Origin of the sequence: Daejeonella sp. (assembly GCF_030684675.1) — a bacterium.
Taxonomy (GTDB): Bacteria; Bacteroidota; Bacteroidia; order Sphingobacteriales; family Sphingobacteriaceae; genus Daejeonella.
Window position 1 is genome coordinate 1 of sequence record NZ_JAUXXZ010000050.1, and the last position, 211,485, is coordinate 211,485.

Below are 211,485 nucleotides of genomic sequence, written 5' to 3' on the forward strand. Positions count from 1 at the left end.
TAGCCTTTTTTGCCTTGCATGCATTAAGATATTAATAATCAATGACATAGATAAATTTATTTTTAAATATCTCAGTTGTGCAACAGCCACTTTAGCTCCGGGTGAAAATCAGGTTTTCAGACCGGGCTTCAGCCCAAAACCCAAGCGACCAGAACGGAGCCAATACCGGTGCTTCAGCGCCGAAATGCTTATAAATAGGCCACATCTGCCAATATCCCAGGTATTTTGTTTTTAATAATGAAAATTATTAAACCATTTGAAAGATTTCCATTTAAGTATAAAATTCCAATGAACCGGCATTATGCGCAGGGGCAGAAAAATCGGTGCTTGCCCCGTATTACAAATCGAGATATTCTGAATAATATTCACTTTAATCGGACAACAATGATTCTAATTCCTGTATTCAACATTTTAAATTATTATCGCCTATTTTTGAGATGCAGCTTTCATGCAATTCAAAATTAAATCATAGTTTTGCTTATACCTTATGAGTTCAGAAACAGGATTCTTCCGCAGATACAAGTTTATTGTTGACCGATTCCCAGCTGAATGGAAGAACTATGATATTCTGACTACCTTTTACCGTTTATCTTTCTTTTACTTCCGCGGAATAATTCAGCGTCTGTTTTTTAAACGTTCGAGCGGATGGGTATTGGTTGGTAAAGGAGCCTCAATACGTTATGCCCGTCACCTGAGTGTTGGAAGAGATTTTATAGTTGAGGATTATGCTGAGGTTAATTGCATGACCTATCGCGGGATAGTTGCAGGAGATCGGGTAACAATAGGAAAACACGCAATCATCAGGCCAACCAATATTTATGGATCTGCAATTGGCGAAGGTCTCAAAATTGGCAATAATTCCAGTATCGGACCCTATTCATATATAGGATGCTCAGGTTTTATTGAAATAGGAGACAACGTGATGATGTCACCAAGAGTCAGTATATACGCCGAAAATCATTTATTTGACCACCCTGAACTCAGTATAAAAGAGCAGGGAGTAAAACGGGAATTTGTCAAAATAGAAGATGATTGCTGGATTGCTGCCAATACAATAATTCTGGCAGGAGTAACCATTGGGCGCGGATCAGTAATTGCAGCAGGAAGTGTTGTGACCAAAGATGTTCCGCCATACAGTGTTGTAGGTGGAGTTCCGGCAAAAGTCATAAAAAGCCGTAAATAGATCACTGATTTTGATCGAAAAAGAATAGTCTTATTATGTGTGGTATCATTGGTGTAATCTCAAAAAAGGAAGTAAAAAACTTTCGTACAGATTATTTTGACCCCCTTAGCCATGCCCTTGATAAGATGGAATACCGTGGTCCGGATAACAAAGGAATATGGATGGAAGATGGCATTTGCCTGGGCCATCGCCGCTTATCTATTATCGACCTTTCTGCTGATGGTAACCAGCCATTTCAATCTTCCTCTGAACGGTATGTGATTGTCTTCAATGGTGAAATATACAACTATCAGGAATTAAGATCAGATCTGAAAAAACTCGGCCATATCTTCAGAACTGAAAGTGATACAGAGGTTATAATAGCGGCATATATTCAATATGGTGAAGACTTTTGTAAAGTTCTGAGGGGAATGTTCGCCCTGGTTATTTATGACCGGGAGGAGAAGCAGGTAGTTTTCGCTCGTGACAGATTAGGTAAAAAACCTCTCTTTCTATTTGAAAATGAGGAACTTATAATATTTTCTTCAGAAATAAAATTCTTTCATGCCTTCAAAAACATAGCACTTGAAATAAACGAGGAAAGCCTGTTGAATTTTCTCTCTTTGCAATACATTCCAGGTCCTGCCACCATTTATAAAAATATAAAACAGATTAGTCCGGCTAAGGTTTACCGGCATGATTTGAGCAAAAACCAAGGAGAAACAATTACTTACTGGAATATGTTCGACCATGTTGGCGAGCGAAAAGAGATACCTGAGATCGAAAAGATAGACAGCCTGCTCGAAGAGAGTATAAAGTACCGACTGGTTGCCAATGTTGATATAGGATTGTTGCTTAGCGGAGGAATCGACTCTTCCCTGCTTGCCTGCTATATGCATAAACTGGCCGGAAAAAAAGTAAAAGCCTTTAATGTTAGTTTCGCAGATAAATCTATTGATGAATCTGTATTTGCACAAAAGGTCGCTGCATCCCTCGACCTGGATCTCATAAGCCTCAGGCTGGAAGATATTACAGTTGAAAATTTCTCCAATTCTATCTATCATGCAGATCAGCCACTTGGCGATTCGGCCATAATTCCTACCTACCTGATTTCTAAATCAATTGCACAGCATGTTAAAGTAGTCTTATCTGGTGAAGGTGCCGACGAACTCTTTCACGGCTACGATCATTATCGCTATGAGAAATATTTTTACCAATTAGGAAAATTGCCCTTTGAAGGTGCCCGTGCTCTGATGGAACTTATTTCGGGTGTTGGAATTCATAAATTTGACAGAATCAGGAACAAACTCCGGAGTATTGAATCATTCAAAAACGATACAGGCGTATCCAGGTGGACTTCCATTCTTAGTCCGGAATTAAGCCAAAGCTATCTGAAGAATGTTCCACATAATACCGGAAACTACGAAATTCAATTTCATAGTTTTCTTCAAGGCTTTGGAAAAAAATCAGGGAAACTGGAATCAAGTCTTATGCTGGATCTGCTAACCTGGCTACCCGATGACCTGCTGGTAAAAACAGACCGCATGATGATGGCCTGTAGTGTGGAAGCCCGTACTCCATTTTTGGATCATCATCTGGTTGAAGAGGTGTTAAGATCATCTTCTCATTTCAATCAACCATTATTTCAATCAAAAAATTATCTGAGGCAATTATTAAAAAAGAAATTACCGGCTTCAGTATCTGAGCTCATATCAAGCCGGCCAAAACAAGGTTTTGAAACTCCGAATCTCCAATGGCTCAATTCCAGCCTGTATGAACTTTCTTCCTTTTTATTTTCGGACGAAAACCTAAAAAATAACCCATATCTGAATGCCGGAATGGTTAACACGCTGTGGCAGGACGCCAAAAAACAAAAATCGGGAACAAATAACCGCTTAGTCTGGAATATTTTTTGTTTTTTGGAGTGGTACAGACAACATGACTCTAAATTCGGATTTGCGAAATGAAGGAAAATATCCTGTTAGTAGGGCATAGTGGCGATATGTATGGCGCAAGTCGCTCATTGATTAAGCTGGTTCGGATCCTGAATGAGGAGTACAAGGTGTATGTTCTGTTACCTGAAACAGGTAGTTTGAATGCCGAATTAAGCATGATCCTACCTGCTGACAGAATCTTATTGAATGAGAGCCTTTATATTTTCACGCGCAATTCATTCAAAATAAGATATATCGGCTCAACTTTTGCCCGGTTTATAGGCAACCTGATCACAATCAGGAAAATTATTCGCAAATATGATATCAAGATAATTCATACAAATTCAGGAGTAGTTCCGGCTCCTGCACTTGCTGCAAAAATCTCAGGGCGAAAGCACATCTGGCATATCCGGGAATGGTTTGGTGATTTTAAAAAATTCTGGCCAATCTACTCGGCTTATATGACCAGATTTTCGGACAGGGTGGTATGTGTTTCGAAAACCATGGCTACCCAATTTCAGGATCATAAAAAAGTAATGACCATTTATAACGGTTTTGAAATTCCTAAGATCAAAACAGAAATTTCAATCCCGGAAGAACTTGTGCAAAACCTGAATCAGGCGGACCTGGTTTTGGGTTGTACCTCGAGGATCAGACTGATAAGAAAAGGTCAGGAATATTTGATTGAAGCAATTGGAATTATGACTCAAAAAACCGGGAAAAATATTCAGGCAGTATTAATTGGTGATTATGTTCCGGGCTATGAATGGCAAAAAGAAACTATTTCAGCGCTAATCAAAAAATACCACCTTGAAGACCGGATACATTTTCTGGGGCATTTAGCAAATCCTCTCCCATTTTACAAATTATTTGATGTATTCGTATTGCCTTCGGGCGAGCCAGAACCATTTGGAGGTGTTATCATGGAAGCCATGAGTTTAGCACTGCCGGTAATTGGGTCAAATGCAGGAGGAACAACAGAACAAATTGCGAATGCACAGAATGGCTATTTGTTTGAAAATAAAAATGCAGAAGACCTTGCCGATAAGATCGGACTTTTTCTGAATGACCCTTCAAGCATAAAATTATTTGGAAAATGTTCAAAGGAAAGAGTAGAAAAATACTTTAGTCTGAATCTGCATAAAGAAAATATCCTGATACTCTATAAGAATATTATCCTGAATGAAAAGTAGCAACTTAGGCTAGCGCACGAGTGTCGCGTGTGCTTCTTCAATATTTATATATTTTTCTGCAATGGCACACGCGGCACCCATGCGCCAGCAATATTGAATCCTCCATTAAATTCCCTTATTTACGATTAATTAAATACTTTTGTCGGAGGCTTAAAAACGAAATTTAGGGATTGATCAGAATTACATCTCTAAAGAAATACATACCGGATTGCCCGGAAAACGATATAAATGATTGGATGAAAGTAGCCATTATCGGTACCAGGGGATATCCCTATGTTTATGGCGGTTTCGAAACCTTTGTTAAAGAACTTGGCGAGAGGTTAGTAAAAAAGGATGTGGAGGTACACGTTTACTGCCAGGCAAATTTATTTAAAGAAAAGCCTGCAATTGTTAATGGTATTAAACTTCATTATATCCCTACCGTAGAAACAAAATCACTAAATCAGATTATACATTCCTTCCTGTCTATTATCCATGCTACTTTTAGCCGCTGCGATATCATTCTTGTAGTCAATCTGGCTGCCGGTCCGATGGGCTGGATACCAAAGATTACCGGGAAAAAAACAATGATCAATGTGGATGGTTTGGAATGGCTAAGGCCCAAATGGAAGGGTCTTGGCGCTGCTTATTTTAGGTTTGCGGCCAGACTTGCCACAAAACTATACGATCTTATCATTACTGATGCAGATGCAATGCGGGAGGTTTATCTTACAGAATTTAAACAGGACTCCATTGTTATTGCTTATGGGGCCCCTCCTTTCAAGAAAGCAAATCCATTCCTTCTGAATCGGTTTAATATCATTCCTGACGAATATTACCTGATTGTCGGACGATTAATTCCCGATAACAATGCAGATCTGATTATCAAAGCATATCTGGATTCTGCATGTGAAAAAAAACTAGTAGTTGTTGGTGATGTCCCATACCGGGATAAATATGCCGAAGATCTCAAAAAACTTGCAGGTGAAAAAGTACACTTTATAGGCTATGTTCGCGATAGTGATGAACTTATGGCCTTGTATCAAAACTGCTTTTGTTATATTCATGGTCATAAATATGGTGGTACAAACCCCGCTATGTTAAAAGCCATGTCCAATAATTGTGCTATACTTGCCTTAAATACAAGTTTTAATCGTGAAATGTTGACAAATGGTAAATTTGGCTTATTATTTGAAGAGAATATCGGATCTATACAAGAAAATATGAAGAATCTTGAGAAAGATGAATTATTAACTAAACAATTAAGATCAAAAGTGAGTTCAGGATTAACAGACAAGTACAACTGGGATTGTGTGACGGCGGCGTATCAAAAGGCGATGATAGAGTTGGACAATTCAAAATCAAAAAAATAATTCTCATGACGAGACCTTATTTTTTATATAACGGATTCAGATATTTAATCGATACCCCACTGCTAATCCTGTCCTTTTGGATAGCAGATTATTTAACCGCAGGTCAGATCCACTCCGGGCAGGAGTCTTTCGTTTATATTTTTCTACTGCTTTCGATTATTGCATGGTACAGCGCAGCACAGATTTCCGGATTATCCAGAGATTTACGTTCGAATAAATTCGCTGAGGAAATTATTTATGTACTGGTTACACTTATAATTTTTGCTATAACATTAACATCCTGCTTATTCTTCTTTCGAAATAAAATTGAATTAAGCAATAAATTCCTGCTCCTCTATTTCCCAATACTGTTTACATCAGTCCTTTCCTTTAAGTATTTGTTCAGGAAATACCTGCATAGCATTTTTTATAGCGGGAGACTTCAGGAACAAATCATTCTGGTAGGTTCAACACCAGCAGCAAAAGATTTTTATGATACAATCAATCTGCACACCTATTATGGTTATAAATGTATTGGATTCCTCGATGATGAAAATACAAAACTGAATGGATGCAAATACCTTGGAAAGATCAGTGATATCAATAAAATACTGGCAGAATCGCCTGTTGATGAAGTAATTATTGCCTTACCTAATGCTCAACACCAACATATAAGTACCTGTATTGAAGCGTGTGACTTTCATGCAAAACGGGTTCGGATGATCCCTGATCTTTATTTATATGCTGCCAGTAATATCAGTATCAATACTATCGGACTTTTACCTGTCATTAATTTTCGGTCACTCCCACAGGACAGGCTGCCCAATAAATTATTAAAAAGGTCTTTTGATGTTTTATTCTCCACACTATTTTTTATCCTGATTGGTTGGTGGTTCATGCCTATCATAGCATTACTCATAAAACTTACATCTAAAGGACCTGTATTCTTTAAACAAGAAAGGTGGGGTTTGAATAACAAAAAAATAATATGCTATAAATTCAGAACTATGTATTCTGGAAGTCCTGAAACTGATACAAACGGCAATTTTCTGCAGGCCACAAAAAATGACCAGAGAGTAACTCCATTAGGTAAAATCTTAAGGGCATGGAATATTGATGAATTACCGCAGTTCTGGAATGTATTCAAAGGCAATATGTCTGTTGTTGGCCCACGACCGCATGTTACTCCTCTCAATATATCTTCCATTCAAAATGTAGATCGTTACATGCTCAGACACCTTGTTAAGCCCGGGATTACAGGATACGCACAGGTAAATGGCTGCAGGGGCGAGACCTCTGCACCTGGTTCAATGCAGCGAAGAGTCAATTATGATCTTTACTATATTCATAGCTGGACTTTTTGGATGGATTGTCAGATTGTATTACAGACAATAATTCTTACCATTAAAGGAGATCAGAATGCTTATTAATAAACGGAAACAGGTGTTTCGGTTCTCTATCATTTTGTTGTGCATTAACCAGTTGACACTAAGTAATGTACAGGCACAAATAGTTTGGGAGAATCCGAGACTTCCAATTAACAGTTTCCTCTCAAGGCAGGCGCAAAAAGGAAACATCAATATTACAGACTTCATTCTTCCAATGAGCAGAAAGGAAATTGCTTTCAATCTTTCTGCGCTTAAAGATTCAGTCCACAAATTGTCAGCCATCGAAAAACAGGAACTGAGCTTTTACCTGCAGGAATATACAGAATTCAATACTAACAGGATTGATAGTACTTTATTTTTTAAAAAAGATCCATACGGACGTTGGAGGGCTTTCTCGGCTGATGAGAATGATTTTCTGGTAAGAATTGATCCCGCTGTGGGTCTGGAAACGATTCGGGGTGGAGGTAAAAGTATAATGAAGATGAGCGGCGGATTGCAGCTCTGGGGTCATATGGGGAAAAATATTTCTTTTCAGGCATTTTTCACAGATATTACCGAATATGGAAACCGAATTGACACGATCAGGCAGTTTAGCAATGAAACAGGCATAGTAAGATTCGAAAATGTTAAAAAAGACTCCAAATTACTTAGCTACAGTAATTTAAGAGGTAGTGTGAGCTATGAATTCAAGAATGGATCAGTCAGTTTAGGCAATGACCAGTTATTGTGGGGTTATGGCGAAAACGGCAGGCTGGTTATGTCTGATAAAGCCCCTGCTTATCCTTTTATCCGGCTGGATTATCAACCCCTGAAATGGGTTAAATTCCATTACGCTCATACCTGGCTTCAATCTACTATTATTGATTCTGCCCGAAGCTATCCAAAAGGAAACACTATATATGGAAACGACCGCGAATTGTATGTGTCGAAATTTATGGCAACTCATAGCCTCAATTTCTTTCCAGTAAAGGGATTATCGCTCAGTATTGGTGAATCCATAATTTACAGCGACAAAATGGACGCAGGATACCTCATACCCGTTATGTTCTTTAAAGCTTATGACCAGATCACCAGCAGATATAAAATAAATACAGGCTCTAACGGACAATTTTTCTTACAGGCCAGTTCAAGGAATCATATAAAAGGGTTGCATCTTTATTCCACACTTTTTATAGATGAGATCAGAGCTTCTGAGGTATTTAACAGAAATAAAAGCCGAAATCAGATTGGATTTAATGCCGGAGCCTCAATCACTGATCTTTTTTTACCCTACCTAACAATAGGAATGGAGTATACAAGAATTAATCCCTTTGTTTACCAAAATTTAATACCAGCTCAAACTTATACTAGTCAAAACTATTTAATGGGCGACTGGATTGGTCAGAATGCCGACAGGACTACTGCATGGTTAAAATATAATCCACTGCCTCGCTTATCAACAAAAATCCGACTGGATTATATCCGTAAGGGTGAAGATGGAACCCTAGAGGATCAATATTATGCAGAGCCTCAACCTGGATTTTTAAGTTCAAAGGTGGTCGAGATTCAAAAACAATTACTCATAGAAGCCAGTTATGAACTAATTAACAACCTCAATATCAAAGGTTCATATTTTAAACAGGGTGGTATTATTCGGCCTAATCTACAGACCTCAGCAGTACCGAATGAGGTTCGCTTTGGGGTTAGTTATGGGTTTTAGGAGCCTCAGCCCAGCTCCCCTCCAAAGGAGAGAGAGGAACGAAGTGTCTTGTCCTGAAATAGGTTTACAAAAAAAACTCCTCCCCCCCTTTGATTCCCTAAAGCGGGGGATACTGGACGCCTATAAATCGTGCTAAAAGAAAATATTTTCTTCTTTACTCAAATTCCTTAGGCACTATGCTATCCCCCTCAAGAGGGGGCGCGTCAGGCTCTGTGCGCAGGCAGGGGGAGGCTTCCGAATATAAAACATTCCTCCTCCCCCTTTAATTCCCTCTCAAGCGGGGGATACTGGACGCCTAGGTATACTGCTATAAGAAAACATCCCTTCTTGAATTAAATTCCTTAGGCACCATACTGTCCTCAAGAGGGGGCGGGTTAGGCTCTGCGCACCCAATGTCATCTTCTAAAATCAACTACTCCCTTTTCTATGTACTAATTATAACAGGAACGCTTATTGCATTAAATATTTATATTTGCAAAATCTAATTAAAATCATGCGTATTAAATTTCTTATATATATTCTAATTGCCGGACTGGTTTTTACCTTCCAGCAAAGCCAGGCGCAGAGTATATCCCTTGATAAACTTCAGAACATTAAAGTAAACCAGCTCTCCGATGCACAGATATCCGAAGCATGGAAGAAAATACAGGATTTGGGTCTTGCTGAACAGGATGCTTATAAATTGATGGAAGAGAAAGGTATGGATCCAATTGAAGTTAACCTTTTCAAACAAAGAATAAGCTTACTTGGTCTCAATAAGAGCGGAACTAAAATTTCTGAAATCAATAAGAAAGACGATATTGATTTCAGCAGAGATACCGCAAATCTTGTCAAAAAACCTGTTTCGATTGAAGCAATAAAGCCCTTCACTAACTCTGAATTAAGCATTTACGGAACCGAATTCTTTAATCAGACTTCAATTAAATTTGATCCCGATTTTAATATTGCAACCCCAAAAGGCTATGTGCTGGGTCCGGGAGATGAACTGATTATACTCCTAACAGGTCTTAATGAAAGCAGTGTACGCTCCAAAATAAGCCCGGAAGGCAATCTCCAGATTCCATATGCCGGGATTGTTTATGTGAGCGGTTTCACAATTGAACAAGCTACGGGTTTGATCAGAAATAAAATGGCAAAGGCATATCCTGCACTAAATAGCGGTCAAAGTCAATTGAATGTAAACCTGGGCAGTACCAGAACCATTAAGATTACTTTGGTTGGAGAAGTACAAACACCGGGATCTTACACCATTTCATCACTTTCCACACTATTTAATGCTTTATATCTTTCTGGAGGTCCTTCATTAAATGGCTCTTTAAGAAGCATTGAACTAATTCGCAATAATAAAATTTATAAAACAGTCGATTTTTACACTTTCCTGCAGCAAGGCCTGATGGATGGGAATATCCGTCTCGAAGATCAGGATGTAATCAATTTTCCGGTTTATCGAAAAAGAGTAAGTATCTATGGAGAAGTTAAAAGACCAGCGATATATGAACTCAAGCCGGAGGAACAACTGGATGACCTGATCAGATATGCAGGCGGTTATACAGATATTGCCTATCGCTCTATTGCAAAAATTGACCAAATCACTGAACTGGAGCGGGAAGTAAAGGATGTCCCGGCAAGTCTGTTCAGCGATTTCGTTCCGCGCAATGGTGATAGAGTTGAAATCGGATCTATTCAAAATAAATATGCAAACCGTGTAATTCTAGAAGGTGCTGTGAACCGCCCCGGAGTTTATGAGCTAAGTTCAGGATTGAGTCTTTCACAGCTTCTTAAGAAAGCTGATGGATTGAAACCTGAAGCCTATTTAGAACGCGCTTATATTAAACGTACCCTCCCAAATCTGGAAAAAGAGTTTATATCATTTGATCCTAAAACCATAATCAACGGTAAATCAGATATTCCCCTTCTAAGGGAAGACTCTATTATGATTCAGAACCGCTCAGAATTTATTACCGACCAGTATATCACCATTAACGGCAATATTAAAAACCCGGGCAACTTTCTTTACCGAAAAGGTCTGAAACTGACTGATGTGATCGCAATGTCAGGTGGTTTAAATGAGCAGGCCGCCGGACATAATATTGAAATTTCAAGGATTATTAAAAATAAGTCCGACAGTGTCGCCAACCAATTAGTAGAAACCTTTACTGTTAATCTGGATAATGCCGGACAAAGCTCTCAGGATATCGAACTCCAGCCACTCGATTATATCAATGTGCCAAGGCTTGTTAATTTCAGACCATTGGGAAATATTTCTGTGAATGGAGAAGTCTTATTCCCCGGCGAATATGCGGTTCAGAAAAGAGATGAAACCGCACTCGACTTTATTCAAAGAGCTGGAGGATTAAGCCCATACGGATCATTGGAAAGTGCCCAGATTTACCGGAACAGAATCAGGGTCGACCTCGATCTTACTCAAAGTACAATAGATCCGATAAGCAGAAAGAGTATGATTCTGCTTCCTGGCGACAGCATTTACATCCCCCGCATAATTTCTTTTGTTCAGGTTTCGGGTGCAGTAAGTAATCCTCAATATGTCAGCTATCAGGGCCGAAGATTTAAGTATTATATCAATTCTGCAGGAGGTGTTCTTGAAGATGCGCGAATAAAAGGCGCCTATGTACAATATCCAAATGGTTTAAATAAACCCGTACGCAACTTCCTGTTTTTCAGGAACTACCCTTCGGTAAAGCCGGGAAGCACCATTACTGTTCCAAAGAAGAATCCTGACAGCAGGTTCAGATTAGGATTTGCAGAAATATCAGGAATTACTTCTGCCGTTACAGCACTCATTGGCCTGGTTGCAATTTTATGGCGATAATATGAAACAGGACAACTATCCATTTGAACCGGAATTCTCATTCAAACAAACCATTGAAAACCAATGGGAAAACGTCCTTTATTTATGGAGTAAAAAAGGGAAGCTCATTGCCTTCGGGATTATCGGAGCAATCTTTGGAATTGTCTATGCATGGCTGAAGCCAATAACATACACTTCCAGGTTGACTTTTGTCGTTGAAGAATCCAAAGCAGGAGGGGGCTCCCTTCTTTCTGGCCTGGCAGGACAATTGGGCTTTGATCTGGGAGGTTTATCCGGAACAGGTGGAGTTCTGGCTGGCGATAATGTACAGCAATTATTGCGTAGTCAGAAAATGATCAAAAACACACTTTTAACTCCTTTTGGTGATTCAAGTACAGTTTCAATTGCAGATGAATATGCAAGAAGCTCTAAGCTGAGTGAAGCCTGGGGCAAAAAATATAATGATGGAAAGCCTATTCGTTTCCTATTAAATTCTGGAACTTATACCCGGCTACAGGATAGTTTGTTACAGCTAATCATCAAACGAATAAGTGATAAAGAACTTGCAGTAGGAAAGCCGGACAAAAAATTAAGCTTTTTCGAAGCCACGGTAACCATGCATAATGAAGCACTTGCACAGGTCTTTACTATCCGGCTGATAGATCAGGCAACCCGCTTTTACATTGATACTAAAACCAAAAGACAGCGTAATAATGTAAACAGACTACAGGCAAGAGCAGATAGTATCGGATTGCTCCTGAACAGGAAAACTTATTCTGCATCAGAAGCAAACAGTGTGATGCTTGATGTAAATCCCGCATACCCTACCGCAAATGTCGGGCTTGAGTTAAAACAAAGAGATAAACTGGTCCTGCAAACAATTTATGCAGAAATCGTAAAAAACCTTGAGATCAGCAGAACAATGTTAATCCAGGAAACTCCAACTTTCCAAATCGTTGATGAGCCGGAATTACCCCTCAAAAAGAACCGGACAGGTTATCTGATTTCTATAATTTATGGCGGACTGATTACAGGAATTGCAGGAGCACTTTTTCTGCTGCTTAGCAGGAAACAAGTGAAGAATAGTTGAGAATGGAGAGTTGAGAATTGAGAGTGAGAAATTAAATACCCAAGATTTTGACTATGCCATTTAAGTTGAAATCCTATTTGCTAATTTTCAAATTTGCTAATTTGCTAATTCTCTCCCCATTGGCAAATAGTCAAATCGTCTCATCGACAAATTCCAATGGAAGAGGTGACTGACGAAATCTACTTTCCGATCGCCTGTTAAGACTTACGAATTTACCTAGGCATCATATCGGTTAAATTCGTAAGTCACCAGGCTGGATGTGACTTACGAAATCGACTTTCCAATCGCCTATGTGATTTCGTAAGTCTTTACCCCCACCCAATAGCTATCGGGTTGCTAATTCTTTCTTCCACTTCCACCTAAAAAACATTCTTAAAGCAATTTTCTTTTGTAACCAGGATTTGCCTTTTAAATCTATGAATCGAACAAACAATTTCTTTTGTTCAGGGCTTAACTTGTTCTGAAAGGTATTATAGAAATCAGAAGTAAAACTAATCTGATCTTCAAACAAATCATTCTTTTTAAAGGAATGAATAATTTCAGAAAAGAGCCTTTTTAACCTTCCTTTCCTTTTGAAACCTCCAACTTCTGTTGCATTGTTTGCGTGACTACGGTAATACACCTGTGGCTCAGGCACAATGTCCGCCTTTCCAAAAGTATAAGCTATCATTGATATCCAGGTATCATGATTCAAGATTCCTTGATCAGGTATAGTTGAAAAATAAGAACGCATTGCCGGGTTCATCAAGATGGTACATCCATTGACAAAACAGCCAAAAAACAAAGTCTCAAGACAATAAATATATCCCCCCTGCCCCAATTCATTCCTGAAGGAGGAATTAATCAGATTTTTATCCTGATCAATCAAAATAAGATCTGAATAAACTATAGCAGGAGAATCAGCTTCGTCGATATTTTCCATGTACTTTGCCGCCAGACTTAATTTAGACGGAAGCCAGATATCATCCTGATCAGATAATGCGATGTAATTTCCGGGATTACAAAGTGAAACCGCTTTCTTAAAGTTTCCGATAAAGCCGAGTCGTTGGTCATTTATATAATAATTCAGAAGGCCCTTATTGTGGTAATATTCAAGAATTTCAGGTGTATTATCGGTAGATTGGTCATCACAAACAATGATTTCCGCAGGTCTGAGGGTTTGAGAAAGTATGGAATCCAGCTGTTCTGCAAGATATTTGCCACCATTATAGGTAGCCATGGCAACTGATATTGAAGGGTATTCAGAAATTCTCTGTTCAGTTTTAATCATTCTTCCGAAATAAGCCGGTATGTGGTACAGGCATTAAGCCTTCTAAATTAAGAAATTAAATTATTGCTTACGCAGGCCAAGAAAATGAGCGATCCGATAATATCGGATCCCGAGAAGACGGGAACCTCCTCATATATCCATTCCGATTTGAGAGGAATGTTTTTTTATTCCCGGAAGCCTCCCCCCTGTCTGCGCACAGAGCCTAACCCAACCCCCTCTTGAGGGGGACAGTATGGCGCCTAAGGAATTTGAGTAAAAAGGAAAATATTTTCTTTTAACACGATTTATAGGCGTCCAGTATCCCCCTCTTGAGGGGGAATTAAAGGGGGAGGAAGTTCTGGCCTTCGTCAGGATTGTAACCCTTAAATAATGACATTGAGCGCAGTCTGATTGTGCTGTTGTCTGAACTATGATTCAGGTGATTTATTTGATTATTATGAACCATTACAATCAGGCTAATTAATCTAATCAAAAAAATCACAGTTCAGACAAAATACAAACCTTTAAATCATTAATTTTAAAACCAACCGACAGGCAGATATTAAATAATAAACACCTGCCATCCTTCATGAAACAAAAACCCACATTTCATACCATATTTACAGATACAGAGAACTTCCACCTGGTTAAGGATGTTGGACAGCTCCCATACTTCATGTACAAAACAGAAGGCTATGATGCGGAATTAATCAGCTACAGGAATAATGAAGAATATCCATACCTAAGCAAAGAAGTTAAGGGATTGAAACTAACTTTCATCCCTGATAAGGGCAGATTTTTCTATTTTGAACTTGGAATATTGTCCTACCTATGGTCCTTCTCAAAATCAATCGATGTTTTAAACCTGTTCCATTTCAAAAAAGATCATTTACTTTATCTTCTTCTTTATAAAATCCTGAATCCAAAAGGAAAGGCTTATATAAAACTGGATATGGATCTCCTTTTTTTTAAAGATTATAATGCTTTTCTGTACTCTAAGTATTTGCTCAAGAACTACCTTTTGAAAGGAATAACAAAATGGATATTTAAATTAACTGATGTTTTTTCTGTTGAAACTGAAGAAGCCAGATCTTATCTAATAAAAGTTTATCCTGAATTAAAGCAAAAATTAATTTGCATACCTAATGGAGTGGACAATCTCTATCTCGACGAAGAAATTAAATTAAGATCCTGGGAAGAAAAAGAGAATATCATCATCACAGTAGGTAGAATAGGAACCCTTCAAAAAAACACTGAACTATTCCTGGAAGCATTAAAAGAAGTAGAATTAAACAATTGGAAAGTCTATATCCTGGGACCTGTTGAGGAAGGTTTTCAGAATTTCATTAAGCAATATTTTCTGGAACACCCTCAATTAAAAAACCGCATCATATTCACTGGAAACATTAGCGACAGGAAAGAGCTTTTTGAATGGTATAACCGGGCTAAAATATTCTGTTTAACATCAAGGTTCGAAGGATTCCCTATTACTTTCCCTGAGGCACTTTATTTTGGGAACTACATCATCAGCAGTCCTGTTTCCAGTGCTTTAGAAATCACAAATAATAGTAAGTTAGGCAAGCTAGCAAAAGCGGAAGCTCCGAATTTTGCCGCAGCAGTTCAAGAGTGCATAACAGAAGGGTTTTTGACTTCCAAACGATTTGAGGATACCCTCAAATTCTCAAGAAACAATTTTACCTGGCCCGGTATAGTTAAAAAACTGTCAGATAAACTGAAGGAAGATGCGTAAACAATTACTGAAAGATTCAGCTACGTATCTGGGTGGCAGCATTATTGTCCAGATCCTGAGTTTTATCGGGATGATATTTTTAATGCGCTTTCTTCCGGTTTCAGAATATGGAAAGTATACCTATATCATTGAATTCATCTCTATTTTTGCCTTCTTCTCTGATGGGGGATTTACGCAACATATCATTAAGGAAAGCAGCCAAAATCCGGGATCAGTAGAAAAAATATACGCCAAAGCACAATCAGCCCAGTTGCTGATCAGCGGATTGATGCTGGCTCTTATTCTGTGTATCAGCTATCCCACAAATTCGATACAGGACTTCTATTATCTTTCTGTATTCGGCCTGAGTGTTGTAATCAACGCATATTTCGCACCAATGTTGGCTATATTGATTGCATCAGGCAGAAAAGATCTGATCTTTTTTAAAGATGTTGTTTTAAGTATTGCAAGAATCTTGTTTATCCTCCTGGGAATCTACCTGAAAGCCCCCTTTGCTTATTTTATATACCTTGGTTTTATTAATTGTATTGTTCTATTCCTGCTTTTCCTTTATACACGTTATCAGGAGGACTATAAGTACATTTTAAACTATGAAATAAACATAGCCGGTAGTCTTGCCTTTATCAGGAATGGCTTCCTGTATACTATCCTGATGGCTGCAAATGTGATCTATAACAAAATAGACATCATTATGCTTGAAAAAATGATCGGGAGTACAGAAGTAGGCTATTATTCGGGAGCCACAAGGTTTATCTATCCCTTTATGTTCATTTCAGGCGCATTTATGACCGCGATCTTTCCTAAACTGGCAAAGTATTCTGAAGAAAAGGATAAATTCAAGATCATCCAAAATCTTGCCCTGTATTATCTTGGAGGAATCGGAATAGTACTTAGCACCTCCCTTTACTTAGGGGCTGATCTGATCTTTCAATTATTTTTTGTAGATAAATACGATGACTCCATACCCGTGTTTAAAATACTGGTCTGGTATCTGGCCATTGTTTTCATTTACGGACCAATCAGTAATAGCCTTGTGGCTAAAAACAAGGTTACATTTTTGGTCTACCTGAACCTGATTATGATTGTACTGAATGTTATATTGAATTTCTTTCTTATCCCAATTTATGGCGCAAAAGGTGCGGCAATTGCCACTATTATTTGCGAAATATTGATTCTGATTTCTGCGGTAATATATTGGAGGGAAATTGAGACCCGATAGCTGTCAGGTGGATAGTTATGAGGTGGATAAATATCGGTAGAATCGATTTTATCGGTTTACAAGCGCCGTTTGAGGCTGAGAAGGTTCTCGCTTCTACAAGAAGATATTATCGAATGACAAGCATTGTTGGGGAGGTGAGGACAATACAACCTTCGCTGACAAGAGATCTTCGGGTTGAGGAGGTTCCTGCTTTCGCAGGAATGACATAGGTTGGTGGGGAATAGGAGAATACAGCCTCCGCTGGAATCGAAATGCGGAACCGTATGATAAATGATTCCAATGTGTTCGTCGACGTATTTATGAAGACATTGGTACGGTCGCTCCATAGACTCCAGATTTAGCTGGGGTTGATGAGTTTGTTCGTTTATGGGCCAGTCCGAAAACCGAATCATTTCCCAGAGCTAAAGCAGGGGCTATTCTGCGATTCGGCTATCCCAGCGCTCAGTATTTTTTATTCAATCATCAACAAATAGACAAATTAACTCATTGACAAATTATCCCCCATTTGCTATTTTATCCATTCATTACAAGGTATAACATCCACAACAAGTCCTTTCCTTTCTAAACGGTCATTTTGATTCAAAGTAACAATTGTCCCTCGTTTTAGTTTAAAAAACTCCATCGCCTCAATCATTCCATTCAGCTCACGATCAAGATTGTCCTGATCTAAATGATAGCATACCTGTACGGCCTGAGTTATTGCTCCTTTATTGAATACAATAAAATCACATTCTCCTTTCTCTGAGAAATAATAGATTTCTTTATAATTCCGTCTTAAATGTAAATAAATCAGATTTTCAAATTTGCGTCCTTTATCATCAGTAAAAGAACCTGAATTTACACTTATCATACCCGTATCAATGGCATATATTTTTCGGGGATTAACCAATTGTTTTCTGATGGAATAGCTGAACTTAGGTACAAACTGTATTAAATAAGCATATTCTAAATGGGATAAATATTCCATTATTGTACTGGTAGAGGCTATGTCAAACATACTTTTCAACCGGTTACCGGTAATCAGCTTTGCTACATTAGATACCAGATACAGTCCCAGTCTTTGAAGATTCTTTACATCTCTTATTCCATACCTTAGGGCAATGTCTCTTATGAGGATATCCTCAAATAAATGCTGAAGGATCTCATCCTTCTCGTGCTTCACATATTCGGGAAAGCCTCCGGTATCCAGATACTTTAATATAGAATCTTCATCCGATTTTAGTTTTTTAAATAAATTGAATTCCTGGTAGGAAAAGGGAAATAACTCTTTAGTAATATGCCTTCCGGTTAATTTAGTTCCTAACTCCCGACTCAATAAAGAAGCATTCGACCCTGTCACAACTAATTTATACCCCTCATCCAACTTCTGACGTACATACTTTTCCCATTCGGGTATAATCTGGATTTCATCAAAAAGCAATACTTTAGTTCCTGAATCTTTTATCACCTCATCCAGGCGCGAAAAATCATTAGGCTCAAACTCATATAATCTCGGATCTTCAAAGTTCAGATATAAAGCATCCTGGTATTTATCTTTCAATAACTGGAAAAGCAAGGTACTTTTTCCGCATCTGCGTATTCCTGAAACAATCAAGACATGTGAAGACAGATCGGGAAGTGATTTTAATGCCTCCCGTTGCAAGCCTGTCTCCTGAATGGAAAAGTTTGCTTTTTGAGCCTCTATAATCCGGTATATAGTTGATTTAAGCAACATTGCAAAATTGTTTGATACCAATATACACTTTTATACTTTAATATCGAACAAAATTGTTTGATATTAAAAAACAAGTATGCATTGCCATCAGTTAATTGTTGTCTGTGCCGAATAGGCGGTTAGTGATGATTTGGTTAGAAAAAGCCTGCTGAATCTCCTGCGTGTTCATTTCATAGACAAATTAACTCATTGACAAATTATCACTCATTCGCGAAGACGAAATCTCCCTTCCGCTCCCCCATGTGATTTCGTAAGTCTTCCCATTCTCCACTCTCAACTCTCCCCTCTCAATTACCTAAAACCTATACATCACCCCCACTTTAACCTGATAATTAATCCTGTCCCAGCCTATATGAAAATAATCAGGTGGGCGGTTATAGAGCACATACTGATAATTAAGTGAACGGATCATAGCACCCTTAGCACTAAATACAAGGTTTTTATAATCCCAGTCGGCAGAAACCGCAGCGCTCATGTCCACATAATGTTTATTGAAAACAGGTGGATCAATGTACATCTGATAATAGAAATCGTTATTATGAAGATATCGTTCAAACTGAAGCCCTATTCTTTTTAATCCCTTAAACCAACTGATATCCAGCGATTGAAGATTACTACCCGGACCTATTCCCGCTCCTAATACCTGCCCCATATGAGTATAGCCCTGCCTGACAATAGAACTTGTATACCAGCCACCCTTTTCAGGAACAGAAGTTTGCTGTAACTCGGTAAATTCTAATGAAAACTGAACATATTCACCCGGACGCTTATTCAAAGGCAGAATTTTTCTCAATCCAAGCAAATAGGCTGCTGACTTGTCGGGTTCTCTTAAAAACGCGGTTATACTATGTTTACCCTGATGTCCGTATTCCCCGTAGATCTCTGCTTTCGCTTCCTGCATAACCCAACGAAAGAACAAGCTGGAATACCTGTCTCTGATTGATGCGGCCTCCTTACTTTCAAAGGGCAGTAACAAAGGAAGAAAATCTGAAGGCCTGTTCCCCGCATCCTGCTGATACATCTGGGATACCTGGCTTGCACCGATAAAGAGTCCCGGAGCCCCTTTCGGATTATACGTTAAAACAAATCCCGAAAGAAAACGCCAATCATTCCTTTTGGGCACATAAAGCGATTTGCCTTCATAGACTCGATTCTCCTGAGGTGGCAGAATACCGGAATTATCCAGTCGTCCGGCAATTAGCTGGGCTTCAAAAGAACCAATTGGTGTTTGAACAGGCCGGCTGGTATTCAGGGTGATATGTTTAAAACCAGGTGCATTATTACTCATCAGCAGGGAACTCCTTCTGCCCGGCCCCCACCAAAGATTCTCATTCGAAATACCAATAGAAATCGGATCGAAAGTTAAACGGACACTACTTTGTCCCCATAATAATTTTGAATAGGGATCTTCTCCATAACGCTCTGTGATATCAGAGACATTAAAATAATTATTATAATATTTGGCCCAAACCACATCATATTGTTCCGATGGAAAGCCCTCAAACTCTGCATTCTCAGCATAAACATATTCCGGCTTTAATTGAATACTCAAAGGCCCATATTTGAAGAAAGCTCCAAAACTCAAAGAGGTCTGATTCCCTTTTGCCGGAATCATGGTTCCGTCATTCCAATCATATGGCAAAATCGAATTGTACTGATGTTGCAAACTTATTGGTAGTAGCTGAATAATACCCTTATTACCAGGCACGTTTAATCGGTTATTAAACTTAAAAAGTCGCTTATCAGCAGAAATTGTATCAATCCCTGAATTCAATTGATCCCCGGCATAGATTGGTCTGATTGTAAAAGAAATGAGTGAATCCTTATTACCCAACAATTGCTCTCTGCGATAGGAATCCTCGAGAACAGGCATACCTACAGGCAGTGTCTGTGCAAAGCTTATTCCTGAAATAACAAGTAATTGCATGAGGATAAATAATATGGATTTTTTACGCTTCATATCATCTGAATTCAATTACCTTAACCATCATATTATCGACCGACCAGCTTTCATTACAATTTTTATTGGCTGCATCCGGATCCTCCAATTGTGCAAAGCATCCTATATCCAGAGTGCTTTGGGTATGTTCAATAGTACGTAGTATCCGGTACTTCGAAGTGCCCCCCTTAGAATCCTTTAATTTACAGGCTCCGGGCAGATCAGTTTTAATCGCATTACTATTGGGCTTATTATTAAAGAAAACAAATCCACCATTAACCTGCGATGGTTGCAATACCGGAAAAGCCTGAGAGCAGTTCGTACACAAACCATTCGCAAAGGTTGAATAAATTGCACTCCAGCCATCAATATTCATGATCCAGATATCCGGACCCTCAGGCTTTACCGCATTTCCATCCCATGTATCATGTATATAAAGGTCAAAGCTGATTTGAACCATATTATGTTTTGGTAAGCTATCTAATTTTAAGAGAAACCCATTTTGAGAATATCTGCCTATAACCTTTGAACCATTGTAATCTTCAATTTTACCATCAATGATCCCCGACAAATTACTGCCTTCAAAATCATCCCTGTAAATTATGGTCTCTTTTTGCAAGCCTTTGCAGGATGCAATAGAGATTATGATGAGGAAACTTACAAGTATATGTTGAAATCTATTGTGCATTAGAAGAGTATTGAGTATTGAGATTAAATTCTGCTTCATTTAAAAACATCTGTCATTAGTACTGTCATCCAGGAGGAACCTATTAACTATTTACAATTATTTGCTATTAATCAATATTTTATGTCATCCCGACGCAGGAGGGACCTAAAAATTATTACCATTGAGCACAATCCCCAGGCGCCTCGCTTGTCCCCCTCAGGAGGGGGTAGGGGGAGGATTTGCATTCGAAACCTCCCCCAATTGCTCTTGCCTTACGCGCCCCCCTCCAAAGGGGGACATGAATTCTGCTTCAATTAATACCTTCTATCCATTCAACAATCTCATTCGCTCTTAGTATGACGGAACCACCCGATAGCTATCGGGTTGCTAATTAGCTCATTCTCTAATTTGCTAATTTCCTGCCCCTCATTTAACCCGGAACATGTAACTGACGAAATCCCCTTTCCGCTCCCCCCATGTGATTTCGTAAGTTGAAAAGTTCAGACTTACGAATTTACCTAGCCGATATGTCGGTTAAATTCGTAAGTCACTTTTCTAGTATTCTAGTATGCGACTGACGAAATCGACTTTCCGCTCCCCCATGTGATTTCGTAAGTCTTTATCACAATTTGCTGATTTGCTAATTTTCAAATTCACTAAAACCTATACATCACCCCCACCTCCCCATTCACATGAAAAGCATTTTTATTCGCTGAGCCAAAAGGTCCCGACAGCCATTGATAATTAACCGACTCTATCGCCTGCAATTTTGCATTGAAGATAAATTTTTTATAATCCCAGTTACCTACTGCTGCGGCGCTGAAATCTATCCATGGACCATAGCCAGAAGCACTTGCAAGATCTCCATTGTGTTCATAGCGCTCAAATTGCAGCCCTATTTGCTTCAACCCTTTTACCCAACTAATATTCACAGACTGGAAATTCCCACCGGGGCCAATTCCTGCACCCAGAACCTCCCCTCGATTTGTGTAACCATGTAATACCTGGCTATGCGTATACCATTCACCAGCGTCCCTTAGGATACGATCAATTGATTGCTCCATATGAGTTAATTCTATACCCAAGTGGATGTATTCATCCTTCCTGCCTTTATAAGGAATAAGTTTACTTATTCCCAATGTATAAGCCCTCGAATGTTCAGGGCTCATCAGAAAGTCACGGGTATTGTAGGAATGATCGTTCAGACCATATTCGAAATAGACTTCGGCCCGGGATTTAGTTAAAAGCCAGCGGGCAAACACAGCAGTGAGCTGATCCCTTCTCTTAGCATCTTCCTTCGTATTTATTTTCTGAAATGCCTGAAAGAATGGCAAATAATCTCCAAAACTATCATCCATATCCTCGCTATAGGTCTGAAAACTTCTGGTCAGGCCCAGAAACAGGCCGGGAACCCAGCGGGGTTGATAGCTTAACACTAGTCCTGATAAGTACCTCCAGTCATCAGATAAGCCATCAGTATAGCCTGAACCTTCCAATCGTCCTGCAATAATCTGCGCTTCTATGGATCCGATTGGAGTTCTGACTGGTCGGCTGGTATTGAGGGTGAGATGTTTAAATCCAGGAGCAGTATTACTCATTAGGATCGAATTCTGTTTCCCAGGGCCCCACCAAAGATTTTCATTGGATAGACCGATTGAAACCGGGTCAAAATTCAAACGTACACTGCTTTGCCCCCAGGATAGCCTGGAGTAGGGATCCTTACCAAAACGTACCGGAAGATCCGCGGAACCTAAATGTGATCTGTATTCCCTGAATGTTCCATTTCCTGCAAAGACATATTCAGGTCTGATTTGAACGCTTATCGGACCTGCTTTCGCAAAGAAACCCACACTGACAAGGCTCTGATATCCTTTAGCCGGGATCATCGCTCCGTCATTCCGGCTATAAGAAGGATGCCCATTATATCGTTGCTGCCATGAAAAAGGAAGGATAAGAATTTTGCTTTTGCCAGAAGCTGAGCCATAGATTTGTTTCCCAGAATCCAATAAAGTATCTACTGCTCTGCGGTTCTTCGTTTCAATTAAAAAAGGAAAACTAGGGCGAACTGTAAAAGAAATTGTAGAGTCCAGTTCCCCATTTAACTGCTTTCTAAGGTAATAATCTTCTAAAACAACTGAACCAAGAGGAAGGCTTTGTGCGAAAACAAATTCAAGATTCATTATTAAGAAAAACAGAATAATAAAATACCGTCCTGTGATTTTCCTTTTTAATCGTGAAAGTTCTGAATACGCTCTGATCACAAATTCAATATTTATCTTCAGCTACTAATTAAAGATCAGATATAGATTTGTCAGGTATCTCAACCGGGCTATCAAGCTCTTCGTAAATAGAATTATTACTTTTAAATTCAGGTACAATTTCCTTCATCTTCACTACTACCTGCCTGTCCTTATATTCACAGCTCAATTTGATCAGCTCAGAAATGTGTTTACTGATTGTTTGAAAATGATACTCCCTTACCTGTGCAACCATGATCTTTTCATGATGGGTAGGCATGGTATTCTCCAGATCATTTAATAATTCTTCGTAAAGTTTTTCACCGGGACGAAGGCCCGAAAATTCAATCGCAATATCCTGATGAGGCACAAGGCCTGAAAGTCGAATCATCTTCTTCGCTAATTCGATAATCTTAACCGATTTACCCATATCGAAGATAAAGATCTCACCACCTTCACCCATTGACCCCGCTTCCAATACCAGACGGCATGCTTCAGGTATGGTCATAAAATACCGGGTAATATCCGGGTGTGTCACCGTAATTGGTCCCCCTTTTTGGATCTGTGCCTTAAAACGCGGGATTACAGATCCATTTGATCCGAGAACATTCCCGAAACGGGTAGTAATGAAGAGTGTGTTTACATTTGAACGATCCTCATTCAGATGACTCAGTCCGTTAGTATAAATAGTTGGCTCCTTATACTTGAAGGAATTAAATAAGGATTGTACATAGATCTCAGCGATTCGTTTAGACGCTCCCATTACATTTGTAGGGTTAACCGCCTTATCTGTGGAAATCATTACAAATTTATGAACTCCATATTTTAAAGAAAGATCAGCCAAGGTTTTAGTCCCCATCACATTCGTTCTAACAGCTTCGCCTGGATTATGTTCCATCATTGGAACATGTTTATACGCAGCCGCATGGTAGACATAATGGGGCTTAAAAGTCTGGAACAGTAGCTCCATGCGGAAACGATCCCTCACATCCCCGATGAAACAATGAAAATTGTTCTGTAGATTATTTTCCTGTAACTCGAGATGCAGCTCATGGAGGGGGGTTTCACTCTGATCATTTAGTATGATCATCTGAGGTCCAAACTGAGAAATTTGACGGACGATCTCTGAACCGATAGAACCTGCAGCGCCTGTTACCAATACCCTCTTCCCTCTCAGTTGTTCAGAAATGATCTCATTATGGATTTCTATAGGTTCCCGTTCTAAAAGATCCTCAATTTTAATATTTTGCAATTGCTTGCTCGACAACTGTCCGTTAATCCAGGAACGTACAGGCGGCAAAGTCAATACCTTAATATCATTCTCGAGGCAAAGATCCACAATCCTATTCTTTCTATCTGGAAGGATGTTTTGAGAGGCTATAATCAGATCATCAATCTTATCCTGTTTGATCAAATTCAAAAACTCCCTTGTATGATAGATTTTTATACCGTCTATAGCTTTGCCTGTTTTACGCTCATCATCATCAATAAAGGCTGTTAAAAGCATATTCACCTTATTATCATGATCCAATGTCCGCTTAGCAGCAATTCCCGCTTCCCCTGCCCCATAAATAATAACCCTGCGTTTATCCATCCTGAAATTCTTTACATACATAAAGAAGTATTTCACCATCACCCGGTAAGTAATCAACAGTAAAAACCCGGTCAAGCCATTAATCACCAGGATCACATTGGAGATATAAGGTGCATTATGAAAGCTGACCAAGACTAAATTAACAAGAACAAATAAGCCATTGCTGATCAGGACAGAAAATAATATACGGAACGAGTCTTGTGCGCTAGTATAGCGAATAATACCTGCATAGGTCTTGATAATCAGGAAAACAAAACTATTTAATATGCTGAATACCAGTATATTACGACTAAGTTCATTGGCATTAATTTCCTCTATATTGAAATTATATTTCAGGAAATAGGCAAAGCAAAGTGAAAATGCGCAAACAAAGAGATCCAAAGAAAAAATGATCCAGCGCGGTACTATATTGATATGGTTAAACAAGGTTGTCGTCTTAGTTTATTAACAAATATAGTATAATTACTAATTCAAAGTATTTCTTTAGAAAATTGAGCCCTTATAGCTATCATGTGGAGTTGAGGTTCCTCCTGCGTGATGACACAGAGAAGATAATTTGAATTGAGCTACAATTGTTCCTAAAGGACAAATCGTTTCATTGGCAGATCATTTTCCAGTTGATAATTGAGCAAATTGAGTTCTTTGCTATTCATTTGAAATTAAGAAGATGTCATCCCGATCCGCTCTTCGCGGGAGGGAACTTAGGGAGCAGGACATCCCTTAGATATTTCTAAGATATAAGACAAAAAATATCCCAAAAGGTTCCCTGGTTCAGAGCTGGGAGGAAAAGGACGACAGGGGGAGTTTGGAAATTATAATGTTTGATCGATGTTTAGGAGGGCCTCACCCTATCAACAGATCTACTTAGGCTTGGTTTAGAGCCTCCCTCTCCAAAAGAGAGGGGAATAATGGGTCCCTGGTATTAATCAAAGTCTGCATATTGATCAATTGAGGAATTTAATTTCCTGAAAGTGCTGTACAAAAGGAGATCAAAACTGATAGAATGGATGATCCTTTCTGTTCTGATCTTATATTTAACCAGTCTGTGAGCCACAGACCAGGGAATATAATCATACCTAAATCAGCTCCATTGAAGTATATGGTATTACCTGAATATGATTACTTCTTCTCTGAATACTGCTTCCTCCATAAATAACAGTACCCCCTTCTTGTTGGCTTATTTTATTCCAAAACTTAATGCCTTTAAAATAATCATTGGTAACTGTTTGTCCTGATTTAATTTCAACAGGGCAAAGCTCAGAAACTTTGTCTATCAGCAAATCAATTTCGTTTCCTACATTATCCCTCCAAAAAAAAAGATTGCTGACCTGTGCTATATTAAACCTGCGTTTCAGAAAATCAACGATAACCATATTTTCAAACAGCGAACCTTTAAAAGGATGCAAGTCTAATTGTTGCGCATTTTGAATACCTAATAATGCTGTTGCTAATCCTGTATCACAGAAATAGAGTTTAGGCATTTTCACAATTCGCTTATTAAAGTTTTTATGGTAAGGTTGCAATCTAAATACTACGAAGCTGCTTTCTAACACACTAATCCAGGAACCAATGGTTTTTGTATCCACGCCAACTTCTATGGCTAAACTATGCATATTCAAAAGCTGTCCGATCCTGCCGGCGCAAAGCCTTAAAAAGCGCTCAAAGGTTATTAAATTTGCAATATTTTTTATTAAGCGAACATCCCGTTCAATATAAGTTCTAATATAATTTATGTGCCATAATGCTGGATCAATGTTCTCTTTGTACAAAGAAGGATAGCACCCTTTAAATAATCTTTGTTCTATGGTACTTTCCGTGTCGTTTATTTCATTTAAAGTAAGCGGCAATAAATTTAGATAGCCAACCCTGCCTGCCAAACTTTGTGAAATAGTTTCCTGCAATAAGAAGTTGTTGGAACCCGTTATGATAAACATGCCATTGATTTCTGACTCATCCAGAATTTGTTGCAAATAAGAAAAAGTTTCAGGTACTCTTTGCGCTTCATCAAAAATAGCTCCATTAGGATAATTGGCTAAAAAACCTCGTGGGTCATCTGTAGCAAATAAACGGGTGTCTGGGTTTTCAAAATTCACATAAACTTTATCCTTAAATATCATTTTAACCAAAGTAGTCTTACCCGACTGCCTCGGACCAACCACCGCTACCGCCTTAAATTGTTCAGCCAATAGTTTTATTTGTTGTTCAGCTTCTCTTTTAATCATAAAGCAAATTTACAATAATGGAATTAAATTCCAGTATTGTAATATTTATATTTTATATTATCATTATAGAAAGCCTTCGGTTCGGGCAGTGCTCCACTCCCCAAAAGAGAGGGAATTAAAGTAATTACCGTCCAATTAAGTTTTTTACAGTCCGGTCTGAAAGAACAATTATCGAATAAACATCCCTTGTATATTTTAGCCAACCAGATTAACTGGCAATTATTTGAAGATAGTTTCAGGAAGCATTACCGGGAAGATTTTGGCCGTCCGGCTAAACCCATCCGGTTGATGGTGGCATTAATCCTGTTAAAGCATATTCGTAACGTGAGACTTCAGGGCAGAACGGAAAAACAGAAAAATCCATACAGCACAAAAGACCTCAAGAGATATGCGTGGGTACTGGCAAGACTGGGTGGCTGGAAAGGGTATGAAAGCAAACGCACTCCAGGAATAACAACTTTATGGATTTGACTCAAATACTTTAAAGCCGCAAAAGAAGGATGGGATACACACAGAAATGTGTCCACACGATAGGATAGCTATCGGGTCGCTCATTGACAAATTGTTCCTCATTCGCGACTGACGAAATCAAATTACACTCGCCCATGTGATTTAAGTCTTAATTTGCCAATCTTCGTCCCATCAAATGCTCCCTCCCCTCAACAGCAAACCTTAACCCCACAAAAATAATCCCCGAAACCACAATAAAAATCAAAAAAGACGCTGAACTCCAATTAAAAGATAAAATCAACACATTAACCATTAATTGCACCAGCACAAACATTGCGGATACTCCTAAATGCGGCCAGCCTTTCACATTAGCCAGGTACTGATAGAAATGACTGCGATGGGCTTCAAAGATATTCTCCTTCCGGATTAGCCTGAAAACAATAGTGCTAACCGCATCCAAACCATAGAATAATAATAGACCGATATATTTCAAATCTCCACTCTTAATAATAAGAAGCAGAAGGAAAAAGATAATGATAAAAGCCATACTCACACTTCCGACATCCCCAGCAAAGCATTTAGCTTTCCTTCTGAAATTAAAGAAAATGAATACAAGTAAAGATAGAGCGGCGACAATCAGCCATTCACTTAAAGCGAATGAAATATGAAATTCATTAATAAAAAATAAGCTTAGTACGGTAATAAGGCTATAAGCACCTGTTATTCCATTTATACCGTCCATAAAATTATAGGCATTGATAGTACCGATAACCAAAATATAAACTGGTATAATAATCCAGACAGAATGAGACATTAAATCTGCCTGCATAAAGAGTAATGGTACAGCAATCAAATGAACCAGAAGCCGTATCTTATTGGATAAAGGTCGCATATCGTCATAAAAGCTGACAATGCCAATAAGTAAAAGACCAGAAGTAAAAAGGGGATATTGAAAGCCACTGAACAGGGCTTGAAGTAAGATAGCTATTGGAAAAATAATACCACCCCCCCGAATCGTTATCCTGGAATGTGAGCTTCGGTGATTCGGCTTGTCAATTATTTTAAACTGAACCGACAACTTGAAATAAATCAAGAGCAGAAAAGTTAATACAGGCAGATATAAAAGATACAGCATAGCTGCAAAGGTTATTTAATTCGGGGAATTAAACAAGATGTATTCAGGATATTATATAAATTTTAAATAGCTTTTCGAAAGGATTTTATTGTTTTTATGATACCATCTTTAGCAAGAACAGTAAATTCTTTCCCCAAGGCATTTTTGATTTTAGAGTTATCAACTATGTAACTCTCCGTTAGTTTATTTAAGCGTTCTGTAGTTAAAGGAAGTTTAAATATATCACCCAGCTTTGCTAGAGATCTAATCAATATCGGACTAATTTTCCATAGTTTGGGCTTTATGTTTTCTGCAATAGAAATTAGCTTAATTAACTCATTGGTAGAAAGAGGTTCATCATCAGAAACATGATATACTCCAGAAGGAATATCGTCTCGACTAAGTAGTTCACTAATCACAAAACATAGATTCTCAATACTCAAAAATGAACGCTTATTATGAAAAGCCGCAAGCGGATATGGTATTCCTTTTGAAACCAATTTATAAAGTAAATTAAGATTCCCTTTGCTTCCAGGCCCATGAATCATACATGGGCGAAGGATATAAAATGACTTACCGGTGGGTAATGGCTGGCTCTGGATATACTCCTCTGCCAATAACTTAGATTTACCATAATCTGTTTGAGGATTAGGAACATCAGTTTCGGTCAGTGATTTGTCGACAAAATCTGCACTAGCTTTTACAGAACTAATAAATATAAATTTTGATGCTTCTGATTTAATAAACAGGTCAAAAAGCATTTTGGTAAGTTCATAATTAGCAATGTAATACGACAAGGGATCCTCAACATTTTTCAGATCATGTGCTTTACCAGCTAAATGAACAATACTAGATATGTTTTTCTCCTTGAGAAGGTTAGTTGTTAAACTATCAAATCTAAGTCCAGATTGCCTAGAAACATGAATAATATTAAAGTCCTTTCTATCCAAGTAAGAGCTAAGGTTTAATCCCACAAAGCCGGTAGCTCCGGTTAATATAAGATTACGAATCATTACTCAAATATTGCGGTATAAAGTCTTGAGATTCTGAAATATAACTACATCAGAGAATTTATCAATAGCTAGTTGACGACTGTAACTACCCATACCATTTAGTAAATGCGGATTATTAAGTATATTTTTTACTGATAATACAATAGCAGAATCAGAACGAGGTTCAACAAGAAATCCATTTTTACTTTCCTCAACTGTAAGATTGCACCCTGGAGTGTCCGCCACGATTAATGGAAGACTCATTGAAAGTGCTTCCAGAAGGCCTCTGGGTATACCTTCTCGATAATAACTTGGATATATAAAAACATCAGAAGCCGCCAATAACTCTCTCACATCACTTCGTTCGCCCAGAAAACAAACATTCTTATTTCCCTCATTTTCAGCAATGTACTTGAGAGTAACATGTCTGGGATTGTTAAGATCTGGACCGCCAACGATAAATAACTTAACATTTTCAAACTCCTTGCCAATAGTTGTGAATGCGTTGACTAACTCAACTATACCTTTTTCCCATATTAAACGGGAGACACAAATAAAGAGTAAATCAGTTGGGCCTATTTTAAATTTATCTCTTAATTCATCTCGGTTAAAGGTGTCAATATTATAAACCAAGGTGTCAACACCACTGCCCTCCACCAACTTAATCTTGGCTTTCAAAAAATTAAAAAATGTCAAGTCCTTCATGTCAGAGGGATTCTGAACAATTGTGGTTTTGGAAAAACAAATCAAAAAAAAGTATATTAAATCACTAATCAATCGGTAGGTCCTGAATTTTAGGCTCCTGTTCGAATATGCAATCCCAAGACCTGTAACATGTATTATTGTTTTTCTTCCCGAAAATAAATTAGCCACAACATTCATCAGATTGGGGAAAAAACGAAAAGAATGGATTATATCGACTTCAGTTTCATGAAAGATTTTTTTAAATACACGCAGAACTTGCCAGAATTGTTTGAGCCAGTTTGTATTACGCTTAAGATCATACGTATAAACAATCAAATCAACACCCCGTATGTGATCAGCATAACCATCATTTGGAATTAAGATAGAAACTTTAAATCCATCATCAATTAATGACCTTGCATATTTAAGTCGAGATTTGTAAAAATCTAAGCCTGAATTTTCTACTAACAGTACCGATTGCATCACTTCCAAATTAACTTAATTCATAAGATCTAAATAAAATTAGGATTAGCTTGAAGTATCTAAGTATAAGTTTCTAAACCTTTTCATCACATCCACAAACTCATATCTTTGATTAATCCTTTTACGAAGTTTTTCTGAAAAAACAGCCTTTTCCTCATTGGTAAAATTAAGTATTTGTATGGAAGCATCTGCCATTTCTCTGTTTTGGCCAGGATTGTAGATTTTACAAATCCCATCAAGAATTATTGGAATCTCACCGACATTTGTTGTAACAACCGGTAGCCCATAACACATAGCTTCTGCCAAAACATTAGGAAACGCCTCCCCCCTGGATGTTACTAAAAGCAAATCGAGTCCGCACATAACATTCTTCATATCTGAACGCTGACCAAGCAAGAGGTATTTTTCACTACTCAACTTTGTTTCTATCTGACCTACGAGCTCATGATTTGATTTGTCGCATCCAGAGCCTATAAAAACGAAAAGACAATTTTCGTAAACCGCACTAATATAGCTAGATACATCGATGAAGTTATCAAAACCTTTCTGAACGTCATAACGGCCAATAATACCTACAAGCTTTATTCTAGGTGTGCAATTTATTTCAGAGCGCAGCGCTACCCTCGCAGAATCTGAAAACATCAACTCTTTTGTATTGTAACCATTGGGAATAACTTTTATCTTCAATTTATTATAAAAGGCAAACTTCACATGGTTCATCATAGCTACATTTGAACATGAAATTATTTTATGAGGAATATGACTTGACAACAAACCACATAATCTAATAAATAGGAAAGTATGAAGTTTATTCTGAGAGATACTTATATTTGACTGTCTTATACTCCAAAATATTCTGGAAACTTTCTCAAAAGAGGCTGCAGTACCACCAATAAGATCTGAAATATAAAGCCAAGTATGAACAACCTCAGGTTCTATTTCTTGTATCTTTGCTCTAAGTAACCTAAACTGCTTTAAGAAACCGAACGGATTCCATGTAAAGTTCAAACAATGAACTTTACATCCACTTTCCTTAAATTTATCTAACATTTCGCCTCCGGGAAATAGAAATATTATATGACAATCGAACTCCTGGGACATATACTTGCCAAGATTTAGAAGAAAAATTTCGGCTCCCCCTACGGATGGCTTATTGATTATGAAACAAACAGGATTTCCCAAACGATTACTTTAATTATTTGTAATAAGACAGATACCATTCAACAAATTTTGCTAGTCCTTCTTCAATACTAACTTGGGGTAAAAAACCAAGATCATCCTCAATTGCTGAAACATCAGCAAAAGTTGAAACGACGTCTCCAGGTTGTATTGGCAACATATTAATCTTGGCTTTTATCCCAATTTTATTCTCAAGAATTTTGATAAAGTCAACCAACTTAATTGGATTACTATTCCCAATATTATATATTTTATATGGGGCAGATGAACTCGAAGGTTCTGGATCCAACCCGTTCCAAAGAACATTTGAAGAAGCAGGATGATTTATTACCTTGGCCACACCCTCAACTATATCGTCTACATATGTAAAATCACGCATCATTTCTCCATAGTTGAACACATCAATCGGTTTACCCGCAATTATAGCCTTCGTAAAAAGATATGTAGCCATATCAGGACGACCCCAAGGTCCGTAAACCGTGAAAAATCTCAAACCAGTGGCTTTCAAGCCAAAAAGATGGCTATAAACGTGCGCCATTAGTTCATTTGACTTTTTACTGGCAGCATATAATGATATTGGATGATTTACTTGATCTGACGCAGAAAAAGGTATTCGTTGATTTAATCCATAAACACTTGAACTACTTGCGAAAACTAAATTGCGTACATTATATATCCTGCAAGCCTCCAAGATATTTCCGAAGCCCACAATATTACTATCTATATATGCTTCAGGATTTGTTAAACTATATCTAACCCCAGCTTGTGCCGCGAGATTTACAACGCAATCAAATTTATTATCTTTGATCAGATTAAAAAGAAGTTCTTTGTCTACAATATCCCCACAAAGAAATGTTAACAACCCATGTTTATTACTTTTAATGGGCTTTTCAACATCTTGCTTAAACCATTGAATACCGAGCTCTGACAGCCTATCTATTTTGAGGCTTACATCATAGTATTCGTTAAGATTATCAAAACCATAAACCTCGTTCCCAAGTTGAATCAGCTTTTTTGTAAGATGAAAACCTATAAAACCTGCAGCACCAGTTATCAATATTTTCATTAAATGCTTATTTATTGTTTTGATTGCAATAATTGTTATTATGTTAAGTATGAGCAATAGAATTGCATGATCGTACTTAAGCTCTTATAGCTAGAATGAGCACAGTTATATCTCAAAAATCTTTGTAGCTGAACTGTCAAACTCATTACTATGAGTAATTATGATAACAGTATAACCCAATTCATGATTTAACTCATGTAATAGTTTATGGATTAAAGAAGCATTTTTGGAATCCAATGCACTTGTCGGTTCATCTAGAAATAAAATTTCCGGCTCTCTGTAAAGAGCTCTAGCAATTCCAATCCTTTGAGCCTGTCCACCTGAAATTGAACCACCCTCTTGCGAAAGTGTATTTGAACCGACTTGTTCTTTAATTTCGATCAATTGAGCATTTTTTATTACTAATTCTAGTAGTTCCTGATCCACTTCTGAAGGTAAAACACCCAGACAAATATTTTCTTCAAGTGAACCCTCTATAATAACTGCTTTCTGGGGCACATAACCCAATTTTGAATGCCAAAATCGTTGATCCATTTCTCTAAGATCTTTCCCGTCGACAAGAACACGACCACTATCGGGATTGATTAGGCCCATGATTATTTTAACAATAGTCGATTTGCCCTTTCCACTCTTCCCTTTCAGTAAGACAAAATCTCCCCTTTTTACAGACAAATTATAATTTGAAAATAATTTATGTGAGCCTTTGTAACCGAAACTCACATTCTCTAATTTAACCTCCTCTTTAAACAAAGTGTTTGTTATTTTTCTTACTTTGTTAGTTATAGGCTGGCTAACTGATGAAACTTGAAAGACATCATAAAGGACATTGATTTGTTCCACACTAAATTTCAACTGGGTCAAGGCACTTGATATTCTGGTAAATGATGGTGCAATTCGAAAGATTGATGTCACAACAATGCCTATTGTTGGAATAAAATTGTCGTTACTTTTTGAATTGATTATTAATATTAAAATCACCACCACAGCGGCGATCTCAATAATCCCCTTAGGAATATTTGCAATCAAATTATTCTTCACCTGTGCATTTGTGAAAATTTCAGACTGATCTCTTACTCTATTTAAGAAATAACCTCTGATATTATAAAGTTTGATCTCCACATATAGGCTATAAATATTTTGCACTTCGGTTATAGTCCGGGAGATAGATTCGAATCGAATCTTGCCAAGGTAAATTATTTGCTTCTTGAAAATATAAAATGGTAATAAGCCGAATAGGAATACAGAAATAATCAGAATGGTAGATGATACAGGCAGAGTAACAAATATTAACCCAAGAAGTACAAAAACGACTACTGTCTCAGACACAATTGTTAAAATGGAAAGAAGAGACCCGTATGAAATCTGGCCAACCTGCTCGGCAGTATTTCGTATGAGCTCGGCGCTTTTAACGTTGGTAAAATCCAAAAAGTTAAGGTTGGTATATTTAAACAATAATTCATTTCTTAACCAGACATCATTTTTAAATATTGCCACATACTGAAAATAGTTAAGAATGGTGATCAAAATGTGCTTAGCTACCATAAATAAAACTACCAAAGTAGCAATATCCCTTAAAGAAGTTATGTGAAAATTTTTGAGTAGTGTGAAAATCAAATCAATTCCAGTTGTCTTCGACTGTCTAGCTCCGCCCCCCGAGATAAGATCATTTGCTAAAAGCGGCATCAAAAGTGCCACTGAGAGCATTTCAAGTAATCCTATAAATAGGATACTCCCCAAAACGAACGGTAAAAGTCGCTTTGTATGAGGCGAAAGAAGTGTAAACAACTTTCGAATTGGTTGGATCATCTAATTTTTGCTTAATAAAAGAATACTACTCTCAGAGAATTTGGGAAATCAGATAGATATTTTTGTAAAGGCAGTTAGTTCCAATATTTAAAACTAACTGCCTTTACAGGATACAACCAGATTTTCTATAGCAAACTAATTGCTGTCGAGATTGATGCTGTAATCTTTTCCAGATCTTTCTCAGACCAATTAACCATTACCGGCAAGGATACTGAACGTGAAAGAAGAGAGTCAGAAACGGACCATTGGTTTTCATAGTTTTTATAATAACTGGTGTTATTCCATACCTGACTAAAATATTTAGCAAAATGCCACCTCATTGCGTCTGGAACATTTTTCGTACCTAAACCTTGGGCAGCCAAATTACCAATCAGCTTTTCAGCCAATTTCGGTGACTCAAGATTGAAAATAATTGTATCTGCCAGCTCATTTTCATCGGTAATTCTTCGGAATTTAATTTTATCTGTAAAATTGCTTAGCTCGTTTTTTATTATCTTCTTATGATTTCTATTGCTTTCAACAATGTGGGTAAGTCGTTCGACTTGAATTAAGCCGACAGCAGCCTGTAATTCACTCATACGATAATTGAATCCATAAAAAGACGCTGTGTCTTTCCCTCTCGGCAGAGTCATATCACAATCATGACCGTGGTCAATGAATTTCATACAGGTAGTTATTAAGTTCTCATTGTTAGATATGATCATTCCACCTTCACCTGTTGTAATTGTTTTTCCAAAGTCCAAGCTAAATATACCTATATCAGACAATAACCCGGTTGAAACCCCTTTGTAAGTTGCCCCCAAGGCTTCACATGCATCCTCAAGTACCGGAATGTTATGTTTTTTAGCAATTGCATTAATAGCATCCATTTCTGCCGGATTACCAAGCATATGAACAGGTACTATCAACTTAGTTTTGTCCGTAATAGCTTCTTCTAAACTTCGTGGAGACATATTATATGTTTCATCAATATCGACCAGTACAGGCTTGGCTCCACATGCAAGAATGGCTTCGACAGTAGCGATAAATGTAAAAGCCTGGGTAATAACCTCGTCACCAGCTTTAATACCCAAACATTTCATTGCAATATATTGAGCTGAAGTACCGGAGGTACATGCTGCGGCCTTTCTGCCACCAAGAGCTTTCGCAAATTTTATTTCAAAATCTCTTACACGGAATATATTGTTTCTGCGGACATCAAAGCCGTGAGCAAATAATACACCGTTACTTTTGTCGAATACTTCCAAAACTGAATTACGTTCCAGTTGGTCAATTAATTCAAAACCTGGCATTTTTTTTCTTTTTAGTGTGAATATTAAAAAATCTTATTTAAAATAGTTTTACCGTCCAATGGAGTAAAGTTAACTGGATTCTGATCAAATGCACCCTGTAAAAGATCAATATATTCTGACAAAGCCGAATTATTTGTTTTTATGTCGTACTTTTTCGCAAAAGCCCAAACGTCTAACCTATCAAACAAATCGAATAAATAGGCAACTAGTTTCTCACACTTTTCCCGATCATTTTCACCTTGGATAGCCAGTTCATCAGCAATTTCAAAATAACCATAATAGCCATTCTTTACATTGAATTCGAGCAAATAAGGCAGTATAAACCCTCCAGCAATCCCATGTGGCACTTTGCAAACTACCCCTAATGGATAGGATAAAGCACCGGCTGGTCCAGAGCCGGCATTATAGAGTGAAATTCCAGCTAGATAAGCTCCAAACTGCATTTTCTCTCGAGCCTGATCGTTTTCAACATCTTTAAGAGCATGTTCAATATTATTTATTAAATATACTATTCCCTGTTTTGCAAATAGCCTGGTGTAATAATTGCTTTTTTTGCAGGCAAAGCTTTCAAAACCATGAACCAAGGCGTCCAGTCCAGAAGAAAGGGCAATTGCATATGGACAGTTTCTGGTCATATTACTATCCAGAATAGCAAGAACTGGAAAGTTGTTATGAGTGTTAATACCCAATTTTCTGCCCAATTTTGAATCTGTAAATACTGCATTAAATGTTACTTCAGAAGCAGTTCCTGCCGTTGTTGGTACAGCAACTATCGGGATTGATGGATTTAAGTCTTTTGGGAAACCCTTGTATGTAGTTGCCGCACCATGATTATCAATTAGTGTAGCTATCCCTTTTGCAAAGTCAATCACACTACCCCCACCAACTGCAACAATCACATCTACCAAAGACCTATTTGTATTCCGATCTTTAAACAGGTATTTAACATTATCTAAAGATTCATAATCGGGTTCAAAAGGAAGATCGTAATAATAGGTGACAGCATGCAATCCTTTCTCGTGTAACTCAGTAATCAACTTTCCAACATCTTCATTTAATCTAAATGCCTGGTCAACAATAAAGCCGTATTTCTTATATCCATTCTCAGATAAAAAATCAGGAATATTCTGCAATCCACCCTTACCAATAATTGTTCTAGTTTTAATTATTACATCAATCATGTTCAAAATTTAATATGTTCATATTCTATCTGTGCTTTTTTAAACTCTTCATGACTACCAATATCTAGCCAATAACCCAACAATGGGTAAGTAATCACTTTTGCACCTTCCTTAATCAGTTTCTCCATAAGGTCTGTAGCATTATACATAGTATTTTGAGGAATGCTTTTCAACAATTCCTTTTTTATAAGGTAAATGCCCCCATTTGAATAATATGTAAACGTGGGTTTTTCTTTAAAACTTATAACGCTATTTTCATTTGTCTCTAGGACTGCATATGGAACATTTACATTGTATGGAATTGAAACCACAGAAAAATCGGCATCTTGCTTGATAAAATCTAAGAAAAAATCTTCATAATCGATATTAGTGAGCAAGTCAGAATTAGTTATCAAAATATTACTATGATTGAATTTTTCAATTTGGGAAACGGCACCGATCGTTCCAAGTGGCATGTTCTCATATAAATATTTTATACTTATGTTAAGTTCTGAACCATCTTTGAAATAATCTTCAATTTGTTCACCCAAGTAATTCACTGAAATGAACAATGTTTTAATACCATAAAGCGATAATCGTCCAATATTATGTTCTATGATTGGTTTATCACCAACCATAAGAAGCGGTTTAGGGGTATTTTCAGTAAGGGGCCTCAATCTCATCCCTTTACCTCCTGCCATAATAACTGCATCTAAGGGTAGGTATGATCGATTTCTACCAAAATTAACAATATCAACAATGCGTCCGAACTCGTCTAATACCGGTACAATTTTCAACATGTCATTACGGTAACCAATTACTTTTTGGATGTCGTTATCTCCCTTTTTCAGATATTTTGGCTGCTTTTGGCTGATTGAATCTATTTCCTCATCTATGGATGATCCCTTAATTAATCCTCTTCTGATATCGCCGTCAGTAAGGGAAGCAATCAATTTATTATCTTTATCAACTACGAAAAGAATTGCATCCTTTCCAAGATTATCTAAAAGAAATAATGCGGATTTTATAGAACTTCCTGATAGAATTAAATGTTTTTTATACTGCATTAGCTATTATATGAAAAATTAATTGGTAAAGGAGTTATCAAAGTTATCTTAATCCTTTACACTTAAAATTAATGTCCCTGAAAGACTTTATCAAAATTGAATTCAAATTAACAGTCTTTAACACGGAAATAATTTTACCAGATGAGTTATACTTACCATATGGGTTCCTACTGTTTTTGATTTTTTCCCTGAAAGAATCAGAGTATGCAACATTAATTGCTTCAATAATGGATGAAGTATTTGGGGTACAATCGATGACGCTGTCTGCACGAATTCTACCCTTCTGCCTATCCCCAATATTTACTGTGGGTATATTAAAGGATGGAACCTCAATTAAACCGCTAGATGAATTACCAATCACCATGTCAACATATTTCAATGATGACAAATATCTTATTTGCCCAAGTGAAACGAATGATACACAACGTTTTTGATTTTGTGATACATATTTATCGATAAGGTTGGCGATTATTCTACCATCTGTATCAGCGTTTGGTTTTGTAAAGATAATTCCAATATCTTGGAAATGATCCATTGCACTTAACAAACTGACAAATTGCTCTTCTGAAGTGGCATTCTCAAGGGTAACAGGATGAAAAGTTACCATAACAACCTTTTCGGGCAATGAAAAACCAATGGATTCTTCAAATTGGTATCGGGTGAGTAATTCTAACCTATTTATGTTTTCAATACCTAGGGCACCAACATTATACACATAATCAGGAGTTTCACCTAATTGCATGACACGTTTAGCGTATTCTACAGTTGATGTAAAATGAAGATGTGACATCTTAGTAATACTATGCCTTATAGCTTCGTCAATTACCCCCTCCGTTACCTCACCTCCATGGCAATGAGCAATTGGAATTTTAGCCACCATTGCTGCGATTGCGACAGAAAATATTTCAAATCGATCACCTAAAATAAACAAAATATCAGGCTTCAAACGATCAAGTGCTTCAGACATACTAATTACTCCCAATCCTATACTTTTTGAAATCCCTATTGAAGTATCAGATGACAAAAGCATTTCTACTTTTTCATCAATAAGAAAACCAGCGGCTTCAATTTCTTTGTAAGTAAGACCGAAATCAGGTGACAAATGCATCCCTGTCACGCAAATCTGCAGTTTGATATCTGGATCTTCTTGTAAGCCCCTCATAACCCAATACATCAGACCAAATTCAGCTCTCGAACCAGTTACAACGCAAATTTTCCTCATTCCAATTGATTAAATTGAACAAAATCATTTTTTAGGACATCAACTGTAAGGATCCTACCAACAATATTGTCAGATTCCATCGGACTCAAACCAGTTCCAGGTCTAAGAGAAATTAAGTCATCCTGCCCAACTATATGACCAGCTTTTAATGAATGTTTGAAAAACAAACTTTTTCTGGCAATAGCTATATTTTTAGCCTCCGAAACACTTAATTCCTTATTTCCTGAGCCACTAATAGCTGCTTCAATATTCCTAATAGCCGTAACCATTTTCTTAAGTTCGGAAGGGTCTAGAGAAGCTAAATGATCTGGCCCTGCCATGCTTTTGTCTAAAGTAAAGTGCTTTTCAATAATCGATGCTCCTAAAGCCACCGCAGCAATAGGAACTTCAATACCAAGGGTGTGATCGGAATAGCCTACCTCAAAACCAAGCTGGGCCTTTATCGAATTCATTGCCAGCAGGTTTACTTCTAACATTGGTGTTGGATATTCAGTTGTGCAATGAAGTATCGTAATTGAATCTCGGTCTGCTCCTTCTTTTATTAGTACTTCGATCGCCTGTTTAATTTCACTTAAATCAGACATTCCCGTTGATAGAATTATCGGCTTTTTCTTTTGGGCAATCTTTTTAAGATAAGGTTTATTCGTAATTTCCCCAGAGGGAATTTTAAGAATAGTAATTCCAAGTTGATCAAGAAAGTCAATACTATCATTGTCAAATGCAGTTGACAGAAACTGGATCCCTTTACTCTTGGCATATTCTATTAGAAACTGATGCCAATCATCAGGCATTTCTAACTTCTTAAGCATGTTATATTGGGAATTATCTCCATCCTTAGTATTACGAACCTGATATTCAGCCTTCTGCGCGTTTTGAGTTACAATTTTATCTGCCTTAAATGTTTGAAATTTTACGAAATCAACTCCTGCAGCTGCAGCTGCGTCTATCAGTTTCTTCGCAATAGTTAAATCTCCATTGTGATTTACACCTGCTTCAGCGATAATAATTACCTTTTTATTCATTTTATAGTTTTTGCTGGATTTCCTACAACTATAGCATTGTCTGGTATATTATTTAAGACTACTGCACCTGCACCAACTACCACATTAGCCCCGATAGATATCCCTTGTTTTATTACTGCATTTGCCCCGATAAAAGACATATTTCCAACATTAACATTTCCTGCTAGAACAGCTCCTGGCCCAATGTGTACTGATGTTCCAATGTGACATTCGTGCTCTATTATAGAACCGGTATTTATGATAGCATAATCATTTATGATAGATAATGGGTTAATAGTGGCGTTACCCGAAATAAATACACCATTACCAACCGAAACTTTATATGCAATGTTAGCAGATGGATGAATGATTGAAGTCAATTGTTCCCCAATTGACAAAAGTCGCTGAGCAATATTCATTCTGACAACATTATCACCGATTCCTATCATAAAGAGATATTTTTTTCCATATCCCGGGAAGTTGCTATTCCCATCGAAGCCTAAGTATTCCAATTGGAAAGGATTATTATTTTTACGTGTAGTTTCTGAATAATATTTCAAGTTGATACCAGATTTAATAGCCGCATCAGCAAGCACGAAAGCATGACCTGAATATCCTATTATTACTGCTATTTTTCTATCTGGCACTACTAGGGACATTTACAATTCTATCTTCTAAGAAAGTTGCATTTTTTTGATCATCTTTCTGACAAGAAGAATACATTGTCGACCTTGTTAGTAATTGCCATATTGGTCTTGTCATAACACCCGCGCTATTACTAGATGATAAAAAGAGGTCACGTTCTTTACGGGTTTCCAATTCGATGCACATTAGCCAATAATTTGCGGTGGTTCCTGGAAGCTCTGTTCTAAAGTGAATACCGCTTTTACTGAAATACTGATGATATTCAGAGGCTAACTCTCGTTTCGATTTTAGAAATGTGTCCAACTGTTCCAATTGTGCACACAATAGTGCTGCATTGAGATTTGGCAGTCTATAATTAAATCCTATCTCATCATGAACATATTCATATAGATGAGGAATTTTTGCGGTCGTTGTTATATGTTTGGCTCTTGCAGCCATTACATGATTGTTTGTTACAATTACTCCGCCGCCACCACTAGTGACAACTTTATTACCGTTGAAAGAAAATACGCCTAAAGTGCCAAAGCTACCTGTTGGTTTGGTTCCATATGTGCTACCTAAAGACTCTGCAGAATCTTCAACAATAGGTAAATTCCACTTTGTACAAACCAAAATAAGTTTATCTAAATGAACAGGAAATCCAAAAGTATGCATAGGCAGGCACGCTGCTATCCTTCTGTTTGTTCTCCTGTTATAAACACCATTCTCACGGATTTCTCCAAATTCTTCAAGAAAATTACTTACAGCGTCTGGAGACAAACCCATTGTATCGACATCTACGTCTAAAAAAACAGGTACTGCTCCATTATGTTTGATGGCATTAGCAGTAGCAATAAATGTTAAGGCCTGAGTAATAACTTCCTCGCCTTCAGATACTCCCACCATTTTGAGTGCTATTTGAATCCCAGCTGTACCGTTTACAGTAGCAACCGCCTTTTCGGTTTGAGCGATTTGACTTAGCATCATTTCAACCTTATCAACATAAGCCCCTACTGATGATACAAATGTGGAATCGATAGCGTCGTTGAGATATTTCTTCTCGTTCCCTCTAAACCTAGGCTCATGTAATGGTATGAATGACTCTGGCTGCCCAAAAGCTTCTCGAATTTTATTTATTGTTTCCTGAAAACTTTCCGTCATAGTAAATTAATTGACATTCCTGTATTTAGGATCATCAGGATTTATAATAAAACCCTCATTAACTGCTTTTACAATTTGATCCACACCGTCTGGAACTCTTTTGGTGATCTTGAACCCGAGTTGTGACTTAATTTTTTCAAAACTTACCCTGTAATCTCTTGGATCTTCATTTTTGGTTACATACTTGACCGACGCACCGGGAATACGCTTCAAAATCACATCGATTATCATCTGTTTCTGATAGTTCTCTTCAGTATCCCCTACGTTAAATACATCAAAAGCTGTCTTACTAGAATCAGCCTCAAAGACACTAATTACAGACCTTGCTAAATCGACGACGTGGCAATAAGGGCGCCAAAATTGCTCACCAAATATAGTAAGCTCTTTCCCCAGTGCCAGATCTTTTGAAAATTCATTAACAGTCAGATCAAATCTAGGTCGCAACGACAGACCGTAAACAGTTGAAAAACGAAGGCAAGTTGGTGCGCAACTATTACTTTTAGGCTGTCCTAAAAGGTATTTTTCGATATGAACCTTAGTTTCTGCATATAGTGATACTGGTGCAAGTTCTGATTCTTCATTCACAAAAGAATCCGGGTCTTTCATTTTACCATAGTTGCTGCATGTAGAGGCAAAAACGAATTTCTTAACTCCGGCAAGTTCTGCCTGAGTATACAAGTTTACCGACCCATCGATATTGATAGATTTCGTAAGATCCGGATCTACAGCACATGCAGGATCACCAACGATCGAAGCAAGATGGGCAAGAAAGGTAACTCCCTCTAAGGCTCGTGATACGATAGAGGCATCCCGTATATCGCCTTTAATAAATTCAAAATCATTTCTGTTTAGAAGATCAAGAATAGGTTCACCACCGAATGATAGATTATCTAATACTTTGACATAATAACCTTTATCCAATAATAACCGGACTAATACCGAACCAATATAACCAGCACCGCCGGTAACTAATACTTTTGTTTTATTCATAAAGCTATGGGATATAATTAGTGACATTAATATTTCCTCTCGTACAAAGCGCAAGAGAGGTGTAATGTGAATTTTGTTTTGTAGGCCAAGGAAGGGCACCTAATGGTCTTATTTCGATATTACATCCCTCACCGATTAGTCGCTCAGTGGCAAGATAAGGCCCCGGTATAATCGAATTGTTAACCCAAATAGGTTTGTTATTAGGGAAATAGTCATGTAAAAGGATGATTCCATTTCTGTTAAGGAGCCTACATGCCAAAGGTAATTCCCTATAAACAAGTTCAGCTGAATGCCCTCCATCGAGAAATATTAAATCATATTTATCCTGACATTGAGCAAGGTACTCTACAGAAGGTTGACACCGAAAAGTCACTTTATCACTATAGTTAACTTTTGTAACTAAATCAAGGGGTGACATAGGTGCTTTATATGCAATCCATGGTTTTTCAGCGCTATTTACATCTCTAATATCGACAGTTACAATACCTGATACCCCATTAACTAATTTTAATTCACGTTGTGCAACAGATAGGTGAACAGTTGAGCAACCTATATGAGTACCAATTTCAAGTATTTTGGATGGTTTGAAATGCCAAATCAAATAAGCTATTGCTCTTTGATCTCCTGTATTAACCCCCCCCGTATTATCAGGAAGATCTAATCCTTGCAATTCCTTGCTAACTGAATCCCATAGGCTTTTATACTTTTCGGAATTAAAAATCAATTCAAACTCATCATCCGAATCTAACTTTTTAAGGTTCTCGACAGAGACGTTCGCCCGCTCAAGCTTTTTTAAATCTTTTCGATCTCTAAAGTTTCGGATAAAATTTTTTGCAGACTCTGGTATTAGATTAGAGAAACTAGTGTTCATTAGATTGTTAATATTTTATTGTTAGCCTCAACAAATATAAACTATGTTAGCCATTTTTTCGACCATTTATATAACATTAATAGATTCCATATAAACTGAGGGTCTACTGTATTTTTACCCTCATAAAAACTATTTATAAGATTCACCAAATAACTTTGATTAAATTTGAAAATCTGAAAGAACATTGTGTCAGATTTCAACTTGGCTATTTCATGAGCCAAATCGTTTAACAGCCAGTCTGCAACCGGAACAGAAAAGCCTGCTTTAGGGGCCTGAGTTATTGACTTAGGCAAATAATTTCCTAGAATATCACGAAGAATCGACTTAGTTTCTCCGTGTGCTAATTTCCATCTATCAGGAAGGGAAAGTCCAAGTGCTATCAGATTGTGGTCCAGCAGTGGCTCCCTGGCTTCTAACCCATATCGCATACTCGCTCGGTCAACCTTGACTAAAAGATCATCAGGTAGGTAATAATTCACATCAAATAAACCTAGCTCATTTAATAGATAATCATTGCTTAACTCTTCTTTATTCATAGAACGACGTGACAAACTTGAGGGATAAAGGAAACATTTGGAAAGATGTGTGTCTTCAATAAAATCAGATCCACTATCAAAAAAACTAAATACATCATTTGAAGAACTTGCATTAATGAACTTTCGAACTTTAGTTCCTATATTTTTATATCTGCCACTTAGCAATATCTCGCATATCCTTGAGCTATTTTCAACCCCTAAATTCCTCATCATCGTCCCAAGGGTCTTGTAAAGTAAGGGATTAGTATTAAAAGATTTTGCAAATTTATACTTTACATAACCACCAAACACCTCGTCACCACCATCACCACCGAGTGAGACCTTCACATACTCCCGGGTTTGACTCGAAAGAAAAAGTGTGGGTAGAGCACTAGCATCCCCAAAAGGCTCATCATATACACATGCTAGTTCGTCGAAAAGGTCAAGCAGAGTACTTTCATTACATTTAAATTCGTAATGTTCAGTTTTAAAAGTTGAAGCTATCTTTCGTGCAAGAAGTGCTTCATTATATTTTGGATTATCAAACGCAATTGTAAACGTTTTCAAATTTATATTTAACTCAGAAGCGGCTATAGCTGTAACGAGGCTAGAATCAATTCCACCACTCAAAAACACCCCAACAGGAACATCTGAAATTAACCTGTAATCAACACTTTTAATTAAGGCATTTTTAACCTCTTCTTTTGCTTGTTCGTAGTTTCCTTCGTAAGCGCCAAAGGTGGCCGTTGACGCATTCCAATAAACTTCGCTAATACAGTTCATCGATATGTCAAAAATTACAGCGGAGCCTGGTTTAACTTTTTCTACTCTCTTAAATATGCACTGATCCCCTGATACATATCCCTTTCGTAAATAATCAGGCACAACACTATGATCAATTTCTAATTTAAAGTCTGGTATCGCATGAACCGCCTTCAATTCGGAAAAAAAATATATCCCACCCTTATGTCTTGCATAATGTAATGGTTTAACACCAACCCTGTCTCTTGATAAAATGAAATGAGCATTCTTATCATCCCAAAGAGCAAAGGCAAACATTCCGATAAATTTGTTTAAACAACTTAGTCCCCAGGCGTCATACGATTTTAAAATTACTTCAGTATCTGAGGACGTTTCAAATGAATAACCAATCTTTATTAGATCATTTCTTATCTCTCTGTAGTTGTAAATTTCTCCATTATAGCATATGATATAATACGACCATTTAAAAGGTTGATTAGCCGCATCTGAAAGATCCAAAATTGATAATCTAGCATGTCCAAGCACACCTTGAGGAAAAAAATCAACATGCTGATTATCAGGACCTCCATGCTTCATTAACTGAATCATGTCATCAACTACATCAAAATCAATTTTTGATGTCTTATGTTTAAAATAACCTGCAATCCTACACATCTAATATATTAATTTATCCCTGCTGAAGACTTGTTGTAGTTCTTGCTTTAAACAGACGTAATAAAAATTCAGTAATTAACTCACAATATAAAATTATGAACAGAAAAGGACCAACCATTGCAAATTGTCTTGGTCCTACTGCATCAAGGTTTTGATTGCTGATGATGTAAGGAAATAATCCCACAAAGAACAATGCAAGAATAGTTTTCCATTCTTTAATCAGGAAATAATAAAAATCTTTAAATATAAATGATACCAAAATAATCGAAAGCGTTAAAAAATACCATGCTGGATTATAACCACTATCCACCCCATACATGTTCCATGGAAACGGACCGAAATAATATTTAAGTGAAAGAAATGCAATTTGCCCCAAATCAGGACGATAGGTACTTAGGAAGATCCAAGTGTAAGAAAAGATATTTTGTCCTGCTACTGAAATAGCAATAAATGGTGGTATTAAGAAAAATAAGTGCTTAACCCTAAACAACCTAAAATAAAAAAGATATAAACTAATAAAAACGAGGAATCCAGCCGGACGTGTTAATACCAGGAAATAAGTGAAAACTAGGAACAATGGAATTGCAATTAGCGCACCTAAACTACTTTTAACACTTGACAACCTCAGGAGTAAAATAATCATATAAACAATTAAGTCATCCCGTAAATAAGTCGCATCAGCAGCAAGAAATGGATGGTAGAAAGACAAAAACAATACACTTATTATTGCAGAAGTCTTCCGGTGTCCTTTATCTAACAGTAACCTATATAATGAATTCGCTGCAATAAAAAAGATGATTATTCTTACAATAATGGCGTTTGTATATTGGGCACCAAATATATTATGAAATAAGCCAATCATATAGGGCCACCCGCCATTCATAAATGCATTATCCTGCATAAATGAGGCTTTGATCGCATCAAATCCAAGTCCATTTTCGTAAAAAAATAAACTAGAATTCTGCCAGCTAATCTCATCATATCCTATAACCTGGCTGCCAAAATCAAGATTGTTTGTTGAGAAGGTTATAAAGGCCAATAGCAATTTAACTAAACTTAAAATTAAAGTTAAAAAATATACCTTCTTAAAAGTCACCAAAACAAAATTTATGCAAAATGCACCGAGTCCCCCGAATTCTTTAAATATTTTGCTGCAACAAGGGGGCTATCTGTTATGCTTTTATGGAATGAACACATTCTCATACCTACGTGGCCCCTCATCATCGACTTACGGATATCAGTGAACTCAAATTGAACAATTTCTCTGGGCACCTGGCTATATACTCCTTTGTGCAATAAGTTGGTATCAAAAATTATTAGGTCATTTTTCTTTCCTATCACTTTAATTATTTTACCAACCGCTTTCACATCCTCTAAAGCCATTTTACTATCACGATAATTAGAATACTTAATACGATGAGATGATGGAACGATTTCGGTATGTGTGGTATCGTCCTGATCTGTTATACACATGAATATCTTTATGCGATGTCCGACAGAATCATGATGCCATTCATCAGATTTTGATCCAGAAGAAAGAAAACGCCTACCGGATGCGTAATCAAGTACAGCTTTTGGACCAAGATAATCACGAACTATGCTAATAACTTTTGGGTCAAATAAAGGCTTTGAAAGGAAAGGGAATTTAAGAAGTATATCTTTTGATTCCTCACTACCGATCAAGCTCCTTGACACTTCAGGAAATAGCGCCAAATCATATTCATTAAAATAATTAGAGATAACACAATAACCTTGCTCTCCTAATGGCCCCTTCATAGATGCTCTTAAGTCACCGTACTTTACTATAATTCTTTGATATAGTTCTCCTAACATAATAACTTTATTTTATATGAATTTAACAATTAATTTCCATGACCAAGTCAGTAACAATAATTTTTATATCCGGACATTCCGCAGAAACTTTTTCATGCGCATAATTAATATCCGACTCAGTAAATTTCTGTCTTATCCTATTATAATTATCCCCATTTAACACAAATCGCAATTTATTTTTCAAATGCATCATCTTATGAATTGAAGATTTCCTTATGGATAGTGCAGACTTAAATGAGAGGTTTTCAAGTTTTTCAACAATCATATCAAATGCCCTATTAGCTGAGTCAGCATTGGAGAGTAATCGGTGAAGTATCTCTTTCCTCTTTATATTAAGTTTGTCAGTTAAACTCTGATCCAGCTCAGTCAAGTCATCTGCGAAAAAATTAGCAAGCCTATAAGCCGGTTCTCTAGTGGGGATTTTCCAAGTGTATGCTCTTTTTCCTGAAATAAATGCTTCGAGACTTGTTGTGCATTTTGCGTTAATAATATACTCTGAAGCTATAATCCATGGAATAATATTATATCGGTCGTCGATCTGAATTGCATCATAAACATATGGTTGATCCGATGGATGAGGCCTTAGTACAAAGTTAAGTCCGGTATCTTTATTGTCCTGTAAGTAAGACTCCATCAATAATTTGAATTTATCATCCATTTCTTTCATTCCCTTAAGCGCATATTTATAAACTTCAGGATAGGGGTTGAAAGAACTGACAATCAAAACAAACGAGCCATACTTGTTTTTAATAAGATCAAACTCTTTTTTAAACCATGCTCTCCATTCAGGCAATAACATCGCGTATCTCGGATTTCCGGAGACAATATTCCTGGTATTGGGGTATGCAGAAAGTAGTATTTCATTAAGATTATTTCCAGTAACAAAATTTGCAGCTACAAAATTTTCTGCCCTCTTACTAAAACGATGGTTGTTGAAATACGAACAATTAGTAATCAGTCCTTCTTCATCTAGCACTGTATAGACAAATCCTTTTTGGTGTACAATTTCAAATCGTTTCGAATCAACAAATTGCGCACACTTATCGAAAATAACACCTGGTGGATATTTTCCTGAAATGATATTCCACAATATTTGGTTCTTTTCTCCTACAACGACACTGTATCCTTTGTTAGCAAGTTTAGTTGCTAATAACATCCTCGAATCCAATTCTCGTTTTGCAACTTCGATAAGTATGTAGATATAAGACCTGTGCATATTATTGCTCTCTGCTTTTCAAGATTGCTTCAGCAAGCAGAAGATCTTCAGGTTCATCAATATCGATTGCATTTTTGTCGTCTAAAATGAATGGTTTCGAAATAGACGGATGGATAAAGCAGCTATGCTCAAAAAGGAATTCCTTTTTGATTAGGTAGTAAGAGCCATCTATAAAAAAGAAATTTTCCTGATATGCTTGCCTTTGGTTGCCAGAAACTGGCTTTTGTAGATATTCCCAATTATCTTCATTCATTCGAATACATTCATTCGGATGTTGCCTTATCGGAATTACACTAAATGAAGAAGCCAATTCATCAATTCTAAATTGTTTAATCATACTCAGGATATGATTTAAAGATCGGATTGGCGAAGTCACTTGTAGAAGCAAGATTTCATCTGGATAAACTGATTTATTATCTTCTAGCCAATTTAAAGCATCCTTTAAACCATCTATGATTGTAGCCGTATCATCAGATAGGTAATCAGGGCGCTTGTAATCTGTTTGGAAACCTTGTTTACTACAGTAATCTAATATCTTTTCATCATCAGAAGATACGAAGATCATCACTTCGTCTTCAAGTTCTTGTTCTAAGGCTTTCGCTATACTTAACGTATAATATAAAAGCGGCTTTCCATTCAAGTAGGAAAGATTTTTTAACGGAATTCCCTTAGAACCACCTCTCGCAGGAATATATATAAGAATCATTTGCCGATTTTCTGAAATATATCTATCGCAATACGTTCATCTGACATGTAATAGTCTGATATATAGACTTTTTTGAAACCCGCACTTTCCATCTTTTCACGTAATGTTTCAATATTCAGAAATTGTTTAGTAAATGAATCGCCTTTTATGTTATAAGAGTACGCAAACAAGCCATTGGTTACAAGCATTGAGTTGATATGAGAAATTGTAATATCTATCTCAGGTGCACAATAATATAACGTTTTCAGGGCAGTCACCAGATTTGCTTTAAGGTCCAGCGTAGATTCTATAATATTAAGTTGATGAAAGAATAAGTCAGGATAAGCTAATTTCGCTTTGAGAATTGCAGCTTCTGAAATGTCACACCCTATGTATTCCTCAGCTGCTAACTCTTGCTTAAATGCCTTACTGAGATGCCCTGGCCCGCACCCAATATCAACAATCCGACCACCCTGATATAAATGCTTTAGTGCAGAAACTAACACTTTGAAGCTGGTATCTTCAAGGCCGCGCGCTTCTTGCCCCCAAGGATCCGCCACTTCCCTGTACATAGTTTCAAAGTCTCTAGTGAAGTCTTTATTATTCTTGATTATATAATCATTGCAATTCATATACAATAGCTTAGCCTTTTTTATAAATAAATCTCATATGATTTGCTGCCCCGGCCTGATCAACGATCGCTTGAAGTTGCTCAAATAAATTAGCCATTTCTGTAGCAGCTTCTTTCTTACCAATATGATTATAATATGCATGTATATCTGCAATGTCCATTCCTTTTGTTTCGAGGTGGACTAATTCCATACCTGTCAGGTGGGCCAATTTTTCAACACTTTGTTTGGTAAAATAAGTTAAATGTGCAGGAGGACATACCAATGAAGAATCCTGTTTTAATTGCTGTATGCCCAATGAATCAAAGTTTGGTGTGAACACAACGATGATTCCGCCAGGGTTTAAGAGAGCCTTAGATTCTTCGATTAACTTTAATGGATCCATTACATGTTCCAGCAAATCAAACATGGTTATTACATCGAAGCTTTCTTTTATCTCTGATAAATGTTCACTAAATACAGGAATGCCTAATTTTTCTGACGTGAAACCAGCCAGCTCTTTTGATATCTCCTGACCATATATTTCGAAACCGGCACTTTTAGCTCCTTCCAGAAACCACCCAACACCGCATCCGATATCCAACAGCTTACCATTTTGAACATATTTTTGGATTAGTCGAATTCGCTCCATACCAAACCTCTTGATCCTATATTCTCTCATGCTATCATAAGACACAAGAGATTTATTGAAGTATGTTTCTTCATAAACATCTCCAGCGTAAACAGGAAATGGATCAACATAAGCCAAAGTGCAATCATTGCACTGATAAACGGATATCCCATTGTTTAAATCAACAAACAAATCCCTCCTATCAGAACCACAAATCAGACACATACTTTGAGGACGGTACCCGGATTTCGACTTCACCCGATCTACCCACTCTGATTTAGCCTGGTTCATTTTTGCTATGAAATCGACCGGTCTCATCGATGCGATGTCGATTCTTAGAAATTCGTTGATTGCTTTTGCGTAAGACATATAGTTTAGATTATTTTGCTAATTTAATTAATGATACCTATAAACTGAAAAATGTTGATTTTCTGATACCAAATCTAAGCCTACGATAGAAAATCCACTTTTTTCATAGGCTCGATGCAGGTATTCTTTTTCTACAAGGATGTGACTGACTTTATTCTCTTCTAAAAATTGCTTATCCCATTTCAAAAACGGGTATTCTGAAAAATACATCTCATGTATTTCTTTTGAATGATTTCCATACTGATATTCAAAAGTTTTTTCTCCATAGCCAAGAGCTACCGCTAGAGTGGATGCCCGGTACGGCACACTATACCAAACAGCGTTTTTAAGGTCTTGAGGAACAACCTTAAGTAAGCTAATCAAATACTTATTCTTATTTTCAAATAAATCCTTAGAAATTAACACGGCTAGTACAATACTAGTTATTATCAAGAGTAGCACAAAAACAATCTTGGTCTTATAAGAGACCGAAAGGTTAAAAATCAAAATAGGTAAATAAACCGACGAAGAAAAATAAGTAGCAAATGAAAAGTAGCGCCAGCATTCCCCCAAAAATGCAAACTTTCTAATGCCAGTCATCATAAATATCACTGCCAACGCAAAGTAAACGGTAAAAAGTCTCTTGAATATAAAATACTCGTTGGAAGTAAAATCTGTTGCAGACCATATAAAAAAGCCAGAGATAAATAAAACTAAAAATGAGGTGAAATATGGGTACGATTCAAAGACAGGCCTTGCTATGACATTCTTAATTAAATGGACAAAAACATTATTGGATGGCCTTGGCTTATAGTAATTTAAAAAATATTGAAAAGAATACTTTAACTGTGGAATGACACTTGGAAGAAATTCTTTAGGAAAAAGCACAATTGAAATTAATATCGCTAAAGGTAAAGTCAAAAACAAGTACCCATCAAAGCTAACTAGGGAAACCAATAAAATTGAAAACAAAGAAGATTGTCTGCAAAATATGGACGTATTGATGGAAACAATCAGCAAAAAACAAATCAAGGCGAAGGACTCTACTGTAATACCATAATGTATATAAGTCAGCCATAAAAATGAGTTCACAACTAATCCAAAGTATCTTGGTTGCAAAACGCTGTATTGAATTCTATGCTTATCTAATCCTATATTATCTGGTTGAACAAGGAATAGAAGTATAATTGAAACCAATACCTCTGTATTAACACTAATATTCAGGTAGAGAAAGCTGAGGAAACAAGCAACCGAAATGATATGTATAAATAAATTAGGCATCCAGGAATTATTAAATAAAATTCTGTCACCTAAAAGCTTTCCTATTATTTTCATATAAAGTGAGGGGACCAAAACAGAATCTTTTGAAATTAGACATCGTGGATCAGAAAATCCGCATGAACTGGTTCTGAAAAATTGAATCAGGAAGAAATAGGTAGAAGCATCGCCGTATGGTCCATCTGAAAAATAATTCCAGATTTTCGTATTTAGTCTAAGAAATAAGTAACGAAAAAGTCCAAATAATATAGTAAGTGATATAAAAAACCAAATCATACAATTATATTTTCAATGCCGCTTCTAACAAATTTCTATCAGGAAAATTCACCAATACGCCCATTCCCTTTTTCTGGTAAACTACCATGCTCCCCAACGCTACAGCCGATATATTTGTTTTAGATATTATTTCATCGATATGATCTAATTTTCCTGCGCCTCCATTTGCAATTACCGGTATATTAACGGCGTCAGATATCTTCTTCAAAATATCGATATCATATCCGGTCCATGTACCATCCCTATCCATTGACGTGACTAGCAATTCTCCGGCTCCGAAATCTTCCATCGTTTTCGCCAGGTCGACAGGATTATGGTTTTGCCTTTTAGTGCCACAATGACTATAAACCTGATAATTCCCCCAAAGATTCCGTTTTATGTCTATTGATACGAGAACACTTTGATTACCCGAGTGATTTGCAATTTCGCTAACTAGAAAAGGATTTTCAATTGCCGCAGTGTTCAATATGATTTTTTCAAAACCTATAGAAAGGATTTTTTTGGCAGTCTCACTATCATCAACACCGCCACCATATGATAATGGCATAAAGCATTCGTCGGCAATCTCTCTCAATATTTTAAAGTTGGGAGGGCGCTTTTCAAGTGTTGCCCTAATATCGAGAAAACACAGTTCATCGACTTCCAATTCATTAAAAATCCTCACCGTATTGATTGGATCACCGATATACCCTGGGTCACCGAAACGGATAGTTTTAACTAAAGATTCTTCAACCAATTGCAAACACGGAATAACACGAATTCTCAACATTTAATTTTTGCAAAGTTTTCAAACAATCTCATACCAAACTTGTGGCTCTTTTCCGGGTGGAACTGAGCGCCGTAAACATTGCCACTCGCCACCGCTGAGTCAAATTCTACACCATATTTGGTTCTCATAATTGAGTCCGAGGGATCTTTGGCACGAACAAAATATGAATGAACAAAATAATATCTTAGTTCCCCATTAAAATTTTCCGTAAGCCCATTTACCTTGGTAACTGTCGCGACGTTCCAACCCATATGTGGAACCTTGAGTTGGCTATCAATTCTCCCTTTAAAGTGATAAGCCATGCCCGGTATCCATCCCAAACCCGAAAGTTCACCCTCTTCGCTACCGTCCATCAATAACTGCATTCCCAAACAAATCCCTAAAATTGGAATTTTCTCAACTAACGCTTTATAGTCCAGAACTTCCTTAAGCCCGGAAGAATTGATACGCTGCATCGCAGAATCAAAAGACCCGACGCCCGGTAATAAGATTTTTGGCGAAGCCATAATAACGTCTGGATCAGACGTTATCTGCGCTAATACACCTACTTTTTTAAACATATTAGCAACCGAACCGAGATTGCCCATGCCGTAATCGACAATTGCGATCATAACTATTTTACAGGTAAACAGTACTTCAGGTAAAAACTCATTGGAACCAAATTCCTTTTTGCTAAAAAATAAAATAATGGTCTAAGTAGCTCAAACCTCTTCTTATATGTCGGAAATTCAGTCCAAAATCTAGGTGGCTGACTCATAATATGATCGTATTCCTGATCTGTCAAACCCAATCTCTTTTTGAAATAATTAACAAGATCATCCGGAATATGGGGTTCTGTATTATATAATTCCCATGCCTCAGCTCTAGACATTTTTCCGTTCCTAACTAACGCTGCCAGAGTATTATTTCGAAAGTCCGCACCGAATTTACCAGGTGCATAAACACTATGTAGAAACGCAGTCATCCTATTTTCCAGATGATGACCACCATAATACTCCCAATCATATTCCTTCTCCAGAATTGCTCGAGCCTCCTCTTTATTATATTCCAAATACCAAAATGGCCTAATCTTTCTTATACGCTTAAAAAGTGTCCATTTCAGAAAATTATAAAAGGTCATCAACGGATAGGTTTTCATCGGCCGCGTTCCGTATTGCTTGTGGATTGACTTAATGTATTTTCCATCAAAATAGTTTTTCCCAACAGGTGTAATCCCCTCAGTAATAAAAGAATGGCCCTCAAAGACATATTTGACGCCCCATCTATCAGCAGCACGATACATGGTTTCAGCCAGAGCAAGGTCTGTCGCTGCCTCAATTTCAGTAACCCCGGCCAGAAAAAAAGACTTGAAAATGTCATCAGATTCCTTGTTATCAGTCACGTGGGTGAAGAGATCGACTTTAAGTTTACTCAATACCTTTCTGATGTTTTCTGTCGCGATCGATGAGTTCCAGGTATTATCATAATGTACAGCCAAAGGTCTCAGACCCCATTCGAGAGCTTTCATTATCATATAAGATGAATCTGTACCACCACTTACTCCAACTATGCAGTCGTATGTTTTACCCTTGCCATCTCTTTTCACTTCCTCAATTATCTCCGAAAATATTTTTAAGCCCTTTTCAGTGCCAGTTCCATATTCTAAAGTAAGATCATCAACCTGTCTGCAATAATTGCAAACACCATTGACATCGAAAGTGATACTAGATACCCGTTCATCATATATACATCTTGTACATATTTGAACCGTTGCTTCAGAAATATCCTTTGATTGTAACATTTGTTTCTTAATTAAGTATCTGAATTAAACCTAGCGTGTATGGATTTTATAATTTCATGGGATTTACCCTTTCTAGACCCGAGTTCAATGTCCATTAATAATAAGCATTTACTATCTCCACACACAACAAATACACCTTCATTATTTATTTCAGCGACCTGACCTGGCGTACCATAAAACTGCCTTTCATCAATTCGAGTCTCCCAAATAATAAGCTTTTCACGTTTATAAAAAGTATAAGCTCCCGGATAGGGTGATGCCTGAGCGCGGATGAAATTAAAAATGGCTAAGGCAGAATTATTCCAGTTTATGAGCCCATCTTCTGGTATCCGCTGTGCACAGTAAGATGCCAGTTCATGATTTTGCTCGTAGGGTACTATCCCTCTATTCAGAAGCGCAACATAATTACTTTTTAAAACCTCGGCCGCGGCTTCTTCTAAATGGTCCAGTATAGTGGAAATATTTGAATTTGGATCAGGGTTATATTTATATTGATGCCAAATCACTCCATCATCCATTCTTTCTGTAAATGAGAAGAGTGAAAAACCAACAGTTTCTTCTCCGTTAATGATATTCCATACCAAGGGCGACCCACCACGATATTTGGGTAAGAGTGAGTTGTGCAAGCCAATAAATCCAAATGGTACAGTTTCCAATATAGTTTTGGTGAATAGCCAATACCAACAAATTACCAAGCATAGTTCCGGATTCTCGTAAACAATTATCTGTTCCGAGTCCTTTCTATTCTTTGCAATTGATAATTTGATATTATTTTCCTTACAATACGTGATATACTCTTGAAGAACACTTCGTGGATCCATAGAATCATCAATAGTTAACACGCCACTTATTGTATTTTCAGAAACGGTACGAATTGCCTTTAAGCAATTCAAGCCGAGCTTCTTACTCCCTATAAACAAAACCTTATTGATATTTCCCACTGATAACGAGTTAGGGATTAATCAACAGTGCATTTTCTAGCACATATAACGCTTCCCTTGGATTTATAAAAACTTTAGAAATGCCTTTAATCGCTTGAACAAAGTCAGTCAATTCCAGCAAGAGGGGCTCTTGCTTGTACATCGGGTACTTAATTATTTTCCCGGCAGTGACAAGTCCATAACCAAGAAAGGACTCATTTGTTAACGATGATCGATAATCAAAATCACTATTTTCATAGAATGTTACTTCCTGATTAAAATAATCTCCAAGGAGCATTCCAGAATTACCAAATATTTCGATGGTCCGCTTGTAACGTGGGGATATCCAGCTAAATTCACTAGAAGCTTTAATTCCATTTTCCAGATCCATAATGGCCTTCACATAAATTTCCTGCTTGCCGGCCTTTATTACCTGTGAGTGTATATTATTTACTTTCCCCCCTAAATAATTTATAATATCCAGATCATGGACCGCTAAATCAATTAATACCCCTTCTGTATTTCCCAAGAGGCGTTTAGGAAAAGGACCACATCTATAAGTATTAATGATATAAATATTGTCAAGAAACTTGTTATCAAGAAACTCCTTAATTTTTGTTATCACCGGATTAAATCTCTCAACATGCCCGACTGTGAAAACAATTCCCTTACGTTCAGCAGCTAAAATCATCTCTTCAGCATCAGCCAAATTGTGGGCGATAGGCTTTTCAACAAGTACATTTATTCCTGCCTCTATTGCCGAAAGGGCTATCTTTCGGTGAGTGACAGGCGGAGTAGCTACAATTATACCATCAGGCCTTTGCTGAATTAATACCTCATAATCTTCGAATGCTTTGTCAATTCCAAATTTTTTTTTCGCATGATCTAAATTGGATTGGTTATTATCTGCGATAATGATTTCATCCACTTCAGGCATATTTCTTAAAACTCTAATGTGATTTTGTCCCATTGAGCCCGAACCAATAACACCTATTTTCACTTTATTTATTTTTAAATAATGTTTCTATGTACCATTTAATTGTAGGAATAATTGCCTGATCAAAGGTTGTGATATCTTTGAAATTCAACAGTCTTTCTGCCAGCTCTACATTTCCTTCAAGCACTCTGACGTCACCGATCCTAGTCGCTCGGCGCTCAATTTCACCTGAATATTTTAACTCTTTACATATTATTTCAATTACATCCTTAATCATAATCTGCTTCCCCGAAGCAAGATTGATTATTTGGCCATGAGCTTCTTCATTCTTGTAAATTTCAGCTGTCCAATACGCCGAATCTTTCACATAAAAGAAATCTCGGGTTTGAGTTCCATCATCAAATATCACAGGTTTCTCGCCCTCCATTATTCTTCTGATTGTTAATGGAATCACTCCGGCATAGTTCTTCTCATTCTGACGCGGGCCGAAATTATTAAACGGTCTTACTATCGAAAAATCAATCCCAAAAGTTTTTCCGTAGGAATACACTAATAAATCTGAAGCGGACTTACTTGCTGCATATGGCGTATGACCCAACAAGGGATGATTTTCATCCATCGGTGTATAAATAGCTGTGCCATATACCTCTGATGAAGAATATGCAATAATCGAAATTTGCCTTTTAGATAACCGTATGATCTCTAATAAATTTTGAGTCATTTTAATATTCTGATCAAAACACCAGACAGGATTCTCTAATGATGCTTCGAGTGGAATTACAGCCAAATGGAAGATTACATCTATTTCATTGTCAGATATTATTTTTGCAATAGATTCATAATTGGTAACATCACAGTTTATAAAACGGAATTTTGAATTGACTTTTGCTTCCGACAAATTTTCTTCTTTCCCTAAATAAAGGTTATCTACCGCAATTATTTTCACAACTGGCTCGGTAAGTAGATGGTCACATAAGTGACTGCCAATGAACCCGGCCCCACCTGTAACTAGAACATTTTTATTATTAAAATCAGCCATTTTTTTGTTCTTTAATATGAGTATTTAAGCTGCTACAAACCGTAGCTATTTGCTCTTCAGTGAGTTCGAAATACAGCGGCAGTGCAAGTGTTTGATGGTATAATGTCAGTGAATTCGGACATTCGTCAGCACTATTGTAAACTGGTTGTATATGTGATGCGTAAGTACCAATCTGACATTGAATACTTTCCCGTTTTAAGGAAACGATCAAATCGTTCCTTCTAAGGCTTGAATCCAGGCAAACTACATAACTTTGGTAAACATGGTAGAAATTTGTTGGCTCCACGGGAGTAGTTAAAAATTCATTATCCCTTAAAAAATTATTATAGACTGCAACTAGCTCTCTTTTTCTTTCAAGAACTTTTGGATATCTTTTTAGTTGAACCAGAGCAATTGCAGAATTAATATCAGATAGTTTGTAATTATAACCCAATGTTTCAAAGCTAGGGATTGCAAACTCAGTCTGACGACTATATGCCGAACTCATACCGAAACACGAAAGAGATGCCATAATTTGAGCATATTCGTCGTTATTGGTTACATTCACTCCGCCTTCTCCTGAGGTCACATTTTTTCGGCCATGGAGTGAAAAACACGTTATGTCTCCAAATGAACCCACATTTTTACCGCTATACTTAGCGCCCATTGCACAGGCTGCATCCTCTATAATTTTCAACCCATATTCGTCTGCTATTGATTTTATCTGATCCATATCAGCCATTAATCCAAAAGCATGAACGACGATTATAGCTTTGGTCTTTGAATTAATTTTTGCCTTAATCTTATCCGGATCGATGTTATAGGTATATAAATCAACATCAACGAATCTTGGTATAGCACCGCAGTAAAGTACCGCATGGCCGGTAGCAGGAAATGTAAAATCAGAAACAATAACTTCATCACCTTCCTTAATTCCGATTGCCAGCAACGCCAAATGTAGCCCCGCAGTGCAGTTGTTCACGGGAATTGCATGTTTTACTGCGATGTCTTCTTTAATGTAGGAAGAAAGAGCTAGTCCTTGTGGGCCTTGCCCGGCTACCCAACCTGAATCGAAAGTTTCCTGAATTGCCTTTAATTCCTCGTCATTAAAAAACGGTTTAGATAAAAATATCATCAGGCTTTTTATTTAATAATATTAATGATTCGGTTCAAGTCTTCATTGGTAATCTGTGGGTGCACTGGAAGGCTAAGAACCTGTTGTGATATTTTCTCTGACACAGGGAAATCACCCTCTTTGTATCCAAACTTTTGAAAGACCGGATAGGTGTGAAGAGGCTTCGGATAAAATATTCCAGGAAATACATTATTTCTCTGAAGGTCTTGAACAAGTTCATCTCTAGTTCTGCCGTATTTACCTACATCTACTTTTATTGTATATTGGTGATATACATGCCCGTAATTGCTAGGCACGCTTGGAATAGTAATTCCCGAAATACCGGACAACCCCTTATTTAAAATTGCAGCATTTTCCAGTCGTTTCCGGTTGAAATTTTCAGCCATTTTTAGTTGACTTAGTCCAATAGCAGCGTGAATATCCGTCATTCTGTAGTTGTACCCGAATCCAGTGTAATTATATTGAGTTACTAATGACTGTCCATGATGTCTAAATGATTTTACGTTTTCAATAAAACTTTCATTATTAGAGGTTAATACACCTCCTTCTCCAGCCATAATATTTTTTGTGGCGTACAAGCTAAACGCACTGACATCCCCAAATGATCCTGCTTTTTGGTCATTTAGCGTCGCCCCATGCGCCTGACAAGCATCTTCTAATATTGTAATTTTAGCGGCATTAGCCAATGTTTGTATCTGTGGCATATCAGACAACAAACCATAGAGATGGATCGGCATAATGACCTTCGTTTTCGCCGTTATCTTGTTCTGAATATTCTTCGGGTCTATGTTGAATGTATCTTCGTCTATATCAGCAAATACAGGCTTTGCGCCCATCATTAGAATTGAATTAGCGGATGCTACGAAGGTAAACGGACTTGTTATAACTTCGTCATCTTTATCCACCCCAAGAGCAAAAAGTCCTGCATGTAGTGCTGCTGTCCCAGAATTAAGAGCAGCGCTATATTTTACGCCGCAATATTCTGCAAATTTTGCCTCTAACTCGGCAACCTTTACTCCTTGGGTGATCATCCCCGATCTCAAAACCTCCAAAACACTGTTACAAGTATCTTCGTCAATAAAAGGTTTGGCTGTAAAAATTTTTTCGTTCATCTAACTTCTTTTTAATATTATTAATTCATTACATCCTAAACAAGTCACTTCAAAAGGTTTTGTAATGGTATTTGGTGCATCTAAACGCTTTCCACATTTACAGACATAACCGACTAACTTTGCTGGATTCCCTACCATTAAGCTATAGGGGGGTACGTTTTTATTAACTACTGTTCCGGCACCAATTAAAGCAAATTCTCCAATCACTGAGCCACAAACGATGGTTGCGTTCGCGCCAATAGACGCTCCTTTTTTTATTATAGTCGGTGTTATTTTCCAATCATGGTTAAATGATCTCGGATAAAGATCGTTGGTAAATACCATATGCGGACCTAAAAAAACATCATCTTCAATGGTAACGCCCTTATAAACCGACACTCCGTTTTGAATTTTCACCCTGTTACCAATTGACACATCAAGATCTATGTAACAATCTTTACTAATAATACAATTTTCCCCAATAGTTACACCCTCCCGTATCTGAACATTCATCCATACATACGTACCTTCTCCTATTTTGCAGTTGTCGCTAACCCAGGACGAATCATGAATTTTCACTCCATTAACAATCTTAATTTTACTCATCTATTACAAAATTTTAGATTTTATTTCAACTTTTAACCATCTGGCACGATTGTTTAAACCAATTATACGTAATCTGAAGGCCTGCTTTCACATCGAAGGAAGGTAAATAGTTAATCAATGTCTTAGCCTTCTCTATACTGGCGAGCGAATCTTTAACATCTCCAGCCCGTTCTGGATTATAGATGACATTTAATGATACTCCTGCTATGTCGGATATGTAGGACCATAATTCTTTAAGAGACGTTCTTTCACCAAAAGCGACATTTATTACTTCATGCCCTGTAGTTCGCCTATTATAAAAAAATGATTTGATGTTGGCCTGTATCACATTTTCAATAAAAGTAAAATCTCTGGTATGTTCACCGTCTCCGTTAAAAACCGGCGATTGATTCTCTAAAGCCGCTTTCATGAAAAGAGGAATAACAGCAGCATACGCTCCTGAGGGATCTTGCTTAGGGCCAAAGACATTAAAGTACCTAAGGCCAACAAGATCTAGATGATAAAGATTGGAAAATACACCCGCGTAAAGCTCATTTACATATTTGGTTATCGCATACGGCGAAAGCGGCTTGCCTATTACATCTTCCACTTTGGGTAGTGCTTTACTATCACCATAGGTTGAAGAAGAAGCAGCGTAAACCAGTCGTTTGATGTTATTTTCTTTGGCTGCAACAAGCATATTGAGAAAGCCTGAAACATTTACATCGTTAGTTGTGATTGGGTCACCTATTGATCTTGGAACGGAACCCAGAGCCGCCTGATGGGAAATGTAATCAATTCCTTCGCATGCTTTTTTACACGTTTCAAGATTCCGGATATCTCCTTCAATGAATTCAAAAGTTGGATTTTCTATAAACTCTTCTATGTTCTTATAAAAACCGTTAGATAAGTTATCTAATACCCTGACCTTACCTGCGTTGTACTTTAAAAGATATTCAACTAAATTGGAACCAATGAATCCTGCACCGCCTGTTATTAAAAAGGAATATTTCTCTAAGGAATCAGAATGATATAGTGTATCAAACATAATTATTGGGGGTATAGATTTACAGTCGGGAGTCAATTAGTTCATTTGGAAATATTCCCTTCACATCATAAATGACAGAGGTTTCTTTAATTAAATTTCTTATCGGGAGATCTGTGAATTCCTTGTGAGCTACAGCCGCTATAATAGCATCAAACTTTAAGTTCGATGGAGCTTTCTTACTACAATCGACATCATACTCGTTCTTCACCTCTATAGGATCTGCCCATGGATCATGTATAGCTACGTTTACTCCATACTCCCGAAGTTTCAACACAATATCTATAACTTTTGTATTTCGAACGTCAGGGCAGTTTTCTTTGAAGGTAAATCCGAGAATGAGGATATCGCTATTATAAACCTGAATTCGCTTCCTAACCATAAGTTTGATAACCTCATCACCTATATATGATCCCATTCCATCATTAATCCGTCTACCCGCAAGAATTATCTCTGGATGATACCCAACTTCCTGCGCCTTTTGTGCCAGATAGTACGGATCTACACCAATACAATGCCCCCCAACCAAACCAGGAAAGAATTTGAGAAAGTTCCATTTGGTTCCTGCGGCTTTTAAAACTTCATGGGTGTCTATGTTCAACCGGCCAAATATCTTAGATAGCTCATTTACAAAGGCAATATTAATATCACGTTGGGAATTCTCAATCACCTTAGCCGCCTCTGCAACGCGAATACTTGGAGCTTTATAGGTTCCGGCAATTATTATACTCTTGTATAGCTGATCTATTTCTTCAGCAACTTTGGGTGTAGAACCAGAGGTTACCTTTAGTATTTTACTTACCGAATGCTCTTTATCTCCTGGATTTATTCGCTCCGGAGAGTATCCCACGAAAAAGTCTTCATTAAATTTCAGTCCCGACACTTTTTCAAGAATTGGAACACACTCGTCTTCAGTGACACCGGGATATACCGTCGATTCATAGACAACAATATCACCCCTTTTTAAGACCTTCGCAACGGATTCGCTCGCTTTGTATAAAGGCGTTAAAATAGGGCGATTATTCTTGTCAGTTGGTGTAGGAACCGTTACGATGAATACATTGCAGTCCTTAATGTCTTCGAGCTTGCTTGTACAAACTAAACAATTAATACGTTTGGCATTGGGATCAAACAGAACTTGCCTTAGCTGCTCCTGATTAATCTCCAGAGTACTATCTATTGCCATCTTTAGTTCATCGATTCGGCAGTTATTTATATCAAATCCAACACAAGAATACTTTTTGCCAAACTCTACGGCTAATGGTAATCCAACATAACCTAATCCAATTATTCCTATTCTATATTCTATCACTTGAGATTATTCTATTTAAAATTAATCCTGTAGAAAAAAATAACACTGTAATTCCCACAAATAAAAACACTCCAATTACAATAGCTTTTACTTTGCTAAGCCTGTCTTTTTCAAGTGGATAAACTGGGTAGTTTATTACCTGAATTAAAGGTGTTTCCTGACGAAGGGACAATTTGGCTAACTCCAAGTTTTGAAGTAGCTGAGAAAGAATCACCTTATTTGCTTCTGCATTAAAACGTGACCTCTCAGCGGGTGCACGCAGAATTTGACGAGCGGGGTTTAAATTGGGAGTCGCATCAGATACTTCAGCAGTCGCATAAATTGCTCCATTCAATATATTACGTATTGAATCTGTTTGAAATTGAAGAACAGATAAATTTTCAAGGGCTTTTTTTGTTTTCGTTTGAACGTAAAAATCATTCACATTACTTACTATTTGGTCATTGAAAGCTTTAGCAAAAATTTCATCGTGAGACTTTACCTCTACTTTTATGATATTGAGTTTCCTGTCCGGATTATTAACTGTCAGATAACTGGAATTTATTGTTTTGGCAATATCCCCAAGCACACTATCGCGCAAACGAAGATTGTGCGATTCTGACTTTAAATCAAACTTTAAGTTAGCTAACTTAGGGTCATCCTTCCATGAGGAGCGAATACCGTTGAAATCCAAATATCTTTCAATCAATAGTTCATTCTTCCCATCAATTACAACTTCGCTTAATAATGTTCTTACTATCATGCTTCGGGACTTATACAATTCGATAATATTTTCCTGTTGAAAAATACCACCACCCTGTGCCATATTGATACCCGCTAACCCAGCAATACCTCCAAGTTGCCCAAGCACACCACTTTTGTTATTCCCTTCTTCAAGGACAAAGGTTGTTTCCGCTGTATAAATAATTCTTTTAGAATTAGCGTAAAAGAACCCTAATAACCCGCCTGTCAATCCAATAATTAAAATAATAATCCATTTGGTCAAAATGAATTCAATCCATTTATGAATTCCTATTACAAGTTCCTTAATCGATAATTCATCTTTCGGTGAATCTTGTATTTCAATTGGCTCTACCATATTAACTATTCAGCTGATTTTGAAAGGATTATCATGATAAACAACTATCTAACTAGATTTAAAATAATTACAGCCAAGGAAGCCAAACCACTTGAAATTCCTACGATTTCAGCAGCTGTTAAAGGCCTCTTATCCTCTTTCTGAGGAACAAAAAGCTCCGCACCTGGTTCAATTGCCGGATAATTATTAAAGAAAAACATTTTTGAGGTACTTTGCACAGCGCCATTAGCATAAATTACATAGGAGCGTCTTTTCAAAGATTTATTGGAAAAGCCCCCTCCCTGCGAAATATAATGCTTAAAACCCCTTCCCTGACTAAAAATAGTAGTAACAGGATATAATACTTCTCCATTGACTTTTACAGTTTGTAATTGCTTAGGAATTCTCAAGACATCGCCTTCTTCGAGTATCAAATCGGCTTGAGAACCCGGATTTTCAATTATTTTATCAAGTTTTATACCTACATAAACATTTTTTAATAATTCATCCTGCACTTTAGTGCCAACTGTGTCCTTTACATTTTTCTGTAAACGTTGAAGCTTAGCTATTTTATTTTTCTCTTCTTCATTCTGATCAACAGCATTTTTACTATCGGTTTTTGCCGGCCCTTCACGCTTCAATGATGCACCTTTTGCATAACCAAGTGCAGTTAAACCACCAGCGCGTCTTAGCAGGTCCGATACCCGTTCGTCCTTATTTACAATCGTATACATACCGGGATATAATACTTCACCTTCAACCTTAACCTGGCGCTGAACCTCATAACCAATAGAACTTCTCACCGAAATAATATCAAAGGGTTGTAATTCAAATTTAGGCTTTGAGAAATTCAAATCCTTGTCAATATCGATCTGAAAAACCTGAGCGATAATTGCATCAGCTGCCGTTAAATTACTATTTTTAACCCGTCTGGAGATTTCTACCCGCTGGGCAGTTGCAGCCTCTGTAAGTCCACCTGCCTTGAGAACTAACTCTTCCAAAGTCATTTTTTCTGCAAATTCAAAGGTGCCGGGTATACGTACTTCCCCGTCTATAGTCACTTTGTACTCTTCTTTGAGATCGAATATGGATGAAACACTAATAATGTCCTCCCTAAGTAAGGAAATATCCTTTACGGTTCCGTTCAGTATTCCAGCAAGATCAACAGAAATTAACTCTGTTTGATTGTCCGGCTTTAATCGCGTGATATATGCTCTTTGCCTGAAGGCATCTTCCTTCAGACCTTCTGCTTTCTTAACTAATTGAGAAAGTGTTAAACCTTGTTCCAGCTCATAAGCTCCGGGACGAAAAACAGCACCATCAATATTCACACGATTGACAAAGCGTTCCAGTACACGATCCACAAAATATTTATCCCCAGTATTTGGTATATAGTCTGAAAATTTATCTGAACTGATATCAGCTATCTTCCGCTCAATTTCTGTATTCTTTAACACCTTTACCCTAGCCCTGAATGCATTCTCAGTAAAATCACCTGCAAAATTTAAAAGCTCTTTAAAAGACTCTCCTGAGCGTAATTCAAATATTCCGGGACGTTTTATCTCCCCAACAATTTCTATGCGCGATTCATACACCGGCACGCGAATAATATCCTGATCCTGTAATCTTAAATTATCAGCCATTTCCCCTTTCATCAGGAAATCATAAATATCAAGGGTCGCTATTTTCTTCCCTCCACGTATCAATTCGATCGATCTGAAGGAACCATTCTCCGTTGGTCCACCAGAAGAATATAAGGCATTGAATACATTAGCCAGGGATGGAAGTGTATAAGTTCCTGGCTTAACAATCTCTCCGGTAAGTATAACTTTAATGCTTCGTATGTTTCCTATAGCTATATTGAGGCTAGTGCTTCCATTACGCAGACCACTATAAACTGTTGATAAACGAGAACGGATTCTTGAAGTTGCTGCCTCAATAGTCAGTCCGGCAACAGGAATGATACCCACATATTCGACATTGATATTCCCTTCTGGACTTACTTTAAGATTATAAGAAGCCTCTGAGTTGCCATAAATATCAATCAGCAATTCATCATTAGGACCGATTACATAATTCTTCGGAGTGGCAATACTCAGATTGGGCTCAAATGTTAATTTAGAATTTTTGAAAAGATCTGCACCGAATATTTTTGACCGAAGCTCATTCAAAGCTTTTTCAGCTTCTGTTTCCGGATCTCTTTGATTTGACAAACTATCGGTTTCATAGTTGAGCTGCCTTCCATCTGCAATGGTTTTAGACTGAACTTTATTAGGGTCTGCCTGACCAGATTTTTGTTTATCACTATTCTTTAGTTTATCAACCCGTTCCCTTAATTTCTTGATCTCTTCTGGACGCATTCCGCGGGCCTGGGCCATTTGCTCCAATTGAGCATCACCCATCCCGCTTGCCTCTGCCTGACGCATAAATGACCTCACCTGATCATCGCTCAATTCATCAACACGGATATTGTTCAGGTTTTGTGGATTTACCTGTGTAAAAGCAGGAATACTTATACTTATCAGGACAAGGAGAGCCAAAAGGCTAAATATTCTCGTAAAATGAGATGAGTATTGAGTATTGAGTATTGAGTATTGAGTATTGAGCAGAATCATAAATAGATTACAGTTTTACTTGTTGTAGATTATAGATTAATAATTACAAATATTGTTTAAAATTCTTAATATGATAATTAGCTAACTTTTAACGCCTAACTTTAAATCTAACCTATTTGCGCAAAGCTAAATATTCTTCTCTTTATATGAGACCTAATTTCGGGTATTTTTGTTATCGGTTGTAATCCCAATGGAGGCCTAAGAAGTTTTTACATTATATTGTCTAATACCGTGATTCAATAAGTTCCCTCATTTCATTCGGGATGACAGGTTTCACTCAATGCTTCATCTATCTCAATAATTCTTACTCAAAATAATTTAAGGTATTAAAGCCTCCAATTTTCAGATACTCATCTTTCTTCATCAGATGAAGGTCAGAAAGCACCATTTCTTTGACCAGGGCAGCAAGGTCATATTTCGGCTTCCAGCCAAGTTTGGTATTTGATTTTGTCGGATCACCAATCAATAAATCTACTTCTGTTGGCCTGAAATACTTCGGATCCACTTTTACTACAGTAGTCCCCGGCTTTAAGCTTTCCGCTTTAAGCTTTAAGCTTTCTACCTTAGCCTCATCAATATCAATAATAACACCTCTTTCCTGTTCATCTTTCCCACTAAACTCGACTTCAATTCCTAATTCAGCAAAACTCATTTTTACAAAATCACGAACCGTTGTGGTTACCCCCGTCGCAATTACAAAATCTTCTGCTTTATCCTGTTGCAAAATCAGCCACATGGCCTCCACATAATCTTTAGCATGCCCCCAGTCACGCTGCGCTGACAGGTTACCCAGGTATAAACAGTTCTGCATACCTAATGCTATTTTAGCAGCTGCCATAGTAATTTTACGAGTCACAAAAGTTTCTCCCCTAACCGGGCTTTCATGATTGAATAATATTCCATTGCAAGCAAACAGATTGTAGGCTTCACGATAATTAACAGTAATCCAATAGGCATACATTTTCGCAACCGCGTAAGGAGAACGTGGATAAAATGGGGTCTTTTCATTTTGAGGCATTTCCTGCACCAAGCCATATAATTCGGAAGTAGAGGCCTGATATATCTTAGTCTTTTTTTCTAAACCAAGGATTCTTATAGCCTCAAGAATACGTAAGGTACCAAGACCATCCGCGTTTGCTGTATACTCTGGAGTTTCAAAACTCACCTGCACATGACTCATAGCAGCCAGGTTATATATCTCATCCGGTTGTGTTTCCTGAATGATACGAATTAGATTGGTTGAATCTGTTAGATCTCCATAGTGAAGCTTCAACCTTAAATTACTTTCATGAGGATCCTGGTACAAATGATCGATCCTATCAGTATTAATTAATGAACTTCTTCTCTTAATACCATGCACAAAATACCCCTTATTTAACAGGAATTCTGTCAAATAAGCTCCATCTTGACCGGTAATGCCGGTAATTAGTGCTGTCTTCATGGAAAGAGTATTGAGTATTGAGTATTGGGTATTGAGATACCAGGTAATAATCCGGAAAATCTTGTTTCAATTGATATTTTTACTTGATTCATAATTATACGAATTTAATTAAAATCAGATTAACAGACATCCCTAAAACGGCCCCGCCCTATGAGTCACAATTTAGGCAATTACACTTATTTCCTGATTTTCAAATCTCCAAATTACCAAATCTTCAAATCGATCTGGGTACGGCTCCGCCCTTTCAGTCACATTTTCATTTTGCGACATCTAATATAGTTTAACCCGAACTCAAATAATATTTAAACCACATAGAAACATAGAATTGATCTGTGTTTCTCCTCTCTAAAGACGCATAGAGTCTTGAAGCTCCGCCTCAATCTATGTGTACTTTAAACCATATATGAACAAACTATGTGGTTAAATATTAACTGTCTTTATTTATGAAAACCAGGTACCTTTTAAGAAACCTGCAATTTCTCTACAATATTTTTTCTCAGATCAACTTTTACCTGTAAACCCAGATCTTCTAAAAGCAAAAGCGCATAATTCCCTTTACTCTCCAATACCTCTGCTTCTTTATCCATCAATGCCCCGGAACGTATTCTGATCCTATCACTCACATTCAGATTCTCTGCTATAATAGTATCATGATCATATTGCATCAACCAACTTTTCAACAGATCCATTTCCTTCGACCTTATTATCGCTGGTTTCCCGCAGTGATAAACGTAACGAACTATCCCAGGGACTGAAAAAACCGTATCTCTATCCTTATCCTCAAGCCTTACAAAGCAATAAGATCTGAACAAAGGCTCCTCCACCCATTTCCATCGGTCGCTCCAAAGTTTTTTTCTTCTTAAAAGCGGGCAATAAACTTCAATACCCGACAGTGCCAATTTATCTGCAACGGCCTTTTCATTGCGTGATTTGGTATAGAGCACGTACCAATTCATACTAAATGATCAAATATTAAAACCATCTCTTTATTGTGCTTCTGCACATAAACCTCTGCATCTTCCTCTTCAAAAACCAAATAGCGTATTTTTCTGCCAAGGAGAGGTTCTGCCTTTTCTACCAGGTTACTCAGATAATTCCGGTCAATATTGTCACCAATAATCATCAGATCAATGATATCTGAATCCAGTCCACGTGCTATCATACCTTCAAGATAAACGCGTTGTACGTTTCCCAATCGGTCGATAACCTTTTCGATTACTTCTTCTACACCTATAAACTTTCTGATAATGCTATTTAGATCCTTGAACAAGGGATGAAGGGTATTTGCACGATATAGTTTCTTATTACCATCTGATTCAGCCAGCAATAGCCCGGCTTTCTCAAAACGATTAAGCTCCTGCCTTATACCATTGGTACTCTCGTTAAACTCAGCTTCAAGGCTTCTTAAATACCCCTGATTGTTGATGTTTAAAAAGAATTTAAGCAATAACTTAATTCTCGTTTTAGATGTTATCAGACTTTCGAGCATAATATTGAGTATAATTAGTACTCATTATATAACTCAAAAGTAGAACATATTTTTAAAAAAGCAAGAAAAATTTGACAATTCGCTATCTGATATCAGTTATCTGAGAAATCCTACGTGTTAATTAATACCTTTTTCAAAATGTTTAATATTCTATGAAGAAAAGCACCTAAGTGGAATTATCCTTGCAATATCTTTAAACCCTCTCCGCCCAGGGCGGAGGGCCAAGATGATCCTGGAATCAACGGCTCCGTAATAAGGGTGAGGCCCTAAAAATGCTTGAACCACTCCATCAATATTATACATTAGAATCTTCAAATAAAGCACCCAAGAAAAGGCAAATAAATCCTGCTTTAGCAATATTTAGTGCTCATGGTGATGAGATTCTTCGTCGCTACCCATTTTTAATAAATATCGAAAATCAGTTGGCTCCTCTGAATGACAGTCGGTACAAAATGCTCAATACTCAAATAGACAAATTTAATGTTTGTGACTGACGAAATCTACTTCCTAATCGCCTAAGTGATTTAAGTCCTTCTACCATCGACAAATCGACAAATAAACCCGGAATTCAACTGGGACTAAAATTACAAACTGAAGCTCCCTACCCATTTTCAAATTTGCTCATTTTCAAATTTTCAAATCTCCTCTAATCCTCCCTCACCACGTACAAATTCCTTCTCCCCGATTTGGAAAATGTAAGTTTTCCATCATCATTGAGTTTCTTGAGTGCAGTTGAAATTTCTGAAGAATCAACCTGAACACCGTAACTAACTGCAAGCTCTTCAACAACTGATTCTACAAATCGTGGGGTACTGAAAAATCCTGTTTCATATAGCTTATTGATTCTTAAAGTTGTTAAGGCCCTGTTTCGCCTCGCAGGAGGTAATTCATAGCGGGGTTTAAGTTCAATCTCAATATCAAACAGTTCGGATGGTTTTAATTCCAGAGCCTGGCAGATCGCAATACAATGACTGACATAAGTATTCCCTCCGTTCTCTATTGAAGAAAGCGTATTGATACTCAGTCCGGTCATTAAAGATACATCATCAAGGCTATAGCCCTTCTCTTTACGGTATTTCCTGATCTTTTCTCCAATCTGCTTTGCAGAATTATCGTCCACGTATTTTCCCACATAACAAATTGAGGAATCAGATATAATAATATTTTACAAACTATTTTGTAATAAATTTGTGTATGTCTTTCCATATACATACTTTTATTATACCAAAAATTTTAGCAGAAATATGGACTCTAAACCTAAAAGAGAAAATACTAATGAAACTGCCATTCGCAGTCTTCATTACTTCTGTACTGCCTATTCCTTTTGTTCCAGTAATGTACAACTCAACCGTGCACTCAGCACCGTTATCTGTGGTAGCTATACAGATATGAATTATTCAGACAGGGCGTGCCTGTTTGATTACCTTTTGGCTCTGGAAGATTTACTGCCTGCTTTGTATGAATTGCAGGAGCATTTGAACAGAACTGAAACGGATGAAGAGAATGCGGGTATTTACAAGGATGAGGTTTCTGCTAAGGACATGTATGCTTCGTTTAAGAGGCATCCGGAGTGATTGCGGCTTTCGCCGCAATGACAGGGGCTTTCGCCGCAATGACAGGGGCGTACGCCTGAACGACAGGCAGCAAAGCAGCTAAGATATTACTACTGACGCTAATCCCGATCCGCCCTTCGCGGGAGGGAACTTAGTGAGAATAAGCTAAATTTTGCTACTGATGGCGATTTCCTTCACTGCGTTCAGGATGACAGGTTGCAAGCCGACTAAGATATAACTACTGAGCTAAATGACCCGGTGGCTGCTGTCATCCCGGTGATCCCAACGATCCCGACTAAGGCTGGGACGGGACAATCTATTTATAAACTAATAAAACCAATTAAATGAAACCTGCATGAGCTTACCGCTCACAAACCGGAATGAATAAGCTCATGCAAGCTTCATAACCATTAAAAAACAAACTATATACTGATGAAAAAAACGATACAATTCATCGTCCTGGCCGCGCTTTGCTTTTTTTTAAGCAGCGCCGCACGGGCACAAACCACCGCCCTGAAGATCGGGGATCAGGTTCCGGATATCAGCATTAACAATATTATAAATTACAAAAGCAGTAGTGTAAAACTCTCCGATTTTAAGGGGAAGTTACTGATTTTGGATTTCTGGGCTACCTGGTGCGGGGCATGCCTCAATGCTATGCCTTTAACAGACAGTCTGCAGCAGGCTTTTGATGGAAAAATTCAATTTTTCCCTGTCACCTACCAGACTGAAAAGGAAGTGCGCCAGACTATTCAAAAAATAGAGCAAAGTAAAGGAATTCGAATTTTTACGGCCCTTGAAAATAAGGAACTCAGCCGATTGTTCCCCCATACTACACTTCCGCATTATGTATGGATAGGCCCGGATGGAACATTAAAAGCCATTACCGGAACCGAAGCGCTGAATGCCGAAAATATCCGCGCTTTGCTTTCTCAAAATGAAGTAATGCTGAGGGAGAAAAAAGATATCCGAATACCCTATAATACCAAAGAGCCTCTTTTTGTGAATAATAATGGAGGAGATGGGCTTAATATCCAGTACCGTACTGTTTTTAGCGGCTATGTGGAAGGCCTTCGCTCGGGGACAAACAGTTATAAGGCGGATACTGGCAGTACTTTTCGCATGACTACCCTTAACCAGCCGCTGATCAACTTGTACAGGCTCGCTTACAGCGATCAGGGCTTCCTGCCCACCAACCGTATTGTTGTATCGGTAGCAGACAGTACCCTGATCAAATCCAGAAAGACAGGAGCTGAATACCTCGACTGGCTGAAAGATCGGGGATATTGCTATGAGCTGACCGTTCCGCTTTCTATGGAGAAGCAGGTATTTGAGATCATGCAGGCAGATATGCGAAGGCTTTTCCCACAGTATTCGGCCAATATGAAGGAACAGGATAGCCCCTGCCTGGCTTTGGTCAGAACATCCCTTACTGATAAATTAAAAAGTAAGGGTGGCAGGTCATATACAGAATTCAATGCTTTCGGCTGTACTCTTCAGAATTTTCCTCTTCAGCGCCTGATCGATCAACTGAACGTGCGCTATATGCAGGGAATACCTACCCCTGTGGTGGATCAAACCGGCTATACCGAATGGGTAGACCTGCAGATCAATGCACCTCTCAATTCCATTGTTGAAATGAACAGGGAACTGGCCAGATATGACCTGCAACTGGTGGAGAAAATAATTCCTGTAGAGAAACTGGTAATCAGGGATCAAAGGCAGATAGGGTTTTGAACATTGTCTGGGGACACAAGGCTGACAGGGTTCAAAAACCCTGTCAGCCTTATACCTAATAAAAAACATCCCGCACCTGCGGGAAAAAACACATGAACATGAAAAAAATTATAGTTTATAGTATTCTCATGCTGATTACCGCACTAAGCTGTGCGGCTCAGATCCGGATCAATGGCAGGGTGCTCACTGCCGATGGAGAGCCATTAATAGGAGCAACCGTAAAAATTAAAGATCATGCAACAGCGGTTCTCGCCGGCGATGAAGGTAAGTTCAGCATAGCAGTCAACAGCTCTGAACTGAGTTTGATTATTTCCTATATCGGATATAGAACCGCTGAAAGGAAACTCATACTGCCCTTAACAGAAGAACTGATCATCAGGCTGGATAGAGAATCGGGGAGCCTGGCTGAAGTACTGGTATCAACCGGCTACCAGACTCTGGCCCGAGAACGTGCTTCAGGTTCTTTTGTTCAGGTGGATAAGCAGCAGCTCAACCGCAGGGTAAGTACAGATGTTTTAAGCAGGCTGGAAGATATGGTGCCGGGATTGACGCTGAACAGGAAAGGAGCCAGTCAGATCAGTATCAGGGGGCAGAGTACGCTTTATTCGAATGCTGAACCTCTCATTGTGATCGATAATTTTCCTTATGAAGGGGATCTGGCAAATATTAACCCGAATGATGTAGAAAGCATCACTATTCTTAAAGATGCTGCAGCCGCCTCGATCTGGGGCGCCCGTGCAGGAAATGGCGTTATTGTGATCACTACCAGCAAAGGCAGGTTTCAGCAGCCAACAAAACTGTCCTTCAATTCCAATATAACGGCGGGCAATAAACCCGATCTGTTCTATCAGCCAAGAATCTCATCGGCCGATTTTATTGGGATTGAGCAGATGCTTTTTAACAAAGGATATTACCTATCAGCAGAATCTTCTCTGAATAAAGCACCATTAACACCCGTGGTAGATCTGCTCATCGCCAAACGCGATGGACTGATCCCAGCTGCTGAGGCTGATTCCAGGATAGAGGCTTTGAAGAATATAGATGTCCGCAGGGATATTGATCGCTACATATACCGTAATTCCCTCAACCAGCAACATTCATTAAACCTGAGTGGTGGAACGGAAAACCAGACCTTTTTTGTATCAGCCGGTTATGACCGAAACCTGCAAAGTCTGGTGGCAAACAGTTACGACAGACTTTCGCTCAATGGCTCCAATACCTACCGTTTTTTAAAACAGAAGCTTCAGCTGACGACCGGAATTTACTATATCCAAAGTAAACAGTCTTTGAACAATTCCGGACCGGGTAGTATGATGATGGATATCGGTAGTCCCATGTACCCCTATGCCAGGCTGGCCGATGATCAGGGAAATCCATTGTCTGTGATCAGGGATTATAGAGCAGGCTATCTTCAAAGTGCAGCAGTGCAGGTTCCTGAACTGCTGGACTGGACCTACAATCCGATAAGGGAGATCGAACTGGGGGATAACAAGAACAGCGGTGTAGATTATCGCATTAACGCAAACCTTCAGTACAAACTTCCCGCCGGCTTCGATGCTTCACTCCTCTACCAATATGGAAGAACCACTGATAACAGCCGGAACCTTCAGAGTATCGACACTTATTATACCCGGAACCTGATCAATTCCCTGACATCGGCAGGCAGTCCGGGAGCCCTGATTCGACCTGTTCCTGTCGGAGGTATTCTGGATTTGAATACCATGAATGCGCAAAGCCATAATCTCAGGGCTCAGCTGAACTATAACCGGATATGGAAAGAGCAGCACCGTATCAGCGCCTTAGCCGGTGCTGAAGTTCAGGACAGAAGTATGATCAGCAATTCATCCCGTCTGTACGGCTATGACGATCTTCATGCCAGTTCGCTGCCTGTTGATCATATTACACCCTTTACCACGTTATTCAATCCGACCCAGACTTCCACCATACCAGCCGCCGGACAAATGAGCGAACTGACAGACCGCTACCTGTCATGGTATATGAACGGGGCCTATACCTTTAAGAACAGGTACACTCTTACAGCCAGCGGACGTTTTGATAAATCGAACCTTTTTGGGGTACGCACTAATCAAAAAGGAGTACCATTATGGTCCGCCGGCTTAGCTTATAACATCAGTGATGAAAGCTTTTACAAGTTTTCATATTTGCCCTATCTTAAGCTCAGACTCAGCTATGGTTATAACGGGAATGTGAACCGTTCTTTGTCGGCTTATACAACCGCCCGATACGTCTCCGCAGCTTTTCTTACCTCGATTCCTTATGCATCCGTCAGTAATCCTCCTAATCCGGAATTGCGCTGGGAACGTATCAATATGGTCAATGCCGGTATTGATTTTTCTTCGGCAGGAAATGTTCTTAGCGGTAGTATTGATTTTTTCAGGAAGAAAGGCTTTGACCTGATCGGCGAAACACCCTTTCCGCCTTCTTCAGGCATTACCCGTTTCCGGGGCAATACGGCCAGCATCCGTGGGAGCGGTATAGATATTGCTTTGAACAGCAAGAATATTGACGGTAAATTCAAATGGTACAGCCATGCTGTATTCGGGTTAGCCCGTGATGTGGTGACCGATTATCGCTTCACTTCTTCTGCTATAAGTTATGCTCAGGGTTCAGACGGACTTCCCTTTCCTGGAAACCCCATTTACGGCCTGTACAGTTATCGCTGGGGTGGATTATCCACTTCCGGCAATCCACAGGGATATATAGGTGGAGTTTTAAGCACAGATTATGCACAGATCATTTCAAAAACTGTCGCGCAGGAACTGGTATTTCATGGAGCATCACGGCCTGTTTATTCAGGTGCCTTAAGAAATACCCTGGAATGGAAAGGCTTTAGCTTATCCGCTAATATCAGTTACCGGCTGGGCTATTATTTCAGGAGGCCATCGGTCAATTATACTTCTTTGCTCCGGGGGATCTACAGTCATGGTGATTATGCTTTTCGATGGCAGAAATCCGGAGATGAACAATTTACTTCCATACCTTCAATCCCGGCAGCTGTGAACAGCAATCGCGATCAGCTCTACCTGTATTCTGAGGCATTGGTTGAAAAAGGCGATCATATCCGCTTGCAGGATATCAATTTAAGCTATGAGCTTACCAGGTCAAAATTTCCGAAACTACCCTTTTCCAATGCAAGGCTGTATATCTATGCCAATAATCTGGGCTTGATGTGGCAAGCCAATAAGTCCGGATTAGACCCGGATTATCAATCCGGCCCGCCACCACGAACCATAGCCGCAGGCCTAATAGTAGATTTTAAATAAATAAATTTTAAATGTACCTCCATCCATCCCCCCTCTCCCTTGGATAGGGGCCGGGGGTGAGGCCCAAAACATAAAACCATGAACAATCTAAATCTATCAAAACTTCTGCTGCTGTTCCTAAGCTTTATCCTGATTTCCTGTGATAAAGAATACTTTGAAAAGATTAATGATAAATCCCTGCTGGTACCCTCAACCCTCGCAGATTTTCAGGCCCTGCTGGATGATAACAGAAATGTAATGAACCTGAGTCCCTGGATAGGGGAGATCAGTTCTGATAATTTCTATGCGGCTGATGCAGGATATCTGGCTTGGAATACCGAGCTGGAACGGTCGGCCTATACCTGGTCCACCAACCCGGATGCAACAGGAAACGTGTCTGACTGGAATACTGCTTACCGGCAGATATTTAATACCAACATCGTACTTGATGGGCTGCAGGAAGTAAAAGGAAGGGCTACGGAAACCGAGATCAGGAACATTCGTGGCAGCGCCTTGTTCTACCGTGGCTATGCCTTATACAATCTGTCACAGATTTTCGCTGCTCCTTATGATGTGGCTACCGCAAACAGCGACCCCGGTATTCCCGTACGTTTAAGTGCGGATGTTAATCTTCGGCCCGGGAGGGGTACACTTGCTGATACCTATCAGCAAATATTGAAAGATATAAAGGAAGCAGCCGAATTACTTCCCCAGCAAGTGGCTTATAAAACCAGGCCATCTCAGGCAGCCGCCTTTGCACTGCTGGCCAGGATTACACTCAGTATGCGTAACTATGAAGAGGCCTTTAAATATGCTGAACAATGCCTTGCAGTGCGTAATACCCTGATCGATTATAATACCCTGAACTTAAGTGCTACCAGGGCATTTCCGGTACTCCTGCCAAACGGAAATGCTGAGGTGATTTACTATTCAATTATGTCTCCGCTTTCTTTCTTTTCATCCTCTCTAACCTATGTGGATAGCCTGCTGTACAAGAGCTATACGGCAAATGATCTGCGTAAAAATGCATTCTTCTTAAACAGAGGAGCTAATAAATTTTCTTTCAGGGGTAGTTATACCGGCAGAACTGAATTGTTCTCAGGAATGGCAACAGATGAGCTGTATCTGATCCGTGCAGAATGCCTTGCAAGAAAAGGTAACACACAGGCTGCATTGGTTGATCTCAATACGCTTCTTTCCAAACGATGGAAGAGCGGCACCTATGTCCCCATGACGGCTTCATCCGCAGATAATGCGTTAAATCTGGTGCTGACTGAACGAAGAAAGGAGCTGTTGATCAGGGGATTGAGATGGAGCGACCTGAGAAGATTGAATACTGACTCCCGCTTTGCAGTGACACTACAACGGAAAATAAATAATCAGACTTATACCCTGCCAGCCCAGGACAAGCGGTATGTATTACTGATCCCTGATCAGGAAGTTGCAGCTACCGGCATTGCCCAGAATCCGAGGTAATCCTTGAAAACAAAAAAGAAACTCCGCCAGACAACGGAGTTTCTTTTTTCTAAGGTAAGATTGGGAACTTATTGCGGTAAATACACGCCGTTGTCAGAAGTAATCACCATTCCGATGGTACTCTGATTTGGGTCCTGAGGAAAGGTTGCCTTACAAACTTCGCTTGAAGGTTCACAGGCATACTCTGCTTCAGTTGCAGGAGTTACAAGGATCCAGGAACCATCGCTTAAGCGGGCGTACTCCTGATCTAAATTCCTGCTGGCTACTTCCTGTGAACCCAGTGCGAATATTAGACCAACTGCTGCGGCTATTAGGCCAAAATTTACTTTTTTCATGTTTAATTGTTTTTTAATCCCGCCTGTGCAGGAAATATAATTGCCTACTCTGTTATTCAGGTTTTCGGCTTCTCCATTTTGATCGCTTTTTACCATTGATCATATAAATGAAATCAATGGTCAATATTCAGAAGTCCTTTCCCATATTCCTCCTTTCCTTAAGAGAATGAAACGTTGCATAGAGCGCCAAAGCAAGGAAGCATAGATTGAATACAAGATGTGTCTCCCAGCTCATGTTTTTCAATACGCCACCGCAGCTACAGGGAATGCGATTAAAAACAGAATTGATTACCAATGAAATGTAAATGCTGAATGAAATCAGGAGCAGGGAGGATAGAAACAACCCGTATAGCTTTGTCCGGGAATAAAGTAGCAGGATAGCTGTAAACAGTTCAGCCATAGGAACAAGCCAAACCAGGATCTTTTCAAGCCATGGAGCCAGTGGCTGACTAAGCATTTCCCCACGACTTCTATCAAAATCAATCAGCTTAATGACCGCTGCATATACCCAAAGAAAAATAAGGAGACCTGAAATAGTTGAAACAAACTGAGACCTGTTCATCTTATTGAAATTTAATACTGTAAAGAAAAAACACTAAAGCATTAAAAAATCAGCCTTTACCCTTTCAAGTCATTTTTCTTATTCAGTACGTATTTCTGCAATGAACGCGAATAGTGGATTTTATGCCCATCTTCCCTAAGTTCGTTTAACCAAATGGTAATGGTTCCTTCCGTGCAATCGAATAGCCGTGCAGCCTGTCTTCTGGAAATAAATCTGCCCTTTTCAAGCATTTCCAGTATTCTGAGCAAGTTTTGCTGATGGGAACGATAGGAATTCATGCCATTTATTCTGTTTCATTTTTGGAGCCAGTTATATAAGTCTGGAGCACGATCTGCCGGGCTTTTCCGACCTCTTTTTTTGATAATTTCCTAATTTATTTTAAGGTGTCAGGTTTATTTACACCAACATGGGATTCTGCTTGATGAACTCGCTGTAATAACAAGGAATCCATACATCCCGGGAAATGGGGCTCGCTATTTTAGGAAGCAGATGAAGCTCCATAACCAATTGATCCTCCGGATACCACGATATCCAGTGAATAATGCAAGTCAATCACTGGATAAGGTACTTCTTGATCCGGTCTTCAGGGATGCGCTTTATCTGGCCAGTGACTCGATAACAGATGAATTAAACCGTAATGGTTTTCAGCCAGGCCACTGTACTGAAAAAATGAAGAACTCCCTGATGAAATATCATAAACGTATTTGCTACAGGCCAACACCTTTCGGAGCATTTGCAGGGCTGACTGTTCTTCCATGGCAAGAAAGTAAAGATCCCGGGATTATAATCACCAATGAATCATTTCAAACACTGGTATTGAAGAAGGAGCTTCATCAGCAAACCGACAGATCTTCAACAAAAAAGTACTATCGCGTAAATCCATTTTTATACCCATATGGGACTGATTTCAGAATTCTAAGAAAGGGTAAAAAGAGTGATCAAAGCACTTTCACTATTTCAGAAATCTTTAGTTCCGATCCTATAACAAACCTTGCGTCCGGTAAACAGATAATCAGTCAAGCCTCTCTTTTAGAGTTGCTTAATAACAGTGGTATTGACAAAGATGAACTGGATTCGTACATAAAAGAATTGCTTGAATTGCAAATTATATTACCTTATCAACACATAAGCAGAGAATTTCCAAATCCTCTAACTCCGAAACATAAGGAATATCCGGGATCCTCCTATGACTCTTATAGCCGCGTTTCGCTTGACGGTTCCTTGCCGGAAGGCCTAAAGGAACAGCTTGATGAGGCACTATATTGCCTTGAAGAGTTGAGTACTCAATATGAGCTTCAGACTTTAACGAATTTTAAAATACAGTTTGAAAAACTCTTCGAAAGGAAAGAAGTGTCCCTACTTCAAGCGCTTGATCCGGAGCTCGGTATCGATTATGAGAGCCTGGATAATAATCATATTCAAGAAACAGGAATGAAAATACCAGAACGTATTTCCTGGTCGCCTATACATAAACTATTACTGGGTAAATGGACTGCACAATCCGGCAATGAAATTCCTGAAATTGAAATTCTGGAAAAGGATCTTAGGGAATTGAATAATCCGCAAAGAAATTATCCTCCCGGTTATTCAGTTATATTCTCACTTTCTGTTGACCACTTGCATATTAAGGCTGCCGGTGGTGTAAGCAGTTTGAATATGATCGGGCGCTTTACTGCTCTTGATCCGGATATTCAAAAACTTGGTAGAAAGTTGGCTGAAATGGAGATGGCCGTTAATCCGGATGTTTTGTTTGCAGAGATCTCTCATCTTGACAGCAGCCAATTGGCGAGTGTTAATACGCGGGCTATGTTATATGACTACCAGATTCCTCTTTTTGAAGATCCGAAAGTAGCCGATGACTTTGTGATCGGACTGAACGATCTATATATTTCATTAGTAGATAATTGCCTGCAGTTATGGTCTTCAAGGCTCAAAATGCGTATCATCCCCCGTTTTAGCTGTGCATACAATTATCCGAACAGCCATTTACCCATCTTTAGGTTTTTGTGTGATTTACAATATGAAGGCATTTACCCGAACCTGAATTTCAGTATGGTTAATCTGTTTCCCGGATTACCGGCATATCCGAGGCTTACATATAAGGGTATAATACTTGAATCTGCCTCATGGCATCTGAATGCAAAACAACTTTGGGCATTAAAGAAATTAGATCCGTCTAGCCAATATACTGAATTCAGTTCCATTGCAATTCAAATTGGCCTGCCAGAGGAAATTTGCTATGAGGTTCATGATCATTTACTTCATATAAAGATATCATGCGCGAAGGATGTGAACTTACTACTAAAAACAATTCCGGAAACGGGAATAATTGTTTTTAGGGAGTATGATAACGGACAGGAATCTTTGGTTAAAGACAACCAGGGAAATTCCTATACACACGAATGTATTGCCTTTCTGACAAACAGGGAAAAGTCCTATTCCTCTTATTCCTGGCCAATAAAGCCCCTGATTAACGAAAAGGACAAACTCTTTCCTTTCGACGAATGGCTCTATTTTAAGCTCTATATGCATCCCTTCGGATATAAGGATCTTTTGCTGAATTACATCCAGCCTTTTATTTCCAAAAATACAAGTAATGGGAATATCTCCACCTGGTTTTTCATCAGTTATCTGGATGAAGAATCCCATTTAAGGCTTCGCCTGAAACAAATGCCGGGAAGGGAGGCAAAGCTTTTAAAATCTTATAAAAAATTGGAAAATAGCCTCAGGCATTTACCCAACCTGAAAAAACTTGAATTGTCAACCTACATCAGAGAACAGGAAAGATACAGTTCCATAGGTATTGAACTGGCAGAGGACCTGTTTGGTTTAAGCAGTGAAATAGTTTTATCTACGCTTAACCTGCCTTTTATGGATGGTTCGAGTAGGGAAAAGCTGTTTCAGGCCATAAGGCACTTATGGATAATTTTTAATGGTTTAAAGTATGATTTATCGATGGTGGTAGAGCTTTCAATGAACTTGACCAGGCATTTAACTAAAAACCGAACAATTGAATTCGATTTAGAATTCAGGGAACATCAAAGAGACTTAAGGTCTTTCCTGACTGATAATAGTGAAGTGGGAGAGATTGAGAAGCAATATGTGAACAAAATAGATATGGTAACACAAACGCTAAGCATAAATGAACAATTGCAGGTAATAACTGACCTCAATCACATGCACCTTAACCGGCATTATTTACATGACCAGCCATTTCATGAAGTTAAAACGTATTATTTTCTTGCCAAAATTTCCCGATCGATACTTAAATACCGGGGGTTTGACATATAAGTGAGATTCTTTAGTGAATTAAATACTAGTAGCTGGTAAAGTTTTTGTTCTTCGATCCCGAAGTTCACTGTCCTTAATTAAGGAACTTTGTCATTGCAAATAATAAAAACTAAGAAATTCTGAAGCAGAAAATGACATAGGTTGGTATATCCGTGAAGTTTGGCCGTTACGAGTATTTACTTCTTACCTGTTTTCGAGTATGAGGTCGCGGCATCCGCCACACAAATTAAACGCAGAGAAAGCGCATACAAATGTGGGGTTTGTCCGCGTTTAGTCCGCGTTTCCTCTGGGTTTAGTATGCGTTTCCTGTCAAGCAAATACGAACATTTTTTCAAACTGTCTGCCCGGAGATATTAGGGCATTTTAAGGCTCTGATCAGAGTGCTTCCAAAATGGGATTTCGAATAAGATCCAATCCTATTCAAACTATAATTAACTTAGCGCCCTCTATGAATAAAGAACTGCTAAAAAAACTTTTTGCACTCAGCCTTTTAATACTGATTTCGGGAAATGGCTTCAGCCAGATGAAACTGATTAAGAAACTTCTCTCCAATGAAGCCGATACAACCCGCGGAAGTAGTTTCCTGCCTCTGCCGGCACTTGGCTATGCTCAGGAAACGGGAATAGAAATAGGAGCTGCCAGCCTTTATTCATTTTATACCGACCGGAAGGATACCTTAATGCGCACCTCCCGAATCACGGGCTTGATAACCTTTACGACAAAAAAGCAAAGTAACTTCGCCCTGAAATCAGATATCTGGACACCAGGAAACAAATTTCATGTAACCTCTGAAATCCGTTATAGAAATTTCCCTTTCAATTTTTACGGGATTGGTAATTCCACATTGGAACTGAATGAAGACCCAATTACCCAAAAGCTCTTCAAACTCAATGCAGGGCTGGAAAAAAAGCTGGGTAAAAGTGTTTATACCGGAATGAGCATGGCTTATGAAGCCTACCGCTTTGAAGATAAAGTTACGGGTGGCATTTACAGCAATGATCCGGGTATCAGGGACAAAGATGGAGGCCGGGTTTTCTTTTTAGGAATTACTCAAATCTTTGATAACCGAAATACGAATACCTATACCACCAAGGGATCATTCCTGAAATTCAATTATTCTTATGCCCCGGATTTCTTTGGTGGCGATCATTTCAGCGGGAGCCTGCTTAAACTTGACCTGCGTAACTTTCATAGTCTGAGTAAGAAAACAACCCTTGGCTTAAATGCTCATTTTCAAGCCATTAGTGGCAGTACTACCCCTTTCTATTTACTCCCGCAACTTGGCAGCGATGAAATGATGCGTGCATACTATGCCGGACGATTCCGTGATCAGAATTTATTAGCCCTGCAAGGTGAACTCAGGCGCAGACTTAATCCAAGATTTGGATTGGTAGGATTTGCCGCTGCCGGTAATGTCTATTCAGGAGGCAACTTCAAATTGATTCAACTCAAGCCGAGTATCGGCGGTGGATTCAGATATTTCTACGACATAGAGCGTGGCCTGAGCGTAAGAATGGACTATGCGATCGGCGAACAGAATCCGGGAGAAAAGCGGCAAAGCGGGCTCTATCTTAGTTTGGGTGAGGCATTTTAATCATTATTCATCATAATTGCCGGAATAATATTATTGTTCTTTGACCCCTAAGGCGGTCGTACGTGTCGTGTCTATAAACATTTGAAGTCAATGTCTAACCACATAGGTTGACTTATATTATGCTTTAAAGTAAACATAGGTTGAAACTTCGCTTAAAGGCTACCTGTTTCTATGAAGATGCTTAGCAGCTAAGAAATGGCTATGTTTCTATGTGGTTTTTAAATATTATGTCTAGTTTAACTTAATCAAAGATCATGCGCAAAATAACAAGCCTCGCCTTATTCATTCCTCTGATTTTTATGATCTCCTGTTCAGAAAAAAACAATACCAGGGATAATGAATTAAACAGCCTGGCAGAGCAATATGTACAACTCGGATTAAACATCGGTCAGTATGATCCTGATTTTGTAGATGCCTATTACGGTCCTGATTCTTTAAAGCCTAAAACCGATACACTCGCAATATTTCCAAAAGACAGCCTGTTAAACTCTGTCGCCGGACTAAAAAACAAACTCAATGAGATCACTTCAGAACTTAGTGATACCGGCAAAATAAGAGCCGGCTGGATGTCTCAGCAACTCACAGCTTTTGATCGTCGGATCCGGATATTTTCAGGTGAGTTCAAGAGTTTTGATGAAGAATCAAAAGATCTTTTTGGGATCTCTGCTCCTGTATATCCTGAAAGCCATTATGCTGCTCTTTTAGATTCCCTTGATAAAATACTTCCCGGAAATGGAGATGTTCAATCCCGATTTCAGAAACTGGCAAATCAATTCATCATCCCCAAAGATAAGCTGGATACCGTTTTCAGAGCCACAATTGCGGAGGCCAGAAAAAAAACAAAAGAACATTATGAGCTTCCTGCAGAAGAATCATTCAGTATTGAATACGTAAATAATAAACCCTGGAGTGGCTACAACTGGTATAAAGGCCAGTATATGAGTATCATACAGATTAATACCGATACTCAGATATTTTTGGAACGAGCCATTGATGTAGGGAGCCATGAAAGTTATCCTGGGCATCATGTGTATAATATGCTTCTTGAAAAAAACCTTTACCGCGACAAGGGCTGGGTTGAGATTTCATTATATCCCTTATTCAGTCCGCAATCATTCATTGCCGAAGGAAGTGCGAATTATGGAGTCGAACTGGCTTTCCCCGGTGATAGTAAGATCCGGTTTGCCAAAGAAACATTACTGCCTCTAGCCGCCCTCGATACCACAAACTTAAGCCTGTATTTCAAAGTTCTGGCAATCAGATCACAGCTTAATTATGCACGGAATGAAGCCGGCAGAGGTTTAGTTAATCGCACTATGGATGAAAAACAAGCTCTGGACTGGATGATCAAATATTGTCTTTACAATGAAGAAACAGCTTTAAAATCAATCTCCTTTATCAAAAAATACCGTAGCTATATCATCAATTATAATTACGGGATGGATCTGGTAAAACAATATGTTGAAGCAAAGGCCGGTGATGGAAACGATCCAAAGAAACAATGGGAGGTTTTCGGACAGCTGCTTAGTAATCCAGTATTGCCAGGAGACCTGTTAATCAAATAATTTATAAGATATCTTTATAAAGTGAAAAAAATACTCTCAATACTACTACTGCTTCCCCTGGTCGTTTCAGCCCAGAACAAAGGATTTGAGGAAAAAGCTGCAAAGATTGATACTTATGTAAATGCTTTGCTTTCCGACTGGAATATTCCGGGTCTTGCTTTGATTATTGTCCGCAAAGATCAGGTGTTATATGCCAAAGGATATGGCTTCAGGGATCTGGAAAACAAAATTCCGGCCACAGAAACAACCCTATTTCCAATTGCCTCAAACACCAAGCTTTTTACAGCAACACTGGCAACACAGCTTGCTTATGAAGGCAAATTAAGTCTGGATGCACCTGTAAAGCAGTATTTACCTGAAGTTAATTTTTATAACCCTGAATTAAATTTCAAAGTAAGCATGCGGGATTTGCTAAGTCACCGAACCGGCCTTCCGTCTTACGATGGAATCTGGTTGAATGCATCATTTAAAAGAAAAGAACTCTTAAGCAAAATATCCTTTATGAAGCCAAGCCTTGGTTTCAGGGAGGGGTATATTTATAATAATAACATGTATACTTTGGCCGGACTAGCAATTGAAGCGGTAAGCGGCAAAAGCTGGGAAGAGAACGTGCAGGAACGCATTTTTAAGCCTCTGGAAATGAATTCAAGTGGATTTACCGGGGTAGGATCACGACCGGATAATCATTCCCTGTCCTATTTTGAAGCAGAGGGTACAGGTAAACTCACAGCCCGTACATTTCTTGCTCAATCAGAATTACTTGCACCGGCCGGTAATATCTATTCCAGTATGGTAGATATGAGCAAATGGCTCATTCTGCAGGTTAATGGTGGAAAATTTAAAGGAAAGCAGGTTATTGCAGCATCTGCAGTTGAGGAGACCAAGATCCCAAATGCTATTTCCGACAAAAGAGGCAGATATGATGAACTATCCAATGCCATTTATTCGATGGGGCGTTCTCTCCAAAGCTATAAAGGCACCAAAATGATCAGTCATACAGGATCAATTGATGGATTCTATTCTAATTTAAGCTATCTGCCAAAAGATAGTATCGCGTTATTTATTGTTCACAATGCCGTATCAGCAGGTTCCCTTCGTTCGGTGATGAATCTGCCACTTATCGACATCCTGCAGAACAGGGAAATCACAGACTGGAGTGCGAGATATAGAAAAGACTATCTGGAGGCTCAGGAAAGAAACAAAAAGACTGTGGATGAAATCAATGCTTCACAGGTTAAGAACACCCTTCCATCTCATCTGGCATTGGCCTACACAGGCAGGTTCAGTCACCCGGTATATGGTGAGATTCTTATCGGACTAAAAAACAATGATCTGCAGCTTCAGTACAGAAGTCTAAATGCTACCCTGCATCACTGGCATTACGATCAGTTTATTACGATGGATGATGGAAGAGGTTTTCCGGATATGCGGATCAGTTTTCTGACAAATGATAAGGGAGAAATCGACTGCATCAGTACCCGCCCTTTCGGAGATCCGCTTACTGAATTTGTTCGGGTGAAATAAGAATTGAAAATCCTATCGAAGTTTTGTATTCTGAATTCTATTTTCATAATTTACCATTCATTATCCAACATTAAACCGCTAAAAATTAACCCATAATTAATCACATGAAAAAATTATTAATCCTTCTCCTGGTCTGTTCTGTAAGTATCACAGGCTTTAGCCAGACTATCATGAATTCAACACCTGAAGCCGCAGGTTTCTCATCTGAGCGTTTAAAAAGACTTGATAATGCAATGAATGAATGGGTGGAGAAAGGATATATGAACGGAGGAGCTGCATTGATAATCCGAGATGGTAAAATCGCTTATTATAAAGCCAATGGTTATAATGATCTGGATACCAAAGCCCCACTTCAAAAAGATGGTATTTTCAGAATTGCATCACAAACCAAGGCAATCACCAGTGTAGCCATCATGATGCTGTTTGATGAAGGAAAGTTATTGCTTACCGATCCAGTTTCATTATATATTCCTTCGTTTAAAAAACAAGGTGTCATGGTTAACTTTAATCCTGCAGATACGACCTATACTACAGTCCCTGCAAAAAGAGAAGTTACCATCAAGGATCTCCTCACTCATACTTCAGGACTTGGTTATGCACAAATTGGTTCAAAAGAAGCAAATGCAATCTATGCAAAGAGCAATATCACAGCAGGTTTGGGTGTAAAAGACAGGACCTTACTTTCGGCAATGAGCCGTCTGGGTGAAATGCCATTAATGCACCAGCCGGGTGAAAAATTCACTTACGGACTTAATACAGATGTTTTGGGTTGTTTGGTTGAAGTTATATCCGGCGTCAGTCTGGAGGAATTTTTCAGAACCCGGATTTTCGAACCTCTGGGAATGAAAGATACCTATTTCAACCTGCCTCAGGCCAAAGCAAATCGTTTGGTAAACCTTTATACTGAAACTCCTCAGGGTAAATTAGTGAAAGCCAATGCAGGTATGTTAAACAGTGTTGCTACCACGAATTATCCATTGGTACCACATACTTACTATTCAGGAGGTGCAGGTTTAAGCTCTACAATTTATGATTATGGTATCTTTCTTCAGATGCTTTTGAATAATGGCGTTTACAATGGCAAAAGATTATTAGGCCGGAACACGGTAAGAATGATGACTACTAATCAGATCGAAGGTGTACCCTATGCGGGTGGAACATTCGGACTGGGATTCGGGGTTGTTACTGATCAAAACAGTGGCAGTGCACCTGCACAGGTTGGGACATTTAACTGGGGTGGAGCTTTTGCAACTTCGTATTGGGTTGATCCAAAAGAAAAAATGGTTTACCTGTTCTTCCGCCAATTGCAGGCAAGATCACATAATGAAGTAGTAGAAAAATTCAGGGCATTAACTTATCAGGCTATTAACGATTGATATTGGCTTTACTCTGATTCAAATATTAAACATGAAGAAAATACTCTTGCTTGCCGGAATAATACTAAGCTCCTTATTGGTAAAAGCTCAGCTTACCGCAGATCTTATCATACGGAATGGAAAAATATATGATGGTACCGGAAACTCCTGGTATTATGGTGATGTTGCTGTAAAAGATGGTAAAATCATCAAAACAGGATACATTACTGATATCCGGGCAAGCAGAACTATTGATGCGAAAGGATTACTGGTAGCACCAGGATTTATTGATGTTCATGGCCATATTGAGGGCGGAATCATAACTACACCAACCGCAAACAACTACATTTTCGATGGTGTAACTACAGTGGTTACCGGCAATTGTGGTGGATCTGCAGATAATATCGGGAGCTTCTTACAGGAAGTCAACAAGGTTCGTCCTTCGATCAATGTTGCAAGTCTGATTGGGCATAATACGGTTCGCGCCCAGGTGATGAACCGTGATAACCGTAAACCTACAATGCAGGAGCAACAAAAAATGGATGCTCTGGTAGATCAGGCTATGAAAGAAGGTGCTGTGGGTCTCTCCACCGGATTGATCTATATTCCCGGAACCTTTGCTGAAACCGAAGAAGTAATCTCATTGGCAAAAGCTGCCGCAAAGAATAAAGGAGTTTATGCTTCCCACATCCGCAATGAAGAAAATCAGGCTGTTGAAGCTGTAAATGAAGCGATCAATATCGGCAAAGAGGCAAATATTCCGGTTCAGATTTCACACTTCAAGATTGGCGGAAGATCAAACTGGGGTAAATCAGATGTCACCCTGAATTTGGTTAAAGAGGCAAGGGAAAATGGCTGGGATGTGACCATAGATCAATATCCATACACCGCGAGCAGCACCAATCTCGGAATCCGTTTACCCGACTGGGCTTTTGCAGGTGGAAATGATTCATTGAAAGCAAGGTTGAATAATCCGGTAATCCGTGCTCAGATTAAAAAGGAAATGCTGGCACAACTTGCCGGCTATAAATTCCCGAATTACAGTTATGCCGTGGTAGCCAACTATCCATCGGACACCAGCATGAATGGTAAGAACATTTCAGAGATCAATAAACTGATGGGCAGAAAAGCCAAGGCAAGGTTTGAAGCAGAAACCATTATGGACATGGTTGAAAAGGGTGGTGCCCAAATGGTTTATAACAGCATGAATGAAGTTGATGTGAAGAACATCATGAAATATCCTTTCAGCATGTTCGGAGCAGACGCAGGAGTGCCTGTACCCGGAAGAGGAATGCCGCATCCCCGTGGCTATGGTACTAATGCAAGGGTATTAGGTAAATACGTCAGGGATGAAAAAGTAATTACAATGGAGGATGCAATCAGGAGGATGACTTCTCTGGCAGCACAAAAATTTGGACTTAGTGATCGCGGATTACTATTACCCAACTATGCTGCAGATATTGTAATCTTCAGTGAGTCAGAAGTAAATGATATGGCCACTTTCCTGAAACCTCATGCCTATTCCAAAGGATTTAAATATGTGATTGTAAACGGTGAACTGGTAGTTGAAAATGAGAAGCATTTGGGAACGAAAAGCGGGAAAGCGCTTTATGGGCCGGCACTTGTTAAGAATTGAGAGTTGAGAATTGAGAGGTAAAATCACTGTTTTCCGGTTAAAATTAAACTTCTAGTCAACTGCGTTAGCTATAAATTAAAATGGGAATTTATTAACGTTTTAAAAGCATGTCCCCCGTTTTATCAAAATTATAGGATAAGCAAAATGAGGTTCCAGGGAATCTCCTAACTCTCATGAAATTTCATTTCAAGCTTTCCCCAGACACTAGTGAGTAAAGACGATCTGTTTCATTAAATGCATAGGGAAAAGAGTCCCCAAAATGCTGTTTAGAAGGCATCACATTTTGTGATACCACATCCTCCATTTCTTTCCGATTTGAAACAATCTAAAACCGAATAAAAAAATCCTCCTTTCTCTGTGCTCTTCTGACAAAGACCAATCCTATCCAAAACAAATCAATTGTAACGCTAACTTCCGGATGGGATTTAATTTCTTGCCAGGCGGATTTCATCTCCCTGTTCTGGTAAATATCCTTGAAGACCATCATCGAATGATTGCTCATTTTGGGTAAACAGCATTTAAAATAGTTAAGAATAGAAACTTTGGAATGATTTCCATCAATGAGAATAAAATCAAGTTCAGGAATTCCTTCAAGGAGTTTTGGTAATAAGTCATCCGAATTTCCGGAGAGTAGTTCTACGTTGCGGATATTTAGTGTTTTAAGATTCTTCTCTGTGATGCTTAAGGCTTCAGAATTTTCCATTATACTGACAAGCCTTGCCTCCGGAGCTGCTTTTGCAAGATAGGCGGTAGTAATTCCGAGAGATGTACCCAATTCGATAATAGTTCCGGGCTTTAGATCTGCTACAAGCCGATAAAGAAGTTGAACGAGTTTGGCAGGTTTTGAGACTTTCATTGCCAAATGCGATACTGCAGCAGGCTCAGCATTGCCTATACACCGTTTATTCTGCTCTAAATCATTTCTTAATTGTTCTATTTCCTGATAAACTGTTTTGGCACGAAAATCGTAAATAACCTCATCAAGAAGCCGGTATACAAAAGGGGAATGAACTCCATGACGGGTTTTAGCCTTAAACTGGTGTTTCAGGAAACTAATTGCCAATGAGAGCTTCATCATAGGGTTAAAGATAGTTTGCAGATTTGAGATGTGAGATATGAGATTTGAGATAGAAGAAGTTGACCGCCAGTAATCCAAAAGAACAAATACATTTTTGCGTAAATTTGTAAATAGCAATGAATGAGAAGGAAGTAGAATCACTTATTAAATTACTTGACGATCCGGACACTGAGATATCACGTCATGTGGAGGATAAATTATTATCCTATGGTAACGAGGTTATTGGGTTTCTGGAGAATGCCTGGTCTCAGTCGCTGGATACCATTCTGCAGGAAAGGATAGAAAACCTTGTCCATAGAATTCAATTCCAGAATGTTAAACGAGAGCTTGAATTGTGGCATATTGGTGGCTCCTTTGACCTCCTGCAGGGAATGCTTATCATCAATAAATATCAGTACCCTGATCTCGATGAACAAAAAATCATTAATCAGATTGAGGATATTAAGCGCGACATCTGGATGCAGATGATCTATGAAATGAGTGCGGTTGAGAAAGTAAAATTAATCAATCACATCTTCTATGGAGCTTATGGCTTTTCAGGAAATACTACCAACCATCAGGATCCGCAAAATTCTTATTTGAGCCAGGTGCTTGAAAGTAAAAAGGGAAACCAGATCCTGCTCGCAGTAATCTATTCAATCATAGCTCAAAAACTGGATATCCCAATCTATGGAGTAAATCTGCCACAGCATTTCATACTGGCTTATGTAGATGAAAATCCAACAGAAGATTTTCAGGTATCTCAAAATGTATTTGAGAACAGCATCCTGTTTTATATCAATGCCTTTAACAAGGGCTTTATTTTTGGCCGGAAAGATGTGGATGCATTCCTAAAACAACTGAACCTGAAACCGCTTAACCATTTTTATGAGCCTTGCAGCAATACTGAAATTATCCAGCGGGTGCTCAGAAACCTGATCAGTGCTTATGAAAAGCTATCGGCAGTTGAAAAAGTAGCAGAATTGGAAGAATTGCTTTCAATTTTCCCGGAACCGAAATAAGAGTCAAAAAGAGCCAAGAACCAGGAACCAGGATTCAAGACAGTTTACGGGTAAATTAACTTGAGATCAGATATAAATCAAGGGTAAAAAATAAGGTTATAATTATCAAGTGGTCGGTGATAACACCAACCACAGGGAAACAGCCGGAAGCTATTTCCTCCGGTAAGGTTTATTTTACCCGATGCTATTTTTCATTGGGACGGGCAGCCCGGCAAAAGGACTATCTGCCATTTGAAATAAACCTAAGGGGTGGCAGCTTTTTTGCAATGCTGATTTTCATGATATTTATTAAATCTCCTGCAAAAACTAGGGCAAAACACGGAATTGGCAGGACCGAAGAGGCACAAACCCCGCTTTCTAAAACAAGAGAAAATAAGGCAATTTAAACAGTAATTCAACAAGATTTTATAGTGAAATCACGATAATAGGTGCTTTTTAAGGGGGTTTTGAATTCTATAAAAATGTTAAACTGTTTATTTGCTACAGCAGCACTCATAAAACAACCTGACGTATATTTTGGAGTAGCTCGAATCTGTGTTTTTGAAAATCTATGCATACCGGGCTGCTTGCTTATGGCAGAATCTTCAAGGCCTTTTTTCTCATTAATAATCGTAATTTTGCCCCCTGAATTATGCCAAACTGACCATAAAAAGGTAGTGGCGCAATTCTTGTATAAATTGAATTTCAATATTTCACATACACATGTTAGCACTTTTAAGTAAACTTTTCGGTAGTAAATCAAATCGTGATATAAAGCTGATTCAACCACTGGTTGAAAAAACTAAAGAGGAATATGCCAAATTGCATTCCCTTAGCAATGATGAATTAAGGCAAAGAACAATAGATTTTAAGGCTCGTATTCAGGCATTTCTTGAAGAAATTGATAAAGAGATTGCGGTTGTGAAGACCAAAGCAGAATCTGAAGATCTGCCAATTAATGAAAAGACGGCACTTTATGATCAGTTGGATAAGATGCAGAAGGATCGTGATAAGGAACTGGAAAAAGTCCTGATGGAAATATTACCAGAGGCATTTGCAGTTATGAAAGATACTGCACGACGCTTCACCGAGAACACAACAATAGAAGTAACGGCTACACAGGCCGACAGAGAGTTAGCAGCCCGTAAGAAAAATGTTGTGATTCAGGGCGATAAGGCTATTCACCACAACACATGGCTTGCTGCCGGGACTGAAGTGACCTGGAACATGATTCATTATGATGTTCAGTTGATTGGTGGTATTGTACTTCATCAGGGGAAAATTGCCGAGATGGCAACGGGTGAGGGTAAAACCCTTGTCGGAACCCTGCCTGCCTACCTGAATGCACTATCGGGACAAGGTGTTCATATCGTAACGGTGAATGATTACCTGGCACGACGTGACTCTGAATGGAACGGCCCATTATTTGAATTTCACGGTTTAACCGTTGATTGTATCGATAAACATCAGCCAAATTCTGAAGAACGCCGCAAAGCCTATCTGGCTGATATCACTTTTGGTACCAATAACGAATTTGGTTTCGATTACCTGCGTGACAATATGACACTGAATCCGGAAAGCCTGGTTCAGCGTAAACTGCATTTTGCAATGGTGGATGAGGTTGACTCGGTATTGATCGATGATGCCAGAACTCCCTTGATCATTTCAGGTCCGATTCCAAGAGGTGATGAACATGAATTCTATGAATTGAAACCCCGCATTGAACGTCTGGTAACTGCCCAGAAAAATTTCATTAACGGTGTTCTCAATGAAGCCAAAAAACTGATTAATGAAGGACACACTGGTCCGACGGAGGGTGGTTTAGCCCTTTTGAGAGCCCATCGTGGTTTGCCAAAAAGCAAGGCTTTAATCAAATTTCTGAGTGAGCCTGGAATGAAGCAGGTTCTTACCAGGTCAGAAAATTATCACATGGAAAATCAGAACAAGGAGATGCCAAAGGCAGATGCTGAGCTTTTCTTTGTGATCGATGAAAAAAATAACCAGGTTGAATTGACCGAAAAAGGTATTGAACTGATCACTGCCTCAGGAGAGGATCAGAGCTTCTTTGTGATGCCGGATGTTGGTACTGAGATCGCTGATCTTGAAAAATCTTCGCTATCTACCGAAGAAAAAATCGAGAAGAAAGACACTTTAATGCGTGATTTCTCTATAAAATCTGAGCGTATACACTCTGTTAATCAATTGCTCAAGGCTTACACCCTCTTTGAGATTGATGTAGAATATATCGTTGATGAGGGTAAGATTAAGTTGGTTGATGAGCAAACAGGTCGTATCATGGATGGCCGCCGTTATTCTGACGGACTACATCAGGCGATCGAGGCTAAAGAGAATGTTAAGGTTGAGGATGCAACCCAAACCTATGCAACCATTACTCTGCAAAACTTCTTCAGGATGTACCATAAACTATGTGGGATGACCGGAACGGCTGTAACAGAGGCGGGCGAGCTTTGGCAGATCTATAAATTGGATGTTGTTGAAATTCCAACCAATGTGACTGCTCAGCGTAAGGATCATGAAGATATGGTTTATCGTACCGTTCGTGAGAAATACAATGCCGTTGCGGATGAAATTACAAGATTAACAGAGGCCGGTAGACCGGTACTGGTAGGTACAACATCAGTTGAGATTTCCGAATTACTGAGCAGGATGCTTAAGCTAAGAGGCATAAAGCATAACGTTTTGAACGCGAAACTTCACCAGAAGGAAGCGGATATCGTAGCAGAAGCCGGACAGGCAGGAACAGTTACCATTGCCACCAATATGGCGGGTCGTGGTACGGATATCAAGCTTGGCCCGGGTGTTAAGGATGCAGGAGGTTTAGCGATTGTTGGTACCGAACGCCATGAGTCACGTCGTGTCGACAGACAGTTACGTGGTCGTGCAGGTCGTCAGGGTGATCCGGGTTCCAGTCAGTTCTTTGTATCTCTGGAAGATAACCTGATGCGTTTATTTGGTTCTGAGCGGATATCCAATATCATGGTCAGAATGGGAATTGAAGAAGGCGAAGTAATTCAGCATTCAATGATAACCAAATCCATTGAGCGCGCACAACGTAAGGTAGAGGAAAACAACTTCGGCGTTCGTAAGAGATTACTCGAGTATGATGATGTGATGAACTCACAGCGTTCGGTAGTTTATGCAAAACGTAAGAATGCATTATTTGGAGAGCGTCTTGATGTTGATCTGAACAATACCATTTTTGATGTAGTTGAGGATGTTGTTTCCGAGTACAAGGATCAGGGCAATTTTGAAGGCTTCCAGATGGAAGTAATCCGTATTTTCTCGGTAGATCCTGAACTTACAGAGAAACAATTTGCGGCAAGTAATATTCATACACTTACCGACGAAGTTTTTGAAAAGATCAATGACTTCTATCACCGTAAACTCGAAGCTATTGCAAACCAAACGCTTCCGGTTTTAAGAGATGTTTTTAAAGAGCGTGGTGACCAGATTGAAAATATTGTCGTTCCTTTTTCTGATGGAATACGTTCAGTTCAGGTAGCAACTAACCTCAAAAAAGCTGTTGAAAGCAAGGGTTATGAGGTATTTAAGGCCTTCGAAAAGAGTGTGGTACTTGCCCTTATCGACGATGCCTGGAAAGAGCACCTGCGTGAGATGGATGAATTGAAGCAGTCGGTACAGAATGCAGTTTATGAGCAGAAGGATCCTCTGATAGTGTATAAAATGGAAGCATTTAACATGTTCAAACAGATGCTTGCAACCGTTAATAAAGATATCGTCAGCTTCCTTTTCAAGGGAAATATTCCTTCCCAGGATCCTGATCAGGTACGTGAGGCACGTCCTCAGCCACGCCAGGATCTGAGCAAACTAAAGGTTTCAAAACCTGAACTTAATCAGTCTGTGGGTGGCATGCCAGTTGATGATACCAGAGAACTGACAAAGAATCAACCAATTAGGGTGGAACAAAAGATTGGCAGGAATGATCCTTGTCCTTGCGGAAGCGGTAAAAAGTACAAAAACTGTCATGGAGTAGGAGCCGATTAAAAGAATGCATTGGAAAAGCCTCATCGGATTTATTCTTATTATGTGCGTCCATCAGCTTGCAGCTCAGGAAAAGGGCAAGGTTCTGGTTACAAAAGATCCGCAAATTGATAGCCTGATCGCACGTCGCCTGGAATTGAACAGGGCAGGCCTTACAGGTAACAATGTGACTTTATCAGGTTTCAGGGTGCAGATTTTTTCAGGTTTAGATCGGCAGGTTGCCTATTCCGAACAGGCAAAATTTAAAGCCAGGTATACCGGTATTAATACCTATATCAGTTATACCCAGCCAAACTACAAGCTGAGAGTTGGGGATTTCCGAACCCGGCTGGAAGCCGAAAAATTGATGAATGAGCTAAAGAAATACTATACCTCCATGTTCATTTTTTCTGAAATGATAATTCTTAAATAATGTTAAAAGATAAGATTAGCCTTCTTGCAAAAGAGATTCACGCCAATGTGGTTGAGAACCGCCGGCATTTACATGCCAATCCTGAACTTTCTTTCCATGAATATCAGACTTCAGCTTATGTAGCGCAGAAGCTTGATGAACTTGGAATTAAGTATCAAAAGATGGCGAATACGGGTTTAGTAGCGATGATCAAAGGAGAGAAACCTTCTGATGCGGTTGTTGCCCTTCGGGCTGATATGGATGCTTTGCCGATCGTTGAGGCGAATGAGGTTCCTTATAAATCAAAGAATTCGGGTGTGATGCATGCTTGCGGGCATGATGCACATACATCTTCTCTTCTGGGAACGGCAAAGATCCTTACTGAACTAAAAAATGAGTTTGGAGGAACCATAAAACTGATCTTTCAACCTGCCGAAGAAAAATTACCCGGCGGTGCAAGTATGATGATCGAGGAAGGGGTTCTTGAAAATCCGAAACCTGATGCAGTGATTGGACAGCACGTAATGCCTTTGATCGAGGCAGGACAAGTTGGCTTCCGTTCAGGGAAATACATGGCTTCAACCGATGAGATCTATGTTACTGTTCATGGAAAAGGTGGACATGGAGCGCAGCCTCAGCAAAATATCGATCCCGTGCTGATTACTTCACATATTATTGTTGCCTTACAGCAAATCATCAGCCGGGTTGCAGATCCCAAAACGCCATCGGTACTATCCTTCGGTAAGGTTATTGCGAATGGTGCTACGAATGTGATTCCAAATGAGGTTTATCTTGAAGGAACTTTCCGTACAATGGATGAAGACTGGAGAGCCAGAGCTCATGCGAAAATGAAGAAAATGGCCGAAGGTATTGCTGAAGCTATGGGTGGAAGTTGTGATTTTAATATTGTTCGTGGATATCCATTTCTCATCAATGAAGAAAAACTGACAGCAGAGGTTCGTGCCTATGCCGAAGACTATTTAGGAAAAGAAAACGTTTTGGATCTGGATATCTGGATGGCGGCAGAGGATTTTGCTTATTATTCACAAGTTTCTGATGCCTGTTTCTACAGATTAGGTACAGGCAATAAAGAGCGTGGGATAACCTCTTCGGTTCATACACCGACATTTGATGTGGATGAAGAATCGCTCAAATTAAGTACCGGCCTGATGGCATACATTGCCCTGAAGCAGTTGGGAAACTAATATCATATACTTCTTTAAAGATGGATATGCTTTTTTGAAATTACCATGAAGAAAATATATTTATTACTGAGCCTGTTGAGTGTTTGCAGTATAGGTTTGGCTCAGAAAATTCCGCGTTTTAATCCGGATACAGTACTTACTGTCACCATCGATTCGGCTATCACGATTACTTCAACACGCCTTACTGCTGAGACTTTTATTAATGAAATCATTAATGATACCAGCTTTTATGCGGCCTTTCGTAATATGAAGAAATACAGCTTTAATGCTGAGAACCGCATTTTTACCTACAATAAAGCGAATGCAGTTGAAGGTAAAATCTATCGCAAAATCTACCATAACAATACCGGACCCTACAAAATGGAGATCCTTGAAAAGAGGGATGACGGTAATGTCTACAAACGAAATGGAAAATATTCCCTTTACACGGTTGAGATGTTCGATTATATCTTCATGAATGCCTATAATTCTGATTTTGTTCCTTCTGCACCGATATCAGGAACAAAGGGTGAAAGTAATGAATCGTACAAAGACAAGTTAAAAACCCTGATCTTTAGTCCGGGGAGGCCAATCAAAGGTGTACCTTTCATTGGCAATAAAACTCAGATTTTCACCCCAAATATGAGGCAGTATTACGATTATACCTTTTACAGAGGGACCTATCTTGATTCTATTCCTGTTTACCGTTTTAAGGTAGCTCTTAAGCCGGATTTGTCGGGTTGGACTGAAGGTGGCATGATGATTAAGGAACTGGTCACGATCTTTGATATGCGTAATTTTCAAATTCTCGGACGTTATGTAGACATGAAATATGGAAATATGGCTTTTGATTTTGATGTTCAGATGAATATCGAACTGGGATATTTTGGTGAAGACAAAACCTTATTGCCAACCAAGATCAGCTATCAGGGCAATTGGGATATACCCTTTAAACGGGAAGAACGGGCTAGTTTCCTGATCCTGCATAAGGGGTATAAATAATGTGTTGATTCTTAAAACACTAGTGTCCGAAGAAAGCTTGAAATGGAATTTCATGAGAGTTAGGAAGTTTCAGCCTTCGCTCAATGTCCTAATTTAAGGATTACGATCCTGACGAATTCAGGGTCTTCTCCTCCTCCCCCTTTAATTCCCCCTCGGGCGGGGGACACTGGATGCCTAGGTATACTACTTAAAGAAAAAATCCCCACTTCAATGAAATTCCCCTGGCACCATGCTATCCCCCTCAAGAGGGGGGCGCGTTAGGCCTTGTGTGTTGGCAGGGGGAGGTGATCAGTTATTAAATTCTATTCCTCCCCCCTAATTCCTATAATTTGATAAAACAGGTGGCATGCTTTTAAAAACGTTATAAATGTCCCGTTTTAATTTACAGCTAGCACATTTGACAAGAAGCTTAATTTTTACAGGACAAACGGGATACCCAAATCAGCATTATTCTTTTAGGTGAATGTTTCAATAAAATTCAGGGCGCTCAAAGCCATTGGCGCACAAGCATTTTGCTCCTTTATTTCTTCCTCAAATTAAGCTATTGTTTATTTTCCAAAATTTGTATCTTGCGCCCTCTTTTAAAATTATATTAGAAAAAAAATACGGATATGGGAATAATGAGTTTTTTGCGGAACCGTGCAGGGATAATCATCGTTGGGGCTATTGGTTTTGCAATTATTGCATTTTTAGTAAGCGACGCAGTACAAATGGGCGGATCGTTTATGCAGGGAAATCAGACTGAAGTTGGAGAAGTTGATGGTAATGCCATCTCTATTCTGGAATTCAATGAGAAGGTAGAGCAGAACACAAACAACTTCAAACAACAGATGGGTCAGAGTAATCTTGATCCTCAAATGACCTCTTACATCATTGAAAATACATGGAATCAATCGGTTTCACAGATTTTGATGAGCAAGGAAATGAGCCGTTTAGGTTTGCAGGTTAGTAAGAACGAGTTGAACGATCTTGTGTCTGGGAAAAATCCTGATCCTCAGATCCTTCAGAACTTTGGAGATCCTCAAACCGGTCAGTTGAACAGAATGCAGTTAAATGCATTCCTTGAGAATGTAAAGTCTCAGCCTGCATCAAGTCCGGTTAGTCAGCAGTGGACTGCCTTTTTGCTAAATATTCGTGAGAATAAACTGGCACAGAAGTACACCAATCTGATCAGAAATAGTCTTTACGTTACCTCTCTTGAGGCAAGGGAAGATTACGATCAGCGTAATAAGCTCGCGAATTTTAGTTTTGTAAATCTGGAATACAGTTCTCTTCCGGATAATCAGGTAAAACTGACCGATCAGGATTATTCTGATTATTATAATGAGAATAAATACAAATTTAAGAATCCTTTAGAGAAGCGTTCATTTGAATACATCGTTTTCGATGCGAACCCTTCTAAAGCTGATTCTGCAGATATAAAAGCGATGGTTGCAAAAACCGCTGCCGAATTCAGGGTTGCTACTAACGACTCATTATTTGTCAGTATCAATGCTGAAACTAAAATGCCGATTACCTATGTTCGTAAAGGGCAATTGGAGCCTGCACTTGATTCAGCGGTATTCAGTGCTTCAAACGGAGCATTTATTGGCCCTTTGTTCTCCGGAGGAGTTTACAAAATGGTAAAAGTTCTGGATCTTAAGGTTGGTCCTGATTCAGTAAAGGCAAGTCATATTTTATTAAATCCTGCTACTGAAGGCGGAATTGACAAAGCAAAAGCAAAAGCAGACTCAATCAGAGGCGTAATTGCAAGAGGAGGCAGCTTTGCGAAGCTTGCGGCTAAATTTGGAACTGATGCTTCAAAAGATTCAGGCGGTGATCTTGGTACGTTTGCAAGAGGTGCTATGGTACCTGCATTTGAGGAAGCTGTTTTCAATGGCAATACCGGTGATCTTAAAGTAATCACCACCCAGTTCGGTGTTCACGTAATTAAAATCAATGCTCAAATTGGTTCTTCCAGAGTAGCTAAAGTAGCTATTGTAGATAAATCTTTTTCAGCGAGTAATAAAACTCAACAGGAAGCCTATTCAAAAGCAACAGGTTTCCTGACTCTTGCAAAAAATGCTGAAACATTTGATGCAGAAGCTAAAAAAGCAGGTTATGTTAAATCACTTGCCGATAATGTGATAGCTACTCAATCTTCCATTCCGGGATTGGATAGTCCGCGTGAGATGGTAAGATGGGTATTTGGTGCCGATAAGGGTGATGTTTCAAATCAGGTATTTGAAATGGGCAGTAAGTTTGCGGTAGCCAGGGTGGTCGATATATTTAAAGAAGGAACACTTCCTCTTGATCAGGTTAAGAAGGATATTGAGCCAATGGTAATGAAACAGGTAAAAGCGAGAATGCTGATTGAGAAAATGGAAAAGGCGCTGGCCGGATCTAAATCGATTGATCAGGTCGCTCAAAAAGTTGGCAGAGCGGTAACCCCGGTACAGAATATTGTGTTCGCAAACCCGGTAATTCCAGGACTTTCACAGGAAAATGTGCTTGTTGGAACTCTTTTTGGGTCACAGCCAGGTAAATTATCAAAGCCAATTGAAGGTGATCAGGGAGTTTACGTTTTCATTGTAAACGGCTTTAGTAAACCCGCACCCCTTACCAATGCCTTTAAACAAAAGGTTCAGGTATCTCAGGGCTTGGCACAGCGTGCATCAGGTGAAGCATTCAAGGCTTTACGTGATAACTCTAAGATCAAGGATAACCGCGTTAAATTCTTTTAATAGCTAATTTCATTAACTTTGTATCCGGAAGTGTTCATTCACTTCCGGATTTTTTTTTTGCAGCCAGCTGGGATTATTCCGGATTTTGCTGTTCAATAATCAGGAGAGAAGATGGAAGTTCAGGAAAACATAATTAATCGGGTTGCTGAGAGCGGGCTCTTAAGCTTTGACCTGGCCGAATTGTATCCGGCTGGCGAGCGTATATTCTATGATATTAAGGATAACCTTTTTCATGGCTTAATGCTCAGGGAAAAGGATTTCAGAGAGTTCATTAAGGAACATAACTGGGAATCTTATTCAGGTAAGCATATCGCCATCGGTTGTTCAGCTGATGCTATAGTCCCAACCTGGGCCTATATGCTGCTAGCAAATAAGATGTCGCCCTTTGCAGAAACAGTGGTATTTGGTGACCTTGAAGTACTCGAAACCATTCTTTTCGACCGTAAATTAAACCAATTAGACTTTGAAAAGTATCGGGATCAGCGTGTAGTGATCAAAGGCTGTGGTGAGATTCACATTCCCAATTCAGCCTATATTGAACTAACAGTAAAACTGACAGAAATAGCTAAAAGCATTATGTATGGTGAACCTTGTTCCACCGTGCCCATTTTTAAGCGCAAATCCTGATTCCGGGTCAAGCCCGGAATGACAGTCCCAGACTTGATTAAGGGCCGTCACCCCCGGACCCGATCCGGTTGTCATCCCGGGCTTGACCCGGATGGTTCACTTTTTGCAGTAAAGACCAAATGATTAAAAAAATTATATTATTTCTTCTTCTCATTTCGGGCTCAGCAGCATTTTCTCAGGGATTGCAAAACGTTAAGGAGCCTGTATTTAAAGCTGGAGAGTATTTAAGTTACAGACTTCGTTATGGGTTTATTACTGCTGCAGAAGCTTCAATTAAAGTATTGGATACTGATGTTAAATTTGATAATCGTCCTGTTTTTCATTTGCTTGCAGAAGGCCGTACCGCCGGATCTTTTAATGTTTTTTATAAAGTGAGGAATCGTTACGATTCCTATGTTGATAAGGAAAGTTTAAGTCCGTATTTGTATACAGAGAATATTCGTGAAGCGAATTATCGTCGCAGTGATAAGGCGCGATTTTATCAGGAGGAGAAGAAAGTAGTATCGAATAAAGGCACTTTTAGGGGCAATGGTCAAACATTTGATGTTGTTTCTGCTTATTTCTTTGCAAGAAGTCTGGATATTTCAAAATTAAAGCAGGGAGATAAGTTCAGTATGGATTATTTTTTGGGTGATGGAATAAGTAAACTGGAGGTACAGTTTGTAGGCAGAGAACGTATAAAAACCACTCTGGGCACATTTAATTGTATCAAATTTAGTCCATCGATACAGCCCGGTAGAATTTTCAGAAAGGATAGTAAATTATACCTTTGGATAACAGATGATGCAAACCGTATTCCTGTAAAAGCGCATGTTGAGATTCTTGTAGGTTCAGTGACCCTCGAACTTATGACAGCGGAGGGATTAAAGTATCCCCTGGGTTTTGTTAAATAATATATATGATCGAAGTACAGAACACATTGGTTCATGAGGATGTAGTCAATGAAAATTTTGTTTGTAATCTTAATAAATGCAAGGGAATCTGTTGTATTGAAGGAGATTCAGGAGCTCCATTAGAGCGGGATGAGTTGGCAGTACTGGATGAGATCTACCCTTTGGTTAAGCCCTATATGACAGAAAAGGGAATTGCTGTTATTGAAGAATTTGGAACTTATGTGAAAGATTTTGAGGGAGATTATACAACCCCCTGTGTAGATACCAATAAAGAATGTGCTTATGTGATCATGGAGAATGGGATTAGCAAATGCGCTATTGAAAAGGCCTGGGAAGATGGTAAAATAGCCTGGAAGAAACCAATCTCCTGCCATTTATATCCTATTCGAATTACAAACTACCCCGAATTTGATGTACTTCATTATGACCGATGGAGTATCTGCAGTGCTGCCTGTGCCTTTGGGAAGGAATTGAAAGTATCAGTTCATCAATTTTTGAAAGAGCCTCTAATTCGTAAGTATGGTGCCGAATGGTACGCGGAGCTTGAAGCTAAGGTGAGTAAATGATAAATACTTTCACTATTTTTAAATTCCAGTACTAAAAAATTGATTCCAAAGGATACCGTCGACAAGATTATTGAAACATCCCGTATTGAGGAAGTTGTAGGTGATTTTGTGTCTTTAAAACGACGTGGGACCAGTATGATCGGCCTTTGTCCCTTTCATAATGAGAAGACCCCTTCTTTTCATGTTTCTGTTGGGAAGGGGATTTTCAAGTGTTTTGGATGTGGTAAGGGTGGCGATTCTGTCCGTTTCATTATGGAGCATGAGAAAGCAACTTACCCTGAGGCACTTCGTTATCTGGCCAATAAATATAGCATTGAAATTGCGGAGGTTGAAAACACCCCTGAAGAGCAGGCGGTAAACGACCGGCGGGAAAGTTTGTACATTGTTTCTGCCTGGGCTGCGAAGTTTTTTCAGCAGCAGATGCTTGAGACTGATGAAGGCAAAAGTATCGGACTCAGTTATTTTAAGGAGCGTGGTTTCAGGGATGATATCATTAAAAAATTTGAATTGGGATACTCTCCCGATGTATGGGATGCATTGACCCAAAATGCCCTTACAGAAGGCTATAATATTCAATTTCTCGAAGAAACCGGCCTCACTATCCGCAAGGAGAATGAAAAATTCTATGACCGATTCCGTGGTAGAGTGATGTTCCCTATACATAGTTTTACAGGAAGGGTCATTGGTTTTGGGGGAAGAACTCTAAAAACCGATAAGGCCGTTCCGAAATATGTTAACTCTCCCGAAAGCGATATCTATCATAAATCGAACGTACTCTACGGATTATTCTTTGCGAAGAAATCCATGCGCGATGAAGATAATTGCTATCTGGTTGAGGGTTATGCCGATGTGCTTTCGGTGCATCAGGCAGGGATTGAGAATGTAGTTGCTTCTTCAGGTACTTCATTAACGATCGAGCAGATCAGAATGATTGGCCGGTTTACCAAGAACATCACTATACTTTACGATGGTGATGAGGCGGGAATCAAGGCATCATTAAGGGGTTTAGATATGATCCTGGAAGAGGGGCTGAATGTAAAAATCGTCCTTTTTCCCAATGGGGATGACCCCGATTCTTATGTACAGAAGTTTGGAAGCGCAGCATTTAAATCTCATATCGAAGGGAATAAAAAGGATTTTATACTTTTTAAAACCAGTATTCTTTTAAAGGATGCCGGAAATGATCCAATCAAGAGAGCAGGAATAATCCGGGAGGTTGTGGAGAGTATAGCCAAAATATCTGATGAGATTAAGAAATCAAACTTTATACGTGAATGTAGTTCTCTTCTTCAAATTGAAGAGCGTGCGCTTATTCACGAACTAAATAAAATTACAAGATCAGCAAAAGCTAAGAAAGAAATATATACTCCACCAGTTGAAATTTCAGATACAACTATTAGTACTGAGGATATTTCAGACATCAGGGGACTAATAGATACAGATGAGGCGCAGGAGAAAGAGATTGTTCGCCTGCTTCTGAACTACGGGCACGAGCTGGTGCACTGGGATGATATTACGGATACCTATATTGCCCCTTACATCATTTCCAATCTGGCCGATGTTACATTTGAGCATCCGCTTTGCATCCAAATCATTGAGGAATACAAAAAGCAGCTTGAGAATGGGGAACTTCCTTCAGAGCAGGATTTTATTAAGAACTCCGACCATCAGATAGCAGATTTAGCAATAGCTATGGTTTCATCGCCCTATATCCTGAGTGAAAACTGGTATGCGCGAAGAAAGATCTACGTCAGAAACGAAAGTGAAAATCTTAGGTCGACCATTCTGGGAGGTATTTTTCATTTAAAGAAGCGTAAGGTCGACCGGATCCTCAGAAAAATACGGGATGAAATACAGGCTGAGCCGGATGCTGATAATCAGGCTATTCTGATGCGCAGATACATGCAGGTGAAAGAGGTAGAGAAAGGCATTTCAATGTTTCTGGGTTCTGTTATCCTGAAGTAATGGCCCTGCATAATGTCTTTGGGAACCAGGGTGAATTGCTTGCAAAAAAGTATCTTGAGGAACAGGGTTATGAAATACTGGATGAGAACTGGAGATTCAGGAAAGCAGAAATTGATCTGATTGCTTACAAAAACCCGATTATTGTTTTTGTAGAAGTAAAAACCAGGGAGAATAATAGATTTGCTGAGCCCGAAGATTTTGTGAGTAAGGCTAAACAGAAACTTCTGGCTATGGCGGCCGGGGAATATATTCATCTGATGAATCATCAGAATGAAGTGCGTTTTGATATAATTTCGATCCTGTTTAATAAATTTGGGGATCCGGTAATCAGGCATACAGAAGATGCATTCTGGCCATGAGATTCAGGAGGATACTCTTTAATAAAATAGAACCATGCGATTTAAATTAATTTGCCTCTCAGCCTGCAGTATTTTATTTTTCACACATTGCTCGAATGAGGGGAAGCAAAGTGCTGAATCTTCTGCCTGGGTAATGCCCGAGGCCGGAACTTCTGTAAATCTTGGGGATTCGGTAAACCTGGAACTTAAGTTGAATGAGAAGGCCGATTCTGTCGTCTATTTTGCTGATGGAGTAAAGCTAAAAAAGGCTGCAGATGAAAAATCGGTTGCTGTACCAACTGGAGATCTGCAATTAGGGATAAAAGCCATAACCGCAAAGATCTACAGGGGCCATTCAGAGCCGGAGGAAATCAGTACCAATATCGTTGTGAAATCTACGCTGGTTCCTCAGAAATTCGGATATGTAGTTGAGAAGGTGTTTAAGCACGACACCAGTTCCTATACCCAGGGACTGGAATTCCATGGTGGCTATTTATATGAGAGTGATGGACTTGCGGGCGAATCCAGTTTACGAAAAACTGACCCTGCCACTGGTAAAGTACTGCAAATGACAAAGGTTCGGGATGAGCTTTTTGCCGAAGGAATTACCATTGTGGGTGATAAAATCCTGATGCTTACTTATCAGAATAATGTCAGTCTGGAATATGATCTCAATTCCCTGAAACTGCTTCGTGAATTTCCAAACCAGTATCAGCGCGAGGGCTGGGGCTTATGCAATGACGGAAAAGTGATCTATAGCAGCGATGGTAGCAATACCATTTACATCCTGAATAAGGACACCTACATGCAGGGAGGTTCTATTGAGGTTTATGATCAGAACGGACCTGTTAGAGAACTGAATGAGTTGGAATTTATTGATGGCCGTATCTATGCAAATATTTATAATTCTAACCGGATTGTGGTTATCGATCCGGCTAATGGACAGGTTACTGCTGAGGTAGATCTTAGCGAATTGTATGCTGATTCAGTCAGGCCAATGAAAGATTTCGATGGTTTTGTTTTGAATGGCATTGCCTGGGACAGCAAAGGAAAACGTTTATTTGTTACCGGTAAGAAATGGGATAAGTTATTCCAGATAAAACTGGGGCAGTTGCAATTTTAAATGGAAAACGTGTCATCCCGAAAGCTGCCCTTCAGCAGCTGAGGGAACTCAGTGATTTTAGATCGAATTTTGACTCATTAGCACGATTTCCTTCACTTCGTTCAGGATGACAGGTTGCAAAACGCATAAAGCTTTCCCCTTTCAGCTTTCCTCTTTCAGCTTTCTTTCCCCTTTCAGCTTACTTCCTCCAAACCTTATACTGATTAATCAGCCCATTAGTTGAAGCATCATGCCCAGTTATGGGCTCATCATCCTCCAACTCTGGAAGTATGCGCCCGGCCAGTTGCTTCCCAAGCTCAACACCCCACTGATCATAACTGAAAATATTCCAGATGATGCCCTGAACAAATATTTTATGTTCGTAAATCGCGATAAGCGAACCTAAAGTATAAGGAGTTATTTTCTTAATCAGAATTGAGTTGGTTGGCCTGTTCCCTTCAAATACCTTGAATGGGGCCAATTCCTCAATTTCATTCGCATTCTTTCCGGCAGCCTTTAATTCTTCTTCAACTTCCTCCCTGCTCTTACCGTTCATTAATGCTTCTGTTTGAGCAAAGAAATTGGAGAGCAATAATTGATGATGGTTGGCAATTGGATTATGGCTTTGCGCCGGTGCTATAAAGTCGCAGGGTATCAGTTTTGTCCCCTGATGGATAAGCTGATAGAATGCATGTTGACCATTGGTGCCAGGCTCTCCCCAGATTACCGGTCCGGTTTGATAATTTACCGGATTACCATTTCGGTCGTTTGATTTACCATTGCTCTCCATATCACCCTGCTGGAAGTAGGCAGCAAAGCGGTGCATATATTGATCGTATGGAAGGATCGCCTGACTTTCGGCACCAAAAAAATTGGTGTACCAGATCCCCAGCAATGCAAGAGTAACCGGTATATTCTCTCTGAAATCACTATTCCGAAAATGATTATCAGCATCATGCGCTCCGGCAAGTAATTCTTTAAAATTTTTAAATCCTATTCCGCAGGCAATACTTAGACCGATAGCACTCCAAAGCGAATAACGCCCTCCAACCCAATCCCAGAATTCAAACATATTGGTCGTATCTATCCCAAATTTCGCTACCCCCGCTTCATTTGTAGAAATTGCTACAAAATGTTTTGCGACGTCCTTCTCATTTCCTCCGCTCTTTAAAAACCAGTCGCGTGCCGAATAAGCATTAGCCATCGTTTCCTGGGTAGTGAAGGTTTTGGAAGCGATCATGAAAAGCGTGGTCTCGGGATCAAGATTTTTGAGTGTTTCGGCGATATGTGAACCATCAACATTGGATACAAAATGAAGTTTAAGATGATTGCTGTAGGCTTTTAAAGCTTCAGTAACCATCACCGGACCCAAATCAGAACCCCCAATGCCTATATTAACAATATCTGTAATAGATTTGCCACTATATCCTTTCCATGTTCCTGAAATAACCTGATCGGAAAACTGCTCCATTTTATCCAATACCTTGTGGATATCCGGTAAAATATCTTTCCCATCAAGTATGAAGCCTGTCCTGTCGGGATTGCGCAAAGCGGTATGAAGCACTGCCCTGCCTTCTGTTTCGTTGATTATTTCTCCCCTAAACTGCTGCTTGATCGCATCTTTTAGCCCACACTCTTCAGCCAATTGCAGCAATAAATCATGAGTTTGGGAATTAATGCGGTTTTTAGAATAATCGAGCAAAATATCACCAAAGCTGATCGAAAACTGTTCGAATCGTTTTGGATCCTTAAAAAGATCCCGGAGGCTCTCTTTTTTTATCTGCTCAAAATGTTTTAAAAGTGCCTTGTAAGCATCTGTGGAGCAGAAATCTATTCTTGGAAGCATAGGATTGGTTAATTGAATAAAGAAAAATCATTCTAGTATAGTAAAATTAGATTTTATATCTATTAATTTGAACTAATTTCCAACCTGACCAATATAAATTAATGAAAAGATTACTAAGTATTCTGCTTCTGGGCTGCTGGATTCCCCTGTCTGCACAGACTAAGGCCGACGATGTAAAGACATTTACATTAAATAACGGCATGAAATTTCTGGTACTTGAGGATAGTTCTATTCCAAATGCCAATATGTACCTTTTTTATAAGGTAGGATCAAGGAATGAATATCCGGGGATTACCGGATTATCACACTTCTTTGAGCATATGATGTTCAATGGTTCAAAAAAATTCGGGCCCAAGATGTTCGATCAGACCATGGAGTTTAATGGGGGTGCCAACAATGCTTATACGACCCAAAATCTTACTGTTTACACAGATTGGTTTCCGGTAAGCGCTATGGAAACCATTTTTGATCTCGAATCCGACCGTATTTCCAGCCTCAGTATAGATCTGAAAATGATTGAAAGCGAACGTGGTGTTGTTTTGTCTGAGCGCAGTACTGCTCTTGAAAACTCACCCTGGAATATGCTGAATGATGCAGTTTATGCGACAGCTTTTCAGGAACATTCCTATCACTGGACAGTTATAGGTTATGAAACTGATATCAAAAACTGGACTAAGGAAGATCTCGAGAAATATTTCAAAACCTATTATGCACCAAATAATTGTGTGGTGGTAGTTTCCGGGAATGTAAAAGTGGCTGAAGTAAAGCGTTTGGCTGAAAAATATATGGCTCCGATTCCTGCAAGTAATCCTCCAAAACCTGTGAATCTGGTTGAACCGCCTCAAACAGGTGAGCGAAGGGTTTATACTCAAAAAGAGGTACCAAGCCCTCATTTAATGATTGGATACCATACACCGGAAGCAAAAAGCAAGGATTTTTATCCCTTGAGTATACTAAGTTCGGTGCTTTCAAGCGGAAATTCGTCGCGTTTGCATTCAGAGCTGGTCGATAAAAAACAACTGGCTTCTATGGTTGGTACTGATTTCAGTGAAAGCTTTGATCCGAATCTGTTTATGATCTATGCTTTAGCAGCAAAAGATGTAAAGGAATCGGATATTGAAAGTGCTGTTTACTCTGAAATAGAGAAGATCAAAAAGGATGGAATTACCGACCAGGAACTACAAAAGATAAAGAACCAGAAGCTGATGGAATTTTACTCACAGCTAGAGACCATTAACGGCAAATCAAATAATATCGGCACGTATGAGCTATTCTTTGGCGACTACCGCAAGATGTTTGATGCACCGGCAGAGTTTTCGAAGGTTAGTATTGAGGATGTAAAGCGTGTGGCGAATGAGTATTTCAAAAAGTCAAACCGCACGGTCGGGATTTTAAAAGCTAATGTGGAGGAATAAAGATATGAAGAACTTAAAAAGATATACCAGCCTTGTCCTTACTGTTTTGATGTTAAGCAGTTCCGCATTTGCCCAGAATACACCGGCAGCTTTTAAAGTGCCGGCATATGAGAAATTTTCTTTGCCCAATGGTTTAAGCATATACTTAATGGAGCAGCATGAAGTGCCTGTGATCAGCTTATCGGCTATCATTCCTGCAGGAGCGATATATGATGGAGCCAAATCAGGATTAGCAAGTTTAACTGCTGCGGGTTTACAATATGGAACAAAGAGCTATAGTAAGACTAAAATTGAAGAGGAGCTGGATTTTATTGGCGCAAGTCTGAATACCTATGCAAACAAAGAATCTGCCGGACTTTCTTCAAAATTTGCAGCGAAAGATGCGGATAAGGTTCTTCCAATTTTAAAGGAGGTGCTGGTTGACCCAGTCTTTGATCAGGAAGAGTTTGAAAAGGAACGGAAACGTGTTCTTTCAGGTTTGGATCAGGCAAAACTTAGTCCGAGAAATGTGATAAATGCCTACTGGGATAAATTCATTTTCGGGGATCATGTCTATGCCAATCCGGTTGGCGGAAGTCCTGTTACGGTTGGAAAATTCATCATCGAAGATTTGAGAAATTTCTACAAATCTAATTATGGTCCGCAGGGGTCTGCAATTGCAATTGTAGGTGATTTCAATTCACAGGAAATGAAAACCCGTCTTAGAAATTTGTATGGAGGCTGGAAGAAGTCTGCACTTACACAGAAGGCTCTTGCGGCTTTGCCAGTGAAAGCAATACAATCTTCCCGGGTACTGCTTGTAAATAAGGAAGATGCTCGTGAGACCACCCTTTTTATTGGTGGATTGGGTATTCGTCGGGATAATCCAGATTTTGTAGCGATTGATGTTGTTAATACAGTTTTTGGAGGTCGCTTCACATCCTGGTTAAATGATGAGCTTCGCGTAAATTCGGGACTAACTTATGGAGCTAGAAGTGGATTTAGCCCTCTAAAGAATTCTGGAACATTCTCAATTTCGACTTTTACAGCTACTAAAACGACTCAGCCTACTCTTGATAAAGCATTGCAGGTACTTGATAGCCTTCATAAAAAGGGAATTGATGAGAAAACCCTGACTTCAGCCAAAAACTATGTCAAAGGTCAGTTCCCACCCAAATATGAAACTGCAAGTCAGCTGGCGGGTTTGCTTACCCAAATGTTCTGGTATGGATTTGATGAATCGTTCATAAATAATTTCCAGGCTAATGTCGATGGACTTACCGTCGCAAAATCAAAGGAGATAATCAATAAGTATTTTCCAAGAGATAATTTACAATTTGTACTGATTGGAAAATCGGAAGATATCAAAGGTATTGCGGCGAAGTATGGACCTGTGACTGAGAAGCAAATAAAAGCAGACGGTTTTTAATATAAGGCTGACAGGGTTTTTAACGCTGTCAGCCTTTATTACTTAATTTTTATATTTTTGCATCATGACCAAAGAAAATATTACGGATTTAAGAGACAGAATAACGTCTCTGAGGAGGCATCTTTGACATCGACAAGAAGTTAGATGATCTAAAGAACGAACAGGATATAGCCCTCAGGCCCGATTTCTGGGATGATCCCAAAGAGGCCGAAAAATCATTGCATTCTATTAATTCCAAGAAAAAATGGACTGATGAATTTCAAGCCGCTGAAGCTTCTGTGGAGGATGCTGCTGTTATGCATGATTTCTTTCAATCTGGAGATGCGACGGAGGCTGAACTCAAAGAACAATATGAAATTACCTTAAAAAGGGTTGAAGAGCTTGAGTTCAAAAATATGCTCAGTTCTGAGGAGGATCAGTTAAATGCAGTGATGCAGATTACTGCAGGAGCGGGGGGGACTGAAAGTTGCGACTGGGCTTCGATGTTGCTAAGGATGTATGTAATGTGGGGAGAGAAGCATGGATTTAAAGTTTCAGAACAGGATATTCAGGAAGGTGATGTTGCAGGAATTAAAACGGTTACCATTCAGTTTGAAGGTAATTTTGCCTATGGTTACCTCAAGGGGGAGAACGGTGTTCACCGTCTGGTAAGAATTTCTCCATTTGATTCAAATGCCAAGCGTCATACTTCATTTGCCTCGGTTTATGTTTATCCCTTGGTTGATGATACAATCGAGATCTATGTGAATCCTGCTGATATTGAATTTGAAACTTTCCGTTCTGGTGGTGCCGGCGGACAGAATGTGAACAAGGTGGAAACTGCGGTTAGGTTATATCATAAACCTTCGGGCATTATTATCAAGAATCAGGAATCAAGATCACAGCTTCAAAATAAAGAGAATGCGATTCGCTTACTGAAGTCTCAGCTTTATGAGGCTGAAATGCGTAAACGTCAGGAAGCTTCTGCTACGATCGAAGGGAATAAGAAAAAGATTGAATGGGGATCACAGATCAGAAATTATGTGCTGCACCCTTATAAACTGGTGAAGGATCTTCGTACAAATTATGAAACTTCCAATGCACAGGCAGTTCTTGACGGAGACCTGGATGAATTTTTGAAGGCGTATTTGATGGAATTTTAAGATGAGCTAAGTATCAAGAGCCAAGAACCAAGACAGATATTTAATAGAGTAGACTAAAACGTATCAAGGATTTTAGTTCTGATAATATCATATTAATTTAATCTTGCCGGACTAATTAGATTGACTGATTTTCTTTCGTTTTAGAAAGCAAGGTCTGTGATTCTTCGGTTCTTCCAGTCCCGTGTTCTGCTGTAGTTTTTCGCGTCAGGTTTAATAGATATCATGCCGGATAACTCCGGAGGAAAGGGCTGAACCAGCCTATAACACACAGGATTGCTTTCCAAAATAAATTAACATGGCTCCAGAGCCTTATCTGACCACTTATAACCGTGTTATTTTACCCTTCCTTCTGTCGAATTCAGGTTATTAATAAAAACTACCTGATCACTTTGGTATTTCCACCATTCGCAATCGCAATATCCATTGGCTTGTTCGTTTTCCAGGAACCGGCAGTGAAATCAGGAATCTTAACAGTCATTTGATTGGCAACCGACCATTCGGTCAAAGGTCCGATTGCGCTCCATAATGCCGCATCATATACATCCTGATCAAGCGGAAGACCATTCCGAAGACAATCAATTGTACGCCAATCCATTAAAAAATCCCCGCCCCCATGGGCTCCAACCTGCTTTGCAATTTCACCCAGCTTCTTAACAATATTAGGCTCATACTTCTTTTGTAAGGCCTTGAATTCATCATCAGTAATCCAGGTTTGAGCATCAGATCCTCTCCAGGTTTCAGGAGTAGCTTCCCTCGCGACAGAAATTTTTTCAACAGGAAACTGAATCGCCGTAGCTTTAGTTCCGCTTATTACCAATCCGTCAGATTTAGGGCGCGGTGAAGTGACATCATGCTGCAGCATAATTGTGCGACCCATATTAGTGCGTATAGTGGTGGTATTCATGCTGCCCCTGAAAGGCTTATCGACATATTGCTTATAAAAAGCATCTTTCTCTGCCATCTTTTTAGCCAGGTCATTCATCATAAAATCATTCCCTGAGACTGAGACCAGGTATTCGAATTTATCTCCTCTGTTGATATTCATTACCTGAGCAATAGGACCCAGGCCATGAGTAGGATACAGATTACCATTTCTGCCGATATTTTCTTTCAAACGCCATTGATCATAATATTTATCTTTTGAAAAATGTCCATAGAGCAAATGATGAATATAAGCACCTTCTCCGTGAATAATTTCTCCGAAAAATCCTTCACGAGCCAGGTTTAACATCAAAAGTTCATAAAAACCATAACAGGCATTCTCCATCATCATGCAATGCATTTTGGTTCTTTCGGATGTTTCAACCAATTGCCAGCACTCTTCAACCGTTTTTGCGGCAGGAACTTCAATACAAACATGTTTGCCCTGATTCATTGCATAAACAGCCATGGGAGTATGTAGTTCCCATGGAGTAGCAATAAAAATCAGGTCGATATCTTTACGTTCACAAACCTTTTTCCAGTCCTCTTTGCCGGTATAAGTGTCGGGTTTGAAGCCGGTCTTTTCAATCCTCTTTTTCGCTGAGTCTAACCTGTCCTGACGCAGATCACACAATGCCTTTATATCAACCCCTTCCAGGATGCTTACCTGGCCAAGATGCGCCGGACCTCTGTTTCCCAGTCCAATAAAACCAATCCGGACAACATCAAGCTTAGGTGCGGCATAGCCCGACATATTAAAGTGCTGGATGCGAGCTGCCTGTTCAGGTGCCGTTTTGCCATTATTTTCAGGTTCTGATGCAATACCATTCAATACACCAGTGCCGGCTACACTAAGCCCAGCCATGCCTGTAAGCTTTAAAAAATCCCTGCGATTGTTTTTCATAATAAATGCTGTGTTTTAGTTAAATACTGTTTCACCCTGCTTTTTGAGCTTTGCGCGCATTTTTGCAAACTCCATCCGGTATTCGTTAAGATTGCTACCACTTATCTTTTGCCCCGACATGCTTACTGGATTTACAATTCTAATCTGTTTCCCGCTAAGTCCGGCGGCCAGTGAGACATCTCCCCAGTTCAGAAATCCCGGAAGGTGGATTGCCATACTGAAGAAATCAAGGGATCCACCACTATCAAACTGGTAGCTTAGTGGTGCATCCCGCATAATGATATCATCCACATTCCCTCCCGTAGCGGCAAGGAATAGAGCCGCGAGTCCGGCTTCCTTATTCCCATCTATACTCAGCTTTTGAGCCTTATAATTTGACTTAAGGAAGTCAGTTACAACATTCAGCTCCTTTACCCATTCTCCCAAAATGGTTCTACCAAGCCATAATTCAGAACGCGACAAGGTGTGCAGAACCATGCTCTTATTATTTGCAATCTCCTTAGTGGAAGTGCTCTCCCCTGTACCGGATAGCTCGGCAATCACTATTCCCTGCCCCTTTTTCTTTAATTCACTGATCAATTCGGCTGAAATTCCCTTTTTCCCTGAGGTATTGCTGATGATCATGTATCCCAGTTTTGGGTCAGCAGGCGCCAGGTGTAAGATTGGAATCAGTTTAGTATCAGAAGTTTCTAATGCAAATCGGTCCCAGCCCCCAAGCCTTTCAAACTGGTGTACTTTTTTAAGTTCTGACTGCTCATTTATCCTCAAAATAGTTCGAAGTTCTTTTTGTTTTTCAAGGGCATTCAAATTACTTGTGTTGAGAAAGGCAGTTCTTAATTCCTTTCCACGTTTCTCACAAAACTCTGCGGTTGTTTGTACTCCCGGATCACGCTTGCCTATTGGGTAAACGAGTAGTTTTTCTTCAGGCAACAGCTCGAAAGCTGATTCTTTTTTAGACATACCTGTTCCAATACCTTTGAGGTATAGATCAAACCATCCCAGCATCGCTTCCCGGTTCTCGGGCCAATAACCATGGGTTTTATCAAATACCTGATAAGTGATGTTCTTCTCTACTCCTAACATTTTAAAAACCGGAAGTGCATTACTAACCGTGCGCTGCATTTCAAATGGTAAAAAAGCAGGTGCAGAATCCTGTTTGTGATTGCACATCATAATCGCCCGGGGTGCAACAAGCGCTATAATTCCTGCTTCTTCAGTGAAAGTCAATCCGTCAGGTAATAATTCACAGATACAGTTGGACCTCATCACGTACGATTCAAACGTTCCGACACTAACCACCGGAACAGCCGCTTTTATGCGTTCATCCATCGCAGCTAACCACATGGTTTGATTCCCGCCACCACTTGCACCTGTAGCACCGATATTTTTAGGGTCGACATAGGGCAATGAGCTGAGCAAATCCACTCCCCTGATATTATCCGAAATCTGAAAGCCTGCCAAAGATTCGCCGACATTTAAAAGTGAGGCCCCCAGACTTGTTCCATGGTAGTCAAATGCACCATGGACTGTTGTTCTTTCACCCGAACCCCATGGATCAATACTCAGACATACATAGCCCTCAAGTGCCAGACTATGGCCTAATTGCTGCGGACCTTCCGGATCAAATTTGGCTTTCCTCCAATGACCGGGCATCGTAATCACAGCCGGGAACGGACCTTTGCCATCAGGTATGAACAAATTAGCGGTTGCATAAACTCCGGGGCGGGTTTGAAACGCAATATTCTTAATCCGGTACCCTTTCATCTGTATTGAACCGGTTTCCTTTATGTCTAAAGGGAGGTTGTGATTTACAATAAGCCCTGTTTTCTGAATGATCGTTTTCCTTAGATTGGTCCGATATTTAACCCAATCCTCCGGATTATCGGGTAACTGATGTGTTCCAAACTTAATAATAGCCTCATTCCTCAACTTACTTTCAAGGAAATCAGCATGGTTTTTGGCAAAAACATCAGGCAAGCTATCGCTAACTGGATTAATACTTCCATAAATTTTTTTGGAGTCAGGGAGGCTGGCAGAAATAGCATAGACATGCCCGATTGAGAATATTAAAAAAAGCAATATCAGTTTTTTCATTTCAATTTGGATTCTTAGATCTTGTATTTAAATATTTTAGTCCAGTCAATCGGAGCTATCCTGCTATTTCACAAACACCGGAAACAACTTTTCAGCATTTGTCCGGTATATTTTATCTACAACCTCCCGTGGCAGCTTTAGTCCCCTGAATTCACCTTCAACTTTAGGAACACGCATCTTTTGGTCGCTCGTAAAAAACTTCCAGTGGCGCATCCAAACCTCATGAGCATGCCTTTTTATTCCTGCCGGATCTTTTATCCCCTTATTAACTATATCCATTGCAGAACTTCTCAAATCGGTACCATAAACAAGTCTGTCCTGATATTTTATAAAAAAATCATGCACCTTTTGCCATTCCGTCAATGCCTGATATTGTAAATGCGAAACCCGCTCTGCCATATCCACACTCATATTGGGAAATTTATCCAGGCGCTTTGCCAGTTCCTCGACACTCCACTCCAAACTTCCCAAATGTGCTCCTATAAATACCAGATCGGGATGTTTTTCAAGCATCCGGTCTCTTGCATTTATATAATCTTCGTAAGATGGCCGTTCAGGATGTAAATACATATGTTCTTCAGGATGGGCACGGGCATAGTCCCGGTTTCCATTTACCGTCATCTTTTCCAAAGGTAACCATGAGTTTCTGTGTTCGCCGAGATGTCCTATTAATGGGATATGGTTCTTCGCCAGGTAATCAAGTATAGGATCAAAACGGGGATGGTCTATCATAACCAGCTGACCTTTTTCATCCTTCAGAAAGAACCCAATGTTCTTCCATACTTTCACCCCAACTGCTCCATTTTCGACTGATTGTTTTATGTAGCCTATCACTTCCTCCTGCCATCCCTTGTTATTGAAGTTATCGAGTGAAAAAGTGGTGACCCAGGCATTCCGGCCCGGAAATGCCTGTACCATCTCTGCTGAAAATTTCTGTTGCTCTTCAATAGGTTTACCTCCCGACTTAAATACATTCAAATTCAGGAAGCGAAAATTATCTTCTTCAGCCTGTTCTATAAAAACTGTATCTGCATAATTTTGGATATGCATATGGGCATCAATCTTGCGTACGGACTGAAAATCTTCGGCAGTATAATATTCAGGAATTGAATCTCTGCTTTCAGATTTTGGACTATTGACATTCGTACATGACTGTATTAAAAGCAAGAGAACAAGCAGGCCGGGGAATTCAAATACTATTAATTTTTTCATCATTTATTAAGGCAGGCTTATGCCATTTAGCTTTAATGATCTTAATTTACTCACAATCCTGGCAATTGGTAACACGAGGGCCAAAGCTTGCAATATCAAACGATATCAGGAACAACGAATGGTTTTCTATATACCCTTTTTAAGTACGCATCTGCTTCCGGATCATTTATAAATTTTTCATGCTCATTCATAAGCCTTATTTCACGTCCAACGCGATAAGATATATTACCCAATAATGGCAGACAAGAAGAGTAGAAACCTTCATTTATATCGCAGTGAAGAACTTCATTTTTTTCAGCACGAATTGCATCAATAAAATTTGTAAAGTGATCACTTGTTTGTTTAACTCCATCGTCTTTTGACCCGGCAAAAGGTTCTCTTTCCCTTCTACGGAAAGCCTTCCAGGAATCGCCACTGATTTCAAGCCAACCTTCAGTACCATAAAACAGGTTTCCAACCTCTTGCCCCTTGCTTCCCTCATGATTGGTATAACGTCCACGGGTTTCGAACTCAAGCATAGTTCCATCACTATATTTGAAAGAGCATGTCTGTGTGTTAGGTGTTTCCTGGAATGTCTTGTCATGGCCATAAGTCTCTACTCCACCATATACCAATTTTCCTGGAGTCCGCTTATCAGGTTCGCGTTCGTCTTTATTAAAGCCATAAATACCTCCTGTAGAATATATCGATACGGGATGTTCATGTTTATTTAAACCCCATCGGGCAATATCCAGTTGGTGCGGACCGGTGTTGCCGGTATCCCCATTCCCAGTATCCCAATACCAATGCCAATTGTAATGGCTTTTCTTTACATTATAAGGCCTATAGGGAGCGGGGCCAAGCCACTCGTTGTAATGAAATGAAGAAGGAGGAACACTATCCTTTGCCATCCCAAAGGAATCACGTGCTTTATAGCATAAAGCACGTGCCATGTAAAGCTCCCCAATTCCACCCTCATGCAAAAATTTTATTGCTTCCCTTATTGTATTGGTCGAGCGGTTATTTAATCCTACCTGCACTCTCAGGTTTGTCTTTCGGGCAACCTCAATCATCTTTCGCCCCTCCCATATATTATGAGAAGCAGGTTTTTCAACATAAACATGCTTTCCTGCCTGACAGGCCCAAATAGTAGCCAGGGCATGCCAATGATTTGGTATTACAATCGATACGGCATCAATCTCTTTGTCATCAAATACCTTCCTCATATCCCATTCTTCTTTAGGTTTAATCCCGGTTTGATCAAAAACCATTTTAGAGCGTGATGGGAAAAGCAATTCATCAGCATCACAAATAGTTTTAACAATAACATTATGGCTATTTTTCATACCACACCAGCTATTGATATGAAGTGAACCCTGGTTACGTATTCCAATAACTCCAATGTTAATGCGGTCATTCGCTCCGAGGATAGATGCATAAGATTTGGCGCTAAATCCCATACCACCAACAGCAATTGCACTACCACCCACCAGACTCTTTTTTATAAATTCTCTTCTAATTGTCATAATGATCTATTTTCGTCCCTCAAAGCAGTACATTTCTGTACCTAGCTCTTTTTAATATTCGCTTTTAACTTATTGAAAGATTCCAGGTGTTCATACATTGCGGATATTTTATCTTCAGGATTTGTGGAACTTCCTTCCAACAATAACCAACCTTTGTAATTTATACCTGCAAAAAGATTAAAAATTTCCTGATAAGGGTAATCATTCCTATTCAATTCATGGATATGAACTGTATCCCCAAACCACTTTTTAACCATATTAAAATTCTCTACAAGACCAGCTCCCGACACATCAGGTGGATTACAATTCCAACAAATTTTAACATTTGGTTCAGTTACCTGATCAAAAATTGCTTTCATATTGGGCAATAATTCAGTGAGGGGGCCATGAGCTTCTACTCTAATTAATTGTCCAAAATCCTGTGCATACTTTCCAACTTCATTTAGCGAAGCAGCAATTTGGGCGATGGTTTTTTCTGGGGATATCTGAGCCGGCAAGCCATTGGGCTTAACTTTTAAACCCGTTGCACCAATATCCTGACATAGCTTTATATATTCCTTTGTATTTTCAATATTTTGCCGGAGTATTTTTTGATCAGGACTATGATATTCGTAGTTAGAACCATAGCCTAAACAAGTTACAGGACTGTCAGAAAACCTCTTTTTAACTTCTGCCCGCTGCATCGCATTAAGGTTTGATTCAACCCCATGAGCATGCTGGGTGCGAAGCTCTACACCAAGTAAACCAGTCCTGGCACAATTTGCAATCAAGGTTGGTAAATCCCAATCTTTCCCCCAGAGGTAGGTGACTAATCCGGGTTTCATCAATAAATTTTTAGAATTGGAATGCAAATACTTGGAACAGGCCGACAATTGGTTCATTGCGGCCAAGGTGACACCTGCAGCTATGCTTTTCTGTATAAAAATACGCCGGGATAAATTTTTATTCACCATAGTTTGCTTAATCTTAAATTTCCTATGAACATAATTTGTGCTTTTACCCTAAAAATTAATATCCCGCCCGGTATTAATGCGAGCTTATTAATAAAAATCAATTCGCATTTATTTTAATCAAGCTATTCAAAATTATTATTGAAATAATAAGTGCCACTGAACCGTTCAGCAGACCTATTGATTATCTCAATAATATAAATACTTATTATAGTGGGATTCAGGAATAGGGAATTGCGATTGAAACATTTTGAAAAAGAAATTATACTTTTAATTGCTAAAACAAATTAGTAATAAATTATCTCTAAAATCATAAAGTCAAAAATTAATTTGACTTACAAAAAACCATCTAAGGAAAAAATTTCTTCGATTTAATATATCCAAATATTTTAATTGCAATTATCATTTGCCGCTTAACAAATTTGTTCAATTGCTAATTCGGCCTATCTTTACAGCATGAATATCCTCTTACTTGGTTCGGGTGGACGCGAATGTGCTTTCGCTTCCAAAATGGCAGAAAGCCGGCATTTATCGCAACTTTATATCGCACCCGGAAATGCGGGAACATCTGCCTATGGTAAGAATATTAACCTGAAACTAACAGATTTTGAAGGTATAGCTGCTTTTGTTCTGAAATACAATATTGAGATGCTGGTGGTGGGCCCTGAAGAGCCATTGGTAAAAGGAATTCATGATTTTTTTCTCGAACGCAGTGATTTATCGCATATCCCGGTTATCGGTCCGCAGAAAGAGGGTGCTCAACTAGAGGGCAGCAAGGATTTTTCGAAGCAGTTCATGATTAAACATGGCATTCCGACTGCAGCATTTAAATCATTCACCAAAGCCAGCCTTAAAGATGGATTAAAATATCTTGAAACTCAGAAGCTTCCGATCGTGTTAAAAGCGGATGGATTAGCTGCCGGTAAAGGGGTACTGATTTGTGAGACTCTGGAAGATGCAAAAAATGAATTAAAAGCTATGCTTGCCGATGCAAAATTCGGGGAAGCCAGCAGCACAGTGGTTATTGAAGAATTTTTAACAGGAATCGAGCTGTCTGTTTTTGTTTTAACGGATGGTAAATCATATAAAATTCTGCCTGAAGCCAAGGATTATAAACGAATTGGTGAAGGTGATACCGGACTAAATACCGGCGGCATGGGTTCGGTTTCGCCTGTACCTTTTGCTGATGAAAAATTTATGCGTAAGGTGGAAGAGCGGGTCATCATTCCAACCATTGAGGGCTTAAAAAAGGACAATATCCCTTATAAAGGATTTATATTCATTGGCCTGATGGCTGCAAGTTCGGCAGATGGAAAAGAGCCTTTTGTGATTGAGTACAATGTACGGATGGGCGATCCCGAAACTGAAAGCGTAATTCCGAGAATTGAAAGCGATCTCATCGAGTTGTTCATGGGTGTGGCTGATGAAAATCTTTCTGAGAAAAAACTTAAAATCTCCCCGCAATTTGCTGCAACGGTAATGATCGTTTCGGGAGGGTATCCGGGAGAATACCTAAAAGGAAAAGCACTTTCAGGAATAGAAAACCTGAGAAATTCCGTTGCCTTTCATGCCGGAACAGAACTCGAAAATGGCGTCGTAAAGTCCAATGGTGGCAGAGTAATCGCAATCACCTCGCTTCAGGATAATTTGTTTGATGCAGTTCAGAACGCAACTGCTGATGCAGGAAGGATCTATTTTGATGGCAGATATTATCGTCCTGATATCGGTGCCGATTTGCTGTAGATTTGTTCTCCCTAATCTTTATAATTTTTGGATAAATTAACCAAATAGAAATTTTATTTCTTTAAAAGAAATAATTCATTTAATTTATCCAAGAGATCAGGTCCGCGAAGGTCGCGACCAATGATTTTTCCTTTCGGGTCAAGCAGGAAGTTCCTTGGAATACTGCCGACTTTGTACAATGCTGCAGCTTCACTTCCCCAGTATTTCAGGTCAGAAACATGCTGCCAGTTCAGATTATCTTCCCGGATTGCAGCAATCCAGCTCTTTTTATCCCTGTCGAGCGAAACTCCAAAAACAGTAAATCCTTTATCCTTAAACTGCTTGTACGCATTCACAACATTCGGGTTTTCCTGACGGCAGGGCCCGCACCAGGCAGCCCAGAAATCAAGAAGAACATATTTGCCTTTTAAAGAGGACAGCGGAATTGCTTTGCCTGAAGTATCGGACAATGCAAAATCAGGAGCAATGGCACCAATGGAGGTTTTCTTTTCCGAATCGATATAATCATTTACCAGTTTGGCAGTTGAACTGCTTTGTATTGCTGAACTGAGACCACTCAGCAGGCTATCGGCTTCAAAGAAATTAAATTTGCTGCCGGCAATACTCGGGATCAGCAATAGAGATGCAAAAGCTGTAGGATTTTCCTTTACAAAGGACCGTTGAAATTCAAGCAGCTCCCGGTTAACATCCCTGAATGGAATCCGATACAGAGCAGCAATGGAATCAGGAGAAATCCCCGATTGTGATTTTAGTTCAGCATCTTTTCCAATTTGGTTTAACTTTTCGAAATAAGGTGCCTGCCCTGAACTTAAGCGCTGCATATCATCCTGAGCTTTTGAACCGCTAATAAGCGCATCATTAAGTCCACCATTAATCTGAACAGAGATATTACCATAATCAAGAATGAACTGTTTCGTCGTAGCCAGATCCTTTTTAAAATCCTGTTCTATTGAAAGAAAAACGGGAACAGGCTCTGTGAAATTCCCTTTAATGCTAAATTTGCCTTCCAGAACATCCACTTTTTGAACCTTCGGCTTTACATTACTGAAAAAAGAACTTTCTGTAAAATACAGGCTTTTAATCTCCGGGTTAGAGACCGTACCGTTAATAGAATAGGACGCTTGCTGGGCAGAACTGATCAGCGGACAAACAAAAAGTATTGAAAAAAATATGATGTGTTTGAAAAATCTCATGTGCTAAAAAACGTTAATCCTGCAAAATTAGTACTTATTAAATGATAATTTCCTTTATTATTGGGTGTGAACTGAACGTAAAGCGTCTATTGAATTAAGAAAGATAAAAAATGAATGACCCAATCACAGATTATCCCAAAAGCATCCGAAATAAATTCAAAGAACTATTTGGGCAGGAAGCACTGATTATCCGTTCGCCGGGAAGGATAAACCTGATCGGTGAGCACCTCGATTATAATATGGGTTTCGTATTGCCTGCTGCGATCAATAAGGCAATCTGGCTGGGGATCCAGAAACGGGAGGACGATGGGATTAGACTGTACTCGCTTGATTACAATGACGATTACCGCGGCAGCATTTATGATATAGCTCCATCAGGCAAATTATGGCCCGACTATATTCTTGGGGTAGTTGAACAGATTCAAAAAAAACATTCCTTAAAACATGGCTTTAATCTTGTATTTGGCGGGGATATCCCTCCCGGTGCCGGACTATCATCTTCTGCAGCTTTGGAATGTGCGACGGCCTATGCCTTGAATGAACACTTCGGACTTGATTATGAAAAAATGGATTTGGTGAGAATCGGACAAGCAGCAGAAAATGAATTTGTTGGGGTAAAGTGTGGCATCATGGATCAGTTTGCGAGTGTTTTTGGAAAAAAAGAGCATCTTATCCGCCTGGATTGCCGGAGTTTGGAATCTGTTTATGTGCCATTCCATGCCAAAGACATCAAAATATTGTTGTTTGATACGAGGGTAAAACATTCACTGGCTGATTCAGCTTACAATCAGCGCCGTGAACAATGCGAAAAAGGAGTAAAACTCATACAGGAATTACATTCGGAAGTGAAGAGCCTGCGGGATGCCAGCCAGGAAATGCTCGATACCTATGTGAAGCCTGTTGATGAAACTGTCTATCGCAGATGCAGCTATGTCGTTTCAGAGATCAAGCGACTTTTAGATGGTTGTGAAGACCTCAAAAAAGATGATCTGATCAGCTTTGGCAAACGAATGTTTGAGACCCATGCCGGATTAAAAGATCTGTATGAAGTTAGTTGTGATGAACTCGATCTGCTGGTTGATCTGGTCAAAGACAATCCCGATGTGATTGGTGCACGGATGATGGGCGGGGGTTTTGGTGGTTGTACTATCAATCTGGTAAAGGCAGAAGCAGCAAATGATCTTATAAAAAATGTTACTGATGCTTACTTATCTGAAACAGGAACTGAAATGTTGGTTTATGAGGTTGAAATCGAGGACGGGACGGGAATTAACTGACTCAGTTGTGTATCATAAGTGTGTAATGTCATTGCGAGTGTAGCGAAGCAATCTCCAATTAAACAGCGGAGATTGCTTCATCGTGCCTCCTCGCAATGACAATGAAAATAACAGCTGTTCGACATGTTCCGAAGGGCATGTCGAATACTCAGATAATCTGGATTTGCAATCCAGAATTATAGAATAACCGATTTAATCGCAGTATTTGTACCCCGAATCACAAAGTATAGTGACAATATTCAATGTTTTTTCATTTGCCAACAAATACTTCTGCGCCGCAATTACATTCGCAGCCGCTGAATAACCCACATAGAAACCCTGCTCTGAGGATAATCTCTTTTTCATATCCATCACTTCCTCATCACTTACTGTAATAAAATCATCTGCCAATGCTTCATCCCAATGCGGTGGGATCAAGCCGTAAGCAGTACCCTGAATAATATGTTTAGGATCATTGACTTTCCCTGTTTTCAGGATTGCTGCGCTTTCAGGTTCTACAGCAATGCATTTGATGCCCGGATTGACCGATTTCAGGTACTTCGAAGTCCCGATGAATGTACCACCACTACCAACAGATGCAATAAACACATCAGCTTCAGGCAAATCCCGGAGAATTTCCGGTCCGGTATGATTAAAATGTGCCTTAATACAGGATGGATTATTGAACTGATCTGCATAAAATGCATTCCTCTTTTGAGTAATTTCATTTGCTGCTTCTATTGCAAGGGCAATATCTGCACCGGTAACCATTCCTGGGCTTCCATCGACCTGTTTGGTCAGTATAAGCTCTGCACCAAAAGCGCTCAGGATTTTTCTACGTTCCGGACTATTCCCTTCCGACATCACCGCTACAAATGGATTGCCGAATTGCCTGCAAACCAAAGCCAGTCCGGCACCCATATTCCCGCTGGTCATTTCCACGACCGTTTGTCCTCTTTTCAAACTGCCATTCTCATAAGCATCCAGAATAATCTGATAAGCCGCCCGGTCTTTGACACTTCCGCCCGGCTGCAAATGCTCTGCCTTGGCATAGATCTTTCCGGGCAAATCGGCGCTGATCTTGTCGAGGAAGATTAATGGGGTGTTATGGATTAGGTTTAGGGTGCCCAAGGTTTATTTGACTCATTGGACTGGGTATCAAAAGTCCATTTTTCAAAATCTTCATCCTCAAATAAATCCCGAATCAGCAATTCGTCATCACCACGTTCATGCATAACCTTAAATGATTTCTCCCAATTGGCCCTGGATTCTGGGACTATTTTAGATTTATAGATCTGCGAATCTTTCATTCTGACAGTATTAATTTTTCATTTCCACGCTAAAGCTAATCTTTGCATTTAGTGCTTTGAAAACTTTCAGGATTGTCTCTACCCGAGCATCTGTCAGACTATTTTCAAGTTTGGAGATTTGAGCTTTTTGTACCCCGACCAGCTTGCCCAACTCTTCTTGTGTTAAATTACGATCTAAACGTGCCTGTTTGATCGCTTCTCCTAATAGGTCGAGACGCAATTCATTTTCAAAAGCTTCGCGCCTGGGTGTTCCCGCCCGACCGATATGTTTATCAGTGATTTCTTCGAGAGTAAAAATTTTCAAGCCTTGATTACTCATTTTTAGGTGTATTGCGTGTAAAATATAGTTTTCTCAAACTTTCTGCTTTAATCAGATCAGCCTGAGGCGTTTTTTGTGATTTCTTAATAATTCCGTGGGTACAAATAATGAGAGTTTCTGCACTCATACGCTTGTCCCAAAATGCAAAAAGCCGGTAGTGTATATTCTTGTAAAGAGTTCTAAACTCCCAGACCTCATCGTTTAGCTTTTTAAAAAGCTCCTTGTCATTTGAATATCTTGATTTTGTGATATTATAAATGATCTTAATCCTGACTTTCTCATCAAGAAGTACGAGAAATTCAGCCGCCTCTTCCAAAAATTGAACGCTAAACTTCGGCTTCTGTAAATTATTATTCAAAGATAAAAGTTTCTTATTAAGGAAACAAACTATTCCCTTAATAAATCTTAGAATAAGCAGCCATAAGTTGAAATAAAAACTTTAAGGGGGTATTATGATTTAGTTATCGGCAAAATTCAACCTTCAATTTACCTTTGGGTAGGAGTTTCCATATACTGCTCGAAAAATTTCAAATTGGGTTCATAAATCATTTGAGGAGTCACACCTAATTCAACTTTTTCAAACATCTCAACCAACTTATCTCCATCAATTAATTCGAGTTTTATATTTATTTTCTCTATTTCAATTGCAGCTTTTGCAAAAGATCCTGTTGTTATTAGAAGGCCTTTTTCTACACTTCGCTTGTTTGTCTCCATAACACCTATAAATGCTTGGACCTTTTCAGTTGGAACCGTTCCTTGGTACCTTTTACATTGAAAGAATACACTTAAATTTACAAATGGATTAAGCTTTAAAGTGGCATATCCATCAATTCCACCATCATGCGATTTTTGAGTTATTTCTATGTTTTCAAAATCATATTCTAATAAAAGCCTTCCGCACAATTGTTCAAATCCAGTAGGAGAAATATTCTGCAAAACCTGTAATAAAGTTGGCTTTAAATTAACTTGACTTTCTGGCTCATTTTCCTGTTGAAGCTTTATTATTTCTTCAGCTTCGGTATCAATGCTTTGTTGGGGCTTTTCATGTTTTAATTCTTGAAAAACCTTAACCCATTTCAAGAATATTGAATGAGCCTGATCTTCATCAAGTTTAGTTTCCCAACCACTTTGACTTAACGTCCAAACACCATGTTTAGATGTAGCTAATAGCTCTTCCCAAACTAAATATTGTCTAGCCCAAGCAAGCTGATTTTGAAATTTTAAAACACCAGATTTTTCATACCGCTCATTTAAAATATCATCAGAGATATTATATTTTTCTCCAATCCACTGAGTAATTACCTTGGGTTTAGCAGATCCACCCAAATCTCTCAAGGCATCCAAAATAGGCCCAAACCACTTAACAAACTCTGTTTTACCAATTCTTTTTTTTGTCATAATACAATACTGTTAAGCCTTTTTCCATAGTGAGATAACCCAATTTGCTATCTCCTAAATTTATGAGAACCGAGGGATTAAACCTTAAATAAACCTATTCACCAAATTCTCCAGGTATTCCTGTTTTCCACTTTTTACTGCCGGTTCTCCCATTTCAACTGCAAGGTTTCTCAGATCTTCCAGACTCAGCTTTCCTGTTTCAAAATTTTTGCCTTTCCCCGAATCAAAAGAGGCATATCGATCCTGGCGAATTTTTTTATAATCCGAATGCTTCAAAATATTATCAGCAGCAATCAGGGCATGAGCGAAAGTGTCCATACCACCAATATGAGCATAAAATAAATCGGCAGGATCAGTTGAGTTTCTGCGGATCTTGGCATCAAAATTAATACCTCCGCCACCGAAACCTCCAGCCTCAATAATCACCAGCATCGCTTCTGTCAGTTCATTAATATTATTCGGGAACTGGTCGGTATCCCAACCATTCTGATAGTCGCCGCGGTTCGCATCGATTGAACCCAATAAGCCTGCATCAGCACTTACCTGCAGTTCATGCTGGAAAGTATGACCAGCCAGCGTTGCATGATTGACTTCAATATTCAGTTTAAAATCATCCATCAGATCAAACTGACGCAGAAAACTGATCACTGTAGCGGCATCGTAATCATACTGATGTTTACTTGGCTCACAGGGTTTTGGTTCAATGAAAAAAGTGCCCTTAAATCCATTCTTTCGCGCGTAATCCCTTGCCATGTGCAGGAATTTTGCAAGATGCTCCTGCTCACGCTTCATATCTGTATTCAGCAGACTCATATATCCCTCACGCCCCCCCCAGAACACATAATTCTCACCATTGAGGGCAATAGTGGCATCCAGAGCCGCCTTTACTTGTGCTCCGGCATGGGTCAGGACATGAAAATCAGGATTAGTCGAGGCTCCGTTCATATAACGGCGATGCGAGAAAAGGTTGGCGGTGCCCCAGAGTAATTTTACACCGCTGGCGTTTTGTTTCTCTTTCGCATAAGCAGTAATCGCCTGCAGGCGGCGCTCATTTTCTAAAACATCATTGCCATAATCTACCACATCCACATCATGAAAACAGTAATATGGCAGGTTCATCTTGGTAATAAACTCAAAGGCCGCATCCATTTTATCTTTTGCACGTTCAACTGCATCACTTTTTGCATCCCATTGAAAAATATGGGTTGGCTCTCCGAAAGGATCTGATCCGTTTCCAACAAATGAATGCCAGTAAGCACAGGCAAAACGCAGGGTTTCCTTCATCGTTTTACCAGCAATGATCCTGTTCTCATCGTACCAGCGAAATGCTAATGGATTATTGGATTCAGGTCCCTCATATTGTATCTGACCTATGCCTTTGAAAAATTCTTTGTCGCCTGTAATGATATTTGCCATTCTGAAATTTTTATGTCTTCGAATTTATAGAATTAAATAATAATTAGTGAAAAACTGAGGAGCTAATCTATAGATCCCTCCGCGCGGCAAAATTTTTGAATAGAAAACTATTGCAATCGCTTGTCGGGATAACGGCAATACCATAAGTTCCGTTTCGCAGACAAAAACCTATATTTATAATCAGAATTATAACCCATACCTGGTCATAAAAAATACCACATGAAAGCATTTCTCTTAATTTGCCTTAGCCTTCTCATTTGCATACAGCTTCATGCCCAAAATCATGAAGAATCGAATTATGACGAATCCAAAGTGCCTGCCTATACCCTTCCGGATGTTCTTAAATCAAGTGATAACAAAACAATAAAAAACAAAAAGGCCTGGGAAAAGATTAGAAGACCCGAGGTACTGACTTTGTTCGAAGATAATATTTACGGACCGGTCCCTAAATCTTTTGAGGATATCCGTTTTTCTCTCCTTAGTGAAGATAAAAACAGCATGGATGGCAAAGCACATCGTAAAGAAGTTCTGATTGAGGTATTCAACAGAAATAAAAGTGTCAGGATCAATCTTATTCTTTTTACTCCTAATAATGCAGTAAAACAAAGCCCTGCATTTTTACTGATCAATAATCGCGGCAAGGAAAATACGGACCCCAGCAGAAAAACAATAAGCGAATTCTGGCCTGCAGAAGTGCTTATTGATGCTGGTTATGCCATTGCAGCTTTTCATGTCAGTGATCTTGCACCGGATAATAAAGATGAATTTATGAATGGGGTCATGCAATTATATCCAGAACAATTAAAGGCTGATAATGGGATGCGTGCGATAGGTGCCTGGGGATGGGGCGCCAGCCGGGTGATGGATTATTTTGAAAGCGATCCTCAAATCGATAAAAAAAAGGTAGCCTTAGTCGGGCATTCGCGGGGCGGAAAAGCATCGCTCTGGGCAGCTGCGCAGGATCAGCGTTTTGCAATGTGTATTACTAACTGCTCGGGAAGTACAGGAGCGGCACTTGCCCGCCGACAATTTGGAGAACGGGTGAGAAGGATCAATACCTCATTCCCGCATTGGTTTAACACAAATTATAAAAAATTTAACGATCATGAAGAGCTTTTGCCTGTTGATCAGCACATGCTGATCTCGCTGATCGCACCCAGACCGGTTTATGCTACAAATGCTTCTGAAGATCTATGGGCTGATCCAAAAGGCACATTCTTATCCCTCAAAAACGCTGAGGATGTTTATAGTTTGTATGGTTTAAAATCAAACTTACCGGAGGTTCCTCCGGGCTTGAATACGCCTGTTATTGAATCTCCTCTGGCCTATCATAACCGGGAAGGAAAACATGATATGACGTTGTACGACTGGAAGCAGTTTATAAAGTTCGCGGATTATCATTTTGGGAAGGGGAGATAGGATTGTGATAGACACTTGTCATTGCCAGTGTAGGTTTTTGTCATTGCGAGTGTAGCGAAGCAATCTCCCAGCTTATATTACTAAACATCATAAGATTGCCGCGTCGTGCCTCCTCGCAATGACAACACTACTATTGTTGCGAGTGTAGGTTTTTGTCATTGCGAGTGTAGCGAAGCAATCTCCCAGCTTATATTACTAAATATCATAAGATTGCTTCGTCGTGCCTCCTCGCAATGACAACACTACTATTGTTGCGAGTGTAGGTTTTTGTCATTGCGAGGGGTAATTTATTGTATAAAAATCAATATTAATGACGTTAATTTTGCATAAGGCAAAAAACCTAGAGCAGTATAACAGTCTGAACACTAGTGTTCCAACCTGATTGCGAGTTTTGTTTTAGGGTATAGTATTAATCAATATTGGTGAATCTTATGATATCCCGCATGGTAGAAATATCTTATTTATGATACCCTAAGCTTGATGGTTTATAAAAATTTGCCTGTAATCTTATGAGCAGTTTAAGCAAAATCTATCCTAAGAGTGCCGGTATTGATATTGGGAGCGAAAAGGTGTATGTTTCTGTAGAGGATCAACCGGTTAGGAACTTCGCAACCTTCACCGCATCTTATCGTGAACTGAGCAGTTATCTTAAGGAAAATTCGATCACCCATGTAGCCATGGAAGCAACCGGAATCTATTGGATCACCCTGTATGATGTTCTGGAAAGTGATGGATTCGATGTTACTTTGGTGAATCCGGCTGACAGTAAGAATCTCCCGGGTCGAAAGACCGATGTACAAGATTGCCAATGGATCCAGCAATTATTCAGTTACGGACTATTGCGTAAAAGTTTTGTCCCTGAAGATATAGTCAGGAAGTTGAGGGTATATACGCGTATGCGTGAGGATAAACTTCAGATGGCCTCCTCTCACATCCAGCATATGCAGAAGGCGATGATACAGATGAATATTCGTTTGCCCGAAGTGCTTTCTCAGACCCATGGAGCAAGCGGAATGGCCATGATCAAGGCTATCCTGGAAGGTGAACGAAATGCAGAGGTCTTACTAAGTTATTGCACCACTTCGCTGATCAAGCGAAAAGGTGTAAATATTCTGCTTGCTCTTGAAGGAAACTACAAGGAAGAATATCTATTTGAACTACAACAGGCTTATGATGGCTATATGTTTTATTTGGATCAGGTAGCTAAATGTGATCAGGAAGCTGGGAAAATACTAAAAGAATATAACAGCCGCTCAGACAAGGGTTATAAAGATAATCATCCTATTAAACCCATACGTCATAATAAACCGGAGATCAAACATCTTCATGAACTGCTGTTGGGAATTCATGGTGCTAATCCGACAACTCTCCCCGGTTTGACAGATTACAGCCTGATGAAACTCACCGCAGAGCTGGGCAATGATATTACTCAATGGCCCACGGTTAAAAACTTTGTATCGTGGTTAGGTTTAGCTCCGGGGAAACATCAATCAGGAAAGATGAATAAGCGAAGCAGGAAAAAGGCAGTCACCAGAGCCGGACAAATCTTTAAACAGGCAGCACAAAGCATCTTATTGAGTAAACAACCCGGCCTTGGGGTATTCGCCCGAAGAATTAAAGCAAGAAGGGGTGCTGGTATAGCCATAAAAGCTACGGCAAGAAAAATAGCTGAACTCTATTACAATATATTTTCCACAGGAATGGAATATGTAGAACAAGGGGTCAAAAGGTATGAAGAAAAACTAAAGGAGCAACAACTCATATTTCTTCAAAAAAAGGCTAATGAATTCAATTTTCAATTAGTTGAAAGATAGAAGATTATGAAAAACGTCAATGGTAGTGTAGCGAAGCAATCTCCCAGCTTATATTACTAAACATCATAAGATTGCCGCGTCGTGCCTCCCTGCCCGTCCGGTCAGGCGGGCTCGCAATGACAATACTGCGGAGCAATCCTATAAATGCCCCAGCAGCAATTCCTTCCATTCCTGGTAAATCGTTTCGTATTCCTCTGATTTTTGAGGTTCGATTTTGCGGAGTGGTTTCAAATTTGCAAATGCATTTTCAGTACTGAATTCTCCAACACCAATTCCAGCACCAATTGCTGCTCCAATACTGCCTTCATTGCTATACAATTCTACCGGAACACCACAAGCATTGACAAATGCTTCAATAAAGAGTTCACTTGAAAACATATTCGCTTTGCCGGCACGGATGAGTGTGGGGTTCATACCGTTCTCACGCATAATATCGAGTCCGTAACGAAAAGCAAAGGCGATGCCCTCCTGAACTGCCCTGAAAATATGTGCCCGGCTATGCAGGTTCAGGTCAATATGATGGAAGTGGGCACCGATATTCTTATTATTCAGCATGCGTTCTGCTCCATTTCCAAAGGGCAGGATCCTTAATCCTTTACTTCCTATGCTGATCGCTGAAGCCTCCGTATTCATGGTATTATAGGCAAGTCCCGATGCAATTATATCCCTGGTCCAGCGATTCAGAATTCCGGTTCCATTGATACAAAGCAATACCCCGATTCGTTTTTGTTCCTCTGAAAAATTAACATGAGCAAAGCTGTTAATCCGCGATTCCTCATCGAAAGTCAGCTGATCTGACACCCCATAAATCACCCCGGAGGTACCACCATTGGCTGCAACCTCACCCGGTTTTAAAACATTCAGAGAAAGAGCATTATTGGGTTGGTCTCCTGCCTTATAGCTTACAGGAATACCCGTCTTTAATGAAAGTCTGACGGCAATTTCAGCACTCAGTCTGCCATGATCCGTAAATACAGGCTGAATCTCCGGGAAAATATCCTCAGGGAAACCAAAATGATTCAAGACTTCTTTTGAAAGCTCATTCCTGGTAAAGTCCCAGAATACACCTTCCGAAAGAGATGAAACGCTGATATTGATCTCCCCGCTAAGCTTCATCCCGATAAAATCTCCCGGAAGCATCACTTTATAGATCTTTTCGAAAATTTCAGGCTCATTTTGCTTCACCCAGGCAAGCTTCGAAGCTGTAAAGTTTCCAGGCGAATTAAGCAGATTGCTCAGGCATTTTTCTTCACCAATCGCCTGAAATGCTTTATTACCAATCTCAACTGCCCTGCTGTCGCACCAGATAATTGAATTCCGGAGTACTTTTTGCTCTTTATCAACCAATACCAGTCCGTGCATCTGATAGGCAATTCCAATTGCTCCTACTGCTTTCGGATCGTACAATCCCGAAGCATTTGCTTTAATAATTGCCTGCTGAACATTTTCCCACCATATTTCCGGCGATTGCTCCGCCCATCCGGGATGTTCAGCAATAATCGCCGATTCAGTTTCAGGGTATTGAACTGTACAAAGGCATCCCTGAGTTTGAGAATCAATAACAGATACTTTGATTGATGAAGTGCCGAGGTCGATACCGAGTAGTAGCATTAGCAGGATTTTGTGTTAGAATGAATTTATAAAAATGTTATCAGTTGTCTGTTACCTGTTGTCTGGCATAACACGAGCTATTGGTACCTGTCAACAGATAACCTGTGACACATCAAATAAGCTTCTGATATGTCCTCCACCATAAATCAGGCATCTCACCTGAATTGGCTGTTTGATAATCTTCATAGCGGCAAGGTACGAGGTGATGCCTTTCATTCTTGGACTTCCCTGCAGGGTAGGGCACCTGCATCCACCAGCGATCTGATTTTTTGCTTTTGACAAAGACCAGTTCATGGGAACCATCTTTGAGTCCGGCTCTGTAAGTGATGTATTGCGATTTAGGCAATAAAGGAAATTCCTTCTTCCTGTTATAAAATCCATCAACAAAATACCAAACCATTTGGGCCAGCAGCATAGCAGTCTGTCCATTCAGATCATAAGCCGGATTATATTCATAAAAACCTATTGAAGAAAGCTTATCATTCATGCCGGCATACCTAGAAATCTGGCAGGCATTCTCACCATAAAACCCATTTGGTGTAGCATTGGCATTGCCAGCGGCATCCGAAGAACGAATTGCAGAAATATCAAAACTTAACATATTCGCATTACGAATCACAGGCTCAGCAAGATTAATATTACCTGAAAAATCACCCAGGCGATGTGCATCAAAATAGAGCTTATCCATCAATTTCAGGCTTTCCTGATTAACATAGAAGGTCTGGTATCCGATATTACTGAAGTTGAAAAGGAAATTGGGTTCGTGCAAAAAGATCTTGTTCAGGTAGGAAATTGAAGTGGTCTCGACCGTTCCGTCGATATTGTCATCCAGGTCAAAATGCGAATCGACAACCAGCAGATCTACCTTCTGCTCCAGCTCTTCATAAGCCATGAACTGAGGATATGTCAGATCCTGACCACCACCTATTATCACAGGTATTATGTTCTTTTTGATCAGTTCAGTTACTAAGAATTTTAGAGCAACATAGGTATCTGAGACCTTATGCCCGGCACGGATATTCCCAAGGTCAACGATGCGGGTGTTATAATTACCCTCATTCAACTCATAAAATTTTTGTCTGAAGGCATCAGGAGCCAAAGCTGTTCCAATATTATTGATCGAATTCCTGTCTTCCAATACGCCAATGAGAGCAATATCAAAAAGACCACTGTCAAGATCGGGAAAATCATCATGGAAGGCTACGATCGTGGATCCTAAATGACTTGTATAAAAACCATTTTCCGGACTAATGGAATCGAAATCAAGCGGACTAAGAAAATCGGATAATGACATAATAATTGTTCCTGTAATTTAATTGACAGTTTATAATTGAACAGCCCCCGATTAATATTGCATTACACAAAATTGAAGAAGAATCAGATAATTGAGAACAGACTCAAAGCAAATATCAGTTTATTCAGTTACTTTTGAAAGCATTTAAAAAAATTCATCCGGATGATTTTAGTTACCGGCGCTACCGGTTTTTTAGGTTCAGAATTAATCAGGCAATTGCTGCTCAGAGGAGAAAAAATCAGAGCAATCAAGCGGGATACATCCCGGATACCCCAAATTTTAACGGAGCAAAAAGATATTGAGTGGTTCAACGCCGATATTCTTGATTATTTCGCACTGAGTGAGGCCATGGATGGTATTAGCCATGTTTATCATTGTGCTGCGCTAATTTCCTTCCATCCCAAAGACAAAAAAGAGATGCTAAAAGTGAATGTGGAAGGCACCTCAAATCTGCTCAACATCTGTATGGAAAAAAACATCCAGCGCTTTTTACATGTGAGTTCAATTGCGGCACTGGGTGAGAGCAAAAAAGGCAAGCTGATTACCGAGAAAAATCACTGGGAATTTGGATCAGGTCAGAGTACCTATTCAATCTCAAAATATAAGAGTGAGATGGAGGTTTTCAGAGCAGCAGCAGAAGGCTTAAATGCAGTCATTGTAAATCCATCAATCATTATCGGCAAAAATGCTGGTAAAGAAGGAAGCGGACAATTGTTTGAATCAATACGAAGCGGTTTGAATTATTTCCCGGGAGGAAGTTGCGGTTATGTGGATGTCGAGGATGTCGCAAAATCTATGATCCTTTTAATGGAAAGTACTATTTCTGATGAACGATTCATTATCAATTCAGAAAATCTGACCTATAAAGAATTTTTCTCGAACATTGCCCTGAAATTTGGTAAAAAACCACCGTCTATAGCATTAAAACCCTGGATGATGTATATCGCATGGCTGGGAAGCCGTGTAGTTACATTTTTAACCGGTAAACGATTCGGTCTGAGCGCAGAAACCGTTCGCAGTGCATTCAAAAAGCAAACCTATTCCAATGAAAAAATAAAAAAGGCATTAAATTTTAATTTTAAATCCGTTGACGAATCCATCAGCGAAATTTGCCTGCACCTTAAAAATAGTTAATCCCCTAATTAATAAAGCATTGAAACAGTTTTATATCATAGATTTCGACAGTACATTTACCCAGGTAGAGGCATTGGATGAACTGGCCCGTATTTCATTAATGAACCATCCCGACCGGGAAAAGATCTATCAGAAAATTGAAGATCTGACCAATGCAGCGATGGAAGGCAAAATGTCGTTCCGGGAAAGCCTGACCGGAAGGGTTCAGCTCCTGGAAGCTGACCGTAATCATTTAAAAACCTTGGTTAGCCTGCTGAAAAAGAAGGTTTCTTCATCTTTCTCCCGGAATAAAACATTCTTCAAAAAACATACAGATTCGGTTCTTATTGTTTCGGGTGGATTTAAGGAATTTATCACCCCTGTTGTACTTCCCTATCATATCCGCAAGGAAAACATCTACGCTAATACCTTTGTTTTTGATGATAATGGAAAGATTATAGGATATGATGAAAACAACCCACTTTCCAATGAAGGGGGTAAGGTTAAACTTTTGAAAGAACTTGACCTCAAGGGTGATATTTATGGGATTGGGGATGGACATTCTGATTTCCAGCTGAAGGAATTTGGGATGATCAAAAAATTCTATGCTTTTACCGAGAATATCGAACGTAAAACTGTTGCTGAAAAAGCCGATCATGTTACGCCTAGTTTTGATGAGTTTCTGTATGTCAATAATCTACCCAGAGCCATTTCCTATCCTAAAAACAGGATTCTTTGTCTGGTGATTGGAGATGTACCTGAACTTGCCATTCAAACCTTAAAGAAGGATGGATTTTCTATTCGCCATAAAAAAACATTTGAAGAAAAATATGTGCCAGATGTGGGGATGATGCTTCTGGCTAATGGTGAACTGCTTGAAAGGGAAAAGCTCGAACGTGCGGTAAAACTAAAAACGATCGGATACCTCGGCAACAGCGAACCGAAACTCTCCCATGGTTTATGTACCGACATGGGCATTATCATATTTGACGACCCGAAGAACAGCCCTAAGAATCCTGAATTTATTGCCAAAAGGATGATTAATTTCATCAATCATGGCCATACTTATGTGAGTGCGAACTTTCCAAATCTTCAGCTTCCGCGAATTGCAGGAGCTCATCGTTTGATTCACATCCACAAAAATATGCCGGGTATAATGGCTCAGATTAATAAGGTTTTTGCGGATCATCATATTAATATTGTGGGTCAATACCTGATGACCAATCCGAGCATCGGCTATGTAATTACTGATGTGAGTGACGAGTACGATAAAAAAGTATTAAAGGCTCTGAAGCAGATTGATCATACGATTAAGTTCAGAATACTTTATTAAGCTGAAAGCAGAAAGTGGAAAGCTAAAAGCAGAAAGGTAAAAGCTGCTTGCAGTACGGTTTCCAAGAAAAATCATTAAATTGCCAGCCTGATTAAATTTTAATACTGTGTCTGATAAATTAAATATTTCCATCACAAAAACTGCTCAGTCACGTTTGGCTGATATTGATTTCGATAATTTACCCTTTGGAAAGAACTTTTCCGATCATATGTTCATTGCTGATTACAGCGATGGAGCATGGAAAGACTTTAGAATTGTACCTTACGGAGAGATCGGGTTCAGTCCTGCGATTTCTGCATTGCATTATGGACAAGCATTTTTCGAAGGTATTAAGGCTTACAAACATGCCGATGGAAAAGTCAGCATCTTCCGTCCTGATAAAAATGCAGAGCGTTTTAATCTTTCTGCACAGCGTTTGTGTATGCCTGAACTTCCGGTTGATATCTTTTTAAAGAGCCTTGAAACATTGGTTGATCTTGACAGAGACTGGGTGCCGTCTAAGGCAAATCATAGCCTGTACATCAGACCATTTATGTTTGCAACCGATCCTTTTTTAGGTGTAACACCCTCATCTACATATAAATACATCGTTTTAACCGGACCGGTTGGGCCTTATTTTTCAAAGAATCTGAAGGTAAAAGTTGAAACCTTTTATTCAAGAGCAAGCGATGGTGGGTTCGGTTTTGCGAAAGCTGCTGGAAATTATGCTGGCTCAATGCTTCCGGCAATGAAAGCTACTCAGGAAGGTTTTGACCAGCTGATCTGGACAGATTCGAAAGAACATGCCTATATCGAAGAACTTGGGGCTGCCAATATTATGTTTATGATGGACGGGAAATTGATTACACCATCTACCAGAGATACCATTCTGAAAGGCGTAACCCGTGATACCGTTTTAACTTTGGCAAAAAGCTGGAACATTCCAATTGAAAAACGCAGAATCTCAGTTGAGGAGATCATCAAAGGAATTAAAGAAGGTCGCATCACTGATGCATTTGGTGTTGGAACAGCCGCTACCATTGCTCATATAGCTGAAATCGGACATGAAGGCGAACTCTATACCCTTCCTGATCCGGCAAAACGGGTGTTCTCTAACCGAGTGCTTGACACATTGAATGAATTAAGATATGGCCGCTCAGCTGATGAGCATGGGTGGAATTTTGCGGTCCGGTCCGGGTCTAGCCCGGACTGACAAGCCCGGACTGACAAGCCAGGAATGACAAGCCAGGAATGACCACTGATCAGATCTCGACCGACAAACGTGTCAGTCCGGGCTTGACCCGCTGTCAGTCCGGGCTTGACCCGGACCGGGCTACCTACCACCATTCCTGTTCATCCTTCTAACATCGCGTTTCTTCAGCCGGTCATCGCGCCTTTCTTCCCTGTTGTTGCGTTCGATTTCCATCTTTCTCAGCCTTGCTTTGATCTCAGTCTGGGTTGCAGCATCAAAGCCAATGGTATTCAACAGTGCTTCAGCAAATCCTTTCCAGATCATATTAAAGAATGATGAACGATCAGGACGGGCATAATAAAATGCTCCCCTCCTCACAGGCTGGCCATTCATGGGATTATCGTCTTTTATGATTAGAATATTGGCAAAAATAGATGCGATACCCTTTCGCTTTAAGCGGCTGGAATTTTCACGTTTTTCTAAAAGGGTGATTTTCAAATCATTATAATAACAGGTCAGAATTCCTCTTACCCCATTAATACTCCCCCTTCCGTTAAAAATCATCTGATTTATATAACCAGATTTAACTTCAATCAATGATAATGGTCTGATCGCCGAATTGAACATTTCTGCATCAAGTTTTCCCAATTTTCCTGAAAACTCGAATGCTCCGCCAGGGTCTGGCAGATTGAATTTCATTACGATATCCAAACGACCACGATTCATTAATAGTGAGGTTAGCTTTACCTCACTGAATTTATTTCTAATCAGGTTTAGCGAATCATTGGTCACATTGAAGATACTTCCGTTAATACCTCCAAATGAAAGTGTTCCTTTGCGCCTTGAATAAGGATTGTATTCCGAATAATTGACATGTGAATCCTTTAGCAGTACTGTATCTATGGTTGTATCAAGCTTGAATCGTTTTAATGCCAGCTGCGGAAAATTAACCCCCTTATCCCTGATCGAATCGGGCATTCCACGATTCAAAAAAACTGATAAATTACCCTTGTTTAATGTTAATGAAGATGCAATGAGCCTCCTGTCACGGTTCAATAGCTCGTAATCAATATTGTTTAATTCAATATCTTCAAAGTGTGCAGAATATCTGTCCTTCTGGAATTTGAATCTTCTTGAAAACTCCATCTCTGAATATCTTGGTAGAAGGCGAAAGCCCTTTAAATGGGCATACCCCCCTGCAGTTGAGGCCTTGAATTCACTGAACTGAATATTATAATTTCCGTCCTCTGTAAGCGATTTGTAACCAAGCAGTTCAGCATAAATATCTTTAGTATAATATAAGCGCGATCGGTCAAATTGAGATGCCGAATCAATCAGCAGATCGCTGATCCTAAGATACAGATCTTTAAGCTCGGTGACCCTTGTCCCTCCTTCTGCGCTGCGGTCGATATACTTAAAATCTGCATTTTTAAGAATGATACTCCCAATTTTAACAGAGTTCAGATAGGGCCTAAGGTGCTGGTAGGCAGTTCTCAGGTCTTCTTTATGGGATAATTTTGTGTTTCTGGTTTTAGAATATACAACTCTTAAAGAAGGTCGGTCAATTTCAATGGCACCCATCTCCAGTTTACCGGATGTATATATTTTCCAGGGCTGTATCCTCTTTAAGATCAGTTTGGCTATTTCAACCTCATACAAATGCCTTGGTGCAATGCTGTCAACTTTCATCTTTTCATACACCAGGGTGTCGGGTATGAACCGGATATTCGAAACGTTTAGTCTTCCGGTAATAAAATTCACCCGGATATTTTCAAACTCTATGCGGTATAGACCATCTGTTGACCTGTCGATTGCTTCTTTAATCCTTTGAGTTAAAATAGGTTTCCAATAGTAGTTCAGATATACTGCGGCTCCGCTTACCAGAAGGATCAGTACCATTAAAATTGAAAAGATCCACTTTCTAAATAAGACTTTATTACTATTCTGAACCATACAATGCCTTCGGTTAAATACTAAGTTAACCTTAATCGTTAACGTTTCTAAAGATTATCTGATATGTCAGTACAATTTAAAAATATCATTTGCTAAGCAAAAAGAATCTCTGCCAAATTGTCATTTTGCAGAAAAAATCATACTTTTGCAGCTAATTTAATAAAGAATGTTTGAGCGCCCAATAAACTTAAAAGATTCATCAGAAACTACATTACACGATGAATCTCGTCAGGGTGAAGCCTTAATCTTAGAAAACACCGGACAATATACAGGACGAAAACTGTACATTGAAAGTTACGGTTGTGCCATGAATTTCTCTGACAGTGAGATTGTTGCATCGATCATGCAGGATATGGGCTTTGAAACAACAAGTCAATATAAAGAAGCTGATGTCATTTTTATAAATACCTGCTCAATTCGTGATAATGCCGAGCAAAGGGTAAGAAACCGCTTGCGTGAATTTGGGGCTGCTAAAAACAAACGACCGGGAATGACGATTGGCGTTCTTGGCTGTATGGCTGAGCGCCTAAAATCCAAGTTTCTGGAGGAAGAGAAGCTTGTTGACATTGTGATCGGCCCTGATTCTTACCGCGATCTGCCAAATCTGATTGCCCAGTCCGATGATGGAATACGTGCAGTGAATGTTCTTCTGAGTAGAGAGGAAACCTACGCTGATATTAGTCCGGTACGATTGAATAGCAACGGCATTTCAGCCTTTGTATCTATTATGCGCGGATGCGATAATATGTGCTCATTCTGTGTGGTTCCCTTCACAAGGGGCAGGGAAAGAAGCAGAGATCCTCATTCAATTGTTCAGGAGGCCCGGGAATTATTTGAAAAGGGTTATCGTGAAATTACGCTGCTTGGTCAGAATGTAGATTCTTATAAGTGGGGAGGAACGGCCTCACCCCAGCCCTCTCCAGAGGAGAGGGAGCCGGATATTTCCTTTGGGGGTGAGGCCCTAAACTTTGCCGGACTATTAGAACTTGTTGCTCAAATCAATCCGCTTCTGAGAGTACGTTTCTCCACATCCCACCCGAAAGATATTACCGACGAGGTATTGCATACCATGAATAAGTATGAAAATATCTGCAATCATATTCACCTGCCGGTACAATCAGGAAGCTCCCGGGTACTGGAACTGATGAACCGTACCTATACACGTGAATGGTATATTGAGCGGATTGATACGATCAAAAAACTTATTCCGGATTGTGCGGTCTCAACCGATATCATCATCGGTTTTTGTACAGAAACTGAAGAAGAACATCTGGATACGCTGAGCCTTATGGACTATGCGCAATTTGATTTTGCTTATATGTATACCTATTCAGAGCGTCCCGGCACACTTGCTGCCAAGCGTTTTGAAGATGATATTCCAGAAACGGTAAAAACCCGCAGGTTCAATGAAATTCTGAAAAAGCAACAGGAATGCTCTTTGAACCGCTTGCAGCAGCACATAGGTAAAACACATAAAGTGCTGATTGACGGGTTCTCAAAGAAATCAGACAAAGATTTTTCGGGCAAGAGCGAACATAATATCACTGTAGTTTTTCCGGTAAATGACGCTTATAAAGCTGGCGACTATGTTGATGTCAAAATAGAACGCTGCACCCCGGCCACTTTGATAGGGAGAATCAAGGCTGATGTGGAGATTTGAAAATTTGGAGATTTGAAAATGCCAGAAAACAAATTAAAAATTCAGCCGGGTATTATTTATTGGAAAATTTAAGACTGATTTGGAGAAATTATTTAATCATCAAATTTTCAAATCATCAAATCATCAAATTACAATAATGGACGTTCAGGACATAAAAAACAGATTTAGTATCATTGGTAATTCACCTTTACTTAACCGTGCAATTGATATTGCCAGGCAGGTAGCACCAACCGATATCTCTGTGCTGATTACTGGTGAAAGCGGTAGCGGTAAAGAGGTTTTTTCACATATTATTCATGCATTGAGTGCCCGCAAACATGGGCCTTTTATAGCCGTAAACTGCGGTGCAATACCTGAAGGAACGATTGACTCCGAATTATTTGGCCATGAAAAGGGATCATTTACCGGGGCTCACGATGCCCGCAAAGGATATTTTGAGGTAGTTGACGGCGGAACCATATTTCTGGATGAGGTTGCAGAACTTCCAATCGGAACTCAGGCACGCTTATTAAGGGTTTTAGAAACAGGCGAATATATTCGTGTGGGTTCTTCCAAAGTTCAGAAAACAAATGTTCGGGTAATCGCTGCTACAAATAAGGATGTTTTCGATGCAGTAAGCGCCGGGAAATTCAGGGAAGATCTTTATTACCGATTGAACACTGTACCATTGAAAATTCCTGCATTAAGAGAGCGCAAGGAAGACATAAATTTACTGTTCAGGAAGTTTATCGCCGATTTTACAGATAAATACAGAAGCCCTTCAGTACAACTTGACCAAAGTGCGCAGCAGGGTTTAATGAATTACAGCTGGCCGGGAAATGTTCGTCAGCTTAAAAATATAGCTGAACAAATTGCTGTTCTTGAAAAAGACAGAAATTTATCAGCAGAACACCTGCAAAATTATATCCCAACCGAAGCCGGAAGCACCCTTCCTATGCGTATTTCAAACCAGAACAAGGAGGATTTTTCTGAGCGGGATATTCTTTATAAAGTACTTTTCGATATGAAGAAGGATATGATGGAACTGAAAAAGCTGGTTGCTGAGATTATACAAAACGGAGGCAATACCTCAAGCATTCAGTCAAACCAGAAGGTAATCAACCAGCTTTACAGGGATATCGAAATTCCCGGAAGCAATAACCTGGCCCCTGATCCGCATCAACTTGTTATCCATCAACCTGATAATAATAAGTCATATGATATGATGGACGATGTGGAAGAGGTAGAAGAATCCTTATCCTTGATTGACAAAGAATCAGACCTGATCAAGAAAGCACTCAAAAAGCATAAAGGAAAACGGAAACTAGCAGCTCATGAACTTGGGATCTCAGAACGTACCTTGTATCGTAAAATAAAGGAGTTAGAACTCTAAATCAGTCCCGGAATATGCAAAAGATACTTTCAAAATTTAGATACTGCCTAATTATTGGCCTTGTGCTGCTCTCCCAGTCCTGCGGAACCTATTCTTTCTCAGGTGCTTCAATACCTGCAGAAATGAAAACTGTCTCTGTTCAGTTCTTTGAGAACACTTCGGCATTGGTGGTGCCTAATCTAAGTCAGCAGTTTACTGAAAGATTAAAAACACGAATTCGCGATCAATCCCGCTTAAGCATTATCAGAAGCGATGCCGATGCCAATTTTGAAGGCCGGATCACTGATTATACAATACGTCCGGTATCTATCCAGGGAAATGATCGGGCCGGACTAAACAGAATGACGGTCACCGTAATGGTGAAATATACAAATGCATTGAACCCGGAATTGAATTTTGAACAAAGCTTTCAGGCATTTCAGGAATTTAGCACAAGCCAAAGACCTGTTCAGGCACAGGAGCAAGATTTATTGAAATTGATCAATACCCAATTAACAGAGGATATTTTTAACAAGGCTTTTGCCAATTGGTAATAAATATTTAGCTTTCAAAAAACTCAGCACAATTGAAACAGATTAATCAGCAGGAATCATTCATCAAATTGTTTGCAAATTGTATTGCAGATCCTTCTGCGATAGATGTCGGGGATGCAAAAATTTTAGAGAAAGCCCTGGAAAAATTTCCCTATTGTCAGGTATTAAATCTCTGTTATAGCCGTTCCTTATCACTTTCAGGCTCCGAAAACCTGAAGAAACAATTGAGTTACACAGCTTTATCAATTCCTGAAAGAAAAATTCTTTATACTATCCTGAATGAACCTGAAAAATTAAAGGAGCATGAAAAATTAAAATATATTGAATCTGTATTATTTGCGGAACAGGATTCGGAGGACGAAGGGATACATGGTATTGAAAGTATAAACTACTTTAATGAAGAGAAATTAAATGCGGATGAAGGGGAAATTGTTGTAGAAACAATCCCGAAAGAGCCTAGTATTCAGCCAATTGAAGAAGATTCATGGTCTGCTAAGATAGAAACCGAGGCTGAAAAGGAAATAACAACAGAACCTGAAAAAGAAGAACACCCGATTGAGGAAGACGTTTGGACAGCGAAAATAGAAACGGCTCCCGAAAATGAAGTCCCAACGGATGCTGAGACAGAAAAACAGACAATTGATGAAGGAATCACTTCTGAAAAAGCAGAAGATCCTATAAAAGAAGAGAAGGAAACAATAGCTGAGCCTGAGCAGCCAAGTGCTATTGTGAATAAAAATCAGGAAGAAGAATCTTCTTTATTGGGTGATATCTTCAATACGATTAATCAAAGCGCTATTCCATTTGAAGATCCTGCAAAGGAAGAAACAAAAGCAGAGCCGGTTTTCAGTGCTGAAAAGGAAAAAGAAATAAAGCCTGCCGGAGAGATCAAAACTAATCCAGTAGAAGCTGAAGAACCCTCAACTGAAGAAACAGACCGCACTGAAAAAGCAGAAGTAGAAACAGATCAGGAAGTATCCAGGTACAACGATGATAAAATGCCCTATTCCTTTTTATGGTGGTTGCAAAAAACCCGAATGGAGCATGCAGGGACATATCAGCCTTATGCTGATTTCAGATTAGATACTAATCAGAATATTAAAATAAGTTCTGTAGATCAGTTGAGCAGTCAGATCATTGAGAATATATTCCACTTACAATCACCATTGGAGCAGGTTGAAAACGCACCCAGAACTGTTCCATTCCAGGTTAAACGTAAGGAGGATTCCATTCTTGAGAAATTTATCAAGGAGGAGCCACAGATCAGACCACCCGATTCTCAAAAATTGGATACCGAGAACAAAGCAAGGAAAAGTGCGGAAGACCCGAACGATCTGGTTTCAGAAACACTGGCAAATATCTATGCAGATCAGATGCTGTATGAAAAAGCCATCGCTACTTACAAAAAATTAAGTTTGAAAGTTCCGGAAAAAAGCACGTACTTTGCCGACCAAATTCGTGAATTAGAAAAGAAAGTAAATTAATAGATATGTTGTATACAGTTATTATCCTGGCGATCATTGTTTGTGTTTTGTTAGTCCTGATCATTTTGATCCAAAACCCTAAAGGAGGTGGTTTATCCTCAGGATTTGCGGGCTCAAATAATATTATGGGCGTTCAGCGCACAGGCGATTTTCTGGAAAAAGGCACTTGGGTTCTTGCAGTATCCTTGATGGTTCTGGCCTTAATGGTTAATGTTGTAGTTCCACGTGGTGGAGTAGTTGACCAGGAAATGAATGATATTCAAAATCAGATCAATAAGCCTGCTGCTCCGGTTGCCGCACCATCAGGTCTTTCTTTACCAACAGACAGCACTAAAAAATAAATAAGCATTTTAGAAAAACGCCACCTGATCGGTGGCTTTTTTTTTGCATCAGGCTGACATTTTACTGACAGCTTGACACCGATATATTGACAAGAAAGAGGCTTGGATTATCAAATAATGAAAATTTGACAAGAAATGTATCCTAAGGCTATTTGGCATAATTCGTGTCAACAAAACAGTACAAACATTCAATCAATTTAATTTATTATATCAATATGGCATTAAATATCAAACCTAGCGCAGACCGGGTAGTTATAGAAGCTGCACCGGCTGAAGAAAAAACGGCCTCCGGACTTTACATTCCTGATACTGCAAAAGAAAAACCTCAAAAAGGTACTGTTGTAGCTGTTGGACCAGGCAAATATGCAGAACAAACCGGCAATTTAATCCCTATGGCTTATAAAGTAGGAGATGTTGTATTATACGGTAAGTATGCTGGAACAGAGATCTCTCATGAAGGTAAAGAATATCTTATCATGCGTGAATCTGATATTTTTGCAACATTATAACGAAGTCGGAAGTCGGAAGTCAGAAGTCAGAAGTCAGAAGTCAGACATCAGACATCAGACATCAGATCACATACCTCATACCTCGAATCTAAATTTAATTGAAAACCAGAGTTTGATAAAAACATTAGTTTGAATTAACTCTAACATCTAAAATCTTTAAACAATGTCAAAACAAGTTAAATACAATGTTGAAGCGCGCGATGCTCTGAAAAGAGGCGTGGATATCCTTGCCAATGCAGTAAAAGTAACTCTTGGACCAAAAGGCCGTAACGTAATTATCGATAAGAAATTTGGTTCACCTGCAATCACTAAAGATGGTGTTACAGTTGCCAAAGAAATTGAATTAAAAGACGCCCTTGAAAACATGGGTGCACAGATGGTAAAAGAAGTTGCCTCTAAAACAGCTGATCAGGCTGGAGATGGTACTACTACTGCTACAGTTTTAGCTCAGGCAATCGTAACTGCCGGAATTAAGAATGTTGCTGCCGGTGCAAATCCAATGGATCTGAAACGTGGTATTGACAAAGCGGTATCGGCTGTTGTTGCTAATTTGAAAAAACAATCACAGTCTGTTGGCGAAGACAATAAAAAAATTAAGCAGGTTGCTTCAATCTCTGCAAACAATGATGAAGTGATTGGTACCCTGATCGCTGACGCAATGGCGAAAGTTGGAAAAGATGGTGTAATCACTGTTGAAGAAGCAAAAGGTACCGAAACTGAAATGAAAACAGTTGAGGGTATGCAGTTCGACCGTGGATACTTATCTCCATACTTCGTAACCAATGCTGATAAAATGGAAGTTGAACTGGATAATCCTTATATCCTGATCTACGACAAGAAGATTTCTTCAATGAAAGAACTTCTTCCGGTTCTTGAAAAACAAGTTCAAACCGGAAAACCATTATTGATCATTGCTGAAGATCTTGACGGTGAAGCATTAGCTACCCTGGTAGTTAACAAAATCCGTGGTTCACTGAAAGTGGCTGCTGTTAAAGCTCCTGGATTTGGTGATCGCCGTAAAGCTATGCTTGAAGATATCGCAATCCTTACCGGTGGTACAGTTATCTCTGAAGAAAGAGGTTATAAATTAGAGAATGCAGACCTTACTTATTTAGGTCAGGCAGAAAAAGTAGTTGTTGATAAAGATAATACGATCGTAATTAATGGAGCAGGTAAAACTGCTGATATTAAAGCACGTGTTAGCCAGATCAAAGCTCAGGTTGAAACAACTACCTCTGATTACGATAAAGAAAAATTACAGGAACGTTTAGCGAAACTATCAGGTGGTGTTGCCGTACTTTATGTTGGTGCTGCTACTGAAGTTGAAATGAAAGAGAAAAAAGACAGAGTTGACGATGCTTTACATGCAACCCGTGCAGCGGTTGAAGAAGGAATTGTTGCCGGTGGCGGTGTTGCTTTCATCCGTGCTGTTGATGCTTTAAAAGATCTTAAAGGTGATAATGAAGACGAAAATACAGGTATCGCGATTATCAGACGTGCTATCGAAGAGCCATTACGTCAAATCTGCCAAAACGCAGGTATTGAAGGTTCTATCGTAGTTCAAAAGGTGAAAGAAGGTAAAGCTGATTTTGGATATAATGCACGTACTGATGTTTACGAAAATCTGATCGGTGCAGGTGTAATCGATCCAACTAAGGTTGGTCGTATTGCATTGGAAAATGCAGCTTCAATTGCAGCCATGCTGTTAACAACTGAGGTTGTATTGGCTGATGATCCTGAAGAAGATAAAGGTGGTGCTCATATGCCTCCAATGGGTGGCGGCGGTATGGGTGGAATGATGTAATCAGAAGCCCTCATAGGTCAATATAAAAAATCCTTCCTGATTAATCGGGAAGGATTTTTTTTGTTAAAGTTTTTTCAGGAGAATCATATACCAATAAATATATGTTAATTTTCTAAGAAAACCCTCTCCTAACCCGCTAAGCACATTTTGCACAATTAATTAAATCATTTGGAACAATTATTGCATCCCAATGGTTTACAATAATAATGTCCTGAAATTCTGAGCCAATACTTTTATGTTAGTGATGGAAAAACAAAAAAAAACGAAAGGATCTGCTATCAAGGTAGTTACACCCATCTATCAAGCTGACAATAAAAAACTGGCTACTAAATTAAAACTCGCTAATATCGAAATTGCATTTCAAAATGGAGAAAAAGAGAAAAGAGCAGATGAGCTGATTATTGCCAATAAGGAGCTCGCCTACCAGGATCAAGAAAAAGAAAAACGGGCAGCTGAACTGATCATCGCAAACAAAGAACTTCTTTTACGGGACAAAGAAAGTGAGAAAAAAGCTGACACATTAATTATAGCAAACATTGAACTCGCCTATCAGAATCAAGAAAAAGAAAAGAGAGCTGAAGAACTGATTATCGCAAACAAAGAACTTGTATTCCAGAACCAGGAAAAAGAAAAGAGAGCTGAAGAGCTGATTATCGCAAACAAGGAACTTGCATTTCAAAACGAGGAAAAAGAAAAAAGAGCATCCGAACTAATTCTTGCAAATACTGAGCTGAAAAAAGCCGAAGAATCTCACAAAGAATATATTCTGGGACTTGAAGAGATCATCTTTATTACATCCCATAAAGTCAGGCAACCTATCACACAAATACAGGGAATTTCAAGCCTGCTTAATGAAACCATTGTTACACAGGAAGAAATAAAAGAAATTATCCAATTTTTAAAAGAACCAATCAAGTCGTTAGATGCTTTTACAAGGGAACTTACAACCTATTTATGCCAGCTTCAGTCCAAACTAGAGCACAAAAATGATGAAGACATCTAGTTAATCATCTTAATACTAATCATTTAAATCTCCATTTGGAACAAATCCGAAATACGCCTCTTCAGTTTCTCCTTTACTTCGTTAATATCAACCGGATGACCCAGCTCCCTTTCCATTGAAGTAACATCCTTATCATCTATTCCACAGGGGACAATATTTTTAAAATAAGACAGATCTGTATTAACATTGAACGCAAGTCCGTGCATGGTTACCCAGCGGCTGCACCTAACACCCATTGCGCAGATCTTTCTCGCACGCTCATTATCCGCATCCAGCCAAACACCGGTATAACCTTCATACCTGCCGCTTTGTATTCCATAATCAGCCAGTGTAAGTATCACAGCTTCTTCAAGAGTGCGCAGATACAGGTGGATATCAGTAAAAAAATTATCAAGGTCAAGTATTGGATAAGCAACAATCTGTCCCGGACCATGATAAGTAATATCCCCCCCCCGGTTAATTTTATAAAAAGTTGCCTGTTTATTCGTTAATCCGGCTTCATTGAGGAGTAAATTTTCTGGCTTACCACTTTTTCCGAGTGTATAAACATGAGGATGTTCGACGAAAATGAGATGGTTAATAACCGGATAATCCGTATTGTTATTTCTATTCTGTGTTTTTGCCTGAACCGTTTCTGCAAAAACCTGCTCCTGCCTGTCCCAGGCCTGCTGGTAATCAAGCAAACCCCAATCCTGAAATATAACCTTCTTATTCTTCATTATCATCTGCAACAAATCCGATCATATACCCATCAAATTTCTCGTAATGCACTTTGAATTGCCTATGCCGGTTACCCGTATTAAGCATGGCATCAAAAGATCCACTGCCTTCATATTCAAAGGGCTCAAGCTTTATATGCTCCAGAAAACTAATATTCCTTTTACCATGAAGCTTATAAATAGCCTCTTTTGCACACCAGGTTACGTATAGCTGATCAATCCGATCTTTATCCTGAATAAAATCAAGCTCCTCCTTACTCAGGAACTTGTGGGCTATTCGTTCGATCTTATCTTTAACAAGTTCGATGTCTATTCCTACTGCCTTACTCTTACTAACCATCACGGCAGCATAATCATAAGAATGGCTCAGGGAAATATGGTGGGGGAAATTACTTAAATAAGGTTTACCACTTGAATCTACCTTGCAGTCAATATAATTATCAGTATCCATCATCCTGCGAAGCAGAACACGGGTGCTGAGCCAATGCATATTACGTTTGCCGTTAATCAGCGTATCCAGATAAGATAATTCATGTTCCTTCAACTGTAACTGAGCCAGCAATTCATCTGCACTTTCTTCGATCTTCCAGATTGCAAAAGATGTATTGCGGTCAATTTCCCGATGGTAAGCAAGAGCCATTCTTAAAAATAAAATACCTGCAAAACTATCTCAAATTAATCATAATTTAGGCTAAATCTTATGCTTATTTATGATACTTTCTGATAAACTCATTCTGGAAGAAATTGAAAGAGGAAATATAATTATTGAACCCTTCAAAAAGGAGTGCTTAGGTACCAATTCTTATGATGTTCATCTGGGGAAATACCTGGCAACATACAGAACCAGGGTTCTCGATGCTAAACTTCATAATGAGATCGATCATTATGAGATTCCTAAGGATGGTTTTGTACTTCAACCCAACACCTTGTATCTTGGAGTTACTCTGGAATATACTGAAACTCACAGGCATGTGCCATTTCTGGAAGGAAAATCAAGTACCGGCAGACTTGGAATAGACATCCATGCAACCGCCGGAAAAGGGGATGTGGGTTTCTGTAATACCTGGACCCTGGAAATATCATGTACACAACCGGTTAAGATTTATGCCGGTATGCCTATCGGACAATTAATCTATTTTGTAGTTGATGGCGATGTGGAGACCATGTACAATACGAAACTCAATGCCAAATACAACAATAAGACCACAAAACCCGTTGAAAGTATGATGTGGAAGAATTCCTTCTGAGCATCAGCAGGAAAATAAATCGTATATTATACATAGTTAAGCCTCAATTTAAAAACTGAGGCTTAAATTTTTACTGGCACCAATTTTTCTGGTTGAACCAGGCTTACAATTGTACCGGCATTAGATTTTTTATTCAGGACAATCTTTATGAAAAAATATTTCATTATCATATTTTCTATATTATTCTCAGCAACAATGTTGGGATTTATCATTGATGATGAGCCCCTGAAGAAGATTCTTACTCAGATAGAAAAATACAGACTGAAATACCCGCAGGAGAAGGTCCATTTGCATCTTGACAAACCTTATTATGCAATTGGTGATAATATCTGGTTTAAAGCATACGTGGTTAACGCTGAGAAAAATGAATTGTCTACCCTGAGCAGGATCTTATATGTAGAATTGATCAACGACAAGGATTCAATTAAGAAGTCTCTGAAAATTCCATTGGAATTGGGATTAACCTGGGGGGATTTTGCGCTTACTGACTCACTGAGAGAAGGTAATTACCGAATACGGGCATATACTACATGGATGCGAAATTTTGGAGAAGAATACTTCTTTGATAAAACCATTACCATAGGTAATTCTATTTCTAATAGTGTGTTAACTCAGGTTGACTATTCTTACAGCAAAGATCCGCGCGGACAAAAAGTATTAGCCAAAATCAATTATAGCGATATGGCCGGCCAGCCGCTCGCTAATAAAGAGGTTAGCTATTATGTTGAACTGGATTTCAGAAGTATTTTGAAAGGAAAAGGCATTACTGATGCAATGGGAAATCTTCAGGTCAGTTTTGTAAACAACCAGCCTTTCATATTAAAGTCTGGAAGAATCAGTACAACTATCCGTCTGGATGATAAGAACAGTGCTAATAAAAACTTTCCGGTAAAATCAACATCCAATGAATCTGTTGTTCAGTTCTTTCCCGAAAGCGGGGATCTGGTGAATGGACTCAGTTCAAGAATTGGATTTAAGGCGGTGAGTTCAGACGGACTTGGAATCAATGTCAGTGGTTATATCAGCAATCAAAATAATGTCCGAATGGCTGATTTTAAATCGGAACATGCAGGAATGGGCCACGTTAGATTAATACCTGAAATTACTGATAACTATGCTGCACATATTATTTTTGAAGATGGGTCAGAAAAGACTTATCCCCTGCCAAAGGTAAAAGCGAGCGGATATGTTTTATCCGTGAGTAACACCGATACGGATGAGCTCAAAATCAGGGTGTCAACAACTGAAACCGCCAAACCTGATGAAGAAATTACCCTTATTGCGCAAAGCAACGGTCAGGTACATTTTGTTTCAAAAAATAGACTCACTTCAAAAACCTTCAATGCAAGCATCCCGAAAAAGCGTTTTCCAACCGGAATACTTCAGTTAACACTCTTTTCTGCTCAAAATGAGCCCGTTGCAGAGCGGCTTGTATTTATAAATCATTCTGACTTTTTGCAAATTGAGCTTAGCAGCGACAAGCAGGAGTATAAAAAAAGGGAGAAAGTCAAATTGACCCTGGACACAAGAGACCCTGAGGGTAAACCTACACTCGGGAGTTTTTCTATTGCGATTCTGGATGAATCAAAAGTGCCCTTTAATGAGGCTGATGAAACTACTATAATGTCAAACCTTCTGCTCAGTTCAGATTTGAAAGGTTTTATTGAACAGCCCAATTATTATTTTGATGAAATAAATGAAGATAAGATCAGGCAGCTTGATATCTTATTGCTCACGCAGGGCTGGCGGCGGTTTGAATGGAAAAATATGCTGTCAGACAATTATCCCACCCTGGTTTATCAGCCCGAAACCAATTTGCAGGTGAGTGGCAAGGTAACTACAATGACAGGCAAGCCTGTAATCGGGGGGAAGGTTACCTTATTCTCCGCATCTGGAAACGTTTTTATGCTGGACACAATTACTAATGTAAACGGAGAATTCAGATTTGATAACCTGATTTTTAATGATAGCACGAAATTCGTAATCCAGGCAAGAAATGAAAAAGACCGAAAAAATGTAGAAATTTTGCTTGACAGGATTCCACCACAATTGGTTACAAAAAACAAAAACGAAGCCATGCTAGAGGTAAACGTTAACCGCTCCATGCTTCCCTACCTGAAGAATAGTCGCACCCAGTTCGATGAACTCAGGAGATATGGTGTAATTAGCAGAAATATCCTTCTTGATGAGGTAAAAATAGTTGAACGAAAACAGGAAGTAAAATACTCCTCGAATCTGAATGGACCGGGAAGGGCTGATGCGGTAATCAAGGCTGACCAGCTTCAGAATTGTTATGATCTTGCGATATGCCTGCAGGGAAGAGTTGCCGGTTTAATTATCAGGGATGGCATGGCCTATCTGATGAGAAATATGGGCTCTTCATTCAGAGGGCCGATACCTATGCAGGTAGTTGTGGATGGGGCCTTTTTGGGTCCTGAATTTCTATCAGTCATTAACGTACAGGATGTGGAAACCGTTGAAGTGCTCAAAAGCGGTGCAAACAGTGCTATTTATGGCTCAATGGGCGGAGGTGGTGTACTCATCATAACTACCAAACGGGGTGATAATAACAATAATTACAGGTCTTATTCGCCCGGAATAATGAGTTATAAACCTCAGGGATTCTTTAAGGCAAGGGAGTTTTATTCACCCAACTATGCAGATCCTGCGATTAATGCCAAGATTCCTGATCTGCGGACTACTATTTACTGGAATCCAAATGTTATAAGTGATACTACAGGTAAAGCAACTATTGAATTCTTCAATTCTGATGGAGCAGGTAATTATAAAGCAATTGTTGAAGGGATAAATATCAATGGATCGATAGGAAGAAAGGTTTTCAGATATAGCGTCAAATAGAAAGATGAATACAATAAAAATCAGGATTAAAGATAAAATTGCCGTGCTTTCGCTGGATCGCGGTCGTTCAAATGCTATAAATTCAGAAATGGTTTCTGAACTGCATCAAATGATAAGAAATATCGAAAATGATGATTCTATCGCCGGACTTATTCTAACCGGAAAAGATGGTTTCTTTTCAGCAGGACTGGATCTTATCGAATTATATGGTTATGATGAAGATCAGATCAAAGAATTTTGGGTAGAATTTTTAAGCCTGGTTACCTTGATGGTTTCATTCAAGAAACCCATGATCGCTGCAATCAGCGGACACAGTCCGGCAGGTGGCTGTGTTTTGGCAATTTGCTGTGATTACCGGGTAATGGCCGAAGGAAAGTTTATCATCGGATTGAATGAAGTACCTGTAGGTATCATTGTCCCTGAAAGTATTTTCCATCTTTATGCATTCTGGCTTGGAAATGCTCCAGCCTATCGTGCTTTGCTTGAAGGCAAGTTGATGAATACTCAGGAAGCATTGAGTGCCGGGCTGGTCGACGAGGTTGTAAGCCCTGAGAGTATCCTGCATGCCGCTGAGCGTAAAATGCTGACATACATACAGCTTGAACGTAAAACCTGGCAACAAAGCAAAATGAATATACGAGAAGAACTCCTTAAAAAGGTAAGCGCTGATCAGACTGAAATGCTTGGGCATATGCTTGAACAATGGTGGTCGCCGTCAACACGTTCGATATTAAAAACAATCATTCAAAATCTTCAACAAAAATCTTCCTGATATGTATAATGAACCCATGTTACGTGATGATGCCCTGAGCGGAAAAACGATCATTGTTACCGGTGGCGGAACAGGTTTAGGCAGGGCTATGAGCACTTATTTTCTTAAACTAGGTGCCAACGTGGTAATCACAAGCCGCAAGATGGATGTTCTTGAAAAAACTGCTGCCGAGATGCAGGAAGAAGCATCTGCCGATGGCAGGGAACTTAAGGCAAAAGTACTTCCCCTTAAATGTGACATTCGCAAACCTGAAGAGGTTGATGAGGTTTTAAAGAAAACACTTGAAACTTTTGGTCAGGTGAATGGTTTACTAAATAATGCAGCAGGAAACTTTATTTCTCCAACGGAAAGACTCTCTCCAAATGCATTTTCAACTATCATTGATATCGTTTTAAAAGGTACAGCTAATTGCACAATGGCTGTTGGAAAACACTGGATCAAAGAGAAACAAGCCGGAGCAATATTAAACATTGTAACAACCTACGCATTCACAGGCTCAGGATATGTAGTTCCATCGGCCTGCGCAAAAGGAGGTGTTTTAGCCATGACCCGTTCTCTTGCAGCAGAGTGGGGTAAATATGGCATCCGAAATAATGCAATTGCCCCAGGTCCTTTCCCAACAAAAGGAGCATGGGACAGGTTACTTCCCGGCGATATGGCAAAAAAATTCGATTTCAAAAACCGGGTACCTCTAAAACGGGTTGGTGATCATCAGGAACTGGCAAATCTGGCTGCATTCATGATGTCAGATTTTTCGGGATATATCAATGGAGAAGTGATCACTATTGATGGAGGAGAATGGCTCCAGGGAGCTGGGCAATTCAACGGACTTGAAGCAATTACACCTGAAATGTGGGATATGCTTGAAATGATGACCCGATCGGCCAAAGGAAGTTAATTTCACTCAGGAATATATGCAGAGACGTTTTAATATTTCTTCCGGAGCCGTTTGGGAAGATCTGGTGGGCTATAGCAGAGCCGTAAGAATTGGAAATATCATTGAAGTTTCAGGAACCACCGCGGTTGATGGAGATAAGCTGATCGGAAAAGATGACCTGTACGCTCAGACAAAATTTATTCTCCTAAAAGTGGAAAAAGCCTTGCAGGAGGCCGGAGCCCAAATGACTGATGTAGTACGAACACGCATGTATGTAACAGATATCAGCAGATGGGAAGAAGCCGGAAAAGCGCATGCTGAATTTTTCGATGTTATAAAACCGGCAACAACTATGGTTGAGGTAAGCCGCCTGATCCATCCTGATTTACTCATAGAAATTGAGGTATCGGCAATTATTCAATAATATACTTATTAAAATATTCATTCTGTAATCGGTATCCATTCTGTATTTTTGTAAAATGGGAACACAGGTACAGGAAGAAACACTAACGCTTGAGGAGGTTTTAGCAGCGTTAAAAGTTAATCATCGCCTGATTCTGTGGAATGATGATACCAATACTTTTGAGCACGTTATTCATTGCCTCGTAAAATACCTCGACTATACTGAAAAACAGGCTGAAAGAATCGCCTGGACAGTCCATAATGACGGGAAATGCACAATCCTTGAAGGTTCATTTACTGAAGTTGAAGTTTACCGTAAAATACTTCAGCAGGAAGGCTTAACTGTTAGTGTTGAATAGAAAACAGAAATCCAGGTCTTATTGCTTAACATCTTCCCATCCTTCAAATCCCTCAAAAATAGCACTTTGGGGTTGAGCTCGAATTCCTGGTAGAAAATCTGAAATTAAGCACAATTTCATGTGATCCCCTTTCAACAGCTGCCAGTCTTGAGGTTGTAAAATCGTATGAATATCCTAACTGCAGATTTGGACTTAACTGTATCTCAGCAAGCAGATCCACTGAATCCATAGAGCGTAATGAAGCCCCAAGCCAGAGTGTTTCTTTAAAAAGGAAATTCGCATTCAAATCTATCTGAACAGGAGAACCGTTTACATATTTAATAAGTATATTTGGTTTGAACTTAATATCAGCTCCCAGATCCATCAGGTATCCACCCTGTAGTAAATAATGCGGTTTGTATGCCGTGGCAGATTGCTTTGCTGTACCTAAATCCCTGTAATAAAAAAAAGGTGATGAAAGACCGGCATAAAATTTCTGCGAGAACAGCATTAATCCAAATCCAAGATTCGCCCTCAGGGAATTCTGATCAGCAAAAACAGGATCCTGAGCTGCTGTAGGACTCCCGGACTGGCTATATTGTCCCACATACTTTCCCAGTCCACCATTCAATCCCAGAGAAAAGTAAGTATTATCCCCAACAGCAATCTTATGAGCTACCGTACCTAAAAAGCCATTCTCACTAATTACTTCACCAATCTGATCTCTCATAAATATTATGCCTGCTGATGTTCCTGATTGATTTATCGGGCTATGAACAGAAATAGTTTGTGTATTCGGAGCACCTTTAAATCCCACCCATTGCTGTCTTGCAAGTGCTGTGACATTAATTGCATCATCTATTGAGGAATATGCCGGATTGATCATTAATCCGTTAAACATATATTGTGTAAACATCGCCTTCTGCTGAGCAAAAACAGAAGTTGTACCACTGATGAAAAGCAGCAATGCAAGTAAAACAACTCTGATCTCCTGCGACTGGAATTTCATTGATTCGGCTTTTAGCGATTGTTCTGACCCTGACCTTAATTATACCCTTTAGCAATTGGAAGAAAAAACAATTGCATTATTTCAACCAACATTAAATTCAGGGCCGAAATATGGATTCTTGTACGTTAAACAAGGTATATAGTTACGATTCTCCAATATTGATGCCAATCCTCACCTAATTTTAACCCTGACTTAAATCCTTGAATTTTTTCTTAATTTGTCTGCCTGAGTCGAAAATTTCATTTGCTACATTTTAATTTCAAAGACATGTTTTTCTACTTATCAAAGGTCCTTACCTTCCTGATCTCACCAACAGTCATCATCATAGGTGTTTTGATTATAGCATTGATCATTAATAAACCAGCCCTGCGAAGAAAATTGCTCATCGCTTCTTTGGGCTTACTTCTTTTCTTCAGCAACCCATTTATAATTAATCAATTACTTAAATATTGGGAACTGAAAAGCAGCATGAATGACAAGAAGATTTACGATACCGGCGTAATTCTCAGTGGTTTCATGACCAGGGATAAAGAAAGCGGCAGTCTTAGTTTTGGAGAGGGTGCAGACAGGCTGACGGAGGGTTTAATACAATATAGAAAAGGCCGGATAAAAACAATAATAATTAGTGGGGGTAGCGGAAGTATGGTAGATGATACGCGTGAGTCAACACTCGCCAAAGCATTTTTAATAGAAAATTGCAATGTACCTGACTCCGTAGTTATTATTGACTCAGTATCGAGAAATACCTACGAAAATGCTGTTGAATCTAAAAAAATCATGAATGCAGCAGGATTAAGATCCGCTATCATGATTACTTCGGCATGGCATATGAGAAGAGCAGAAGGATGCTTTAAGAAAGTTGGTTTGGATGTTGATGTACACCCAATTGATGGCATGTACCATGGTCAGGGTTTTACTCCATCTGATCTATTTATCCCAAATACCAGCAATATTGTTCGATGGGAAAACCTTATGCATGAGATTGCAGGGATTATAATCTATAAATTACAGGGATATAATTAATTTGAAGGGATAGGAAGTTATTATTTAGACATCCGTTTCCTCAATTGTACCAGCCCCTCGTTATTTACACTGTAAACCTGCTCATCACTGCTTATAAAGACCATAAACTGATGTGTACCTGCTTCCATCCAAAGCTTGTTTTCTTTCCCTTCAATAGGAAATATCAGTTCAGTTATCCCCAACATAGACAGATCGGATGCGTATACCCTATTTTTTTGATAATAATCCTGCTGCAAATAATAAACATACCAGAGATGCTTCTTTTGCTCTTCACTGTAAGGGATAGTAAATGAATTTTTAGAATCTCCGGATACTTGTTTGCTGAAATGCAGATAAGCCCAGCGCTCAGGAAAATGCATATTTATCACACCCTGCGAAGACCAGACCCAATTGTATTCGGGTAGATTCCTGCCATCAGCTCCTTTCAATTTGATATATTTTCCATCTTTCACTTCAGTTTTCCATTCCACTCTCGAAAAATTAATCCTCCAGAAATCACCATCAACTGGCACTTTAGCAGAATTAGCGATACTTACTGCCCAAAATGGAATAAACATCTCAAGAGTCCAGCCCTTATCAATATCTGATGGATTATTTATTGTTCCCTGAACATCCACTGCCCATTTCACACCGGGAGCATTATACGTGATCATTGCTCCGCTGCCATTACGGTATGGTTTAGTCATGAACAAATCGAACATAGTATTTAAGGCATTTACCTCGAACTCATAATAACGGTGAGTATCATTGTCGGGATCAATAAATACTTCAAAATCATTGTCATAAAAAACGATATCATCATAATTCTTTAAATATGCCCAAACATGAGGCTCCATGAGTTCAGCGGCAATATATAAACCTTTGCTATCCCAGGTCATCTTTGCTCTGGTATTCCAGATTGGAAGTGGTTTTCTTTCAGCTTGAATATCCTTGAAATTTTCTGTCCATTCCACATTTTTCCAAACCTTATCATCCAGTTTACCATCGATTTTTGGTGACTCGGAATTAAAGAATACGGTATATTTCTTTGGGGTAGATAATAAATCCTCCTTTCCTGCAAATTTAGGCTGTGCCTTAGCAGAAGATATAGTCATTAAAGTCAGAAGACCTGAAAACAGCAAATAAAATTTATTTTCAGGATAAAAAATTTTGATGTCCATATTTTAACTCTACAAATTTGAGAATTGGAAATTAAGAAGATTTTTGATGATTCAGAACTATAACGAAATATATGAATCATTCTAAACAATTGTGGGTATCCCATTAATAAGAATAAAATACCTGAACCAAGGCTGCCAAAAAACTGATGTTCAAGCTTGTATAATTTTCACTCTTCTTGCTTTTTAATATCTTCGCAGTTCAGAACCAATTTTAAACAATCTTAAATTCATGAAAAAATCAATTAAGCTTTTAGCTATAGTTCTATTATTTTCAGGGAGCATAACATACGCCCAAAATAATGATCCGGTTGTACAAGGGATTATTAAAGAAGCAAGTGAAAACTCACAATTGAAGAAACTTGCCCATGAGCTGACCGATGGAATTGGCCCAAGGCTTGTTGGAACACCGCAAATGAAACAAGCCCACGATTGGGCGGTTGCAAAATATGAAAGCTGGGGAATTCCTGCAAAAAATGAGAAATGGGGAGAATGGCGCGGATGGGAACGAGGTATAACTCATATTGATATGATTCACCCACGTACTGAATCGCTTGAGGGAATGCAGCTTGCATGGAGTGCTTCAACCCATGGTAAAACTGTTACTGCAGAAACAATTATTCTGGCCGACCTTCCCGACTCTATTGCATTTCAAAACTGGTTACCTAATGTAAAAGGTAAATTCGTAATGATTTCTATGCAACAGCCTACAGGAAGAGATGACAGAAACTGGGAAGAGTTTGCTACCAAAGAATCACTTGAAAAAATGAAGGTCGAGCGTACTGCTGCAGTAAATGCATGGCGCAACCGTCTTAGCAAAACCGGACTTAGTCCGAAAGCATTGGCAATAGCCCTTGAAAATGCGGGAGCCGCAGGTATTTTTGCCTCCAACTGGTCTGCAGGCTTTGGAGTAAATAAAATATTTGGTGCTCAAAGTACAAAGATCCCAACCATTGACGTTTCTCTTGAAGATTACGGAATGCTGTACCGTCTAACAGAATCAGGTGTTACTCCTAAGATTAACTTACGTGCCGACTCAAAACAACTGGGAATGGTACCCGTTTTCAATACGATAGCTGAAATCAAAGGCACTGAAAAAGCGGATGAGTATGTAGTACTCTCTGCACATTTCGATTCATGGGATGGCGGCACAGGCGCTACAGATAATGCTACCGGAACAATAACCATGCTTGAAGCAATGAGAATCCTCAAAAAAGTTTATCCGAATCCAAAGAGGACTATTCTTGTTGGGCATTGGGGTAGTGAAGAACAAGGATTAAATGGATCCAGAGCATTCGTTGAGGACCACCCGGATATCGTCCGGAATATTCAGGCTTTGTTCAATCAGGATAACGGAACCGGAAGGGTTGTTGATCTTTCGGGTCAGGGATTTTTACACGCTTACAGTTATTTAGGCAAATGGTTACAGGCAGTACCTGATGAAATCAGATCAGAGATTAAAACTAACTTCCCCGGCACTCCCGGTGGTGGCGGATCTGATTATGCATCTTTCGTAGCTGCAGGTGTTCCTGCATTTTCATTAAGCTCCTTAAGCTGGGCTTATAGAACTTATACCTGGCATACCAACCGTGATACTTACGATAAGATTGTATTTGATGATGTTCAGAAAAATGCAATTCTAACAGCAATAATGGCCTACAAAGCAAGTGAAGATCCAACACCGGCATCCCGCGAAAAAAGTATTCTCCCTGTTAGTCAAAGAACCGGCCAGCCAATATCATGGCCTGCACAACGCAGCCCAACTCGTAAGGGTGGTGTAAATTAAATAAGCTGTTCGACATGTTCTGCAGGGCATGTCGAATACTTAGATAAGGGTGGATTTTTAATCCACATATTCACAAAAATACCAGGTCAAGTAGTCCTTTTCTAGTTCCATAATAATCACCACAACTACTATACAAATATTCCTCTTCTTTTTCGACCAGAAATGCGCGTACAGGATTTAGATGAATGTAATTTAATTTGACAATAAAAAAATCCTCCGAATAAATTTCCTCACCATGATACCCTTCTTCCCAAAACCATATATTGCCATCCTTATTTAGCAACCATAACATCCATTTTTTACGACTTTCCGCTGGATTTTGCTTAATGGCTTCATAAATTTTTTTGGATGTATATTTCTTCAGATCTCTGATAATATCACTTAAGTTTGATTTCCTACTGCTTAAAACCATATGAAAATGGTTACTCATTATCACCCATGAGTGAACCTCTAAGCCCTTATGCTGCTGACAATATCTAATACTATCAAGTAAAATATTAACATATTCTGCTCTTGTAAAAACATCAACCCATTGATGTACCGTACATGTTATAAAGTGCGGGGCATGTTGATTTTTAATTGTATAACTTAATCCCATAATCGAATATGGAAATTAATTACAGGGGCTATGTACTACTGTATTGATCTAATTAGTTAACGGTTTATTTTTGAAATCTTTCGATAAAAATTCATAAAATTCAAGCGGGTTTCAAACCCGCTTTATCTGTTAATTCGACATGCCCTGCGGAACATGTCGAACAGCTTATCGATTATAATACCAGTAAACCCTTTTGCCTCAAACTATTTATTGCCTTTCCATACCAAAATGGTTCAAAATCTACTTCTAAGTAAGTTTCAAAATCCATTTTTGCCTTTTTAAAGGTCATCAGTTCTGCATTTTCAGGACCTGCAAGAGTCAGAAATTTAATCAGCCAATCAGCCTGATCTATTTCGACCTGAATGCTAAAACTCCCCTTCTTTTCAAAGAATTTTAACCCGGCCATTTCCCATTGCCTGCCCTTTTTACTTTTTGTAAAATAATCGATTACAGGCTTTGTCCCGAGCCAAACTATTTTTGCATCAGGTTTAAGCAGGAATGACTCTTCCTTAGAAAGAGACTTTATAATAAATTCAGGATCAACCTTCGTCTTTGGTACCTTATGTTCAAACCATTCCTGCAAAGGGTAATCAAAACAGATTCCATGCATGTAATTAAACAATGACTTCTTTAAACCATAACTAAAGAGTTCATGATCAGTTCCACTTTTATCAATGTGAACTATATCATTATTTGCAAAGCTGCCACTTGTACTACAGGCTTTTTCAGCTTTGAACTTTTCGGGATACATCCCCACCGGACTATGAGCTGTCATCGCAAACTGATGCCAGAATGCCGACTGAAGAACTCCTGACTCAAACATTTGTCTTACCATTTCCAATGAATCGATGGTCTCTTGAGCAGATTGGGTTGGGAAACCATACATCAGATAAGCGTGAACCATAATCCCTGCTTCGGTAAAATTATGACAGACTCTGGCTACCTGCTCAACTGTTACACCTTTTTGGATCAGCTCCAACAGGCGATCGGATGCCACTTCGAGTCCGCCGGATATTGCGATACAGCCTGAAGCTTTTAACAGTAAACAAAGATTCCTTGTAAAACTCTTCTCAAAACGAATGTTTGTCCACCAGGTTACAGTCAGTTTTCTCCTGATAATCTCTAAAGCAAGTGATCGCATTAAGGCGGGTGGTGCAGCTTCATCGACAAAATGAAACCCCCGCTCACCAGTTTGTGCTATCATTTCCTCCATCCTGTCGCAGAGCAGACCGGCCGCAACAGGCTCATAAACTTTAATATAGTCAAGTGAAATATCACAAAATGTACATTTCCCCCAATAGCAGCCATGGGCCATTGTCAGCTTGTTCCACCTCCCGTCGCTCCACATACGGTGCATTGGGTTGACCACCTCAATAACCGAAATATATTTATCAAGCAGCAGATCACTGTAATCAGGTGTACCTACATCAACTTGCTTATAATCAGGACAAATACTGCCATTGCAATACTTCAGCTTTGAATCGACAATTGCAAAAGTCCGTTTCAGCTCATTCAGACCACGCTTCCCATCTAAATATTCACAAAGATGCTCCATTGGAGCTTCCCCATCATCCAAACAGATAAAATCGAAGAATTCGAATACCCTGACATCTGAAACTGAACGTAATTCGGTATTCGGGAAACCACCACCCATTGCGACCTTAACTCCGGGATAATGCAATTTCAGCCATTGGGCAATCCTAAAAGCAGAATAAAGATTACCAGGAAAAGGAACTGAGAGCGACACAAGCTCAGGTTTCAACTTCGTAATGCTCTCTTCCAGAATACGCAAAAGGATTCCGTCGATATAGGTATTATCAAGTTGTAATGCTGCGTATAATTCATCAAAACTGGATGCAGAACGTCCCATACGCTCAGCATATCTGCTGAATCCAAAATGGGGATCAATACACTCAACAATCAGATCAGAAATATCCTCAAGGTATAGGGTTGCCAGGTGCTTTGCCTTATCCTGGGTACCCATAGTACCGAATGCCCAGTCTATATCTTCCAACTGACTAAATCGTGAAGCTTCCGGAAGAAAATCCTCCTGACAAATCAGGTGTGAAAGCGTTGGATTATGGCCCTGCAAGAATGATGTTACAGCATCAATGGTGTTGATATAATGTGCTTTGAGAGCAATTATTCGCCTTGAATTTTCTGAAATAGTATCTGTGTATATGATCTGATTGAACAAGTCTTCCAATCCGGGGCTTGAAAATAACTTCAGAATAACTTCAATTCCAAGATCAGCCTGATATGATGAAATGTTTTTCGTATTAAGGAAACCCTTTAGATATGCCGTAGCAGGGTATGGCGTATTCAACTGTGTAAAGGGTGGGGTTAGTAAAAATACCTTCGTTGCCAAATCCTGAAATTTTAAACCCTAATATTTTGCTCAAAAATTAATGATACAATTTTAGGCTATGATTGATCCCTAGACTTGCAATATTACGATTTAAATACTCGACTCCCGAAATACGTTGCTGATAGAGGTTAATATAACCCAGCTCAACCGTCAGATTTTTGACCAATTGATAATTAAGTCCGGCATAAAAGCGGTTCTGATCAAAAGAATTAAAAAGTATGCCCTTATGAGTGTTGACATAAATCCCATCACTTAGTTTAAGATAAATTTCGTGATCATGATTTTTCGAGTTGATTAATTTACATTCAAGAGCTAACATATAGGATATCCTTTCCACAAATCTGTATCCATCAATTAATGAATCATCCTGTTTCTTATGGATGAATCGCTCTTCCATCCGGTAACGGTGATTTAAATGAATAGATCCTAAATTGTGACTATACCCCAGGTCGTGATTAAGTCTTATTTCAGGAACCTTTAATGAACTTGAAAACTCAGGATCACCCGGAGAATTTAAATAATAGGCAATTCCATTTCTAAGACTAAAATTTTTAAATGGCTCAAAACCTAGCTGTGATTTACAGAACATCTGCGATTGTCTGACAGGATCTGTATAAATGCGTTCCTGAACTTCAACATTCAATGACCATTTTGGCGAAAATTCCAAATCAGAGGAAAAAGATGCAACAGCAAGGCTTTGCCGGATAACTTCTTTTCGGAAATCCTGAGCATATACAGAATACGAAACTAATACGAAGGATATAATCTTAAAAAGGATCCCAGCAGATCTCAGAAACATAGCAGCAAATATTGTCTGAAAATAATCAATGGATTTGAAAATTGAATAGGATAAGTATCAGATAACAAATAAATTACCTGAAATCAGCTAAGGTTAAATAACTAATCAACCCCGGCATCAGGATTCAATAGTTAACAGTTTAGTATCTTTGCAAAATATTAAATTACAATCATGGTAGAGATCGGCAAATTCAATGAGCTAAGATTTATAAAAAAGACTGAAAATGGTCTCATCTTGACTGAAGGAGAGAAAGAAGTTCTGCTACCCTATGTATATGCTCCGGAGGGTGCAGAGATTGGCGACAACCTTCATGTTTTTGTTTATATCCACAGCGATGGCCGTTTAATGGCGACAACAGAAACTCCTATAGCCCAGGTTGATGAATTTGCTTTTCTGGAGGTTGTTGATGAAAATGAAAATGGTGCGTTCATGGATATGGGCATAGGTAAGGATGTATTTGTGCCTAACAAAGAGCAAAAGCGCCCGATGAAGATTGGGCAGAAATATGTAGTGTTCCTTTACAATGATGAGAAAACCGAACGCATTACAGCCTCCTCATATCTGAGTGATTTTATTAATCAGGATGAACATGATTTTGAAGAGGGAGATGAGGTAAGACTGCTGATCACGGATGAAAGTGACCTTGGATTCAGTGCCATTATCAACCAGCGATTCATGGGTCTTCTTTACCGGAATGAAGTTTTTGAAGACCTGAAACCCGGTGATCAGAAACGTGGATTTATAAAAAAGATCCGGGAAGGAAATAAAATCGATCTCAGCCTGCAGGTAATCGGCTTCAAACATATTCTTGATCTGAAAGATACCCTGATAATTGATCTTCAGGAAAATAATGGTTCAATTCTCTTGGGTGATAAAAGTTCGCCTGAGGATATTTACAATAGATTAAAGATTAGTAAAAAGGCATTTAAAAAGGCCATTGGGAGTTTGTATAAGGAACGCCTGATTATAATCTCTGATCATGAGATAAAACTAGTCCCCAAAGAAAACACTTGAGCTATAAAGCTTCAAATTTTGCTATTCCCGAAAAAAATAATTAATATTAATAGGTAAACATAACATCTATTCAAATGAAAAGAACGCTATTATCCCTTGTTCTTATAAGTCTGGGACTTTCAGTAAGAGCACAAAACACAATTCCTGCTGCTGCAATACAAATACAAACAGCTGAACTGGCTGCCCCTGCCGACAAGCGTGGAGCTTCTAGTGTTTATGGCTATTCTGCAAAGGGTGAATTCATTCTACTCAGAAAGGGTACCAATGAAATGATCTGTTTGGCAGATGATCCGAAAATTCCGGGCTTAAGTGTAGCCTGTTATCATCAGGATCTGGAACCTTTTATGAAAAGGGGACGTGATTTAAAAGCAGAGGGTAAGACTCCTAAAGAAGTAGCTGATATCCGTGATCATGAAGCAAAAAGCGGGTGGTTTCCTATGCCAAAACAACCTGCAAGTTTATTTGTTTATACCGCCAAGGCTGAAAACTATAATGCTGAAACAGGTTCTGTTAAAGATGGCTATCTGAGATATGTAATCTATACCCCATACGCTACAGCAGCAAGTACCGGCTTACCTTTAAAACCGGATGCTCCGGGTATGCCCTGGCTTATGGATCCTGGAACACACAGAGCACATATTATGATTAGCCCTCCGCCTAAAAACTGAGAGGTTTCTTGCTTTTAATATTTAAGGAACAGGATTTAGTGGTTCTTTATTTTGAATGGTCTTTCTGTTCAGGAAGGCTTCCTTTTTCATGCTTTTCGCAGCAACTACGGCACTGATCAGCATTAATATTGCACCAGCAAAAAAGGGAGCTCCGGCAAATTTAACATCCCCTTCAGGTCTTGTAAACCAGGCAAATAAATTGGTCATGAGTAAAGGCCCGACAATAGAAGTCGCGCTCATTAAACTAGTTAATGCTCCCTGTAATTCCCCCTGTTCATTTTTGGGAACATTACCAGAAATGATGGATTGTAGCGCCGGACCTGCGATACCGCCCAGACAATACGGAATTAAAAAGACAAACATCATCCAGCCATCGGTAGCAAAAGAAAACAGGAACAGCCCAAGAGAATATAGCCCTAATCCTACATAAATACTTTTCTCATCACCCAGTTTTGGATTAATATATCGGATTAAGCCTCCTTGTACTATCGCAATAAGCAAACCAATGACTGTTAATGAAATACCCATTAAGGTATTGCTCCATTGGAATTTTTCTATGTTGAAAAAGGTCCAGGTACTTTGAACAGCATGACCGGCGATATAGACAAAAATGAGGGAAATAATCAATCCGCCGACACCTTTATACTTCTTAAGCTGAAGCAGAGAACCCAGTGGATTGGCACGTTTCCATTCAAAAGGTCTTCGATGTTCCTTTGCCAGTGATTCAGGAAGTACAAAATAGCCATAGATTAAGTTCAGGAAAGTCAGAATTGCCGCTGCCATGAAAGGAACCCTGGGGCCAAACTCGCCCAAAAGTCCGCCTATTCCGGGGCCAATAATAAATCCCAAACCGAATGCAGCCCCAATCATACCAAAATTTTTGGATCGGTTTTCGGGAGTACTGATATCGGCAATATAAGCTGTAGCTGTAGTGAAACTTGCACCGAATAGTCCGGCAATTAACCTTCCGACAAAAAGCCACCAGATCGTTGGAGCCACCGAAAGAAAAATATAATCAATTCCAAAGCCTAATAGGGATAAAAGTAAAACTGGCCTCCGTCCATATTTATCACTCAGATTGCCTACAATTGGAGCACAAATAAACTGCATGATTGCATAGGCAAAAGTTAATAAACCAGCCCATTGTGAAGCCTCACTAATGTTTCCCTGAATCAGTTCCTCAATTAATTGAGGAAAAACCGGGATGATCAAACCAAGCCCGATTACATCAAGTAAAAGCGTTATAAATATAAAACTGATTGCAGCTTTAGGGGGGGTAGCCATAGATTCCTTTTCAGAGACGATTTTTCAGGAGGCCAACTTAAACATAATTCCAGAAAATATTATTAATTTTTAATTGCCAGGAATTTATCGAAAAACCTCCTTAAATTGAGTAGGCGAATTACTGAAAATTATAAAACTCATCAAAAAAATCTGATCGGGCATTACCATCAATCTATTTGGTCAGGAATTGTAAAATAAAAGGTGCTTCCTTCCCCTACCTTGCTCTCTGCCCAAATTTTACCTCCATGCTTCTCAACAAAATTACGGCATAGACCCAGTCCCATTCCTGTTCCTTTTTCACCTGAAGTGCCATAAGAAGTAAAACCTGTTTCATCACTAATTGTAATAAGCTTAGCTTCGGCAATTGGCGCTAACTTAATAAGACAATGCTTAACCTGTCCCCGAAGATCAGTAACTGAAGTCACGTTAAAATCAACTGAATGGAATTGTATTCTAGCCCATTCTAACAGGTCTTCTAACAACTCATGGGCATTTAATATGCTCTTTTGAATCATTGTCATATATTCGATCAACTCCTCCCTTTTTGTTGTTTCAATATCCATAAATACAACCTCCAGTAGGGCCACACTTCCCGAAATCGGGTTTCTAAGGTCGTGTGCAATAACAGACAATAGTTTATTTTTCTGATCGTTAAGCAGTCCGAGATCACTATTCAGTTGCTTTAGAGAATCTTGCTGAAGTTTCCTTTCAGTAACATCACGCATACTGCCTTCTGTACCAATCACTTCAGAATTTCGGAATATTAATTGGGCATTGACTGATGAATATCTTAATTCTCCGGCTTTTGTTCTCAAACGTACTTCAAAATCGTTGACAGCCCGCTTTTCTTTGAGGATTTCAGTCAGTCGATCGCGATCTCTTTATGATAATAAAAGTCAGTAACCGGCCTGCCAATAACCTCATCCCGCTCATAGCCAGAATGTTTTTTTATAGAGGGACTAATCTCAGTAACTATGCCTTCCTTGTTGGTTTGATAGAAGACATCCTGGATGTTCTCAAACATACTCCTGAATTGTTCCTCACTCAGACGTAAACTTTCCTCAGTCTTCTTTCTATCTGTGATATCAACCATGGATACGCTGGTACGCTGTGTGCCATTCGAATCCTTAAACATTATCGAGGAGATCTCAACAGGAAAATGCTCAGCATTTTTTCGAATACCAATAAGCTCAGCTTTTGCATAACCCACTTTTTCCCTATTCCTCAAGTATTTGGTTAAATTAGGATCAGCGGTATCCACAATACCCGATCTGCCCAGATCCCTTAATTCATCGACAGTATAACCGAACATATCAAGGGCTGCTTTATTAGCTTCTAAAATATGTCCGTCAGGCTCAATCAGGAAATGAGCATTGAGAGAGTTATCTATAATAGATTTATACTTTTCTTTGCTGTCATTTAATTGAATACTTTTAATTTTTATGTGCATTTCCACGCAGGCAATCAGCATGAATGGCTTTCCATTCTTCACCTATCTCAGGAAAAAGTTCATAATGTGAACGTCCCAATATTTTTTTTCCATGAAGTCCATAGTCATCAACCCATTTCTGCGAGGCAGCTATATAGCACATTTTAGTATCCACAACAGCAATTGCGGTTGGGGTAGCGGAAATAATATTAGTCAGATTATCAATTAGAGAACTCATAGATATCGGCAGATTTTATTTGATAACAATATTGAGCCTGTTGTGTTCAAGTATTAAGACTTAAAATCTTAACAATAAACAATCAGGTTTATCAGTACGACAAGCTAATAAAATATCCTTTGCCACCTAATTCTGGCAACCTTAACTTATTATAACAGCAATCATGCCAGAGGTGGGACTTTTTGTTAAATACGAAGGACTTAATCCTTAAAGTGATACAAAAATATCACCTCCCCTCTGAATGCGGGTTTGCTCTGGCCATTAATCTCAAGTTCAGCAGCAATTGTGGCTTTGGTAACACCTCTTAAATTCGCTATCGAAGCCAGCTTTACCCTTAACCTTACCTCACTACTCACTACCACAGCCTGCATGAATCTAAGGTTCTCAATACCATAATTGATCTCCATTTTCAGGTTTTTGATATCGGTAATCTGCTTCCATAAGTATGGGATCAGTGATAAGGTAAGATAACCATGCGCAATAGTTGCCTTAAAAGGCCCCTCAGTGGTTGCCCGCTCAGTATCGATGTGTATCCATTGATGGTCAAGAGTTGCATCTGCGAATTTTCCGATCTGATCCTGAGTAATTTTATGCCAGGCCGAAACACCCAGTTCCTGGCCAAGAAAAGATTCAAATTCAGTATAATTATTAATTACAAGCATAGCAAATTAGTTCTTATTTAATCAATTATTACAAAGTTAATGTTTATTAAGCGATGACCCCCCTGTTTGAAACAGGGAATTTGCTTCGCGATATAAATTGCATATTTATAGTATGATTCAGAAAAATTCAGATAGGATTCCGAAGCTAAAATTATTCAGCAGTATTTTTCTACTATCCCTGATCATACTTATTTTCCAACAAAAATCTCAGCCTGAGTTGATTGAAAAATACTATTCAATTGGCACCTATCCCCGGATTCGTAGCGGACTTCAATTCATTTTTAGTAATATCCCATTTAGTTTGGGTGATCTTCTTTATTTGCTTCTAAGCATCGCCATATTAATTTCAATTTTTAAGTTTTTAAAAATCTTTTTCTTTCAGAAAAGACGCCTGGGTGGAGCAAAAATTGCACTCAACATGATTATTTACCTGGAAGTACTCATCCTTATTTTCTATCTGTCCTGGGGGCTAAATTATTTCCGGCAGCCGGCAGCAGAAAGATTGAAACTAACTGGACAGGAATATTCAAAGGAGGAACTTTACAAAATAACCGGAATTCTGATTGATTCTGCTAATTCCATCCGCTCGAAAATCAATCCGGAGCAATGGCCGCAAACTGACCATGAGCTTTACCTGGAATCAGCCAAAGCGATAAAAAACCTTCATCCGCCATATGATGCAGCCGTATATCCGATTCCAAAAATAAAGAATTCTCTGATCGGCACGCTCATGAATTATTTCGGAACTGCCGGATACTTTAACCCATTTACCGGCGAAGCTCAGATTAATTCGGGCATGCCGATATATCTCAAACCTTTTGTTGCCTGCCATGAAACAGCACACTCTATGGGCTATGGTGCCGAGGATGAGGCTAATTTTATTGGCTTTATAAGTGCCAGTGAATCGGATAATCCGATGCTCAAATATTCGGCTTACTACCTGGCTGCCCAGGAATTTATGTTTGAAACCGGCAGGTTGGATACCCTGGTATTTCAAACTCTGAAGAGCCGGATCTCAGAACCATTTTTGGCTGATCTGAAAAATGAAAGAGCCTACTGGGAGCAATACAGAGGTATGACCAGGAGATTCAGCAGCATCTTTTACGATAATTACCTGAAGGTCAATAAACAACCCGATGGAATGAAAAGTTATAACCGGATGATCATACTGACCATGGCCTATTATAAAAAAAGGGGGCTTTTAAAAGCCCCCTGATTGGTTATTTTCCTAATGCCACTTCCCGGGCTTTAGTTGTAGTGTAATATTTAGCGAGCATGTTCGGAACTTCCCATGCCGGTAATTTTCCCTCTCTCAGATACTGAAAGTATTTTTTGGCTACCTGTGCAAAATGATCTTCATGACCAACTTTATATTTATCAGGAATAATTACTTCCCAGCCTGTTGAATTTTTCTTCAGATCAACGCCCGGATACTTGTCGTTAATCTGTTTCAGATCATCCATAATCTCATTCTCAAATGCTTTCATATCAACTCCTGCAGCAGGCTCGATGTACAATACAGGCTTAAAATTCTGCTCCTTACCCTGCTTAATAATGACACTCGCCTTAGTACCACGCATTACCGAAAAATGGGTGTCCCCGGTTCCTTCAGGCGCCTGGAAATCCCAGGTCACAGAAACTTTTGCATGAATTCCTTTCAGACGATAGTTTATCTCTCCGTTTGAATAAGGATTCAATACGCCATCTTTAACATCAGCTTTCAAATATTCCGGAAATTCTTTCTTAAGAGTGACCTTTTCAAATTGCTGTGCCGTTAATTTAGTACTCCATCTTTTGGCTGAAACAATTTCGATATCCTTTTTATAGTCAAGTACCTGATCAGGAAAACATTCCCATTGTACCAAATCAACCAGGTGGGTTGTAATATCGGTGATTCCTTCTCCCTGCTGCTTAACATCAAAAAACCAGGCCGGTCTGACAAGCGGTTTGCCGGAAACATTCTTGAAGAAATAATGAACACTTATTTTCGTAACAGACGGGTTTTCGGGACTACCCTTATCCAGCTCACCAAACGCCGGAAGATGTGCAAACTCCTTTTGAAGGATGCTATTGATCTCATAACGCTCAGTCATGATATCATAAAGCAGCACTTTATTTTTTTCTGCCGATTCAAAAGCCTGAATCAGGGTATTAAAGCCCTCGGTATCAATTGCCATCGGCTTATCTGCCAGTACATTTAGACCCGAATCAACCGACTGCTTGATATAATTTGTCTTAAACTTATTGTTTCCGGCAATAACGACCACATTCCCTGCCTTTTCCTGAAACATCCTTGCCAGGTAATCATCACCTGTATATACCTTTTGATTCCATCTTGTTGGCTCCTCTGCTCTTTTGTTATAAGAGCTGATCAGATTAAGGTGGGATTTGACCTCATCTCCATATGGGGCATAAACATGCACCACAGAATCAATTTCGGGATACATCGACTTCTGTATCAGAGCAGAGTGAAAATGTCCCGGATCAAGGGTTATCAGTCGAATTTCAGGTTCTTGTATTTTTTCAGATTTATCTGCACATGATGTACCAAAAAGAATCATACAGTTAATTAACAGAAAGTGTTTAATGTTGTAGAAGTTAGATTTTATCATAAAAATAGCTTGAAATTAAATTTATTCTAATTTTTCGATTTACAAACAGAAGAGCATCTGCCTTCTATTAAATATTAAATAATTTTCTCTAGAGTTATGGGTTTTAATTTTGGTGAAAGCAAATGTATTCCTGTAAATGCGATCAGGTAGGCACATCCGGCAAAGATGAACAAGGAAACATAGCTTCCGGTTGTTTGTAACAGGAAGCCACCGATCGTTGCACCGAACATACCCCCAACAGCGCCAAGCATACTGCCTATACCAACAACAGAACCCACTACCTGTCGTGGAAACATATCGGTTGTGAGCGTAAACAGGTTAGCAGACCATGCGGAGTGCGCAGCTAAGGCCAGCCCTATCAGGCCGACAGCGAGCCATAATTCCGTTGTCTGAGCTGCAAAGTAAACCGGAACAACACATAACGCCGATGCAAACATGGTAGTTTTACGACTTTTATTTACAGACCATCCGCGCTTAATTAAGGCAGAAGATGCCCATCCGCCAATAATACTACCGAAATCAGACATCAGGTAAATTACGATCAGTATTGGGCCAATCTTCGCAATACCAATCCCATAATTACTGAAAAAGAACTTAGGCAGAAAGAACAGGAAGAATGAAAATATAGGGTGAGTCATGAATGCACCAAATGCGAATGCCCAGGTTTGCCTGTTCTTTAGCAAATGCAGCCAGGGAATTTTGATCTGGGGTTCCAATGGATCACTCGTAATATATTCCAGTTCTGCTTTTCCAAGTTTAGGATGATCCTGGGGCAATCGGTACATCATCATCCAGAAAACAATCCAGATAAAACCTATTGCACCGGTAATGACGAAGGTCATTTGCCATCCATAATTGATGGCAATAAAAGGAACTGCCAGAGGGGCAACTATTGCCCCAACACTTGCTCCGGATACAAAAATACCTGTAGCTAATGCCCGCTCTTTCCTTGGAAACCATTCTGAAACGGCCTTTAAAGCTGATGGAAAATTCCCTGCTTCACCCAATCCAAGGAGAAAACGAACCGCAGCAAATCCAAAAAGAGAAGCCACAAGTGCATGCATCATCGTGGCAATGCTCCAGAATCCAATAGCGATTGTAGCTCCCATACGGGTTCCAATCTTATCCAGAAGATGGCCCATAATGAGGAATCCAAGGGCATAGGCAGCCTGAAAAGAGGAGACAATAAAGCCATACTCTGAATCAGACCATGCAAACTCTTTTTGAAGTTGCGGAGCCAGAATACCAAGAACCTGCCGGTCAACAAAATTAATTGTGGTAGCCAGGAACAGCATTGCACAAATCTTCCAGCGGTAATTACCGACTCCTGATTTTGAAGCTATAAGCATTATTTCCTCATTTCTATTAACATATCATTGCAATCCATGCAATTGGGAACGGATATAAAAATCATGGTTCGCCACAATCAAACATTGAGGAATTAAGCCCCTATTTTACAATGACAGATAATTTCAGCTTAAACTTTTGGTTCCCAGCCTTTTTGGTACTCTCTTGTCCAGAGTTTCATCGCACCCTTATCATTTAAAATATGACCATTTTCAGGATCAATATTAAGGGTTCTTCCGGTACGCTGAGCAATATTACCAAGCTGACATAACAAAGTACTCTGATGTCCGCCATGAATATCTGCTGCCAGAGCGGTCCCGCTCTTAATACCGCTAAAGAAGTTTTGAATATGAAAAGCATCTAATTGCTGCGAAGGACTAGTCAGGCTCGCGGTATCAACTTTGGTTTCATTTTTAGCTTCTTTGATAAGATTATTCTTAAGATCAAATGCCTTGTATGCATTACCGCCGCCTATCACTAAGGTGCCATTTTCACCATAAAATATAACCCCTACCGTATTACCTTCAATTGGAAATGGATTACAACTTCTGCCTTCCCAGGTTATGGTTGATTTGTTACCAAACTCTATATTAATATTTTGAGTATCAGGCGCTTCCCAATCATCCTGATAACGATACCTACCACCTGCAGAGCTTACTCTTGTTGGGTATTCAACCTGAAGGCCCCAGCGTGCAAGATCGATCATATGCGTACCATTATTCAGTGCTTCTCCGGTACCCCAGTGCCAGAACCAGTGCCAGTTATAATGAATCAGATTATCCTTAAACTCACGGCGCGGGGCAGGTCCCTGCCAAAGATCATAATCCAGCCACTCAGGAACAGGGGCAGTTTTACCCACTCCAATTGATGGTCTGTTGTTAGTATACCAGGTTTTTGCAAAATAAGGCCGACCAATAATTCCACCATGTAATTCAGCGATCCCGGCAGCTACATTAGGCCAGGAACGGCGTTGATTACCCATTTGAATTACATTTTTATATTTATTGGCTGCAGCCACAAGAAGCTCCCCTTCATGAGGATTATGGCTGCACGGTTTTTCAAGGTAAACGTGTTTGCCGGCTGCCGATGCGAGCAAAGCGGCAGGAGCATGCCAGTGATCCGGTGCTGCAATTACTAGCGCATCAAGCTGTTTATCTTCCAGAGCCTTTCTGAAGTCAGGCTGAGCCATAGGTTTGGTGTTTTGTATCCCCGCAACCGTACTGATACATTTTTCGGCTGCACGCTTGTCCACGTCACAGATATAACGAATTTCACAATTCTTCTGAGCAGCAAAATTTGAAGAAAGTGCAAGTCCGCGACTATTAACACCCATCATTGCAACCTGAATGCGCTCATTTGCGCCCATAATTTTTGCATAACTGCTTGCACTAAAACCAGGCAGAACACCTCCAAATGAAATCGCGGCAGCGCCAGTAACTGTCTTTTTAATAAAATCCCGGCGGGAATCTGAATTTTTCATGTGTATATTAATTTATGGCGTTTAAGCCTTTGTTTAATTTTATTTTAATTCTCAGGAAAGCTCAAATATCATATTCACTTTTCCAGTATTGAGTTGTTTCGGTTTCGGCAGCTTTATTTCCCATATGTACAGCGATAGCCACATCCTTGCCGGTTCTGACATTGGAAGCAGGTTGCTTTCCAGTTAAGATACATTCTGCAAAATCGCGAAGGGCGTAAACCGTGGGGTCAAGCACCGGACTATCCTTGTGAAAATCAATTGGTACACCGGTACCACCCGGTGAAACCTCAAGAGTCGCACCTGTAACACCATCTACCGTTCCGGTGGTTTTATTTTTTGCTTCAGGATAAATAAAGGCCCTATCCCTTAATATTTCAATTGTACCCTTGGTTCCAAGGATACGAATGGAATAACCTTTGTACTCATTTGTAAGAATGGAAGTAACACTGGATTTTACTCCACCTGGATACTCATAAACCAGACGGATATTATCAAAATTGTCTCTTCCATCCTTCCAGAAATCAATTCCACCAAATCCGGCAACTTTAATAGGATGGCTGCCCTGAATCATATTCACCATGTCAATTTCATGAGCGCTGAGTTCAGACAGAAGCCCTCCGCAGTATTCCTTATACATCTTCCAGTTAATAGCACGCTCGGTTTTAGGATCAGTCACCGGTTGACGCCAGTCGGAATTTCGATTATACTGGCATTCATAATGAAATACCTTTCCAATCCATCCCTTGTCAATAATCTCTTTGACTTTATGGTACATTGAATAGTACCTGTATTGATGGCCCACCTGAAATACAAGCTTTGAGCTATCAACCAATTTCACCAGATGAAGAGTTTGTGGAATATCATAGGTCATCGTTTTCTCAACATAAACATGTTTCCCGGCCTTAAGAGCGGCTACAGCCATCGGAAAATGTAAATAAAGGGGTGTAGCAATAATTACTGCACGAACGTTTGGATCATCTATAAGTTTCTGATAATCATAGTATCCCTTGGCATCCTTATCGGCCACCCTCAAACCAGCCTTCAAATGATCCTCAACAATATCACAGCAGGCGACAAGCTCAATAGTGCGAACATTTGCCAGAGTTTGAGCAAGGCCCAGACCACGACTGCCAGTGCCAATCAGTCCAACCCGGACCTTCTCCGTTTGGGATGATTGAAGAAAATCAAGTCTATTAGACCCAAAAGCCGTAAGGCCTGTCAACGCCAAAGCACCGGTACTTATAAACTTTCTCCTTGACTGATTCTTATTTTTCATGAATAATAAATTTATCTGTTTTTCTTCGCTGCTCTGGCATAAATATCTGCCAAACTAATAGGAACCCCGCCTTTGCGTTTACTCTCATCTGCAGCTTCCATAAATGCACACATATCAAGAGTGTCTTCAGAACTTACAGGAACTACCCCTGTTTTGAAAAAATCTGTAATCTGTTTTAATAGCGGGTTATAGCCTCCATATTCACCAATCTGGACTGTTCCCTTTTCAGCGAATACTGTACCTCCATATCCAAGTTTTCCGGAACGAAGTCCACGGAAAGTACCAACCCTTCCATCATTCCAGGTACCAACAACAACATCCACCTCAGGTGAACTGATTCTTACCACCTGCTTGCAACCTGGACCCATTACTGTAAATAGTGACTCCACCCCATGGATTCCATACCAAAAAAGATCAGGGTGAGTACTCTCCAAATGACATGGACTAAAAGTTTCAGCACCCAGTACCTTTCCGTACTTTCCGCCAGCAATCTCTTGCGCCCCAACAGAATATCTTAGTGAAGAAGCAGAAAATACGCCCACATTAGCCTTTTTAGCTGCAGAAAATATGGCAGAAGCATCTGCAAGTGAAGCTGCTATCGGTTTATCAATAAAGAAGCGCTTACCCGCCTTTATAACCTGCAAGGCCTGTTCAAGATGTAAACGTCCATCATTGGTCTCCAACAGAACAAAATCAACTTTATCTAACAAACTGGCTATCGAGTCGGTAATTTCAACACCTAGTTTTTTTACATCCTCAATGTAACCGGGTATACGCTCATAACTACTTTTAATATCCTTGCTACCGTAAGGGTAAGCCGCTACGACCTTAAATCCACTATAATCCGGACTAGGGTTCGGGCCATTTAGGGCTTTAGTAAAAGCAATTACGTGGGAAGTATCTAAGCCGATGATTCCAACTCTGGTACCAACAGCAGCACTGGATTTTGATGAGGGGTAAAGGCTTTCAGCAAAGCTGTTTGCACCAATTCCAATTCCTGCAGCAGCAAGAGCTGTTGTTCTGATGAACATTCTACGGTTCTGATCTGTTTTCATATTTATAAAAAATTGTAATTATAATTTATACCATTCTAAGACGGTGTTTACTCCCGGTCTGCATATCGAAAAGTAAAATAAATAGCTCAATAATGCAAATAATGTGCTTAGGGGAGGTATATTGTTACTCTAGCTTCTTCATATGAGGCTTAATAGGAGTCATTTTTGGTACCAAAACCCTGAACATTAAAAACCAGGCCAGCAGATAAGCAGTTCCACAAAAAAGAAATAACAGATAATAACCGGTTTGAATATGTCCGGCCGCCTTGTAGTGATCAAGTAAATATCCCGCACTCTTTGCAACCATAATATTTCCAAAACCTCCGAACATTCCTCCAATTCCGATTACTGCACCGATTGAAGTTTTGGGGAACATATCTGAAACTGTAGTCATAATATTAGCCGACCAAGCCTGATGTGCCGACATTCCAATTCCAATAATGATTACCGCATACCACATATTAAATGATCCAGCCCATTGCGAGAACATAACCATTAGTGGGATGGTAGCATAAATAAGCATGGAGGTTTTACGGGATCTGACCATAGTCCAGCCCTTATTTTTGCTGAACCACATGGGTAACCATCCTCCAGCAATACTCCCGATTCCGGCGATCAAATAGACCACTGCAACAGGAAAGCTCACCTCAAGGCCTACTAATCTATATTCTGAAATTAAAAATGCCGGAAGCCAGAAAAGGAAAAACCACCATACACCATCGGAAAGAAATTTTCCTACAGCATAGGCCCAGGTTTGTTTATAGGTTAAAAGTTGCCTCCAGGGAATTACTACCTCAGTTTCTCCCTCATTTAGACTTGTTGTGGTTTCCTCATCACTATTTATATGCGCAAGTTCTGAAGCTGAAATCCTTTTATGCCGTTCAGGAGTTTCATAAAGCAGGAACCAGAAAATCAGCCATAGAAAACCAACAGCCCCGGTAAGTATGAAAGCCATTTGCCAGCTATAGGTTACAGCCAGCCATGGAACGAGCAGGGGAGCAATAACAGCCCCTATATTGGTTCCGCTGTTAAAAATACCTGTTGCAAATGCTCTTTCACGTTTGGGGAACCATTCTGCGACAACTTTAATAGCCGCCGGGAAATTACCTGCTTCGGTCACACCTAAAAATGCCCTTACCACTCCAAATCCAAAAGTGGTCTTTACAAATGCATGCATTACCGCGGCTATACTCCATAAAATAAGAGATACCGCATAACCCATTTTACTTCCAACCCTGTCAATAATACTTCCAACACCCAGCATTCCAAGGGCATAAGCTAACTGAAATGCTGCAACAACGTTAGAATAATCAGTTTCAGACCAATTAAATTCCTTTTCTAAATAAGGTTTCAATAGACTGATTACCTGACGGTCAAGATAATTGATGGTTGTGGCGAAGAACACCAGTGAGCATATCGTCCAGCGATAATTAGTCATTTTTTGCATGCAGATCAATAATTAAGCTCTTTCTATTCAGAGTGCCCGGTAAGCTTATGATTTAAAGTAATTCTTAGCGTTAAAGTAACAAATATTCTGAACCATTTGCCCCAGCCATTGAATATCGTTTGGCAATTCCCCGCTTTCAACATCATTACCAATCAGATTACACAAAATTCTTCTGAAATATTCATGCCTTGGATAGGACATAAAGCTCCTGGAATCGGTAATCATTCCAACAAAACGACTTAACAGGCCCATACTTGAAAGTGCGTTAATCTGATTGACCATCCCGAACTTCTGATCCAGAAACCACCAGGCCGATCCGAACTGGATTTTACCAGGCACGGTTCCGTCATTAAAATTGCCCGCCATGGTAGCAAACATCTCATTATCTGCAGGATTGAGATTGTAAATTATAGTTTTTGCAAGTCTGTTGGTAGAATCCAGCTTATTTAAAAATTTAGACATGCCTCGCGACTGTGAGAAATCGCCCATAGAGTCAAAGCCGGTATCGGGGCCAAGCTCTGTAAGTAACCTTGAATTATTGTTTCGGATAGCACCGAGATGATATTGCTGAACCCAGCCCTTTTCATGATCCCAATATGCCAGATTGAGCAGCATACAAGACTTAAACCTGAGAATTTCGATTGAACTCAGAGCCTCCTGATTGAGGATTTTGATAAATATTTGATCTATTTCAGCATCCGTATATTCTTCATAGCAGAGTTGCTCCAGGCCATGATCTGAAACCACGCAGCCATTCTTTGCAAAATGATCATGCCGGCTCTTTAAGGCATACAAATACTGCTCGAATGTTTTAATCTCATGTCCGGAAACAGACGCTAGTTTATGTATATAAGTATGAAGTTCTGGTAAATTATCTGCATTCATCGCCTTATCTGGTCTGAATGAGGGCCTAACCACTACTGAAAAGCCATCGGCTTTGATCTTCTGATGGAACGAAAGATCGTCAAGCGGATCATCTGTTGTACCGATGCTCTCAACCTTCATTCTTTCGATCATCCGGCGAATTGAGAACTCAGGTGTCTGAAGTTTTGCACTGCATTCATCGTAAATCTTTCTTGCAGTTGCAGGAGAAAGAATTTCGTAAATATCAAAATAACGCTGCAATTCGAGATGAGTCCAGTGATAGAGCGGATTCCGGAAAGTAAAAGGCACCGTTTCTGCCCATTTTTCAAATTTTTCCCAGTCGCTGGCATTACCAGTGATATACTTTTCAGGGATACCATTGGCCCTCATGGCACGCCATTTATAATGATCGCCATAGAGCCATATTTGAGTCAGATTTTCAAAATTTGAATCAGCAGCAATCTGGTCAGGGGGGAGATGACAATGGTAATCTATAATAGGTAAACCTGCGGCATAATCATGATAAAGACTTTGCGCAATTGTTGATTCAAGAAGGAAATCCCGGTTTAAAAATGCTTTCATTTGCTTTATTAGACGAATGTATGGTATTATCCCCAATTCATTCTAAAGCAATATCGTAAAATTTTATTGATCCTGAACCCGATTCAGGACAAGTTTAGAGATTCCAATTCGCCCGGCTCTTACAAGAATGGCAGTATTCGGCCAGGTCTTCAATTGAGGGGAAGTATGGCGATTTAGCTGAACGAAGCAAGCAATTTAATCTCGTTGCGGTAAAGAATAATTTTCTTGTCGTTTTCCAGCTGCTTCAGGAGCCGTGAAATCACCACACGGCTGGTCGCCAATTCATCTGCAATCAGTCCGTGGGATGCCTTAATCACACTTGAACCACTCAAACGCTGTTTCTCTTTCAGATATCCAATCAGACGTTCGTCGAGCTTGTGAAAAGCAATGCTTTCAATCGATTTTAACAGTTCAATAAATCGCTCATTGAAGCTGCGCATGATATAGTTCTTCCAGCTTGGATAGGTACAAAGCCAGTCATCAAGCTTAACATGCGGAATCGCGATCAGCTCAACATTATCCTCGGCAACGGCTTTGACCTCACTTTTTTTTGCTTCAAGGCAACAACTGTAAGCCATGGAACAACTCTCGTTGCTTGACAGATAATAAAGCAAAATCTCATTTTCTTTCTCATCTAATCGATAAACCTTCATTGTCCCTTTCAGGACTATAGGCATCATCCTGACATATTTACCATAATCCATAATCAGATCACCTTCTTTAAAGGTTTGAAGGATCCCAAACTGCTGTATTTCCTGTATTAGCTGGGGTTCGAAAATACTCTTGAATATATCCAGATTTGCAATCATTAAAAATGAAAGTTTAGAACAAAGTTAGACTGTACCATATTTACTTTATTGATAATTAGTCCGCTGTTGCCATAGGTTTCACCATTATTTAATTTGGCAACGAGCAGGAGCTGAGCTTCAAGCCCCTTTAAAGTATTTGTAAAGGTATATCTAATATCCGTATTTATCTGTGTATATGAAGGCATTCCATACTTATTCAGTGCATAATTCTTTGTATCAGGCAAATGATAATAGCCGGCTGCAACAGAAGTTTTGAACCCCGATTTTGGGAAGCTATAATTCACTTTAGCCATTACTGCATCCAGATCTCCGAATCCTTCATTTCGTTCGCGCGGTAGAAAAGTAAAGAATGGATCTCTACCCCATTCCCGTGGGACTAAATAACGCCCCTGAGCTGTGATACGGTTATAGTTTAGAGAAGTCTCCAATCCCTTATTTTTCCAGGCTAACTTTGCTCCGAAACTCAATGAATTTGCTCCTTTTGAAAAATATGTTTCCGATTGATTTATATTACCCCCATTATTTATAGCATCCTGTTTAATAGCCTGTGCCGAAGCTATCAGACTTGAATTTCCTTTGAGAGGAAAAGAGATGTCGGTTTGTAACATAGCCGTGTTAAATACATTCTCTGTGAGCATATTCCAAGCCTGAAGCTTTGCCCTTTTGTTTATTGCCGTAGTCACACCTAATAATGCTACACCCTTACTATGTATTTGTCCGCTGTAAAGTGATGGAGTGCCATCAGGATTCAGACCGGCAGAATAAATACCGATTGTTTCTCCTACGCCAAACCATTTGGTAGTACTTCTTGGAGAAATACTGTATAACCAACCTGCTTCAATTTTAGTTCCTTTAATTTCATTTATCTCTGCCCATAGCCCCTCCACTCCTGTTGGGCGCATCCGGCCGTCCTGAAGATTAATAAATGGAGTGTTCAGCAACTGACGACCAAAAATCAGGGAAGATTTCTTATAATTATATTTCAGGTAAAGTTCTTCTAAACGATCTATATCTTTCTTATTAGATGGATCCTCCAGATCAAAAAGACCAATTTCATAACGATTATACTGCCCGCTTTGCGGATCAGGAATCGTCATGTCTGAAGAACCAATATTGAAAATATAAAAGCCGCTGATCCCGAACTGTAAATTATGAAATTCTGCAGTTTCGAACCGTAAGCCCCCACCGGCTGCATTTGCATAATAATCAGTTAAATCTTTTTCATTCAGGGTTATCATATTGAAATATCTGAAATGACCCTGCACACTTCCATTTTTGAAAGCACCTAATAGGGACTTGCTGTCTGCAGAGTCCTTCCCCTTGCCTTTATACATTTCAGGACGCTCAGAAACTTCCTGATGCTGGGCTAAAACAGCAATTGGAATCAGGAAAAATAAGAGCAAAGGGATTCTATATATGAAATTTTTCATATTCAAAATGTTAAAATAAGATGATTTAAAAGAGTTTTAGAGTTTGATATAGCTCCAGCCTTCCTGCTGTTTTTTAGCTATTTCCAGCACTCCGGAAATAACAGTCCCTGCACCGGAAACTAACTGGTCGGGTGTAATTTTTCTTTTTTTCATTGCAAACTCACAGGCAACAAAACTGACTCCCTTATCGGCATAAGCTTTGATCTCCTTTTGAACAACTGACGTACTTTTTACCAGCATTTCTAATCCGCCACCATGGCAAACTACCTCTACCTGTATATCAGGTGCCACTCCAAAATAGTTCTTCAATTGAGACATCAGGGTTTGATGAATAACCGTGTCGGCTGAAGTAAGCTGGAATACAATCTTAAGTCCTTTATAGGCATCGGCACGTGGATCCTTAGAAACACTCTGAGCATTGATACTATTTGAGAATGCAAATAACACAAGGATAAAAAGGAGTTTTTTCATTTTTATATTTTTGTTTTTTAATGGCTATGAAGCTTGCATGAGCTTATATTCATGTCGTTTTGTGAGTGATACGCTCATGCAGGTTTCATTTGTTTGAAATTAATATATTTTCTTAAATATTAAATTTATTAACGAAACTGATAATCAACTCCAGTAACCTGAGTCAAAAGTGTTTGAGAGGCATCTAAAGCCTTTGCAGACATTGGCGGACTTGGAGTTACCGGTGAATTTACACTTAAATATTCTTTTAAAACAGAGTGTAAGGTAAATGCGGTATTCATCGGGTTGACAACGCCCCTCATCCTGCAGAGCATATCTTCAGGATCTCCTTCACGTTCACATGCACAAATCCTATAAGTCTTAGCCAAATCTAGTGGCATACCGTTAACCTCCACATCTTTAACTCTCCGACCATTCTCCTCAAAAGCCATAAAGCTAATTTTCATGCCTTTGAACTTGATTACCCAACCGCCAAGCCGCTGTGAAGCATCTTTGGCAAAAACATTATTTAGTTCTTTTTCAAGCCAGTCGAAAATTTGTTTACCCGTAACAGAACCTGTTCGGACCACACTATCCACTGGGAGCATGTCAAAAATATATCCATTTGTAATTGGGATATTCCCCGTTTTATCAGGACTGGCATTCGGCGGACAGAATCTAAAACCGTTGGATAAAACAATATCAGCTTCTTTAATTTTCCACTTTAAGGCATCCAGAATCAAAGTATCTATTGTGTTTTCAATTACAAAATAACGATATAGTGGTAAAGTACTATAGCCGGCAATATGATTGATATCGTTCTCGAAAGGCTGTTCATGAATATCTATCAGTTTAGAAATCTCCTTATCAGCTTTATATTTTTTTGAATCAATTTCAACCAGCGAATAGGTGTCCTGAATAACCTTTCCATCCTTTATCCGGAGCTCAAGTTTTCCAACAAAAGAACCAAAAGCTCCCGGTTCAACTACCTTTGAATAGCGACACTGAATCGGTTTTCTTACCCTTTCATGCGTATCGCCACCGAGAATATAATCAACACCCTCACATTCAGGCAGATTAGCCAAATGAATCTGTTGGGATAATCCAAGATGAGAAAGCAATAAAACATAGGCACATTGCTCCTGGTTACGTAAAACATCTATGTAGTGAGCCAGATTTTCTTCAGGTTTGGTATAGATAATTCCTTTACTGTAACCTGGCGACTGACGGATAGGAACCAGGGGATCAGTATATCCGAGGAAGCCAATTTTTACACCTCCTACGTTCCATACATGATAGGGCTGAAAAATCAATTCACCCCTTTTACCATTCCCAAGATCATGATACATATTGGCACAAACTTTCGGTGCATTTAATGCCCCCAATAAAGTCTGCATGGCCTTTTTGTGATAAATTACCTCCCAGTTACCCGGCAAATAAAGGTCGTAACCCAGTTCATTTAAGACCGGAACCATTGCTTTCCCAGTGGTTTTTACAGATAGTTCACTACCCTGAAACATATCTCCGGTATCAATAATAAAGGTATTTGGATTCCTTTTCTTCTCTTTTCTAAGGTATGTTGCCAGATTAGCATAACCTCCTGTCTTCCGAAATACAGCCTGCTCATTTTCCCAGAAAAGTTCATCATGCGGATGAACCTGACAATGCACATCGGTAGTTTGCAATATTGAAAGGGTAAATTCACCATCCTTTTCTGCAAGTGCAAGACTCCCTGAAGCCTCGTTTGCAATCGCAAAAAGAGGATTCGCAGAAACCAGAGCAGCACCGGCACTCATCGCACCCACTTTTCTTAAAAAGCCCCTCCTGTTATTTTCCATATTACTTGATTCGGGAATTCTAATTTTAGTTTTAAATTTTAGCGGCTGAATTCTTTTTTACAGATTCTGCACTCTTCTTTTGTTCTTCCGCTATGGGTTTAAAGGGTCCTAACTTATGTTGTTCTTCAGTAAACTTGTCTGAATAAGGACCAAAAGGATGATCTATCGGCTTTTTTGATTTATCTGGCCAATCTGTTGGAACGTTAATGTGTGGACGTGGTTGTGAATTAATATAGGCAGCAACATCCCAGGCTTCTTCATCACTCAATATCGGGTTTTCATAAGTAGCACCTTGCGGCATATTATCCCTCACATATTTGGCAAAGTTTGAAATGCGGTACAAACCTGCACCATCATTATAACTGTTCTTACCCCAAAGTGGAGGGAAAGCATACTCTGTTTTATCAGAGTTCAAAAATCCTGCACCATCAGACTGGTGGCAGCTCTGACATTTTGAAGTATAAACTGCCTTTCCCTTATTCGGATCGGCAGCCCTGTCAAGATATGCCAGGTCTCTGAAACCAGAGCCAGCAGCCTTTTCACCCTTCTTCACATTGGTGCCGAGAAAATTAAGGTAGGCAACAATAGCCTTCATTTCTTTACTTTCTGTATCTAATGCCGAACCGTTTAAACTCCTCTCAAAGCAGTCATTAACACGTTTTTCAACACTTTCCTCTGTTCCGCTCCTTGCCCTGAACTTTGGATATAATGAGGCTACAGAACCATAGTTATTAGCAAATACCGCTGTCCCAGCCTTCAAATGACAGTTCTGGCAATTCATCCCATTACTGATCTGCATTACAGAACCATTTGGCCCCAGATATTGAGCTGTATGAGCAATAAGCTCCTTTCCGTACTCAACCTCCGATTTTTGTTGAGCATCAGTGATCGTGCTGACATCTGGTGCAATCCAAAATTCCTGAACCACTGATTTTACTTCGGCGACAACAGACGCTGCATCCTCAAGCTTAACTTTTGGTCTTTTTGGCAAATTGATCAGATAATAGCCCAATGGGAGGGCAACTATTATAACAACCAATAGTACCATTAAGTTAATCAGCTTTCTTATAACTGAAAGCAGATCCTTAGTTACATCGCCATCATCATGCTTCTTAGACATAAGCCTTATTTTTAGTGAGGTAATTTATTCTTGATTAGTCCGTACAGGTAAGTTCCAACTATAGCAAAGAAAAACACGATTGCCATAGCCCAATAACCATAACCGATATTCACTATCATTGGTCCCGGACAAGCACCGCTCAAAGCCCAGCCGAGTCCGAAGATCGAACCCCCAATAAGGTAACGTACAACAGATTTTTCTTTCGGATTAAACATAATCGGGTTGCCATGATAATCTCTCATACGAAACCTTTTGATTAAAGCTACACCCGCTACACCCAGGGTAACTGCAGTTCCAATAATTCCGTACATATGAAAAGCCTGAAAGCGGAACATTTCCTGAATCCTGTACCAGGAAACTGCCTCAGATTTCGTCATCACGATACCGAAAACTATACCCAGCAATAAAAATTTTATAAACTTCATATCTTAAAATATTAAAGGAAGAAATAAATAGGTCATCAGTAAACCCCCGATAAAAAAGCCCATTACTGCTATCAATGATGGAACCTGAAGATCTGATAAACCGCTGATGGCGTGTCCGGAAGTACATCCCCCGGCATAGCGGGATCCAAATCCTACCATTAAACCTCCAAAAGCCAGAAGAAGGAATCCTTTAATGGATAAAACTGCATCAAGTCCAAAAAGTTCGGCAGGTTGCAGGGATTCAGGAGCAGCAATTCCCAGTTTGGATAAATCCTGAATTGTTGCCTCAGAAATCAGAACAGGAGCATCCGTAGACAGGAATTCTCTGGCGATGAAACCACCTAAAATTGCTCCTACAAGAAATACCAGATTCCATATTTGTGCTTTCCAGTTGAAATCAAAAAATTTAGCTGATTTGCCCAGACCTGCAGCTGCACAGATCGTTCTTAAATTTGAAGAAAATCCGAAGGATTGTCCGAAATACAATAAAAAGAACATGATAGCTGCTATCATTATCCCGGAGAACCACCATGACCATGGTTGTAATATAAATTCCATTATCTTTTTTTAGTTGTTTAGGTGAAAGGAAATAATCGGCTTGAAGAGATGATTAATCAATTTTTCTGTCGCACTCTGATGGAATAATCCACCTTTACCATGTGTACCAATACAAACGATATCCATATTGATCATCTGGTTGAAATGTACAACTCCATTCTCCACATCTTTATCATTGATCAGGTGACACTGGTAATTTGAAATACCATTTAATTCAGCGAACTGGATCATTTGAGCTTCAACTTTTGCCTTCTCCGCATCTACACTTCCTGAAGTGATTTGCAGCAGGTGCATTTTAGGATCAAATGCTTTGATCAGTTTCTGCATTAATACAAGATTTTCTTTTGCCGGCTGACTAAAGTTATGTACCAGCAGAATATTCCGGATCTGAAGGTCAGAGCGATCACACATCAAAGAAAGTAAAGGTGTATTAGATTTACGGGCTATGATCTGTGTTTCTGAACCCGAAAGCTTTTCCTTCAAACCGCTGGCACCTTTGGTCCCCATCACGATCAGATCGAAATGATTAGATTCTGTAAACTTTAAAATCGCATCGGTAGTTTTACCAAGTACCAGGTGGGTATTTATATGATCGCCATACAATACTTTCAGATTTGCAAGCTTTCTTTCCGCAATATCTTTCTGTTTTGTTACGAAATTAACATCAATTTCACCACAGGTTTGAATATTTCCGGCTGAATCCAATGTCACGGTATCAGGCACATTCAAGACATGCAAAAAATGAATATCAATTGCAGTTTTCTCTTCAAGTCTTTGGACCATCAGGTAAGCAAATTCTGCCTGAACAGAAAAATCTGTTGGAATTATGATTTTTAGTGTCTCCATTATGATCAGATATTAAATTAATTCATTGAAACATTTTGCCAGGCACCTTGATTCTCAATATTTGAAATACCCGATTGTAAAAGGATACTTCTCGCAATATTGGCTCTGTTACCACTTCTGCACACCAAAATGACTTTATCAAATTGACGCAAATTATCGATATAGGTTTCAATTTTATCAAGAGGATAATTTACACTGCCATTTGCATGTCCATCCAGATTGAACTCATCTGTTGTTCTTACATCTACTACTATTGTCTTCATTTTAAATTTTTATTGTTCTTAAATTAATTCAGTCTGGTGTTTAAAACAGTAAACCGATACTTTAATACTCAAAATTAACTTACAAACTGATTCACAATTTCTACAGTACCGCCATTCACAACATTTGCAAATCCGTTTTGTTCCAGAAAAGATTTTGCCTGTGAGCTTCTGTTACCGCTTCTGCAAAAAACAATGATGTGCTTCTTGTTTTTGAATTTTGCCAACTGGGATGGTATGCTGTCCAGAGGAATATTTACAGAACCTTTTACATGATTCTGAGAAAATTCACGTGGAGATCTGACATCAACCAAATATGCCCCATCATTTATAATTCCGGTCAAATCCTGCTTTGCAGAACCTCCAAATAGCCAACTCAATATACCCATGATCTTATTTTTAAACTGTAAACTTTTTAATCACTCCAACTAATCCGTTCTTCTGAACGACACCACTTTGCCGCCACAATACTTTTCCCTGTTTAAATAATATGAGGGTTGGAACACCCTGCACCTGGTATGTTGCAGCGGCCTGGGGATTTTTATCGACGTCAACTTTCAGGATACTGACAGCATCTCCTACTTCTTGTTTAACATCTTTTAATATTGGTGCCATAACCTTACATGGTCCGCACCATTCTGCAAAAAAATCAACAAGCACGGGCTTGTCCGATTCTATTAATTCATTAAATGTCATGGCTGTTTATTTAAATCTTCATAGCTTATTTCTTTCGATCCGGTATCGTTTTTGGCAGGAGGAGCAGCACAGGTACCTGCATCGCAACAAGAGGCATTAAAAACGGCCATTCCTGTAAAAAGTAAACCCATCAGACCAAACAATATATCTGCAGCCATCACTGCCTGAACCAAAATCACCAGTCCAATTCCCAAACGAAGAAATCTGATGATGTTCCAGTTACTAAAAATTATCGCTTTCATGTGAATCTGTTGTTATGCTAAATTATATAACAAAAGTAAGGACTGCTGGCTGCGATCTTAGTAACAAAGGTTACAAATGAAAATCTCAGTTTCAGCTTTTATCGTGCGGGATATAATTCCCGATATGTTTGCGGTTATTTCTGAGTTTCCGCTTTTGATGATAAAACCTGTAAAGGCCAATAAAAAATATCAGCAAAGCGATTATCCAGAAAGCGATTTCCAGATACCATCCGTAGCTGAGGTTTAACAGGCTGTTTAACGTCATGCCTGCGATAGCAAAATATAACGATGTTCTCACAAAAGCCAGCAGGGTTCTGTCAATTGCCATATCAGTCCTTTCAATCGCCAGATTTTCACGGAGGATAATATCCTTATTTAGAACTTCATTCAATTTCATAGGCCTTTGTCAATATACCGGGACGCAATAATCACTGTTCCAGAATAGTTTATTTGTACAGCACATCCGCCGGTTCGCTATCATTCCTGCTATGGCTGTTATGGCAGCCACAATGAAAAGGGCATTGACAATTCCAAAGGCATCTGCTAATATCCCACTTAAAAATGCAAATTGATATCTGTTTTTATGTAAACCCTGCATAATTCAATTTAAGCATAAAATCAAAACCTCAGACTTATTATTAATTAAAGGGAGGTATTAAAAAACACCTCCCTTTGAAAATTTAGAAAGATATATCAACAGATCAGGCAGGCATCACCTTACTCTGGCAAACAAAATCTGTTTTCGGAATATTGGTACCACTGATTGCTCCAAATCCACCGGCAATTTCAGTGAAGTTTCTGTAACCTCTTGCCTGAAGAATTGATGCAGCCATCATACTGCGGTAACCACCAGCACAGTGTAAGAAGAAATGCTGTTTAGGATTTACATCTTTAATCCATTCATTTATATAGGCCAAAGGTCGGTTGTATGCATTATCCACATGTTCGGCTGCATATTCGCTTTCTCTGCGTATATCAAATACCAGATCCTTTTCAAGTCTGAATTCATTTGCAAACTGCTCAGCAGTAATACGATCAACCACATCAGCTTCTTTTCCTGAATCTAACCAGGCTTTGAATCCACCCTTCAAATGTCCCAGAATATTATCAAAACCTACACGGCTCAAACGGGTAACTGCTTCTTCCTCATTTCCTTCATCAGTAACCAATAGTATTGCCTGTTTAACATCTACAATCAGTGCTCCAACCCAAGGAGCAAAATCGCCGCCAAGTCCAATATTTACAGATTGCGGGATAAATCCTTTATAGAAAATCGTATTATCTCTGGTATCCAGAATCAGTGCATCCGTATTTTCAGCTGCTGTTTCAAACTCATCAGGGCTCAGGGCTCTCATGCCATTATTTAAAACAGTATCAAAGCTTTCGTAACCCTTCTTATTCATTGCTACATTTAGACCAAAATATGCAGGAGGAGGAAGAAGACCCTCAGTAACAGCTTTCACAAAAGATTCCTTATCCGGCTGATTCAATGCATAATTTACCCGCTTTTGGTTACCCAAAGTATCCACAGTTTCCTTCATCATATTTTTACCGCAAGCACTACCGGCACCATGAGCAGGGTATACTATTACATCATCGGCTAAAGGCATTATTTTAGTATTAAGGCTATCATAGAGTAAACCGGCAAGTTCATCCTGTGTCATATGTGCTGCCCTCTGGGCAAGATCCGGACGACCTACATCACCCAGAAACAGTGTATCACCACTGAAAATACAATGGTCTTTTCCTGTTTCATCTTTCAACAGAAAAGTTGCACTTTCCATCGTATGCCCCGGAGTATGCAAAACCTTAATGGTAATATCACCTACCTTAAATTCCTGCCCGTCGCTTGCAGAAATACATTCAAATTCGCAGGCTGCATTAGGGCCATAAACAATCGGAGATCCTGTTTTCCTGCTCAGATCAACGTGACCGCTGACAAAATCGGCATGAAAATGAGTTTCAAAAATGTATTTTAGTTTAACCCCATCCCTGCTAAGTCTGCTAAGATAAGGCTCCACCTCACGCAGTGGATCTATAATGGCAGCTTCGCCATTGCTGGTGATGTAATACGCACCTTGTGCCAAACATCCGGTGTAAATTTGCTCTACATTCATTTTGTTAATTTTGATACTACAAAAATCGTGAATATTAGCAGTCATAACGGTAACATTTGTTGCAAATAAAAAATTCGCCGGAAATGAATCCGGCGAATCCTAACACTCACCTTAAAGAACCCACGATTATGAAACTAATGGTTCCCCTCTATTCACCCACTCATTAATACCACCTGAATAATTGGCGATATTAGTAAAGCCATTTTTCACGAGAATTGAGTAGCCAATTGCGGCCCTGTCTCCACTCTGACAGTGAATCAATACCTTTTTATCCTTACTGATCTTATCCAGATTCTGAGGTAATGTTCCCACAAATACATTATCAGCATTCAATATATGCCCTGAATTGTATTCGGTAACACCTCGCAGATCTACAATTTGAACATCCTCTTTCATCAGCTTTTTAGCTTCTTCAATTGAGATTACATTTGCTTTTTCCAGTTTCCCGCCAGCTTCTGTCCATACTGAAGTTGATGGAACATATCCATAGATATTGTCCAGACCAATACGCATCAGTTTTCTCGTTAGATCATCCAAATTTGATTCATCAGCAAGGATGATAAACTGCTCCTCATAATTCAGAAACCAACCGGCCCATGTCGCAAAAGAGTTATTACCTTGGATATTCATGCTGCCCGGAATAAATCCTGCAGCAAAATCAACTTTATCTCTTGCATCCAGTACTTTCATACCTTTATCCATCGCTTCTTTTAAATCTGAAGCCGATAATTTCTTCAATACAGGCACCTCTGTCAACAATGGACGATCAACTTTATTGAGTTTCTTCATCATTGCGAAATACTTTGGTGGTTCTGGCTGATCTGCTAAAAGATACTGAACGAACCCCTGCTCGTCATTGTCGTATTGCAATGCCCAGTTTCTTACCTTTTCATAACCAACTGTTGTACTTGGTACTGCCCCTAAAGCTTTTCCACATGCTGATCCTGCACCATGTCCCGGCCATACCTGAATAAAATCTGGCAATGCTGAGAACTTATTGACCGACTTAAACATTTCTTTGGCTCCGGCATTCATTGTACCTACCATGCCCGCAGCTTTTTCCAGCAAATCAGGACGGCCGATATCACCAACGAAAACGAAATCTCCGGTAAATAACATCACCGGCTCCTTTGATGCAGGAGTATCTGTTAAAAGGAAACTGATACTTTCGGGAGTATGCCCCGGAGTATGCATCACCTCAAAAATCAAATTACCCAGCTTTACAATCTGCCCATCCTTTAATCCGATATGATCAAACTCGTACTCCCATCCCTCACCACCTTCGTCTGAAAGGTACATATCAGCACCGGTCAGCTTGGCCAGTTCACGTGCGCCGGAAAGGAAATCAGCATGGATATGCGTTTCGAAGATATGAGTGATCTTCATGTTGTTTGCCTGGGCAATTTCCAGGTAAGTATCCACATCACGCTTCGGATCAATAACTGCGGCTACTCCGGCTTTCTGACAGCCGATGAAATAACTTGCCTGTGCAAGGCTCTTATCATAAATGTGTTGAAAAAACATATTTTCTAATTTTAAGATTTGAATTAATTGGTTAGTTTTTTTCTTTGAATTTCTTGTACAAATGTCGGGACTAATCAATCGGCAGTCGGTAACATTGGTTACAATCAACAAAAGAAGAACAGCTTTATTTTTTCTCCAGAATTACAAATAATTCTGAATCCGCACGTTTGGAGAAAGAATTATAGCAAGACTCAAAGGTTCTGAAATTAAAGGCATCTCCAAATAGTGTCAGATACTCCGCGTCTGTTCCTCCAAATGGTGGCCCCTGTGTTTCAAACTCTTTATTAAATAATACTCCTGCAAGTTTTCCGCCTTTAATAAGAAGGCCTTTCATTGCTTCTGCATAATTTTTACGCAATTTCGGGTCGAGGGCACAGAAAAAGGTTTGTTCCAGAATCAGATCATACTCAGCTCTGTGAGTAAAGAAATCACCCAAAATTATCTTGATATTCTGGTTTGATCGAAATTTAGATTTTAATCTTTTTACAAGTTCAGGAGCGATATCAATTATAGTAATGTTTGTAAAACCCATCTCCAGTAAATATTCTGCCTCATATGAGTTGCCGCATCCCGGAATGAGAATCCTCAGATTTTTATCAGTTAACTGATCTATGTAGGTTTTTAATGGAGGAGAAACGTGACCCAGATCCCAGCCGGTGTCATTTAATCGATAACGTTCATTCCAAAAGCTTTCGTTCAGATTTGAGTCCAGGTTCATGTGAGCTTATTTATTTTTATCCTAATGACCTCCTCCGGCTGATGGAAAGAATAATTCTTTTACAAAGATGTAAATACCCATTACCAGAACGAACCAGCCAAAAGATTTTTTCAGCTTTTCTCCGCTGATTTTTTTAGCCAGATAAATACCAATAAATATCCCGACTACCGCCAGACCTGTAAATGTTCCTAGCAACTTCCAGTCGATCAACTGATCACCCTGAATATCTCCAATAAAACCAATTAATGATTTTGCAGCAATGATAAAGAGGGAAGTTCCTACTGCAAGTTTCATTGGCATACGAGCCAGAAGTACTAATGCAGGGATGATTAAAAATCCACCACCGGCACCTACCAAACCAGTGAGTAAACCTACCAAAGCTCCTTCAAGTAGAATTAGTGGATAATTATATTGTAGTGGTGTATCATCTGCTTTATCACAATCAATACATGGCCTGATCATACTCACAGAAGCCAGAATCATGACAATGGCAAACAGAACCATTATACCAATGGATTTGGTAATAACCAATGATCCAATTGTGAATAGTTCAGATGGAATTAATGGTACCAGCCACATGCGGGTCAGATACACTGCTGCAATGGATGGAATTCCAAAGATCAGAACAGTTGTAAAATCTGCCTTTTTCTGTATTGCACTTTGAATACCTCCAACAAAGGCGGTCGAACCGACTATAAACAGCGAATAGGCTGTAGCAAGAATAGGATTAACGCCCATAACATAAACCAGAATCGGTACTGTGAGTATGGATCCACCGCTTCCTATTAAGCCCAATGAAACTCCTACGAGTACTGCCAAAATATAACCTAAAATCTCCATAATGTCTTTTTACTTGCACGCAAAGGTCTTAATAGCAAACCCGATTTATGGTTACAAAAGTTACATTTAGCAATAATAGGAAAATTAATATCGCAAGTAGAATTGATTTTCATAGAGTTCCTGAGAGCTTTTCACTGAAATCCATTCACCAAGAGCCATTGAAAGAGCCCCCGCCATCAGTCCGGCAAGACCAGTTAACAAGACTTCACTTTGACCGCTGGTTGCGCCTGCTATTCCCATCACCAGACTGAAATTTGAAACCAGTCCGTCGTTCCCTCCAAGTACTGCTGCTCTGAGCGCATTACCACCAACAGACCTATGCCTCTTTTCAAACCTGGCAAGATTAGAACCAGAAATATCCTGATGATTATTTAAGATATTTTTAAGAATCGTTACATGCGAAATATCGGATAGAGAGGGGCTTGTATTACTTTTCCTCTTAACTTTCACAATGGAAGATGAAATGCTTTTTTCGGTATCCAGTAATACCCCAAGTATATAATCATACCCGAATATTTTACCAATTAAGCCGGTATCGACCTCTGTTTGAATATTTTTAAGATTGATCATAAGATATTCAAAGGTAAATGAGATTGATAATTAAAACTAATAAGGCAATTTATAGAAAATAATGGCTGTTTTAACAGACTATCTATTTAGGGTTTTCTAATCAATATTCCAAAATGAATTAGGTTGGAATCTGAACCAAATATCTTTTTGGAATCTCGGCACCCGCCACATAATTAAGCTTGCCTATCTTACACATCTGATACACATTGATCCTAAAATCAGGGCAGGTACTGACAAAGCAATAAGCCTCAACCTGGGTAAATCCATAAGTACTAACCAGCCAATCCATCATAAAAACTGTTGCCTGGTGGACTGCATCTTCAAGTGGTCTGAATGCATGAATTGCAATAATAGAATCTGGGGTTTCGATTCGGATTCCCGGAGAACGCTTTCCCTTAATCACCTCAAATGAAAGCCGAACAGTTGCCTGTGTTTCTGCTGCAGTTCCGGTAAATTCTGTATCCCCCTGACTAGCGTGTACATCACCCAGATAGAAAAGTCCACCGGGATGATAAACCGGAAGAAAAATCTTATTCCCGGGTTTAAAATCACGAATATCAAGGTTTCCACCCCAATCGCCCTGCCCATCCAGACTGTTTGCTACATCCCTGTCTGGTGCTACTCCCAGCGTACCAATAAATGGAGTAATGGGCCAGGAGATCTTATCATTAAAATGAAGAGTTCCATCAACTGTAGTCCCGCTTGGGCCCGGACTATGATCAAAAACCATGGTATTGTATTCCCCAGAGAGTTCGTTCCAGCGGGAGGATTCACCCAGTGGCCCGCGGTTTGGACCTACAGCAATCCAGGAAGTCTTTTCAACTTCAATTTGATGAATCTTCACAACCAGTGTATCACCCCGTTCGAGACCATCAATGAAAATCGGTCCGGCAATGGGATTTACCAGTGGTGGTGTGCGGTCAAATCCCGGGCGATTCGCAGGTATGGCTTTATCCGCAGAACTTTTAAAAAAACCAATACCAGCATCCCAGGTTTCAATTTCAAATTCTTCGCCCGGATTAACATGGACTAAAGGAGTATCCGAATAATTGAAAGCAAATTTTTTCGCCTGTTCACGGAGGATCTTTTTCATGGCCTTAGATTAAATTTTCAGTAAATTAAATGAAATATCAGTAAATCTGAGCACTAAAGAATGAATTCAGGATTTGAATTTAAAAAACTATAGGATTTCAACAAAAGATGGGGTGGTAAGGTGGATTTAAATAGTTATGATACATCACTTAGTCTTCATTTCCAATACACTTGTCCAGTTTTCAGGAGCACCATTCTGATTGAAATATAAACACTCTGCCGCAATATTGAGTGCTATCTAAGCATGTTGATTTTAAAAGCAGGATCTTAACGGATCATGTCAAATATCAGGTATTGGAAGCACCGAAATTCTTATCATTTTTTGACTACCCTAAGTCTTTGATAGATAGAATTGTTATTTGTTTTAATTAATAGTTAATGTATATTTAATTTGGGTTCATACGCTGGGGTAATATGATTAATTTTATTTCTGCAAGTATTTTAATTCATTCGTTTACTTCTATGATTTGATGCCTGGCCTTGAACTGGCACTCGCAGCCAGGGAAAGGGTATCAGGTTTGATATTTATCTGAGATAATTATGAGCAGGTTGTACCTAAATATGAATGTAAACCAAAGAAGCTGAATGTTCAACGTTTATCATTCTGTTACCCAAGCCAAAGAAATGAGTTCAACCCTATTGCAAATTGGTGTAAAAGATAATGTCGATGGCATCCCGCAAAAAGTTTTAGATAAAATTTTCCAACCTTTCTTTACCACCAGGCCATTAGGCGAAGGAACAGGCCTTGGCTTGAGCCTGAGCTACGACCTTGTGAAAGCACATGGCGGCAAAATAAAAATTGAAACCAAAGAAGCCCGCCCGCCCGCCCGTGCCGGTTCGGACGGGGATGACCCGTTCGGACGGTGAAGGCTTGAATTTATACTTGAATTACCCTTAAACAAATAGGATAATGAAAAAAATTGCAGGTCTGTTCCTTTTATGCTTTTTGTCACAGCAGGTCTTTGCACAGAGCAATCATCAATCCATTATTGACAGTTTAAAGCAGGCAATTTCCACAGGCAATAATGACACAGCTACCGTACTTTCAATGGTAGAATTGGCTGACCAATATAAGTTCTCAAATGTTGACTCTGCTTTGTTTTATGGACAGAAGGCCTTTGTGGTATCACGAAAACTAAAATTTTACGAAGGGGAATATAAATCCCTTTTTATATTGGGATATGCACTTTCGATGACAGGTAATAGCACAAGGGCTTTGGAACTGGAGTTGAAGGCCTTGCGGATCACTGAGAAATACAATTTTACGATTGGCCGTGGGCAAATACTTAATAGGCTTGGCATAATATACAGGTCAGCAGGAGATTTTTCCTCATCACTGTTTTATCATAAAAAGTCATTGCAGCTGTTCAACTCATCTCGTAATTACAATATGGCGGTACCGGCAGAAGTATATCTTGGGATGACCTATCGCGCATTGAATGTACTGGACTCGGCTTTATTTTATAGCCTCAGAGCAGACAAAAAAATTAAACAATATGGTGATTCGACAATGAGTTGTCCAAATTTAATTACGCTGGGGAGAATTCAATTAGTTAAAGGTAATGTACAGCCTGCACTCAATTATTTTCAACAAGCCCTGTCGGATGGTTATTTAATAGATCAATATTTTTTTACTTCTATAGCAAACATTGAAATTGCAGAGATCTATCAACAGGCTGGGCAACGTGATTCTATTATTTATTATGCACAAAGGGCTCTTGATGATGCGCAAAAAAACGGCAGTGGCCTTTCAATTGCTGAGGTCAGTATTTTTTTGTCTTCGCTACACGAAAAAAGCAACCTGGAACTTGCACTTCGTTACCACAAAATGGCAGTGGCGGCTTTAAAGAAAACAAACAAACTAGACAATCTAAATGCCATTAAGAACCTGATGGCATTTGATGAAGAAGAGCGACAGTTCGAAATGGCAACCACAAAGGCTTCCTATCAAAATAAGGTCAGACAATATGCATTAATAACTGGTTTAGGTATATTCCTTTTGATTGCGTTTTTTTTATACCGTAACAACAAGCAAAAACAAAATGCGAATGCATTGTTACATCATGAAAAAGAGGAGGTCAACACACAAAAACTTAAAGCTGAAGAAGCACTTTCCGAACTTAAATCGACCCAAGCCCAACTCATCCAATCAGAAAAGATGGCCAGCCTCGGAGAACTAACCGCCGGCATCGCCCATGAAATTCAAAACCCACTGAATTTCGTGAATAACTTTTCTGAAGTGAGTAATGAGTTGATCGATGAAATGAATGAAGAATTAGACAAAGGAGATATTAATGAAGCAAAAGTTATCGCTGATGATATTAAGCAAAACCTCGAAAAGATAAATTACCATGGTAAGCGTGCAGATGCAATTGTAAAAGGAATGCTGCAACATTCCCGCAGCAGCGTAGGTAAATATGAACCTACAGACATCAATGCGCTTGCTGATGAATATTTACGCCTGGCCTATCATGGTCTTCGGGCAAAAGACAAATCCTTTAATGCAACATTGAATACGGATTTTGATGAGAGCATTGGCAAGATCAATATTATTGCGCAGGATATGGGAAGAGTTATTTTAAATTTGATTACCAATGCGTTCTATGCAGTAAAAGATAAGCAGATGCAGATTGCTGAGGGATACGAACCAACTGTTTCCGTAAGTACAAAAAAAATAAATGATGTAGTGGAAATTAGTGTAAGGGACAACGGCAATGGCATTCCGCAAAAAGTATTAGATAAGATATTTCAACCCTTTTTTACCACCAAGCCTACCGGGCAGGGAACGGGTTTGGGCTTAAGCTTAAGCTATGATATTGTAAAAGCACATGGTGGGGAGTTAAAAGTAAAGACGACAGAAAATGAAGGAACCGAGTTTATCATTGAGTTACCTGTTAATAAAAATGAATCATGAAACGCATTCTCTACATCATTGGGCTATTGATACCGGTAATTACTTTTGGTCAATCTGAAAAAGTTTTTGTAATTGCTGATAGCACCTTAGCTGAGCAATGGACTACTTTGGGAAAAGACTGGCGTTACCAAAAAGGAGATCACAAAGAATGGGCGGATCCTGCTTTTGATGATTCATCATGGAAGGAGTTATCGCAAAATAATTTAAACATGCCCGATGGTAAACATGCCATTGCAAACCGTGGTGAAATTGCTTGGTTTAGAAAGCATATTAAAGCAGATAGTAACCTAAACAAGGTTATAGTTTTAAACATATTACAATTGGGTGCTTCTGAGATTTACTTAGATGGAAAGTTGATTCACCAATTAGGTAAATTAAGTTCCGACTTAGAAAAAGTGGTTTCTTACAATCCTATTGGACAATTACTTGAATTTCCCTTAGAAAAAGGTAAAGAACAGATTTTGGCAGTACGATATTTAAGTACACAATACAAATTCCCAATATATTCTCCTGTTAACGGATATTTGAGATTAGCGTTAACTAATCTGAGCAATACCAATTCATCAGATATGATTAAAAATTATTACCTCATTTTTAACCGAGATTTTATAGATAACTATTACATCGCTTTAGGTATAGCTATTTTGATGTTTATTATTTTTTCATCCTTTTTTATCTTTTTCCCAAACGAAAGAATCAATGGATATTTTGCCACAGCTGCCTTTTTTTTAATCCTATCTGATATTGGCATCATCTATAATCAAGATAGTACAACAGGTGATCCATATTGGATTCAATACTGCGCTGATTACTGTGTGATCATTGCCTTTACAATCATATTGTATTGTTTATACAGGATTTTAGAAAAACCTTTAGATATTATTTTTAAAATCATTGCTTTTTTAGGGCTCATCACCTTAGTTGGTTATTTATTATACGAACCTGATATTTTATCTCCAGTTTGGGTAATTCTTTCATTTTTTGCTACTATAAGAATAGCAGTAAAATCACGACACAAAAACAAAATAGGTAGCATGCTTTTTATGGCTTCCAGTGTGCTCAGCCTGTTATTCTGGGTGATATACATTTTGGGTACGCTTGGTTTAATCAAGATTCAAGTAATATCTTATATCCCTTTCGCTTTTATGGTAATGCCAGTAACCTTAGCTATTTACTTAGGATATTCATTTGGTAAACGCAGCCAAGAGTTACGATTGAATTTAGAAAAAGTTCAAAAACTCTCCAAAGAAAAAGAGTCTATTTTATCATTACAAAATGAAACTCTTGAAACACAAGTTCAGGAACGTACCGCCTCTTTGAATCGGTCGATAGAAGATTTAAAATCCATTCAATCCCAACTCATTCAATCCGAAAAAATGGCAAGCCTTGGTGAACTCACTGCAGGCATTGCACATGAAATTCAGAACCCATTAAATTTTGTAAATAATTTTTCGGAAGTAAGTATTGAATTGATTGAAGAGGTTAAAAGCGAGAAGCTGAAAGCTCAAAGTGAGCGTGATGAAGAACTTGAAACAGAAATGCTTGAAGACATTTCCCAAAACCTACAAAAAATTGCCCACCACGGCAAACGTGCCGACTCAATTGTTAAGGGCATGTTGCAGCACAGCCGCACCAGTACGGGCGAGAAGCAGCCCACCAGCCTCAATACCTTAGCCGACGAATTTCTAAAGCTTTCCTACCACGGGCTGCGGGCAAAAGACAAATCGTTCAACGCAGAATTGATTGCCAATTTTGATGAAACCCTACCACTGGTAAATGTAGTACAGCAAGATATCGGTCGGGTATTGCTCAACTTGTTCAACAATGCTTTTTATGCAGCGCAAGAAAGGCGAAAGTTAGAAGGCGAAGGGTTTAAGGCACGGATAGAGGTTAGCACCAAATCCATTTCGCCCATGCTAAGCCCCAACTCCACACCCCCTCCAGGGGGCGGGGGGATAATTATCACCGTCCGCGACAACGGCTCCGGCATCCCCGACGCCATCAAAGACAAAATCATGCAGCCTTTCTTCACCACCAAGCCCACCGGAGAAGGAACCGGTCTGGGTTTGAGCTTAAGTTATGATATTATTAAGGCATATGGGGGAGAATTAAAAGTGGAGACAAAGGATGGGGAAGGAAGTATATTCAGCATTATATTACCAGTCAATAATTAAAGCACCGTTATGAAATATGTGGCAACCGTAGTTTTTTTATTGAGCACTTTTTTAAATGGAAGCGCACAGGATACTACCATTGTACTTTCAACATCTATGTTCAACTCCCAGGGGCGAATTAACCTTGGGGAAATTGAACATTGGATATTTAAGCAGGGAAATGATCCCTCCTGGGCTGACCCAGGAATATCAGTAAACAACTGGCAGCACCTGAACCCGGAAGAGATCACTAAAAAACAGGCTGATCAGAACGGAAGACTCGAAGGATGGTTCAGGATGAAGATAAAACTGGACAGCAGTTTTAGTCAGGTATCACTTTTCATTTTACAGCGCAGTTATTTAGCTACAGATATATTCATAAACGGCAAGCGATTGTATTCATTTGGAAATACGGGGTATAACGGGAAGCCTTATCATGAATTTGTTGATTTTGGAAAATTCCCCGAAGCCATAAAACTGGAAATGGGAAAAGAATTGTTACTGGCCGTGCATTTTGTGGATTATACCAATTATAAAAACCAGGTAAAAGAATCAAGCTTTACAAAAAATGGATTTATAGCCATTGCCAACCCTGTGAGTTTAGCAGAGTATCATGCATATTCAATGCATTGGAGAGGGTTTATTGTAATTATGACTATTCTGGGTGTATTGGTTGTATTATTTTGGTTTTTGTTTCTTTTAAATCGAAGTGAAGATCATCTTGTGCATGTTGCATTAAGCACTACATGTTTGTTTGGATTAGTATTCTCCCATATTTTCAAGGGAATGACATTTACTACCTATAATCAGACGCAATTATTGATGTTTTTTTCATTACTGTGCCTTACCGGAATGGTTAATTCCTTACCGCTTTTGGTTGCCAAAGTATTCAAAAATAAAATCCCGCTTATATTAAAGGTTTATGCAATCGCCTTTATGATTTTGACTGGCCTTTCCTTTTATGCAGTTTCGGAAAGAATATGGCCGATAAATGCACTATTTTCCTTACTGATATGTACCTACTATTTGGTTGTATCCAGGAAAACATTACAAGGAGCAAAATGGGCAATTGTCATTGGTTTGATCATAACCCTGCTGATAAGTTTATCACTAGGGGTGATAGATAATTTTTTTATACAGACCTTGGGAAACACTTTTTATTATTTCATACTACTATGCGGCGGCTATTTGTCTTTCCCTGTAAGCCTCTTAGTATATGTAGCTTTATGGATGAAAGAAATTAATAAAGATATACTTAGTAAAGCCGAAAAATTGGTACAGGTTACGGAAGAAAAAAAAGAATTACTGGCCAGTCAAAACAGGCTATTGGAAGAACAGGTAGAAGAAAGAACTGCTGAACTTTCGCAATCATTGGAAAATTTAAAAACTACCCAGACCCAGCTGATCCAATCTGAAAAGATGGCCTCGCTGGGAGAACTAACCGCAGGCATTGCACATGAAATCCAAAACCCTTTGAATTTTGTCAATAATTTTTCAGAAGTAAACAAAGAGTTATTGGAAGAGCTGAAGGCAGAACGCTTAAAGCCAAACGCAGAAAGAGAGGAAGCGTTGGAAAATGAATTGATCAACGATGTGATCAGTAATGAAGAAAAAATAAACCACCATGGCAAACGTGCCGATGCCATCGTAAAAGGCATGCTACAACACAGTCGTAGTAGTAGTGGTGTAAAAGAACCTACGGATATCAATGCATTGTGCGATGAATATTTACGATTGGCCTATCACGGATTGCGGGCAAAAGACAAAACTTTCAATGCAACTTTAAATACTGATTTTGATGAGAGTATTGGCGCCATTAACATCATTCCTCAAGACATTGGAAGAGTGATTTTGAACTTAATCAACAATGCTTTTTATGCGGTAGATGAAAAGCAGAAGGCTGAACGCTTAACGCCAAATGCGGAAAGCTATCAACCAACGGTTTCGGTCAGTACTAAAAAAACAAATGAAAGAATAGAGATTATTGTAAAAGATAATGGCAATGGCATTCCCGCTTCTATCAAAGAAAAAATATTTCAACCATTTTTTACAACAAAACCAACAGGCCAGGGAACCGGTTTGGGTTTATCTTTAGCTTATGATATTGTGAAAGCGCATGGGGGAGAGTTAAAAGTAGAAACCGCAACTGCTGAGCGAGAAGGGACAACGTTCATCATTATTTTACCGGTATCAAATCAGACTTCATGAAAAATATCATAAAAACCATCCTTCTTTTGTTCCTCCCATTTATTGGATTGGCTCAGGATTCTGTCATCAACATTTCACCTGAAAAGTTTAGCAAAAACATAGATGCTTTCAATATCGATGCTATCGATGGTTGGGTTTTCCACAAAGGAAACGATAGTCTTTGGGCCAAAAAAGATATGGATACAAAGGGTTGGGAAAAATTAAAACCCACCGATCTTTCAGCAAAGTATGCTGATAAAAATGGCAGAGTGGAGGGCTGGTTTCGGATAAAAGTAAGATTTGATAGTTCTTTGCTCAATAAAGTATTATATGTTGATTTTGGGCAGTGGGCTTCGACAGCATTTTATGTAGATGGAGAACTGCTTGCTACTAGAGGCAATACAGGAGAGAAGAGAAAGGATTTTCGCGAATATAACGGTGGTTTAGATCCCCTATCTATTCGTTTCGATACACCAGCTGTTCATATTCTCAGTCTTCATTATGTTGGATATTTGTCTGCGATACCACCGTATGATGTAAAGACCCAGTCTATGAAAAAAGTTATTCGTCTTGGCGGGCCAAACTATAGCACCAGGTTATCAAATAATTACAAGAAAGTGTATACTTTTCTTACCTCATGGGTGGTGATTTGTGCTATTCTTTCTGTGCTTTTCTGGTTGTTACTCTTTCAAAACCCAAAGGAGAAAAATCTCTTTTGGATTGCACTTTATACCAGTACTGTCGCCATTTACACTTATTGTTGGGCTATTGATCCCAGCGGAAGGTCCTTTAATGAATATAGAACTTATTTTATTATAGGTGGTTTAATTCAAATCCCCACAATACAGTTATTGCTGCCGATTCTTCTAATCAAAGTTTTCAAAAGAAAAATAAACAGCAGGCTTCTTCTGATCCTCATCATTTTCATTATAATAAATGAAATAGGAGCATTTTTAACCAATTCTTTTGAAACAGCCTTTTATTTTATCTATTTGGGGTCTGTCGTTTTTGTATTTGGTATATGTTTATATTACGTTATTACTTCATGGAAAAGTCTTAAGGGCGCCCAATGGGCCATTGTTGGAGGCTTAATCTTTACAATTTCTGTTTATTTAATCGCGCCTATATTGGATACACTAATACCAAATATATACAGATCGCAGTATTTTAATTTGTTAAACAGAACTGTTTTTACTCTTGGTTTTCCTTTTTCCTTACTGATTTATGTATCCATGCGGTTTAAAGAGATGATACAAGAGGTACAGGTGAATGCGCAGAAAGTAGTGGAGCTTTCAGAAGAGAAAAAGGAGCAAGCTATAACGCAACAAAAAATACTGGAAGAAGAAGTAGCCAGACAAACCGGTGAGATACGCCAAACATTAGCAAACCTGAAATCAACACAGAGCCAACTCATCCAATCAGAAAAAATGGCCAGTCTGGGAGAACTAACCGCGGGGATTGCACACGAAATTCAAAACCCCTTGAACTTTGTGAATAACTTTAGCGAAGTAACTAATGAGCTCATCGACGAAATGAACGAGGAATTAAACAAAGGTGATGTTGAGGAAGCAAAATCGATAGCAAGTGACATCAAACAGAACCTTCAAAAGATTACCCATCACGGCAAACGTGCGGATTCCATTGTAAAAGGCATGTTGCAGCATAGTCGCTCCAGCAGCCACCAAAAAGAACCTACAGATATCAATAAGTTGGCCGATGAGTATTTGCGGCTGGCTTACCATGGACTCAGGGCTAAAGACAAATCATTTAATGCGGAATTGATCACAAATTATGACGCTAATCTTCCTTTAGCCAGCATAGTGCCTCAGGATATTGGGCGGGTATTCCTAAACCTGCTAACTAATGCATTTTACGCTGTCCAGGATAGGGAAAAGAAAGAAAAAGTCAGCGGCACCCCCTTTAAGCCCACAGTAAAATTGTCTACTTCAACTGATCAAGAATTTATAATAATCAAGGTTGAAGACAATGGCTCGGGCATCCCGGAACAAATAAAGGAAAAGGTTATGCAGCCATTTTTTACTACCAAGCCTACAGGCGAAGGAACCGGGCTGGGCTTGTCTATGAGTTACGATATCGTGGTTGAAGCCCATGGCGGAACCATAAAAATTAACAGTGAAGAAGGTGAATTTACCGAGTTTACCATCACTATTCCAATTGAACCCAAAACCACAAACAGTTGATATGAAACCATCATGAGCATACCGCTTACAAGCAGAAATGAATATGCTCATGATAGCTTCATCTCCATTAAAAAACAAATTATATTATGATGAAAATTTTAGTAGTTGACGACGAAGCAGATGTTCATCCTCTTTTTATCCAACGCTTTCGCAAGGAAATCCGCAGCCATGAACTTGAATTTAATTTTGCGCTATCAGGCGAGGAGGCCCTAAAATATTTGGAAAATAACCATTCTGAAGTTGTATTAATACTTTCGGATATTAACATGCCGGGTATGAGTGGTATCGAACTTCTTTCAAGGATCAGGCAGGAATATGATGCTCCACCACCGGTGGTAATGATGATAACCGCCTATGGCGACGATGAAAACTACCAGCAGGCGATGCAAAAAGGAGCTAATGATTTTCTTACAAAACCTCTTGATTTCAATCTGCTTAAAGAGAAACTAAACCAAATTACTCAATAATGGCAAAGATATTAGTAGTAGATGATGAAGCGGATCTGGAATTGCTGGTAAAACAGAAATTTCGCCGCAAAATACGGGAGAATATTTATGAATTTGTCTTTGCACAAAACGGCGAAGAAGCGCTGGAAAAAGTAAAAGAACATCCCGATCTGGATATTATCCTGAGTGATATAAATATGCCCGTTATGGATGGGCTTACCCTGCTCAGCCGCCTTCCCGAAGCTAACCCCATGTTAAAAGCTGTAATGGTTTCGGCTTATGGTGATATGCAAAACATACGGACGGCTATGAACCGCGGTGCCTTTGATTTTGTTTGTAAGCCCGTTGATTTTGAAGACCTGGATCTTACCATGGAGAAAACTATCGTTCACGTGAAGCAGTTGCAGGAAACTATCCAGGCCATCAAGGAAAATAACATCTTGAAAATGTATGTGGACGAGAATGTGCTCAACTTTATGAACCACAAGGAATTCGAAACCAGCCTGTTAAAAAATGAGGTACTGGAAGCTAGTGTTATGTTCGTGGACGTTTGCGGCTTCACGACTTTAACAGAGCAAATTCCTGCAAATACGGTGGTTAATTTACTCAATGGACTATTTGATAAGATTGTTAAGGAGATCATAGCACAAGGCGGCCACGTTGATAAATTTATGGGTGATGCAGTGATGGCTGTTTTCAGGGGAAACTATCATCTCGACCGTGCAATTGATGCCGCTTTGTCAATTAAAGATGTATTGAGTAAGAGCGGGGAAATAGATACAGGAACTAAAAAGTACAAGGCTGAGATTTCCATTGGAATCAATTCTGGTGAGATGGTTTCGGGAAATATTGGTTCAGAAACTATTAAGCGCCTTGATTATACAGTAATTGGCGATTCTGTGAACTTAGCTCAGCGATTGCAAACCGTGGCACAGGCAGGGCAAATTATTATTTCCGAAGAGGTTTATCAAATTGCTAAAGAATCTTTTAGCTGTGAAAAGATTGGTGAAGTGAAGCTTAAAAATAAATCGCATCCAGTGGTAATTTACCAGGTGTTAGAATAGTGTTTGTTGCTACTTTACTGCATTTCCATTTTGAAATCACGTATATCGCGGTTTCCGCACCAATTACCCTGCCTATCAAGGCTGTTTGCTACATCCCGGTCAGGCGCAACACCCAGAGTGCCAACAAATGGGGTAATTGGCCAGGATATTTTTTCAGTAAAATGGAGTGTTCCATCAATTGTAGTTCCGCTTGAGCCCGGACTATGATCAAAAACCATCGTACTGTATTCCCCTGAGATTTCATTCCAGCGGGAGGATTCACCCAGTGATCCACGATTTGGCCCTACAGCAATCCAGGAAGTCTTTTCAACCTCAATTTGATGAATTTTAACAACAAGTGTATCACCACGGTCAAGCCCTTCAATAAAAATCGGACCGGCAATTAAATTTACCAGGGGCGGTGTACGATCAAAACCGTGACGATTCGCAGGAATTGCTTTATCAGCAGAACTTTTAAAAAATCCAATTCCTGCATCCCAGGTTTCAATTTCAAAAATTTCGCCCAATTTAACAGATCAAAGGCTTATCCGAATGATCAAAAGCAAATTTTATAGCCTCTTTTCGAAAAATTTTCTTCATGGTTCAGTCTTCAAATTTTTTATCATTTAATCAGGGTTAAACTAATCCAGTACCTGATAAATTATAACTTGTTGTGACTTATTTTTTAGCGTAACTGTGCCAATCAGTTCACAATTAAACGACTCTTTAACCTTATTATAAACTTCGTCGGTGATCACGATCTGGCCGGGCTTTGCCACAGATTGTAAGCGTTGCGCTAAATTAACAGAATCGCCGATCACCGTATAATCAAGGCGCTTTAATGAAGCTGAGCCAATGTTTCCTGAAATCATTTCGCCGGAGTTGATTCCAATTGCAATTTCCGGTTTATATTCGGTATTGTCCTCAATTACCTCTTGCCCATCATTCAGCTTTACTTTGATGGATAAGGCTGCATCAATGGCTCTGTCGAGATGATAATTTTCTCTGAAAACCGCCATGACAGCATCCCCCATAAATTTATCAACGTGGCCGCCTTGTGCGATAATTTCCGATACTATTTTATCAAAAAGATTATTAAGCAATTTAACTACGGTATTAGCAGGCAATTGTTCTGTAATAGCGGTAAAGCCGCAGACATCAATAAACATGACCGTGGCGTCCATTGTCTCATTTTTCAACAGGCTGGTTTCAAATTCTTTGTGCGCCATAAAGTTGAGTACGTTCCCGTCCACGTACATTTTCAGGATGTTGTTCTCTTTAATGGCTTTAAGGGTTTCCTGCAGTTGTTTTACGTGCAAAATGGTTTTTTCCATGGTAAGGTCCAGGTCCATAAAATCAACCGGCTTGCAGATAAAGTCGAATGCGCCGCGGTTCATAGCTGTGCGGATGTTCTGCATATCGCCATAAGCAGAAACCACAACCGCCTTGAGCATTGGGTTAGCTTCTGGCAAACGGCTCAAAAGTGTAAGCCCATCCATCACAGGCATATTGATATCGCTCAATATGATGTCCAGATCTGGATGTTTTATTACCATCTCTAAAGCTTCTTCGCCGTTTTTGGCAAAAATAAACTCATAGATGTTATCTCTTATTTTTTGCCTGAACTTTTGCTTGACCAGCAATTCCAGATCAGCCTCATCATCAACAACCAGTATCTTTGCCATTATGCTGTAAATGCTTTAAGTTTTTCTTTTAACAGGTTAAAGTTGAGCGGTTTGGTCAGGAAATCATTAGCGCCGTTTTCCATGGCTTGACGGTGATTTTCTTCATCGCCATAGGCGGTTATCATCATCACTACGGGTGGTGGGGTCTCATAATCATGCCTGATCCTTGAAAGAAGTTCGATACCACTCATACCCGGCATGTTAATATCCGAGAGGATCAGAACCACTTCTGAATGTTTTTGTTTTAAATAGCCTAAGGCCTCTTCACCCGAAAGGGCGAAATCAAATTCAAACTCATGATCACGGATCTCTTTACGGAAACGCTGTAAGAAAAGCGGTTGCACATCCGCTTCGTCGTCAACAACTAATATCTTCATATAACTTTAAATATATCGATTTTTATATCATCCTGGTATAGAAATGGTAAACTCTGTATATTCCCCTTCCTTGCTGTTAACCTCTATTTTGCCTGAATGCCCTTTGACTACAATATCGTAACTTAAGCTTAATCCCAGCCCGGTACCTTCTCCGGTAGGCTTGGTTGTAAAAAATGGTTGCAGGATCTTTTCTTTGATCCCTTCGGGGATGCCACAACCGTTGTCTCTGACGGAAATGATTACAAAGCCATCTTTGGCTGAAGTGCTTACTTCAACTACAGGTTTGTATTCTTCTTTTTGCTTTGGGCTTTCAGCTTTTTGCTTTTGATGCACCGCGTAAAACGCATTATTAAACAAATTCAGCAATACCCGCCCAATATCCTGCTGCACTACGTTTACTTTGGGGAGGTTTTTATCCAAATTTGTTACCAGTTCAGCGTTGAACGATTTATCTTTTGCCCGAAGCCCGTGGTAGGAGAGTTTTAAAAATTCATCTGCCAGGGTATTGATGTTTGTTGCCTGCTTTTCGCCTGTGCTGGTGCGGCTGTGCTGGAGCATTCCTTTAACGATGAAATCTGCCCGCTTGCCGTGATGGGATATTTTCTGGAGGTTTTGTTTAATGTCGCCTGCTATCGCGATAGCTTGTTCTTTATCGCCATTTGCCAGCTCAGTTTCCATTTCCTCTATGAGTTCCATGCTCACCTCCGAAAAATTATTCACAAAATTGAGCGGGTTTTGTATCTCATGGGCGATGCCTGCGGTAAGCTCGCCAAGGGAAGCCATTTTTTCACTTTGAATGAGTTGTGCCTGTGTTGTTTTCAGTTCATGATAAGCCTTTTCGATTTCCTTTGCTTGAGCCAGCTCCCGTTCTTTTGTGCGCTCTCTTTCTTTTTGAATAAGGCGCTGCCGCTGGTAACGGTCTGCCAGGAATAAACCGGTCAAAAAGCAGAGGACATAAAAGGTGTAAGCCCACCAGGTGCGCCACCAGGGTGGATGAACGATAATGGCAAGAGAAGTACCTTTTTCGTTCCAGGTACCGTCGTTGTTTGAGGCTTTTACGCGGAAGGTATATTTACCGGGAGCTAAGTTGGTGTAACTGGCATAACGCCTGGTATTACTGTATATCCAGTCTTTATCCAAACCTTTCATCATGTAAGCATATTGGTTCTTTTCAGGTGAATCATAGTTGAGGGCTACAAAGTCAAACGACAGGTAGTTTTCCCGGTAGGGCAATTCCAGCGCATCGCCTGGTACGGGCCGGCTTTTTTCCAAAACCCTCAAGCCCGTAATGTAAACCGGGGGAGGGGTAGTATTATCTTTAAGGCTGTCCGGATAAAAGATGACAAAGCCGTTACTACTTCCAAAAAACAGCTTTCCGTTACGGCTGTAGACACTGCGGTGATTAAAAGAATTATCCGGCAAGCCGTCACTCACATCAAAATTGCGGAAGCTGCCGGCAGCAGG

180 protein-coding genes are annotated in these 211,485 nt (G+C 39.3%); 70 read left to right on the plus strand and 110 right to left on the minus strand.

Annotation, left to right across the window (positions count from 1 at the left end):
- Window positions 1-487: 487 nt before the first annotated feature.
- The 8 genes from Q8M41_RS10285 to Q8M41_RS10320 all read left to right on the plus strand — a co-directional run bounded on the left by Q8M41_RS10285 (window position 488) and on the right by Q8M41_RS10320 (window position 12,606).
- The gene (locus tag Q8M41_RS10285) at window positions 488-1,183 is read left to right on the plus strand and encodes a DapH/DapD/GlmU-related protein (protein WP_305365181.1); all 696 of its coding nucleotides are present in this window, start codon (window positions 488-490) and stop codon (window positions 1,181-1,183) included.
- A gap of 35 nt (window positions 1,184-1,218) precedes the next feature.
- Window positions 1,219-3,129, plus strand: coding sequence for an asparagine synthase (glutamine-hydrolyzing) (gene asnB / locus Q8M41_RS10290; RefSeq protein ID WP_305365182.1), 1,911 nt, complete (start codon window positions 1,219-1,221; stop codon window positions 3,127-3,129).
- Window positions 3,126-4,289 (plus strand): glycosyltransferase, encoded by a 1,164-nt coding sequence (locus tag Q8M41_RS10295; RefSeq protein ID WP_305365183.1) that lies wholly within the window; start codon window positions 3,126-3,128, stop codon window positions 4,287-4,289. Before asnB (Q8M41_RS10290) ends, Q8M41_RS10295 begins: the two co-directional genes overlap by 4 nt.
- 170 nt (window positions 4,290-4,459) lie before the next feature.
- Window positions 4,460-5,641, plus strand: a complete 1,182-nt coding sequence (locus Q8M41_RS10300) for a DUF1972 domain-containing protein (RefSeq protein WP_305365184.1) — start codon at window positions 4,460-4,462, stop codon at window positions 5,639-5,641.
- Between the two features lie 5 nt (window positions 5,642-5,646).
- Window positions 5,647-7,050, plus strand: a complete 1,404-nt coding sequence (locus Q8M41_RS10305; RefSeq protein WP_305365185.1) for an undecaprenyl-phosphate glucose phosphotransferase — start codon at window positions 5,647-5,649, stop codon at window positions 7,048-7,050.
- Window positions 7,040-8,707, plus strand: coding sequence for a capsule assembly Wzi family protein (locus tag Q8M41_RS10310; protein WP_305365186.1), 1,668 nt, complete (start codon window positions 7,040-7,042; stop codon window positions 8,705-8,707). The genes Q8M41_RS10305 and Q8M41_RS10310 overlap by 11 nt, the downstream gene beginning before the upstream one ends.
- A gap of 493 nt (window positions 8,708-9,200) precedes the next feature.
- Window positions 9,201-11,537 (plus strand): SLBB domain-containing protein, encoded by a 2,337-nt coding sequence (locus tag Q8M41_RS10315; RefSeq protein ID WP_305365187.1) that lies wholly within the window; start codon window positions 9,201-9,203, stop codon window positions 11,535-11,537.
- Between the two features lies 1 nt (window position 11,538).
- Entirely contained in the window at window positions 11,539-12,606 is a 1,068-nt protein-coding gene (locus Q8M41_RS10320) for a hypothetical protein (RefSeq protein WP_305365188.1), read from the plus strand.
- A gap of 325 nt (window positions 12,607-12,931) precedes the next feature.
- On the opposite strand, the gene Q8M41_RS10325 is transcribed toward Q8M41_RS10320, so the two are convergent.
- The gene (locus Q8M41_RS10325) at window positions 12,932-13,876 is read right to left on the minus strand and encodes a glycosyltransferase family 2 protein (protein WP_305365189.1); all 945 of its coding nucleotides are present in this window, start codon (window positions 13,874-13,876) and stop codon (window positions 12,932-12,934) included.
- A gap of 568 nt (window positions 13,877-14,444) precedes the next feature.
- Between Q8M41_RS10325 and Q8M41_RS10330 the strand changes: the two genes are divergently transcribed.
- Together Q8M41_RS10330 and Q8M41_RS10335 are read left to right on the plus strand one after the other, a co-directional pair.
- Window positions 14,445-15,605 carry a glycosyltransferase family 4 protein gene (locus Q8M41_RS10330; RefSeq protein WP_305365190.1) on the plus strand — a complete coding sequence of 387 codons (1,161 nt, stop codon included), beginning with the start codon at window positions 14,445-14,447 and terminating at the stop codon, window positions 15,603-15,605.
- Window positions 15,598-16,824, plus strand: coding sequence for a flippase (locus Q8M41_RS10335; protein ID WP_305365191.1), 1,227 nt, complete (start codon window positions 15,598-15,600; stop codon window positions 16,822-16,824). Before Q8M41_RS10330 ends, Q8M41_RS10335 begins: the two co-directional genes overlap by 8 nt.
- Before the next feature lie 508 nt (window positions 16,825-17,332).
- Here Q8M41_RS10335 and Q8M41_RS10340 read toward each other — a convergent pair.
- The 6 genes from Q8M41_RS10340 to Q8M41_RS10365 form a co-directional block, all read right to left on the minus strand.
- Window positions 17,333-18,538, minus strand: coding sequence for an ATP-binding protein (locus Q8M41_RS10340; RefSeq protein WP_305365192.1), 1,206 nt, complete (start codon window positions 18,536-18,538; stop codon window positions 17,333-17,335).
- Between the two features lie 295 nt (window positions 18,539-18,833).
- Window positions 18,834-20,498 carry a capsule assembly Wzi family protein gene (locus Q8M41_RS10345; RefSeq protein WP_305365193.1) on the minus strand — a complete coding sequence of 555 codons (1,665 nt, stop codon included), beginning with the start codon at window positions 20,496-20,498 and terminating at the stop codon, window positions 18,834-18,836.
- A 1-nt stretch (window position 20,499) separates the two neighbouring features.
- Window positions 20,500-21,165, minus strand: a complete 666-nt coding sequence (locus tag Q8M41_RS10350) for a hypothetical protein (RefSeq protein WP_305365194.1) — start codon at window positions 21,163-21,165, stop codon at window positions 20,500-20,502.
- 635 nt (window positions 21,166-21,800) lie between these two features.
- Window positions 21,801-23,324: a capsule assembly Wzi family protein gene (locus Q8M41_RS10355; RefSeq protein ID WP_305365195.1), complete on the minus strand. Its 1,524-nt coding sequence runs from the start codon at window positions 23,322-23,324 to the stop codon at window positions 21,801-21,803.
- A gap of 109 nt (window positions 23,325-23,433) precedes the next feature.
- Window positions 23,434-25,401 carry a nucleoside-diphosphate sugar epimerase/dehydratase gene (locus Q8M41_RS10360; RefSeq protein ID WP_305365196.1) on the minus strand — a complete coding sequence of 656 codons (1,968 nt, stop codon included), beginning with the start codon at window positions 25,399-25,401 and terminating at the stop codon, window positions 23,434-23,436.
- Between the two features lie 650 nt (window positions 25,402-26,051).
- Window positions 26,052-27,197, minus strand: coding sequence for an ATP-binding protein (locus tag Q8M41_RS10365; RefSeq protein WP_305365197.1), 1,146 nt, complete (start codon window positions 27,195-27,197; stop codon window positions 26,052-26,054).
- Between the two features lie 186 nt (window positions 27,198-27,383).
- On the opposite strand from Q8M41_RS10365, the gene Q8M41_RS10370 reads away from it, so the two are divergent.
- Window positions 27,384-27,668 carry a hypothetical protein gene (locus tag Q8M41_RS10370; protein WP_305365198.1) on the plus strand — a complete coding sequence of 95 codons (285 nt, stop codon included), beginning with the start codon at window positions 27,384-27,386 and terminating at the stop codon, window positions 27,666-27,668.
- Window positions 27,669-27,816: 148 nt separating this feature from the next.
- Here Q8M41_RS10370 and Q8M41_RS10375 read toward each other — a convergent pair whose 3' ends face one another.
- From Q8M41_RS10375 to Q8M41_RS10565, 39 genes are all read right to left on the minus strand, one after another.
- Window positions 27,817-28,782, minus strand: coding sequence for a glycosyltransferase family 4 protein (locus tag Q8M41_RS10375; RefSeq protein WP_305365199.1), 966 nt, complete (start codon window positions 28,780-28,782; stop codon window positions 27,817-27,819).
- Between the two features lie 62 nt (window positions 28,783-28,844).
- Window positions 28,845-29,774, minus strand: a complete 930-nt coding sequence (locus Q8M41_RS10380) for an NAD-dependent epimerase/dehydratase family protein (RefSeq protein ID WP_305365200.1) — start codon at window positions 29,772-29,774, stop codon at window positions 28,845-28,847.
- A 3-nt stretch (window positions 29,775-29,777) separates the two neighbouring features.
- Window positions 29,778-30,920 (minus strand): glycosyltransferase, encoded by a 1,143-nt coding sequence (locus tag Q8M41_RS10385; protein WP_305365201.1) that lies wholly within the window; start codon window positions 30,918-30,920, stop codon window positions 29,778-29,780.
- A 45-nt stretch (window positions 30,921-30,965) separates the two neighbouring features.
- A complete protein-coding gene (locus tag Q8M41_RS10390; protein ID WP_305365202.1) occupies window positions 30,966-32,102 on the minus strand; it encodes a glycosyltransferase in 1,137 nt (378 codons plus the stop codon).
- Between the two features lie 13 nt (window positions 32,103-32,115).
- Complete coding sequence (locus Q8M41_RS10395; RefSeq protein WP_305365203.1) at window positions 32,116-33,165, minus strand: NAD-dependent epimerase; 1,050 nt, start codon at window positions 33,163-33,165, stop codon at window positions 32,116-32,118.
- A 105-nt stretch (window positions 33,166-33,270) separates the two neighbouring features.
- Window positions 33,271-34,971: an ABC transporter ATP-binding protein gene (locus tag Q8M41_RS10400; RefSeq protein ID WP_305365204.1), complete on the minus strand. Its 1,701-nt coding sequence runs from the start codon at window positions 34,969-34,971 to the stop codon at window positions 33,271-33,273.
- A gap of 125 nt (window positions 34,972-35,096) precedes the next feature.
- A complete protein-coding gene (locus Q8M41_RS10405) occupies window positions 35,097-36,263 on the minus strand; it encodes a DegT/DnrJ/EryC1/StrS aminotransferase family protein (RefSeq protein WP_305365205.1) in 1,167 nt (388 codons plus the stop codon).
- Window positions 36,264-36,286: 23 nt separating this feature from the next.
- Complete coding sequence (locus Q8M41_RS10410; protein ID WP_305365206.1) at window positions 36,287-37,444, minus strand: iron-containing alcohol dehydrogenase; 1,158 nt, start codon at window positions 37,442-37,444, stop codon at window positions 36,287-36,289.
- Between the two features lie 2 nt (window positions 37,445-37,446).
- A complete protein-coding gene (locus Q8M41_RS10415) occupies window positions 37,447-38,490 on the minus strand; it encodes a nucleotidyltransferase family protein (protein WP_305365207.1) in 1,044 nt (347 codons plus the stop codon).
- Between the two features lie 43 nt (window positions 38,491-38,533).
- Window positions 38,534-39,712 (minus strand): UDP-N-acetylglucosamine 2-epimerase, encoded by a 1,179-nt coding sequence (neuC, locus tag Q8M41_RS10420; RefSeq protein ID WP_305365208.1) that lies wholly within the window; start codon window positions 39,710-39,712, stop codon window positions 38,534-38,536.
- Complete coding sequence (neuB, locus tag Q8M41_RS10425) at window positions 39,709-40,734, minus strand: N-acetylneuraminate synthase (protein WP_305365209.1); 1,026 nt, start codon at window positions 40,732-40,734, stop codon at window positions 39,709-39,711. Before neuB ends, neuC begins: the two co-directional genes overlap by 4 nt.
- Entirely contained in the window at window positions 40,731-41,360 is a 630-nt protein-coding gene (locus tag Q8M41_RS10430; protein WP_305365210.1) for a NeuD/PglB/VioB family sugar acetyltransferase, read from the minus strand. Before Q8M41_RS10430 ends, neuB begins: the two co-directional genes overlap by 4 nt.
- The gene (locus tag Q8M41_RS10435; RefSeq protein WP_305365211.1) at window positions 41,350-42,498 is read right to left on the minus strand and encodes a LegC family aminotransferase; all 1,149 of its coding nucleotides are present in this window, start codon (window positions 42,496-42,498) and stop codon (window positions 41,350-41,352) included. Before Q8M41_RS10435 ends, Q8M41_RS10430 begins: the two co-directional genes overlap by 11 nt.
- A 6-nt stretch (window positions 42,499-42,504) precedes the next feature.
- A complete protein-coding gene (locus tag Q8M41_RS10440; protein ID WP_305365212.1) occupies window positions 42,505-43,488 on the minus strand; it encodes an NAD(P)-dependent oxidoreductase in 984 nt (327 codons plus the stop codon).
- Window positions 43,489-43,492: 4 nt separating this feature from the next.
- Complete coding sequence (locus Q8M41_RS10445) at window positions 43,493-44,359, minus strand: class I SAM-dependent methyltransferase (RefSeq protein ID WP_305365213.1); 867 nt, start codon at window positions 44,357-44,359, stop codon at window positions 43,493-43,495.
- 41 nt (window positions 44,360-44,400) lie between these two features.
- The gene (gene asnB, locus Q8M41_RS10450; protein ID WP_305365214.1) at window positions 44,401-46,290 is read right to left on the minus strand and encodes an asparagine synthase (glutamine-hydrolyzing); all 1,890 of its coding nucleotides are present in this window, start codon (window positions 46,288-46,290) and stop codon (window positions 44,401-44,403) included.
- A 13-nt stretch (window positions 46,291-46,303) separates the two neighbouring features.
- Entirely contained in the window at window positions 46,304-47,329 is a 1,026-nt protein-coding gene (locus tag Q8M41_RS10455; RefSeq protein WP_305365215.1) for a hypothetical protein, read from the minus strand.
- 68 nt (window positions 47,330-47,397) lie between these two features.
- The gene (locus Q8M41_RS10460; RefSeq protein ID WP_305365216.1) at window positions 47,398-48,066 is read right to left on the minus strand and encodes a hypothetical protein; all 669 of its coding nucleotides are present in this window, start codon (window positions 48,064-48,066) and stop codon (window positions 47,398-47,400) included.
- Between the two features lie 79 nt (window positions 48,067-48,145).
- Window positions 48,146-49,339 carry a surface carbohydrate biosynthesis protein gene (locus Q8M41_RS10465; protein WP_305365217.1) on the minus strand — a complete coding sequence of 398 codons (1,194 nt, stop codon included), beginning with the start codon at window positions 49,337-49,339 and terminating at the stop codon, window positions 48,146-48,148.
- Between the two features lies 1 nt (window position 49,340).
- The gene (locus Q8M41_RS10470) at window positions 49,341-50,045 is read right to left on the minus strand and encodes a cytidylyltransferase domain-containing protein (protein WP_305365218.1); all 705 of its coding nucleotides are present in this window, start codon (window positions 50,043-50,045) and stop codon (window positions 49,341-49,343) included.
- Complete coding sequence (locus tag Q8M41_RS10475) at window positions 50,042-50,656, minus strand: trans-aconitate 2-methyltransferase (RefSeq protein WP_305365219.1); 615 nt, start codon at window positions 50,654-50,656, stop codon at window positions 50,042-50,044. Before Q8M41_RS10475 ends, Q8M41_RS10470 begins: the two co-directional genes overlap by 4 nt.
- 10 nt (window positions 50,657-50,666) lie before the next feature.
- Complete coding sequence (locus tag Q8M41_RS10480; protein ID WP_305365220.1) at window positions 50,667-51,632, minus strand: class I SAM-dependent methyltransferase; 966 nt, start codon at window positions 51,630-51,632, stop codon at window positions 50,667-50,669.
- Window positions 51,633-51,659: 27 nt separating this feature from the next.
- Window positions 51,660-52,946: a hypothetical protein gene (locus Q8M41_RS10485; RefSeq protein ID WP_305365221.1), complete on the minus strand. Its 1,287-nt coding sequence runs from the start codon at window positions 52,944-52,946 to the stop codon at window positions 51,660-51,662.
- Window positions 52,947-53,169: 223 nt separating this feature from the next.
- Window positions 53,170-53,934, minus strand: coding sequence for an AglZ/HisF2 family acetamidino modification protein (locus Q8M41_RS10490; protein WP_305365222.1), 765 nt, complete (start codon window positions 53,932-53,934; stop codon window positions 53,170-53,172).
- The gene (gene hisH / locus Q8M41_RS10495) at window positions 53,928-54,545 is read right to left on the minus strand and encodes an imidazole glycerol phosphate synthase subunit HisH (protein ID WP_305365223.1); all 618 of its coding nucleotides are present in this window, start codon (window positions 54,543-54,545) and stop codon (window positions 53,928-53,930) included. The genes Q8M41_RS10490 and hisH overlap by 7 nt, the downstream gene beginning before the upstream one ends.
- A 2-nt stretch (window positions 54,546-54,547) precedes the next feature.
- Entirely contained in the window at window positions 54,548-55,714 is a 1,167-nt protein-coding gene (locus tag Q8M41_RS10500) for an N-acetyl sugar amidotransferase (RefSeq protein WP_305365224.1), read from the minus strand.
- Between the two features lie 11 nt (window positions 55,715-55,725).
- Window positions 55,726-56,655, minus strand: a complete 930-nt coding sequence (locus Q8M41_RS10505) for a methionyl-tRNA formyltransferase (protein WP_305365225.1) — start codon at window positions 56,653-56,655, stop codon at window positions 55,726-55,728.
- Window positions 56,656-56,665: 10 nt separating this feature from the next.
- Window positions 56,666-57,634 (minus strand): Gfo/Idh/MocA family protein, encoded by a 969-nt coding sequence (locus Q8M41_RS10510; protein ID WP_305365226.1) that lies wholly within the window; start codon window positions 57,632-57,634, stop codon window positions 56,666-56,668.
- Between the two features lies 1 nt (window position 57,635).
- A complete protein-coding gene (locus Q8M41_RS10515) occupies window positions 57,636-58,610 on the minus strand; it encodes a dTDP-glucose 4,6-dehydratase (RefSeq protein ID WP_305365227.1) in 975 nt (324 codons plus the stop codon).
- Window positions 58,603-59,724 carry a DegT/DnrJ/EryC1/StrS aminotransferase family protein gene (locus Q8M41_RS10520; protein WP_305365228.1) on the minus strand — a complete coding sequence of 374 codons (1,122 nt, stop codon included), beginning with the start codon at window positions 59,722-59,724 and terminating at the stop codon, window positions 58,603-58,605. The genes Q8M41_RS10515 and Q8M41_RS10520 overlap by 8 nt, the downstream gene beginning before the upstream one ends.
- Before the next feature lie 8 nt (window positions 59,725-59,732).
- Entirely contained in the window at window positions 59,733-60,836 is a 1,104-nt protein-coding gene (locus tag Q8M41_RS10525; RefSeq protein WP_305365229.1) for a DegT/DnrJ/EryC1/StrS aminotransferase family protein, read from the minus strand.
- Window positions 60,837-61,421, minus strand: coding sequence for an acyltransferase (locus Q8M41_RS10530; RefSeq protein ID WP_305365230.1), 585 nt, complete (start codon window positions 61,419-61,421; stop codon window positions 60,837-60,839).
- 25 nt (window positions 61,422-61,446) lie between these two features.
- The gene (locus tag Q8M41_RS10535) at window positions 61,447-62,448 is read right to left on the minus strand and encodes an SDR family oxidoreductase (protein WP_305365231.1); all 1,002 of its coding nucleotides are present in this window, start codon (window positions 62,446-62,448) and stop codon (window positions 61,447-61,449) included.
- Between the two features lie 19 nt (window positions 62,449-62,467).
- A complete protein-coding gene (locus Q8M41_RS10540; RefSeq protein ID WP_305365232.1) occupies window positions 62,468-63,757 on the minus strand; it encodes a nucleotide sugar dehydrogenase in 1,290 nt (429 codons plus the stop codon).
- The gene (locus tag Q8M41_RS10545) at window positions 63,744-64,835 is read right to left on the minus strand and encodes a lipopolysaccharide biosynthesis protein (protein ID WP_305365233.1); all 1,092 of its coding nucleotides are present in this window, start codon (window positions 64,833-64,835) and stop codon (window positions 63,744-63,746) included. Before Q8M41_RS10545 ends, Q8M41_RS10540 begins: the two co-directional genes overlap by 14 nt.
- A 44-nt stretch (window positions 64,836-64,879) precedes the next feature.
- On the minus strand, window positions 64,880-67,429 hold the full coding sequence (locus Q8M41_RS10550; RefSeq protein ID WP_305365234.1) for an SLBB domain-containing protein: 2,550 nt from the start codon (window positions 67,427-67,429) through the stop codon (window positions 64,880-64,882).
- A 304-nt stretch (window positions 67,430-67,733) separates the two neighbouring features.
- Window positions 67,734-68,870, minus strand: a complete 1,137-nt coding sequence (gene gmd / locus Q8M41_RS10555) for a GDP-mannose 4,6-dehydratase (protein ID WP_305365235.1) — start codon at window positions 68,868-68,870, stop codon at window positions 67,734-67,736.
- A 461-nt stretch (window positions 68,871-69,331) separates the two neighbouring features.
- Entirely contained in the window at window positions 69,332-69,826 is a 495-nt protein-coding gene (locus tag Q8M41_RS10560) for a UpxY family transcription antiterminator (protein WP_305365236.1), read from the minus strand.
- Complete coding sequence (locus Q8M41_RS10565) at window positions 69,823-70,359, minus strand: nucleotidyltransferase domain-containing protein (RefSeq protein WP_305365237.1); 537 nt, start codon at window positions 70,357-70,359, stop codon at window positions 69,823-69,825. The genes Q8M41_RS10560 and Q8M41_RS10565 overlap by 4 nt, the downstream gene beginning before the upstream one ends.
- Before the next feature lie 272 nt (window positions 70,360-70,631).
- Between Q8M41_RS10565 and Q8M41_RS10570 the strand changes: the two genes are divergently transcribed.
- Window positions 70,632-70,853 (plus strand): hypothetical protein, encoded by a 222-nt coding sequence (locus Q8M41_RS10570; protein WP_305365238.1) that lies wholly within the window; start codon window positions 70,632-70,634, stop codon window positions 70,851-70,853.
- 152 nt (window positions 70,854-71,005) lie between these two features.
- Here Q8M41_RS10570 and Q8M41_RS10575 read toward each other — a convergent pair whose 3' ends face one another.
- A complete protein-coding gene (locus tag Q8M41_RS10575; RefSeq protein WP_305365239.1) occupies window positions 71,006-71,491 on the minus strand; it encodes a helix-turn-helix domain-containing protein in 486 nt (161 codons plus the stop codon).
- A gap of 112 nt (window positions 71,492-71,603) precedes the next feature.
- On the opposite strand from Q8M41_RS10575, the gene Q8M41_RS10580 reads away from it, so the two are divergent.
- The 4 genes from Q8M41_RS10580 to Q8M41_RS10595 all read left to right on the plus strand — a co-directional run bounded on the left by Q8M41_RS10580 (window position 71,604) and on the right by Q8M41_RS10595 (window position 78,388).
- On the plus strand, window positions 71,604-71,933 hold the full coding sequence (locus tag Q8M41_RS10580; RefSeq protein ID WP_305365240.1) for a hypothetical protein: 330 nt from the start codon (window positions 71,604-71,606) through the stop codon (window positions 71,931-71,933).
- A 411-nt stretch (window positions 71,934-72,344) separates the two neighbouring features.
- Window positions 72,345-73,649: a TlpA disulfide reductase family protein gene (locus tag Q8M41_RS10585; protein ID WP_305365241.1), complete on the plus strand. Its 1,305-nt coding sequence runs from the start codon at window positions 72,345-72,347 to the stop codon at window positions 73,647-73,649.
- A gap of 98 nt (window positions 73,650-73,747) precedes the next feature.
- Window positions 73,748-76,933: a SusC/RagA family TonB-linked outer membrane protein gene (locus tag Q8M41_RS10590; protein ID WP_305365242.1), complete on the plus strand. Its 3,186-nt coding sequence runs from the start codon at window positions 73,748-73,750 to the stop codon at window positions 76,931-76,933.
- Between the two features lie 78 nt (window positions 76,934-77,011).
- Window positions 77,012-78,388: a RagB/SusD family nutrient uptake outer membrane protein gene (locus Q8M41_RS10595; protein ID WP_305365243.1), complete on the plus strand. Its 1,377-nt coding sequence runs from the start codon at window positions 77,012-77,014 to the stop codon at window positions 78,386-78,388.
- Window positions 78,389-78,456: 68 nt separating this feature from the next.
- Here the strand turns inward: Q8M41_RS10595 and Q8M41_RS10600 are convergent, their stop codons facing one another.
- Genes Q8M41_RS10600 through Q8M41_RS10610 form a run of 3 tightly spaced genes read right to left on the minus strand, consistent with a single transcriptional unit; the run spans window position 78,457 to window position 79,563 of the window.
- Entirely contained in the window at window positions 78,457-78,819 is a 363-nt protein-coding gene (locus tag Q8M41_RS10600) for a hypothetical protein (protein ID WP_305365244.1), read from the minus strand.
- A 31-nt stretch (window positions 78,820-78,850) separates the two neighbouring features.
- Complete coding sequence (locus Q8M41_RS10605; RefSeq protein WP_305365245.1) at window positions 78,851-79,285, minus strand: MauE/DoxX family redox-associated membrane protein; 435 nt, start codon at window positions 79,283-79,285, stop codon at window positions 78,851-78,853.
- A gap of 56 nt (window positions 79,286-79,341) precedes the next feature.
- Window positions 79,342-79,563 carry a helix-turn-helix domain-containing protein gene (locus Q8M41_RS10610; RefSeq protein ID WP_305365246.1) on the minus strand — a complete coding sequence of 74 codons (222 nt, stop codon included), beginning with the start codon at window positions 79,561-79,563 and terminating at the stop codon, window positions 79,342-79,344.
- A gap of 211 nt (window positions 79,564-79,774) precedes the next feature.
- Between Q8M41_RS10610 and Q8M41_RS10615 the strand changes: the two genes are divergently transcribed.
- From Q8M41_RS10615 to Q8M41_RS10640, 6 genes are all read left to right on the plus strand, one after another.
- On the plus strand, window positions 79,775-82,576 hold the full coding sequence (locus Q8M41_RS10615) for a thiopeptide-type bacteriocin biosynthesis protein (protein WP_305365247.1): 2,802 nt from the start codon (window positions 79,775-79,777) through the stop codon (window positions 82,574-82,576).
- A 448-nt stretch (window positions 82,577-83,024) separates the two neighbouring features.
- Window positions 83,025-84,170, plus strand: a complete 1,146-nt coding sequence (locus Q8M41_RS10620; protein WP_305365248.1) for a BamA/TamA family outer membrane protein — start codon at window positions 83,025-83,027, stop codon at window positions 84,168-84,170.
- Window positions 84,171-84,424: 254 nt separating this feature from the next.
- Window positions 84,425-85,735: a hypothetical protein gene (locus Q8M41_RS10625; RefSeq protein WP_305365249.1), complete on the plus strand. Its 1,311-nt coding sequence runs from the start codon at window positions 84,425-84,427 to the stop codon at window positions 85,733-85,735.
- Between the two features lie 21 nt (window positions 85,736-85,756).
- On the plus strand, window positions 85,757-87,259 hold the full coding sequence (locus Q8M41_RS10630; protein WP_305365250.1) for a serine hydrolase: 1,503 nt from the start codon (window positions 85,757-85,759) through the stop codon (window positions 87,257-87,259).
- 104 nt (window positions 87,260-87,363) lie between these two features.
- Window positions 87,364-88,635, plus strand: a complete 1,272-nt coding sequence (locus Q8M41_RS10635; RefSeq protein ID WP_305365251.1) for a serine hydrolase — start codon at window positions 87,364-87,366, stop codon at window positions 88,633-88,635.
- A gap of 31 nt (window positions 88,636-88,666) precedes the next feature.
- Window positions 88,667-90,250: an amidohydrolase family protein gene (locus Q8M41_RS10640; RefSeq protein ID WP_305365252.1), complete on the plus strand. Its 1,584-nt coding sequence runs from the start codon at window positions 88,667-88,669 to the stop codon at window positions 90,248-90,250.
- Window positions 90,251-90,575: 325 nt separating this feature from the next.
- On the opposite strand, the gene Q8M41_RS10645 is transcribed toward Q8M41_RS10640, so the two are convergent.
- Complete coding sequence (locus tag Q8M41_RS10645) at window positions 90,576-91,328, minus strand: O-methyltransferase (RefSeq protein ID WP_305365253.1); 753 nt, start codon at window positions 91,326-91,328, stop codon at window positions 90,576-90,578.
- Window positions 91,329-91,444: 116 nt separating this feature from the next.
- Between Q8M41_RS10645 and Q8M41_RS10650 the strand changes: the two genes are divergently transcribed.
- From Q8M41_RS10650 to Q8M41_RS10705, 12 genes are all read left to right on the plus strand, one after another.
- Complete coding sequence (locus Q8M41_RS10650; RefSeq protein ID WP_305365254.1) at window positions 91,445-92,329, plus strand: transglutaminase-like domain-containing protein; 885 nt, start codon at window positions 91,445-91,447, stop codon at window positions 92,327-92,329.
- Between the two features lie 702 nt (window positions 92,330-93,031).
- Entirely contained in the window at window positions 93,032-96,334 is a 3,303-nt protein-coding gene (gene secA / locus Q8M41_RS10655) for a preprotein translocase subunit SecA (RefSeq protein ID WP_305365255.1), read from the plus strand.
- Window positions 96,335-96,338: 4 nt separating this feature from the next.
- On the plus strand, window positions 96,339-96,743 hold the full coding sequence (locus tag Q8M41_RS10660) for an SPOR domain-containing protein (protein WP_305365256.1): 405 nt from the start codon (window positions 96,339-96,341) through the stop codon (window positions 96,741-96,743).
- A complete protein-coding gene (locus Q8M41_RS10665; RefSeq protein WP_305365257.1) occupies window positions 96,743-97,927 on the plus strand; it encodes a M20 family metallopeptidase in 1,185 nt (394 codons plus the stop codon). The genes Q8M41_RS10660 and Q8M41_RS10665 overlap by 1 nt, the downstream gene beginning before the upstream one ends.
- A 45-nt stretch (window positions 97,928-97,972) precedes the next feature.
- Entirely contained in the window at window positions 97,973-98,908 is a 936-nt protein-coding gene (locus Q8M41_RS10670) for a hypothetical protein (protein WP_305365258.1), read from the plus strand.
- 620 nt (window positions 98,909-99,528) lie between these two features.
- The gene (locus tag Q8M41_RS10675) at window positions 99,529-101,631 is read left to right on the plus strand and encodes a SurA N-terminal domain-containing protein (protein ID WP_370870476.1); all 2,103 of its coding nucleotides are present in this window, start codon (window positions 99,529-99,531) and stop codon (window positions 101,629-101,631) included.
- A 111-nt stretch (window positions 101,632-101,742) separates the two neighbouring features.
- Window positions 101,743-102,258 carry a DUF2480 family protein gene (locus tag Q8M41_RS10680; RefSeq protein WP_305365260.1) on the plus strand — a complete coding sequence of 172 codons (516 nt, stop codon included), beginning with the start codon at window positions 101,743-101,745 and terminating at the stop codon, window positions 102,256-102,258.
- 119 nt (window positions 102,259-102,377) lie between these two features.
- A complete protein-coding gene (locus Q8M41_RS10685) occupies window positions 102,378-103,151 on the plus strand; it encodes a DUF3108 domain-containing protein (RefSeq protein WP_305365261.1) in 774 nt (257 codons plus the stop codon).
- 5 nt (window positions 103,152-103,156) lie between these two features.
- Window positions 103,157-103,717, plus strand: a complete 561-nt coding sequence (locus tag Q8M41_RS10690) for a DUF3109 family protein (RefSeq protein WP_305365262.1) — start codon at window positions 103,157-103,159, stop codon at window positions 103,715-103,717.
- Between the two features lie 39 nt (window positions 103,718-103,756).
- On the plus strand, window positions 103,757-105,682 hold the full coding sequence (gene dnaG / locus Q8M41_RS10695) for a DNA primase (protein ID WP_305365263.1): 1,926 nt from the start codon (window positions 103,757-103,759) through the stop codon (window positions 105,680-105,682).
- A complete protein-coding gene (locus tag Q8M41_RS10700; protein ID WP_305365264.1) occupies window positions 105,682-106,041 on the plus strand; it encodes a YraN family protein in 360 nt (119 codons plus the stop codon). Before dnaG ends, Q8M41_RS10700 begins: the two co-directional genes overlap by 1 nt.
- 34 nt (window positions 106,042-106,075) lie before the next feature.
- Window positions 106,076-107,143, plus strand: coding sequence for a glutaminyl-peptide cyclotransferase (locus Q8M41_RS10705; RefSeq protein ID WP_305365265.1), 1,068 nt, complete (start codon window positions 106,076-106,078; stop codon window positions 107,141-107,143).
- Window positions 107,144-107,321: 178 nt separating this feature from the next.
- On the opposite strand, the gene pgi is transcribed toward Q8M41_RS10705, so the two are convergent.
- Complete coding sequence (pgi, locus tag Q8M41_RS10710) at window positions 107,322-108,968, minus strand: glucose-6-phosphate isomerase (protein WP_305365266.1); 1,647 nt, start codon at window positions 108,966-108,968, stop codon at window positions 107,322-107,324.
- A 101-nt stretch (window positions 108,969-109,069) separates the two neighbouring features.
- Between pgi and Q8M41_RS10715 the strand changes: the two genes are divergently transcribed.
- The 3 genes from Q8M41_RS10715 to prfB all read left to right on the plus strand — a co-directional run bounded on the left by Q8M41_RS10715 (window position 109,070) and on the right by prfB (window position 112,933).
- Entirely contained in the window at window positions 109,070-110,383 is a 1,314-nt protein-coding gene (locus tag Q8M41_RS10715; protein ID WP_305365267.1) for a pitrilysin family protein, read from the plus strand.
- A 4-nt stretch (window positions 110,384-110,387) separates the two neighbouring features.
- On the plus strand, window positions 110,388-111,791 hold the full coding sequence (locus tag Q8M41_RS10720; RefSeq protein WP_305365268.1) for a pitrilysin family protein: 1,404 nt from the start codon (window positions 110,388-110,390) through the stop codon (window positions 111,789-111,791).
- A 64-nt stretch (window positions 111,792-111,855) separates the two neighbouring features.
- A protein-coding gene (gene prfB, locus Q8M41_RS10725) for a peptide chain release factor 2 (protein WP_305365269.1) occupies window positions 111,856-112,933 on the plus strand; the annotation gives its coding sequence in 2 pieces (ribosomal slippage) (window positions 111,856-111,915 and window positions 111,917-112,933; 1,077 coding nt in all).
- Between the two features lie 376 nt (window positions 112,934-113,309).
- Here prfB and Q8M41_RS10730 read toward each other — a convergent pair.
- The 5 genes from Q8M41_RS10730 to Q8M41_RS10750 all read right to left on the minus strand — a co-directional run bounded on the left by Q8M41_RS10730 (window position 113,310) and on the right by Q8M41_RS10750 (window position 120,393).
- Window positions 113,310-114,758: a Gfo/Idh/MocA family oxidoreductase gene (locus Q8M41_RS10730; protein WP_305365270.1), complete on the minus strand. Its 1,449-nt coding sequence runs from the start codon at window positions 114,756-114,758 to the stop codon at window positions 113,310-113,312.
- Window positions 114,759-114,773: 15 nt separating this feature from the next.
- On the minus strand, window positions 114,774-116,852 hold the full coding sequence (locus tag Q8M41_RS10735; RefSeq protein WP_305365271.1) for a S9 family peptidase: 2,079 nt from the start codon (window positions 116,850-116,852) through the stop codon (window positions 114,774-114,776).
- Window positions 116,853-116,915: 63 nt separating this feature from the next.
- Window positions 116,916-118,067, minus strand: coding sequence for an amidohydrolase family protein (locus Q8M41_RS10740; protein ID WP_305365272.1), 1,152 nt, complete (start codon window positions 118,065-118,067; stop codon window positions 116,916-116,918).
- A 92-nt stretch (window positions 118,068-118,159) separates the two neighbouring features.
- Window positions 118,160-119,569 carry a Gfo/Idh/MocA family protein gene (locus Q8M41_RS10745; RefSeq protein ID WP_305365273.1) on the minus strand — a complete coding sequence of 470 codons (1,410 nt, stop codon included), beginning with the start codon at window positions 119,567-119,569 and terminating at the stop codon, window positions 118,160-118,162.
- Window positions 119,570-119,610: 41 nt separating this feature from the next.
- On the minus strand, window positions 119,611-120,393 hold the full coding sequence (locus tag Q8M41_RS10750) for a sugar phosphate isomerase/epimerase (protein WP_305365274.1): 783 nt from the start codon (window positions 120,391-120,393) through the stop codon (window positions 119,611-119,613).
- A gap of 582 nt (window positions 120,394-120,975) precedes the next feature.
- Here Q8M41_RS10750 and purD point away from each other — a divergent pair.
- Window positions 120,976-122,262 (plus strand): phosphoribosylamine--glycine ligase, encoded by a 1,287-nt coding sequence (gene purD / locus Q8M41_RS10755; RefSeq protein WP_305365275.1) that lies wholly within the window; start codon window positions 120,976-120,978, stop codon window positions 122,260-122,262.
- A gap of 53 nt (window positions 122,263-122,315) precedes the next feature.
- On the opposite strand, the gene Q8M41_RS10760 is transcribed toward purD, so the two are convergent.
- A complete protein-coding gene (locus Q8M41_RS10760) occupies window positions 122,316-123,455 on the minus strand; it encodes a TlpA disulfide reductase family protein (RefSeq protein WP_305365276.1) in 1,140 nt (379 codons plus the stop codon).
- Between the two features lie 110 nt (window positions 123,456-123,565).
- Here Q8M41_RS10760 and galK point away from each other — a divergent pair, with 110 nt between their 5' ends.
- On the plus strand, window positions 123,566-124,732 hold the full coding sequence (gene galK, locus Q8M41_RS10765) for a galactokinase (protein WP_305365277.1): 1,167 nt from the start codon (window positions 123,566-123,568) through the stop codon (window positions 124,730-124,732).
- 192 nt (window positions 124,733-124,924) lie between these two features.
- Here the strand turns inward: galK and Q8M41_RS10770 are convergent, their stop codons facing one another.
- From Q8M41_RS10770 to xylA, 6 genes are all read right to left on the minus strand, one after another.
- Window positions 124,925-125,842, minus strand: a complete 918-nt coding sequence (locus tag Q8M41_RS10770; protein WP_305365278.1) for a PLP-dependent cysteine synthase family protein — start codon at window positions 125,840-125,842, stop codon at window positions 124,925-124,927.
- A complete protein-coding gene (locus Q8M41_RS10775; protein ID WP_305365279.1) occupies window positions 125,830-126,021 on the minus strand; it encodes a hypothetical protein in 192 nt (63 codons plus the stop codon). The genes Q8M41_RS10770 and Q8M41_RS10775 overlap by 13 nt, the downstream gene beginning before the upstream one ends.
- A gap of 10 nt (window positions 126,022-126,031) precedes the next feature.
- Window positions 126,032-126,340 carry a helix-turn-helix transcriptional regulator gene (locus tag Q8M41_RS10780; RefSeq protein ID WP_305365280.1) on the minus strand — a complete coding sequence of 103 codons (309 nt, stop codon included), beginning with the start codon at window positions 126,338-126,340 and terminating at the stop codon, window positions 126,032-126,034.
- Window positions 126,333-126,698 carry a type II toxin-antitoxin system RelE/ParE family toxin gene (locus Q8M41_RS10785; protein WP_305365281.1) on the minus strand — a complete coding sequence of 122 codons (366 nt, stop codon included), beginning with the start codon at window positions 126,696-126,698 and terminating at the stop codon, window positions 126,333-126,335. The genes Q8M41_RS10780 and Q8M41_RS10785 overlap by 8 nt, the downstream gene beginning before the upstream one ends.
- Before the next feature lie 128 nt (window positions 126,699-126,826).
- Window positions 126,827-127,738: a restriction endonuclease gene (locus Q8M41_RS10790; RefSeq protein ID WP_305365282.1), complete on the minus strand. Its 912-nt coding sequence runs from the start codon at window positions 127,736-127,738 to the stop codon at window positions 126,827-126,829.
- Between the two features lie 84 nt (window positions 127,739-127,822).
- Window positions 127,823-129,154, minus strand: a complete 1,332-nt coding sequence (xylA, locus tag Q8M41_RS10795) for a xylose isomerase (protein WP_305365283.1) — start codon at window positions 129,152-129,154, stop codon at window positions 127,823-127,825.
- Between the two features lie 219 nt (window positions 129,155-129,373).
- On the opposite strand from xylA, the gene Q8M41_RS10800 reads away from it, so the two are divergent.
- Both Q8M41_RS10800 and Q8M41_RS10805 read left to right on the plus strand, forming a co-directional pair.
- The gene (locus Q8M41_RS10800) at window positions 129,374-130,573 is read left to right on the plus strand and encodes a dienelactone hydrolase family protein (RefSeq protein ID WP_305365284.1); all 1,200 of its coding nucleotides are present in this window, start codon (window positions 129,374-129,376) and stop codon (window positions 130,571-130,573) included.
- Between the two features lie 509 nt (window positions 130,574-131,082).
- Window positions 131,083-132,387: an IS110 family transposase gene (locus Q8M41_RS10805; protein ID WP_305365285.1), complete on the plus strand. Its 1,305-nt coding sequence runs from the start codon at window positions 131,083-131,085 to the stop codon at window positions 132,385-132,387.
- A 138-nt stretch (window positions 132,388-132,525) separates the two neighbouring features.
- On the opposite strand, the gene Q8M41_RS10810 is transcribed toward Q8M41_RS10805, so the two are convergent.
- On the minus strand, window positions 132,526-133,998 hold the full coding sequence (locus tag Q8M41_RS10810) for a xylulokinase (RefSeq protein ID WP_305365286.1): 1,473 nt from the start codon (window positions 133,996-133,998) through the stop codon (window positions 132,526-132,528).
- A 112-nt stretch (window positions 133,999-134,110) separates the two neighbouring features.
- Window positions 134,111-135,292 (minus strand): formimidoylglutamase, encoded by a 1,182-nt coding sequence (locus tag Q8M41_RS10815; RefSeq protein WP_305365287.1) that lies wholly within the window; start codon window positions 135,290-135,292, stop codon window positions 134,111-134,113.
- A 162-nt stretch (window positions 135,293-135,454) separates the two neighbouring features.
- Here Q8M41_RS10815 and Q8M41_RS10820 point away from each other — a divergent pair, with 162 nt between their 5' ends.
- The 3 genes from Q8M41_RS10820 to Q8M41_RS10830 all read left to right on the plus strand — a co-directional run bounded on the left by Q8M41_RS10820 (window position 135,455) and on the right by Q8M41_RS10830 (window position 138,930).
- Entirely contained in the window at window positions 135,455-136,426 is a 972-nt protein-coding gene (locus Q8M41_RS10820; RefSeq protein WP_305365288.1) for an NAD-dependent epimerase/dehydratase family protein, read from the plus strand.
- A gap of 19 nt (window positions 136,427-136,445) precedes the next feature.
- The gene (locus tag Q8M41_RS10825) at window positions 136,446-137,738 is read left to right on the plus strand and encodes an HAD-IB family phosphatase (protein ID WP_305365289.1); all 1,293 of its coding nucleotides are present in this window, start codon (window positions 136,446-136,448) and stop codon (window positions 137,736-137,738) included.
- 106 nt (window positions 137,739-137,844) lie between these two features.
- Entirely contained in the window at window positions 137,845-138,930 is a 1,086-nt protein-coding gene (locus tag Q8M41_RS10830; protein ID WP_305365290.1) for a branched-chain amino acid aminotransferase, read from the plus strand.
- Between the two features lie 120 nt (window positions 138,931-139,050).
- Here the strand turns inward: Q8M41_RS10830 and Q8M41_RS10835 are convergent, their stop codons facing one another.
- Window positions 139,051-140,808: a hypothetical protein gene (locus tag Q8M41_RS10835; RefSeq protein WP_305365291.1), complete on the minus strand. Its 1,758-nt coding sequence runs from the start codon at window positions 140,806-140,808 to the stop codon at window positions 139,051-139,053.
- 220 nt (window positions 140,809-141,028) lie between these two features.
- Between Q8M41_RS10835 and miaB the strand changes: the two genes are divergently transcribed.
- From miaB to Q8M41_RS10875, 8 genes are all read left to right on the plus strand, one after another.
- Window positions 141,029-142,522, plus strand: coding sequence for a tRNA (N6-isopentenyl adenosine(37)-C2)-methylthiotransferase MiaB (miaB, locus tag Q8M41_RS10840; protein WP_305365292.1), 1,494 nt, complete (start codon window positions 141,029-141,031; stop codon window positions 142,520-142,522).
- Between the two features lie 136 nt (window positions 142,523-142,658).
- Window positions 142,659-143,894 carry a sigma 54-interacting transcriptional regulator gene (locus Q8M41_RS10845; RefSeq protein ID WP_305365293.1) on the plus strand — a complete coding sequence of 412 codons (1,236 nt, stop codon included), beginning with the start codon at window positions 142,659-142,661 and terminating at the stop codon, window positions 143,892-143,894.
- A gap of 14 nt (window positions 143,895-143,908) precedes the next feature.
- Complete coding sequence (lptE, locus tag Q8M41_RS10850; protein ID WP_305365294.1) at window positions 143,909-144,427, plus strand: LptE family protein; 519 nt, start codon at window positions 143,909-143,911, stop codon at window positions 144,425-144,427.
- 32 nt (window positions 144,428-144,459) lie between these two features.
- On the plus strand, window positions 144,460-145,911 hold the full coding sequence (locus Q8M41_RS10855; protein ID WP_305365295.1) for a hypothetical protein: 1,452 nt from the start codon (window positions 144,460-144,462) through the stop codon (window positions 145,909-145,911).
- Between the two features lie 5 nt (window positions 145,912-145,916).
- Window positions 145,917-146,252: a preprotein translocase subunit SecG gene (gene secG / locus Q8M41_RS10860; protein WP_305365296.1), complete on the plus strand. Its 336-nt coding sequence runs from the start codon at window positions 145,917-145,919 to the stop codon at window positions 146,250-146,252.
- 215 nt (window positions 146,253-146,467) lie between these two features.
- The gene (gene groES / locus Q8M41_RS10865; RefSeq protein ID WP_305365297.1) at window positions 146,468-146,761 is read left to right on the plus strand and encodes a co-chaperone GroES; all 294 of its coding nucleotides are present in this window, start codon (window positions 146,468-146,470) and stop codon (window positions 146,759-146,761) included.
- Between the two features lie 163 nt (window positions 146,762-146,924).
- Window positions 146,925-148,565, plus strand: a complete 1,641-nt coding sequence (gene groL, locus Q8M41_RS10870) for a chaperonin GroEL (protein WP_305365298.1) — start codon at window positions 146,925-146,927, stop codon at window positions 148,563-148,565.
- Window positions 148,566-148,809: 244 nt separating this feature from the next.
- A complete protein-coding gene (locus Q8M41_RS10875; protein WP_305365299.1) occupies window positions 148,810-149,568 on the plus strand; it encodes a diguanylate cyclase in 759 nt (252 codons plus the stop codon).
- Window positions 149,569-149,591: 23 nt separating this feature from the next.
- Here Q8M41_RS10875 and lipB read toward each other — a convergent pair whose 3' ends face one another.
- Together lipB and Q8M41_RS10885 are read right to left on the minus strand one after the other, a co-directional pair.
- Entirely contained in the window at window positions 149,592-150,287 is a 696-nt protein-coding gene (gene lipB / locus Q8M41_RS10880; RefSeq protein WP_305365300.1) for a lipoyl(octanoyl) transferase LipB, read from the minus strand.
- Window positions 150,277-150,927, minus strand: coding sequence for a 4'-phosphopantetheinyl transferase superfamily protein (locus tag Q8M41_RS10885; RefSeq protein WP_305365301.1), 651 nt, complete (start codon window positions 150,925-150,927; stop codon window positions 150,277-150,279). Before Q8M41_RS10885 ends, lipB begins: the two co-directional genes overlap by 11 nt.
- Before the next feature lie 70 nt (window positions 150,928-150,997).
- On the opposite strand from Q8M41_RS10885, the gene dcd reads away from it, so the two are divergent.
- The 6 genes from dcd to Q8M41_RS10915 all read left to right on the plus strand — a co-directional run bounded on the left by dcd (window position 150,998) and on the right by Q8M41_RS10915 (window position 156,803).
- On the plus strand, window positions 150,998-151,534 hold the full coding sequence (dcd, locus tag Q8M41_RS10890; protein WP_305365302.1) for a dCTP deaminase: 537 nt from the start codon (window positions 150,998-151,000) through the stop codon (window positions 151,532-151,534).
- Between the two features lie 147 nt (window positions 151,535-151,681).
- A complete protein-coding gene (locus Q8M41_RS10895; RefSeq protein WP_305365303.1) occupies window positions 151,682-154,393 on the plus strand; it encodes a TonB-dependent receptor plug domain-containing protein in 2,712 nt (903 codons plus the stop codon).
- Between the two features lie 4 nt (window positions 154,394-154,397).
- Complete coding sequence (locus tag Q8M41_RS10900; RefSeq protein WP_305365304.1) at window positions 154,398-155,165, plus strand: enoyl-CoA hydratase/isomerase family protein; 768 nt, start codon at window positions 154,398-154,400, stop codon at window positions 155,163-155,165.
- Between the two features lies 1 nt (window position 155,166).
- Complete coding sequence (locus Q8M41_RS10905) at window positions 155,167-156,063, plus strand: SDR family oxidoreductase (protein WP_305365305.1); 897 nt, start codon at window positions 155,167-155,169, stop codon at window positions 156,061-156,063.
- 16 nt (window positions 156,064-156,079) lie between these two features.
- Window positions 156,080-156,466, plus strand: a complete 387-nt coding sequence (locus Q8M41_RS10910; protein WP_305365306.1) for a RidA family protein — start codon at window positions 156,080-156,082, stop codon at window positions 156,464-156,466.
- Between the two features lie 55 nt (window positions 156,467-156,521).
- Window positions 156,522-156,803, plus strand: coding sequence for an ATP-dependent Clp protease adaptor ClpS (locus tag Q8M41_RS10915; protein WP_305365307.1), 282 nt, complete (start codon window positions 156,522-156,524; stop codon window positions 156,801-156,803).
- A 52-nt stretch (window positions 156,804-156,855) separates the two neighbouring features.
- On the opposite strand, the gene Q8M41_RS10920 is transcribed toward Q8M41_RS10915, so the two are convergent.
- Complete coding sequence (locus Q8M41_RS10920) at window positions 156,856-157,791, minus strand: type IX secretion system membrane protein PorP/SprF (RefSeq protein WP_305365308.1); 936 nt, start codon at window positions 157,789-157,791, stop codon at window positions 156,856-156,858.
- Between the two features lie 267 nt (window positions 157,792-158,058).
- On the opposite strand from Q8M41_RS10920, the gene Q8M41_RS10925 reads away from it, so the two are divergent.
- On the plus strand, window positions 158,059-158,814 hold the full coding sequence (locus tag Q8M41_RS10925) for a YdcF family protein (RefSeq protein ID WP_305365309.1): 756 nt from the start codon (window positions 158,059-158,061) through the stop codon (window positions 158,812-158,814).
- Window positions 158,815-158,834: 20 nt separating this feature from the next.
- Here the strand turns inward: Q8M41_RS10925 and Q8M41_RS10930 are convergent, their stop codons facing one another.
- Window positions 158,835-159,974: a carbohydrate-binding family 9-like protein gene (locus Q8M41_RS10930; RefSeq protein WP_305365310.1), complete on the minus strand. Its 1,140-nt coding sequence runs from the start codon at window positions 159,972-159,974 to the stop codon at window positions 158,835-158,837.
- A gap of 229 nt (window positions 159,975-160,203) precedes the next feature.
- Here Q8M41_RS10930 and Q8M41_RS10935 point away from each other — a divergent pair, with 229 nt between their 5' ends.
- Window positions 160,204-161,757, plus strand: a complete 1,554-nt coding sequence (locus Q8M41_RS10935; protein ID WP_305365311.1) for a M20/M25/M40 family metallo-hydrolase — start codon at window positions 160,204-160,206, stop codon at window positions 161,755-161,757.
- 70 nt (window positions 161,758-161,827) lie between these two features.
- Here Q8M41_RS10935 and Q8M41_RS10940 read toward each other — a convergent pair whose 3' ends face one another.
- The 3 genes from Q8M41_RS10940 to Q8M41_RS10950 form a co-directional block, all read right to left on the minus strand.
- Entirely contained in the window at window positions 161,828-162,355 is a 528-nt protein-coding gene (locus tag Q8M41_RS10940; RefSeq protein WP_305365312.1) for a transposase, read from the minus strand.
- A gap of 172 nt (window positions 162,356-162,527) precedes the next feature.
- Window positions 162,528-164,723: a radical SAM protein gene (locus Q8M41_RS10945; protein WP_305365313.1), complete on the minus strand. Its 2,196-nt coding sequence runs from the start codon at window positions 164,721-164,723 to the stop codon at window positions 162,528-162,530.
- Between the two features lie 37 nt (window positions 164,724-164,760).
- Window positions 164,761-165,522 carry a DUF2490 domain-containing protein gene (locus Q8M41_RS10950; RefSeq protein WP_305365314.1) on the minus strand — a complete coding sequence of 254 codons (762 nt, stop codon included), beginning with the start codon at window positions 165,520-165,522 and terminating at the stop codon, window positions 164,761-164,763.
- 171 nt (window positions 165,523-165,693) lie between these two features.
- On the opposite strand from Q8M41_RS10950, the gene Q8M41_RS10955 reads away from it, so the two are divergent.
- Together Q8M41_RS10955 and Q8M41_RS10960 are read left to right on the plus strand one after the other, a co-directional pair.
- Complete coding sequence (locus Q8M41_RS10955; protein ID WP_305365315.1) at window positions 165,694-166,536, plus strand: S1 RNA-binding domain-containing protein; 843 nt, start codon at window positions 165,694-165,696, stop codon at window positions 166,534-166,536.
- Window positions 166,537-166,610: 74 nt separating this feature from the next.
- Entirely contained in the window at window positions 166,611-167,204 is a 594-nt protein-coding gene (locus Q8M41_RS10960) for a hypothetical protein (RefSeq protein ID WP_305365316.1), read from the plus strand.
- Between the two features lie 21 nt (window positions 167,205-167,225).
- Here Q8M41_RS10960 and Q8M41_RS10965 read toward each other — a convergent pair whose 3' ends face one another.
- The 5 genes from Q8M41_RS10965 to Q8M41_RS10985 all read right to left on the minus strand — a co-directional run bounded on the left by Q8M41_RS10965 (window position 167,226) and on the right by Q8M41_RS10985 (window position 170,817).
- On the minus strand, window positions 167,226-168,488 hold the full coding sequence (locus Q8M41_RS10965; RefSeq protein ID WP_305365317.1) for a TCR/Tet family MFS transporter: 1,263 nt from the start codon (window positions 168,486-168,488) through the stop codon (window positions 167,226-167,228).
- Window positions 168,489-168,655: 167 nt separating this feature from the next.
- Complete coding sequence (locus tag Q8M41_RS10970) at window positions 168,656-169,303, minus strand: ATP-binding protein (RefSeq protein WP_305365318.1); 648 nt, start codon at window positions 169,301-169,303, stop codon at window positions 168,656-168,658.
- Between the two features lie 47 nt (window positions 169,304-169,350).
- The gene (locus tag Q8M41_RS10975) at window positions 169,351-169,938 is read right to left on the minus strand and encodes a PAS domain-containing protein (protein WP_305365319.1); all 588 of its coding nucleotides are present in this window, start codon (window positions 169,936-169,938) and stop codon (window positions 169,351-169,353) included.
- Complete coding sequence (locus Q8M41_RS10980) at window positions 169,922-170,155, minus strand: PAS domain-containing protein (protein WP_305365320.1); 234 nt, start codon at window positions 170,153-170,155, stop codon at window positions 169,922-169,924. Before Q8M41_RS10980 ends, Q8M41_RS10975 begins: the two co-directional genes overlap by 17 nt.
- 200 nt (window positions 170,156-170,355) lie before the next feature.
- Complete coding sequence (locus tag Q8M41_RS10985; protein ID WP_305365321.1) at window positions 170,356-170,817, minus strand: MaoC family dehydratase; 462 nt, start codon at window positions 170,815-170,817, stop codon at window positions 170,356-170,358.
- Window positions 170,818-170,929: 112 nt separating this feature from the next.
- Here Q8M41_RS10985 and Q8M41_RS10990 point away from each other — a divergent pair, with 112 nt between their 5' ends.
- Window positions 170,930-172,033 carry a DUF3810 domain-containing protein gene (locus tag Q8M41_RS10990; protein WP_305365322.1) on the plus strand — a complete coding sequence of 368 codons (1,104 nt, stop codon included), beginning with the start codon at window positions 170,930-170,932 and terminating at the stop codon, window positions 172,031-172,033.
- Window positions 172,034-172,037: 4 nt separating this feature from the next.
- On the opposite strand, the gene Q8M41_RS10995 is transcribed toward Q8M41_RS10990, so the two are convergent.
- From Q8M41_RS10995 to Q8M41_RS11125, 27 genes are all read right to left on the minus strand, one after another.
- A complete protein-coding gene (locus Q8M41_RS10995) occupies window positions 172,038-173,378 on the minus strand; it encodes a putative oxidoreductase C-terminal domain-containing protein (RefSeq protein WP_305365323.1) in 1,341 nt (446 codons plus the stop codon).
- Between the two features lie 125 nt (window positions 173,379-173,503).
- Window positions 173,504-174,778 (minus strand): MFS transporter, encoded by a 1,275-nt coding sequence (locus tag Q8M41_RS11000; RefSeq protein WP_305365324.1) that lies wholly within the window; start codon window positions 174,776-174,778, stop codon window positions 173,504-173,506.
- A gap of 128 nt (window positions 174,779-174,906) precedes the next feature.
- The gene (locus tag Q8M41_RS11005) at window positions 174,907-176,256 is read right to left on the minus strand and encodes a Gfo/Idh/MocA family protein (RefSeq protein ID WP_305365325.1); all 1,350 of its coding nucleotides are present in this window, start codon (window positions 176,254-176,256) and stop codon (window positions 174,907-174,909) included.
- 61 nt (window positions 176,257-176,317) lie between these two features.
- Window positions 176,318-177,532, minus strand: coding sequence for a Gfo/Idh/MocA family protein (locus tag Q8M41_RS11010; protein WP_305365326.1), 1,215 nt, complete (start codon window positions 177,530-177,532; stop codon window positions 176,318-176,320).
- 11 nt (window positions 177,533-177,543) lie between these two features.
- Window positions 177,544-178,587: a Gfo/Idh/MocA family protein gene (locus tag Q8M41_RS11015; protein WP_305365327.1), complete on the minus strand. Its 1,044-nt coding sequence runs from the start codon at window positions 178,585-178,587 to the stop codon at window positions 177,544-177,546.
- A 124-nt stretch (window positions 178,588-178,711) separates the two neighbouring features.
- Entirely contained in the window at window positions 178,712-180,025 is a 1,314-nt protein-coding gene (locus tag Q8M41_RS11020; protein WP_305365328.1) for an MFS transporter, read from the minus strand.
- A gap of 54 nt (window positions 180,026-180,079) precedes the next feature.
- On the minus strand, window positions 180,080-181,480 hold the full coding sequence (gene uxaC, locus Q8M41_RS11025) for a glucuronate isomerase (RefSeq protein ID WP_305365329.1): 1,401 nt from the start codon (window positions 181,478-181,480) through the stop codon (window positions 180,080-180,082).
- A gap of 173 nt (window positions 181,481-181,653) precedes the next feature.
- The gene (locus tag Q8M41_RS11030; RefSeq protein ID WP_305365330.1) at window positions 181,654-182,289 is read right to left on the minus strand and encodes a Crp/Fnr family transcriptional regulator; all 636 of its coding nucleotides are present in this window, start codon (window positions 182,287-182,289) and stop codon (window positions 181,654-181,656) included.
- Window positions 182,289-183,719, minus strand: coding sequence for an OprD family outer membrane porin (locus tag Q8M41_RS11035; RefSeq protein WP_305365331.1), 1,431 nt, complete (start codon window positions 183,717-183,719; stop codon window positions 182,289-182,291). The genes Q8M41_RS11030 and Q8M41_RS11035 overlap by 1 nt, the downstream gene beginning before the upstream one ends.
- A 36-nt stretch (window positions 183,720-183,755) precedes the next feature.
- Complete coding sequence (locus Q8M41_RS11040) at window positions 183,756-184,190, minus strand: DsrE family protein (RefSeq protein WP_305365332.1); 435 nt, start codon at window positions 184,188-184,190, stop codon at window positions 183,756-183,758.
- Window positions 184,191-184,318: 128 nt separating this feature from the next.
- The gene (locus Q8M41_RS11045) at window positions 184,319-186,007 is read right to left on the minus strand and encodes a bifunctional UDP-sugar hydrolase/5'-nucleotidase (RefSeq protein ID WP_305365333.1); all 1,689 of its coding nucleotides are present in this window, start codon (window positions 186,005-186,007) and stop codon (window positions 184,319-184,321) included.
- A gap of 31 nt (window positions 186,008-186,038) precedes the next feature.
- Window positions 186,039-187,127 carry a c-type cytochrome gene (locus tag Q8M41_RS11050; RefSeq protein WP_305365334.1) on the minus strand — a complete coding sequence of 363 codons (1,089 nt, stop codon included), beginning with the start codon at window positions 187,125-187,127 and terminating at the stop codon, window positions 186,039-186,041.
- Window positions 187,128-187,138: 11 nt separating this feature from the next.
- Entirely contained in the window at window positions 187,139-187,552 is a 414-nt protein-coding gene (locus tag Q8M41_RS11055) for a DUF6691 family protein (RefSeq protein ID WP_305365335.1), read from the minus strand.
- A gap of 3 nt (window positions 187,553-187,555) precedes the next feature.
- Window positions 187,556-188,110, minus strand: coding sequence for a YeeE/YedE family protein (locus Q8M41_RS11060; protein ID WP_305365336.1), 555 nt, complete (start codon window positions 188,108-188,110; stop codon window positions 187,556-187,558).
- 9 nt (window positions 188,111-188,119) lie between these two features.
- Window positions 188,120-188,956 carry a universal stress protein gene (locus Q8M41_RS11065; protein WP_305365337.1) on the minus strand — a complete coding sequence of 279 codons (837 nt, stop codon included), beginning with the start codon at window positions 188,954-188,956 and terminating at the stop codon, window positions 188,120-188,122.
- Between the two features lie 17 nt (window positions 188,957-188,973).
- The gene (locus tag Q8M41_RS11070; RefSeq protein ID WP_305365338.1) at window positions 188,974-189,219 is read right to left on the minus strand and encodes a rhodanese-like domain-containing protein; all 246 of its coding nucleotides are present in this window, start codon (window positions 189,217-189,219) and stop codon (window positions 188,974-188,976) included.
- A 74-nt stretch (window positions 189,220-189,293) separates the two neighbouring features.
- Window positions 189,294-189,605 carry a rhodanese-like domain-containing protein gene (locus tag Q8M41_RS11075; RefSeq protein ID WP_305365339.1) on the minus strand — a complete coding sequence of 104 codons (312 nt, stop codon included), beginning with the start codon at window positions 189,603-189,605 and terminating at the stop codon, window positions 189,294-189,296.
- Between the two features lie 10 nt (window positions 189,606-189,615).
- The gene (trxA, locus tag Q8M41_RS11080; protein ID WP_305365340.1) at window positions 189,616-189,912 is read right to left on the minus strand and encodes a thioredoxin; all 297 of its coding nucleotides are present in this window, start codon (window positions 189,910-189,912) and stop codon (window positions 189,616-189,618) included.
- A complete protein-coding gene (locus Q8M41_RS11085; protein ID WP_305365341.1) occupies window positions 189,909-190,154 on the minus strand; it encodes a hypothetical protein in 246 nt (81 codons plus the stop codon). The genes trxA and Q8M41_RS11085 overlap by 4 nt, the downstream gene beginning before the upstream one ends.
- Window positions 190,155-190,245: 91 nt before the next feature.
- On the minus strand, window positions 190,246-190,551 hold the full coding sequence (locus tag Q8M41_RS11090; protein ID WP_305365342.1) for a DUF202 domain-containing protein: 306 nt from the start codon (window positions 190,549-190,551) through the stop codon (window positions 190,246-190,248).
- Window positions 190,552-190,560: 9 nt separating this feature from the next.
- Window positions 190,561-190,752: a hypothetical protein gene (locus tag Q8M41_RS11095; protein WP_305365343.1), complete on the minus strand. Its 192-nt coding sequence runs from the start codon at window positions 190,750-190,752 to the stop codon at window positions 190,561-190,563.
- Between the two features lie 103 nt (window positions 190,753-190,855).
- Window positions 190,856-192,271 (minus strand): rhodanese-like domain-containing protein, encoded by a 1,416-nt coding sequence (locus Q8M41_RS11100; RefSeq protein ID WP_305365344.1) that lies wholly within the window; start codon window positions 192,269-192,271, stop codon window positions 190,856-190,858.
- Between the two features lie 126 nt (window positions 192,272-192,397).
- Window positions 192,398-193,795, minus strand: a complete 1,398-nt coding sequence (locus Q8M41_RS11105; RefSeq protein ID WP_305365345.1) for an MBL fold metallo-hydrolase — start codon at window positions 193,793-193,795, stop codon at window positions 192,398-192,400.
- 124 nt (window positions 193,796-193,919) lie between these two features.
- Window positions 193,920-194,513 carry a methyltransferase domain-containing protein gene (locus Q8M41_RS11110; protein WP_305365346.1) on the minus strand — a complete coding sequence of 198 codons (594 nt, stop codon included), beginning with the start codon at window positions 194,511-194,513 and terminating at the stop codon, window positions 193,920-193,922.
- A 21-nt stretch (window positions 194,514-194,534) separates the two neighbouring features.
- A complete protein-coding gene (locus Q8M41_RS11115; RefSeq protein ID WP_305365347.1) occupies window positions 194,535-195,353 on the minus strand; it encodes a sulfite exporter TauE/SafE family protein in 819 nt (272 codons plus the stop codon).
- A gap of 84 nt (window positions 195,354-195,437) precedes the next feature.
- A complete protein-coding gene (locus Q8M41_RS11120; RefSeq protein ID WP_305365348.1) occupies window positions 195,438-195,923 on the minus strand; it encodes a VIT1/CCC1 transporter family protein in 486 nt (161 codons plus the stop codon).
- 118 nt (window positions 195,924-196,041) lie between these two features.
- Window positions 196,042-197,016 carry an acetamidase/formamidase family protein gene (locus Q8M41_RS11125; protein ID WP_305365349.1) on the minus strand — a complete coding sequence of 325 codons (975 nt, stop codon included), beginning with the start codon at window positions 197,014-197,016 and terminating at the stop codon, window positions 196,042-196,044.
- Between the two features lie 584 nt (window positions 197,017-197,600).
- On the opposite strand from Q8M41_RS11125, the gene Q8M41_RS11130 reads away from it, so the two are divergent.
- From Q8M41_RS11130 to Q8M41_RS11160, 7 genes are all read left to right on the plus strand, one after another.
- A complete protein-coding gene (locus Q8M41_RS11130; protein ID WP_305365350.1) occupies window positions 197,601-197,882 on the plus strand; it encodes an ATP-binding protein in 282 nt (93 codons plus the stop codon).
- Between the two features lie 43 nt (window positions 197,883-197,925).
- Window positions 197,926-199,929, plus strand: a complete 2,004-nt coding sequence (locus tag Q8M41_RS11135) for an ATP-binding protein (protein ID WP_305365351.1) — start codon at window positions 197,926-197,928, stop codon at window positions 199,927-199,929.
- The gene (locus tag Q8M41_RS11140) at window positions 199,926-202,103 is read left to right on the plus strand and encodes an ATP-binding protein (RefSeq protein WP_305365352.1); all 2,178 of its coding nucleotides are present in this window, start codon (window positions 199,926-199,928) and stop codon (window positions 202,101-202,103) included. Before Q8M41_RS11135 ends, Q8M41_RS11140 begins: the two co-directional genes overlap by 4 nt.
- A 9-nt stretch (window positions 202,104-202,112) precedes the next feature.
- Window positions 202,113-204,290: an ATP-binding protein gene (locus Q8M41_RS11145; protein WP_305365353.1), complete on the plus strand. Its 2,178-nt coding sequence runs from the start codon at window positions 202,113-202,115 to the stop codon at window positions 204,288-204,290.
- Entirely contained in the window at window positions 204,287-206,470 is a 2,184-nt protein-coding gene (locus Q8M41_RS11150) for a sensor histidine kinase (RefSeq protein ID WP_305365354.1), read from the plus strand. The genes Q8M41_RS11145 and Q8M41_RS11150 overlap by 4 nt, the downstream gene beginning before the upstream one ends.
- Window positions 206,471-206,556: 86 nt before the next feature.
- A complete protein-coding gene (locus Q8M41_RS11155) occupies window positions 206,557-206,937 on the plus strand; it encodes a response regulator (protein WP_305365355.1) in 381 nt (126 codons plus the stop codon).
- Window positions 206,937-207,980 carry an adenylate/guanylate cyclase domain-containing protein gene (locus Q8M41_RS11160; protein WP_305365356.1) on the plus strand — a complete coding sequence of 348 codons (1,044 nt, stop codon included), beginning with the start codon at window positions 206,937-206,939 and terminating at the stop codon, window positions 207,978-207,980. Before Q8M41_RS11155 ends, Q8M41_RS11160 begins: the two co-directional genes overlap by 1 nt.
- A gap of 14 nt (window positions 207,981-207,994) precedes the next feature.
- Here Q8M41_RS11160 and Q8M41_RS11165 read toward each other — a convergent pair whose 3' ends face one another.
- The 4 genes from Q8M41_RS11165 to Q8M41_RS11180 form a co-directional block, all read right to left on the minus strand.
- Window positions 207,995-208,486 (minus strand): acetamidase/formamidase family protein, encoded by a 492-nt coding sequence (locus Q8M41_RS11165; protein ID WP_305365357.1) that lies wholly within the window; start codon window positions 208,484-208,486, stop codon window positions 207,995-207,997.
- A 114-nt stretch (window positions 208,487-208,600) separates the two neighbouring features.
- Window positions 208,601-209,644, minus strand: a complete 1,044-nt coding sequence (locus Q8M41_RS11170; protein ID WP_305365358.1) for an adenylate/guanylate cyclase domain-containing protein — start codon at window positions 209,642-209,644, stop codon at window positions 208,601-208,603.
- Window positions 209,644-210,021 (minus strand): response regulator, encoded by a 378-nt coding sequence (locus Q8M41_RS11175; RefSeq protein WP_305365359.1) that lies wholly within the window; start codon window positions 210,019-210,021, stop codon window positions 209,644-209,646. Before Q8M41_RS11175 ends, Q8M41_RS11170 begins: the two co-directional genes overlap by 1 nt.
- A gap of 27 nt (window positions 210,022-210,048) precedes the next feature.
- The coding region (locus Q8M41_RS11180) for a triple tyrosine motif-containing protein (RefSeq protein ID WP_305365360.1) at window positions 210,049-211,485 on the minus strand (1,437 nt) is incomplete at its 5' end.

Excerpts from the sequence above, each read along its gene's own strand:
- Q8M41_RS10330 (WP_305365190.1), top strand. The coding sequence starts at position 14,445 with ATGAAACAAAAACCCACATTTCATACCATATTTACAGATACAGAGAAC.
- Q8M41_RS10875 (WP_305365299.1), top strand. The coding sequence starts at position 148,810 with ATGGAAAAACAAAAAAAAACGAAAGGATCTGCTATCAAGGTAGTTACA.
- Q8M41_RS11060 (WP_305365336.1), bottom strand. The coding sequence starts at position 188,110 with ATGGAATTTATATTACAACCATGGTCATGGTGGTTCTCCGGGATAATG.
- Q8M41_RS10485 (WP_305365221.1), bottom strand. The coding sequence starts at position 52,946 with ATGAAAATAATAGGAAAGCTTTTAGGTGACAGAATTTTATTTAATAAT.
- Q8M41_RS10660 (WP_305365256.1), top strand. The coding sequence starts at position 96,339 with ATGCATTGGAAAAGCCTCATCGGATTTATTCTTATTATGTGCGTCCAT.
- Q8M41_RS10515 (WP_305365227.1), bottom strand. The coding sequence starts at position 58,610 with ATGGCTGATTTTAATAATAAAAATGTTCTAGTTACAGGTGGGGCCGGG.
- Q8M41_RS10760 (WP_305365276.1), bottom strand. The coding sequence starts at position 123,455 with ATGAGATTTTTCAAACACATCATATTTTTTTCAATACTTTTTGTTTGT.
- Q8M41_RS10780 (WP_305365280.1), bottom strand. The coding sequence starts at position 126,340 with ATGAGTAATCAAGGCTTGAAAATTTTTACTCTCGAAGAAATCACTGAT.
- Q8M41_RS10395 (WP_305365203.1), bottom strand. The coding sequence starts at position 33,165 with ATGAAAATATTGATAACTGGTGCTGCAGGTTTTATAGGTTTTCATCTT.
- Q8M41_RS11050 (WP_305365334.1), bottom strand. The coding sequence starts at position 187,127 with ATGTCTAAGAAGCATGATGATGGCGATGTAACTAAGGATCTGCTTTCA.
- Q8M41_RS10835 (WP_305365291.1), bottom strand. The coding sequence starts at position 140,808 with ATGGTACTGATCCTTCTGGTAAGCGGAGCCGCAGTATATCTGAACTAC.
- Q8M41_RS11150 (WP_305365354.1), top strand. The coding sequence starts at position 204,287 with ATGAAAAATATCATAAAAACCATCCTTCTTTTGTTCCTCCCATTTATT.
- galK (WP_305365277.1), top strand. The coding sequence starts at position 123,566 with ATGAATGACCCAATCACAGATTATCCCAAAAGCATCCGAAATAAATTC.
- Q8M41_RS10385 (WP_305365201.1), bottom strand. The coding sequence starts at position 30,920 with ATGCAATCGGTACTGTTAGTAGAAAATTCAGGCTTAGATTTTTACAAA.
- Q8M41_RS10645 (WP_305365253.1), bottom strand. The coding sequence starts at position 91,328 with ATGATGAAGCTCTCATTGGCAATTAGTTTCCTGAAACACCAGTTTAAG.
- Q8M41_RS10355 (WP_305365195.1), bottom strand. The coding sequence starts at position 23,324 with ATGAATCTTGAATTTGTTTTCGCACAAAGCCTTCCTCTTGGTTCAGTT.
- Q8M41_RS10845 (WP_305365293.1), top strand. The coding sequence starts at position 142,659 with ATGGACGTTCAGGACATAAAAAACAGATTTAGTATCATTGGTAATTCA.
- Q8M41_RS11035 (WP_305365331.1), bottom strand. The coding sequence starts at position 183,719 with ATGAAAAATTTCATATATAGAATCCCTTTGCTCTTATTTTTCCTGATT.
- Q8M41_RS10895 (WP_305365303.1), top strand. The coding sequence starts at position 151,682 with ATGAAAAAATATTTCATTATCATATTTTCTATATTATTCTCAGCAACA.
- Q8M41_RS10685 (WP_305365261.1), top strand. The coding sequence starts at position 102,378 with ATGATTAAAAAAATTATATTATTTCTTCTTCTCATTTCGGGCTCAGCA.
- gmd (WP_305365235.1), bottom strand. The coding sequence starts at position 68,870 with ATGAAGACAGCACTAATTACCGGCATTACCGGTCAAGATGGAGCTTAT.
- Q8M41_RS10405 (WP_305365205.1), bottom strand. The coding sequence starts at position 36,263 with ATGCCAGGTTTTGAATTAATTGACCAACTGGAACGTAATTCAGTTTTG.
- Q8M41_RS10715 (WP_305365267.1), top strand. The coding sequence starts at position 109,070 with ATGAAAAGATTACTAAGTATTCTGCTTCTGGGCTGCTGGATTCCCCTG.
- Q8M41_RS11010 (WP_305365326.1), bottom strand. The coding sequence starts at position 177,532 with ATGAAAAATAAGAATCAGTCAAGGAGAAAGTTTATAAGTACCGGTGCT.
- Q8M41_RS11065 (WP_305365337.1), bottom strand. The coding sequence starts at position 188,956 with ATGGAGACACTAAAAATCATAATTCCAACAGATTTTTCTGTTCAGGCA.
- Q8M41_RS10315 (WP_305365187.1), top strand. The coding sequence starts at position 9,201 with ATGCGTATTAAATTTCTTATATATATTCTAATTGCCGGACTGGTTTTT.
- xylA (WP_305365283.1), bottom strand. The coding sequence starts at position 129,154 with ATGGCAAATATCATTACAGGCGACAAAGAATTTTTCAAAGGCATAGGT.
- Q8M41_RS10365 (WP_305365197.1), bottom strand. The coding sequence starts at position 27,197 with ATGATTAAAAGAGAAGCTGAACAACAAATAAAACTATTGGCTGAACAA.
- Q8M41_RS10610 (WP_305365246.1), bottom strand. The coding sequence starts at position 79,563 with ATGAATTCCTATCGTTCCCATCAGCAAAACTTGCTCAGAATACTGGAA.
- Q8M41_RS11085 (WP_305365341.1), bottom strand. The coding sequence starts at position 190,154 with ATGAAAGCGATAATTTTTAGTAACTGGAACATCATCAGATTTCTTCGT.
- Q8M41_RS11130 (WP_305365350.1), top strand. The coding sequence starts at position 197,601 with ATGTTCAACGTTTATCATTCTGTTACCCAAGCCAAAGAAATGAGTTCA.
- uxaC (WP_305365329.1), bottom strand. The coding sequence starts at position 181,480 with ATGAAAGCATTTTTAAACCGGGATTTCCTTCTTGAATCAACAATTGCG.
- pgi (WP_305365266.1), bottom strand. The coding sequence starts at position 108,968 with ATGCTTCCAAGAATAGATTTCTGCTCCACAGATGCTTACAAGGCACTT.
- Q8M41_RS10930 (WP_305365310.1), bottom strand. The coding sequence starts at position 159,974 with ATGGACATCAAAATTTTTTATCCTGAAAATAAATTTTATTTGCTGTTT.
- hisH (WP_305365223.1), bottom strand. The coding sequence starts at position 54,545 with ATGATCGCAATTGTCGATTACGGCATGGGCAATCTCGGTTCGGTTGCT.
- Q8M41_RS10550 (WP_305365234.1), bottom strand. The coding sequence starts at position 67,429 with ATGATTCTGCTCAATACTCAATACTCAATACTCAATACTCAATACTCA.
- groL (WP_305365298.1), top strand. The coding sequence starts at position 146,925 with ATGTCAAAACAAGTTAAATACAATGTTGAAGCGCGCGATGCTCTGAAA.
- Q8M41_RS10410 (WP_305365206.1), bottom strand. The coding sequence starts at position 37,444 with ATGATTGATGTAATAATTAAAACTAGAACAATTATTGGTAAGGGTGGA.
- Q8M41_RS10465 (WP_305365217.1), bottom strand. The coding sequence starts at position 49,339 with ATGCACAGGTCTTATATCTACATACTTATCGAAGTTGCAAAACGAGAA.
- Q8M41_RS10650 (WP_305365254.1), top strand. The coding sequence starts at position 91,445 with ATGAATGAGAAGGAAGTAGAATCACTTATTAAATTACTTGACGATCCG.
- miaB (WP_305365292.1), top strand. The coding sequence starts at position 141,029 with ATGTTTGAGCGCCCAATAAACTTAAAAGATTCATCAGAAACTACATTA.
- Q8M41_RS10815 (WP_305365287.1), bottom strand. The coding sequence starts at position 135,292 with ATGTCATTATCCGATTTTCTTAGTCCGCTTGATTTCGATTCCATTAGT.
- Q8M41_RS11015 (WP_305365327.1), bottom strand. The coding sequence starts at position 178,587 with ATGAAAACAGATCAGAACCGTAGAATGTTCATCAGAACAACAGCTCTT.
- Q8M41_RS10680 (WP_305365260.1), top strand. The coding sequence starts at position 101,743 with ATGGAAGTTCAGGAAAACATAATTAATCGGGTTGCTGAGAGCGGGCTC.
- Q8M41_RS10615 (WP_305365247.1), top strand. The coding sequence starts at position 79,775 with ATGAAGCTCCATAACCAATTGATCCTCCGGATACCACGATATCCAGTG.
- Q8M41_RS11125 (WP_305365349.1), bottom strand. The coding sequence starts at position 197,016 with ATGAAAAAGATCCTCCGTGAACAGGCGAAAAAATTTGCTTTCAATTAT.
- secA (WP_305365255.1), top strand. The coding sequence starts at position 93,032 with ATGTTAGCACTTTTAAGTAAACTTTTCGGTAGTAAATCAAATCGTGAT.
- secG (WP_305365296.1), top strand. The coding sequence starts at position 145,917 with ATGTTGTATACAGTTATTATCCTGGCGATCATTGTTTGTGTTTTGTTA.
- Q8M41_RS10810 (WP_305365286.1), bottom strand. The coding sequence starts at position 133,998 with ATGCTACTACTCGGTATCGACCTCGGCACTTCATCAATCAAAGTATCT.
- Q8M41_RS10935 (WP_305365311.1), top strand. The coding sequence starts at position 160,204 with ATGAAAAAATCAATTAAGCTTTTAGCTATAGTTCTATTATTTTCAGGG.
- Q8M41_RS10885 (WP_305365301.1), bottom strand. The coding sequence starts at position 150,927 with ATGGCTCTTGCTTACCATCGGGAAATTGACCGCAATACATCTTTTGCA.
- Q8M41_RS10285 (WP_305365181.1), top strand. The coding sequence starts at position 488 with ATGAGTTCAGAAACAGGATTCTTCCGCAGATACAAGTTTATTGTTGAC.
- Q8M41_RS10535 (WP_305365231.1), bottom strand. The coding sequence starts at position 62,448 with ATGTTTGATACACTATATCATTCTGATTCCTTAGAGAAATATTCCTTT.
- purD (WP_305365275.1), top strand. The coding sequence starts at position 120,976 with ATGAATATCCTCTTACTTGGTTCGGGTGGACGCGAATGTGCTTTCGCT.
- Q8M41_RS11170 (WP_305365358.1), bottom strand. The coding sequence starts at position 209,644 with ATGGCAAAGATACTGGTTGTTGATGATGAGGCTGATCTGGAATTGCTG.
- Q8M41_RS10900 (WP_305365304.1), top strand. The coding sequence starts at position 154,398 with ATGAATACAATAAAAATCAGGATTAAAGATAAAATTGCCGTGCTTTCG.
- Q8M41_RS10595 (WP_305365243.1), top strand. The coding sequence starts at position 77,012 with ATGAACAATCTAAATCTATCAAAACTTCTGCTGCTGTTCCTAAGCTTT.
- Q8M41_RS10520 (WP_305365228.1), bottom strand. The coding sequence starts at position 59,724 with ATGATATTTTTATCTAAACCGTTTTTTAATGACGAGGAATTAAAGGCA.
- Q8M41_RS10995 (WP_305365323.1), bottom strand. The coding sequence starts at position 173,378 with ATGATTCTTTTTGGTACATCATGTGCAGATAAATCTGAAAAAATACAA.
- neuC (WP_305365208.1), bottom strand. The coding sequence starts at position 39,712 with ATGAGGAAAATTTGCGTTGTAACTGGTTCGAGAGCTGAATTTGGTCTG.
- Q8M41_RS10320 (WP_305365188.1), top strand. The coding sequence starts at position 11,539 with ATGAAACAGGACAACTATCCATTTGAACCGGAATTCTCATTCAAACAA.
- Q8M41_RS11145 (WP_305365353.1), top strand. The coding sequence starts at position 202,113 with ATGAAATATGTGGCAACCGTAGTTTTTTTATTGAGCACTTTTTTAAAT.
- Q8M41_RS10665 (WP_305365257.1), top strand. The coding sequence starts at position 96,743 with ATGTTAAAAGATAAGATTAGCCTTCTTGCAAAAGAGATTCACGCCAAT.
- Q8M41_RS10735 (WP_305365271.1), bottom strand. The coding sequence starts at position 116,852 with ATGAAAAAACTGATATTGCTTTTTTTAATATTCTCAATCGGGCATGTC.
- Q8M41_RS10460 (WP_305365216.1), bottom strand. The coding sequence starts at position 48,066 with ATGAAGGGGCCATTAGGAGAGCAAGGTTATTGTGTTATCTCTAATTAT.
- Q8M41_RS10980 (WP_305365320.1), bottom strand. The coding sequence starts at position 170,155 with ATGAGTTCTCTAATTGATAATCTGACTAATATTATTTCCGCTACCCCA.
- Q8M41_RS11160 (WP_305365356.1), top strand. The coding sequence starts at position 206,937 with ATGGCAAAGATATTAGTAGTAGATGATGAAGCGGATCTGGAATTGCTG.
- Q8M41_RS10525 (WP_305365229.1), bottom strand. The coding sequence starts at position 60,836 with ATGAACGAAAAAATTTTTACAGCCAAACCTTTTATTGACGAAGATACT.
- Q8M41_RS10475 (WP_305365219.1), bottom strand. The coding sequence starts at position 50,656 with ATGAATTGCAATGATTATATAATCAAGAATAATAAAGACTTCACTAGA.
- trxA (WP_305365340.1), bottom strand. The coding sequence starts at position 189,912 with ATGACATTTAATGAATTAATAGAATCGGACAAGCCCGTGCTTGTTGAT.
- Q8M41_RS10310 (WP_305365186.1), top strand. The coding sequence starts at position 7,040 with ATGCTTATTAATAAACGGAAACAGGTGTTTCGGTTCTCTATCATTTTG.
- Q8M41_RS11120 (WP_305365348.1), bottom strand. The coding sequence starts at position 195,923 with ATGATCAATCTTAAAAATATTCAAACAGAGGTCGATACCGGCTTAATT.
- Q8M41_RS10445 (WP_305365213.1), bottom strand. The coding sequence starts at position 44,359 with ATGAACACTAGTTTCTCTAATCTAATACCAGAGTCTGCAAAAAATTTT.
- Q8M41_RS11095 (WP_305365343.1), bottom strand. The coding sequence starts at position 190,752 with ATGCAGGGTTTACATAAAAACAGATATCAATTTGCATTTTTAAGTGGG.
- Q8M41_RS10305 (WP_305365185.1), top strand. The coding sequence starts at position 5,647 with ATGACGAGACCTTATTTTTTATATAACGGATTCAGATATTTAATCGAT.
- Q8M41_RS10960 (WP_305365316.1), top strand. The coding sequence starts at position 166,611 with ATGAAAAGAACGCTATTATCCCTTGTTCTTATAAGTCTGGGACTTTCA.
- Q8M41_RS10965 (WP_305365317.1), bottom strand. The coding sequence starts at position 168,488 with ATGGCTACCCCCCCTAAAGCTGCAATCAGTTTTATATTTATAACGCTT.
- Q8M41_RS10950 (WP_305365314.1), bottom strand. The coding sequence starts at position 165,522 with ATGTTTCTGAGATCTGCTGGGATCCTTTTTAAGATTATATCCTTCGTA.
- Q8M41_RS10790 (WP_305365282.1), bottom strand. The coding sequence starts at position 127,738 with ATGACAAAAAAAAGAATTGGTAAAACAGAGTTTGTTAAGTGGTTTGGG.
- Q8M41_RS10820 (WP_305365288.1), top strand. The coding sequence starts at position 135,455 with ATGATTTTAGTTACCGGCGCTACCGGTTTTTTAGGTTCAGAATTAATC.
- Q8M41_RS10470 (WP_305365218.1), bottom strand. The coding sequence starts at position 50,045 with ATGATTCTTATATATATTCCTGCGAGAGGTGGTTCTAAGGGAATTCCG.
- Q8M41_RS11070 (WP_305365338.1), bottom strand. The coding sequence starts at position 189,219 with ATGAAGACAATAGTAGTAGATGTAAGAACAACAGATGAGTTCAATCTG.
- lptE (WP_305365294.1), top strand. The coding sequence starts at position 143,909 with ATGCAAAAGATACTTTCAAAATTTAGATACTGCCTAATTATTGGCCTT.
- lipB (WP_305365300.1), bottom strand. The coding sequence starts at position 150,287 with ATGAAGAATAAGAAGGTTATATTTCAGGATTGGGGTTTGCTTGATTAC.
- Q8M41_RS10675 (WP_370870476.1), top strand. The coding sequence starts at position 99,529 with ATGAGTTTTTTGCGGAACCGTGCAGGGATAATCATCGTTGGGGCTATT.
- Q8M41_RS10600 (WP_305365244.1), bottom strand. The coding sequence starts at position 78,819 with ATGGTAAAAAGCGATCAAAATGGAGAAGCCGAAAACCTGAATAACAGA.
- Q8M41_RS11155 (WP_305365355.1), top strand. The coding sequence starts at position 206,557 with ATGATGAAAATTTTAGTAGTTGACGACGAAGCAGATGTTCATCCTCTT.
- Q8M41_RS10480 (WP_305365220.1), bottom strand. The coding sequence starts at position 51,632 with ATGTCTTACGCAAAAGCAATCAACGAATTTCTAAGAATCGACATCGCA.
- Q8M41_RS10580 (WP_305365240.1), top strand. The coding sequence starts at position 71,604 with ATGGACTCTAAACCTAAAAGAGAAAATACTAATGAAACTGCCATTCGC.
- Q8M41_RS10955 (WP_305365315.1), top strand. The coding sequence starts at position 165,694 with ATGGTAGAGATCGGCAAATTCAATGAGCTAAGATTTATAAAAAAGACT.
- Q8M41_RS10940 (WP_305365312.1), bottom strand. The coding sequence starts at position 162,355 with ATGGGATTAAGTTATACAATTAAAAATCAACATGCCCCGCACTTTATA.
- Q8M41_RS10560 (WP_305365236.1), bottom strand. The coding sequence starts at position 69,826 with ATGAATTGGTACGTGCTCTATACCAAATCACGCAATGAAAAGGCCGTT.
- Q8M41_RS10620 (WP_305365248.1), top strand. The coding sequence starts at position 83,025 with ATGAATAAAGAACTGCTAAAAAAACTTTTTGCACTCAGCCTTTTAATA.
- Q8M41_RS10705 (WP_305365265.1), top strand. The coding sequence starts at position 106,076 with ATGCGATTTAAATTAATTTGCCTCTCAGCCTGCAGTATTTTATTTTTC.
- Q8M41_RS10640 (WP_305365252.1), top strand. The coding sequence starts at position 88,667 with ATGAAGAAAATACTCTTGCTTGCCGGAATAATACTAAGCTCCTTATTG.
- Q8M41_RS10720 (WP_305365268.1), top strand. The coding sequence starts at position 110,388 with ATGAAGAACTTAAAAAGATATACCAGCCTTGTCCTTACTGTTTTGATG.
- Q8M41_RS10805 (WP_305365285.1), top strand. The coding sequence starts at position 131,083 with ATGAGCAGTTTAAGCAAAATCTATCCTAAGAGTGCCGGTATTGATATT.
- Q8M41_RS10905 (WP_305365305.1), top strand. The coding sequence starts at position 155,167 with ATGTATAATGAACCCATGTTACGTGATGATGCCCTGAGCGGAAAAACG.
- Q8M41_RS10975 (WP_305365319.1), bottom strand. The coding sequence starts at position 169,938 with ATGCACATAAAAATTAAAAGTATTCAATTAAATGACAGCAAAGAAAAG.
- Q8M41_RS10920 (WP_305365308.1), bottom strand. The coding sequence starts at position 157,791 with ATGAAATTCCAGTCGCAGGAGATCAGAGTTGTTTTACTTGCATTGCTG.
- Q8M41_RS11090 (WP_305365342.1), bottom strand. The coding sequence starts at position 190,551 with ATGAAATTGAATGAAGTTCTAAATAAGGATATTATCCTCCGTGAAAAT.
- Q8M41_RS10545 (WP_305365233.1), bottom strand. The coding sequence starts at position 64,835 with ATGGTAGAGCCAATTGAAATACAAGATTCACCGAAAGATGAATTATCG.
- Q8M41_RS10415 (WP_305365207.1), bottom strand. The coding sequence starts at position 38,490 with ATGCAGTATAAAAAACATTTAATTCTATCAGGAAGTTCTATAAAATCC.
- Q8M41_RS10670 (WP_305365258.1), top strand. The coding sequence starts at position 97,973 with ATGAAGAAAATATATTTATTACTGAGCCTGTTGAGTGTTTGCAGTATA.
- Q8M41_RS11105 (WP_305365345.1), bottom strand. The coding sequence starts at position 193,795 with ATGTTTTTTCAACACATTTATGATAAGAGCCTTGCACAGGCAAGTTAT.
- Q8M41_RS11110 (WP_305365346.1), bottom strand. The coding sequence starts at position 194,513 with ATGAACCTGGACTCAAATCTGAACGAAAGCTTTTGGAATGAACGTTAT.
- Q8M41_RS11020 (WP_305365328.1), bottom strand. The coding sequence starts at position 180,025 with ATGACTAATTATCGCTGGACGATATGCTCACTGGTGTTCTTCGCCACA.
- Q8M41_RS11175 (WP_305365359.1), bottom strand. The coding sequence starts at position 210,021 with ATGAAGATATTAGTTGTTGACGACGAAGCGGATGTGCAACCGCTTTTC.
- Q8M41_RS11115 (WP_305365347.1), bottom strand. The coding sequence starts at position 195,353 with ATGGAGATTTTAGGTTATATTTTGGCAGTACTCGTAGGAGTTTCATTG.
- Q8M41_RS11140 (WP_305365352.1), top strand. The coding sequence starts at position 199,926 with ATGAAACGCATTCTCTACATCATTGGGCTATTGATACCGGTAATTACT.
- Q8M41_RS10775 (WP_305365279.1), bottom strand. The coding sequence starts at position 126,021 with ATGAAAGATTCGCAGATCTATAAATCTAAAATAGTCCCAGAATCCAGG.
- Q8M41_RS10925 (WP_305365309.1), top strand. The coding sequence starts at position 158,059 with ATGTTTTTCTACTTATCAAAGGTCCTTACCTTCCTGATCTCACCAACA.
- Q8M41_RS10585 (WP_305365241.1), top strand. The coding sequence starts at position 72,345 with ATGAAAAAAACGATACAATTCATCGTCCTGGCCGCGCTTTGCTTTTTT.
- Q8M41_RS10730 (WP_305365270.1), bottom strand. The coding sequence starts at position 114,758 with ATGAAAAACAATCGCAGGGATTTTTTAAAGCTTACAGGCATGGCTGGG.
- Q8M41_RS11135 (WP_305365351.1), top strand. The coding sequence starts at position 197,926 with ATGAAAAAAATTGCAGGTCTGTTCCTTTTATGCTTTTTGTCACAGCAG.
- Q8M41_RS11005 (WP_305365325.1), bottom strand. The coding sequence starts at position 176,256 with ATGAAAAATTCAGATTCCCGCCGGGATTTTATTAAAAAGACAGTTACT.
- Q8M41_RS10435 (WP_305365211.1), bottom strand. The coding sequence starts at position 42,498 with ATGACGGAAAGTTTTCAGGAAACAATAAATAAAATTCGAGAAGCTTTT.
- Q8M41_RS10635 (WP_305365251.1), top strand. The coding sequence starts at position 87,364 with ATGAAAAAATTATTAATCCTTCTCCTGGTCTGTTCTGTAAGTATCACA.
- Q8M41_RS10690 (WP_305365262.1), top strand. The coding sequence starts at position 103,157 with ATGATCGAAGTACAGAACACATTGGTTCATGAGGATGTAGTCAATGAA.
- Q8M41_RS10335 (WP_305365191.1), top strand. The coding sequence starts at position 15,598 with ATGCGTAAACAATTACTGAAAGATTCAGCTACGTATCTGGGTGGCAGC.
- Q8M41_RS10910 (WP_305365306.1), top strand. The coding sequence starts at position 156,080 with ATGCAGAGACGTTTTAATATTTCTTCCGGAGCCGTTTGGGAAGATCTG.
- Q8M41_RS11030 (WP_305365330.1), bottom strand. The coding sequence starts at position 182,289 with ATGATTGCAAATCTGGATATATTCAAGAGTATTTTCGAACCCCAGCTA.
- Q8M41_RS11000 (WP_305365324.1), bottom strand. The coding sequence starts at position 174,778 with ATGCTTATAGCTTCAAAATCAGGAGTCGGTAATTACCGCTGGAAGATT.
- Q8M41_RS10740 (WP_305365272.1), bottom strand. The coding sequence starts at position 118,067 with ATGATGAAAAAATTAATAGTATTTGAATTCCCCGGCCTGCTTGTTCTC.
- Q8M41_RS10750 (WP_305365274.1), bottom strand. The coding sequence starts at position 120,393 with ATGAAACCCGGATTAGTCACCTACCTCTGGGGGAAAGATTGGGATTTA.
- Q8M41_RS11045 (WP_305365333.1), bottom strand. The coding sequence starts at position 186,007 with ATGGAAAATAACAGGAGGGGCTTTTTAAGAAAAGTGGGTGCGATGAGT.
- Q8M41_RS10530 (WP_305365230.1), bottom strand. The coding sequence starts at position 61,421 with ATGAGTAAAATTAAGATTGTTAATGGAGTGAAAATTCATGATTCGTCC.
- Q8M41_RS10570 (WP_305365238.1), top strand. The coding sequence starts at position 70,632 with ATGCTTGAACCACTCCATCAATATTATACATTAGAATCTTCAAATAAA.
- Q8M41_RS10500 (WP_305365224.1), bottom strand. The coding sequence starts at position 55,714 with ATGTTACAATCAAAGGATATTTCTGAAGCAACGGTTCAAATATGTACA.
- Q8M41_RS10295 (WP_305365183.1), top strand. The coding sequence starts at position 3,126 with ATGAAGGAAAATATCCTGTTAGTAGGGCATAGTGGCGATATGTATGGC.
- Q8M41_RS10625 (WP_305365249.1), top strand. The coding sequence starts at position 84,425 with ATGCGCAAAATAACAAGCCTCGCCTTATTCATTCCTCTGATTTTTATG.
- neuB (WP_305365209.1), bottom strand. The coding sequence starts at position 40,734 with ATGAATAAAAAGGTAATTATTATCGCTGAAGCAGGTGTAAATCACAAT.
- groES (WP_305365297.1), top strand. The coding sequence starts at position 146,468 with ATGGCATTAAATATCAAACCTAGCGCAGACCGGGTAGTTATAGAAGCT.
- Q8M41_RS11040 (WP_305365332.1), bottom strand. The coding sequence starts at position 184,190 with ATGAAAAAACTCCTTTTTATCCTTGTGTTATTTGCATTCTCAAATAGT.
- Q8M41_RS11075 (WP_305365339.1), bottom strand. The coding sequence starts at position 189,605 with ATGGGTATATTGAGTTGGCTATTTGGAGGTTCTGCAAAGCAGGATTTG.
- Q8M41_RS10490 (WP_305365222.1), bottom strand. The coding sequence starts at position 53,934 with ATGTTGAGAATTCGTGTTATTCCGTGTTTGCAATTGGTTGAAGAATCT.
- Q8M41_RS10745 (WP_305365273.1), bottom strand. The coding sequence starts at position 119,569 with ATGACAATTAGAAGAGAATTTATAAAAAAGAGTCTGGTGGGTGGTAGT.
- Q8M41_RS11055 (WP_305365335.1), bottom strand. The coding sequence starts at position 187,552 with ATGAAGTTTATAAAATTTTTATTGCTGGGTATAGTTTTCGGTATCGTG.
- Q8M41_RS10565 (WP_305365237.1), bottom strand. The coding sequence starts at position 70,359 with ATGCTCGAAAGTCTGATAACATCTAAAACGAGAATTAAGTTATTGCTT.
- Q8M41_RS10440 (WP_305365212.1), bottom strand. The coding sequence starts at position 43,488 with ATGAATAAAACAAAAGTATTAGTTACCGGCGGTGCTGGTTATATTGGT.
- Q8M41_RS10345 (WP_305365193.1), bottom strand. The coding sequence starts at position 20,498 with ATGAAGCGTAAAAAATCCATATTATTTATCCTCATGCAATTACTTGTT.
- Q8M41_RS10375 (WP_305365199.1), bottom strand. The coding sequence starts at position 28,782 with ATGCTGTATCTTTTATATCTGCCTGTATTAACTTTTCTGCTCTTGATT.
- Q8M41_RS10380 (WP_305365200.1), bottom strand. The coding sequence starts at position 29,774 with ATGATTCGTAATCTTATATTAACCGGAGCTACCGGCTTTGTGGGATTA.
- Q8M41_RS10990 (WP_305365322.1), top strand. The coding sequence starts at position 170,930 with ATGATTCAGAAAAATTCAGATAGGATTCCGAAGCTAAAATTATTCAGC.
- Q8M41_RS10800 (WP_305365284.1), top strand. The coding sequence starts at position 129,374 with ATGAAAGCATTTCTCTTAATTTGCCTTAGCCTTCTCATTTGCATACAG.
- Q8M41_RS10400 (WP_305365204.1), bottom strand. The coding sequence starts at position 34,971 with ATGATCCAACCAATTCGAAAGTTGTTTACACTTCTTTCGCCTCATACA.
- Q8M41_RS10325 (WP_305365189.1), bottom strand. The coding sequence starts at position 13,876 with ATGATTAAAACTGAACAGAGAATTTCTGAATACCCTTCAATATCAGTT.
- dcd (WP_305365302.1), top strand. The coding sequence starts at position 150,998 with ATGATACTTTCTGATAAACTCATTCTGGAAGAAATTGAAAGAGGAAAT.
- Q8M41_RS10605 (WP_305365245.1), bottom strand. The coding sequence starts at position 79,285 with ATGAACAGGTCTCAGTTTGTTTCAACTATTTCAGGTCTCCTTATTTTT.
- asnB (WP_305365214.1), bottom strand. The coding sequence starts at position 46,290 with ATGTGTAGGATTGCAGGTTATTTTAAACATAAGACATCAAAAATTGAT.
- Q8M41_RS10700 (WP_305365264.1), top strand. The coding sequence starts at position 105,682 with ATGGCCCTGCATAATGTCTTTGGGAACCAGGGTGAATTGCTTGCAAAA.
- Q8M41_RS11100 (WP_305365344.1), bottom strand. The coding sequence starts at position 192,271 with ATGAATGTAGAGCAAATTTACACCGGATGTTTGGCACAAGGTGCGTAT.
- asnB (WP_305365182.1), top strand. The coding sequence starts at position 1,219 with ATGTGTGGTATCATTGGTGTAATCTCAAAAAAGGAAGTAAAAAACTTT.
- Q8M41_RS10985 (WP_305365321.1), bottom strand. The coding sequence starts at position 170,817 with ATGCTTGTAATTAATAATTATACTGAATTTGAATCTTTTCTTGGCCAG.
- Q8M41_RS10350 (WP_305365194.1), bottom strand. The coding sequence starts at position 21,165 with ATGCACAATAGATTTCAACATATACTTGTAAGTTTCCTCATCATAATC.
- Q8M41_RS10590 (WP_305365242.1), top strand. The coding sequence starts at position 73,748 with ATGAAAAAAATTATAGTTTATAGTATTCTCATGCTGATTACCGCACTA.
- Q8M41_RS10915 (WP_305365307.1), top strand. The coding sequence starts at position 156,522 with ATGGGAACACAGGTACAGGAAGAAACACTAACGCTTGAGGAGGTTTTA.
- Q8M41_RS10340 (WP_305365192.1), bottom strand. The coding sequence starts at position 18,538 with ATGTTGCTTAAATCAACTATATACCGGATTATAGAGGCTCAAAAAGCA.